This is a genomic window from Dyadobacter chenwenxiniae (genome assembly GCF_022869785.1).
Lineage (GTDB): Bacteria > Bacteroidota > Bacteroidia > Cytophagales > Spirosomataceae > Dyadobacter > Dyadobacter chenwenxiniae.
Genome location: NZ_CP094997.1, coordinates 5,015,458 through 5,246,143, shown reverse-complemented (window position 1 = coordinate 5,246,143; position 230,686 = coordinate 5,015,458). Strand labels below are relative to the sequence as shown.

Here is a 230,686-nt window from a genome sequence, read left to right as displayed (position 1 = left end):
CAAAACCCTTGTTATTGGTTTCCTGACTGGTTGTCCATGTTAAAACTGCATTGGTATTTTCTTTATGAACATTAAAGGAAATGAGTGTAACAGGAAGCAAGCCATCTTTGCTAAGGCGAGATGCGAATATACTGGCATCCCTAAGCCAGATAATAACAAAGCCTCCATTATCATCAGTGGTGATCGCAACACTCACCTGTCTTTCCTCTCCAATGCTAACCGGGGCGCCATTACTTTCCCACATTAAAGCTCCTGAGCTGTTCAGACGCTGCGCATATACGTCTAAGTTGTTATAAACAGCCGAAGCATTTCGAGAGTCATTCCAACAGATGACAGCCCCACCCTCACCATCAGGAGTCATGTGTGGACTGAGTTGATCAGAAGATTGCGCACACACTGGTATTCCGTCGGCTGTCCATTGAGCTTGGCCGCTCGCATTTATCCGTTGAGCGTAAATGTCATTGTTGGAAGTGCCGTTTCTTTGATCCTGCCAGGCGATGATTGCCCCTCCCTGCGTATCGGTGACAATAAGAGGATAAATCTGATTCTCATTTGCAGTACATACAGGCAGTCCTCCAAGAGTCCATTGAAGTTGTCCATCCGAATTAATTCTCTGTGCATACAAATTTCCGGAAGCATTACGAACGTCATACCAAACTGTTATTATTCCACCATTGCCATCCGTAACAGAACTGGGTTGTTGTTGTATGCCAGGAGTAATAATGCCCATAACAACCCCATCAGCGTTCCAAAGTGCATTGCCATTCTGATCAAAACGTTGTGCGAGCATTGGACCGGGACCTGACATATAGGGCACATCTAGGTTTTGTTCCCATGTTATTATTGCACCGCCATTTTCATCGCTAACAATATTTAAAAAATCATTACCATACTCTTCACTCTGCGTGACTTTAATGCCATTGCTTTGCCACTGGCTTACACCGTTTTCATTGATCCGTTGAATATAAACTTCATTAGCTTCACCGAAAGCTTTTTCGCCATTCCATGCAATGATAGCTCCGCCACTCCCGTCACTTATGATCCTTACTCTATTAGCAGAAGCGCAGTTGGTACAAATGCTTTGTCCACCGGTTTGCCACTGCACTTCACCGGTGCCATTAATCTTCTGGACATAGACTTGGGAACCATCTCGGTCGTCTGACCATGCGATGATGGCATTTCCGTTTCCATCACTTGTCGATCCAATGTCAGCGATAGATGCAATCATTTCTTCATTCCCCTGCATCGGACGAACGATGTGACCTTCATTTTCGTCCCATTTAGGCAACCCTTCGGCAGTGATGCGTTGTACGTAGATATTAGGCCCGAATGTTCGCCAATCCTCCCAGACCAGGAACGTTCCGCCATTATTATCTGTGTGAAGGGTAAAGTCCTCTATCGTGTTTGATCCCTGGCGGATTAGATTGCCTTGTGTAGGATCCGTACTCCATTGTGCAAATCCAGTCAAATTTGCGAAAAGCAGTCCCAGTATTTGTAGTATTGTTTTCATAGTGCGAAAAGTGTTTTATTCTAAATGGTTTAATCTAAATGTCATATTATACTTGATTCAGACCTTGATGATCATAGAATGTCATTCTCCCTCAAATAGTTAAGTATCAAGTAAACGCTTTATACTTGTGCGTTAGTTGTCAGCGATTTAAGGCTAGCTGAGTAGGAATAATTGATAATAATCGAAGCAAATCCGATCATTCTTCCATTTATGCTGCAATTGCAGTGCAGGGGATGTTTCCGTTAGTTGAGTTGTGTATCAGGTGAGCGCACGAAGATCGTTTTTCAGGCGAAGTCTGGGCAAGCCAATTATTAAACGGTAGGATAAATGAATAAACGGGTGACGAAAAGCTTATTATGTCAACAAGCAAAGTTTCAAAGCCACCTTTAACGAACGATAAGATATATACGTAGTCGTATTTTAAATTGTTAAAGGTGGCCTTAAATGTTCTTTATAAATCAACCTGGCGTTTGGATGCGGCTGATTCCAGGCCGGCTTCCAAGACCTTAATGATCTTTAAACCATCTGAAAAGTCAGGTTTGATCTGCGTATCGTTTTCAATGGCGGTCACGAAATCCACAACTGCGTGCACAAACGAATGTTCATAACCAATAATGTGTCCTGCGGGCCACCAGTTTCCTGCATATGGATGCGCAGCCTCGGTTGTCAAAATGGTCCGGAAGCCTTGCTGCCCGCTTTCATCTTCCCTCGAAAAATATTGCAGCTCATTCATTCTTTCCAGGTCAAAACAAAGGCTGCCTTTGCTTCCGTAAATCTCAAAAGACAGTCTGTTTTTCCGTCCGGCCGCGAAACGCGTAGCTTCAAATGAGCCAATCGCCCCATTCTGAAACATCACCATCATGAGCGCGGCGTCTTCAACAGTCACATCACCCATTTCAGTCCCGACTTCGCCAGCCGTGAGATTGCCGGTTGTTCCGCCGCCTTCCACCACTGGGCGTGTTTTGATAAAATTCGTGGTTAAGGAAGACACGCTCGCTATGTCGCCCACAAGATAATGTGCCAGATCAACAGCATGGGAATTGAGGTCCCATTGGGGGCCGGCCTGGGCATATTCTTTTTGCAGCTGCCAGGTTAACGGGAAATTCGGGTCGATGATCCAGTCTTGCTGATAAGCGCAGCGCCAATGAAAAATACGCCCGATCTTATCATCTTCGATCATTTTTTTTGCGAAAGAAACAGCAGGCGTCCTCCTGTAATTGTGGTTCAGATAATGCTTCACTTTGTTATCCTCGCACGCTTTCAACATTTCCTCAGCCTGTTTGCTGTTCATGGAAAGCGGTTTTTCGCAGAAAATATGCTTGCCTTCCTTTGCGGCTGCGAGTGCTACCTCGTAATGTAACTGCTGAGGCAACGCGACGTCTATAATGTCGATGTCAGGCCTGGCAACGAGCTTTTTCCAGTCCGTTTCCGTTTCCTCCCAGCCCCATTTATCTGCAAATTCTTTTAATGAACTTTCATGTCTGCCGCATGCTGCTTTTAAGGCAGGCATGGCTGGCATATCAAAAAATTGCGGTGCTTTTTTCCAGGCGTTGCTGTGCGCACGGCCCATGAACTTATAACCTACGATGCCAATATTCAGTTTTTTCATGCTTTAATTAAGCTGGATTTGCATTTTTTGCTTGAATTGTAATGATCAAAAATATTAAAATTTTGTTATTGCTTTTAACATTGTAATTTCCCGCACTCAATAACACACTATATTTATGAAGCAGCTCACGCAAAACCTGCGAACGGGGGAAACCTCGTTGCGGGAAGTCCCACCTCCCATTATCCAGCCGGGTCATGTGCTGATCCAAACGCACAAAAGCCTGATTTCTCCCGGAACGGAAAATGCACTGATCCGTTTTTCCATGGCTAATCCATTTCAAAAGGCAAGGTTAGCACCCGACAAATTTTGGTTTGCTTACCAAAAGGCGAAGTCTAACGGTCTTTTTCCGACAATCCGTAATATTTCTCAAAGGCTCGATCAGCCCATTCCGTTGGGTTACTGCAACGTGGGCCGCGTTGTTGAAATCGGTGAAGGGGTGGAAGACATTCAAATTGGTGATCGGGTCGTGAGCAACGGGCCACATGCAGAAATGGTGCTTGTGCCGAGAAATTTGGTCGCAAAAATTCCATCCGATGTTCCTGAACAAACGGCCGTGTTTACTGTAATGGCTTCAATTGCGTTGAATGCGATCAGGTTAATCGCGCCTTCGCTTGGAGAAACGGTTGTCGTGATCGGACTCGGGCTTATTGGAATGTTAACTGCCGAATTGCTGAAAATCAGCGGATGCAATGTGATTGGCATGGAGACCAATGAAGAAAGGCTCAATGTGGCCATTTCAAGAGGTTTCGCGGCTCTTAATCCGGATTTACTTAACCCTGAACATTATGTGGCTGATCTGACCAATGGCTTCGGAGCAGATGCGGTAATCATTGCCACCACTTCTCAGTCTGATCAAATATTATCCTTAGCAACAAATATCTCCCGAAAACGGGGTAAGATTATATTAATAGGGACTGCCGATCTTCGGCTCCGCCGTTCAGATTTTTATGAGAAAGAGCTGACATTTCAGGTTTCATCTTCCTATGGGCCGGGGCGTTATGATCCTGATTATGAGCAGAAAGGGGCCGATTATCCGCAGGCCTATGTGCGTTGGACAGAGAATCGGAATTTGCAGGCTGTACTTAACTTAATGTCAAATGGATCGTTTGATCCTTCCTATCTCACGGGAGAAATTCTTCCACTGGCCGATTTCAGAAATGCCTACGCAAAACTGAATGATCAAAAACACATTGCCGTAATCCTTGATTATCCTGAAACATGCTCAGCAACAAGATCAATTCCATTATTCCAACGATGTTTTTCAGGAACAAAAGGAGTGATCGGCATTGTGGGAGCCGGGCATTACACTTCTGCAACATTGCTTCCGCTGCTGAAAAACGCGTCTATAAAGCACATCGTCAGCGCGAACGGATTATCTGCTGCCAGCCTCGCTCAAAAATATCACATTGCCTATTTTGGAACTGATTATCATGACATTATAAATGATCCGGAAGTCGACCTGGTAATCATTACTACACGGCATAACCTTCATTCGCAAATGGCTTGTGAGGCGATAAAAGCTGGAAAGCATGTGTTTGTCGAGAAGCCTATGGCCATTTACGAGAATGAATTGAATGAACTTGTTGACGTTTTTCAGCATGAAAATCCGGCAAATGTATCGGTCACAGTTGGCTTTAACAGGCGCTTTTCTTGTCATATACAGAAAATGAAAAACCTGCTGGGAGATGCTCAGATGAATATCAGCGTAAGCGTTAATGCCGGTTTTGTGCCACAAAATTCGTGGATTCATAGCCGGGAAGTGGGCGGCGGCAGGATTCTCGGAGAAGCCTGTCATTTTATTGATCTGATTTCTTTCCTGGCAGGAAGCAGGATTGTGTCGGTTTGTATGAACGCGATGGGACAAGATCCGACAGAGACGACTGACAACGCGATCATCACGCTCAAATGCGAAAATGGCTCAACGGGTGTCGTCAATTATTTTTCCAACGGTCATATCGATTACCCGAAGGAACGCGTCGAAGTCCATGCTTGCGGCAGGACTCTGATCCTTGATAATTTCAAAACTTTGCGCGGTTACGGATTCAAGCACTTTTCCAGCTTTAAAACGAGCCAGGACAAAGGGCATCAGAAAGCATTTGAGTCATTGCTGGATTTTGTAAAAACTGGCGGAAAGCCGCCAGTTCCATTCGAGGAAGTCATAAATACGACGGAGGCTAGCTTAGCAGCTTTGAAAAGTTTAAAGCAGAAAACGTGGATTAACATATGATCCGGTTTCTGAGAGATATGGGTTTGCGATATGCCCTTTTCCGCTTTTGGCACGAAATCCAAGTCAGAACAGGATTGCTAATCCTTCGTTTTCCGGTCTCTGGAAAAAACTCGCCACACTTCTCAAAAGATGAATGGTTACGCCAAAGCATTCATTTTGCACTGGGTCCGGCCCTGTTGAATTTGGAAAGAAATCCGGCATTACAAGGCGTGCAGGAACGCGTTGAACACATTTGGCAAAACCGGTTTTTATTTTTCCATGATAAATGGCATTCCGTTTCCGATTGGCATACAAACCCTGAAAATGGATTTACTTACAACAAAACAATGCATTGGAGCAGGATTCCAACGCTTTCCAGGCAAGCCGGCGACATTAAATATGTTTGGGAAAAATCGCGATTTTGCTTTTTGTATGATCTCATTCGTTTCGATTTACATTTCCAAGTCGACCAATCCGGGGTTGTCTTTTCTTTCATCAACGATTGGATTGAAAAAAATCCGGTAAATCGCGGGCCTAATTGGATTTGCGGGCAGGAAATTGCGTTGCGGGTGCTTAACTGGACTTTTGCATTGCATTATTACAAAAGTTCTGACACGCTTACAGACGAATTGTTCAGTAAAATTCTTAACAGCATTCGTCAGCAAATGCTGCATGTGGAGCAGAACATGAATTTTTCGCGCGCTGTTGTTCGGAATAATCATGCACTGACGGAGACATTAGCGCTTTATGTGATTGGGTGGTGCTTCCCTGTCTTTCCCGAAAGCAGTCGCTGGAAGCAGAATGGCAAGCAGTGGTTTGAACAAGAAATCGCTTATCAAATCTACGATGACGGCACATTTCTGCAATTTTCAATGAACTATCATCGCGTGGCCGTGCAGTTGCTGACACTGGCGATCGATATGGCCCGGCTCAATGAGGAGAAATGGAATGATGTTGTGTATGAACGTGCTGAAAAATCACTTCATTTCTTGCGAAGCTGCCAGGACAATGTTACCGGCTGGTTACCCAATTATGGAAACAATGATGGCGCATTGTTATTCCCGTTAACGGAGCAGCACTTCCGTGATTTTCGTCCGCAACTTGAAGCACTAAGCAGATCTTTGCAGATCATGGAGTTAAGGCCTGCACCCTTATCCTTTTTCAAAAATGGCGGTTACTATATATTTCGTGATGAAAATACGATGACTTTCCTGCGCTGCGGAGCATACAAAAACCGGCCATTCCAGGCGGATAACCTGCATCTGGATATTTGGGCGAATGGCATGAACATTATGCGCGATGCCGGATCCTACTCCTATAATACAGATGAGAAATGGACAGAATATTTTTCAGGGACTGCCTCACACAACACGGTGATGCTGGGTGATTTTGACCAAATTAAAAAAGGTCCTCGTTTCATGTGGTATAACTGGATCAAAAATGCGAAAGGGTCGGTAAAACAAGATACAGACTCATTTCAGATCGACGCCGAATTTGAAGGTTTTTATCAGTTAGGGAAAGGAATAAAACATTGTCGACGCGTTGTGAAGTCGAAAAATACGCAGCATTGGATTGTTGAAGACCGCATTGACAACCGGCCCAATCATCTTCCCATGCATCAGATCTGGCATCCGCATCCGGAGTTTTTTGAGCATTATCAAATTATGGCTGAGGATAATGAAGGATCTAAACTCGATTATATAGAAACAGAGGGCTGGTATTCTGAGACTTACATGAAGAAAGTTGCGTGCCGCAGGCTGGTCTTTTCTTCTTTCGGAAATTACATAAAAACGATCATTAAGGAAAAGCAATCTTTACAAAACCCATGCACATTCTCTTGATTCACCAATATTTCCTGGAAGATCAAGCTGGCGGAGGCTCGCGGTGGAATGAAATGAGCCGGATATGGATCGAAGAAGGACATACAGTAACGGTTTTGGCTGGAATGGGACATTATATGCATGTGACATCGGATTATAATGGAGGACGTTATTTTTTGAAGCAAACTAATCGGGATGGGGTGAAAGTTGTTCGATGTTATGTTTCCAATTCCTCTGATGGTCAGTTTTTGAGTCGGGTTTTCGCTCAGTTTTCCTTTCTGTTCTCGGCAGTTTGGGGCTGCCTGTTTTACGCCAGGGATAAATATGACATCGTGCTTTGCACTTCTCCGCCATTGTTTGCGGGTGTTGCCGGGTTGCTTATTTCATGGATTAAAGGGGTCGATTTTGTTTTAGAAATCAGGGACTTATGGCCTGAATCTGCGATTGAAACGGGTGTTTTGCAAAATAAAACCTTTATACGCGCTGCTTTCTGGTTGGAAAGATTTTTATATAAAAAAGCAAAAGCTATTAATGTGCTCACACCTGCTTTCGAAACAACTTTAATTGAACAAAAGAGGATTAACCCGGGTAAATTGTGGCTGATTCCGAATGCTTCTGATTTCAAGCTCTCGGATGAGGTTAGCCGAACATTTGACAGGAATATACTCCGCAAAGAACTTGGATGGGAAGGTCGCTTCGTTGTTATTTATGTGGGCGCGCACGGCATGGCCAATCATTTGATCCAGATCATTGAAACTGCCGAATTGCTTCAAAATACTGCTGCACATTTCATGCTGATTGGGGACGGAGCCGAAAAAGCATATTTAATGGAAGAAACGAAAAGACGGAACCTGAATAATGTTCGCTTTAAGGACACGGTTTCAAAGGCTAATGTTTTCAAATACATTCTGGCGGCGGACGCGGGGGCTTCGGTTTTAATGAAAACAGATGTGTTCAAAACGGTTTATAGCAACAAAACCTTTGACTATTTTGCTTGTAGGAAGCCCGTTTTGCTTGCTATCGATGGCGTTTCGCGTGAACTGGTTGAAGCAGCGGATGCAGGAATGTTTGTAGAACCGGAAAATCCGAAGGATTTCGCGGAGAAAATTTTGATTTACCTTAAAAATCCAGCACGCGCATTACGTCACGGAAGTAATGGTCACGCCTATGCGAGGGAGCATTTTGACAGGGAATTTCTAGCCAGGGAATATTTAAAAAACATTCAGAAGCTGTTGGAATAGGGATGTTTTGGTCGAAAAATACGGTTTAAAAATCTGTTTACTCTATATTTGTCCTAGGCTGGAATCAGCTTTTAATTCAAAGATCGGTTTGTCCACGTATTTTAAAAACATATCGGAAGGAATCAGCACGACGGTGACCGGCATGCGGTTGACGTTGCGCCATTTGTGGAATGCAAGAAGGCGACGCAAGATGGTGGATATCCGTTCCGATGATTTTTTCGGCGGACAAGAAGGAATGGTCACCATCCAATATCCGCAGGAAACGATCCCGATTCCCGATAATGGCCGTTATCGCTTGCATAATGAAATAGATGATTGCATCGTCTGTGACAAATGTGTGAAAGTTTGCCCGGTGGACTGCATAGAAATTGAGCCGATCAGGGCGATTGAGGAGGTTGGTAAAGCGTCGGATGGGTCGCCGATCCGATTGTATGCAGCGAAGTTTGACATTGATATGGCCAAGTGCTGTTATTGCGGACTTTGCACGACTGTGTGCCCGACGGAATGTCTCACTATGACTAAGACGTTCGATTACAGTGAGTTGGATGTGCGGGATATGGTTTACAATTACGCCAGTCTCACGCCCGAAGAAGCTGACGAAAAGCGTCGTCTGCTTGAACAATTTCAAAAAGAAAAAGAAGCATTGAAAGCAGCTCCCAAGCCAGTTGTTACCGCGGAGCAACCGGCTGCAAGCCCGCCCAAGCCTGTATTTAGGCCGGGTATGAAGCCGAAAGTGCAGGAAACTGAGACCAAAGAAGAGGCTAAGGAGGAAACTCCCGTAGCAAAACCTGCACGACCGGTTTTCCTGCCAAAAAAACCAGTTCCTGTTGTAGCTAAGGAAGAAGTGCCGGAAGCAAAGGCAGAAGAAATTATTGAAGCGAAAACAGAAGAGGTGCCCAAACCTGGGCCCAGACTGCCTTTCAAACCTTCGATGAAGCCGAAAGTTGTGTCGGAGGAAAAAGCGGAAATTCCTGTTAAAGCGGAACCCCCTGTTAGTGAGGAAGCTGCCGCGGCAGAACCAGCAAAACCCGCAGCCGCAAAACCGATCTTTAAGCCAAAAATGAGGCCGCCGGTTGTGGCAGCAGAAAAGACAATTGACGAGCCCAAAGAGATAGTGACCGAACCGGAGCAGCCTACGCCTGAAATACAACAGGAAGTGAAGCCCAAACCTGCGTTTCGGCCAACGATGAAGCCCAAGGCTTTGCCGGAAATCGAAAATGCAGACATTGAGCAGCCAAAAGCAGAGATTATTCCCGAACCGGAAGCAAAGCCCAAACCCGCGTTTCGGCCAACGATGAAGCCTAAGGCTTTGCCGGAAATTGAAAATGCAGACATTGAGGAGCCAAAAGCAGAAATCACTCCCGAACCAGAGGCGAAGCCCAAACCTGCGTTTCGGCCGACAATGAAACCGAAACCCAAAGAATAACTTCGGGCTTGATTTTTTGAATTATAGTGTGAGCATTAATAATATGGAAGTTGCAGCATTTTATGGATTTTCATTCTTCGCGATCATGGCCGCGCTTTTCATTCTATTCTCAAAGAACCTTATTTATGGTGCTTTTGCATTGTTTTTGGCTTTTTTAGGTGTTGCTGCGTTGTATGTTTTAGCAGGTGCGGATTTTCTGGGTGTAACACAAATCATGATTTACGTTGGCGGTATTCTGGTGCTGTTGATCTTTGGGATTATGCTTACCCAAAAGAAGAAGAACGATGATCCACAGCATCATAACCGCGTTGAAATATTGTTTGGCCGGGGAGTTTGGGGGTTTTTGCTTGGTGCGGGCTTTTTCGTTTTCTTGATCAAGATTATTTACTCGGCCAATTTCAAAATGGCCGGTGATTCTATCAGTAGCAGATCTACTATTAAAACGATTGGCGTGGAGTTGATGACGAGTCATTTGTTGCCCTTTGAAATCACTGCCATTTTACTTCTGGTTGCCTTGGTTGGCGCTGCATATCTCGCAATGAACCGCAATCCGGCACCATGACTTACATTCCAATTCATCACTATCTGATTGTTGCGGCCGCATTGTTCTGCATTGGGCTTGCTATTGCCATTACCAAACGCCACTTTATCGGGATTTTGCTGGGGATTGAGTTAATGTTAAATGCAGTTAACATTAACCTGGTAGCATTCAGTCGTTACGATCCGGAAAGGCTTAGTGGTCAGTTGTTTGCGCTTTTTGTTATCGTGGTTGCGGCAGCTGAGGTTACCATTGCGCTTGCCATTATTTTGCGTGTTTATGGTCATTATCAGACCGTTGACCCGGACGAAGTAGATCAATTGAAAAAATAAGCTTTTATTAGAAACAACTATTTTCATGCATTGGATTTTCCTGTTTCTGGCATTCCTGATTGGCATTAGCAATGCAGTGCAGTCCGGCGTAAATGTACAGTTGCGCGAATCCTTGAATAACCCTATCCTAGCGGCCTTAACCTCGTTTTTTGTAGGTTTTATGATCTTACTGATCGCTTTCGCCTGCTTTAATCAAAGCCCGGTTCCCAGTATTTCAGACATTAAGCAAATCTCATGGACACGCTTTATGGGCGGCGTCCTGGGCGCTTTTTATGTGCTCACGGTTGTGTTTATTGTGAGAAACATCGGCCCGGCAAATATGATTTGTCTGGTCGTTGCTGGTCAGATGATCGCAGCCATAACCATTGACCATTTTGGTTTGCAAGGATTTGCGGTGCATCAGATCACATTACCGCGCATTGCAGGCGCCATTTTACTCGTTGCGGGCGTTTATTTGATCCTCAAAAACTAAAAAAAAGCGACCCGTTTTCCCGGATCGCTTTCATTAAGACAGAAGTCATATAATTACGGAACCCGGGTAAAAACAAACAGGTCCATAAACACCCATTTGTTATCCTCCATTTTGCCGCGTTGAATGACCAGTTGGTTTTGCGAGCGTCTTTCGTAAATGATCCGCACAGAAACATCATCTTTTTCAAATAATGCCTGATTTTTCTTCGCTTCAATGAAATTGTAAGTGTCTGAAACATTTTTCTCTTCCAGCGCAATCAGACCGGGCTTGAAATGTTTTACTCTTGCAATCGGCCCTTTTTCGCCTTGTTCAAATGCAAACACCTCATACAAAGCCGGTTTGTCATCCTTAATCATACGAATGTAACCCATAATGTTGCTTCCTTCGGGAGCTGTCCAGCCGGCTTCGATAGGTCCGCCGTTGTAAGTGCCTTTCCAGTGGCCTTCCAGAAAACTGAGGTCATTCAGCGTTCCGGTGGCAGTTTGTGCTTCTGCGAAAGTTGTTAACAAGCAAAATGCTACAAATAGAGAGCAGGCTTTCAGCAATGTCGTTTTGGTAAATCGGATCATTAGGATTTAGGTTTTAAAATAAATGGGAGATCAAAGAGCTCCTGAGCGTGCCAATTTCTATAAAATTGCCTGAATTACAAAAAAAGAGCCGCTGCAAATGTGCAACGGCTCTCTTCATATGGATATTTTAATTAATAAGCTCTCTCTAATTTTCCTTCATGGGAATTTGCAAATGCTTTATTAACTACTTTATTTCCGCCCAGTGTTGGATAGTTTCCTGTGAAATACCAGTCTCCCAAATGCTGCGGACAAGCTTTATGCAAGTTGTCAACCGTTTGGAACACAACCGAAAGCTCGGCATTCAAGTCTTTCGGACGAATGATCTCAGCAATTTTATTTGAAATTTCCTGATCCGTAAAAGGCTCATACAGTGCTTTTACAAAGTTGGTGTGATATGGATTTTTGGTTGCAATAGAAGTCACACTGTGCATGTAAGTATCTTCCAGCAAATATTCCAGATCACGCTCTTCCAGCAATTTCAGCACAGCACGGAAAGCAACGAAGTCCTTCATTTTCGACATATCAATGCCATAACAATCAGGGAAACGGATTTGTGGAGCGGACGATGCTACAACGATTTTCTTAGGACTCAACCGGTCGAGCATCGTCAGAATGCTCTTTTCAAGCGTAGTGCCGCGCACAATGGAATCGTCGATAATGACAACCGTATCTATATTCTTGCGCACAACCTCGAAAGTTGTATCGTAAACACTGGAAACCATATCGTCACGCAAAGCATCAGCCGTAATAAATGTCCGCGATTTAACGTCTTTGGTAACCAGTTTTTCAATTCTCGGCCTGAACGAAAGCACTTTTTCGAGGTCGGCTTCGAATAAAATGCCTTCCATGATGGCCTGCTTGCGTTTTTTTGCCAAATATTCTTCCAAACCCTCTATCATACCCAAAAACGCAGTTTCGGCCGTATTTGGAATGTAAGAGAAGATCGTATTTTCGAGATCGTAATTGACTTCTTTAAGAATCTGCGGGATTAAAAGCTTGCCTAGTTGTTTGCGTTCGTTGTAAATGTCTGGATCAGTTCCACGTGAGAAATAAATCCTTTCGAAGCTGCAAGAGCGTTTTTCTAACTGCGGCAAGATTGGGAATTCATTGTATTCACCATTTTTATCAACAATCAATGCTGAGCCTGGCGTAATTTCCTGAATCTGATTGTAATCCACATTAAAAGCAGCCTTAATCGCCTGTTTCTCAGATGCAACCACAACCACCTCGTCATCTGCATAATAGAATGCCGGACGAATTCCGGCCGGATCGCGAATCACGAATGACGCGCCATAACCTGTCAACCCGCACATCGCATAACCTCCGTCAAAGTCCCGGCACGACCTGTAAAGCAGTCGCGGCAGGTCGATATTCTCTTCTATAACGTCGGAAAGTGTTGGATTTTCGTAAATTCCTTTGAAGCGTTCGAACACTCTCTGGTTTTCCTCATCCAGGAAATGTCCTATTTTCTCCATTACGGTTACAGTATCCACTTTTTCTTTTGGATGCTGTCCCAATGATACCAGTTTTCCGAAAAGTTCGTCCACGTTGGTCATGTTGAAATTCCCTGCCATGACCAGGTTGCGGCTTCTCCAGTTGCTCTGGCGCAGCATCGGGTGGCAATTCTCAACTTCATTGGAACCGTGTGTTCCGTAACGCAAGTGACCCAGCCAAACCTCGCCTGTAAACGCCAGATTTTCCTGCAACCATTTACCATCATGGGAGCGGTCTCTGTGGTTCTTTAAGCCCTTGCGAAATTTCTTGTGAATTTTGGAAAAAATATCCGTAAGTGGCTGAGGTTCTACGGATCTGTATCTGCTGATGTATCTTTTCCCGGGCGGGACATCTATCTTGATATTGGCTACTCCGGCTCCGTCTTGTCCCCGGTTTACCTGTTTTTCCATCATTACCGAAAGCTTGTGGACTGCGTATAGCGGTGTCTCGTACTTGTCGATGTAGTATTGATAAGGCTTTCTAAGACGGATAAGTGCTATGCCGCACTCATGCTTAATGGCGTCGCTCATATGAAGAGTTATGCGTTAGAAATATTAATATTTGCTGTGTGCAAATTGTATTCCCTGAATAATAACTTAACGATTTTATGTTCTAATAAAGTTCGTTTTGCGTCGCAAAGGTACAAATCCTTTGGCTTAAAAAATTTCAAATTTCTCCGAATTTTACAAGCCGGTTTTAAGTGCAATTCTTTAATGGAAAGATAACTATTTTTGGTCAAAAGGCCAGCTAATATAAAATATGTTACACAAAACGCGAGGGGTTGCTTTAAGTTACATCCGTTACCGTGAATCGTCGATCATCGCCAAGATTTACACGGAAGCCTTTGGCATTCAGACTTATATAGTAAATGGTGTAAGAAGCAGCAAGTCGCGGAATAACCGGATCGCTCTTTTTCAGCCGCTTACTTTGCTGGATATGGTCGTTTATCATAAAAGTAAAGAAGATACGATCCACCGGATTTCTGAGATGAAATGTTACCAGCCATTTCAAAGTTTACCATACGACGTTGTTAAATCCAGTCTGGCGCTTTTTGTTACGGAAATGCTGGGCAAAACTTTAAAAGAAGAGGAAAGTAATCCAATTCTTTTTGAATTTATTGAAGAATCCGTCACATATCTGGATCTGGCCGAAAGCGCTTATGAAAATTTCCACATTCAGTTTTTAGTTCAGCTGGCTTCTTTTTTAGGTTTTGGGATAGAGACTGTGGAAGATCTGGAAAGCGAGCTGAAAAATAATCATTTCCCACATTTGCCCGATGCCATTGAAAGAAATGCAACAATGCAACTGCTCACCCAGCATTATGGGCTAAATGTGTCTCTGGATCGAAAACGCAGAATAATGATTTTAGAAAAATTGCTCTTTTTCTATAAAATACACATGGAAGCATTGGGTGAGATTAAATCCCTTGAAGTTTTACGCGAGGTTTTGAAATAGTGCCTCAAGCCAGGAAAATGGTGGCATAATTTTGATAACGTATATTGATAAATTAAAAACAAACAACCAATGAAACATTTACTGACAGCCACACTTGTTTTTGCTTCCTTAATCGGATTCGCGCAGGTGCCCAAGGGCGCATGGAAATCCCAGGAGCCAACCGGAAGCGCATCAACGCTCATTGTTGCGGATAATTACCTCGTTATTGCTTCCTATAGTATTGGTAATAAATATTTCGAGAGAACAGAAGGCGGGCCGTTTACAATAAATGGCGACCAGATGACTTATACACCGGAATTCAATTCTGCGGACTCATTAAAGATTGGTATACCTATCGTATTTACAGTGACTGTGAAGGATGATATTCTGACATTAAAATATGAGGAAGCCATGGTGTGGATGCGTGTGGACGACGCAACTTCTTCACCAATGGCGGGCGCATGGCACATTACCGAGAAGGCCGGTGAGCAAGGGGAGCTCGTTAAGATTCATCAGGAAGGAACCCGGAAAACACTGAAATTACTATCTGCGACCAGATTTCAATGGTTCGCAATCGATCCAGCGGTTAAGGGCTTTTATGCAACAGGTGGTGGTACTTACACGGTTAAAGATGGAAAGTACACAGAGAAAATCCAGTTCTTCTCCAAGAATAACAATCGCGTAGGGGCATCGTTGTCATTTAATCACAAATTGGAAAACGGCCGCTGGGACCATAGCGGGAAAAGCAGCGACGGAAAACCCGTTCACGAGATTTGGGAAAAGATCCAATAAGCCATTCCGAGAAGCTATAATTTAGATTTATTCAAAATAATTTTTTTGCATTTGTTTGAATCATTCTAAATAGCGATTACATTTGTTACAGATTAATTGCAAACGATGAGCGCTTTTACATTGAATGATCCTGCGGACTGTGCAGTTGGAGAAGTAACTTGGATGAAATCATTCAGCGGGAATACCGAATGTGTGTTCAAAAAGTGCTGTGAAAAATATAAAAAGAAAGGTAAACACTGTAAAAAGTGCCCTAAAAAATAATAACTGCGGGATCTGAAAAGAGCCCAAACAGTTCATGGTGAATAATTGTAAGAGAGGGAATGCCGTGAAGCGTTCCCTTTTCTATGTCTAATGTTTTCTAGATTTTACGCTTCAGTTCAAAATTTTGGCCTAGGTAAACGCGCCTTACCACTTCGTCCTCTGCCAACTCCTCCGCACTTCCTTGTTTTAATATTTTTCCTTCAAACAACAAATAAGCGCGATCTGTAATGGAAAGCGTCTCATTTACATTGTGATCGGTGATGAGGATGCCAATATTTTTGTGTTTCAATTTGGCAACAATGCTCTGAATGTCCTCCACCGCAATCGGGTCAACGCCGGCGAATGGTTCGTCTAGCAGAATAAATTTAGGGTCTACTGCGAGCGAACGGGCGATTTCTGTCCGGCGGCGTTCACCTCCCGATAGCACCATTCCTTTGCTTTTGCGTACGTGTGTCAGGTGAAATTCTTCGAGAAGCTCTTCCACTTTTTGTTTCTGGTCGTGGCGGGATAAGTCGGTCATTTCCAGCACAGCACGAATGTTCTCCTCCACAGTTAGTGACCGGAAAACAGAAGCTTCCTGCGCCAGATAGCCCAGCCCCAGGCGCGCGCGCTTGTACATAGGAAGGCTTGTAATGTCCTTATCGTCCAGGAAAACTTTTCCGCTATTGGGTTTCACCAATCCTACGGCCATGTAAAAAGAGGTGGTTTTACCGGCACCATTCGGGCCCAGCAAACCTACAATTTCGCCCTGCTCAACCTGATAGCTTACATTATTGTTGACAAGACGAACCCCGTATTTTTTTACAAGGTTTTCGGTTCTTAGTATCATCGTTTTATTTCTATTTCAAATCTGAGAGGGAATCCCGCTCACAGCAGTTTAATGTCTTTCAAAGACAGTTGTAACGTTTTTTTATCGCGGAAGTTATTTTCTTCCAGGCAGTAGGCAATCGAAAACGGCCTTCCGTTAATCAAATCAGGATAAAAGTGCGCCATACCAAACCCGATGGCCGTAAATACTCCTGAATTATTTTGCTTTACATCGAATTTGAGGTGCTTCTCTTTCATGATCGTAGGCCGCCCTGCGAGTGAAACATTGCGGGATTCGAAGATCGGTGTCATGTTTCCGGGACCAAAAGGGCCCATTTGCCTGAGAATGTTGTAAAACTTAGGCGTAATCAATTCCAGTTCCAAAAGCATATCAATGTTGATCATCGGGATCAGCTGATCCGGCAAGATTCGGCTGCTTACAATGTCGTTGAAACGCGTTTTGAATGCTTCTACATTTTGTAAAGGCAAAGTTAGCCCGGCCGCAAACGTGTGCCCTCCATATTGTTCCAAAAGATCCGCACATTCCTCAATGGCTTCATATACATCAAAACCAGGAACCGACCGCGCCGATCCCGCTGCTTTTCCGTGTGACTGGGTTAATATAATGGTAGGACGGTGGTATTTTTCAATGCACCGGCTAGCCACAATCCCGATCACGCCTTTGTGCCAGTCTTCCTTATATAACACAGTGCTTTTCGCAGTCGTAAACCAGTCGTCGTTTTCGATCATGAAAAGTGCCTGTTCCGTAATGCTGGTATCGAAAGTTCTTCGCTCGCTGTTATGTTTGTTAATTTCCTGAGCAAAATCGGCTGCTTCTTCATGCTCTTCACAAAGTAAAAGCCTCACCGCTTCTTTTGCATGTTTGATCCTGCCAGCCGCATTGATCCGAGGGCCCAAACCGAAAACAACATTTGTAATGTCCAGCACACCATTAAGCCCGGCGATCTCGATCAGCGCCTTAACACCGCACCTTGGCGCAGCATTTAATCTTTGTAAACCATAATAAGCCAAAATCCGGTTTTCGCCCGTAATGGGCACAATATCCGAAGCAATGCTGATCACCAGCAGATCCAGCTGATCGAACAAACCTGCGGGATCAATTTCATTATCGAGGCAGAATGCCTGCAGCAATTTGAATCCTACACCGCAGCCAGTCAGTTCTTTGTATGGATATTCGCAATCGTCCCTTTTGGGGTCGAGCACTGCAATGGCTGGCGGTAATTCAGAACCCGGGCGATGGTGATCGCAGATGATGAAGTCGATGCCTCTTTCCTTTGCAGCAGTCACTTTGTCCACTGATTTGACCCCGCAATCCAATGTTACGATCAGTGAAAAGCCGTTTTCATGCGCCCAGTCAATGCTTTGCCAGGAAACGCCGTAACCTTCTTCGTAGCGGTCGGGAATGTAGTAATCAAGATTTGGGTAAATTTTCTTCAAAAAACCGTAGAACAATGCGACGGAAGTGGTGCCGTCCACATCATAATCTCCATAGACCAATATTTTCTCACCATTTCTGATGGCGTCATTGAGCCTGCTAACAGCCGCATACATGTCCTTCATTAAAAACGGATCATGCAAATGCGAAAGGTCAGGGCGGAAGAAGGTTCGGGATTGTTCAAAATCAAGGATTCCGCGTTGCACTAAAAGGGTTGCGAGCGAAGGGCTTACTTTTAACGATTCAGCCAGTTCCAGGACAATGTGTGTTTGTTCAGGGGTAAATTCAGGGTTGTGTATCCAGCGCTTTTCAATCATGAAACAAAGATAATCGGATTCTGTGATGCGCGTATCAAAATCTATTCTCGTGCCGCACAATCAGGAAAAGCTAATTGAAAGGTCTTATCTTTGCAAGCAATTAACATTCTTTAAGATAAATGCCGCGTCTTTTGGCTATTGATTACGGTGCCAAACGCACCGGTATTGCTGTCACAGATCCCTTACAGATCATTGCAACTGCCCTGGATACGGTCAGGACGCATGATCTAACGGAGTTTTTGAAAAAATACGCAGCCATTGAGCCGATCGAAGCATTTGTAGTAGGAATGCCCAAGAGACTTGATAACACTGAGAGCGAAAATGCAGCCCGGGTAACCGCATTTATCAAAGTCTTGAAAAAAACATTTCCGGAAATCCCGGTGCACACACACGATGAAAGGTTCACTTCATCCATGGCCTTGCAATCCATGATTGCGTCAGGATCAAAAAAGAGCGACCGGCGGGAAAAGGGCAACATTGATAAAATAAGTGCCACGATCATTCTTCAGTCATATATGGAAGGCAGAAGATAAGCAGGCATATAAATAGGTACATTATATTAAAACGAATAAAGAAGCATTACAATGATTTATCCCATCGTAGCATACGGAGATCCGATCCTGAGGAAAGCCACCCAATTCATAGAAAAAGACCAGCTTGATCTGAAAAAACTTTCGGAAGATATGTTTGAGACCATGCATGGTGCGAATGGGGTAGGGTTGGCGGCACCGCAGATCGGCATGAATATCCGTGTTTTCGTAGTGGACGCAACGCCGTTCAGTGAAAAAGATGACGAGGACGACGACGAGCCGGATCTTTCATTGGTTGATTTCAAAAAAACATTCATTAATCCTGAAATCCTGGAAGAGGATGGCAAGGAATGGGCGTTTGAAGAAGGCTGTCTGAGTATTCCAGGCATCCGCGGTGATGTATATCGTCCCGAACGCGTCAAAATCCGTTACCGGGATACGGATTGGAATGAATATACCGAAGAATATACAGGAATGGCCGCCCGAATCATTCAGCACGAATATGACCATTTATTAGGCAAACTCTTCGTGGATTATCTGCCAACATTGAAAAAGCAGTTTATCAAAAAGAAACTGGCCGACATTACAAAAGGAAATGTAGACGCAGATTACCGCATGCGTTTTCCAGGACGGAAATAATTGTGAATGAGTGAATGGGCATGGCTTCGTTGCTGACAAATTTATTCACTCATTAAGTTTTGTCTTCATTATTCACTCATCCACTCATCCACTCATTCACTCATTAAAGCTCTCACCATGCATGCAGCCCAGCAAACGCAAACATTAGCGGTCGCTTTAATTCAAACCGACCTGTTTTGGGAAGATGCAACTGCGAACCTCGCGTCACTGGAAGAAAAAATAGCCGGACTGAGTGAGCCGGCTGATATCATTGTTTTGCCCGAAATGTTTAATTCCGGATTTACAATGAACACTGCCGCGGCCGAGCCTATGAATTACACCACCACGCGCTGGATGAAGCAAATGGCTGTAAAAAACAAAGCCCTGATCGTAGGAAGCATTGCAGTGAAAGAGGAAGGCAAATACTACAACCGCCTGATGTGCGTCGACCCCGATGGCTCCTATACATTTAATGATAAGAAACACCTTTTTAGCTTCGGACAAGAGGATCTTACTTATACGCCCGGGAAATCTAGGCTGATCATTGACTACAAAGGCTGGAAAATCTGCCCGCTGGTTTGCTATGATCTTCGTTTTCCGGTGTGGAGCCCGCAACATTGCTTCCGATCCTTATGACCTTCTTATATATGTAGCAAACTGGCCCGCCAGGCGCGCACATGCCTGGAATACATTATTAAGGGCCCGTGCGATTGAAAACCAGAGTTATGTAGTTGGGGGTAAACCGCATTGGTTCTGATCCTAATGGGCTTACTTACCAGGGAGATTCCGTTGCGCTCGATTATTTGGGCGAACCGCTGAGCATGTTGACTAATGCTGAAACCGAGAAGATCATCACTTTCAGCAAAGCGGACCTGCATGAATATCGCATCGTATTTCCAGCATTGGCCGATGCGGATGAGTTTCAGATAAAGTGGTGACAGGAGGGACAAAGTGTCCTATTCGTTACTCAATTACTTTGGGGACCATTATATAGGACGTGTTTTTAGCAGGTGCATTGGCAAGCGCCTCTTCACGGCTCAGTGAATTTACGCCTACATCTTCACGCCAGTTATTGACTTCACTAAGGATATGAGTCAGAGGTTCGACGCCCTCGGTATCCACTTCATTCAGCTGCTCCATCCATGTCAAAACGGAGTCCATGCTCTTGAGAATGCCCTCTTCTTCCTCCGGTTTTATTTCTAAACGCGCCAGGTGGGCTATTTTTTTAAGAGACTCCTTGTCGATTTTCATGATGTTATGAATTTGTTAAGTTACCGTTGGGGATTAAAACGGATGTCAAAATTACCTGATTTTTGCGACTCTATTTTCCCTGGTGGCAAATTATTCAGAAAGGTGTGGGAAGCATTACCGAAGCCGGTCTCTTGTTTCTGTTGTTTTAGTAAAATTTGCCGTGCAGCGTAAAATGTGGGTTATCCGAATTTTAAAATTGTTGTTTAGCTAATAGTAGGAGAAAAATAATATTTGCTTTTCTAAGGGATTGTTGAAATATTTTGAAATACAACAGGGCACTTTGAAAAACATGTTAGCAGAGATTATTGTAAAGAGTACAATTATGTATAAATTTGAATCTGGGTTGCATATGATTCTTAATCAGCACAAAATCTAGAATAATTAAGAAAATTGAATGTCCGGGTTTCTTTAAAATATGCAATTTCTACGGGCTATGTCAAAAATTCTGAGAAAAAAACTGACGAAATGCTTGCTTTTTTTTAAAAGGAAAACTCATACTTTTGTAGAAGGCTATTATCCAAAACGCGGTCAAAATTTTATTTTACCAAATCCAGTTTTAACCAAAAGTTTTATTTAATTCACAACCAAAATCTCAATTTAACCTTTAAAAGTAAGTCTGATGGAAAAGAAAGCTACAAGTCCGGCACCAGCTCCCAAGCCTGCTGCGGCAGCAACAAAAGGCAAAGGCGGTTTGAACCCGGCATTGGTAATCCCTCTATTATTTGCGATTGCATTAGTTGTTTACATTTTCGTGTTAGGAGCTCCCGAGCACTTTAAAGATGGCGATCACGCAAAAGGCCCAATCGATGGTGATTACTACGGAATCGTTTACAAAGGAGGTCCTATCGTACCAATTTTGATGACTTGTTTCCTGATCGTGTTAACATTTACAATCGAGCGTTTGATCACTTTGAACAAAGCGCAAGGTTCTGGAAGCATCGATTCATTCGTTGTGAAGCTGAGAGGTCTTCTTGACAAAAACCAAATCGAAGAAGCAATTAAAGAATGTGACAGACAAAAAGGTTCTGTTGGTAATGTTATCAAAGCAGGACTTCTTAAATATAAGCAGTTGACTACTGAGACTGCCCTTGACAAAGAGCAAAAACTTGCAGCGCTTCAGAAGGAAATCGAAGAAGCTACAACGCTTGAACTTCCTATGTTGCAGAAAAACCTTACCATTATCGCAACACTTGCGGGTGCATCTACACTTCTTGCACTTCTTGGAACGGTAATCGGTATGATTAAAGCGTTCGCGGCACTTGGTACATCAGGTTCTCCTGACTCAGCTGCACTTGCAACAGGTATCTCTGAGGCCCTTATTAATACGGCACTTGGTATCGGTACTTCTGCAATCGCTACTATCTCATACGCTTACTTGAACAGCCGTGTTGACGACCTTACTTATAGCATTGATGAAATCGGCCTAAGCCTTCAATCAAACTTTGCTACACATTATTAATAGTTTTTTGAACTATTAATATGGAAGTTTCGTTAATATACAAAAAACTTATATATTTGCTATGGGAAAGGTAAGACCTAAGAAGCATGCGCCGCATACGGATATGACAGCGATGACTGACGTAGCGTTCTTACTATTGACGTTCTTTATCATGACGGCAACTTTTAAGTCGAATGAAGCGGAGATTACAACCCCCTCTTCCATTTCGCAGATTAAAGTTCCGGATGATCACATTATGGTCATTAGTATTGACAAGGCGGGCAAAGTATTCTTTGGAGTAGATGCAAAACCAGTGAGAGCAGCAATGCTTGAAAACATTGGCCAGTCAAAAGGAATCACTTTCACTGAGACTGAAAAAGCAAAGTTTGCATTGCAGACAAGCTTTGGATTTCCTTTGAATCAGTTGAAACCCTGGTTGAATATGTCAAAAGAGCAAATGCCGAATGTGAAACAGCCTGGTATTCCAGTTGATTCCACAGGAGCAAGCGAGTTGGCTGACTGGGTTTATGCTGCACGTAAGGCGGATAATCAGTTGAGAATTGCCTTAAAAGGTGATAATCTATCGAAGTTTCCGGTTTTCAAAGATGTTTTGTCTAATCTACAGTCGCAGAATATCAACAAGTTCAACCTGATTACAGGTAGCGAACAAGCGCCTGCCGGCTACACAAACGATTAGTTATAATACAAGGGATCATTTTAATTAGAAGAGAAAATGGCAGCAATTGAAGAATCGGGCGGTGGGCACGGCAAAGGTGACGGTAAGGTTCGGGCCAAGAAGATGTCCACTCGCGTGGACATGACTCCAATGGTGGACTTGGGATTCTTGCTTATCACGTTTTTCATGCTAGCAACGACAATGTCGAAACCGACATCCATGACGTTGGCTGTGCCTGATAAAACGGATGAGAAAGACCAGGAAAAAACTGAACCGTTGAAAGCGTCGAAAGTGTTGACCCTGTTTATGGGAGCCAACGACGATGTATATTATCTTGACGGAATTGCGGCAGATGATGATAAAGCAGTAGCATCTATGAAAACAACTCGTTACGGGTTCGATCTTAGAAGTGTTATTTTCGCTTCTGCAAAACGCATCAATGCTGCGAACCCAAAAGATGAGAAAGGAAACGATCCTTTTGTTGTGGTAATTAAGCCAACCCCAGTATCAACCTATAAGAACATGGTTGATGTATTGGATGAAATGGCGATTACCAAATCAAAGAGATATGCACTTGTGGAGACTTTGACAGATTCAGAGAAGAAGCTCTTAGGTGATAAAATCGTAGCTAAATAATTATTAATCAAATCAAATTCAAAGCGCCATGGCAGAAATAGGCCCGAATGCTACACTGGATGATATAGTGTTTGCTGATCGCAATAAGGCGTACGGAGCATTTTCACTTCGTCAGGGATATCGTGCTGATGTGACGAAGGCTACTTTGATCGGAGCTGTTCTTTTTGTTCTTGCAATGTTTACACCGTCAATTATTAATAAATTGTCGGCTGGCGAGGAAGAAGAAGTAGCAATGGTTGAAGTGGATTTAATGAAGATACCACCGCCGCCAATTGACCCGGCAGAACCGCCGCCACCACCACCACCACCGGTTGAACAACCTAAGGTGAACACGGTGAAGTTCTTGCCTCCCGAGGTAAAAAAGGATGAAGAAGTACCTGAAGAGGTGCCGCCACCAACAGTAGAAGAAATCAAGGAAGCTGTTGTTGCGGATAAAACAATCGAGGGAGATCCTAATGCGAACGAGATCATTGTGGCTCCGGAAGCAGTAGCAGCACCAAGCAAAGGAACAGTTGTAGAAGCAGCGCCAGAACCGGAAAAGGTTTTTACCGTTGTAGAACAGCAACCTGAGTTCCCAGGTGGTACGGCTGAAATGTACAAGTATTTAGGTAAAAATATCAAATACCCAAGTGCAGCTTCACGTGCCAACGTTTCAGGAAGGGTGTTTATGTCGTTCGTAGTAAATACGGATGGAAGTATCCAGGATGTAGCTGTTTTGAAAGGACTTGGTTTTGGTTGCGATGAAGAAGCTATCCGTGTTGTGAAAGCAATGCCGAAGTGGAAACCAGGTAAGCAATCAGGACGTGCGGTTCGTGTTAAGTACAACCTGCCAATCAATTTCCAACTGGAGTAACTCATGAGGGAAAAACCATTGCATGAGAAGATCGGTGATCTAACCTCTGTGTTAATGGCTCTGACATACATAGGAGGAGGGGTCTTTTTAGTCCTCTCCTCCTTGTCTTTTAGGTTGTTACCTGTTGGTAGTCTGGCAAGAAATGCTTTCGCTGGCACACTTATTTTGTACGGAGCTTATAGAGGTTACAGGGTTTGGAGAAGGAGAAATCAAAAAGAACTATGAAATTTTGGTCAGCCGGAATAATGCTCGGCACAACGGTAGCGTTTCTGAGCTTACTAGGTTGCGGCGATTCTGATGGTGATCTTGATAACCCCAGGCAGGGAACGATTACAGTTGCCTCGGACGAATCATTCAAACCATTGGTGGATGCACTTACAAATGCATATGAAGGTATTTATCCGAATACGCACTTCAAATTGAATTACAAGCCAGAGCAAGAGGCGATCCGGCAGTTTTTACAGGACAGTGCTCGGATCATCTTTTCGACCAGACAGCTGAATGACAAGGAGTTGGAGATCATTAAGAAACAGAAGGGGTCTCACAAGTTTCAGCATATCGCAACAGACGGCCTTGCATTGGTTATTAGTAAAGCAAATGCGGATAGTCTCATTACAATACCGGAAATTAGGGCGATCCTGGAAGGCAAGATCACTGACTGGTCTCAGTTGAAAGGCGGAAATCAGAAAGGCTTAATTACATTGGTTTTTGATAATGCCAATGCAAGCAACCTTAATTTCGTTCTTAACAAATTTGGAATAACTGATATTCAACGTTTGCGTATAATTTCATCAGGTTCCAATGAAAATGTAATAAATGATGTAAAGTCCAACCCACTTCACCTCGGGTTTATTGGTGTGAATTGGATTAGCGACGGACATTCGCTGGCATCGGAGGAACTTTCAAAGGGAATCCACGTGATGGGTGTTGCGCAAAAAGCAAATCCCGACTCGATATCCAGCTACATTCAGCCTTTTCAGGGCGGGTTGGAATTTAAAAGATATCCGCTCCACCGGGAATTATATATCATCAGCCGTGAAGGATATTCTGGTTTGGGGGGAGGACTAATGACTTACATCGCACGGGATGTGGGAGGTTTGATAATCCAGAAAATGGGTTTATTGCCGAAAGTAATGTACCCGAGGGAGCTTGAAATAACCACCGGGAAGAATTTTTAATAAGTGTAATACAACTATAAGATTTGGGACTTGTTATTGGAAAGCCAAATTTTTTATCATTATTTTAACCGGGTAAAAAATGAACAGAAACATGAGAATGAAATTAGTAGCACTGGTAATTGGTTTATTAGCGTTTGTTAATTTACACGCACAAACGACGCAGGATGGCTTGGCATTGATCAACGGCGAGCGTTACAATGAAGCGGGCGATTTATTTAAGAAACTCGCAGAAACGACGCCTTCTGCCGATAACCAATATTATCTTGGTTATTACTATATAAAAACCAATCAACTGGACGAAGCGCAGAAAGCCTTTGATAAAGGTCTGACGCTGGATGATAAATCCTATTTAAACAAAGTAGGTCAGGGAACAGTAGCTCTTGCAAAAGGAGAAAAAGCAAAAGCGAAAGAGCTTTTCGACGAAGCTGAGAAGAAAAAGAAAAAGGATGCAGAGGTTCTCTTCAGAATTGGCGAGGCTTACACGCTTTTTGAAAAAAATAGCGATCCCGCCGAGGCGATCAGACTATTGGACGAGGCAGTTAAGAGAGACAAAAATCTTGCTGATGCTTATCTGGCAAAAGGAGACGCTCTTATGCTTCGCAACGAAGGCGGTGCAGCAGTAACGGCTTATGAATATGCATTAACAGCAAAGCCGAACTATGCAACAGCTCACAATGCGATCGGATCGATCTACCTGCGCGGTAAAAATTATAACCTGGCACTTGAGAATTACAAAAAGGCAATTGAAGCAGATCCTAACTTTGCTCCGGCATACAAGGACCTTGCTGAATTGTACTTCTTAGCTCAGAAATTTAAACAAGCGGCGGAAAACTTCGATTTGTATATCCAGAAAAGCGGAACTACGGATCCTGAAATGAAGTTGCGTGCTGCTCAGTTTGCATTTACAGCGGACGATTATGCAAAATCATTGCAATTGCTGGAAGAGATCAAAGGAAAGATCAATAACCCGATCACATTGCGTATGTATGGCTGGTCTTATTTCAAGACTAACAAACCTGACGAAGCAATTCAAAACTTAACGGAGTTCTTAAAAGTTGCTCCTGAAAAAGTGATTGGAGAGGACTACAAATATTTGGGTCGTGCTTACAATCAAAAGGTAACAGACGGTTCAGGTTATGATTCGACTGGTGTTGCTTATATATTGAAAGGTGCTGACATGGATACCAGCAAAGCAGAGGCTGCAACGGCATACAAAGAAGTGGCGGCATTGTACTACGCTGCTAAGGATTTCCCTAACGCTGCTGCGACTTTTGAAAAAGGTATCGCATTGGATACTGCAAAAGCTAGTGCCAACGATTACTACTACACTGGGTTGTCTAACTTCCAGATGGCAACAGCGAAAGTGCTTCCAATGCCGGCAGATTCTAACTATGCAGACAGCGCTAAAATTGCTGGCGAAAGACGTGCATTGTTCCTAAAAGCAGATTCAATATTTGCAACTGTAACGCAGAAACTTCCTGAATGGCCATATGGATACTATTGGAGAGCAAGTACGCTTTACAATGCATATGACAGACAAGAAAACGTTGACAAAGGCATTTCTCAGCCTTACTATTTGAAATTGACTGAACTTGCTGAAAAGGATCCAGATCCAAGCAAATACAAGTCATACTTGAAACTGGCATACAGCTATCTTGCCTTCCACGCTCAGACTACTTTGAAAGATGAGGCAAAAGCGAAGGAGTATTGGGAAAAGCTTTTAAAAGTAGATCCGGATAATGTATCAGCCAAAGAAGCATTAGGAATGGCTACTCCTACAGCGGAAACACAGCCTGCGGCTGGCGCAAAAGCCGGTGCAAAAACTAAGACTGCAGCGACACCGAAGAAAAAATAATTCGGTAGGTTATAACGAAAGAAGCCGCTTGGATATCCAGGCGGCTTCTTTCGTTATAAAATCTAAAAATTTTCTAGCCCAGTGATGAAAGGCGTGCAAAACAAGTATTAAGTACTGGCAAATGTATCGTTCCGTAATTATCGTAACACCATTGTCTTAACCGTTTCACCTCGGCAGGCATCAACATTCGGATTGCTTTTCTGAGTTCTTTTTCAAACAATCTGCGGTCGAAGCTAACTTTTTGCAGAATAATTTTTATGTATTCAAGCATCGAGGCCATAGTATTATGTAGTTTTGTGGTTTAGGGACGTGAATAAATTTTATAGGAATCAAGCCAAAAACATCAGATCGGGGCAATTCTTAATAAAGTTAACGAAAATATTTAATGAAATTATATGCCTTATTAAATATTATTTTGTGTTTTTCTGGTACGCTTGTCGCCCAGACTATCAATGACGCCTCCACCATTGAGTTAGGCTCCAAAAACCTAACGCTTGACCAGCCCTTTTTAATATCTGTAGTGTTGCGTGACGCGGAAACCCGGCCAGCCGTCATCTTTCCTGAAATCAACGGTCTTGAAAAGCGGAGCAAATCGGCTACCAGCGCCATCAGCACAGTTGACGGGAAAAAAGTGGTTATACAAACCATTACGCAGGAATACTTCGCAACCAAGCCCGGAAATTACCTGATTCCGGAATTCACCATTACAGTAAGCAGCCTTAAATTGAAATCAGACGAGACAATGGTTGTCTTTTCACAGTCGGCAGGCACAGAAGGCACCGTTTCGGCACGTTTAAGCCCAACATTTGATGCAGACTTGGAAGATACAGGCGACGGGATTTTTCTTTCCGTACAAACCGATAAAAAAGCCATTTACATCAGAGAGGGCTTCGCGCTCCGGATTTCGCTTTACATTGCCGAAAATGCGCCGGTACAAATGGAATTTTACCGTTTCAACGAGCAGCTGCAATCCATTTTAAAAAAATTAAGACCCACGAACTGCTGGGAAGAGAACGTAGGCATTGAAGAAATTGTAAAACGCAAGGTTAACATTAAGGGCCGTCGCTACACCGAATATAATATGTATCAGGCGCGGCTCTTCCCTATAACGACGGAGGACATTGTTTTTCCCTCCATCGCATTGCAAATGCTTGTCATTGATAACAGTAAGGCAGTGAATGTTGAACGGAGGGTTATTAAATCTTTCCGATCCAACAAGGTTACAATTTCTGTTCGCCAGCTGCCCGATCATCCGCTTCGGGACCAGGTGGCTGTTGGGCAGTATAATTTAAGGGAAAGTTTGTCCGCCAAGCTGGTTTATCCTGGTGAAAGTGTTCGTTACATGTTCAAAGTAGAGGGTGTTGGTAACATTGCAGCCATTCCCGCGCCCACTATCCAGACCAGTTCAACATTCGATATTTATTCACCGGAACGTAGTCAGATCATTAAAAGGAGCTATCAAAGTGTGATTGGGGAGCAAACTTTCGATTACTTTGTTGTGCCAAGAAAGGATGGTGAGTTTCCTTTGGGAAGGTATTTTCAATGGGTGTATTTCAATTTGGGAAAAGCCCGATATGATACACTGAGATCCTCTAAAATGCTAACCGTGAAAGGAGAGGATTATAAGCTCGCCAATTTGTCTTTAAGCGGCTCTTCAGGGTTGTATGATAACCTGGAAAGCCTCGATAGCAGTAAAGATTCAATAGATTATAAAAAGATTTTAAAAGACACCACCAACGGCATTGTCATCCTGCTGCTGATAGCAATGGTTTGGGTATTCAGAAAATAAAATTAATGGGAAGTACATACGGTAAGATTTTCAAAATAGCCACGTTCGGCGAATCGCATGGTGCCGGAATCGGTGTCATTATAGAAGGATGCCCTGCGGGCGTAAATTTCGATTCCGATTTTATTCAAAGTGAACTGACGAGGCGAAAGCCAGGCCAATCAAGAATTACGACACAACGTAAAGAGGCGGACGAATTTGAAGTGCTTTCAGGAGTTTTTGAAGGCAAAACAACCGGAACACCTATTGCGTTAATTATTAGAAATGAAGATCAGCGCAGCAAGGATTATTCACACATTGCTGCCCAATTCCGTCCTTCTCACGCAGATTACACCTATCAGGTGAAATATGGCGTGCGGGATTACAGGGGAGGGGGCAGAAGTTCAGCAAGAGAAACGGCCGCAAGGGTTGCAGCTGGCGCGCTGGCGAAACTGCTTCTGGCTGATCTGGGTGTGAACATTCAGTCTTATGTTTCACAGGTTGGAATATTAAAGCTGGAAAAATCTTATCAGGAGCTCGATTTGACATTAACAGAAAGCAATGCTGTGCGTTGTCCTGATCCTGAAATGGCGCAGCAAATGTTCGATTATATTGATTCGGTCAGAAAGCGGGGCGATTCAGTCGGAGGCGTTGTGAATTGCGTGATTACAGGCGTTCCGGCCGGGTGGGGCGAGCCCGTGTTTGACAAACTGCACGCAGAGATGGGAAAAGCGATGTTAAGCATTAACGCGGTGAAAGGGTTCGAGTACGGAAGCGGTTTTGAAGGCGTAACATTGCTCGGCTCGCAGCATAATGATGCTTTTTATATAGATGATGAAGAAAGAGTGCATACGCGCACAAACCATTCCGGTGGAGTTCAGGGTGGCATCTCCAATGGCGAAGACATTTATTTCCGCGTAGCATTTAAGCCGGTGGCAACCATTATGCAAGATCAGGAAAGCATTGATCAGCATGGGGACGTTGCTATTGTTCAGGGTAAAGGCCGTCACGACCCTTGTGTGGTCCCACGCGCCGTTCCTATTGTGGAAGCGATGGCAGCATTGGTTTTAGCCGATTTTTACCTTCGAAACCGTTCCAGCAAAGTCTAGATCTTATTGCGTTTGCGCCTTTGATTCAGGCTTAAAACGAGCCAAATTGTTCCCAGGAATTCAATGGCCAGTGCGGTGAGGATAATGGGATTGCTGAATTTGGGTTGATCTGATCTAAGTGAGGCACCGACCGCGAGCAGGAGCATGCCGGTTAACAGAATGAGTACAGCGTTTCTCAGGCTAAGTTTCACTGACGATATCGTTGGTTCAACAATAGAATTCCATCGAATGGACATTCCTACTCCAATTTAGAAATTCTCTTACAACTTACAAACAAAAAAGGGCTCCCAGGAGCCCTTTTTTACTGCATTTTCAATTAAATAACCTGTGTCTTACCAGGAACCGCAACCGGATAAAGTCCGTCTGGACCTGGAAGGATTTTTGGAGAAGCATCCCAGGCCAATTTGTCCGGGAACAGATTGATATCTGAATTGAACGCCTCATCCCATTTAATCATCTTGCCTGAATATGTGGCCATACGACCCATAATGGCTGTCATTGTGCTTTTTGCACCGTTTTCAGCATCAGCGAATTTGTACTCGCCTTTCGCGATAGCAGCAAACAGTTCGTCGTGTTCAACCTGATATGGGTTTTTATCACCTTTATCGTCGTGCTGGTAAATTACGCCGCCTTTGTAGTCTTTCAATATGGTTTTCTTGCCATCAAAGCTATCAATGCGTCCTTTTGTTCCTACAAAAGCCTCATCCACTTTATTCCAGGTGCCTTCAAACTGGCGGCATTGGCTTGAAATAGTGGTTCCGTCAGCGTAAACAAGATCCAATGTATGGTGATCGAAAATCTCTCCATAAGCCTTTCCAGTACGAACTGTGCGACCGCCGGTTCCCTGAATTGAAACAGGATAACCTTTTTTCACCCAGTTAGCCACGTCAATGTTGTGCACGTGCTGCTCTGAAATGTGGTCACCGCAAAGCCAGTTGAAATAATACCAGTTTCTCATTTGATATTCCATTTCAGTCTGGTTTGGCTGGCGCTCTTTCATCCAGGGGCTGCTACCAACCCAGTAAACTTGTCCGCCTACTATATCGCCAATTGCTCCATCATGAATGCGCTTGATGGCAGCCAGGTAATTAGCCTGATAATGGCGTTGCAGACCTACAACAACATTAAGCTTCTTTTTCTTAGCTTCTTCGGCTACTTCAAGCACTTTACGAATCCCCGGCGCATCCGTAGCAACCGGTTTTTCCATGAAAATATGCTTGTTATTTTTCACGGCCTCTTCAAAATGCGAAGGACGGAAGCCCGGAGGTGTTGCCAGGATCACAACATCCACGTCTTTCAAAGCGATGGCTTTTTTGAATGCATCAAATCCTACGAACTTGCGGTCCTCAGGCACATCCACTTTCAGTTTCGTGTCTACCACCGTTCCTGCCGCATTCTTGTATTTCTTGGCAGTCAGGTTTTTGTATGATTCATCCAGACGGTCTTTAAAAGCATCCGCCATCGCAACGATCTGCACATTCTGCGTAGTGCTCAACGCCTGCGCGGCAGCACCTGTTCCTCTTCCGCCACAACCAATAAGAGCGACTTTAATCGTCTCGTCCACCGCACTGTTAAAGCCGTATCCGCGGACCGGATTCAGCATTGCACCGCCAGCAAACAAGCCCGATGCTTTTAGAAAATCACGTCTATTTTGTTCCATTACCTTTATGTTAAGAGTTTAAATATGATCTCAATAATCTTCAATCAATTTTGGGCTGTAATAAGCATTAATTTCCTCCTGAGAAGGTTGTTTCACCGGTCTGACCACTCTGAAACCAACAAACGATGCACTTGTCATCCACCATTCGCTTTTAGGAAGCTGCGGATCCAGGATCTTCCATTCGGCTTTTGACGCTGTCCGTGCTGCGCTGCGCAAGTCGGCAGGCTCGTCATCCCATGAACCGCCACGTACCGCTGTTGGATAAAGCTCCGTAACCGGCGCATATTTTTCTCCCGCAGGTTGTTTGGCATAATAATCCGGAATGTATTGATCCAATGTCCATTCCATCACATTTCCGTGCATATCGTGCAATCCGAAAGCATTTGGCTTTTTCAAACCGATCTTTTTATAAGCGGCGTCGCTATTTTTGCGATGCCACGCGTATTCATCCAGTTTAGATTCGTCAGCTCCAAATGAGTAGGCGGTTTTTGACCCTGCCCGGCAAGCGTATTCCCACTCAGCCTCAGTTGGTAATCTGTAAAAAATACCTGTTTTCTCATAAAGCCATTTGCAAAAATGAATCGCTGCATACTGCGTCATGTTGATTGCCGGGTAACCGGATCTTCCCATACCAAACGACATATCTACATAGGGAGGGCTGGGGCGGGTGCTTGCGTCGGTTTTCTGAACGCTTTTGTCAGGATCCGGGTGGCGTGCTGCCATTTCCTTTTCCATGTTTTTGAAGGCATAGAGATCGTAAATGTCCCAAACTACTTCTGTTTTGCCCATCCAGAAGGGCTCGATTTTTACTTTGTGCTGAGGGCCTTCATCCGGTCTGCGACCTTTTTCGGAATCCGGGCTTCCCATTAAGAACTCGCCGCCGGGAATCGCGACCATGTCGTAGACTTGCGGGCTACCTCCTATTTTTTGGGTGTAATTCTTAAAATTTGCGTCTTGTGCTACTGCGTTAAAACAAATGAAAACGGTTGAGAATAGGAATAAAAATTGCTTGGACATGATTTAAAATGTGTTCTATGGAACCATATAACTAAATATAAAGGGCAATATTATGCTATTTACCCTTTCAAAACGAATTTTTTCTTTGTTGTTTGAGATCTGTCCTACCTTTGTAGGAATTGAATTTTACTTTGGATCATGAATTACCTTTCAGCAGAAAATATAGCAAAGTCATTTGGCGATCAATGGCTTTTTAAAAACATCAATTTTGGAATCAGCAGGGGCGATAAGGTTGCGCTCATCGGAACGAATGGAACGGGCAAGACCACTTTCCTGAACATTCTAACGGGTAAAATTCCGGCGGACGAAGGAGAAGTAAGCATTCGCAAAGACATTCGGGTGGGTTATCTGGATCAAAGCCCGGCTTTTGATGAAAGCCTTACGGTCCTTGATGTGATTTTTTCTTCCAATAATCCTGTCGCACAAGTTGTTAAGCGCTACGAGCATGCCATTGAAACCGATAACCACGACGAGCTTTCGGAGGTGATGGAAGATATGGACAAGTTTAATGCCTGGGATTTTGAATACAGGACCAAAGAAATCCTGGGACGCCTGGGCATTCACCACACTGAAAACCTTTTTGGAACATTGTCAGGAGGCCAGCGCAAGCGGGTTGCTATGGCGAAGGTTTTGCTGGAAGATCCTGATTTGCTAATCCTGGATGAACCAACCAACCATTTGGATCTGGACACGGTTGAATGGCTTGAAAATTACCTGAATACGTCCAATACGACTCTTTTAGTAGTTACCCACGACCGGTATTTCCTCGACACGGTTTGTAATCAAATGCTCGAACTGGATCATGGCTCGGCTTATCCTTATAAAGGAAATTACACTTACTTCCTGGAAAAAAAGGCTGAAAGGGAAGAAATGGAAGCTGCCGGCATTGATAAAGCTCGAAACTTAATGCGTAAGGAGCTCGACTGGATCCGCCGACAACCTAAGGCACGCGGAACAAAAGCGAAATATCGTGTCGATGCATTTGAAGAATTGAAGGAAAAGGCAAGCCAGAAGAAGTTTGACACACAAATGGAATTGAATGTCCGGACTTCGAGGCTGGGCAGCAAGATCATCGAGTTGGAAAATGTAAGCAAAGGTTTTGGAGAGAGGCAGTTGATCAAAAACTTTGAATATACATTCAGAAAGGGCGACCGCATTGGCATTGTCGGCCAAAATGGGATGGGCAAGTCGACGCTCCTGAATATGATTACGGGTGAATTAATGCCTGATAAAGGTCAGATCGTAAAAGGCGAAACGGTTCAGTTTGGTTACTATAAGCAGTCAGACCTTGTTTTCAATGAGAACCAGCGGGTGATTGATATTGTAAAGGATGTTGCAGAAGTGGTGCAATTGGGGACCGGCGAGACGGTTACGGTTGGGCATTTGTTACAGGCTTTCCTGTTTTCGCCTTCCAAACAATATGATTTTATTTCCAAACTAAGCGGCGGAGAGAAACGGAGGTTGCAGTTGCTTCTGATATTGATCAAGCAACCCAACTTCCTGATCCTCGATGAGCCAACGAATGATCTCGACATTGCAAGTTTGAATGTTCTGGAAGAGTTCTTATTGAATTTTCCTGGCTGTCTGGTGATCGTTTCCCACGATAGATATTTCCTCGACAGGCTCGTTCAGCACATTTTTGTATTTGAAGGAGAAGGTAAGATCAGCGATTTTCCAGGAAATTATACCGAGCTCCGTGAGTATCAGGATGAACAGGAAGCAGAGAAAAAGGCTTCCGGAAGCAATGGTAATGCGGGGAAAAGCAACACAACGCACGTTATTCAACCAGTTAAGGAAACAGTGACGCCCTTAGCGGCAACTCCTGCTGCGCCAGCCACACCAAAACGTAAGTTGAGCTATAAAGAGCAGAAGGAAATGGAGCAGCTTGAAGCCGACATTGCCAAAATGGAAGAACAGAAGGGTGTTTTAGTTAAAAAACTGAATGATGGCGGTTCACACGCAGAACTTGCTCAGTGGTCGAAGCAGATTGAGGAATTGACCGAAAGTCAGGCAGACAAGGAGATGCGTTGGCTTGAACTATCCGAAAATGCTTAAATTTGGCAGCATTGCGATCCTCTGTTCCGATTAGCCCGTTTAAATCTGCATTATGAATTCAATCACCGAGTTTTTTCAATATATTCTTAATTCCGAAGAGTTGATCCGCACAGGCGGTCTGCTGGTCATTACGTTTATTGTTTTTGCTGAAAACGGCCTGTTCTTTGCATTTTTCCTGCCCGGCGATTACCTGGTTTTTCTGGCCGGCGTTTTCTGCGGGACGGGCATACTGAATGTTCCAATCGGGGTTTTGCTGTTGTGTTTATTTGCAGCCGCAGTAGTAGGCTCGCTGGTCGGATATATTTTTGGGAAATATTTCGGTGATATGTTCGAGAACCGGCCGGATTCTTTCTTTTTTAAGAAGAAACATATTGAGACCACGCGTAAATATTTTGATAAATACGGCAGCAGGACATTGGTTATCAGTCGTTTCCTGCCAATCGTTCGCACATTTGCACCCATTTTGGCTGGCCTCGTAAAAATGACGCTTCCTGCTTTTATGATCAACAATGTTGCAGGCGGCGCAATCTGGATTGGTACATTAACGGGCGGCGGTTATTTGTTCGGTGAGCGTTTCCCGTGGATCGTAGACTATGTGCAGTACATTATCCTTTTCTTCCTTGCGATCACCACATTTACCGTGATCAAAGGATATCTCAATGCCAGAAAGGAAATGGGCTGATGCTCATTTTCCTTCCTCTTCGCGAAACCAGCCTGAATAAGTAATGTAATTATTGGCTGTTCTGTCAATAGCCGCGTTCAGCTCAGTTGAAACATCTTTCAGATATTTTGCCGGGTTACCGGCGTAAATTGTCCCCGGTGGGACTTTTGTTCCCTGTGTGACAATGGCGCCAGCCGCTACAATGGAGCCGGTCCCGATCACAGCCCCGTCCATCACAATGGCGCCCATGCCTATGAGCACGTGATCTTCGATCGTGCAGCCGTGCACAATTGCATTATGCGCAACGGACACATAACTGCCAATCGTGGTTGCAAACCGCTGGTAAGTACAGTGAATTACAGCACCATCCTGGATATTGGAATAATCTCCAATGCGAATGCTGTTCACATCGCCCCTAACCACCGCATTGAACCAAACCGTACAATGGCTGCCCATTACTACATCCCCGACCACCGTTGCATTTTCGGCGAGCCAGCAATTTTCCCCAAATGTGGGATCGAAGCCTCGCACAGATTTTATATATGGCATGTCTTTCTTTTTAGATTTGCCCGAAAATAGCTAAACCGGGAATTCCTTTTGGTATGTACCGCAAATTTGTTGCTAAAAATTAAATATATTACGTTTTTGATCATTAAGCCATAACTCACTATGCCATCAGCCATGAAAATTTCAAAAGGAAGTCTTTTGATTGCTAAACCGTTTCTGGGGGATCCCAATTTTGAAAGAGGCGTTATATTGATGTGCGAACACAACGAGCAGGGCAGCTTCGGCTTTGTGCTCAACCAGATCACCGATCTCTTCCTGGGAGATGTGCTGGACGAAACCATTTATCAGGACATTGCGCTGCATCTGGGAGGACCAGTTGAAAAAAATACGCTTCATTTCATCCACAGGCGCCCCGACCTGGTAACCGGAGGGACGGAAATTATGCAAAATGTTTTTTGGGGAGGAGATTTTGATGCGGTGAAAATGCTTTTGAACTTAAACACCTTTCGTCCCGAAGATATCCGCTTCTTTATAGGGTATTCGGGATGGAGCGGCGGCCAGCTGGAAGAGGAATTGAAACAGGATTCATGGATTGTTTCAAGCACAAACTCGGATTTCCTTTTCACGACACCACCTGAAAATTTCTGGCGCGAGATCCTGCGCAATATGGGCGGCGAGTACCGGTCCATAGCCCATTATCCTATCGATCCGCGCCTGAATTAGCCATTACCAGGCTAGTTGGGCTGGTCAAGTCCCTGGATGGATTCGTAGTCGGACTTGATCCTGCTGACTTCCTTAGCCAGGAATTTCTGCAACTGTTCATTAAAAATCGTCTTTTCTTCCTCAGAAAGAGAAGCATACAGATCTTTCAATTCCTGGTTGATCTGTGCCCGTTCTTCGTCCGAGCCCGCATTCATGGAACGGATGTGAAAACGTTTAAAATCAAATTCCGGCATAATGTTCTTCGTTTGGTAGTTCAAAATTACTAAATGCTGCCGAACGAGAAAATTCTGCGCGGTGTTAACGAGAAATAGGATCATTATCACCTCCAATGAACAGGACATTCGTTTTTATATTTTTAACATTCATACTTTTTGCAATTGATTGGTATGTGTGGCAGGGATTACGTTTTGCGATCCGGAATTTAGCGCCACTGACACAACGCTGGATCAGCGGAGCCTACTGGGTTTTTACTGCGCTTACATTAGGAGCTTACATTATGATGCAGCTTCTTCCGCCTGATTATCTCAAAAGCACCACGCGGACATTCATTGTCGCCTTCATTGCGATTCCTTATTTATCCAAGCTGCTGGCTGTTTTTCTGTTGTTCCTAGACGATATTCGCCGTTTTTTCCAATGGATAGCGAGCTTTTTCTTTCCATCCGCAGCACCAGTTTCCCCTGGAACCGGCGAGACGACCATTCCGCGTTCTCAATTTTTGGCAACGACGGCCATGGTTGCGGGCGCCGGGCTTATGGGCACATTTGCTTACGGCATAATCTCTGGCGCGCACGATTACCGCATTCGCCGCGTGCGCATTCCGCTTAAAAATCTGCCCAAAGCATTTGACGGGATCAAAATCGCGCAATTGTCTGACATTCACTCGGGAAGTTTTTTTAACAAAACCGCTGTAAAAGGTGGTGTTGAAATGTTGATGAAGGAAAAACCGGATATTGCATTTTTTACGGGTGACCTTGTGAATGACCGCGCGCTGGAAGTGCGTGAATACATTGACATTTTTAATAAAGTAAAAGCGCCGCTGGGCGTGCATTCGGTGTTGGGAAACCATGATTATGGTGATTATTTCCAATGGCCAAGCATTGAAGCCAAAACCAGCAACCTGGCAGATCTTAGAAAAGCGCATCAATTGCTGGGTTGGAATTTAATGCTGGATGAAAACCGTGCGATCCGTGTCGATGGCGAAGAAATCGGGCTTATCGGGATTCAAAACTGGGGCGCAGGTAATTTTGCCAAATACGGAAACCTGGAAAAAGCTTATCAGCATACGGAAGATTTTCCTGTCAAAATATTGCTCTCACATGATCCAAGCCATTGGCAAGCACAGGTTTTACCCAAATATAAGGACATTGATCTCGCATTGGCCGGGCATACGCATGGGATGCAGTTTGGTGTAGAGATTGGTGGCTTAAAATGGAGCCCTGTGCAATACAGATATAAGCAATGGGCAGGGTTATACACCGAAAATGACCAGCATTTATATGTTAACCGGGGTTTTGGGTATTTAGGTTATCCGGGTCGCGTGGGTATCTTGCCCGAAATTGCTATCATAGAGTTGGTTAGGGCGTAAGATTTAGGGAACTTGTAAATGGGTTTGATTAGTTATACAGGATAACAGCCTAAATGCGTTGAGTATATAAGGTTCTGTAATTCAAAAAATGAAAATGATGACAAAATTTGCTTCCTTATTTCTCGTGCTTGCATTGATTTGCGGAATATCTGGTGTCAGCACAGTTACTGCGAAACCAGCCAGCGCGAAGACCGAGCTTTTAGTCAAAAAGAAAAAGTATAAGGGTTACAAGAAGCCGAAATCCAAGAAATTCCTCGGAATATTCAAGCGGAAAACGGATTGCGGTTGTCCTAACAAATGACATTCGAATTGCTATAGAATTTGCATATAATCAAGAGTAAGCAGGGCCATCATTCTCTAAGAGATTCGATTGGATTTGCTTACTTTTGTATTTTAAAACCACTTATTATTGACGTCGTCAGCCCAAGTTGAATGAAAATTAATCTTCGGAACCAGGATAAATTTGAAAACCGTCACCACGGTAAAGATGCGCAGGAATTGCAGGAAATGCTGAGCACGATAGGAGCCGCATCATTGGATGAATTGATAGACCAGACGCTTCCTCCCGCCATCAGATTGCAAAAACCGTTGAACTTGCCCAGACCGAAAACCGAGCAGGAATTTTTGCAGGGCATAAGGAAAATAGCGAGTAAAAATGCTGTTTTGAAATCATACATCGGAACAGGTTACTATGACACCATTACACCTAATGTGATTCTTCGGAATATTCTGGAAAATCCGGCCTGGTATACTGCTTATACACCTTACCAAGCTGAAATTGCGCAGGGAAGACTTGAAATGTTGCTCAATTTCCAAACCGTCATTACGGATTTGACGGGCATGGAGATCGCAAATGCTTCCTTGCTCGATGAAGCAACTGCTGCCGCGGAGGCTATGACCATGCTTTACAGCCTGCGTCCCGCATCCAGGAAGAAAGCAAATACTTTTTTTGTCTCAGAACTTTGTCATCCACAAACCATTGATCTCGTTCACACCAGAGCAAAACCGATCGGCATTGACATTATAGTAGGAAACCACGCGACTGTCGATCTTACGGATGAAAACCTATACGGTGTGCTGGTTCAATATCCTGCCACCAATGGTGAGGTCATTGATTATACAGATTTCATCGCCTCTGCGCATGAGCAAGGCCTTTCAGTTGCCGTTGCGGCTGATCTGCTGGCATTGACATTGCTCAAATCGCCAGGTGAAATGGGCGCGGATGTAGTTGTGGGTTCTTCGCAGCGATTTGGTGTTCCGATGGGTTACGGCGGTCCGCATGCTGCTTATTTTGCAACAAAAGATTCATTTAAAAGACATATACCAGGCCGGATTATCGGTGTTTCTGTTGATACGGAAGGAAACCGCGCATTGCGGATGGCATTGCAGACGCGCGAGCAGCATATCCGCCGGGAAAAAGCAACTTCCAACATTTGCACCGCGCAGGTGCTTTTGGCTGTTATTGCAGGCGCTTACTCCGTTTACCACGGACCGGAAGGCATTAAGAACATTGCCGCCCGCGTTCACGGACTTACCAAGCTTTTTGTTGACACTATCAAACAATTCCATTATGAGGTCGTAACGGAACATTACTTTGATACTGTCACGGTTAAGACTGGCCTAACCAGAAAGCTGAGAGAAACGGCCGTGAAATGGGGCATTAACCTCAAATACAATGGTGAAGAAAGTGTTTCGGTCTCATTTGATGAAGCAAAAACATTTGATGATGTCATTTCACTTTTGAATGTGTTCGCCGAGGTTTCTGGTTTCCAGGGCGAAATGGTCATTGACGAGGAATTAGAGCTGGATCTGCCAGCAAACCTTGCCCGTACATCTGAATATTTGACGCATCCCGTTTTCAACACGCATCATACGGAGCACGAAATGCTGCGTTATCTGAAATCGCTTGAAAATAAAGACTTATCGTTAGTGCATTCCATGATTTCACTGGGCAGCTGCACGATGAAACTGAATGCAACCGCTGAGATGATCCCGTTAACTTGGCCGGAATTTGGCGCGATCCACCCGTTCGCACCGACTAACCAGGTTGGTGGTTACGCGCAGCTGGTAAGCGAGCTGAATATCTGGCTTTGCGAGATCACGGGATTTGCTGCGATGTCTTTCCAGCCTAATTCAGGCGCACAAGGCGAATATGCAGGGCTTATGGCCATTCGCGCTTACCATGAAAGCCGCGGTGATGTGCATCGGAATGTTGCATTGATCCCTTCATCTGCACACGGAACCAACCCTGCATCGGCTGTCATGGCGGGAATGAAAGTGGTGGTTACCAAATGTGATGAAAGAGGAAACATTGATGTAGCCGATTTAAGAGCAAGAGCTGAGCAATATAAAGATGAACTGTCCTGCTTAATGGTTACTTACCCTTCAACGCACGGTGTGTATGAAGAAAGCATCATTGAGATCTGTGAGATGATCCATTCATTTGGCGGACAGGTTTATATGGACGGTGCCAATATGAATGCACAGGTTGGGCTTACCAGTCCGGCAACCATCGGCGCGGACGTTTGTCATTTGAATCTGCACAAAACATTCTGCATTCCCCACGGAGGCGGCGGACCTGGCGTTGGGCCGATCGGTGTGGCGGAACATTTGATGCCTTTCCTTCCCGGTCACGTTAATTTCAGCACACAGCCTGAACATTTGCCAGCGGGTGAAGCAGGAGCCGTTTCTGCCGCGCCTTACGGAAGTGCAAGTATCCTGACGATTTCCTACGCTTACATTGCCATGATGGGAGAAGCAGGACTTACAAATGCAACCAAATACGCAATTCTGAATGCCAATTATATCAAAGAACGCCTGAGCGGACATTATGATGTGCTTTACACAGGCACGAACGGGCGTTGCGCGCACGAAATGATCCTGGATTGCCGGTCATTTAAGGCAGCCGGTGTAGAAGCCGAAGATCTTGCAAAACGTTTGATGGATTACGGATTCCACGCGCCTACATTGTCATTCCCTGTGGCAGGCACATTGATGATCGAGCCGACGGAATCTGAATCGAAGGCGGAACTGGATCGTTTTTGCGATACGATGATCGCGATTAGAAATGAAATTCGTGAAATTGAAGAAGGCACAGCAGACCGTACTGATAATGTGCTTAAAAATGCACCGCATACTTCGAGAATATTGTTAAGCGAAAATTGGAACAGATCTTACAGCCGAGAAAAAGCTGCGTTCCCATTGCCGCATTTGCGTTTCAACAAGTTCTGGCCAAGCGTAAGCCGCGTTGACAGCGCTTATGGTGACAGAAACCTGATCTGCTCTTGCATTCCGGTTGAAGCTTATTCAGAGGTTGAAGCAAGTTAAGAAGCTATCGATACAACAGAAAAAGGGAAATGCTCGATTGAGTATTTCCCTTTTTTTATAGGCTAAAATATTAGCAGAAGATCTTAGAAATGTCTCTCGCCAATTTCTCTTTTTCCCAACATTACCGCACCCACCATCGCTACCAAAAGGAGAATTGAAACCAGCTCAAACGGAAGCAGATAATCGCGGAAAAGCAAGTGTCCCAGGTTTTCAATCATCCCAATCTGAGAGTCAAACTGCTGCGGATCAAATGCAGGGATAACGCTTTTGCGATAAGCGCCAAACAGGATCACAAACACGGTTCCGCCTACAATCGTGGCAGCAATTTTGGTCAGATTGGTTTTAGATTCCTCATTATCCTGTTTCATATTCAAGAACATAATCACAAAGAGGAAAAGAACCATGATAGCACCCGCGTAAACGATAATGTTTACCGCTGCCAGAAACTGCGCATTGAGCAGAATATAATGTCCCGAGAGCGTAAAGAACGTCAGGATGAGATAAAGGACGCTGTGGATCGGGTTGCGCGAAACAACCACCATTACTGCGCTGAGGACAGTCAGGAATGATAAAAAATAGAAAAACGAAATAGCTGAATTCATAAAATTAGATAGCTGATATGCTCAATGAATGTGTTCAGGGAATGGCTCTCGGAACAACATTGGTAACTTCGCCGCTGGCTCTCTTCAAGTCCAATGCGCGCGCTTCTTCCTTGGTCCAGGCTTCGCGGGTGTATCTGTCGTTCATATCTTCTACCAAACGATCCTTTCCCCAAATCACCTGATCACGTTCTGCGAAAACAGGAACGAACTCGTCGTGGCGTAAATAAACGGCTTGTTTCGGGCAAGCCTCCTCACAAAGTCCGCAAAATATGCATCTCAGCATATTCACTTCATAAAAATCGCCGCATATTTTTCCTCGCGATAGAGTTTCTCCTCTCCTTTTTCCCGTTCAGCAGCTACAATTTGAATGGCTTCTGCCGGACAAGCAACCGCGCAAAGTCCGCACGCTGTGCAGCGTTCCCGACCGTCTTCATCCCTTTTCAGAATGTGCCTTCCGCGAAAAACGGGACCCAGGTAACGCTTCACTTCCGGATATTCAATGGTTACTTTTTTCGCAAAAAAGTGCTTAATGGTGATCGCTAACCCAGTTGCAATAGCAGGCAGGTAGGCGCGCTCCATGAACGTCATTTCCTTATTGCTTACTTGCTTAGAGCGATTTGTCAGTTGCATGGCAATGTGTTTTTATTAATTCAACCACGCGGTGATCATCGGCTTCAGGAAAAGCACGGCGGCACCGGTGATAATAATATTAAAGATAGCAAGCGGGATCAGTTTTTTCCAGCCCAGGTTCATCAGCTGATCATAACGGAACCTTGGAATGGTCCAGCGCACCCACATGTAGAAAAAGATGAAGAACAGTGCTTTACCAAAAAATACTGCCGTTCCGATCAATGTGGCTGCATTATGGCCGGTTTCGGTTCCGAAAGCCTGTGTAAGCTGCGTATAAACCCAATCCATCCCAGGATAATTGTATCCGCCAAAATAGAGAACGGAAATAATGGCCGACGAAATGAACATGTTAATGTATTCGGCAAACAGATAAAAGCCGAGTTTCATACTTCCGTACTCTGTGTGATAACCGCCTACAAGCTCAGTTTCGCACTCCGGAAGGTCGAAAGGCACACGGTTACATTCTGCGAAAGAACAAGTTATGAATATAATAAAGCCTAATGGTTGGTAAAATATATTCCAGTTCCCGCCATGCTGCTGCGCTACAATCTCATCCAATGAAAGCGAGCTGCTCATCATCAGAATCGCGATCAGCGAAAGGCCCATGGCTACTTCATAACTAATGTTCTGCGAAGCTGCACGGATGGCCCCTAATAGCGAAAACTTGTTATTGGAAGCCCAGCCGCCGACCATAATGCCGTAAACGCCCAGCGCAACAACGCCAAAAACGTAAAGGATACCGATGTTGGATTCCACGCCCTGTAAAGCCACTTCATGACCATTGATCCGGAAGGTGCTTCCAAAAGGAATAACCGCACTGGCTAGCAATGCCGTAAGCATGGCCAAGCTGGGTCCTGCTATGAAAAGCCATTTGTTTGCCAGAGCAGGAATAAAATCTTCTTTGAAAAACATTTTGCCTGCATCAGCAAGTGGCTGTAATAACCCGCCTGGTCCCGCACGGTTTGGGCCCATCCTATCCTGAATAAAGCCAGCAACTTTACGCTCGCCCCAGGTTGAGTACATGGCAATGACCAGTGTAAGGACAAAAACAACGAATATTGTTGCGGTTTTAATGAGAAACTCCGTTAAATCCATTTTTTGTAAACAAGGTTAAAAACAGGCTGTTATGCCGCTGAACTAGTTATTTTTTGCCAACAATGAGCGGTGATTTGCTTTGTCGTTGTTTTCAATGCTTTGATGACGGATCGTATCTTCATCCGTAACGAATGGACGTGTATCGTCAATGCGCTTGTACTGCGTTTCTGCCATTTTTATCGCGAAATCAGGTTTTTTAACCAGATCAGCGCGGTATTTGTTGGCTGAAATTACGGAGCTGCGTTTCACTTTCGTTGGACCTTCCAGCACCCAGTCGCTTGTTTTTTTCTTCTCAAAACGGCAGGTGTTGCAAATGAAGTCATTCACTTCTCCCCAGGTATTTTTGCGGGCAGTGACACGGATAATTTCGTCACCTCTATACCAAACAGTAGTTTTGCCGCAGCATTTGTCGCAATCGCGGTGCGCGTCCTCTGGTTTGGTAAACCATACACGGTTTTTAAAGCGGAAAGTTTTATCTGTAAGCGCTCCCACCGGGCAAACGTCGATCACATTTCCGGAGAAATCGTTATCAATCGCTTTTTCAATGTAAGTGCTGATTTCAGAAGCGTCTCCACGGTTCATTACGCCGTGCACACGCTTGTCTGTAATTTGGTCGGCCGTGTAAACGCAACGATAGCAAAGGATGCAGCGCGTCATGTGCAGTTGCACGTATGGGCCGATATCGATTTTATCAAAAGTCCTTCTGTCTTCTTCGTAACGCGTGTTTACCGAACCATGCTCAAATGCAAAGTCCTGCAAATGACATTCTCCAGCCTGATCACAAATAGGGCAGTCGAGCGGGTGATTGATAAGGAGAAACTCGACAATGCTTTTACGCGTATCCAAGACGGCCTGATTGGATGTATTTTCAACAACCATTCCTTCCTGAACCTGTGTGATGCAAGACGGAACGAGTTTCGGCATTGGCCTTGGATCTTTTGCAGATCCTTGTGCAACACGAACCAGACACGCTCTGCATTTTCCGCCCGAAGTAGGCAGCGGTTTGTAGTAACACATGGCTGGGGGCACAAGCGCAGCCTGACTTGCGTCCGCTTCTGCAATCTTCCGTGCAGCCTGCATAATCGTTGTTCCCGGTTCCACCTCGACTTCAATGCCGTCGAATGTAATTTTTACTAACTGAGGTTTGGTCTCTTCCATGCCAAAATTATATCATTATGCTATTTGTCAGCCTCGTAAATGTCATACGGGCCCACGGTTGAGCTATACTTTAAAGTGTTTGCAAAATCAACATTGAGAATGTTGGTAGGAACAATCCCTTTTAATGAAATTACATATTTAATCTCCCTTCTCCTAACCATGCTCTCAAATTTATCGAAGCGAAAGGTGCCGTTCAAATTTGCGAGATAAACGAGGTCAGCAAAAGGAATTAACGAATTATTTACTAAAAAATGATTAAGAAAATAGCCTTCCAGATTATTGCCGCCGCAAATATAAACCCACTCCCGCGGTTTCAGGTTTTTCTCATGGTATAAATATTCCGACACATTCCGTTCATCAATGTAATTACGCTCAAAATTGGAATGGATCGCCGATTTGTATTTCATAAAAACAAAAAGGGTGCAGTGCAAAAATGCGAATATCATGTAAAACGATGCTGCAATCTTGAAAAAACCTTGTTGAAAGCGATAAGTGTTTGCAGAATGGGCTATGAAAAGTGTAATCTGTATCACCGATAAAATCAGATAATCCTGATAGTAACCTACGCCTGCACCAATTTTGAATGCTGTTGAAGTTGCAAACACGAAGGTCAAAAAGCAGCAGAGCGTCAGAAACAGAAGAAAATTGGAATATCTGTAATAAATAATGTAGCCGCTCACAATCACATTGGCAATGATCAGTGGTGCAAATTGCAAAAGCCAATGTTGCAGTGTCCAGTCATAAAACCAATCCCAGCTTGCCGAATTGGCTACTCCTCCAATAATGTTGGTAAAAAACAGGTCAATAGTGTTGATGGGCAGAATGGCCAGATAAAGACCCATAACGACCATTCCGAAGGCAGTCAGGCTTAACAGCGTTTTCCATTCCCTATTCAAAATCCAGTAAACGCCTGCCGAAATGGCGAGAATTGCACCGCTTTGCTTTACAAAAAACGCAGTAACAGCAATGAAAATAGCAGCATAAAACCAGATTTGGTTGCCATCTTCCTTTAAAGCATTATAGCTGGAAAATATAAAGAGTATTGTCAGTAAAATCAGTAAACTATCCGGGCGGGAAGTGGTTAAAAACCAAAAGCTCAGCACATGGAAAATATAAAGACTGGCAATGATCGCAATGAATGGCTTCTTAGTCAACCTGTTCAAAAAGACGCCCACCAAGCCCACCGTAGCCAAAACAAACAGATTCGACCATAACCGGCTTGCAAGATAAATCTTGTGCACTTCCAGCGCCGACCAGCCAACTACTTTACAAAATGTGGCGACGATTGTGGAGTAAACCGGCGCATACTGGGATAACCTGAAAGGAGCGTCTTCCGGATCAAGATAAATGGGATTGCCCGATACGAGGAGTTGAATAGGAACGATTGAACTCCCTTCGCTTCCTGAGATATCGGGGTGATAGCTGATGGATGCCTGGAATTTAATGATTAATAGTATCAATGCGCTGATAAGCCCGAAGATCAAAGCGATCACGAAGGATTTATCCCGGACCCAAATCAGCGATTTATTGATTTCCATTATACTAATGCCATTTCGCCCTGATAAACTGCTCCGGGCTGCGATGCTTCGTGTGGATGGGTAATGTGCCACATGAATTCATCCCTGAAATGACGGATCGCGCTCGCAACCGGCCAGGCAGCAGCGTCTCCCAATGGACAAATTGTGTTACCTTCTATTTTTTTGGATATATCAACCAGCAGATCAATGTCGTGCATGCTTCCGTGGCCGTGTTCAATGCGGTGAAGCACTTTTTCCATCCAGCCGGTTCCTTCGCGGCAAGGGCTGCATTGGCCGCAAGATTCGTGATGGTAAAAACGGGCGAAATTCCAGGTGTTACGTACGATACAGGCGGTTTCATCAAAAACAATGAAACCACCCGAACCTAACATTGTCCCGGTTGCAAATCCACCGTCTGATAATGACTCATAGCTCATTAAGCGATCCTCGCCGTTGGCCGTTTTGGTAATCAAATGTGCGGGTAAAATGGGGACTGAAGAACCTCCGGCAACCAATGCTTTCAAATGATGCCCTGTTCTAACGCCTCCGCAATATTCGTCGGAGTTAAGGAATTCGTCAACGCTTACGCCCAGTTCAATTTCATAAACGCCCGGCTTGTTAATGTGTCCCGAAGCAGAAATCAGCTTCGTTCCTGTGCTGCGCCCCAATCCGATAGCAGCATAAGCATCGCCGCCGTTGTTGATGATCCAAGGCATGTTGGAGATAGACTCCACATTGTTTACCACAGTGGGGCTTTGATAAAGTCCTTTTACAGCAGGGAATGGTGGTTTGTTTCTTGGATTTCCTCTTTTTCCTTCCAAAGATTCCAGCAAAGCAGTTTCTTCGCCGCAAATGTAAGCGCCACCACCTGGTTGTACGATCAGTTCAAGATCATAACCGGTTCCCAATATATTTTTACCAAGGAATCCTTTCGCTTTTGCTTCTTCGATGGCTTTTTCCAGGATGCGGATCACGTACATGAGCTCCCCGCGCACGTATATAAACGATTTGTTCGCACCAAGTGCATAACTGGAAATGATCATCCCCTCGATCAGCAAATGCGGAATGCACTTCATCAAATGGTGATCTTTGAATGTTCCCGGCTCGGATTCATCCGCATTACACACCAGATAACGGGGAACACCTTCTGGCTTTGCTAAAAAGCCCCATTTCATGCCCATCGGGAATCCTGCACCACCTCTTCCACGCACACCGGATTTCTTTGCTTCTTCAACGACCTCTTCTGAGGTCATCGTTTTTATTGCTTTTTCAACGGCCGTATATCCTCCCTTTTGACGGTAAACGTCGAAAGTTTCGATGCCCGGTGTATTAATGTGTTCCGTTAAGATTTTTATAGCCATTTGAGGATCAATTTCTGCTTACGCTATTTACTCAACTCTTCAATAATTCCATCCACTTTCTCATTCGTCAGATTCATGTAATATTTCTCACGAATCTGAAAAACAGGCCCCCAGCCACAAGCTGCCAAACATTCCACTTCTTTCAATGTAAAAAGTCCGTCCGCAGTTGTTTGTCCGGCTTCAATTCCGAGTTTTTGTTTCAAATGTCCGTATATGTCCTCTCCGCCCATAAGGCAGCAAGGACCTGTGCGGCAATATTCAATTACATGCTTCCCCACAGGATCGAGGTGATACATGGTATAAAAGGTCGCCACTTCATAAACCTCAACCGGTTCCAGGCTCAATAAGCTGGCCACATGATCCATTACTTCGCTGCTCAACCAGCCCCATTGTTCTTGGGCAACGTGTAAAACAGGCAAAAGAGCCGATTTTTGACGGCCCTCAGGATAACGTGCTATGATCTCTTTTACTTTTTCCTGTCTTTCCGGCGTAAATGCAACCAGATTCGGTGATTCAGTCATTTCTTGAATATTTTTTAGGCGTCCAGCTCACCTGCAATTACATTGAGGCTACTCATGGTCAGGATTGCGTCAGAAAGCGTACTTCCTTTGCACATTTCAGGGTAAGCCTGATAATAGATAAAGCTTGGTCTACGGAAATGCAGCCTATATGGAGTCCGGCCGCCATCGCTGATCAGGTAAAAACCTAGTTCGCCATTGCCGCCTTCTACTGCATGGTAAACTTCGCCAGCGGGAGCGTCAATCTCTCCCATTACGATTTTAAAATGATAAATAAGCGCTTCCATGCTCCTGTAAACCTCTTTTTTGGGAGGCAAGTAATATTCAGGGGCATCGGCATAATAAGGACCTTCAGGAAGATTGTTAATCGCTTGCTCCACGATTTTCAGACTTTGCCACATTTCTTCATTGCGTACCATGTAGCGGTCGTAAGTATCACCGTGCTGGCCGACAGGAATTGAGAATTCAAAATCTTCGTAAGAAGAGTAAGGGTTCATCACCCTAACGTCATAATCCAAACCGGCTGCACGAAGATTAGGACCTGTGAAACCGTAAGAAATTGCCCGTTCCATGGAGATAGGGCCTACATTAATGGTCCTGTCCATGAAAATCCTGTTACGGTTGAGCAATTGTTCAAGCTCTCTCAGAACAGGCGGAAATGATTTTATAAATTCCTTAATCTTGCGAATCGCTGTCGTTGAAAGGTCTCTTTCCATTCCGCCCAAACGGCCCATATTGGTTGTCAAGCGGGCGCCGCAAACTTCTTCGTAGATTTCGTAAACTTCCTCACGCTTCTGCATTACATATAAGAAGCCGGTAAAAGCACCTGTATCAACACCCAAGATGCTATTGCAAATCAAGTGGTCCGTAATCCGGGCAAGCTCCATCATGATCACGCGAATGTATTGCGCTCTTTTTGGAACTTCTACGCTAAGCAGTTTTTCGACCGTCATGTGCCATCCCAGATTGTTGATCGGGGAGGAGCAATAGTTCATGCGGTCGGTAAGGGTTGTGATTTGATAAAAAGGCCTTCTTTCAGCTATTTTCTCAAATGCACGATGTATATATCCAATGGTTTGTTCTCCTGAAACGATCTTTTCTCCATCCATTTTAAGGATATTCTGAAAAATACCGTGTGTTGCAGGGTGCGTAGGGCCGAGGTTAAGCGTCGTCAGTTCTTCAACCAGCTCAGGTAGATCGGCGTTTGCGGAAACATTATGTGGTAACAATTCAATATCTGCCATATCTTACTCAGTATAGGGTCATCGGCCAAAAAGGGCATCAGTCTTGTCTTCGCGCGTTGCATCTTCCATCGGAAACTCCCGTCTCATTGGGAAGTAATCCATTTCTTCAATGTTCAAAATGCGCTTTAAATTAGGGTGCCCGTCAAACATGATCCCGAAGAAATCATAAGTTTCGCGCTCCATCCAGTTGGCGGAGGCAAACAAGCCCGTTGCAGTTGGAATGTGAATGTCGGCTTCTGCAAGACTTACCTTAATTCGGACACGGAAATTGTGCACGAAACTGTGCATGTGATATACAACCATAAATTCATTTTCCACATTGTCGGGATAATGAATGCCAGTTATGTCTGTTAAAAAAATAAACTGGTAGGTTTTATGGTCGCGCAGAAATTCTAAAAGTGGTATGATTTCCTCGCGAGAGGTTGAAAGCGTCAGCAATCCGTAAGGCTCTTCAAAGTCAAAAACCTGATCACCAAATTTTTCCAAAAGCGCTTCGGCTACCTCCTGGTTACTTAGCATAGGGGATTATTGAATATTATATGATGCTAATAATTCAGAATACTCGTCTGTATTTCTGCGACGAAGCTTTTCATTTTGTGCCAAATGCTGAATGTGCATCAGGCCGTCAATAATCTGCTCAGGTCGTGGCGGGCAGCCGGGTACATACACGTCAACGGGGATAATACGGTCAATTCCCTGCAAAACACTGTAAGTATCAAAGATTCCGCCGCTTGAAGCACAGGCACCAACAGCCATTACCCAACGGGGTTCGGCCATTTGTAAATAGACCTGTTTCACCACAGGGGCCATTTTCTTCGCTATTGTTCCCATTACCATCAGCAAATCGGCCTGACGGGGAGAAAAACTAGGTCTTTCTGACCCAAAACGGGATATATCGTAATGTGCTCCCATGGTTGCCATGAATTCGATTCCGCAGCAAGAGGTTGCAAAAGGAAGTGGCCAGAGTGAATAACTTCTTGCCAAACCGATGGCTTCATCAAATGAAGTTGCAAAAAAACCAGATCCGCTATGTCCTTGCGGAGCCTCCACAATCGTTACTTCTTTCATAATTTTTCTGTCAATCAAGTTTGTAAATTACTCTTCCCAGTTCAGAACCCCTTTGCGGATCACATAATAAAATCCGGAAAGGAGCAATGCCATGAATAATAACATTTCTACAAACCCAAACATTCCTAAACCCTTAAAATTAACTGCCCAGGGATACATAAATATCACCTCGACGTCAAAAAGGACGAATAGGATGGCAACAAGAAAATATTTTACGGATATAGGCGTGCGGGCATCGCCGACAGATTCTATACCACATTCAAACGGATCATCTTTTAATTTGCTTTTCCTGCTTGGGCCGATTAAATGTGTTACAATCATTGTGCCACCGATGAAGCCAGCCGCCAGGATAAACTGAACCAAAATCGGCAGATAATCGGAAGGGAAATACGAATTTTTCATTGAGTCAGTTATTCAGTTACTATCTACGAAATCAACATGAAAATGTTGTCTGCGGTTACTTTCTTTCTCGTTTCTCAAAATTAGCCTTTGCAAATTTATCAATCAAATTCTTTACTTTATCTTTTGCCTAATTAGTATGATACTAAATAAGCCCCGGATGGCCGGGGCTTATTGACATAAAAACGATGATTGCAGCTTATCGGATCACGATCTGTTTGGTAAGGCTCTGACCCTGCCCGGTTACACGCAGGATATACTTCCCTGTTGGCAGGTATCGCACATCAATTTCGATCCGGCTGTCCAGTATCCTGGGTGTCAATGTACGGATCACCCTTCCGTAGATGTCAAAAACAGTTACAGAAGCGTCGCGGATGTTATCTCTTGACTCAATGTAAACAAAGTTTCCCTCACTTGGATTAGGGTAGATCACTACTTCGTTTTGCTCATTGGTTTTAAACTCACGTGATGCCGTATCCGAATAGCAAGTCAGTAAATCATCTCCTAGTTGAAAAACAACCTGCGCTCTTGTAGTGTATACGCCAGTTTTTAATATTTTTATCAAGTTGGCTGTTGTATCCGACTCAGTTCCAGGTCTGCGCCACAAGAACTTCGCATCCAGGTCTTCCGGAATTGCAGCCGTGATGCTGAATGGACCTGACGGCTCTATGACAGGCTTTGAAATTTCGGGTCTGACAATCAGCGACGAAACAGTTGAATTTTCAGAAACGCAACCAAAAATGTTTCTTCCCTGCACGTAGTAATTACCGCTTTCCGCGATTTGCGCAGTCGCGCCGGTTGCAATAACTGTGTTTGATCCTTGTTTATACCAACTGTAAATGTCTGTTGATTCTCCGACTGAGAACTGAAATGCAGAATCAAAACATGCCTGCTGGTCGCCCTGCTGCTGAATGGTTGGTTGCACCGGCTTCGCGCCGTTTTCAAGCACTACAACCGACGTCAGGATCGAATTTCCTGCATTATCCTTCACCGTCGCGCGGTAAGTTCCGGCATCGGAAACAGTGATAGAGTTGCCTGTTGCGCCGTTATTCCACAAGTAGGAAGAGAAACCGGTAGGCAAAGTGATCGTAACAGCATTATTTTCCGTCACACAACTCGCTTCTATCGCAGGGACTGGCGCCGGATTGGTGGGCGTAACGGTTGAAAAGAAATTAGCGTCAAGACTTTCATTCCAGGCATTGGCAAGAATAGTAAGTGCTTCTCTGGTACTGGCAGGGTCCCGGCCAACGAAGTGCGTTCCATCTCCTCTGTTTGGAACCAGCGGATCCGTTTCTGGTCCTGGATAAGTTGGATTAAACTGCGTATCAAGAACTGCATTTTGCGCGGCAATGATGGCAGGATTTATACTGGATGCTATATTAGAACCCGCAGAAGTTCTGGAAGTACGGGCAATAACCCATGTGATACGCTTATCGCCTGTTTCGCTTCCAAGCCTGTTCATAACAAACTGAAGATCTTCTCTGTAGGATGCGGTGGGCGTGTTATAAAGCGCATCCGTTTCACCTTGCATCCATAAAATGGCTCTTACACCATATTGATTGCCATAATTTCTTGCTGCAATCCTTAAATTTGCATAAGGCATCTGGGGAGGATATACAAACCCTCCGTATTTATTTTGTGTTTTTAATCCTTTGGCACTGCTCGCCCAGTTTTCGATTGAAGTTCCTTCCCAGGCCGTATTAATGAACAGGATGGGAGCATTCAACTTGGCGGCCAATAAGTCGCCCAAAATCCCCCAACACCAGGCAGATTGCCCCCTTGGTGACATAATTCCCAAATCTTGTGAAATTTTATTGAATGCAGGCGGAAGAGGATCCGTCAGTAAGTCCCTATCATCATTATTGTAATTTGAAATATACATGACACGGTCATCCTGCGCCGAAGGTCCTGGATATGCTCTTAAACCTTGTGCATTGGACTGGCCGGCAATGATAAAGACTTCGCCGACGCCTAATCTGGATAGAATGTCCCTGCCAACAACCTTTCCGTCCGAAAGACCACGGACTTCGAGAGAATACCAGCCCTTCATCAATGTGATATTACCTTTAAAAACGCCACCTTTCGGAGCTTCCTGTAAAGGTCCCCATGGTGTCTCAAAGCCCTGACCCTGTACAACAGGCACGGCGCGGACTTCAACTTTGTCCATAGGGACAGTAAAGGTTCCTGAAACGGTTATTTCTCGCTGTCCCTGAACATTTTGTTGATATACAGCCTGGAAGGTTGGTGAAGTGATTCGGATTTGCGAGAAGGCTGTTGAGGATATAAAACTGATCAACAGCAATGCCTTTGCCACAACCGGAAAAATAATTCTATGACGCATTGGGAATTCTTAAACAGGATAAAAATTTGTATATCTGACAGATTTTGGATTTCGGCTTGGGCGATGTGCACGACACAAAACGGTCACAAATGTAAATGATTATTTTTGCTAAAATATCACTATTCCGTTTTTTTGATCACAACGTAGATGCTATGACCGTTTACTGTACAATTACCAGCTTCTGCGATGCAGTAAATGGAACGGAAACGACCCGAATTATGTAGACGCCGCTTGGTAAGCCCTGGATATTAAAGAATTGCTGGCTGTCAAATTTCTTAACCTGGAAAGTTCTGTGAATGCGTCCGCGGCTGTCAATGATCTGAACCTCGGCATTATTCAGGTTTTGTAATGTTTCAACAGTGATCTTGCCGTCGGCAACCGGATTGGGATAAGTAACAAAACCTGGATTCTTGGTGTCTGCAATAAAACTGAAAGGATCTGAAAAATCGGAAAAACACGTTAATGTTGGGCTGTAAACCACTGTATTGTTAACCACATAACTTCCAGACCGGATGGCTTTCAATGTTGCAGAATTTTCTGTCAGTTCCTGCCCGTCCAGTTTCCATACGTGATCTCCGTCGTTCAGGTTATTTTCTGCTAACAATGTAAATACGCCCACTTGCCGGATCGTAGGTCGGGTCGGCGTAGGCTTTACGTCCACTTGTATGGCCCTCGAGAACGGAGAAAAACAGCCCTGTGCGTCCTTTACCCGCGCTGTATAACTGCCCGAAGTGTCTGCCTGAATGCTTTCACCTTCTTCAAGTGTATTCCAGAAGAAGTTATTTCCCAAAGTTGCTTTCAGGACAACAAAATCTCCTGCACAAAAAGTCGTGGCACCCAGGGCTTCAACGGTTGGCGCAGGCGGCAATGCAAGCGTTTGCGTTGTAATCTGATTGCTGGGATCGGAATAACACTGGAATTGATTGATCGTCTGTACCGAAAATGTGCCGGGCGTAGTTACTCTCAATGATTGTGTCGACGCCCCATTGCTCCATAAGAAGCCGGTTGCAGGCGATGATTGCAGGGTGACACTCAAATCTGCACAAAAAACCACCGGGCCGTTCGCTCGGATTGTCGGCGTTTCAGGAAGCACATTGGCTACAACTTTAACAACCGGGGAAACCGGGGAAACACAACCATTTTGATCCTTTGCCGCAATTGTAAAATCTCCTGAATTCTTGACCTCTATTTCTCTTCCCGTTTCACCATTGCTCCAAACATAAGAAAATGCCTCGCTGCTTCTCAGTGTCGTGTAGTCACGAAGGCAGAATGTGGTCGGACGAAGTGCGGTGATCGCAGGCGTTGCCGGAAGTGTATTAACCTTCACGGGGATTACATCAGATGTTGATTCGCAGCCGTTTGCATCACGCTGTTTCAGCGAGAAAGTGCCTGATGTGCCAACTGTAATCGCCTTTGTTGTCGCAGCGGTGCTCCATATGTTGCCGCTGTCGTAATTTGAAGTCATTGTAATGTTTTCTCCTTCACAAAAAGTGGTGTTGCCGCTCAATGCAACCACAGGTTTCTGGGGCAATGCATTCACTTTCACGTTTACAGGCTCAGATGCTGGAGAGTAGCATCCCACTTCATCCAGTGCCCTAACCCGGTATTCACCCGAAGACTTCGCGACAATGGTTGCTGTATTACCACCGTTTGACCACGCATTTTTCAATTTTGAATCGGAAGTAAGGCTAACTTCGCCGCCATCGCAAAATTCCAGAACGCCGGAAGCAGTGATCTTGGGCGTAGGCGGCAATGGCGAAGTGGAAACGGTCATGGTAATTTTGTCTGACGTCGACTCGCAGCCATACACGTTTCTGGTCGTTACAGAATATTCGCCGCCAGCGGTGATGCCTATCCGGTCACTCGTTGATCCGTTGCTCCAGCGCACGTTTTCAGAAGTGCTGGAAATTAATGTTGCAGTATTTCCAAGACAAACTGGATTGCTTCCTTCCAGCTGGATGGTTGGTTTGTTGGGCTGAATGTTTTCGTTGATCCTGATATCAGGAGAGAATATATAATGCCCTTTACCATTGCGGGCGCTTACTTGATAGGTTCCATTTCCTACCTGTGTCGTATTAGAATTTGCCCCGTTACTCCAGTTGAATTGTGATAAGCCGACATTGTCGGCTTCCAGGTTAAGATTACCATTGCCAGCGCAGGATGCGGTTACTTTCAAAGGCCGTACGCCTTGATATGGTTTGGAGTTTGAAAAAAAATTGTCGTTCAGTTGCTGGGCCCAGGCGTCGGCCAGTTGTCTTAATCCGTCATCTTTAAAATGGACACCCTCGCCATCTATACGCGGGATTTGAATTACATCTGTGTTCGGTCCCTGGAATACGTTTGAAACATTATTGATAACCCGCTGCTGACCGTCTGTTATGCGGGAGTCTGTTCCGTGCATATTGTCATAAGAAGTAAGCGAAACCACCCAAGAAACATCCTCGCCTGCATCATTTCGGCTGGCTTCTATTACCGTTTTCAAATCATTGAAATACCAATCCGTATCCGTGTCCTTGAAATTATCGGCCTCTCCCTGCAACCATAGGATGCCTCTTAATCCGGTTATGGGCGTGTAGCGTTGGATTACATTCCGCATATTGCCATAAGGCATGCCATGCGGTTCAAAATTGATGGGAGCGTAAACAGACTTTCCAATGCCATTGATACTTTCTTTCCATGCCCTGACCGCAGATCCCGTCCACCCAACATTAAAAAAGAGCACCGGTACACCAAGGCGGCTAACCAGTTGATCTCCAAGCCTTCCCCAGCACCATGCAGAGGGTCCGCGGGGAGAAATATCCGTTTCTCCGTCAAGATGAACGAATCTGGGATTTCTTGGAAGATCCTGAGAAGAAGACCCTGTATAGTAATGATCAATGCTGCTCACGCGGTCATCCTGGGCGCCTTGCGAACCTACATCTTTAAAGCCTTCCGCATTGGATTGCCCGGCGATCAAGAATACTTCCCCGACACCAACGTGGTCAATTCGGTAAAATCCGACTTCCTGGTCTCCGTTGAAGGCGCGGACTTCGAGCTTATACCAGCCGCCCTGAGCCGGAAGGCTTCCAGAGTAGAATCCGCCTTTTGGATTACTATCAATGGGCGTCCAATCAATGTTCTGTCCTTGTCCGTTGATTCCTTCTAACCTCGCTTCAATTCTGGTAATAACTCTGGTGTATGTGCCCGAAATGTAAATGTTAGCACGATTGCCCTTATCACGCTGAAAAACAGCTCGATCGGTTGGGAAATCTATACTGATTTGTGCAGAAGAGGTGAGCGAAAGAAAGATTAATCCTACCCAAAAAGTGTATGGTAGATAGTGTTTCATGAGTACTTAAAATTCATTAGAATTAACTCCTTGGACACACAAGTTGCATCAATTGGTTGCCTGTTTCAAGAAAATATTATTATACGGACAACGGCGAATTGATGAGATTCCATACCTGATCTTTCAATTGTTCAATTCCTTCTTGGGTAATTGCAGAAATCAAAATGCTGGGTATTGATGTCGGGATTTGTCTTTTCAGATTGGTACGTTCCTCGTCAGAAAGAACGTCAATTTTTGAAATCGCAAGAATGCGGTTCTTATCGAGAAGGGAGGGATTGTATATTCTTAGCTCTTGAAGCAATGTTTCGTATTCAGCATTAATGTCTTCACTGTCAGCCGGGACCATGAAGAGTAAGATGGAATTTCTTTCTATATGTCGTAAGAAACGCAAGCCAAGGCCTTTTCCTTGTGACGCGCCTTCAATAATTCCGGGAATGTCGGCCATAACAAATGATTTGTAATCTCTGTAAGAAACTACACCCAGGTTAGGCACTAATGTGGTGAAGGGATAATCTGCAATTTCCGGGCGTGCAGCGGAGACCACGGAAAGTAATGTTGACTTGCCTGCATTAGGAAAACCGACAAGTCCAACGTCTGCTAAAACCTTCAATTCCAGGATGATCCAGGCTTCCAGGCCGGCTTCTCCTGTTTGTGCATGCTGTGGAGTTTGGTTGGTGGCAGATTTGAAATGATCATTTCCCATTCCACCGCGACCACCTTTCAGCAAAATCACTTCCTGGCCGTCTTCCGTAATTTCAAAAAGTTGCTCACCGGTTTCCGCATTTTTGGCGATTGTGCCGAGCGGCACCTCCAAAATAATGTCCTTACCGATAGCGCCTGAACGTCTGCCGCCTTCGCCGCCTTTTCCATCAAAAGCTTTGATGTGTTTGGTATATTTCAAGTGAAGCAATGTCCACAGCTGACTGTTCCCTTTCAGGATCACATGGCCGCCCCGTCCGCCGTCGCCGCCGTCCGGTCCGCCTTTTTCAACGTGTTTTTCCCTTCTGAAATGCAGCGAACCCGCACCGCCGGAACCGGAGCGCGCATTAATTTTAACGTAATCAATAAAGTTGGAGGAAGCCATGTGTATAGTGAGCTGAGTAAATTATTTAACGGTAACCTGCGAAATCGCCTTATTGATCTCTGCAAAAATGAAATCTATCTCACCGATTCCGTCAATAGCGACAAATTTGCCTTGTTCCTGATAATAGTCGGCAACCGGTTTGGTCTTATTGTTGTATTCCTGGATACGCTTACTGATCAGTTCTTCATTCTGATCATCCGGGCGTCCCGAAGTCTTTCCACGGTTAAGCAAACGAGCAAGCAGCTCATTATCGTCTACAACCAACGCAATCATTACGGAAATACTTTCATTGTAGCTGGCCAAAAGTTGGTCAAGCGCCTCTGATTGCTTAACGGTCCGCGGGAATCCGTCGAATATAAATCCGGCAGCGTTCCGGTGTTCTTTTAACTTGTTGTCAATCATGCCGATCACCACCTCGTCAGGAACTAAAATGCCCTGGTCCATCAATGTTTTCGCTTTAAGGCCCAACGCTGATCCTGCCTGAATTTCGGAGCGTAGGAGATCACCGGTAGAAAGGTGGATCAGTTTGTATTTAGCAATAATATTTTCACTTTGAGTGCCTTTACCTGCACCCGGAGGGCCAAACAGTATAAGATTCAGCATAGTTGCAAAAAAAATTGATGTCGCGGTGGAATGGTGTTTTTCCACAAATTTACAATTCTAAATAAATGCCAGCCTAATACTTAGTAGTATTTTTACAATAAAAAATCCTCCTGATGGCTTAGAATCAGGAGGACAGTGTAAAATTTTTGGTATAAATCAGGGAATCACGACCCTTTTCACAGCCCCGTCTTCGTTCTGAACAACGCTCACAAATACGGTTCCCTTTGTATTTTTCTTCAATTCGATCTGGCCCACAAATTCACCTTCGAATTCCTTAATTTCCTTCTTTCCAACTTCCCGGCCTTTTGTATCCGTAACGGTCACCGTTACATCTCCCTTTTGCGGAACACCGAATCTCAGGTTCAGGACTCCGTTATCAGGATTGTTTGTATAAACCGTTAGTGATCGTACACTAGCCGGTTTCATAACCTCTTTGTTCCAGAATTCGCCCATTTCGTTACCAAAGTTTTCCATATCACGAAGAAGCATTTTGGTCTTTGGCTTCCACTCGTTTTCGAAAGTTCTCATCTGCTTGCGAAAATCCTCCGTATTGAAGTCATGCGAAAAATCTCCTTTCCAGTGATAGGCAAGCGGCTCGCGGTCATCGCGGTGGTCAATGATCACTTTGCGGCGTTTCTGCGACACCATATTGTCCTCACCGTCATCAATTGTCACGGAAACAAGCTGGCTGTTTTTCTTTTTATCAACGCCCAATGAATCCAGGACTTTATCCACAAACTTGTCACGCTCGCCGTCCGTCATGGCGCCCACGCGGTAACTACGCTCCTTACTTTCAACTTTGCCGTCCTTTTCCTCGGTAACCTTGATACGAATGGTTGCCTTTTCCTCCTTTCCGGGTTTCTCCGGCTTGTCTTTCTGCGCCTGAACAAGTGTCGCCGTTGCGCAGGTGAGCAACATTGCCAGCATAAATTTGTTTAAAAAAGAAGTCCTCATATCCGTGATTAGGTTATGTATATGAATGAATTACAAAATTATCAGAAGCCTTTTCAGGTGGGTGTTAAATTTTGTTAAAAACAAGATTGGCCCGACCGGATGCGTTAAATTTGTTATCAGCAAGAATGTCGGTGAATCCGGACGCGGCGTTGCATTGGTGAAATTAAATTTATGACGAAGAGGAAAATTCAAATCATAGTCGGCCTGATGTGCATTGCGCTCATCGGCCTTATTGGGTTTCAATGGTATTGGATCCGTGAGGCGATTGCAATCCGCAATGAGCAATTTAATCAGAAGGTTTCCGAATCCGTGCAGGAAGTGGTGCATCGCCTCGAAAAGCAGGAAATGATGTATCTGCTGCAGCGCAGGATCGAAACAGAGCAGCAGAAAAGCAAATTGAACCGCATTACCCAGCTGCGGAATATGCCGGTCAAAAGGACGCCGGTGGCCAAAAACAAACCCGCCCGTGAGCTTGCACAACGCACGCAGCCCCACATGGAAATCGCGATCGGGCCCAATGGCGAAGAAATACATTATCGGATCATTACCGAAGCCGTTCCGACGGACGTGCTAAGCCCCAACTTCCGGGTGATGGTGGAGCATCAGCAGCAAATCATGGAGGAATTCTTTCAGGCACAGCAATATGGCGCTGCCGGCATTGATGAATTCATGCGCAGAAGATTGGACGACGAGAGGCGCTTAGGGAATGCATTCAGAGGAATGCAGGATGTTGACGGTAAAAAATACCAAACAGGAAGCGGAATGCATGGCGATTCGGCCTCACGAAGAATAGCAAACCGCCAGGTGGCCATTCCGGAATCCAGGAAAAACGGCAAGAGCACCAAAGCCATCATTAGTGACGCTGAACCGGACCGGGCGTCCTTACTGAAAGAGGTGATGAAGGATTTTATTTATACTAAAAGGCCCATTGAACAGCGTGTTAACCGTTTCTTGCTGGATACATTGTTAAAAAAGGAACTTGTTGAAAACGGCATTGCGCTTCCGTATGAATTTGCGGTAAGAGGCCGCTCGGATCATAGCCTGATTTTTTCGACAGCAAGCCTCAGGCCAAAGGAATGGGAAGAGAAGTCGTACAAAGCGTCACTTTTTCCCAGCGAGACCATTAATGCACCCAGTTCTTTATATGTATACTTTCCCGACCAGCAAAAATACATTCTGAGCAATATGGGTGTCATGTTCGGGGGATCCGGCATTTTGATTGTGGTGATTATGGCTTGCTTTTACATGGCCGTAACTACGATTCTGCGCCAGAAAAAGCTCTCGGACATTAAGAATGATTTTATCAACAACATGACCCATGAGTTCAAAACACCCATCTCAACCATTGCATTAGCAACAGAAATGGCGCAGGAAAATGCTTCTGCGATGCCACAGGCCGCAATCGGTTCGCGGCTGGAACGCTATCTGGGCATTATTAAGGAGGAAAACAAGCGGTTGGGAACGCACGTAGAAAAAGTGCTGCAAATGGCCCTTTTGGATAAGGGTCATGTTAAATTAAAAATCAGTGAAGCAGATGTGCATGATCTGATTGGCAAAGCTTTAAACGCGCAGAGCGTGCAGATCGAACAGCGGGATGGGGAAGTGGATCTGGATTTTGAGGCAACACATGAAGTGGTTTCCGGAGATGAAATTCATATTTCAAATGTCCTTAATAACCTCATCGACAATGCGATAAAATACTCACCTGAAAAACTACACATCAGGATCCGAACCTGGAATGAGAACAATGGCATCAACATAGCGATTTCAGACAGCGGAATTGGCATGAGCCGAGAGCAGCAACACCGCATTTTTGATACATTCTATCGCATTCCCACGGGTAATGTGCATGATGTAAAAGGTTTCGGGTTAGGATTGAGTTATGTCAAAAAGATGGTCGAGGCTCACGAAGGAACCGTTCAGGTCGAAAGCAGACCTGGTGAAGGCAGCACATTTACAGTCTGGCTGCCCATTAGCAAAGAGGAACAATTAGTTTAGAAATTTCGTCTGCAACGCCTAACTTGCCATCTTTTTAGATGACCAGCTGCGATTTGCGGTAAATTTCTGACTATACAATGATTTCCAAAACATATGCCCCCCAGGAGATAGAGGATAAATGGTATTCCTACTGGATTGATAATAAGTTTTTCAGTTCAAAACCCAACCCGGATAAGGAACCTTACTCGATCGTGATTCCCCCGCCAAACGTCACTGGCGTGCTGCATATGGGGCATATGCTCAATAACACTATTCAGGATATTCTGATCCGGAAGGCCCGCATGGAAGGCAAAGAAGCCTGCTGGGTGCCGGGAACGGACCATGCTTCCATTGCTACGGAAGCAAAAGTGGTTGCCATGCTCAAAGAGCGCGGCATCAGCAAGCGTGATCTTACCCGCGACGAATTTCTGGAATATTGCTGGGAATGGACGCACAAATATGGTGGCATTATCCTGCAACAATTACGCAAACTGGGCGCATCCTGCGACTGGGACCGCACCCGCTTCACGATGGAACCCGATTTGTACGATTCGGTGATCGACGTTTTTATTGACCTATATAATAAAGGAGATATTTACCGCGGCCACCGCATGGTGAACTGGGACCCGCAGGCGCGCACAACGGTTTCCGATGAAGAAGTGATTATGAAAGAGGTGAATCAGAAATTGGTTTACCTGAAATATCCTTTGGTAGACGAAATCGGCGAGGCGCTTACAGACGAAGCGATCATTATTGCCACCACGCGCCCCGAAACGATCATGGCCGATGTGGCGATTTGTGTGAACCCACATGACGAGCGTTACAAGCATTTGATCGGCAAACAGGTTTCAATTCCGTTAATCAACCGCGCGATCCCAATTATTGCGGACGAATATGTTGAAATGGAGTTCGGAACGGGCTGTCTGAAAGTAACTCCCGCGCATGATACGAACGATTATGTGCTGGGTAAAAGACACGATCTGCCCGTCATTGATGTGCTGAATGAAGACGGCACATTAAATGATAAAGCGCAGATTTTAGTGGGTGAAGACCGTTTTGTTGCGCGTAAAAAGATCATTAAGCTGCTGGAAGAGTCTGGTAATTTAGTCAAAACAGAAGAATACAAATCCAATGTAGGCCATTCCGAGCGGACCAATTCGGTGATCGAGCCACGGCTTTCGGAGCAGTGGTTCCTGAAAATGGAAAAAATCAGCAAACCGGCATTCGAGAATGTAATGAATGATTCGGTGCAGCTGATTCCAGCCAAATTCAAAAACACATATCGGCACTGGATGGAGAATGTTCACGACTGGAACATTAGCCGCCAGCTATGGTGGGGACACCGCATTCCGGCTTATTATTTAAAAGATGGCACCATTATCATTGCCAAATCCAAAAGAGAAGCATTGCGGAAAGCACAGCATGAATATCAGCTTTTTGCGTTGACCGAAGAGGACATCGAGCAGGATCCGGATGTGCTGGATACCTGGTTTTCGGCCTGGTTGTGGCCGATCACGGTTTTTAATGGCATTAAGGAGCCGGATAATGCGGATATTAATTACTATTATCCTACAAATGACCTTGTTACGGCACCGGAGATCCTTTTCTTCTGGGTGGCGCGGATGATCATTGCAGGTTATGAATACAAAGGACAATATCCGTTCAAAAACGTTTATCTCACGGGCATTGTACGTGATAAACAGGGCAGGAAAATGTCCAAATCGCTGGGTAACTCGCCCGATCCCATCGATCTGATTAATCAATATGGCGCGGATAGCATTCGTACGGGGATGCTTTTCAGCTCGCAGGCGGGAAATGACCTGCCTTATGACGACAAGCTGGTGGAGCAGGGAAGAAATTTTGGAAACAAGATATGGAATGCTTTCCGGCTAGTAAAGACTTTCCAGGTTTCCGAAAACCTGGAAAGTCTGGCGCAGCCTGAGGGTTCGCAGCTAGCAATCCAATGGTTTGAAGGTAAGCTAAACCAGACCATTCTGGAAGTGCAGGATCATTTCTCCAAATTCCGCATTTCCGATGCGCTTAACTCGGTTTATAAACTGATTTGGGACGATTTCTGTGCACAATATCTGGAAATGATCAAGCCCGGTTTCGAGCAACCGATCGACAAACAGACCTACGACGCCACATTAGAATTCTTCGACCGGTTAATGCGCCTTTTGCATCCGTTCATGCCGTTCATTTCGGAAGAAATCTGGCAAAATATCATTGAAAGAAAAGAGAAAGATTCCATTTGCATTGCACCGTTCCCACAAGCTGCAAACATTGAGCAACAGCTTCTGAATGATTTTGAAATCCTTTTTGAGATTATTTCGGCAGTCAGGAATTTGAGGAATGCCAAAAACATCAGCCCTAAAATTGCTCTTCCATTGTCAATCCGTACGGATAATCATGATCGTTACGCAGCATTGCAGCCTTTGATCCAGAAACTGGCCAATGTTGAAAACATCAATTATGTGAACGACGAAGGCGAAGGAACAGCTTTCCGGGTTAAATCGGATGAGTTTTTTGTGAATCTGGCAGATGAACTGGATGTTGCGACAGAGAAGGAAAATCTGCAACGTGAATTGGAATACACGCAGGGCTTTCTGGATTCGGTAATCAAAAAATTGTCAAATGAGCGCTTTGTACAAAATGCAAAAGGCGACATTGTGGAAAAGGAACGCCAGAAGCAGGCGGATGCCGAAGCCAAGCTGGAAACGTTGAAAGAAGCGCTTGCGAGGTTGGGTTAGTGTGAGTTTTCGTACCTTTGCGCGATGCAGACTACGCAAAACAAATTTGAGCAATTCAAGCTTAACCGTCAATTACTCAATGCCATTGAAGAAGCGGGATACACCGAGCCGACGCCTATCCAGGAACAAGCCATCCCGCTCGCATTGTCAGGACAGGACATTCTGGGCATAGCCCAAACAGGAACAGGCAAAACAGCCGCCTATACATTACCGTTATTAATGCGCATCAAATTTGCCCAGGGCGAGCACGCCAGGGCATTGATTATGGCTCCTACGCGTGAGTTGGCGATGCAAATTTCGGAAGCCATTACGCAACTGAGCAAATACACGGACATCAGGACGGTAGTGCTTTTTGGTGGAGTAGGAGCCAAGTCGCAGATCGAGGCGATCCGGAAAGGCGTTGATATTATCGTTGCCACGCCTGGAAGGTTTATGGACCTTTATTTTCAGGAAGAGGTCATTGTAAAGCATTTGAATGTAATGATCCTGGACGAGGCCGACAAAATGATGGATATGGGCTTCATGCCGCAAATTCGCAAGTTGCTCGAAATCATTCCGCGAAAACGGCAAAATATGCTTTTCTCAGCCACATTCTCGGATAAAGTAGAAAAGCTTTCCTTCGAATTTCTTGAATTTCCAACGCGCATTGAAGTAACGCCGCAGGCCACAACGGCCGAAATGGTGACGCAATCTCTTTACGAATTGCCCAATTTCCGCACCAAAATCAATCTTTTGACCCATTTGCTTAAAGACCGGGAAGCATTCAACCGCGTCCTGATTTTTACCAGAAGCCGCGAAGTTGCAGGATTGGTGCACCAGAATCTCCTGAATGTGGTTGTGCGTGAGGACGAATTAAAAGTAATCCATGCAAACAAAGGCCAAAACACCAGAACCAATGCAATGGAAGCATTCAAGGAAGGTTCGGTGCGCGTCATGGTGGCAACGGATGTGGTGGCGCGAGGGATTGACATCACGGATGTAAGCCACGTGATCAACTTTGATGTGCCTTTGATCTATGAAGATTATGTGCACCGGATCGGAAGAACGGGGCGCGCAAACCGCATTGGTCAGGCCATCACTTTTATGACGATGGCGGACGAGTATCACATTCAGAAAATTGAAAAAATGATCCGCATGGAGATCCCGCGGAAGGAATTGCCGGAGGATCTGGAAATTGCCGCAACGCCCGTTACAGAGCGCCAGGACATGCTTCGGGAGATCGATAATCAGAAAAGGAGAGAAGATCCGACCTTCCTCGGAGCATTCCACGAGAAGAAAAAAACATATCGCCCGGCGCAAAAAACGCCCGCAAAAGGAGGCCAAAATCGCCGTAATTCATCGGGCAGAAGTAAACGCAAATAATGCAATACAATTCGAATAAATCCGTTTAACTTGGACAATAGAAAACCTGTTTCTCTATTAAAGTTACTTATGAAAGAGTCCGTTGTTATTTGGCTTGCTATTCTAATTCCAGTATTTGGCTTTGCTCAAAACACCCATCTCGCGAGCGCAACACCAAATACAGATACGAATCTTGCCCAGAAAAAGCCCTTAGAATTAAAGGAAAGGCGTATTCTTCCACTCTTTGGAGAGGTTAGCAAAACCTCAGAGCAGATTGATGAAGAGATCCGTTTTTTGAGTGAATGCGACAAGTCATTCACAAGCCGAGCCGAGGCAAGCAGCTTTTTTACAGCACGTGCCTGGGAATATTTGCAGGAGGGATCATTGGATACAGCTTGCTATCGCTTCAATCTCGCCCATTTACTGAATGATAAGAATGTCGAGACCTATTGGGGGCTCGGCGTGATTTCCTACCAGCGCGAAAATTGGGTTGAGGCGAAAAGAATGCTGAGCCGGGGAATCAGTCTGCAAGGTGAGAATGTCCCTTTACTCGTGGATTTGTCAACTGTTGATTTAAAACTGTACGCGATCACGAGCCGGAAGGAAGAGCTTGACGAGGCCGCCGAATTGCTCAACCGGGCAACTGCATTGGATTCAACTTATGCGTTAGGTCAATATAATCTGGCATTGCTTCATTATAATCTCAATGATCTGGACAGGTCGTGGGAACATTTGCACAAAGGTCGATCGCTTGATTTCAACCAGATGAACCTGGATTTTGTAGAGCTGCTAAAAGCTAAAAAACCTGATCCGCAAGGGTTCTTTAAGTAGATTTTTGATTTTGATATACATAAAAAAAGTCTCCCGCGAAGGAGACTTTTTTCGTTTGCGGCAGATTCTTTTACTTAAAGAAAAACCCTGTTGGTGCTACATTTACTTTAATTGAATCAACCAGTGACCCGTCCGCGCGGTAACGCACTGCGTAGCCAGCCTGCGCGTATGAAGGCGTTACGCCCGCATAAAGAAGTCCCTGCGTTGGGTCCACGGCCAGACCTGTAAAAATTCTCTTAATCAATGGCGTTGTAATGTTAACCTGCGCATCATTAATGCCGAATTTGTAAGTTCCTCCATGTTCGCCAGCGGCATCAAAGTAGGAAAGAACAAAGAAAACGGTTCTGCGATCCGAGCTGAATGTAAACTTATCCGCGAATTTGGTTGCATCGCTGCCTATTGTCAATGTTGCTTCTGCATTGTAAGAATCAGGGTTCATTTTGATGACCTTGATGCCATCATTCACCCAAAGCTTTCCATCGGCATCAATGCCGACTGGGTTTGGCGCGTTTTCGAAGGAAAGCGTTTTGTCAATTGCATTTGTGGTCGTGTTGATAATGCTCAGCGTTTTGCCTTTGCCATAAGAAACCGTTCCCACGAAGAGTTTGCCGTTATTAAAAACCAGGTTTTCAGGGCCGCCTGACGCAATGTCAATACGCTTGGTCACTTTATTGGTAAGCAAATCCACCACAGCCACATAACCCGTTGTGAATTTTTGATCTGCATTGGTTCCCCAGCATGAAACGTAAGCTTTGTTATTACTGCCAAAAACCACTTCTCTCGGATTCTCAATGTCGGGTGTGCCAATGCTGGCGATGGTCTTAAATGTATTGCTGTTTACAATTTCAACCTTATCTTGTCCGGCAGACATATTATCCACGAGAATGATCCCGGTTTCGCCGGATGCGGCATAACCCTGTACTCCGCCTTTTAATGCAGTGCCATTAGCTGCCGAAAAAATGTCCGCCTGTGCAGTAGTTTGCTCTCTGGTAAAGAACGAAATGGCTCCGTTATTTTGGGAAAAATTACCTTCATTAACCACAAAAACGCCCTGGATATAATCACCTTTCGGAGTGGGGTCGCTTTGGTTACACGACCATGCGAAAAGGGATAAAGATGTAAATGCTGCTAATCTGAATAACTGTTTTTTCATTTTTTGTTTTATTAGTTGTAAACATTTTTGCCACTTAACCGGCTAAGATCAATCAGCGATTTTTTGGCGGATCATACATTAAAATCAAACTCAATGCAAAGCTCCTTCCCGGCATTGCATTGTTCCTCACATTTAAATAGAACGTGTTTGCAACGTTATTGATCTGTCCCTGCAAGCGCATTTTTATTTTATCCCAAACAAAAGTATGCTCTGCCAGCAAATTTGTAAGCGTATAACCATCCAAGATTTGTGAATTATCAAATGTGCTGAACCGCTTGCTGACCGCCTGCGCCTGGGCTGTAATTCTGGTATTCTTGTATTGAACAAATGCATTCAAATTTCCGGAATGAACAGGCACAAACACAAGTTGCTTGCCAATAATGTCCGAGGAATAAGCATCATAGGCTTTTTCCTGAGCGCTTTTGTTGAGAGTATATCCAATGTTAGCTCCTGACTTCCAGTTGCTTACATCGAAACGCCAGCCAGCCAGCACTTCAATGCCGCGGGCTAGCACTTGCTGTAAATTTTCAACGCGATAACTTTTTCCCGGATTCCAATAAGTCCAGTCCTTGATACGGTTGTGGTATGCAGTTATTGAAGCAGAAAAAGTGTGGTTCAAGGGGGAAGTGAAGTTTTGTTCAAGACCAACTTCCTTATTCCAACCCGTCTCCGGCCTGATTTCCGGGTTTCCCATTTCTTTCCAAAAGCGCTCATTCAATGTTGGCACGCGATAACTCCGTCCGATTGAACCTTTGAATTTCAAATTATAAGTTTCTTTTTGCGCCAAAACATATTCCGCTCCCAGTGAGGGCGTAAATGGCGGATCGAATTTTGTGACAAATGCTTGTCTCAAATTGGCAGAAACGATTATGCGATTCGTGGGTTGCCAGCGCGTGAGCAAAAAGAGGTCGCCGCGATTTTCGGTAACCAATTCTTTATCATAACCCGCCACCTGCGCCCGGTAATGTGCCAATTCGCCACCTGCTTTGATCTGGAACGCATTAAACTGAAAATCACGTTCAATGCGGTTCGAAAACTTGTCGGTCACGGCGTGATCCAACTGACTGTAATCGCCTTTGGCATAATCAATAATGTCCCTTACCCACGAAGCCCGGAATGTGATTTCTTTGTAATTATAGCGCAGCATGGTCCGGTAAGCTTCTGTTAAAGTCAGCTCACGACCCGCTTTATCTTCGGGCGTTAATGTGAGCCGGTTCCGGGTCAGCCACACGTGTGCCGAGATCTGATGATCGTTTTTTGAATTGAAAAACAAATCCTGCACCAAACCGCGCTGGAAAGAAGTTGACGGCAGAACGGTGTATTGATTTCGCTCCGAATAAGGGAAATCGTTGTTCATACGGCCGTCATATACATTTGTTTTGCCCGAAAAGGTCCACCGATCATTGATTACTGCCGTATATCGGGCCGTAACCTGGGTTTGGTGGTTATTAAAACTTTCCTGCTGACGGCCTATCGAAACCTGCAAAGGCTGCTTCGAAGGAGTGCTTCCCAGCAGAATGCTCCCACCCACCGCATCGCTGCCGACAATGCTCGCCGCAGAACCGTATTGTACAGCAAGCTGATCAAAGCCTGCAACGGGAATGGTCGAAAAGTCGGTTTGCCCCAAAATAGGTGAATTAATGTTCAGGCCGTTCCATAACACAGCCGTATGGTTCGCCGACGTTCCACGAAAAGAAGCCGTGTTTAATTGCCCGGGGCCATAATTTTTAAATGCGATCGGCGTGTAAAGTGAGAGCAGGTCGCTGATATTTTGGAAGCGGAAAAGGTTTAGCGACGTTGAATCTAACTTTTGGATTTTAAGTCCGCTCATGAATTTTTCAGGAACAAAACCTTTTATCACCACAGGTTCCAGGCGAATGCTATCGCGTTGTGCCAGAAGTATTTGTGGACACAATACCCAAGCGGCAATGGCCAAAGCCATGAAAAACTTCCTGTCAATAATCACGCTGTGTCAGATATGTAGCATCGTCAGCATTGCTTTTCCTCCGAAAGCAAATTTGATGAATCCAGTTTTGGCAGGTCTCCTGGCTCGTCTCTCGATCCATGGCCTTCCCGTTCGTGGAACAGTGGCATTGGGGATTGGATCAATATAAACAGACTCACAGTTGCGGGGACAGCTTCCGGTTCAACGGAATTCCCTATTAAGCCTTATCGCGGCATTGAAGCCGCTTATGGCGCCAAAGGTGCAAAGTTAGGAAATTGGCCGGACTTCCAACTCTGTGCGATATGCTTTATATTTGGTCAAAATCTTTACCCCTTTTGGCTGCTTCTGCTCAAAAACTCACTGTAACTTCTTCGCATAAAGGCATTTACCTTATGCTGGGCGCGGCGTTTTTCTTTTCTCTTACATCGGCCATTTCCAAGTGGCTGGGCCGCGATTTTCACATTGTGCAGCTGGTATTTTTCAGGAACATTGTAGGCGTTGTGTTTGTGGTGACCAGCATTTGGCGCCGCCCGATCCGACAACAGGGAGGCAAACTGGGCCTGCTTATTTTTCGCGGCGTTGTGGGCACGTTGTCGCTTTATATGCTCTTTTATGCGATCCAAACATTAGGATTGGGCCGTGCTTCCACTTATCAATACACCTATCCCATTTTTCTCGCATTGCTATCCTGGCTGTTGATAGGCGAAACGCTGAATTCGCGCGAATGGGCTGCTATTTTTGTGGGCTTTACAGGCATTATGTTCGTTTTCCGGCCAGATCTTTCGATTTCGCTCCGCGATAATGCGCTGGGGTTGGGTAATGCATTGCTGACTGCTATTTCTTATTTATCAATCAGGCAGTTAGGCGTTGTTTATGACACCCGGGCTATCATTCTTTCTTTTATGCTGAGTGGCATTGTAATGCCCATTATTTCCATGCTGGTAGGGACGTATTATCCGATGGAAAATCTGGATTTCCTGATTGGGACATTCACCTGGCCCACTAACATTTCGCACTGGCTCGGGTTTCTGGCACTCGGGTTAACAGCATTGATGGGGCAAAGAATGTTAACCCAATCATTCACCTATGACAAAGCCGGGCGCGTTGCGGCCATTGGTTATTCCAATATTCTGTTTTCGGTTTTAATTGGTTTTCTGATGGGAGAAGCCATTCCGTCGTTCTCAATGCTGACGGGCATGTTGCTGATTGTGGCAGGAGGGATTATGGTTTCCCTGGCAAAAAGAAAGCCTACGGTTGCCGATGATCTGGAATAAGTCAGGCATTCAGCACAATTATTCCGCAATGAAAATTGTTAACTTATTGAAATCAAATGAAGTTATGAAAAGATCCGCTACATCCCTTTTTCTGTTTTTTGTCATGCTTACGGTGGCAACGGGTTTCAAATCCGATGGAAATCGGCCTGCGGAAGGCATTCAATGGTTGACAATAAAAGAAGCTTACGCCAAAATTCAGAAAGAGCCGAGAAAGGTTTTAATCGACGTGTACACAGATTGGTGTGGCTGGTGCAAAGTGATGGACCGCGAAACATTCAAAAACAAAGCCGTAGTCGAATACGTCAACCGCAAATATTACGCCGTAAAGCTCAACGCAGAACAGAAAAAGGCCATCATGCTAGGAGACAAAAAATTCGAATTCATTTCCGAAGGCGGCCGAGGCGTACACCAACTCGCATTGGCACTGACCAACAACCAGCCCAGTTATCCAACGACCGTTTTCCTGGACGACAAATTCACCATGATCCAGCCGCTGCCAGGCTACATGAAACCTAAGGAATTCCATCAGGTCATCACCTTCATCGGCGAGGATTACCATAAAAAACAAGCCTTTGAAGATTACAAATCAAAGACTTACAATACACTTTTCGCAGCTAAGTAATTAGTTCAACCATTCAGTTACTCACTTCCTTCAACGTTATTTTAGTAATAAATTTATTACTTTTGTATGAAGTCAAGTGAGCTTTTCAAGCTGTTGATAAAGGATGGTTGGTTTGAAGTGAGGCAAGCAGGAAGCCACAAAATTATGCGCCATCCTATCAAGCAAGGGCAACTTACTGTCCCTTATCACGGAAGCACAGAGGTGAAGAAGGGCCTGCTGAGTGCTTTGTTAAAACAAGCGGATATTAAAACAAACAAGCGATGAAAAAGCCGTTAATAACAATGGCAATTGTGAAAGAAGAGGTAGGTTATAGCGCTTACACTACTTTCAAAAATAACTTTATTGGCACGCAAGGTGAGGATTTTGATGAGCTGAAAAAAAATATCGTTGAGGCAGTAAATCTGGCTTTTCAGGAGAAGAACCTTGTTTTTTCAATTGAAGAAATTATTTTGAAACCAGATTTACAAAGCTTCTTTGCATTTTATAAGGTGCTTAATGTGAAAGCGCTGAGTGAGCGTATCGGGATGAATCAGAGTTTATTGGCGCAATACATTAGCGGAACTAAAAAACCATCTTCCATGCAGGCCAAACGCATACTTTCGGGTGTCCAGCAAGTGGGTAAGGAATTAGCTGCTATTCAGTTTCTAGTATAATAGTTATGCTTAAACCGTCTCGCCCTCCTGCATACGCTCGGCATTCTCGGCGATGCGTAATCTTTCTATAAATTCTGCGATGTCCCCTTCCATGACGGCGGGAAGATTGTAAACGGTGTAGCCGATGCGGTGATCTGTAATGCGGCTTTGTGGATAGTTGTAAGTGCGGATTTTATCGGAACGGTCGCCGCTTCCTACCATTGATTTTCTTTGCGAGCTGATGGCATCATTATGCTCTTTCAGTTTGATCTCATAAAGTCGAGAACGCAAAACGCTCAAAGCGCGGTCTTTGTTTTTCAGCTGAGAACGCTCATCCTGGCAACTAACAACCAATCCGGAAGGAATATGGGTCAAGCGAACTGCGGAGTAAGTCGTGTTAACGGACTGTCCACCAGCACCTGACGATTGAAATGTATCCACGCGGACATCATTCATATTGATCTGGACATCCACTTCTTCAGCTTCCGGCAACACTGCCACGGATGCAGCCGACGTGTGAATGCGCCCCTGCGATTCCGTCTGCGGAACACGCTGAACGCGGTGCACGCCCGACTCAAATTTCATTTTGCCGTAAACATCCTCGCCCTCAACTTTGCAGATAATTTCTTTATAACCACCGTTTGTGCCTTCGGTAAAATCCATGATCGACGAACGCCAGCCCATTTTTTCAAAAAATCGCTGATACATTCTAAAAAGATCCCCGGCAAAAATTGCGGCTTCATCTCCACCCGTTCCGCCCCTGACTTCGAGAATAATGTTGCGGCTGTCATTCGGATCTTTTGGAATAAGCAGCTCTTTAATCATTTGTTCGAGCTGTTCCAGTTTAGGGCCAAGGTCGTCGAGTTCCTCTTTTGCCATTTCCCGGAGCTCCTCATCCTTTTCAGTAGCGATGAGTTCTTTTGTTCCTGCTATATCTTTTTGAAGCTTTTTATAATGCTCATACTGCTCCACAATCCTTCCCAGATCCTTATATTCTTTGCTAATTTTAGAATAGCGGGCAGAGTCGGAAACGATTTCCGGTTGTATGATTTGTTGCGAAACTTCTTCGAAACGTTCTTTTATAGCTTCTAATTTATCGATCATCTTTATTGAATATCTTTGGCACCACGCATTCGGGGCACAAAGATACGCATTTTAGATAAATGAAGGTTTTTGAGATATCTGCCGCCCGATGAATTAGATACTTTGGAATACTGTTAGGAACTTATAATGTGCTTGGAAATGAAAAAAATATTGATTTTTGCGTTGATGGCGATTGTTCTGGGGAGTTGTGATACGGGAAACCGTGTTGAAAACACCAAAGAATTGTCCAACGAGATAAATGCGTCGAAAATTAAACGCGTTACCAATACGCAGCTTATCTATTCTGCTGATGCGTGGGGTAAAAAGATATCTAAAATCGCTGAAAAGTCGCTGAGCAACGAACTTTCCAGGCATCCAGAGAAAGCAGGAGAACTTTGCCAGAATCTGGCTGGGATTCCGGTGATAGCAGCACTACAAAAGGAATACGGCGTCAAAGTAGAATTGCTGGATTTGACGGATCTTAAAAACCCAGACCTGGCACCGAAAGAGCGCGAACTGCTCGACGCATATCTTTACAGCGCCAAAAGCAAATCTGTTGCCAGCGACAATCTCCAGCAACTGAGCGACACCTCACTGGTTTACAATGCACCAGTCCCTGCCGAGAGTTTAATTTGCAAATCATGTTTGCCAAAAGACGAAATACCTTTTGCCGTCTGGCGCCTGCTTTTCAATAAAAAAGACATCATCAGAAAGCTGGATGCGAAGCAGTTGAAGGACTGATTTTTGACAGATTAGGAATGGTTTTTTACAAAATGGGAGCAAGACATCACCCAATTCATTCACTCCGCATGCAAGCTCCCGTTAATAAGACAATCCCGAAAGTTATTGAAAATGAGGTTTTAAAGGCTTTGTCTTTTTACCCGGAGTTGCAGGAAACGCCGATTGATTTTGTGTTTAAAAAGAATATTAAGCGGTCTGTCATGCAAGCGCAGCCCAAGATAGGAACCATGTTTGGGGCAAAACGGGGCTATAATATCAACATAAGCGCACTGTTCAGGCTTACAACTTCCGCAATTCCTATCCATCAGATCCCGCCGGATATTATGGTGGGCTGGATTGGTCATGAATTAGGCCACGTGATGGATTATGAAAACAGGAATGTAGCCGGCATGATACGGTTCGGCATTGGTTATCTATTTTCTTCCAGATACATCAGGCAAGCGGAGCGTGTGGCCGACACATACGCAGTAAACCATGGCTTGGGAAGTTACATTGTTAAGACAAAGCACTTTATCCTGAATCACGCAAGTTTATCCCAAAAATATAAAAACAAAATCGCCCGGCTTTATTTATCGCCGGACGACATTATGGAGCAAGTGAAAAAGCTGGAAGCTGAACAACACCTGAAATCATAGGTTACTTCTGACAAAAGCCTCAAATTCCAGAAATTGCTCTTCTTTCATCACACGGGGGATTTTCACCTGGCCGCCCAGTTTTTTGATGTCTTCGCTCCATTTGTAAAAAATCTCTTCCGGAATCAATTCTGTTTCAATTCCTTTAAGCGCGCGTCCCCTTGCAACATTATAATTTTTGTTATTCTCCCGAAGCGTTTTGTCCAGCGACTCCGCGACTTTTTCATTATCGGGAAACTTGTCGCAGCTCAAAAACCATTTGTGAATGTAATCTTCACCGCGATGCACCGCGGCAACGATAAACTCCTTAATCACAACGTCATATTCCTGCTCGATCACCCGCAATGCATCATTCATCTGATTCACTGAAAGTTGCGACCCAACTACATTCAGGAAATGCTTGGTGCGGCCGGTGATCTTGATTTCGGCTTTCGCCTTGTCCGTAATTTGAACTGTATCCCCTATCATATAGCGCCACGCCCCTGACACTGTTGATATCAGCAGCACATATTCGACATTTTCCGTTGCGTTCGCGAGCGACAAAACTTGCGCTCCCGGTTTTACCAAACCATTTTCATCTACATGGTCGCCATCAAATGGCACGAATTCATAGAAGATCCCATTATCCGGGAATAGGGCCATCGAGCTCGTTTCCGGGCGTTTTTGAATGGCTATAAAGCCTTCGGAAGCCAGATATGTGTCAATGTAAATCAATGGACGGGCGAATAGTTGTTCCAGGCTTTTTCTATAAGGCTCGAATGCAACGCCACCCGTCGTATAAACCATCAAGTTCGGCCATATTTCGTGAATGTTGTTCAGCTTATTATGGCTTATGATCTCTTTAAGCATCAACTCTACCCAAGCCGGAATCCCGGAAATGCAGCCAATATCCCATTTTGGGGCTTCTTCCGCAATCTTTTTGACGCGCTCATCCCAATCCGCGATGTCGGCGATTTCTCGTCCGGGCTTATAAAATCCGCCAAACCAGGTAGGAAGGTTACTAGCACTAATCCCGCTGATCTCACCTTCCTGGTGATCACCCTTTTGTATGAGTGCAGTACTGCTTCCCAGCATCAGGATTTGTTTTGTAAAAAACTCGCCGGGAAGATTGAATGCATTAATATTGGTAATCTCCGAGATGCCCGCTTTTCTGATCGCATTAAGCATATCGTCGGTCACGGGAATGTATTTGCTGGCGCTTGTGGTTCCGCTGCTGAGTGCAAAATATTGCTGTCCGCCCGGCCAAGTCACATTTTGATGACCTTCGAGCAAGTAATGCCACCATTCTTCATACATTTTGTCGTAATCATGCACAGGCACTTTATTCTGAAAAGCAGCAATGATATCTTGGCTTTGCAGCAGCTCTGAAAAATGGTAGGCTTTGCCAAAAGCAGTCAGCTTGGCTGTTTCAAGCAGGTTTCGTAAAACTTTTTCTTGTGCTTCAACAGGATCGGGATCGCTGGTGATCATTCCCGTAAAATCAATTGCCTTCTTTATAAGTTCGCCGATTACCGCCATTCGTTTAGTGCTTTAATTTGAAAAATCGCTTTAATAAATCAGATTTTAAAAACCCATGCCACTTCATAAATTTGTGGCTTCACATCATATCTATATGTCCATGAAGGCATTGAATCGGGTCAGAGCTTTACGCAAAGTTCTTATTAAGTCATTTTTTGTAATCCTCGTTTTGGGCTTAGTCATTCAGGAATCCGCCCTGGCGCAGAACAATATGCTTGTTTTTCAATCCGATTTTGGGCTAAAAGACGGGGCTGTTTCCGCGATGAAGGGCGTTGCTTCCGGTGTCTCGCCTGATTTAAAATTGTATGATCTGACCCATGAAATCCCAGCCTATAACGTTTGGGAAGGAGCGTACAGATTGGTGCAAACAGCGCCCTACTGGCCGGCAGGGACGGTTTTCGTGTCTGTCGTTGATCCGGGCGTGGGCACAGACCGCAAGTCTGTCGTAGTGAAATCTATGTCCGGACATTATTTCGTGACGCCAGATAACGGAACATTAACATTGGTCGCCGAACAACTGGGCATTCAGGAAGTTAGGGAAATAGATGAAGCGGTTAACCGGCGTAAAGATTCCAATGAATCGTACACATTTCACGGTCGGGATGTATACGCATTCACGGCCGCACGCCTGGCTGCCAGGGTGATTTCGTTTGAACAGGTTGGGAGGCAGCTTGAAAATAAAGTTGTGTCAATTTCTTACCAAAAGGCCGTTTTTCAAAACAATCAGGTTAAAGGAGCCATTCCGATTTTAGACATTCAGTATGGGAATGTCTGGACCAACATTAATAAGGAAGTTTTTAATAAACTGAACATTAAAATAGGTCAGGACGTCCATGTTCAGGTTTTTAATCAGGATTTGAAGATTTACGAAGGGGAAGTTCGCTATGTGAATACGTTTGGGGAGGTTAAAGAAGGGGATGATGTTGGCTATTTCAACAGTCTGCTGAATTTCTCGCTTGGCATTAATATGGGCAGCTTTTCCGAAAAATACAAAGTGCTGAGTGGAGGAGAATGGCGGATTGTTTTAACAAAATAAACAACCCGCCCAAATCACTATTTGCCTACAACCTGATAGATATCGTACCAGTCTTCGTGGCTTAACTTTATTTCGGAAGCACTTGCGCCATTTCTGATCCTTGTTTCGGAAAGTGAGCCGATGATCGGCAAAGTGCCTAATTTCATCAGCCAGGCAACGGCAGTCTGCTCAATATTTGCATCATATTTCCTTCCCACTTCCTCCAATTTGGCTCTTAGGCGAACTGCTTTCTCCTCTGTTCCATTCAAAATTTTACCGCCAGCCAGCGGTGCCCAGGCAAGCGGCTTGCTGAAACTCTGCTTAATGAAATCAATACGACCGTCCTCGATCGCAGTCGTATTCATCAGATTCAGCTCAATATGATTGGTAACGATTGGAATTCTCAGATAAGATGCTAGCAACTGGTGTTGAAAAACCGTAAAATTGGCAACTCCGATATGCTTCGTTTTACCTGATTTGACGATTTCTGCCAGCGCAGTCGCGGTTTCTTCCGGGTCAGATAAAAAGTCGCTCTGGTGCAACAGAAAAATGTCCAAATAGTCCGTTTTCAGTCGTTTCAATGAGCCATTAATGCTGTTTACAATGTGATCGCGCGATGTATCGTAGTAAGTCAGATATTTATTGCTGGATTTTCTGATCCCGCATTTGCTGAACAAAACGATATCTTCCCTTTTAAAAGACTTATTCTGAACTACTTTCCCAAAATGTTCTTCAATAGCAGTATCACCATAAACATCTGCATGATCAAAAGTATTAATGCCCAGTTCCAGACAAAGATTTACTGTTTTCTCAATTTGAGACGTGGTTTGGGCACCTTCATCTGTCCATCTCCAGAAGCCATAGATTGCTTCGGATACTTTTGGGCCAGAGTCGCTTAAACTAACTTTTTTCATTGGATGGATGTTTGAATGCTCGTGCAAAAATATCTATTTATCCAAACGTTTATCTTTTACGATCAGATAAATATCGTTTTCCAGTTCCAGATAACCGTAATCATACACGAAGTGGTAAATGTTCCCTTTTTGCGTAGGCCGGACGCTTGTGATCAGGTTAAAGTCAAATCCTTTGCCAATAAGCTGGCTTTTTGCGGTTTTGGATTTGTCGTCCGGGCAAAGTTCTTCCAGTATCCGGCGATTTTTCCGAAGCTGGTTGTTCATGTTCCTGACGATATTATACGAATCTGAATTTAACCGGTTATTGTAGCTGTTCCGGCACATATCCGAGCAGAATTTTTTGTCTACTCTTCCCATCAGTGGTTTCCCGCATTCCAGGCAATTCTTCATTTTTTCAAAGTTTAGTCGAATCCGGTTTACGGGATCCGTAAGTGTGCATATGTAATCTCGCTTTGCAATATAGCAAAATTACTTTTGCAGCGCCCAAGAAACCGGTTTTCCCGTTTGCAAGCGGCTGCAAATGCTTGTATCTGACTGTAAGTAGTTAATAACCGAATCGCAAATCATTGATGCTGCATATTTGCAAAGGCGATTCAGGAGGGTCGTCTCAACAAATCAGATATTCATTATTAAACAAAGTCAGAAAACATGAATTCAGTGAAACTAATCGGAAATGTAGGCCGCGAAATCAATGTGAAGGAATTTGATGGCGGCAGGGCAGTGACGTTTTCGCTTGCTACGGACGAAAACTATATTAACAAAAATAAAGAGGAGGTTAAATCTACATCCTGGCACTCGATCATTGCCTGGGGACCGCTGGCGCAGCGTTGTGAGACAATGCTTGAAAAAGGTAAAATGATTTCTGTTGAAGGCAAGCTGAGTTATCGTCAGTATGTGAATAAGGAAAATCAGACGGTCAGGATGGTGGAAATCGTCGCTTTTAAAATCGAGGAAATTGCCCGGACGCAAGAAGCCAATGCGTAAGGCAAAGCCTGGTCTTGACAACGTTTCAATGTTATTAAGACCAGGGTATTATCAAAAATGATGGTTTAAGAGAGATTATTAAAGACTGCTTTCCAGAGCCGCTTTCCAGTTGCCATAGGCTTCCTTTGTTGCTTCTATTAATGCAGTATCTGGTTCAATGGTGCTTAATGCAGAAAGGCCTACGAAAGCCTCAGAGCGGTTTTTGTAGTAACCAAGTCCAAATCCTGCCGCACGTGCCGCACCTTGTGCGCCGTCGGTATTATAGAGTTCGACGGTTGCGCCGGATACGTTTGCGAATGTTTCACGGAAAACAGGGCTTAGGAACATGTTCGCTTCACCGGCCCGGATGTTTTTCAAGGAAACGCCTACGGTTTCCATGATCTCCATGCCATAATATAGCGCAAATACAATGCCTTCCTGCGCCGCGCGCGTGTAATGGTTAAGGCCGTGACGACTGAATTGTAAGCCTTTAAACGTACTGCCTGGGTCCTGGTTTTCAAGCATCCGTTCTGCACCATTGCCAAAAGGAAGACAAAGAAGACCATCAGCGCCAACGGGAGCTTGCGAAGCCAAAGCGTTCATTTCAGGATAGGAGACATTCCCCTGGAACAAAGCGTTGCGAAGCCAGCCATTCAGGCTGCCTGTGCCGTTGACACAAAGCAAAACGCCGTAACGCGATGCTTGCGATACCGGATTGACATGGAGAAATGTATTCACGCGTGATTTCGGGTCAAATTTCACCTGATCACTTACGCCGTAAACGACACCGGAGGTGCCGGCGGTGGCTGCTACTTCGCCAGGTTCGAGGACATTCAGCGAGAATGCATTATTAGGTTGGTCACCTGCGCGGTATGTAACAGGAATGCCAGCACGCAATCCCAATGCTTCGGCTGCGGATGCCGTTACTTTTCCTTGTTCGGAAAATGTGGGCAAGACCTCAGGCATAATTTCATGATTGAACCCAAAATAGTCGAAAAGAAAATCTGCGGGGCGGCCGTTGACAAAGTCCCAGAAAATGCCTTCGGATAAGCCCGACGGTGTAGTGACAATTTCGCCGGTCATGCGGGCAGCTAGGTAATCGCCGGGAAGCATGAATTTATACACTTTTGCATATACATCAGGCTCGTTTTCCTTAACCCAGCCTAACTTGGAAGCAGTGAAATTACCAGGGGAATTAAGCAGGTGGGGCAGCACGTATTCCTCGCCCAATGCTTCCATCGCCTTGTTACCAACTTCCACCGCGCGGCTGTCGCACCAGATAATAGACGGACGGAGCACATTCATATCCTTATCAACAACCACTAAACCATGCATCTGATATGAAATTCCGATCGCACCCACTTCCTCAGGCGAAATACCGGCCTTTTGGATTACTGCTTTTGAAGCAAGGCAAGCATTTTGCCACCACATTTCGGGCTGTTGCTCCGCGAAGCCAGGCTTGGGGGCGGCGATTGTCATTTCCCGTTCAGGATAAAACGCAGCGGCGGCGACTGCACCCGAATCTGCGTGGATCAAACATGCTTTTACGGACGAACTGCCTAAATCGAATCCCAGGAAATACATTGTTTCTATTTTGATTAAAAATTGCTGTAATATTTAAATGTAAGCCGAAAATAATGCAAAAATGTTCCACCGGATCTGAAAAAACAAACTGTTAAGTGTAAATATTACACTTATTTAAAATCGCCTTGCCGAACTTCCTTTACATGGAAAAACAAAAAAGATATCCAGTCCGCGAAAAATTCACTATTTTAATGAAGATATTGAAACAATTTGAATCTATTTGTAGTCTTATTTGTGTTAACGAAGCAGAACACCAAATAGCTGATTATTAATTCATGGTGTAAATTTTAAGAAAACAGGGCATCCTTCAATGGGTATTATGAAAAAAATTGTACAAGTGGTTTTGGTTGGTGGCTTATTTGTTTTGTTCGCCGGATTTAGTGCTATTGATAAAAAATGGGAAAAACCCTTCTCCCGGCTTGATAATGAAGTAAGAAAAAACAGCAAAGCGTATCAGACGCTAGGTGAAGCAACAAAGACTATCGGGCATAGGTTAACAGGCAGTGTAAACGGGGAAAAAGCCGAGGAATACGCATTTCAACTCCTGAAAAGTTACGGATTTACAGATGTTTCATATCAGCCATTTGAGGTAGAAGCGTGGATGCGCGACACGGTAACTCTGTCCATTGCACCGAGCAGCAGCGATAATTTCAGAGAAGTTCCGGTTGTCTCGCTGGCGCATTCGCCTGTCGAGTCCAAGTTGCAAGGCGAAATTGTGGATGTAGGCAATGGGCTTGAAGAAGATTTCGAAGCAATTAAGGAAAGAATAAAGGGTAAAGTCGCGCTCGCTAACATCAATCTCGTTGGGGCAGCTGGCAAGAAAAACCTGCACCGTTCTGAAAAAACGGCGCTGGCAATTAAATACGGTGCAACCGGTGTAATCATGGTGAACGGTGCGCCGGGCAAAATCCTGCTTACAGGAACAGCTTCGGTAACTGGTGCAATCATTTCGATCCCGGCGGTTTGTATTTCAAATGACAGCGGAGGAGAACTGCGTAAATGGTTAAAGGAGGAAGGGCCTCTGGAAGCCCACATTGATATGCACAACATTTCCAAGCCCATCAAAGCAAGAAATGTAATTGCAACGCTCAGAGGTAAATCGGATGAAAGAGTGATTATTGGCGGCCACCTGGATTCCTGGGATCTGGCAACAGGCGCAATCGACAACGGTATCGGCTCCTTTGCGGTAATGGACATTGCAAGAGCCTTCAAAGCACTGAAAGTGAAGCCTGAGCGCACAATCCAGTTCGTTTTGTTCATGGGCGAAGAACAAGGTTTGCTGGGTTCAAAGCACTTTGTTAGTGAATTGAAGAAGTCCGGTGAGATCAATAAGGTAAGTTATATGATGAACCTGGATATGACGAATGACCCGAGAGGCGTTAATGCTTTTGGAAGGGATGAAATGAATGAATTCTTTGCAAGTGTGGGCAGTGCCATTCAGCATGTTGACCAGTCTTTCAAAAATGAGTCGTCAAACCGTGCCGGATTACACAGCGATCACCAGCCATTTATGCTTGAAGGAGTCCCCATCGCGGGCTTATCCGGTCACTTGGATCCGAATGTGTTGCAATGCTATCATGCTGATTGCGACGATTTTAGTCTGGTAAATAAAGACCAATTTGAAAATACCGTGCGCATTGCATCCATGTATCTGTATGCGCTGGCAAACACTGAGACCATTGCCGTTTCCAAGCTTTCCGATGCCAAAACCCGTGATTATCTGATTTCCCAGGGATTGAAAGAAGAATTGGTCATCGGGCAGGAGTGGCGGTGGGAACAATAAAATAGAATAATGCTTGTATTCCCAAACGCAAAAATTAATATAGGCCTCAATATCGTTGAAAAACGGGCCGACGGGTATCATAATATAGAATCTTGTTTTTACCCTGTAGGCTGGTCCGACGCGCTCGAAATCACTGTTGACGAGCAGTTTTCCTTCCAGGCGGACGGCATACCGATCCCCGGAGGAGCATCTGATAACCTTTGTACAAAGGCATATCAAATGATCGCGACGGACTATCCACTGCCGCCGGTGAAAATGCATTTGCTGAAAAGCATTCCCATAGGCGCAGGGCTGGGAGGAGGATCTGCTGACGCGGCATTTGCCATCAAGGCTTTGGACCAGCACTTTAATCTTAAAATATCTTTTGAAAAACAGCTTGACTACGCACGTAGATTAGGGAGCGATTGCGCTTTTTTTATTCCTAACAAGCCTGCTTATTGTTTTCAGAAAGGAGACATTTCCGAAGATATTGAGCTGAATTTGAATGGAAGATGGATTGTTTTGGTCAATCCGGGAATGCATATTTCAACCGCGGAAGCATATTCAGGAATTATTCCGAAACGCAGTGAGTTTGATTTGCGTATTGTATTAAAAGAGCCGATTGGCAATTGGAAACATAAAGTTAAAAATGATTTTGAAGCAACTCTTTTTCCCAAATACCCTCTTTTAGCAGAAATCAAAGAAGCATTATACAAACAAGGCGCAGGCTATGCAGCAATGAGCGGATCCGGGTCAACCTTATTTGGAATATTTGATTTGGAAAAGGATTTATCGAAGCATTTTGCTGAATTTGTTGTTTGGCAGGGACGGCTGGATTAAAAATTATTATCAGGTTACAAAACGCGGGAAATTGTAACTATATTCACCTCCCCGCTTATAAAGCATTAGAGAACAGCGTTGTAATGAGCTCCAAACCAACCACCAAATTAAAGGAAAACCCCTTTACCAAGCGGCGAGAACCCCTGGGTTTTATGCTGTGGCTCGGTGTGATCGGAAGCTCGCTGCTTTTTACTTCTATTTTCATCATTTTCCTGGTCCGGATGCATAGGGAGACGGGGCACATGATCGTGCTTCCTGATATGTTTTGGTTGAGTACACTGGTCATTTTGTTTAGTAGTATCACGTTGCATGAGGCCAATCTGGCATTTGCAAGTGAGCGTTTCCTTCATTACCGCGTTTTCCTGGGAGCTACGTTGTTGCTGGGGATCACATTTATTTTATTGCAGGCAGGCGGCTGGGCAGAAATGATGAATGCAGGCATATTTGAAGGTGTCACAACTTCCAGCGGACTAATTTATCTTCTTACCGGCTTGCATTTAGTGCATATCATTGCCGGGGTGGTTTATCTAAGCATGCTTTTCCAGAAAGCTGTAAAAAATAGAACTTATGTTGACTCATTTGTTTACAGCGTGAATCCGCCGAACCGGCTGCGGATTAAGTTGTTAACCCGTTACTGGCATTTTACTGGCGCGCTCTGGCTGGTTGTATTTCTTTTCCTGATAATACTCTACTAGTTCCTCTTAAAAATTACGTTTAAGGCTTCTCCTGGCCAGGAATGTGCTCAGCAATGTGAGAACCGCCGCCATGATCATGGGTGCTCCAGGTAAATAGAGGGGTGCGGAAGGCTGCGTAAAAAAGGAGAATAAGTTGGTCATCAGTGGCGGGCCAATAATAGAGGTCAAACTTTGCAAGCTGGTTAAGGCGCCCTGAATTTCGCCTTGCTCATTCGGTTGAACCTGGGTAGAAATGATCCCTTGTAATGCGAGCCCGGCAATGCTTCCCATAATGTAAGGAACCATAAATACATACATCATCCAGCCTTGGGAGCAAAGCATAAAGCAAGAGAAAATGCCGCCGCAGCGAGGAAAGGAACGCGGGTTCCATACTGTTCTAGCAAACCACCGACAACCGGACCAATGATAAAACCAAGACCGAAAGCAGCACCCAGTAAACCGAAATTTTGTGCCCGTTTTTCGGGTGTGCTGATATCCGCAATGTATGCAGCACCTGTTGTGAAATCCGAAAGTCGCTTTAAATTTTGGTGCCGGAATATGCACACACATACATTTTTGATTTTGTATATTTGAATACAGATATATTTTTATGACTCCTGCAACCCTTCCAGTTCGGGCTGACCTGTTTTCCGTATTCATTCTGCTGGGGTTCGTTCAGGGGCTTATATTGGCTTACTTTTTTCTATCGCATTCCGGAGGAGATAAGCGACCCAACTTATTTTTAGGGGGGCTTATATTAGGTATGGCCATTTTGCTGGGGGATGTCTGGCTGGGATACACCAATTACATGTTCCGGGTGTTATGGCTGGTCGATTTTTCGGAACCGATCAATCTTCTGCTGGCCCCGCTGGCGTTTTTGTATATTAAAATAAGCATTACGCAAAGGGAGGAGAAGGCCAACTGGCTGCATTTGTTGCCCGCGATAATTTATTTCCTATATATGTGCGTCCTCATATATCCGCAAGGCAACGCATACAAATACAATTGCAACATTTCCGCCTATCATCCCGAGATGGAAATGATGGTTTCTAATCGTTACGGAAGCGACTGGATGTTTTTTCTGAAAGATCGCATTACCGATCTCACCGCCCTTAGTATGGTGATGTACAACCTCGCAGGTCTTTACTTCCTGGGTAATGCGTTCAAAAAAGAGCGTCTTTCTTTTTTCACCAGGGAAAAAAGCGCTTTGTCCTGGTATCGTAACTTCCACCTGGAGTTAACAGCTTTGGTGATCATTTATCTTATTGTGCGGCTATCTTTCCCGCATGATCTGGGTGATCACATTATCGCCGCATTTATTGCATTCATTATTTACGCAACCAGTTTTACAGTCCTGCGCAGGTCACTTTTTTTTCAGGATAACAATGTCCGTTCTGCCAGGAAATATGAAAAATCCTCATTGACGCAGGAAATCCGGTTCACGACTTTGAAAAAACTGGATGACCTTATGAATAGTGAGAAAGTTTTTCTCGATCCGGGATTTTCGCTCCCTATGCTGGCAAAACGCTTAGGCATCTCGACGCATCATTTGTCCCAGATTTTGAATGAAGAATTAGGTCAGAGTTTTTTTGATTTTGTTGCCAATTACAGGATAAATGAGGCCCAGAAACTGCTTCGGGACGAAGGAAGCAACTTTATCAAAATCGAAGAAATCGCGCAGATGGTTGGTTATAATTCCAAATCTGCATTTAATACTTCTTTCCGAAAACTCACAGGTTATACGCCTTCTGAGTTCAAAAAGAATGCTGTAAAATAGCTTTTTCCCCGTTCTGATGTATCGGGAAGAACTCCTAGCTGATAATCACGGTCGTTTTTTGCCCTCGGGTGCGGATACTTTTGTCCGGAAAAAAAAACAGATCCGACCATGAAAAATCAAGAAAACTTACATTCAGCTAATTTACCAGCGCGTCGCTACGATCTCGACTGGCTGCGCGTCATCGCATTTGCGATCCTTATCTTTTTCCACGTTGGCATGTTTTTCAATTTTTGGGAATGGCACATTAAAAATGATGTAATCACCCATGCCATTGAATTGCCGATGCGATTTACGAGTCAGTGGCGTATGTCGCTTCTTTTTATGATCTCCGGTGCCGGAATGTATTTCGCCTTAGGGAGCCGCGGACCGAAGGCATTTTTGAGCGAAAGGTTTGTCAGAATATTCATTCCGCTGGTTTTTGGCATATTTGTGATCGTGCCGCCGCAGATCTTTTTGGAGCGCCTTACCCAGGGTGAAACTTATTCCTATGGGGAGTTTTACAAAACCATTTTTGACTTTACGCCCTATCCTGCTGGAAGTTTCAGCTGGCATCACCTTTGGTATCTCGTCTATATTTTTTTATACTCGATCATCGGTCTGCCATTATTGTTATTCATTCGCCGCCACAATCAGTTAACAGCAAGCTGGGTTCGTTTATTTGGTAATCCTTTCACATTGATACTCGTCCCCGTGCTCTGGCACATGTTGGGAAACGTCTTGCTGGGGCATTTCCCGACAACGCATAATCTGATCAGGGATTGGAATGAGCATTTTCACGACTTTACACTTTTCGTTACAGGCTTTGTTTTGTGTACACAAACCGGTTTCTGGGAAACACTAAAAAAATATAGAAAAGTCAATCTGGTGATATGGCTGATATTCACAGCCATCCTGTATGCATTTTACTGGATTCCGAGGGCGGAGATTGAAGGCGGGGAAATTATTTTTTATAATTTGCTTAAGACGCTGAATGCCTGGTGTATCCTCCTGTCCATTTTTGGTTATGCATATGTTTATCTCCAATTTTCAAACCGCTTTTTGAAGTATGCCAATGAAGCGGTTTACCCGTTTTATATTCTACATCAGACAGTCATTGTTTGTCTGGCTTATCCATTGATAAACACAGCATTACCCTGGATAGTAAAGTTTATTTACTTATCAGTGGCCACATTTCTGATCTGCCTGGTCATATATCATTTTCTGATCAAACAACTCAATATCCTGCGCATTGTTTTTGGACTAAAACGCAAAAAGGAGAGTACAGTTAAGAGGTCCGAAGAGGCTGTTATTTCTTTAAGATCTTAAATTCAACACGGCGGTTTTGTTGCTGGCCCTCAGGTGTATCATTTGTAGCAACCGGAACCGTCTCACCGTAACCTTTGCTGCCCACGCGATCCGGCTCGATTCCCTTTCCAATCAGATATTCCCTGACGGAATCGGCCCGGTCCTGGGAAAGCTTAATGTTGAATTCGGCGCTACCGGTGTTGTCTGTATGCCCGCCCAATTCAATGGTAAGCGTCTTGTTTTCGGTCATGGAAATAGCGATCCGGTTCAATTCGGGAAAGGATTCACTGCTCAATGTTGATTTTCCTGTGGCAAAGAAAATGTTATTCAGACGCACAATTTGGCCTTCTTCAATCGGAATGAGCTTTAAAGATTTATTAGTAATTTCTTTAAAACCCTTGGTCGCCGTTGAATCACTCAGATCAATGTTCTCTCCTTCAGCAATGAAGTCGGGCGCGACCGCGCGCATGCTGTATTTTTGCCCATAGGGGAGGATAATTTTGTATTCGCCGGTTGTAGGGTTCGTCGTGGCCGTCCCCACCTCTTCACCATCTGCCAGGCTTTCATAAATGATCGTTGCTTCGACGGGTTTTCCCGTTTTAGAGTCGATCACTTTCCCGCTAACCATCACTACCGGGTCAGAAACAGGCACAATTGCGATTGGCGCTTCGGTTGTATCACCCGGAACTTCTGTCGGTTTCAGGTTGTAACGCACCACATCTCCCTTGCCCTCCGTGCCCTTGAACGAGACCATATAAGAATAATCGCCCAACGCAGAAATGGTGTAATAGGCATCATAACCGTCGGAATTGATAGCTGGACCAAGGTTTACAGGCCTGCTCCACCGTTTCCAGGTTTTGTCGATCCGCTTGCTGTAATAAATGTCGTTGCTGCCCTGGCCGCCTTTGCGGTCGCTTGAAAAATACAATGTGACGCCGTCAGGGGCCAGGAACGGCGTGGTTTCGGTAAATTCTTCGGAATTGATCTCCGGTCCAATGTTCATGGGCTTAGACCAAGTTCCATCTTTCGCCTTGAAACTCACATAAATGTCATCCACCTTGCTGTTTTTCTTTTCGCTGAACGACATGATTAATGTCTTTCCATCATTGGAAAGATAACCGCAGTCAAACTGCCCTTTACTGATCTTCGCATAACCGGGAATTTCGAGCTTATTAGGGGCTGCCCATCCGCGGGAGGTTTTTTTACTCGTCGAAAATCCGCGCGTTTCGTACACGCCGTTTTTGTAAGAACCTTTGATTAACAAGGTGTTACCATCTGGTGTAATGCTATAAAGGCTGTTGTAATCCTCTTTATTCAGCGGAGCGGGAAGCCGTCGCGACTGCGACCACTTATCATTTTTCAATTCCGAAAACCATATGTCCTGACTGCCTTTGGTCCCGTGCGTATTTTGCGGATGGCTTACCCGGGAGAAGTAAATGGTCTTGCCGTCGGGCGAAATAATAGGGTTAATTTCATTGTATTCAGTGTTCACCGTTTTTCCAAGATTTTCCAGCTGCGCATTTGCACAAAAGGAAATTGAAGTAAACAGCACGGCAAGTAATGAAATGCGCATCGTCTTTTGGAAGGGTAGTTAATTGTTGTCTACATATAACGACTTATCCAATGGCTTATTTTCTGTGTTTCCAACACGAAATGCTTCCATTTTTTCCAAGAGGCCTGATACATTATCAGCCACCACCAAAAGTTTTTGATTATCAGGGTGTAAAAACCCCTCTTCCACCATTTTGTCGAGTTGCAAAAGCATCAGATCGTAAAATCCATTGACATTCAGCAAGCCAACCGGTCCTTTAAAAATTTTCAGTTGCGACCAGGTGAGTATTTCAAATAACTCATCAAAAGTGCCGTAGCCGCCCGGAAGTGCAATAACGCCGTCTGTAATGGAGGCCATTTTGGCTTTACGCTCATGCATGGTTTCCGTGAAATGGATCTCGGTCAGTGTTTTGTGGGCAACTTCCAGTTTGGCAAGAAAGTTAGGAATGATGCCGGTCACGGAGCCATTGTTTTCCATGGCTCCGTCAGCCACGCGGCCCATTAAGCCCATATTTCCACCGCCGTAAATGAGCCTGATGTTTCTTTTTGCCAGTTCTGCGCCTAAGGCATAGGCGGTTTCAGCGTAAATTGGTTTTTTGCCCGGATTTGAACCGCAGTAAACTACAATGGATTGCATAACTTCAACTTAGAATTATAGTGTATATGTAAAACTCAGGCTAAAAGCGAATCCGCCAATGCCTTCAAATCCAGATCACCGAAAGTTCCGGAGCTCATTAGCAGCAGGTTGGCGTTTTCCCAGGTCTGTAATTTCAGAAACTCCACCATTTTTGCAGAGTCTGTAAAAACATGAAGGTCTTCGCGTTTGAACGCTGTGCGAATGTCGTCTTCCGAAATGGGTTCAAGTCGCTTGTGCTCAACGGTTACCGGATTAAAATAAACCACTGCAATATCAGCCGACTTCAACTTCCTGCGATATTGGCTCAAAAAATCTTTGTTCAAACTGCTGAATGTGTGCAGCTCTGCGCAGGCAACCAATGTCCGATCCGGATATTGTTCTTTCAAAGCAGCGGTCGTTGCTTCCACCTTGGAAGGCGCATGTGCGAAATCCCGGTAAATGCTCACCGTGTCTGTTTTGCCCAATAATTCAAGCCGTTTAGAAGCGCCTTTGAAGCTCTGAATGGCTTCGTAGAACTGATCATCAGTAATGCCCAGGCGTTCGCAAACGGCATAAGCACCGCTTATATTTTTCATGTTGTGGTTTCCAAAAACCAGCACAGAAACTTCTTTTCCATCCGGTGTAACCAGAATCGTTCTGCCATCTTCAATTTTATAAGGATGGGCGTGGTAAGGCGTGCTTACAACGTCTGTACGCTCTTTTTGACCGATTACATTCAGCATATCATCGGTTTCATCGAAGATAATTCCCCCGGCTTTTGGCAAGGAATCCGCCAACAATTCAAATTGTTTTACATAGGATTCCCAAGTTGGGAATACATTGAAATGATCCCACGCAATGCCGCTGATGAGTGCGATATGCGGCTGATAATGCATGAATTTGGGTGTCGGATCCAAGGGCGATGTGAAATATTCATCCCCTTCAATCACAATGAGCGGCGCTTCTTCCGAAAGCTTCACCATGTTATCAAACCCCTCGATCTGCGCGCCGACGAGATAATTGAAAACGCGCTTATTGAAGTTTAAAACGTGCAGGATCATTGAAGTAATGGTTGTTTTCCCATGACTTCCGGCGATGACCACGCGTTGTTTGTTCTGGCTTTGTTCAAAAATATATTCAGGATAAGAATACACTTTAATCCCCAATTCATTCGCTTTTGCCAACTCAGGATTGTCCTGACGAGCGTGCATTCCCAAAATAACGGCCGAGAGATCAGCCGTTATTTTTTCTGGAAACCAACCTGTTACGGTCGGAAGCAAATCGTATTTCGCAAGCCGGCTTACAGATGGTTCATATATCTCGTCGTCGGAACCTGTGATGATAAATCCTTTTAAATGGAGCGCAATGGCAAGATTATGCATTACGCTGCCACCAATTGATATGAAATGTATTTTATCCAAAGATGAAATCTGACTCATTGATAATGTTTAACTGTTTCTGATTAAGCCAATTTTTTGTATTTGATGCGCTTTGGCGTCAGATCTGAGCCCATTCGTTTTTTCCGGTTCTCCTCATATTCAGAGAAATTTCCTTCAAACCAATAAACCTGAGAATCACCTTCAAAAGCAAGAATGTGTGTGGCAACGCGGTCCAGGAACCACCGGTCGTGGGATATGATTACTGCACAGCCCGCAAAGTTTTCTAAACCTTCTTCTAATGCACGCAAAGTGTTAATGTCCAGGTCATTGGTAGGTTCATCGAGCAAAAGCAAGTTGCCGCCTTCTTTCAATGTCATCGCCAAATGCACGCGGTTTCTTTCTCCACCCGACAGGTTACCAACCTTCTTTTCCTGATCGCCGCCGCCGAAGTTGAAACGGCTCACATAAGCTCTCGCATTGGATTGCTTGCCTGCGATCATGATCCAGTCATTTCCATCCGCAATGCTTTGGTAAACAGTCTTAACAGGGTCCAGATTATCATGTTCCTGATCCACATAAGCCAGTTCTACCGTGTCGCCGACATCAAAATGTCCGCTTAGCGGTTTTAATTGACCCGTTATGAGTTTGAAGAGTGTCGTTTTACCCGCACCGTTTGGTCCAATAATGCCGACAATGCCGTTTGGGGGCAAAGCGAAGTTTAGGTTTTCATATAAAAGCCTGTCACCGAAGCCCATCGAAACATTATGCGCTTCAATCACCTTGTTGCCAAGACGAGGTCCGGCTGGAATGAAGATCTCCAATTTTTCTTCTTTCTCGCGGCCTTCTTCGCCTAATAAGCGCTCGTAAGCGCCCAAGCGAGCCTTGGACTTGGCCTGACGACCTTTTGCACCCATGCGCACCCATTCCAGCTCGCGCTGCAATGTTTTCTGGCGTTTCGACTCTGTTTTTTCTTCTTTTTTCAAACGTTCCTGCTTCTGTTCAAGCCAAGAAGTGTAATTTCCTTTCCATGGAATGCCTTCGCCGCGATCCAGTTCGAGGATCCAGCCAGCGACATTATCCAGGAAGTAACGATCGTGGGTTACGGCAATGACCGTTCCTTTATATTGTCTCAAATGCTCTTCCAGCCAAAGCACAGATTCCGCATCCAAGTGGTTAGTAGGCTCATCCAGAAGCAAAACATCAGGCTGGCGAAGCAGCAAGCGGCACAATGCAACCCGGCGTTTTTCACCACCGGAAAGTGTTGAAACCAATGCATCCGAAGGCGGACAGCGCAATGCGTCCATGGCCACTTCCAGACGATTATCTAAATTCCAGGCGTCTGTTGCATCCAGTTTTTCCTGCACTTCTCCCTGACGTTCAAGGAGTTTATCGAAATCTGCATCCTCTTCTCCGAATGCTTCATTTATTTTTTCAAATTCATTCAAAAGGTCAACGATCTCCTGAACGCCCTCTTCTACAACCTCTCTTACAGTCTTGGTAGGGTCTAGTTTTGGCTCTTGTTCAAGCATTCCCACTGAATATCCGGGAGAAAAAACCACGTCTCCCTGAATGTCCTTATCAATTCCTGCTATAACGCGTAAAAGCGTCGACTTACCTGATCCGTTTAAACCTAAAACCCCGATTTTAGCACCATAAAAAAAGGATAAATAGATGTTTTTAATGATATGCCGGTTTGGAGGAATGATTTTGTTAACCCCCGACATTGAGAAAATTATGGTTTCGTTACTCATTTTTTGTTTAATTTGTGCGTAACAAATATCGTTATTATCCCTACACTTAGCAGATAAAAAATTGAAAGAATGGAAAATGCCACATTGAATGATGAATACGGCTACGTTAAAGACAGCAAAGTATTTTTAAAGGGGTATTTGGAATTCCCCGACCGGCAAATTGGAGAAGTAAAGCGGACTGAGCAAGAAGCGATTGACTATTTTAAGAATCGTTTTAACATCGTCCTGAACAAAGTGGAGCAGTTGGAAAAAGAAATAGATGAGGCACTTAACAAAGGATCTTATCTTACCAAGCTGATCCAGCTTCAACGTAAGCTTAAAGGTTTTGATGCACTTGGGGACTTTGTTCCGTTGTTGCAGAGACTGGAAGAAAAAGAGGAGTATCTGAAGGGTTTGATCGAGGTTAACCAGCTTAAAAACCTGGAAATCAAACGGGCATTGATTGAAGATGTGAAAGTTGCAGCGGCTATTGAAGATTACACCACCGCAACGGATCAAATTCAGGAAATCAAAGCGAAATGGATCCGTACAGGGCCGGTTGAAAAAGAATATCAGGAGGAGGTTGAAACCACTTTTCAGCAAATCCTGGATAATTTCTTCCAACGCCGCAGGGATTATTTCGACGAGCAGAATAAAATAAATCAATTCCGCATCGAGGAATATGAGAAGCTGATCAAAATTACCAAAACGCTTAGTTATTCGCGTGATTTGGACGACGCTTATCAGAAAGCGAGGGAAGTGCGTAATGCATGGAATAACATTGGAGAAGTGCCGCCAAAGCGTTTTTTCAAAGTCAATAAGGCTTACAGGCACTTTTTGAAATTGTTTTACGACAAATACAATCTGGCCAAAGGCATCGAGCCGAAAGTGCGCGTTGACCCAAGGATTGTGGAACAACAGAAATTACTGCAACAAGCTGAGACATTGCTGCGTGCACCAGACATTATCGAAGCGTCACAGGAAGCAAAAGTGCTTTTGAGCAAATGGAAGGAAATTAAAATTCCTTTCAAAATGGCTGATAAGGAGCTTGCAGAGCGTTTCAGGATGGTTTGTGATAAGATCTTTGAGCTAAGCTATCTGGCACGTGTGATCAGCAGAAAATATCCCGCTTTCGAATTGAAAAGCCCTGAAGAACAACTCAGGACGAAATACAGAGAGCTCGAATGGCTGGCAAAACGTGAAAAGAGCGATTTGGAATTTGCCATACTGGAATTTGACAGAACTGCAACCGGCGATCCTGAGCAAGACAAGCAGGCAGCTGGCCGCATCAACATTCAGAAGCGGAAAGTGCAAATGAAAGAAAAGATCCTTTCAGAATTCGAAAGAAAGTTGAAAACGATTACGGGGTGACGATTACGGGGTAGTCATTACCCGGTAGTTATTTGCTAACGCGCATCGACGATTTGTTAATTACAAGGTTTGAAGGCAATACCCTGGTCTCATATTCGGCCGGGGTATTTTTGCTTTCTATCAAATCCAAAAGCAGGGATGTGGCTTGCTGGCCCATTTCAAATGAAGGCTGCGTAACTGAGCTCACGGGAGGATCGAGTAGGGACGACATGGCCACGTCACAGAATCCCACCACCGCAACATCGTCAGGCATGCGGTAACCAAGCTGGCGCAACGCCCAGTGAATGCCCATCGTGATCCGGTCGCTGGCGCCGAAAATTGCATCCGGACGCTCGCGCAATGCCATCAGCTGATAAGTTCTTTCGGTCCCGCCGGCCTGATTTATTTCGCTGTGCAGCACCCATTCTTCTTTAAAATCAATGTTGTATTTCCTGAGCGCATCTTTGTAACCTTCCAAACGAAAACGCGTAATCGAAACTGTTTTTGGGCCCGCAACGTGCGCAATCCGCTTACAGCCCCGCTTGATCAAATGCTCCGTGGCCTCAAAAGCACCTTTGTAATCATCAATCCGGACCTTATGCGTCTGCATGGCATCACTTACGCGATCAAAAAAGACAACGGGAATGCCTTGTTCCTGCAAAGACACAAAATGATCAATGTTCTCGGATTGGCTTGAAATCGCCACGACCAGTCCATCTACGCGGCGTGATGCAATGTGCCGGGAAGCCGAACGCTCTCTTTCCAGTTGTTCGTGGCTTTGGTAAATCATGGTGTGATAACCGCGGCTGTAAGCAATGTCTTCTACGCCACCAATTGCCGAGGAATAAAACCGGTTTGCAATGTCCGGCACAATCACACCGATCGTTTGCGTACGGTTTTTGAGCAAACTAATCGCAATGGGATTTGGATAATAGTTAAGCTTTTCTGCCAGGTCGATGACTTTATTTTTCGTCTCTTCACTGATTTCACTGCTGTCGCGTAGCGCCCGGGAAACTGTCGATTTTGAGATATCCAGCTGTCTGGCGATTTCTTTGATGGTGATAGAAGTCTTTTTCATCGAACAGTATGGGAATAATACAAATGCAACAATTTCTATAAGCAATGCACTAATTGCGGTTTGTTGCACAAATTACAAACAACGCAACAACTTCCGGGAAATATTCCGCAAACGGGAACGGTTCCGGGAACGGTTGCGTAGATTTATTGATCTTTTTCAAGATTAATTTTTGTGTATCAACGAATCAATGGTTAAACTAGGTTCACTGTTGACGACGAGGATACACCTCACACCACTACTAATCCTGGAAATTTTCTATAATTAACCTAGCTCATTAATGGAAGCAAAATCATTTACCAACACCTTGCCATCTGGCCATTCCCAGAAAAGTGCTTTGGAAAATTTATTTGGTAAAGTAGTGGCAACCGGAGATTACACTGCTTTTCGCGAATTGTTTACGCATCATTACAGATCTCTTTGTAGCTATGCAATGCGTGTGGTTATTACCCGTGAGATTGCGGAGGAAGTTGTCTCTGATGTGTTTGTGAAACTTTGGAAAAATCGCGAGCAGATTGAAGTGCACACTTCGTTTCAGGCTTACATTTACAGAGCAGTAAGAAATCAGGCACTGGATTACCTGAAACTAAGGATTCACAGGCAAAATGAGCGCGAATCACTGGATTCTGTTCAGTGGAACCTAACTCATGCAGATCACTTTTCGCCCGTTGAGGAATTGACATTCAATGAGTTTTTTGATCACGTGGAAGGGTGTATCCAGGCTTTGCCGAGACAATGCCAGATCATTTTCCGGCTGAGCCGAGAGGAAGGCCTGCGTTACCGTGACATTGCGGAAAAGCTTGAAATTTCAGTTAAAACAGTGGAAACGCAAATGAGCCGGGCCTTGAAAGTCTTGCGCGAACGCGTTCCGGAGCATAGGTTGGTAGCTTGAATAGCTTCGGCAGTCGGCTTTCGGCTGTCGGTTTTATCAGTAAATATAAATTAACTTCTGAAAGCCAACGGCCGACCGCCGAAGGCCCACAGCCGAATAAACAATGGCATTAGAACAAACATGGCGTTGGTTTGGTCCGCAGGACCCTGTGAGTTTGCAGGATGTCCGCCAGGCCGGAGCAACCGGAATCGTAACGGCGTTACACCACATTCGCAATGGGGAAGTGTGGGAAACAGCTGAAATACACGCTCGCAAAGAAATGATCGAGCAAGCCGGTCTTACCTGGTCGGTGGTGGAAAGTGTCCCGGTGCACGAAGCCATCAAAACCCGGACCGGAGATTATGAACGATACATTAAAAATTACCAGCAAACCTTGGTGAACCTGGGTGCCTGCGGTATAGACACCGTTTGCTATAACTTCATGCCCATTCTGGACTGGACCAGAACAGACCTGGACGCGCCTATGAAGGATGGCTCAACTGGTTTGCGGTTTGATGCGGCACAATTTGCAGCTTTTGATCTATATCTTTTGAAAAGACCGGAAGCAGAAGCTGATTACACAGACGGGCAAAAGCAAAAAGCAAAAAGCTGGCTCGATAATGCTGAGGAAGCAGAAGTTAGCAAGCTGGTGAGGAACATTATTGCTGGCTTGCCAGGATCCGAAGAGAGCTTTACAATTGAGGAGTTCCGGACTGCACTGAGTGCATATGCGCATGTAGGTGACTTGGAGTTAAGAACGCATTTATATCAATTTATACAAGCCGTTGCGCCGGTTGCCGCGGAGGCTGGCGTGAGGTTAGCAATCCATCCGGATGATCCCCCTTATCCTATTTTAGGCCTTCCGAGGGTGGTTAGCACCGAAAATGATGCTTTGTTGCTATTGGAAGCATATGACAATGAGGCCAATGGCATCTGCTTCTGCACAGGTTCCTATGGCGTAAGACCGGACAATGATCTCAGCGGCATGGTTGACAGGCTGGGTAACCGCATTCATTTCATCCATTTGCGTGCAACCAAAAGAGAGCATGATGGAAGTTTTTACGAAGCCGATCATTTGGACGGGGACGTAGATATGTATAATGTGATGAAAGCACTACTGGCAGAACAAAAACGCAGAAAAGAAGCTGGAAGGGTTGATTTAAGAATGCCATTCCGCCCCGATCACGGCCATAGAATGCTGGACGATCTGTCGGGCACGAAAAGAACAAATCCCGGTTATACCGCCATTGGCCGTCTGCGCGGGCTGGCTGAGTTGCGGGGATTGGAATATGCTATTGAAAGGGGCCCCTAAATCCCCTGAAGGGGACTTTGCGTTTTGCTTGGGAGTGGCTTTGTGGGCCCCTAAATCCCCTAAAGGGGACTTTGCGTTGGACTTTATTGGACTTTATCATTAAAAATAGCCCCCTTTAGGGGGTTGGGGGAAAAAATACTTGCCATATGACAACATTCGTTACTGCACAAAAGACCTTCATCACCGATGATTTCCTGCTTCGTTCGGAGACTGCGCGTATTCTTTATCATGATTATGCTAAGGAAATGCCGATCATTGATTATCACTGCCACCTTCCTCCGGACCAGATTGCGGCGGACAAGCAGTTTGAAAATATCACGCAGATCTGGTTGTATGGCGATCATTATAAATGGCGTGCAATGCGTGCCAATGGCATCAATGAGCGCTATTGCACAGGTGATGCGAGCGATTGGGAAAAGTTTGAGCAATGGGCAATTACGGTGCCGTACACCATGCGCAACCCACTGTATCACTGGACACACCTGGAATTGCTGCGCTATTTTGATATTGATATTTTGTTAAATAAGGATTCTGCCAGAGAGATTTACGATGAATGTTCAGCGAAATTAAAGCAGCCGGATTTCTCTGTAAAAAACCTCTTGAAAAGAATGAATGTAAAGATCATCTGCACTACGGATGATCCTACGGACTTGCTATCTGATCACAAATCAATTAGAGACAGCGGGTTTGAGATTAAAGTATTACCTACATTCCGTCCTGACAAAGCCATGTTGCTGATCGATTCGCCGGAGGAGTTTAATCAATATCTTACTAAGCTTGGTGAAACTTCCGGTTTGAGAGAAATCAATACTTACGAAGGTCTGCTGGCTGCATTGCAGAATCGCCATGACTTTTTTGCATCCATGGGCGGCAAGCTCTCTGATCACGGTTTGGAGCACATTTATGCGACGTTCGACGAAGAGGCTGCAAAACAGGCGTTTTCGGCAGCACGCAATGGCCAGCTTCCCAGCGATTTGCAACGGGAAGCATTCAAATCATTGGTCCTTTTTGAAACAGCGAAAATGGATCATGCCAAAACCTGGACGCAACAGTTTCACCTCGGCGCTTTGCGTAACAATAATGCACGTATGCTGCGTGAGCTCGGCCCCGATACAGGCTGGGATTCCATCGGCGATTACAGTCAGGCGCAAGCGATGTCCAAGTTTTTTAACAAACTCGATTCAACCGATCAGCTTGCTAAAACGATTCTCTATAACCTCAATCCAGCTGATAATGAAGTGTTAGCCACAATGACGGGTAATTATAATGATGGAACCATTGCCGGTAAGATGCAGTTTGGCTCAGGCTGGTGGTACCTGGATCAAAAAGATGGCATGGAACGCCAGATGAATGCCCTTTCCAATATGGGCTTACTGAGCCGTTTTGTGGGGATGCTGACCGATTCCAGGAGCTTTTTATCTTACCCGCGTCACGAGTATTTTCGCAGGATACTTTGTAATATCATTGGCAATGATGTGGAAAATGGTGAGCTGCCCAATGATATCCAGTGGCTTGGCAAGCTGGTGGAGGACATTTCTTATCGGAATGCAAGTAATTATTTCGGATTTTAGCTAGGTTTACATATCCATTAATTCATTTAAATCTCCGGCCTGAGATCACCTTTTTTCAGGTCAACATGCAGGGTATGGCTCAAATAGTTTCTTTTGGAGAAGTCCTTATGCGGCTTTCTACACCAGGTTTTTCCCGTTTTGAACAAGCACGTCAACTAAATGTCACTTACGCAGGTGGAGAGGCAAATGTCTCCACGGCGTTAGCTTATTGGGGGCATCATACGGCGCACGTAACCCGGTTCCCCGATTCGCCGATAGGGAGGGCTGCGGCGCAATATCTTCACTTTCACGGTGTTGATGTTTCTCATATCATTTATGGTGGTCCCAGAATGGCCGTTTATTTTCTGGAAACCGGCGCAGCATTACGTGGCAGCCAGATCGTTTATGACCGTGCTAATTCATCATTGGCAGAAATAGATCCGAAGGAGATTGATTGGGACAGCATTTTGAAAGATGCCAAATGGTTTCACTGGGCAGGAATTACGCCGGCGCTTTCCCAGGGAGCTGCGGATGCACTTCTGGATGGAATCAAAGTGGCCAGAAAATACGGACTAACCGTTTCCGGGGACATTTTTTACAGGGCTAACTTATGGAAATACGGTAAAAAACCATCCGATATCCTGCCTGACCTCACCGCCGGGACCGACATTGTCATCGCAAACAGCGAAAATATTAAGGAGATTTTTGGCATAGAAGGAAGCGATTTTAGCGAATCCTGCGTCAATTTACAAAAGGCATATCCACAGATTAAGGCGGTTGTTGATACAAAACGGACGTCCATCAGCGCCTCCCACAACTTGCTAAGGGCTTACCTTTGGAATGGAACAGCGCTTCTGGAGACTGCTGATATTGAAATAAACCCTATTATCGACAGAGTAGGTGGCGGAGATGCATTCATAGCCGGTTTGATCCACGGATTGATTACCTTTAATGATCAGCAAAAGGCCCTTGAATTCGGCGTAGCAGCTTCGGCATTGAAACACACCATAGAAGGGGACGCACTGATTTCCACTATTCAGGAAGTTGAGGCGATCAGGCAGGGAGAAACTTCCGGCCGCATTAAGCGTTAAAGTGCCTGGCGGGTGTATTGAGCCATTTGCTGCTTCAAAAAACAAAAACATGGATAAGGAAACAACATTAAAACTATTAAATCAGGTGGGCGTTTTGCCCCTGTTTTATCATAGTGACATAGAAATTGCCAAAGAGGTGATCAACGCCAGTTACAGGGGCGGCGCCCGGGCATTTGAATTCACGAATCGTGGTGAGAACGCATTTACCGTATTCAATGAACTGGTTGCTTACACAAAAGAAAGCCTTCCGGGGCTGTCTATGGGCATCGGCACGATTTACGATGCAGAAACTGCGCAAAAATTCATTGATGCAGGAACGGACTTTGTCGTAACGCCCTGCCTTAACCCGGCTGTGGGTTATGCGTGTGCAAAAGCCAACATTCCCTGGATTCCAGGGGTGTCCACATTAACAGAGATTTACAATGCTCAGCAAGCCGGGGCCGAAGTGGTGAAGCTCTTTCCAGGCGATGTGGTAGGCTCCAAATTTATCAAAGCCATCCGCGGGCCTATGCCGAATGTTAAAATTATGGTCACAGGCGGTGTGCAGCCTACTGCCGAGAGCATTAACGAATGGTTCGGGGCAGGTGCGTATGCAGTTGGATTAGGGTCAAATCTGTTTCCAAAGGACGTTATCGCCGATGGTAACTATGCCTGGATCGAGCAGAAAGTGGCTGAGAGCATTGCATTGGTTACCAAATTCCGGGAAGCCAGTTAAGGTTTATAAGTCAATATAGATGAAAAGCGGAGCCTAATCTTTTTTACGTTCCGCTTTTTTGCGCTCCCGCTTTTCTCTACGTGCTTCGCGTTTTTCCTTCCGCTTCTCTTTCCGCTCTTTCCGGACCTCCTTGATGGTGTCTTTCACGCTCATAGAAGGGTCATATTCAGCTTTGAAAGCCTCTACATATGCATTGCGCAATACATTCACGATGATCGGCCAGAGGTCAGTAGAGATCTCGCCGACGGTTCCTTTCAGCGGGATTCGTGTCGCAACCTGGTCTTTCTTTTTGTTTTCCAAAATAAAAGTGCCGCCTTCTGCCAGCAGCTCGCGCAAAAAAACTGACTCACATTGCGGTTTTCCTCCTTCATTTTGAAGATCTTCATATCCTTGGTTAGCGGCTTTAAATAGCCTTCGAGTTTTCCGTCGACCATTTTCATTTCGCTTAAGAGACTCATTGTCCCTTTTTCAAAATCCAGATTTCCATACTTGCGTGAAAGACTGTTCAGCTTCACCAGTTGCACATCTTTCAGACTCATGTTATAATCAAAATCAGGGATTTTTTTCAAAAGCATCATATTGGCTGTGAACGACAATGTTCCTCCAAAGCCGGGCATATCGCCCGTTGCTTTCACCGGAGAAGGCAAAGCCTTGCCTTTTTCCTCTACGTTACGAATGTTCGAAATTTCCAGTTGGAAGTTTTTTAATGTAAGATCAGTCTTCGGTTGGCTTACAATGCTGGTAAGGTCCACCTTGCCGTTAATGATTTGAAAACGGTTTATTTCAATAGGCAGAAGATCCTTTATAACTTTCGTCCAGTCATTTTCTGCACCAGTTTGGCTTCCCTCTTCGCTGCTGCTGAACGCAAAGTTAATCTCGGGATTATGACATTCCACCTCGCTGACCAGCTTCCCTTTTAATAATGATTCCCATTGTATCGAAAGGTCCATTTTCGGAATAAGGATAAATGGCTCTTTAATTTTACCGTTTACCTTCCGGATATTCATCCCTTCGATCTGGTAAGCACCACGGATCAAATGAATATCCACGTCCTCAATATGGCCGGTGTAACCATTCATATCCGCGAGGACTTTGTTCACATAGCGAACCACAAAATAAGGGAGGATCAAACGGCCAATTATGAGAATAATGACTATTCCTATTAATATCTTTACAGATCTTTTCACGTTTATATAGTAATATCGGAGTGTGGAAGTTTTGCTTTCCAGAGTATTGGAAGTCAAAAATGATGCCAACGATATTTTCCCTTGTTTACAAGCGTTTTACCCCTCAATCATCCATATATGTTTACCGCCGCAATTATCCTTTCTGTCATTTTCACATCACTTGGCTTCGTTGTCACGGCCAGTAATGCGAAATATATTTTATCGGGTTACAACACCATGTCCGAAGCGGACCGGGCCAAGATGGACATCGTTGGTTATGTCCGTTTTTTTAAAAGATTTCATATTTTCCTGGGCCTTTCACTGATCGCAGGTTTCCTCATCCTGACTTTGCTCAACAACAACTGGGCAGGCTCATTCATCATCATTTATCCGCTTTTCGCTTATGTCTTTTTGATTGCAAAAGGCAACAAATATTATAGCGGGACCAAGGGACAGCGTTCCGGCACTTATGTTGCAATGGCCATTTTACTTGTCATTATCGTCGGGATTTCCACGCAGCTGTATTCAAGCCTGCAAGACAGCAAGCTTATATTTACCGATAATAGTATGGAAATAAAGGGAATGTATGGTTTGACATTAAGCAAAAACGACATCTCGAAAGTCGAACTCGTACCGGAACTGCCGCCCATTTCCTATAAATCCAATGGTTTTGCAGCGGGTGACTTTGCCAAAGGGAATTTTATAACCAGAGACGGACGAGCAGTCAAGCTATTTGTTAATAAAAAAATAAATCCGTTTCTGTTTATTACAACAAAAACGGATCAGATCTATTATAGCTCCGACGAGATCGCCTCGCAGGATCTTTATGACAAATTAAGGCTTTGGAGCGCTAATTAAGACTTTTCAATTTTTTAAAACCTGGAAAGTCCTGGTCTAATTAAATGTCCAGCTTGGGGGCGTCCGCCCCTGGAACGATACGTAAAGTTTCCAGTGCTTCCGGTTCAACCATATGCGCATGTACAGCTTCCGGAAATCCGGGAAGTTGTGTCAAATCAGTATCCCAAATTGAGACATCGGACATTACTTTGCTTGCCAGGTCCAGCGGCGAAGCGGCTGACTTCCACATTTCATCAAAATAAGGAGCAGCATCGCAGCGGATCGAATAAGGTTGCCCTTCACGCTCGCCATAATAAGCGCCATCTTTGTGAACAACAGGCTTCATAAATTTCAAAAATGCTGCGAAACCTTTGGCAAAAAGCGCAGGTGGCTGCTCGGATTTTTCGTAGTGACTAAGCAATGTCGGAATGTTGCGCATTCTCATTTTAGCCGTGTATTGCACGGTAATGTCGATGAGTTGATGGCGGATAAACGGATTGCGAAAACGGTCCAGGACCTGGTTGCCGAATTCCTGCGCACGCGCCGGGTCCACTGGATAGGGGATCGCCGGGGCAAGTTCATTCAACATTACATCTGCAATGAATGCGGCCGTTTCAGGGTTTTCCATGCTTTCACTTACTGTATCGAGGCCGCTCAGAAAGCAGAGGCCACAGGCAAGCGTATGCGTGCCGTTAAGCAAGCGCAATTTTAATTCTCTGTATAAATCAATGTCCGGTTCGATCACAACGCCCTTATCTGCTTCCGCAAAGTTCAGAATCGATCGCACATGCTCGCTTCCTTCAATGGCCCACAGTCTGTAAACTTCGGAAACGATCAGCAAATCGTCTTGATAACCCTGCTTTTCCGAAATGGAAGCGATCGTTTCTGCGTCCGGTTTGCCAGGGACAATCCTGTCTACGAGCGAACTGCAAAAATGATTATGCGCTTCCAGCCATTGTACGAATGTTTCGTCCAGGTTATGGCGTTTGGCTTGTTCAAAAACGATATCCCTTAACTTCTGTCCACTATTCACGATCAGCTCGGTAGGGACAATCACCATGCCTGAGTCAGCGCTTCCGTCGAAAGCTTTGAAACGCTCATACAGATAAGCCGTCAGTTTGCCGGGGTAGGAAGCGGGAGGACTTGCAAAAATATCATCATCGGTCAATTGGATGCCGACTTCGGTTGTATTTGAAATAACAATTCTAAGATCAGCATTATGTGCACATTGCAAGATATCGGCCCAATTAGTATTTGCCGAAAGGGTCCTGCTGATGGCGCTGTTAATAATGAGCTTATCCACCTGGCTCCCATCCTCAATTCCGCGGATGCTGTGCGAGAAAATGTTTTGTTGGGCTGCAAAAGCGTCCGTTCCACCGCTGTTTGTGGATTTTACAACTACTATCCGCCCATTGAATATTCCCTGCTGATTGGCCTTATTTACAAAATAATCGGGTAAACCGCGAAGCAGTACGCCCGTGCCAAACTGAATGATCTTTTCGGGCAATGCAAGCAGATTTTGATGGTTTGGCAACAGGTCTGGACGCTGATCCAGTAGTTGGGGGCAAAGCTGGGGTAGGGACATTTTAATAATGAATAGTTGTTGATATCAGGACGTGTTTTTGATTTAAGAACCCTTAAGCAAAAAAGACGCCTGCGGGCGTCTTTTTTGAATTTTAAAATATATTAATTTCTGAAAATGGCCTTAGGCATCCACAGTCACATATCCGCTTTCCTGTTTTTCTTTCTTCTCATCCGGGAAAATGAAGTTTGTGGCATTTTTTACCTTCTCGGGCAGCAATGCATATTCCAGCACTTCATCAATCTGGTCTACATAATGGAACGACAGATCTTTGATATAGTTGGCAGGCACTTCTTCCACATCCTTGCGGTTTTTCACACAAAGAATAATTTCCTTCACACCCGCACGACGCGCTGCCAGGATTTTCTCTTTAACGCCTCCCACAGGTAAAACTTTGCCCCTTAATGTGATCTCGCCTGTCATCGCGATGAACGGTTTCACCCGGCGCTGTGTGAAGATAGACGCCATAGAGGTGACCATTGTTACACCGGCAGAAGGGCCGTCCTTGGGCACAGCGCCGGCGGGGACGTGTACGTGCAGGTCATAATGGTTAAAAATCCTGTAATCAATGCCTAAACGGTCTGCATTGGCTTTCAGATAAGATAATGCAGCCACTGCGGACTCTTTCATTACGTCGCCTAGCTGACCGGATAATGTGAGGTTCCCTTTTCCGCGGCTCAGGCTGGTTTCAATAAAGAGAATTTCACCACCCACCGAAGTCCAGGCAAGTCCCGTTACCACGCCGGCAAAATCATTGTCCTGATACAAATCTTTGTCAAAAATCTCTGCGCCCAGATATTTCTCTATCAGCTCTGCCTTAACGGTCTTTGGATATTCCTGCTCCATCGCAACAGATTTCGCGATTTTGCGGACAACGGATCCTATTTTTTGTTCCAAATTCCGCACACCGGATTCTCTTGTATACCCTTCAATGATCTTGGTAAGTGCAACATCGTCGATTTTAATGTCGGTTGATTTCAGACCATGATCTTTGCGCTGCTTTGGAACGAGGTAACGTTTTGCGATCTGCAATTTTTCTTCAATCGTATAACCTGTCATCTCAATGATCTCCATCCGGTCGCGCAATGCGGGGTGGATCGTGTCCAGTGCATTGGCTGTTGCGACGAATAAAACCTTAGAAAGATCGTATTCGACTTCCAGGTAATTATCTGTAAATGAAGAATTTTGCTCGGGATCGAGCACTTCCAGCAATGCTGATGAAGGATCGCCGCGATAATCGGAGCTTACTTTATCAATTTCATCCAGAATGAAAACAGGGTTTGCATATCCTGCCTTTTTAATGTTTTGAATGATTTTCCCCGGCATGGCGCCGATATATGTCTTCCTATGACCACGAATCTCCGCTTCATCATGCACGCCGCCCAGCGCCATTCGGATGTATTCGCGGTTCAATGCTTTTGCAATGGATCTTCCTAATGATGTTTTCCCAACGCCCGGAGGGCCATATAAACAGAGAATTGGCGCTTTCAAATTGCCTTTCAATTTCAAAACGGCCAGATATTCAATGATCCGCTCCTTAACCTTCTCCAAACCGAAATGATCCGCATCCAGCACTTTTTGCGCACGGACCAGGTCGAAATTGTCTTTGGTATATTGTCCCCAAGGCAAATCCACCAGCATTTCCAGGTAATTCATGGTCACCGGATATTCGGGCGCCATCGGGTTAATGCGTTGCAGTTTGGTCAGCTCTTTTTCAAAGTGACTGCGCACCGAGTCACTCCATTTTTTCTGACTTGCTTTTAAACGGATGTCGTCGAGATCACGCTCGGGACTATCCATTCCGAGCTCGTCATGCAGGACTTTTATTTGTTGTCTAAGGAAATAATCACGCTGCTGCTGATCAATATCAGAGCTGGCTTTGGTCTGAATTTCCCGTTTCAATTCCAGCATTTCAATCTCCCGCATCATGTATTGCAGCAGGAGCGTAGCCTGTTTGTGACCATTTCTTTCTTCGAGCAGCTTTTGCTTGTCGGCAACTTCTACATTAATGTTGGAAGAAAGGAAATGAATCAGAAAAATCGGGCTTTCAATGTTATCAAGTGCAATGCGGGCTTCCTGAGGAATTTCAGGGTTCAGGCGCATGATCTTGTGTGCGCCATCCCGCAAGGATTGTAAAAGTGCTTTGGACTCTTTTTTGGTAGGACCAACAAAAGAATCGTCAATGGCTTTTACTTCGGCAGTCAGATAGGGCTCTTCGTGCAATATAGTCTTGATCTCAAAACGCTGTCTTCCTTGCACGATAATGGTAACATTGCCATCAGGTAATGTGATCATTTTCAAGATCTGGGCAACTGTTCCAACATTGTAAAGGTCCTCGGCAGTAGGGTCCTCCTTGTTGGGGATCGCCTGCGTTACAGCGCCTAATATGCGTTGATTGATATCCGAATTCCTGTATATCTTTTTAACTAACCGAATGGCTTTCTGGCGCACAACGGTTACGGGTATTACCATTCCGGGGAAAAGCACTGTTTGCCTGATCGGCAGTATCGCAAGTTCTTCAGGGAGTTCAAAAGGCTCATCGGAGCCATCGGGGCCACCAAGAGGGACAATTTCAAGGCTATCCATATCCGAATCGGACATTAGCAGCCGACTATATAAGTCAGAAGGTTCAAATTTCATAGGCATTCTGTCAAATTGACAGATAATCTTTTCCCAATATATAAATAATGACTTTCAAAAGAAAGGGAACAATAAAACAAAATAGCCATGCCACCAACGGCTGTGTCAGGCTTTTTACTAACCGTAAATTGGTTAAAGAATGTGTACAGCTTGTCCCTTTTTAAACAAGAATGTGCGTTTTTCAGACGCGTTTTTAATGTTCGTCATATTGACCTGATCATCAAAAACTTCCATCAGTGTGCTGTTTTGTAACTTGTAACCATTCAGAGGACCCTGAAATGGAATTTCCAAATATACCCACGTCGCATCCTCCTCCTGCTCCTTACCCACATATTTCGTTACAACGGGCTTTTTCTGATGATCCATCAGAAAAAATGATTTCAAAACATAACGCTCGACCAACGGATCGTTCTTGTCATTGTTCTTGATAACAACGCGCTGCTTGTCATTTCCTTGTGACAGCGCACGCTCAAGATCGTCCGTGAACATACGTATACTCACTTCGAACGTTTTGATTGCAGGGTTGTACTGCATCTGCGTGACGCTTACGTGGTAATCGTGCACGGAGGACGACAGCGTCAAAACGAAAAAAATAAGGAAAGGAAAGAGGATTAAGCTCTTCGTCCTTTCCTTATTTCCTCTGATAAACTTATTAGAATACTGCTTTCCAGACATCATTAAATATTGCAAAAGCCATCAGGCCAAGTAAAAGCACCATGCCGACTTTCTGAGCGTTTTCAAGGAATCTGTCAGATGGCTTGCGTCCCGAAATAATCTCATAGGAAAGGATCACTGCGTGGCCGCCATCCAGGGCCGGAATGGGTAATGCGTTCATGAATGCGAGCACCATTGAAAGCAATCCTGTCAGATACCAAAAGCGGCTCCAGTCCCAAACGCCACCGAACATACGGGCAATGCCGATCGGTCCGCTCAATGCCTTAGAAGCAGAGACCTCGCCTCTGAATATTTTACCAAAACCCTTGATATTATTGTAAACTACTGCAAATGCATCATTCGTGCCGACTGCAATCGCTTGTCCCAATGAATACTTCACAGCCGTATAATTCAGCAGACTTTCAGGATAGAAACCCAATGTTCCGTCCTCATCCACAGTCGTATTCAGTGTTTTCTGACCTGCTCCGCGCTGAACGATCAGTTCCGCTTTTTTGCCTTTTAAGCTTTTCAGCTGTGCCTGTAATTCGTGGAAAAACTGGATCGGCTGACCGTTTATTGAAACGACCTTATCACCGGTTAGCAAGCCAGCCTTTTGAGCAGGGGATGCCGGAACAACTTCCCCGATCTTGAACGGTTCCAAAGGCCGGATAAAGCCTCTTTTCTCCTCAGGATCAGATAGTTTCTCAATAAAGTTATTTGGGATATCAATTTCAACTTCCTTGCCTGCGCGGTTAACTGTATATGAACTGTTGCTGCCAAGCAAAACTTCGGAGCTGCCCAGTTCATCGAAATTGGTGAAAGGCTTGCCGTTAACCCTTACAATTTTATCACCTGTCTGCAAGCCGATTTCCTTTGCCAGATCACCTGCTACAATACCATATTTATTCACCTCCGTGCTGGAAAGATACTTATCCCCATCGTTATACGCGATCACAATGAATATGAAAATCCCCACGATTACATTGACGATAATCCCTCCTAACATGACGATTAAGCGCTGCCAGGCCGGTTTCGAGCGGAATTCCCAGGGTTGAGGCTCTTTACTCATTGCCTCCGTATCCATGGATTCGTCGATCATACCGGATATTTTTACGAAACCACCCAGCGGGATTGCGCCGATGCCATACTCTGTTTCTCCTTTTTGAAAGCTGAATATCTTCGGAGGAAAACCTATGAAGTATTTTTCAACTCGCATCCCAAACATTTTCGCAGCGAACATATGTCCCCATTCATGCAACCCTACCAAAATTGATAAGCCCAGAATGAGCTGTCCTGCCATTATTAATACTTCCATTCAGGTTTCAGTGATCGTTATTTGTTATTAATTAAAGTACTAAATCTAATATTAAAATCCTTAATCCACTATCAGAACTAAGAAACGTAATTGAACCCGGTAAAGTTACGCAAATCCCGGCAAAACATTATTTGTCAATGTTGATGCCCATCATCCGCATCAATTCCGACGCATTGAAACTCTTGCAAATTCCGTCGTGCAGCTTATAATCGAACAGCAATTCGCCATTTTCCACATCAGATCTGAAATGGAAATTGTGAACATAATTTTCAGTTGCGCCCCATTCCCCGAGTTCAAGATCGTGCGTGGAAACCAGGCCCGACGCCTGCTTGGTATGCAATTGTCTGATCAATGCCTCGGCTCCACGGTGGCGGTCGGAAGAATTGGTCCCTTTCAGGATTTCGTCCAAAAGATAGAAAACAGGCGGTGCACCTTGTTCGTCGGCCAGTTCCAGCAGTTTTCGCAATCTTTTTAATTCAGCATAAAAAGACGAAGTGCTTTCTTCAAGCGAATCCTGCGTGCGCATGCTGCTGAAAACACGGACGGTTGAACATTTAAAAGTCTTGGCACTCACCACGGCGCCCATCTGCGCCAGCACGAAGTTTAACCCGATTGTCCGGAGGAATGTGCTTTTGCCTGACATATTTGAGCCGGTTACCAAAATCGTATGGCCCGTTCCCGCAACGCTGAAATCATTGCTGATGCGTCTATCCAATGGAATAAGCGGATGTCCCATCGCAATCGTGTCAATTTCAAATGCAGGTGAACTGGTAACGTTCGGCGCGATATAGTCGGGGTTAGCAAATGCATGACCGCCGAGGCTGTTCATGGCTTCCACGTCGGCCAGGACGTCCAGCCAGTCGGCTAATCTGTCGTGGTAATTTTGCTTCCAGCTTTCAAGTCCGGCGAGACAGTGAATGTCCCAAAGTGTTGGAATGCCTACAAGCAGCGAGAAAAAGATGTTATTCCGATAATCCAGTCTCTCGAAAAGCACACCGGCTTGTTTCAATGCATTGCCGGAACCTTCAATGCGCGCTTTGCGGTCTAACCACCATTGCGCCTGGTAGGGAAAGGATTGTGCAATTTCCAGGATCTCACCATAGGAAACCAATGTTTTGCCCAGTGCCGCCGTGCGGTTTGCAACGGATTCAATGTAAGCTTTGAAACGCGCGATCAGTACAGCATTGACAGCAATGCATAGGAGCAAAGGCCAGGCAGGCAAAATGGAAAATAAGAAGAGGACGGCAACAACAACAGTGAGGATACTAATCCAGCGAAAGGGAAGCAGGCGCGCCAGATCTTTGTTCATAAATTCCGTCGACCATTTCCTGAAATCACCCAATTGCTCTGCGGCATGCTCATGCAATAATGCTGTGGCTTCCAACGACTGGATCATTTCCGGATGCTGGCTGAAATCCGCTGCTGCATCCTGCCGAAGCTTTATTTCTTTCACGTCCGCATGGTTTTTTAGCCAGTTGGCAAGCCGACGGCTGCCTTCTCCGGTGCGTGTCCGGTTTAAAAGTTTGTAAAGGGAATAATCGCCAAATATGTCCAGGTCGCTTCCATATGCATGGTCCTTTTCCTGGAACTGAAACCCGGAATCATTTCTTGTAAATCGGAATGAAAGCCTGTTGAGCTCATCCGTGTTGATAATGCCCAGGTTTCGCTGAAAATCGCGCAGCTTGCGGGCGGCTTGCTGGCGGCGCATGGAAATGAGGAAAATAACAAGCAATCCAAATGCAACCAATCCCCAGACCGGCTGATTCTGATGATTCCAGAGCCATAGGAAGAAGATCATCGCAAAAAAAACGAGTAATCTGGCAATGGCTAGCTGATTGAAGTTCTGCAATGCGGCTGCTTCTGCGATGCCTGCTTTGTTTTTCTCAGTTTCAAAAAATTCTTGGGATGATCTGTGGGCTTTACTGCTTGTTTCCATCAATTGCTTTCTGCGGTTTCAAACTGCAATTTGATCAGATTTGCGTACAAACCATTGTCCATAAGCGTTAATTGCTGATGCGTGCCCGATTCCGCAATGCGCCCTTCCCGGATCACATAGATCATATCCACTTTTCGGATCGTGGCCAAACGGTGCGCTATGACGATCGTAGTGCGGTTTTTCATCAATTCATCCAATGCAATCTGCACCAGCTTTTCTGATTCTGCATCGAGCGAACTCGTTGCTTCGTCGAGGATCAGGATCTTGGGATCTTTCAGAATGGCGCGGGCAATGGCAATGCGCTGGCGCTGGCCGCCGGAAAGCTTAATGCCGCGTTCGCCAACCACGGTGTCAAACTTTTCCGGGAATGTCTCAATGAATTCCCTGGCGTGCGCACGTCGGGCGGCATCGTAAATTTCTTCTCGCGTGGCGTTGGGTTTGCCGTAAGCAATGTTCTCATAAATTGTTCCGCCGAAAAGCATTACTTCCTGCGGCACAATGGCAATGTTCTTCCGTAATTCGGTAAGGCCGTATTCATGAAGTGGTTTGCCGTCAACGAGAATATGGCCCGTTTGATAATCATAAAAGCGCATGAGCAGCTGAATGATCGTAGACTTTCCGGCACCGCTGTATCCCACTAACGCGATTTTCTCCCCTGCCTGAATTTGAAATGAAATTCCTCTTAAAACAGGAAGATCCGGCCGTGAAGGATAGGAAAAATGCACATCCTGATATGAAATGCTTCCCTCGATTGGCGTAGCCGAAGCATTTCTTGCTGTTTCCAGATCCATCTCAGGCTCTTCTTCCAAAATCTCGAAAATCCGCTCGGAAGCACCGATTACGCGGTTGATCTGTGCATATAAATCACCCATTCCGCTGATGGACGCGCCTATGAATGTGGTGTAAAGAATAAATGTAAAAAGATCGGAAAGCCCGAATTCCCCGGCCTGGACAAGCCCGGCACCATACCAGACTACGCCAACAATCCCGCCAAACAGAGCAAAAATGATAAACGAAACAAATCCGCCACGGAACGCGGCAGCGTAAAGCGAAAGATCCACCACTTTTTTAAGGATCAGCTGGTAGCGGTTCACTTCCAGCGGCTCATTGGTAAACGCTTTGACCACATTAACAGACTGCAATGTCTCCTCCACAACCACATTGGCCGCAGCCAGCTCATCCTGCACTTTTTTGGAAAGCCTGCGCTGATGCCGGCCAAAAAATACGGAAGCGATCACCAGCACCGGGAATGTGGCCAACATGAAAAGCGTGAGTTTCCAGGAAGTATAAAAAAGAATGGAAACACCCACGATCAATGTGGCAACCTGCCTGAAAACCTCTGCCAGTGTAAAAGAGAGTAATCCTTGCAGCTGAGAAACATCAGAAGTAATGCGGCTCGTGAGTTCGCCTACGCGCCGCTGTTCGAGGAAGGCAATGGGTAATGTGATGATTTTGGTAAAGACATCTGACCGGATATTGGTCATCGCCAGTTCGCTGACTTTGGTAAAAAGATAAACCCGGAAATAAGAAAATATCGCCTGGCATATCAGCACAAGAAACAGGAAAAGCGTGATTTGATTGATCGTATAAGGCGATTTGCCCTCGATAACCTCGATAATGCTGCCAACAAGCTTCGGAAAAGCGAGCGATGTAGCCGTGGAAAGTGCAAGAAATACCAGTCCAACAATGAATGTGATCCGATAGGGCCGTATATATCTGAGCAGATCAAGCGTCGTTTTAAGCCCTTGCCAGCTTATTTTCCGCACCGCAAAGGGCGATGCCGGGTCAGGAGAAGTGTCACTTTTGGCCATTAAAATCTAATATAGTGTATAGGGAACACATTATTTGAAAATTATATTCAAATATGCGTGGTTAGGCTGCAAAAGTAAGTAAGATACGGAAACTATTATACGGCGATTTCGCTGGGATTGGCATGCGAGCGCTTCTGGTTCCTGTGTTTATACCAATTTCGAATGATCATGTTGGCCGGGATCTCTACGAATGTATTGACCAGATACGCGATCAGCACCACCACCGCAATGGTAATGACGAGTGCAGGATAAATATTAATCTGCCAGGAATCAGTGAGCATGGCCAGCAAACGCAGACCAATGTACTGATGGATCAGATAGAGGCAATACGATATCTTGCCAAGGAAAAGCAGTGGTGCTTTGTTAAGGAAGCCCATTTTGCCAAATATTGCAAATGCAAAAACAATATGAAACACGGCGAGGATCACATAATGCTCCGACGGCGTCACATGATATTGTACTCTGCCGCCCTGATAATGCATGAAACATGCAGCCAGAAGGCTCGCCAGGATCAGTAATGAATTCCGGCGCACATGATTTCCATTACGTACCAGATAAAAAAGTATCCCTGAAAAGAAAAGCGGAAAGTGATTCAGCAGCTCTATTTTTCTGGTGGCAAATTCATGAAAACTAGTGTAATATGCCGAAAAAGCGTGAAAAAGAACAACCAAGACCATGAATGCAAGACCTACATTTACAATGCTTTTGATTTTCCCCAATATAAGTAGTACGAGTATCCAGAAATAGAAAACCAGCTCCACCAACAATGTCCAGTACGATTGATCCATGTTTTCCTGTCCGAAAAATATAGAGGCCATGGTCAGGTTCGCCAAAATCCTTTTCACACTGACTAACTCAGGTTCGAAATACATGGTTACAACGGCTGTCAGGAACATGCAGCACCAGAAAGCCGGATAGAGCCTTGCAAACCGGGAAACCACAAAGTCGGGCCACCGCTTTACTCTTGATATCGTTAGAAAGATCACAAATCCGCTGATCATGAAGAAGATATCAACGCCGGTTACTCCGTAATTGAATTCCCATCCTAATAATACACCATTAGAATTAATGGTGAAGTGAAAAAGCACAACCATAATGGCTGCAAGTCCGCGTAATGCGTCCAGTTCAAGAAAGCGGGAATCGATAATGTTGAGATGGGGTAGTTTTTCAGTCATTCCTTGCTCCTGACTGTTCAGGAATTATAACGTTGAGTAATTCAATATGCGGATCAATTTGGAAAAAAATCCACATTTTTTCCACAGTTTGGACGAAATTTCGAGATAGATTTGCGACTAATCAAAACATTATCAAATAGTTACAAAATATCACTGAAAAATTGCAAACTTGTAAGCAACCCTAGCCAAAAGTTTTCCGTAATAGGGATAAAAAGGAACAAATAGCATGCCCGAGTATACCTCCGCTGTTCTTATTGAACTACTCGACGGCTGTTTAAAGAAAAACCGCCGCAGTCAGGAGCTGTTGTATAAACAGTTTTACGGCTATGCTATGAGCATCTGTCTGCGCTATACACGCAGCCGGGAAGAGGCGAAAGAAATACTCAACGACGGATTTTATAAGGTTTTTACAAAGCTGGATACATTCGATTCCAGCCGATCATTTAAAACCTGGTTGAGCAGAATTATGATTAATACAGCCCTCGATCATTACAGACAGGAAGTACGCCGGGACGTTTTTGATGCTGTGGAAGTTGCGGACAATGTGACCGTGGATGAAACGGTTATCAGCAAACTCGCGCATGAAGAACTGATGGAGCTGATCCAGAAGCTAACCCCTTCTTACAGACTTGTATTTAGTTTATCAGTAATAGACGGCTATACACACGAAGAGATTGCAGACCAGCTGAATATTTCGGTGGGGGCGTCAAAGTCAAATTTGTCGCGTGCAAGAGAAAAATTGAGAGAAATGTTATCCAAAATAAATATTGGCGATTATGACAGAGTTACCAGATGACGAACTGGATAAGCTCTTCAGAAAGTCATCAGAAGAGCTTGATCCACAATTTGACCCGGAGGATTGGAATACGTTAAAAAAACGTTTGGACGTGCATGACGGCAAAGTCGCAGGCGGTTGGTTCAAAAAATGGTGGCCATTGGGTTTAATGGCTTTGCTGATCCCGATCGGTTTTGCAATTTATTTTTTCACTAAAAACCCAGTTTCAAAAAGCGCGGAAATAGAGCATAACGCATCTGCAGCAGGCGAGCTGCAAGCCCAGGAGCCAGCGGCTTCCCCTGTTTCTAGCAAGGAAGATGCGTCAGCCCAACCCAAGGAGTCGGCGGCATCCCCTGTTTCTAGCAAGGAAAATGCGTCAGCCCAATCCAAGGAGCCAGCGGCTCCTCCTGTTTCTAGCATTGAGCCAAACAATACATTACGTAATAAGGAATCCAGGATTAGCAAATCCTCCTCTAAATCAAACATTGCCGATTACCAACGCAGGAAAAAATTGCCCCGGAGCCAGTCTAAGACAGGCGGAGTGTACTTAGAGCCTAACCGCTCAAAAGGGGAAGGAGGCGACGGGGCTTTTTCCATTAACAACATTGCAGAACGCAAATCAGCAGAGCCCGTTTCTCGGACCAACGCTATAAATGAGACTGGTACGGAAAGAGAAATCAGCGAGGATCAGGCAAGGTTACTGATTTCAGCCGCAACATTGGCGAGCAGAACATTGAACTGGGAAAACCAGCCTGAAATTCCGATGGTAACATTCACTGCGCCAGCAGCTATGGAACCTTCTGAGCCGGAGAAAGTAGAAGAGGATTATGCCAAATGGGCTGTCAGATTGGGTTACTCGCCTGATTTGTCAACAGTTGGATTTAAAAATTATACAAAACCAGGGACAGCGTTTTCATTGTTGCTTGAATATGCGCTGTCGCCGAGATTTTACTTGCAAAGCGGAGTAATATGGAGCCAGAAAGATTACTACGCTCATGCAAAGGACTACGAATTGCCGGAATATGTGACCAAATACAATACGCCTTACGGAGTCGATGGGGAATGCACAATGATCGAAATTCCGCTGGGATTCCGTTATAACCTGATCCATCAGGCGCATTCAAAGTTGTTTTTAGGAACAGGCGTTTCATCTTACTATGCCCAAAAAGAGAAATACAAATATCATTATGCCAAATATGTTAAGTATCAGAAGGATAACTGGCAAGGTAAAAGTGGCTGGTTTTTATTAAGCCACATTAATGCATCCGTAGGCTACGAACGCACGATCACGAAGAAATTATCTCTCGTCGCAGAGCCCTATATCCGGATCCCGATCAAAGGCGTGGGTTACGGAAAGGTCAATCTCATGACCGTAGGAACGTGGATATCATTGCGCTATACACCCGCTTTTTAAATAGAACCGCATAACCAAATTATATCTACTAATTTAATTATTCACTATGGAAAATGTTAAGGCAGACAAAATGAAGCGAGGTGAATTCCTAAGAAGTCTGGGACTAAGTACTTCCACACTCATGGCTTTTTATTGCCTTGGAACAACGATGACGGCCTGCGGATCAAGCGACAACGAACCGGAACCGGAACCGAATCCAGGAACGGGAGGGAGCGGAGTGAGCGGAACGACTACCGGCACCGCGATTAACTTTACATTGGATCTCACGAAGGATGATACAAAAAAGCTTAAAACCGCAGGAGAATCTCAGGTTTTCGGGGACGTTTTAGTGGCTCTCACCACAACGAATCAGTATGTTGCTTTGTCGAAGATTTGTACACATCAGCAGAGCACAGTTGGCTACCGAAAAGCGCAAAACGACATTCAATGCCCTACACACCAGTCGGAATTCTCTCTCACAGGGGCAGTGGAACAAGGCCCGGCAACTTCTCCGTTGAAAGCTTACAAAACCACACTTTCCACCGACGGCAATACATTAACAGTTGCAGCCTAACTGCTCAAAAAACAATGAAATTACTCCGCCTAATGCTCATGTTGACTTGTTCAACAACGGTTCTCTATGCCCAGGATGATCTGCTTAGCGAACTTTCTAAGCAGGATAGCATGGTTACCGTGCCTGTTTCTGCCACTTTTAAATCCACGCGCGTCGTCAACGGACATTCCGTTGAAACGATGAAAAAGAAGCATCTGGATTTTCGTATTTCACACCGTTTCGGCCGGCTCAATTCGGGTGCTTACCAGTTTTTCGGACTGGATCAGGCCACGATGCGGATGGGTTTTGAATACGGGGTGACGGACGATTTTATGATCGGGGTTGGCAGGAGCACTTCGCAAAAGGTTTATGATTTTTTTGGTAAACTAAAAGTGCTGAAACAAAGCGAGGGTGCTAGGAGCATTCCGGTTTCGGTAACACTTTTCGGTGGGACCGGGGTTGCGACGGTGAATAAGGAGCTGGAATTTCAGGATAAATTGTATTACTCCGCCCAGGTGCTCATTGCCCGGAAATTTGGAGAAAGGCTTTCATTGCAGCTTTCACCCACATTCCTGCACCGCAACAAGCCCGAAGTTTTAGGGGATGAAAAAGTGTTGCTGGCGCTTGGCATTGGCGGAAGGTTCAAACTATCCAAACGCGTTTCTTTGAACGGAGAGTACTTTTACACAGCACGTGAGAAAAACACCGTCACAGCCCCTTACTATGATTCCATGTCGTTCGGGGTGGACATTGAGACGGGCGGCCATGTATTCCAATTGCATTTTACCAATTCGCTGGGGATGATCGAAAAGCAATTTATTGGCGAAACAACCGGCACCTGGGGCAAGGGTGACATTCATTACGGGTTCAACATTTCCCGCACATTCAGTTTTGACAAAAAGAATAAGAAGGCAGCTAACTGACCGAACAAAACGCATGAAAACGCATCTGCTAGCCATGGTTTTCGTAACCGTGCTCACTTCCGCTTTGCCTTCCCGGCCGCTTCTGGCGCAAGGAAAGTTTGCGACCTCCACCGGAAATACCAAATTCTCTTCCGAAACACCATTGGAAAATGTGAATGCGGAAAACAAGAAAAGTCAGGTAATTTTAAATACGGCGAACAATGAAATTGCCATCCGAATGAACATGCGCGAGTTTGTTTTTCCAAATAAACTTATGCAGGAGCATTTCAATGAAAACTACATTGAATCGACCAAATATCCGACGGCAACATTCAGCGGAAAGGTGGATAATGCACCCGATTATGCCAAAGACGGCCAGTACGACGTTTCAGCAACAGGAAAATTTACCGTTCACGGCGTGACAAAAGAGCGCACGATAAAAGGCAAAATGAAGATTGAAGGCGGCAAAATTACCATTAACTCCGACTTCGAAGTGCCGCTAACCGATCACAAAATTGAAGTTCCGCAGGTGGTTTTTGTGAAAATAGCCCAGGTTATCAGTGTAAAAGCGCAATATGTGCTGGCTCCGAGGTGACGATTAGACTTTTCAAGTTTTTGAGCGAAGACTTTCCAAGTTTCCAAAACTTGGAAAGTCTAACTTCTACCTCCTTCTCCTCCGCCGCGAAGCTTTCTTTCTATAAACAGGCTTCTTGCGAACCGGCGCTTTCCGCACAGCAGCCTTTTTAACGGGTTTCTTAACCGGAGTTACAACCTCTTCCTCCGCTAAGTCATCTTCGACATCATCAGGATCATTAAGAATGCTCGTACTCAGCGCTAAGCCGGATTCCTCGCCGGTGTAGGGAAGCTTAAGTGCCGCAATCTGCTCAATGCTCGACGTGTTATCAATTGGCCTTAACCGAAAAGCATAGCTATATCTCCTTGCAGGAAGCAAATACGTCGTTTGCACATGCGGCGCCAGGCTGTCATCCACACCGATGCCCATTTGCGCAAGGTCAATGTTCACAACGGTCTCCGAGCCGCGGGCAAGTGACGTCCCACGTTTCCTGGTTGCGAAAAGCTGCTGATCCGTATAGTCATGCACGTTAAAATTGAAAACCGAATCGCTTACCGCTAACAGCCCGATTCCTTCCGCGTTCGTGACCGTTGCCCAGCGAACATTTGTCTTGTTTCCATTCTCCTGAGGCGCTAGAAAGGCTGTATGCTGATCTGCGACGCTTCCTGAATAAAGCCCAACTTTGCCGCTTGTCTGGTGGTCTGCGTAGGTTTGGTGCGGGCCATTGCCATACCATTGCGTTTTATTGAATGTGGCTGGCATCCGGAATTGTGTTCCGACTTTTGCGAGTGATGGCCATTGGCCGGTTGGGGTAAATGTATTTTTTACATAAATATCACCTGTGGCATAAACGATAAACTCATTATCCACGTCCACGTCACCCGTTTTGCTTTTAAATGTTCTCGAAATGCTCACCCGGTAAACCGTTGAAGTCAGTCGCTGCATTTTAATTTCAGAATCCGACACTTCCAGCGTATCCAGCCCGGCTTCGCGCCATTGGGAAGCGTAACTTTTTGCGCCGCCGAATTCATCATGATGCGTAGGCACGCGCCAGAAGTTGGCATATAGTCCCGTTTGCAGCATTTCCTCCTTTTTGTTTTTGAAAGAAATCATTCCTTCTTTTTTATCAAAAGTTACTGCAAAATCCTGCCCGGTAATGGCAACGCGGCCTGAACTGATCTGGGCAACGCGAAGCGGTTTTTCATTATACAGGCTAAGCGCTGGTGCTGCTTGCTGCGGTTTGATAAGGGCAATCTGCTGCCAGGCAACTTCATGCCCTTTCGGCGCCCAGGATGTGCCCTCTTTCAATCGTATGCTGATGTTCAGGAAATATTCAGCGCCCGGCTTTTGGGTTGCTGGCAGTTCATATGGAATGGAAACCTGCTGGCGCTGCCTGGACGCCGCATTGAGATTATTGATCACGCCTGGTTTTCCAATTACCTTACCATTTTCCTGAACAGACCAAACGAGCTCAAAGACATTCAATGGAAGAAAATCATAGTTATTGAGAATGCTAACCGTTTTTTCACCCGCACGCATGGTATCGGACGATTCAAATTTTACATACTGATAAACCTTTTTCACTTCGTGAAGCGCAGGTTGCGGCACACGATCCGGATTGATGAGGCCCTCGCCCGCGTAAGTGCTGTCGTTTACATTTGCATATTCCCAGTAAGACTTTCCGTCCGGTTTTTTAAGCCTTAATGCCCTGTTAACCCAGTTTAATGGAAAGCTGCCTTGTTTTATAGGGTGCTTGTCGATCGGCCGTGTAGGGTCAGCGAGGTTAATGTAGTCGGCCATGTCTTTGAAATTCTTACCCTTTTCCGATTCACTACCCAGCGACCAAACGATCACAGAAGGATGGTTTTTATCGCGTTCGATCATCGCACTGCCCCGCGCCAGAAATGCAGAACGCCACTGCGGCATATCGGCCAGAATAATGTTCTGGCTGGCAATGTTGGCTTCGTCTATTACATAAAGGCCATACTGGTCGCAGAGTTCGTACCATTCGGAAGCATTCGGGTAATGTAATGTCTTTACAGCGTTAATGTTATGCTGCTTCATCAGGATAATGTCCCTGATCATTGTTTCACGACTTATCGTCTGCCCCGTTTCAGCATCAACTTCCTGCCTGTTAACGCCCTTCATTGTAATTGTTTTGCCATTTACCAGCAAATGGCCGCCTTTCATTTTAACCTCTCTAAAACCAACCGGCTGGCTTGTGGCTTCAATCACTTTTCCATCCGAGTTCATCAGTTGGATTAACAATGTGTACAAATAAGGCGTTTCTGCGGTCCATTTAACAGGATTTGGGATTGGAATATCCACGCGCACTGCACCTTCTTTCGCCGGATCGAGCTTGCCCAACATTTGGCTGACCGGCGTTACCACTACGGATTTATTGGCATCATATAAGGTGAATAAAACCTGGTGTGCGTGGATGGCCTGCTCTGTGAAATTTTTTACAAAAGCGCTGAGTTTCAATGTCGCATGTTCATAATTTGCATCCAAAATCGTCCTGACTGAAAAATCGGTAAGAACCACCTTTGGGCGCACAAGCAAATTCACATTCCTGAAAATCCCTGATAACCGCCAATAATCCTGTTTTTCGAGATAACTGCCGTCCGACCAGTTGATTACCTGGACGGCCAAATGATTCAGTCCGGATTTCACATCTTCTGTAATGTCAAACTCAAAAGGCGTCATACCATCCTCGTGATAACCGATCGCGACGCCATTCAGCCACACGTAACAAGCGGATTGTACGCCGCCGAATTGCAAGAATATTTCCTTGCTTTTCAAATCATCCGAAACCGTAAATGTGGTCCTGTACATGCCCACAGCATTGGTATCGGCATTAACACGCGGCGGTGTTGCTTTAAAAGGTTGTTTGTTATTGGAAATCGGGCGGTCGTATTTGCGGCCTTCATGCACCCCGGTCACCTGCCAGTTGGAGGGAACGGGAATGTTGTCCCAGCCCGCATCCTGCATATTTGGATCAAAAAAATTGGGAACGGCTTTGGAAGGATGCGACGCCCATTTGAATTTCCACGTTCCATTCAGCGAGCGAACCGACGACGCTTTTTTGTCCATCAGCAGCGCACTTTTTTCGTTGGGATAGGGAATAAAATCAGCGTGTGGTTTTTCCGTATTAACGCTGAAAACCTGCGGGTCCTGCCATTCCGGAACGGCCTGGGCGTGGGATTTGAATGTATGTAAAAGTAAAAAAGCAGTCAGTAAGCCAAACCAATAACGATAGAAGCGGTGCATATAATTTTGGGTAACGGATATTTTCGATGAAAAGAGCCCGCAGGGGCGGCGTATATTTTTTGCTAAAATTATAGATTAATGCCTTTAATTTGTCTGCAATTGTAAATTCTTTGCTATGCTTTTAGCCGTTGACGTTGGTAACACCGACACTGTTTTTGGGCTTTACCAATCGGGTGACTGGGAATATATCTGGCGCATGCGTTCGCTGGTCCAGGAAAACCAATCACATTACGAATCCAGGCTGCGGCTGCACTTTTTGGAAGCAGGGTTATGGTTTGGCGATGTGGACACGGTGGTGCTCAGCAGCGTCGTTCCGGCTATGACGCCCATTATCCAGAAAATGCTCCGCTCCATGTTCGGCGATGAAATCATCGTTGTAGGCCCGGACACTTACCCCGAACTCTCCATAGCCATCAATCATCCGCATGAAATCGGCGCGGATTTGATCGCTAATTCAGTGGCGGTTATGACGCGTTACCAGGAAAATTGTGTGGTTGTGGATTTTGGCACAGCACTAACATTTACAACCGTTTCGAAAGACCGGAAAATATTGGGCGTTGCGATCCTCCCGGGCCTGATGACAGCCGTTAAGGCGCTTTTTGCCAACACTGCCCAGTTACCGGAAGTGCCGCTCGTTTTACCTAAAACAGCCATTGGGAAAAATACAACAGAGGCTATTCAGGCTGGGATTTTATTGGGTTATGAAGGACTTGTGAAATCGCTTTTACAAAGGATCAGGCAGGAAATGGGCGGCGAATGCATTGCCGTAGCCACCGGAGGACTTTCGTCCATCATTGAAACATTGCAGGATGAATTTGTAGAAATTGACAGTAATTTAACACTGGACGGTCTCCGAATTATTGGCGAACGCCTCAACCCAAACGCTTGAAACAGCCTTCTTCGATCAATGGCAATCCGGTTACTGGCTGATTGTAAAGATATACCCAGCAATCGACCGTCTCACCGCTTTCTTTCGTGATCGACACCGTTTTGCGGAGATATAAGCTGCTGTTTTCATCCTCAAAAACATCTTCATAATCGTCCAGTTCCACAATCAGCGCTTCGAGGGAGGAAAGCCTGTAAATCTCGCCGTGCACTTTTGTGGGAGAATCTGCATCAAAAACTGCCCCCGGATACCAGGATATGAGATAAAGCAAGCCAGGAAAATGACCCGTTCCTTCAAAAACGGAATTGTTGTGAAGCCGTTCGGCAAACGGATTATCAAAACCCTGCATCAGGGTGCCATAAGTGAACAGATAAGTAGCATGTGCATCCATAACGATGAATTAACATTAGCCGAAGCCAATACAATAATTATAGAACTTTTCCTTTTTACTAGTTGAAGTCAGTCAGCCGTAATCGACTGTTAACTGTATTTTTCTTATATTTACACATATTGCTTTTCATCTTACTAATATACAGTTATGTACGAAAAGAACCTTGGTACAAAACAAAAAGCGTTAAGGATCAATCTGGATCGCAGGATTTACGGGTCTTTTGCAGAAATAGGGGCGGGTCAGGAAACAGCTGCTTATTTTTTTAAGGCAGGCGGGGCGTCAGGAACGGTAGCGAAGACGATGTCTGCTTATGATATGACTTTCAGTGATGCAATATATGGGACAGAAGAAGGCGGAAGATATGTAGTGGAATCCCGCCTGATGAAAATGCTCAACCGCGAGTACAATCTGGTTGAAAAGCGTCTTTCGGAGAAACGCGGTGAAGAGAGCCAGTTTTTTGCATTTGCAAACACCGTTGTTGCCCTCAATTTTCAGAAAACCAATGAATCACACGGCTGGATCGGATTGCAGTTTCAGCTTTCTCCTATGGACCCGACAAATTACGTTGTGATCCACGTGCGGATGCGCGATGATGAGAATATTTTACAGCAGCAGGCATTGGGAATTATTGGGGTTAACCTCATGTACGGCTGTTTTTTCTATTATAAATCTCCCGAAACGCTCCTGCTGTCCTTGATGGACGATCTGACGACGGATCGCATTGAAATTGATATGGTGCGTTTCAGCGGGCCGGACTTTGCGAAAGTGGATAACCGGTTAATGAGTCTCAGGCTCGTGAAAAACGGCTTTACGGATGCAGCATTGTTTGGCAGCGACGGCGGTGTTTTGCAGCCTTCGGAAGCGTTGTATAAAAAGCACATTCTTATGATGCGCGGCCGGTTGAGGCCCATTACCAATGTGCACATTGACCTGATCAGCAATGGACAGAAGCAGTTTCTGGATGAGGAGGACGTGGACGAATCAAAAGTGGTGCTGATATCGGAGCTGACGTTGCATAACCTCAAAAGCGGTGACCGCGACATTGACGAAAAAGACTTTTTGGACCGGGTGGACATCCTTTGTTCATTGGGACATATGGTAATGATCTCCAACCATCACGAGTATTATCGCCTGGTGGCCTATCTTTCCCGCCTTACCAAGCTGAAAGCGGGGCTTTTGCTGGGAAGTCCGAGCTTGCAGGATATTTTTGAAGAAAAACATTACCAATCGCTTCCAGGAGGCATTCTGGAATCTTTTGCAACGTTGTTCAGCAGGAAGGTGAAGCTTTTCATTTACCCCACACTACAACCCGACGGATCGGTTTATAGCTGTGCTAATTTCGTTGTTCCGGATCATTTAAGGCCGTTATTCCAATATTTGGTCATCAATGATAAAATTGAGGACATTGTCAATTACAACAAGGAACACATGCATATTACCACGGATAGTGTGCTTGAAAAGATCAAGCGGGGCGAACCGGGTTGGGAAAAGCTTGTTCCTGAGAATGTTGCCAAGATCATTAAGGAAAAGTCATTGTTTGGTTTGCCTAACGACGATAACTACGAAGATACGGTCAAGCAGATTCATCAGGCCGTTGGCAATCTTTGATTTATTCCATTAATAGTTTAAATAACAAAATAAAAGTAGTCCTGCACATCGTGTTGCTTTTCAGAAGAAAGCTTCAAGATGAGCAGGATTCTCTCTCCTCCTTCCACCTTTACGGGAAGACTCAAATATCTCGGCCCCGGTTTCATACTTTCCGCAGCAATTGTGGGCTCGGGCGAGCTCATCGCCACCACTGCGCTCGGCGCTAAGGCCGGTTTTATCACTTTCTGGGTCATCATTGTGAGTTGTCTGGTCAAAGTGGCGTTGCAGCTGGAATTTGGTAAAAACGCCATTTACACAGGAACGTTCATGATGCATAATTTCAACCAGCTGCCCGGTCGCAGGTGGGGGAGAGCGCATTGGAGCATTTGGCTGTGGCTTTCATTACAAGGGTTGAAATTGCTGCAGGTGGGCGGGATCGTTGGCGGCGTTGCCATTGTTTTGCATATGGCCTGGCCGGCGGTTTCGGTGAATGTGTGGGCCATCCTTGCTGTCCTGATCACTTCTTTTCTCGTTTATCGCGGCCATTACGGACTCGTGGAAAAGGGATCATTGGTGATGATCATTCTTTTCACAGCCGTCATTCTTGTATCATTGATCCTGTTGCAAGGCACCCGATATGCTATTCATTGGGAACAGATTAAGTCAGGTCTTCAATTTTCGTTGCCCACTGGTTTGGTAGCGATTGCATTTGGTGCGTTCGGAATCACCGGCGTGGGTGGGGATGAGATCATGTACTACAATTACTGGTGCATAGAAAAAGGTTATGCGGCTTATACAGGGCCCAATGACGGGACACCGGCATGGGCGGAGCGGGCGAAAGGCTGGTTTAATGTTATGTATCTGGATGCGGTTTTGTCCATGGTCGTTTATACGGTGGTGACCGCTGCGTTTTATTTATTAGGTGCAGCGGTTTTACACCGTGGAGGCGCTGTTCCGGAAGGTTATGAAATGATTAATGTATTGTCCCGGATCTTTACGGAAACGCTTGGGCCATGGGCTAAAAACCTATTTTTGGTTGGGGCATTTTTTGTTTTGTATTCTACCCTTTTCACGGCTACGGCAAGCTGGGCCAGGGTTTGGGGTGACGCATTCGGAGAATTGGGCTGGATGAAATTTGATACCGCGGAAAATCAGCGCAGAAGCATTGCGATTCTATCGTGGATTTTGCCTGCGGCCTGGTGCATACTTTATCTTTTTATTCAGTCACCGGTTTTAATGGTTATTTTGGGCGGAATAGCAACTTCGATTCTGTTGCTTTTGATCGTCTACGTTTCGCTCGTTTTTCGTTTCAAAGAATTGCCTGCCTCGTTGAAACCCACATTAACCTACGATATTTTCTTTTGGGTGAGCGTTGTGTCGATCCTGATGGTGAGCGCATATGGTGTCATTCAAATTCTTTGAGCATGTAAATAGTACTAAAACAGAAAATAATGGTATTGTTTAACATAGGTTACTAAGGGAAGCTATGCAAATAATCGTCTCATTTATATAGAATTAACTCATCTCGTTGCCATCCTAAATCTCCTGAATATGAACAAACAAAATGAAGTTTCTCGCAGGGATTTCATCAAAAATTCCACTGGGGCCGCAGTTGCCCTCTCGATTCCCTACATTATTCCGGCCAGCGCATTCGGTGCCAATGATCGGGTGCGTGTAGCAGTGTTAGGTGTCAATGGCCGCGGGAAGGACCATATTAAAGGCTTTACAAATCTGGCGAATGTAGAAGTGGCTACGCTGTGCGATCCTGACAATAACGTGCTGCAAACGCGGGCGAAGGAGTTTGAGGAGAAAACGGGTAAAAAGGTCAAGACAGAAAATGATCTTCGGAAGGTTTTTGAAGATAAAACCATTGACGCCGTAAGTATTGCAACGCCTAACCACTGGCACGCTTTGGCTGCGATATGGGCTTGTCAGGCAGGGAAGGATGTGTATGTAGAAAAGCCTGGTTCCCATAATCTTGGCGAGGGGCGTAAGCTGGTAGAGGCCGCGCATAAATACAAAAGGGTTGTGCAGCACGGCGTCCAGTTACGCAGCTCCGAGGCTTTGCAGGAGGCAGTCAAACATTTGCGCGACGGATTGATCGGTAATGTTTACATGGCAAGAGGGTTGGTATACAAGTGGAGACCGGACATCGGCGACAAAGGCACCGAGCCCGTTCCGGCAGGACTTAATTATGACCTTTGGACAGGTCCCGCGGAGATGAAACCATTTTCCAGAAACTATGTGCATTACGATTGGCACTGGCATTGGAATTACGGCAATGGAGACATTGGAAACCAGGGGATTCATGAAACGGATATGTGTATGTGGGGCCTCGGCGTGGATAGTTTTCCAGAGAAAATAACTTCTTCGGGCGGCAAATTTCTATGGAATGATGCCAAAGAAACACCGGAAGTGCTCACATCATCATTTGTATATCCCAAAGAGAAAAAAATCATTGAGTTCGAAGTACGCCCCTGGATGACCAACGATGAGGGCGGCACGGGGATCGGCAATATTTTCTATGGTTCCGAGGGCTATATGGTCGTAAAAGGCTACGATTTCTACGAAACATTCCTGGGCAAAGAGAAGAAACCAGGCCCCACGCGCAAAGCTGGCGGCGACCACTACAAAAACTTCATCGATGCCGTCATTGCCAAAGACCCAAAAATGGTTAATGGCCCCGTGGAAACCGCGCACTTGTCCTCCGGCCTCGCCCATTTAGGAAACATTGCATATCGGACGGGAAGAGCGTTAACCTTCGATCCTAAGACTGAGAAGTTTGTAAATGATGATGATGCGAATAAGTATTTGACTAGAAAATATCGAGCACCGTACTCACTGCCTGCTACTGTGTAGGGTTTGTGTATATTTGAAAGCCTGGTAAAAGCCAGGCTTTTTTTATCAAGCAAAAGTTCTCTTTTTGCTAACTTTCTAATTATATTTACACACTATTTCATGAGAGTTCACCTTATAAAAAGGGCCACTATCGAGGACTTTGTCATTTCAAATCCACAATGCCGATCTTCCTTCGGCGACTGGCTTACGAAGGTCAAATATGCAGAATGGGATAAGCCAGAAGATATAAAAGGCACTTTCGGATCTGCTGATTTATTAGGAAACGGAACGAATAGGGTGGTTTTTAATATTGCCGGAAACAATTGCAGAATGATTTGTACGTATGTTTTTGGCGAAAGGCAGGCACATCTTTTTGTCTGCTGGATTGGGACGCATGCAGCTTACACCACATTATGTAAGGAGCAGAGACAGTATCATGTAAATGCATATTGAGATGGTAGAAACACTTAAATACAAGGTGATTAAAGACAAAGAGCAGTACGACAACTATTGCAAGCAGCTGGAATGTTTGCTTAGCGGCAACAGCCATTCTGAAAATGAGGACGAGATCGACCTGCTAACCGTCCTGATCGAAAAATATGATTCCGAAACGGATACTTTTGAAGAATCTGACCCTGTTATCGTTTTGCGATCACTAATGTCGGAGCATCAAATGAAGGCAAAGGACTTGGTTGCGCTTTTGAATGTCAGCAAAGGCTACGTGTCGGATATTCTGCATTATCGAAAAGGAATGTCCAAAGACGTTATCAGAAAGCTGGCGGATCGATTCAAAGTGAACCAGAAAGCATTTAACCGACCTTATGAGCTGGTTTTATTGCCACTAAGAAGTAACCAATTTAACAAACAAATACACGCACATGGAGTATCTGGAAATTGACAGGTATCTTGCGAATACGAGGGAGATTTGAGTACAAAGGCGTAGAAGGAAGGGATTGAGTATAAAGACATTAAATATGTTCAAATGGCATCGGGAACTGCTTACAATGCTGCGCTCATGATAGCTGATGAATATTTGAAGAAACGAGAAGGTGTAAAATTTGTGAAGCCTAAAAGCATTGAAGATTATCGCAACCGCCTCAGGAAGAACAACAAGACATTGCTGTCTTATTTAAACGAAGCCTACGATACATTGCATTTAGCAGGTTACTATCATGGGACGCCTTCGGTTAGGACGATTAAAGAAGTAATGATATAGGATAAGGCTTTTACTTTCCAAATGCTTTATCCAAATCAATAACAAGCTCCGGAAAGATGCTTGATTGCAGAGATTTGGTTGCTGGTTTCAAGCCGATGAATTCTCCCTTTTCATTGCGGACATATACAAAAACGGCATACTCCGCTGGCTCGACGAGCCAATATTCCCGGACGCCACATTCTTGGTACAACTCAAATTTATCATCCATTTCTCTTCTGGAATTTCCTGGCGATAAAATTTCAATTACCAGGTCCGGAGCTCCCAGGCAGCCTCTCTCATCGAGCTTATTTTTATCACAAACAATACAGAGGTCAGGTTGGACAACCGTATATATATCGCTATTCTCAACGGCTGATTTGCTTAAATTATATAACCTTACGTCAAATGGCGCGCTAAAAAGATCACAGGACCGACCAGCAAGGAAGTTGAAAATCGCACCTTGCAGCTGGGTCGATATGCGCTGATGCGTCAGATTCGGCGCAGGCGACATCTTGAAAATTTTACCTTTGATCAGCTCAATTCGTTCTTCAATTCTCCATCGAATGTAATCAGCATATGTGAAAGTTCCGTTAGGATCAAGCTGGCTAAGGTCTGTAATCAAAGCTGACATGGAATCTGGTTTTGAGTAAAACTACAAATTTTTCAAGAATTGATCGGTACAACAATGTGCATGGCGAAGGCACGAAAAAAGCTGACAAATTATTGCCAGCTTTTAACAATGTAACTATTTATATTTTTAAAGCGTCGAGAAATCAAACGTCTCCAAATATTTCGTTGTGAAATTCCCGGACTTGAAACCCGGATCATCCATTAACTTAATGTGGAAAGGAATGGTTGTTTTGATTCCTTCGATGACAAATTCCTGTAACGCACGCTTCATACGGGTGATTACTTCTTCGCGCGATTGGCCGCTGACGATCAGCTTGGCAATCATGGAATCGTAATTCGGGGGAATCGTGTAGCCGCTGTAAACATGGCTATCAATCCGAACGCCGTGACCGCCTGGGAAATGCAAGTTTGTGATTTTGCCCGGGGCCGGACGGAAGTTGTTGGCCGGATCTTCTGCATTAATGCGGCACTCCATAGCGAAAAGCTTTGGCGTATAGTTAACGCCTGAGATTGGCTCGCCCGCAGCAACTTTTATTTGTTCCTTAATCAGGTCAAAATCAGTTACTTCTTCTGTAATCGGGTGTTCAACCTGGATACGGGTGTTCATTTCCATGAAGAAAAATTCGCCGTGCTTGTCAACGAGGAATTCAATCGTCCCGGCTCCTTCATAACCAATGGCTTGCGCGCCTTTGATGGCGGCTGCACCCATTCTTTCGCGCAATTCCGGGGTAATGATAGGAGAAGGTGTTTCTTCAACCAATTTCTGGTGACGACGCTGGATAGAGCAATCGCGTTCTGACAAGTGGCACACTTTACCGAACTGATCTCCAATGATCTGGATTTCAATGTGGCGGGGTTCTTCTACAAATTTTTCAAGATATAAACCGTCGTTTCCAAATGCCGCAGCAGATTCTGTGCGGGCATCATTCCACGCTTTTTCAAATTCGTCGGGCTTGTTAATGATCCGCATTCCCCGGCCACCACCTCCGGCAGTTGCCTTCACAATCACAGGATAACCAATGCCTTCTGCCAGCATTTTGCCATGTTCAACCGAATCCAAAAGTCCTTCCGAACCCGGAACAACCGGAACACCGGCGCTAATCATGGTTGCCTTTGCAGTGGCTTTGTCACCCATCCCATTGATCTGGGCGGCAGTTGCACCGATAAATTTGATGCCGTAATCGGCGCATATTTGAGAGAATTCAGCATTTTCAGACAAAAATCCATAACCTGGATGTATTGCATCTGCGCCGGTAACTTCGGCAGCTGAAATGATATTTTGAATGCTCAGATAAGACTGTCGGCTTGGCGGCGGGCCGATACAAACGGCTTCATCTGCGAAGCGAACGTGCAGACTATCACGGTCGGCAGTGGAATACACGGCAACCGTTTTGATGCCCATTTCGCGACAAGTCCTGATAACACGCAAGGCGATCTCGCCCCGGTTGGCAATGAGTATCTTTTTAAACATGAAAATCAATTAAGTTTTATAGATCGTCCATTGCCTTAAACAGGCTCTACCAGGAACAACGGCTGGTCAAATTCTACCGGAGTGGCGTTTTCAACCAATATTTTTACAATTTTTCCTGAGATTTCCGATTCAATTTCGTTGAAAAGCTTCATCGCTTCGATCACACAAACCACTTTGCCTGGCTTGATCTCATCACCAATGTTAGCAAAGGCAGGCGTTTCAGGGCTTGAAGCGCGGTAGAATGTGCCGATCATCGGCGATTTTATCGTAATCAGATTGGAAGATGCTGGCTCTGAGGAAACCGTAGGCTCAGAAGGAGCTGAATGCGTAACAGCTGTTGTCGGCGTAACTGGCGCATACGATGGAGCTGGTGCCGCTTGTGATGAAGATAATGATGCTGTTGGCGCAGAACCGTAACGCTTCACCTTTATTTTCAAATCGGTTGTTTCAATGTTCACTTCATCAAGTCCCGACTGGGCAATGAAGTCAATCAATTTTTGGATTTCTTTGGTTTCCATTTAGTCAAGATTAAACTGTGGGATGATCGCTGAGCTATGATTTTACTCTTTCTACGTAGTCGTAGGTGCGTGTGTCGACTTTGATCTTCTGGCCTTCTTCAATGAACAAAGGAACCATAATTCGCGCTCCGGTTTCTACCTCGATTGCTTTCTTGGGGGAGTTGGCTGTATCGCCTTTCAGTCCTGGCTCAGAATATGTTACGGTTAGCTCAACGAAAGGAGGCAATTCGCAAAGAAGCGCAGCGTCAGTTTCTGTGTTGATCAGAATTTCAACTTCCTGGCCTTCCTTCATCAGATCAGCATTGGTAATCAGCTTTTCATCGATTGAAACCTGGTCGAATGTCTCCGCATTCATGAAATTGAAACCCATTTCATCTTTGTAAAGAAATTGAAATTTATGTCTCTCCACACGAACCGGTATAATGCCTGCGCCGGAGGAGAATGTATTGTCCAAAACTTTGCCGGAAGTAAGGCTTTTCAGCTTAGTACGAACGAATGCATTGCCTTTTCCAGGTTTTACATGCTGAAATTCAATTACTTGAAATAGATCGTGATTAAAGTTGATCACTAATCCGTTACGCAAATCTGCGGTAGTTGCCATTTTAATTCAAAAATTAGTATTGATATTTATTCGCCGTAGGCCCATTTCAAATAAATGGAACCCCACGTAAATCCGCCTCCAAAGGCTGCCAGGACAAGATTATCACCTTTTTTCAATTGTGATTCATAATCCCAAAGACATAGCGGAATGGTTGCGGAGGTTGTGTTTCCATATTTCTGGATGTTAACCATCACCTTATCCATTCCCACACCCATGCGGTTCGCCGTTGCTTCTATAATTCTTCTGTTTGCCTGATGCGGCACAAGCCATGTCACGTCATCACCGCTGAGGCCATTCTTTTCCATGATCTCGGCCGAAATATCGGCCATATTGGTCACAGCAAACTTAAATACCTGAGCACCATCCTGATATACGTGATGCAAACGGGCATCAATGGTTTCATGCGTGGGCGGATAGCGGCTTCCTCCTGCTTTTTGGTTCAGGTAAGGGTAACCCGCGCCGTCTGATTTTATGATGGAATCAATGATCCCGTTTCCTTCTGTGTCAGGTTCCAGCAAAACAGCACCCGCTCCGTCTCCAAAAAGAATACAAGTTTTACGATCCGTATAGTCAACAATCGCAGACATTTTATCGGCGCCTACGATGACGATCTTTTTATATTTTCCTGTCTCAATAAACTGAGAACCCAGGGTAAGCGCATAAACAAAACCTGAACAAGCTGCCTGAATGTCAAAACTTCCCACGTTTTTAATTCCCACCATGTCACAAATGAGATTGGCTGTACATGGAAAAATAAAGTCGGGGGTTGTGGTAGCGCAGATCAGCAGGTCAATTTCGCTGGGAAGGGTGTTTGTTTTGGCAAGCAATCCTTTCACAGCTTCGGCACCCATATGAGAACTTCCTAAACCTTCGCCTTTGAGGATATGCCTTTCTTTGATGCCGGTGCGGCTAACGATCCACTCGTCATTTGTCGCAACCATTGTTTCAAGCTCGGCATTTGTCAAAATATAATCAGGCACATACCCTTGTATTCCTGTTATAGAGGCTCTTATGTGGATCATGATAAATTTAACTATTCAAAATCCGAATAGGTTTTTGTAAAAAGGAAAGAATCAGTTTATTCATTTCGTGGTTATCAGCAATTGGAAATCAATTCAATGCCTGCGCAATATGCAAATATGCTTTCGACTTAACCTGTTTATAAGCCCAGCCGATCATGTTTTTTATGGCGATTGGCGATGATATTCCATGAGCGATCATTACATTGCCATTCACGCCAATGATCGAGCTTCCGCCAATGGATTCGTAATTTGTTTGGTCTACGAACCCATCGCTGAAACCCCGCTGCTTGGAAATTTCATAGAATGATTCGCCCAATTTAAATAAAACATTGCCTGTAAAGCCGTCAGTTACAATAACATCAGCTTTATTGGTAAAGAGATCTTTACCCTCAATATTTCCTATAAAATTGATTCGCTTGTTTTGTTTGAGTAGGGGATAAGTGGCCTGGGTTGTGAGAGAACCTTTTTGTTCTTCTTCCCCAATGTTCATCAGGGCAACCCGCGGCTTATCTATCTGAAAAGTATATTGGGCAAAAATAGAGCCTATTTCTCCAAATTGAGCAAGCACTTCTGGCTTGCAATCGGCATTAGCACCGATATCCAGCATAATTGAATAGCTGCCGTCAACTTGTGGCACAAATCCTGCAATAGCTGGTCTTATAATTCCTTCGATCGCTTTAATGCTAAAAAGCGCTCCTACGTGCATAGCCCCGGTGTTACCGGCACTACAGAAAATGTCAACTTCTTTTTCCTTCAGAAGCTTAAAGCCGATGCCGATGCTCGAATTGGGTTTTTGAGAGAGGGCTTTGGTTGGATGTTCCCCCATCTCAATAACATCTTCTGCGTGAACGACGTCAACATTAGTAGGAGTGAAATTATTTTGGTTAAAAATGTCCCAAATCGCAGTTTCACGGCCAATTAAAACGATTCTCGCCTCGGATGGTAGTTCAGAAGCGGCCTGAATAACCCCTTCAACAATTGCCTGTGGAGCCAAATCTCCCCCCATAGCATCTACCGCAATTTTCATTTACACGCTGTTATTTTAGACTAATAAGTTAGAAATCGAAGGTGTAAATTTAGCAGATGTGCCGTAGTAAAAAAGAATTTCGCAACAACTTTTATACGGCTGCTGCGAAATTAATATACTCATCGACTGAATCTAAACCGTTTTGGAATAGTTTTCAACTACAACTTTACCTCTGTAGACCAGGTTACCTTCGTGAACGTGTGCACGGTGGAACTGGTGAATTTCTCCTGTTGAAGAATCAGTGCCCAATTGTTTTCCTGTTAGGAAATCATGTGCTCTGCGCGAGTCGCGACGGCTTGTGGAATGTCTCCGCTTAGGATGTGCCATGATGCTTTATTTCTAATGTTTATTTGTTGTTGTTTTTTTTCGTTGGCCTAAACCGACGGGAATTGTTTTTCTTTTGCCGCTCTTTTCCGTCGGTTTAAACCGACGGTCACTGGCCGGTCATTGGCCGTTTCCGATGAATTGGGGCGGCGGGTATTGTTATTCGCCCTTCAGCTTTTTCAATGCTTCCCAGCGTGGGTCAATTTTTTCGTCTTCTTCCTTCTCGTCACTTTCAGCGATTTCTGATGAATATACCAAAATTCCGTCCGCCTCATCCAATGGATCAATCTCTTCTTCCTCACCCCTCAAATCCGGATGAATCTTTTTAAATGGAAGAGAGAGCGCTACAAAATCAAAAAGATAACGGGCTACGTTAATCCTTGTCGTATTGCGATCTATGATCTCTATCTCATCCGTTAACTCCTCATTGTGATCGCCGAACTTCAATATAATGCGTTCGTTGGAGTCAATCGGTTCCTCAAATGGTTCCAGACTCCTGTCACAGGTCAGCGTTACACTTCCAACTGTATGAAAATTCAGCTGGATCATTGTAGCAGATTTTTTCAGCACAACATGCGATTTGAAATGGCCAAACTCAATCAGATCCTGATCCAGTTCCTGGAAAAATGCATCTCCCGACTCCATTTCATAGGCATACTGTTTGTCTTCCAAACCGTAAATGTCTATGTTGTATTTACTTAGCTCTTTCACTTTTTCTGTCAAAAGGACTGCAAAGGTAATGTCTTTCGATTTAATAAAAAAACTATGGGGGAATTTTATTGACCTCAGACCTTACGTGCCGGATTGCCGAAATACGTGGCCTTAGCAGGCACATTCTCAACCACAACCGAGCCCGCGCCAATCCGCGCATTCTTGCCAATTTCAATTCCAGCCACGATAATTGCACCTGATCCGATGAATACGCCATCTCCGATTTTAGCACGGTCATTAATAATTGCTCCTGCGCCAATCGTCACATAATCACCAATTTGCACCCATGTATCCACCACGGCACTTGTTTGCACCAGGCAATGGTGCCCGATTTTAGACTTCGCTCCCACCGTGACGCGTGCGCCAACCAGATTCCCGTGACCTATGGTTGCCATTTCCGAGATCAATGCGCTGTCGTGGATCGCGTTAATGGGCATTGTTTTGTACTCGTCTGTCAATGTTTCTACCAATCGTTCGCGTACCGAACGTTCTCCGATGGCAACAAATGCTTCACATTTACTGCCCAATATGCTTAGAAAACCGGCATCGTCTGTATTTCCCAACACACTCACGTCACCAAATTCTTTGCCATGCAGCTCCTTATGATCATCCAGAAGGCCATAAACGAGCACATTATTCCTTTTAAATATATCCAATGCCTGAACGCCCAGGTCGCCGGCACCGAAAATCAGAACGGGGTTTTCCATAATACAATTTGTTAATGTAGAGCCGCATTAAGCAGGCTTTCCTATTGGTGGTAAAAAATCAAACCACTGCGGTGACACAGTGGTTCATTATATATGGTATAATTCAGAATCCTTAAAGAAATGTTACCCGGAAAACGAAGGGGCTTCCGTACGGCGAAAGGTTTTGGCCGCTGTATTTATCGATCTGATTGTTGTAATTCAAGTTAAATAAAGCTGTGAAATGTACAGCTTTAATAAATCGACCGCCCGTTGGCTGTGAGTAGGCCGCTCCGACAAGCGGCGAGGTCAACCACTGTCGCTTTTGGTAAGATCCTTCAACATTCAGCACTTCTGCTTCGGCAATTATATTGACCACAGGAACCACCGAATACATCAGGAATGCTCGGCCTCCATAATAAAGCGTGTTTATATCATAATACTTGTATCTGAAATACATTCCCGTCACACCCACACCGCCAACCAGCTTTTCGGTAAGTTCGTAACCGGCCATGGGAGAAAGGTTAATGTTGGTAACCGTTCCCAGGCTTAGCCCAAAGCTGCCTCCCAGCCTTAATCTGTCAACAAACGGACGGTCTTTAAATTCAGCCAATGGTTTTTTCTCAACCACTTCTCTTTGTTCAACAGGAGGCCTTTCCACTTCTTCGGGTTTCTCTTTCCGCAGCGAGTCGGGGCGGTAATATTCATCATCTTGCGCCATTAATGCCGGACTGATTAAAATACCAAACACGACCGAGCATAACAGGAGGATTTTACTTTTCATCTTAAAATCGTTTATTTTATATTATTGTAACTGGTAACGTAGAAATTCCAAATTTTGGTTTACACCTGAATTAGTGCTACCCACTCCTCAAATTACCTTTCATTCTCTATGCATTATAATATTTACGTATCTGATCCGCAGTCTCGTTTAATCAACATTACTTACACTATACCTGAAATTGATGCAGAGTTTATCGAAATTCAGTTGCCTGCGTGGAGGCCCGGACGATATGAAATACAAAATTTCGCCAAAAATATTCAATTTATTGAAGCGATCTCCACGACCGATCAGAAACTCCACATTCATAAAGTAACGAAAGACCGCTGGCAGGTTGCAACGGCAGGAGAAAAAGAAATCAAGATCCGCTATACATTCTACGCAGTCATCCAAAATGCAGGCAGCAGTTACGTAGACGAGGAATTGTGGTATCTCAATTTCATCAATTTCTGCATGTATACCGAGGGGCGCATCGATGAAGCATACACTGTTGAGCTCGAATTACCGGAGGGTTACCAGATCGCCTGCGGGCTTCCGGCGAAGGGAAATGTTTTAAAGGCAAACGACTTTTATCAATTGGTCGATAGCCCGTTGCTGGCTTCGAAAACATTGCAGGAACGGCACTACGAGGTTCGTGGGGTAAAATTTAAGATATGGATGCACGGTAACTTGCAGCCCAACTGGCACCGCATTAAGCGCGATTTCCGTCGTTTTTCCCGAGAGCAGATCGCAACCATGGGCGAGTTCCCCGAACAAGATTACCATTTTCTTAATTTAATCCTGCCTACTGCATTCTACCACGGAGTTGAACACCGCAATTCCACAATGATCGTGCTCGGGCCGGATGATGAGGGCGAAGGGCTTTATTCAGATCTGCTGGGCGTGAGCTCGCATGAATTGTTTCACGCGTGGAACATTATACGCATCCGACCTGCTGAGTTGTTGCCGTATGATTTTACCAAAGAAAACTATTTCCGCACATGTTTCGTGGCGGAAGGCTGCACCACTTACTACGGAGATATCTTCCTGAAACGCGCTGGTGTTTTTACAGAAGAAATCTACATCAAGGAATTGCAGGTTTACATGAAAAGGCATTTCGAGAACAGCTCGCACGCTACCCATTCGCTGACAGATTCGTCTTTTGACCTTTGGCTGGACGGTTATGAAAAAGGGATTCCGAACAGAAAAGTATCCGTATATCACAAAGGCGCATTGGTGGCGCTTATCCTGGACCTTTATTTAAGAAAAAACACGGACCATACACAATCACTGGATACTGTTATGCAGTTGCTTTGGACGCGGTTTGGTAAGCCTTTTATTGGTTATACATTACAGGATTACATCGATATCGTAGAAGAGGTGGCCGGAGAATCGCTCGAATGGTATTGGAATGACTGTATTTTCTCTAGTACACCGCTGGAAAATAAATTAAACGAGGCGCTTGCCTTTGTCGGGCTGCAGATGTCGACGTTCAGTAATGGGAACATTCAATTGAATGTCATGGATAATTTCAAAGCCAAATTACAAAGGGATAAATGGCTCGGAACAGTACAGGTTTTGACGGAGGAAGAGAAGGAAGAGGAAGAGTAGGGGGGCAGCTTTCGGCAGTCGGCCATCGGCTTTCGAAATGCATCCGTGTATGCCGACAGCTGACAGCCGACAGCCGACAGCTGAAAGCCGACTGCCGAAATCATAAAAGTATTTCCACTAGTGCCTTATCGAGCTCTTCGTAATAATATTGAAAGTTGGTTTCCTTTGCGATTCGTTCGTTGATGAGATAGCTGCTTCCGAGCACGACGCTAGCCATTTCTCCGAAAGCCAGCTTTAAACCGAAAGCAGGGACATTAGGCAACCATTGCGGCTTTCCCAATGTAATGCAGATTTGCTTGGTAAGTTCCTCGTTCGTCACCGGCTGAGCCGCAACAGCATTGTAAGCGCCTTCCCACGATTCATTCTCCATTGCTTCGATATACATTCGGCAAAGGTCATCGATGTGAATCCAGGAAACCCATTGCTTACCAGAACCTAGCGGAGCGCCGAAGCCTAATTTTGCCGGAGCGGCCATTCTCGGGATCGCGCCGCCTTCGTTACTCAAAACGATTCCCGTTCGCAGTTTTACAGTCCTTATGCCCAGTGCTGCCATGTCGTTTGCCGCTTTTTCCCAAACAACTGTCACTTGCGATAAAAAATCACTGTTCGGCGGCGAACTTTCGGTGTTGCGAATATCGCCCGTGTCTTCTCCGTAATAACTGCTTCCCGAAGAAGATACAAATGCAGCGGGCCGAATGTGTTTTTCTGTTAGCTTTTTGTGGATCAGCTTCGCCGTTTCTGTGCGACTAGAAATAATCAGTTTTTTGCGCTCTTCCGTCCAGCGTTCATCCGCGACGCCCGCGCCTGCAAGATGGATCAGGTAATCCGTGTTTTCCAGCGCGCCGTCTTCTATATATCCTTTATCAACATTCCATTCAAAAACCTGAACCGACGGGATGCTTGTCTTTTTACGGCTCAAATATGCCACTTGGTAGTCTTTTTCAAGCAGCAATTGGGTAAGCCTTTTGCCAATTAATCCTGTTCCCCCAGTTATTAATACTTTTTTACCTTTCATTCGCATTTTGTGTGGGATGTCGAGACTTTACTTACGTGCAGAACACAATTACGGATGTCACACGACCGGAATAGCTGCCGGGCCGTCTTTCGGCGCATCCTGTTCAATCGCCTTGGTGACGCGTTCAATCATGCTTTCCAGGGATTCGTCCGGTAGAAAATGCATAGGCGGTTTGAAATGCACGGTAAGCTTCGTGTTCCTTTTCTTAAACCGCAAACCTTTTTTATCAAATGCCCTTCTAAAACCATTGATAACGACCGGAATTACGATGGGTTGATGGTCTTTGATCAAATGTGCCGTTCCCTTGCGTACTGGCGCGTATGGTTTTGTTGTGCCCTGCGGAAAACTCACGACCCAGCCATGTTTAAGACCCATTCCGATTTTATCTTGCGCAGCATTATCCAGTTGCCGCTTCACATTTTCACCATTCGCGCGCCAGGAACGATCAATGGTAATCGCGCCGCCGATGCTGAACAATTTGGGCAAAATCCCTTCTTTCATAGTTTCAGAAGCGGCAACATAATAGCATCTTGCGCGTGGAGAAAACAGATAAAATGGGGGAGAAATAGTACCCTTATAACCCCATTTAGATGCACAAAAAATATGGTAAAAAGCAATTACGTCCGCGAAGTAGGTTTGATGATTGGATAGAAAGAGTACACCATTGTCTGGAAGCTCAATAAGCTGGTCGCTTCCTATAATTTCAATTTTGTTAACTGCCGTATATCTGTAATAAGTAAACCAGCCAATGATAAAAATAATAATGCGCTTAAAAATCAAGTAGTTACCGAAAGGGTCTTGCTCAAAAAGTCCAAAAAAGTCGAATCGCACTAACCAGGAAGGAAGTAAACTAAAAGTACTTTTCTTTAAATCCATAGTGTAAATGTAATTTCAGTTGTCTTGGAATGCGAATCAAAACGGGTGGACAACTTTCATACCAATTTCTCGTAATTTAGATAATTCGCATAGTTAATGTAAAATATATTTAGTTTTCAGTCCGGGTTTGATTATACGTCTTGGCATGATTCTTTCGTAAAAGTTTTAAATTTGACCAACTCTCTGGTAATAGTCTTTCTCTTAATAATTTTATGAAAATGAAATTTCAATTTCACATGCTCCTCTGCCTTGTCAGTGCAGGGTTTCTATCCAGTTGCTCCAAAAATCCGGTTACCGGTAAGAAGGAAATTATCTTTATGTCCAAAGAAAAGGAAATAGCGCTTGGCGCAGAATCCCACCCTTCAATTGTGGCTACAATGGGTATTTATGACGATAAAAACCTGAATGCCTTTATTAATGAGAAAGGAAAAGCCATGGCAAACGTTTCTCACAGACCTGAATTACCCTATCAATTCTTTATTGTGGACTCGCCCGTGGTTAACGCATTCGCTGTGCCTGGCGGTTACGTATACTTTACTAGGGGGATTATGGCGCACTTTAATAATGAGGCAGAATTCGCTGGCGTTTTGGGTCACGAGATTGGCCACATTACGGCAAGGCACTCAGCGCGCCAACAGACTTCACAAATCTTTGGCCAAGTAGGTTTGATGGCCGGAATGGTCCTTTCAGAAACCGTCCGCGGAATGGCAGATCAGACGCAGCAGGCGCTTGGATTATTATTGCTGAGTTATAGCCGTGATCACGAAACTGAATCGGATAAAATTGGTGTGGAGTACTCAAGCAAGATCGGATACGATGCGCACGAGATGGCCGATTTCTTTGGTACATTGAAAAAAATCAGTGAAAAAAGCGGCCAGGCGATCCCTACTTTTCAATCAACTCACCCTGATCCGGGCGGCAGACAGGCAAAAGTGCAAAAGCTGGCGACGGAATATCAAAAGGCTAATCCAGGCAAATACAATGTCAACCGCGATACATATTTGCGTAAAATCGAAGGCATTATATATGGCACCGATCCAAAACAAGGCTTCGTTGAAAATAACACTTTTTACCATCCTGACCTGAAATTACAGTTCCCGGTTCCAAGCGGATGGCAGTATGAAAACTCGCCGGCGCAATTCCAAATGGGAGCGAAAGATGGAAAGTCGATGGTGATTTTTACAATCGCACCGGGCAAAACATTAGAAGAGGCGGCCCAGGCTACGGTAAAAAATTATGGCTTGCAAGTCTCTGAAAATGAGAAAACAACGATTAATGGCAATCAGGCCATCGTCATGATTTCAACACAAGCAGCGCAATCGGAAACCGGCCAGCAAGCCGCTCCGACGCAGAATTCAATACAAGTTGCTTCATGGCTGATCCAATATGGCGGCAATATTTATGCGATCCACGGGGTTGCTGCGGCTGCCAATTTTGGAGGGAGCGTGAACCAGTTTAAGTCAATCGCACAGGGTTTCAAATCGGTAACAGACGGAAACATCATTAACCGCCAGCCCGACCGCATCCGGATCAAAACCGTGCAACGCGACGGCTCGCTCAAAGACGCATTGAAAGACAACAACCAGCAGGATAAGCAAATGGACGAGCTGGCGATCATGAACGGCATGTCGCTTTCCGACAAAGTGACAAAAGGAATGCTGATCAAAACACTAGGCAGATAACATTGCTTTAAACTCCTGACTGATGTCCTTTAAAAAAGTTTTTGGAAACAAAAACTTTTTTAAAGGACATTTGGTTGATACGTCAACGTAATGTACATTTGCACCATGACTACAACACATCCAAAATTTTTCCTAAACATTAAAGAAGAGATGAAGAACTCCCTTCAATTTAAGCTGGGAGTTGTGACGAAGATTGTTTTCAAAAAAATGAATGCGCAGCTGGTGCAGGAGGGCATTCCGGTGCTGGCGGAGCAACTGCCAATTCTGATGGTTGTGTATTTTCAAGAACATGCCATGACACAGCAGGACATTGCCAATGTGCTGCAAAAGGATAAAGCCGGAATTCAGCGTTCTGTGCAGACATTGCATAAAGATGGATTCTTGAAGATTGAGAGTGATATTGAGGATAAAAGAAAGAATCTGGTAACATTGACGCCGAGTGGGAAATTTGTCTGTGAGCGCATTCAAGCGTTGGTAATTGCATTCGATAATCGCGTAATGGAGCATTTCACCGAGGAGGAACGTAAGACGTTCATGGGTTATCTGGACAGAGTTGCGGCCATAGCAGAAAAGTAAAATTTTTTAAATAAATAGTTGATATATCACCAGTAGACCTATCAACTAAATGTAGCATTAGCCACAAATAACTAATAAACAGAAAAGATGAAAAGTAAATGGATCATAGCAATGCTGGCATTCGTTGCGACGGCCGGGCCTTCGTGGGCGCAAACGCGCCTGAGTCTGAAAGATTGCATTGCTTACGGGATCAAGAACAATGGCAACGTTAAGATTGCGCAATATAAAGAGAGCATTGCCATGCAGCAGGGTCGAGAGGCCTTAGCGGGTTACCTGCCGCAAGTTGCGGGTAGCGGCGCGCTTGATGATAACATTAAGCTCCAGTCGACCGTGTTACCGGGAGCGCTTTTTGGCGGAGAAGATCGCCGCGTTGCCCTGGGAACAAAATATTCGACCAACGTTTCTGCACAGGCGGATCAGGTGATTTTTGACCAGGCATTGCTGGTCGGCATTAAGGCCAATAAGCCTAACCTTGAAAACGCCGCACTGAATGCGCAGAAAACAAAAGAGACGATCATTTTTAATGTTACGGACGCCTATTATCAGGTTTTTGTCACCCAGGCGCAAATCGACCTTTTAAGAGATAACCTTGAAAAAACACAGCAGATCCTCGGCACTTTAAAGCTGCAACTGGATAATGGGGTTATCAAAAAAGTGGATTTTGACCGTACGCAAGTCAGTTTGAACAACATTAAATCGCAACTTACTCTCGCGGAAAGCAATTTGATACTGGCTCAAAATCAGTTGAAGTTCCAAATGGGCATGCCGTTGGCCGAGCAATTGGAATTGACCGACAACCCGTTAAGTCAGCCTTTCAAATTGGTAGAGCCGGAGAAATTAGACGTTGCTAACCTTACAGACTTCAAAATTCAGAACGTCAATATGCAGTTGCAGTCCTTGGAAAAAGAGCGGATTAAAGCAGGTTATCTGCCTAAGTTGTCCGTTTACGGCCGATATGGTATGCAATCGTTGGGTCAAAACCTGGGCGAATCCTGGGGCAACTGGTTCAGCTTCGGGGCAATTGGTGTAAAACTTTCTATCCCAATTTTTGATAGTTTCAGAAGAGATGCGCAATACAAGCAAGCCGACCTGAATCTTTTGACACAAAATGAGCAGCTGAAATTGAATGTCCAGAACTACGAACTTCAAAATCACAACGCCACCACGCAGCTTCAAAAAGCAAAACTGAACCTCGGCAACGACGAAAGCAATGTGACTTTGGCGAAAGAGGTTTACGATGTGACGACCCTGCAATACAGAGAAGGAACCGTAACATTATCGGACCTGCTGAACGCAGAAACATCTTATAAAGAAGCGCAAAGCAACTACATCAATTCCATGCTAAGCTATTACCAGGCCAAACTAGGAATAGAACAGTCCCAAGGCAGCTTAAACGACTTCTATACAGCACTACCTTAGAAGGTTAGCAATAGTCATTGTTGATCATTAATAGTCAATCAAAAAACATTCACTCATTCACTCATTCAGTCATTCAACATTAAAGATGAAAAGAAAACTCATCATCATCGGCTCCATCGCAATCATCGGGATACTGATCGGATTTCGTTTGGTGGCCAACAAGTCCAAAATGGACGCTAAGAAAGTAATGCCGGATAACAAAAATGTGACCATTCCGGTGACCGCTGTTTCTGTAAAAGAAGGCAGCACGGATCAGCAGCTGGTTCGTACGGGAAGTTTGATCCCGTTCAAACAGGCTGAAATCATGGCGACGTCCGCCGGAAAGGTTATGACTGTTAAATATGACCTCGGAACCTACGTATCGCAAGGCGCAACACTGGTGAAGGTGGATAGCAAATTGAAAGAGCTTTCGTTACAAGCCACTGAGCTCAATATCAACAAATTGAAAAAAGATACGGATCGTTACAACAAGCTTTTGGCAGGAAATGCAGCGACAGAAGTGCAGGTGAACGATACAAAATACAATTATGAAAACGCATTGAACCAGGCCGAGCAGATCAAACAACAGATCAATGATGCATCCATTGAGGCACCGATCAGCGGTCGCGTGATCAAAAAGAACATTGAGCCGGGGGAGTTTGTGAATGTAGGGACTTCGCTGGGAACGATCCTGGACGTTTCGCGCCTGAAAGTGCAAGTGATGATCTCTGAAAATGATGTTTACAAATTGAAAGAAGGTCAGCACGTAAAGGTTGGATCCAGCATTTTCCCGGATAAAAAAATCGACGGAGTGATCTCTTACATTGCCCCACAGGGCGACGAATCGCACAATTATCCGGTGGAGATTGTGATCAAAAATTCCAGTCAGTTACGGGCAGGAACATTTGTAAGTGTTGAATTTAGCCAAAAAAGCAGCCAGCAGGCATTGCTGATCCCGAGAAGTGCATTGGTGGAAAGCGTTCGCAATCCTTATGTGTACACGGTTGAGAATGGTGTTGCCAAACAACGCAAAATCCAGGTGGGCCGCGAATTGGGCGATAACATAGAAGTTTTGTCGGGTCTGAAATCGGGCGAAACGGTGATCACAACCGGACAGATCAACCTGAGCGAAGGTGCGGCGGTTAATGTTACCAAATAGTTTTCATCAGTAAACGAATAAGAATATGTCAATCACCGAAGTAGCAGTAAAAAGACCGCTCTTCATCATAGTAGTATTCACGGTGTTGATACTATTTGGTGTGATCAGTTATAAACAATTGTCTTACAACTTGTTGCCCAAATTTGAGGCTAATGTTGTGAGTGTGATGACGACTTACCGCGGTGCCGCTGCGGACGAAGTCGAAACCAATGTTACCAAACACATTGAAGACGCCGTTTCGGCCATCGAAGGTTTGGATCAGATCAATTCAACTTCTCAGGAAGGGGTTTCCTCAGTGATTATCCAGTTGAAACAAGGCATCAGTGTCGATTTGGCACAACAGGAAGCACAGCGCAAAGTAGAGCAAGTAATTTCATTGCTCCCCGACGATGCCGACCGCCCTGTGATCAACAAATTCTCAACCGATGAAATCCCGGTTTTGAGAATGGGTGTAACAGCAAATATGGCCCCCTCAGCACTTTACGACCTGATCGATGACAAACTGAAACCGCAACTTTCAAATGTAACCGGCGTAGGCCAGGTGACCATTATTGGTGGAACGGAGCGTCAGATTCAGGTTAATATCAGTCAGGATAAATTAAAAGCATATCGCTTGTCCATCGCACAGGTTTCCGCTGCGATTAGTAATGCAAACACTTCCTATCCAGCCGGTCAGGTTAAAACGCAGGAAGATCAGCTTTCGATCCGTTTTGATGCGAAACTGACAACCGTTGAAAATCTCCGAAACGTAATCGTAGGCCGTAACAGCACCGGTGGGCAGATCTTTTTGAAGGACATTGCCGAAGTATATGATGGCACAGCCGATGCAACCGCGGTAAACCATATTAATGGCGCGCCCTCGGTCGCATTGCAAATTCAGAAGCAATCCGATGCCAATGCCGTGGATGTGAGCAAGTTGACACGCGAGCGTTTAACGACTTTGGAAAAACAATATGCTTCATCAGGCTTAAAGTTCAACATTGCATCCGACCAATCCATTTACACATTGGCCTCAGCCGATGCCGTGGTTTTTGATCTTGGGCTTGCGATTTTGATCGTATCGATCGTGATGTTAATGTTCCTGCACAGCTTCCGAAGCTCGATGTTTATCCTCGTAGCATTGCCTTCTTCAATGATCCCGACCTTCATTTTAATGAGCCTTTTAGGTTTTTCGCTCAACTTAATGACATTAATGGCCCTTTCGCTGGTCGTTGGTATCCTGGTCGATGATTCCATTGTGGTTTTGGAAAACATCAACCGCCACATGGAAATGGGCAAAAGCAGATGGCAGGCCGCATTGGACGGACGTGCAGAAATCGGTTTCACAGCCCTCGCGATAACATTGGTCGACGTCGTGGTTTTCGTGCCGCTCGCGTTGACGTCCGGCTTGATCGGTAACATCCTGAGAGAATTCTCCCTAGTGGTTGTGTTCTCGACATTAATGAGCTTGTTCGTATCCTTTACATTGACACCGCTTCTCGCTTCGCGTTTTGGTAAAATAGAAATTTTGGATAAAAACACCCTTTGGGGCAGGCTGAATATAGGTTTTGAAAATTTCCTAGACAGAATCAAGGAAGAATATGGCCGCTTGCTAACCTGGGTTTTAGGTCACAAAAGATACGTTTTCCTTGGCTCTCTTGCATTGATTATCGGTTCAATCGCTCTGGTTCCGGCAGGTTTTATCGGAGCAGCATTTATGCAGCAAAGTGACCGTGGCGAGCTGAATGTGTCCCTTGAACTGGCACCGACTGCGTCCGTTTACCAGACAAACCAGGTTGCGCAGCGCGTCGAGAAAATGCTTTTGACACGGAAAGAAGTGACCAAAGTATTTACCAATGTGGGTTATAGCAGCACAGGTTTGGGGACGACATCAAGCGGTAACATTGCCGATTTGACTGTTCAACTGGTTGACAAAGCGGAGCGCCCAATGTCAGCAGAAGATTTTGGTACACAAATTCAAAAAGAAATCCTGCAAATTCCGGGTGTGAAAGTAACGGTCGCCCCAACTTCCATAACGGGTAACGCCAACCAGGCGCCGATCCAGGTGGCGGTAAAAGGGACCGATATGCCGACAATCCGTAAAGTTGCGGCGCAGGTAAAAGAAGTTGTAGCATCGATACCGGGGACCGCAAACGTAGATTATTCTGTCGACGACCCGAAACCGGAAGTAGGCGTGTCATTGGATCGTGAGAAAATGTCGCAACTGGGCATCAACGCGGCCGAAGTAGGTGCTGCATTGCAAACCGCATTCCGCGGCGACGACCGTTCGAAATTCAAGGAAAATGGCAAGGAATACGACATTATGGTCACATTAGACCAGTTCAACCGTTCCAGCGCCGACGATATCCGTCACCTGAGTTTTGTAAACAGTGCAGGACAAGCATTTGAATTATCCCAATTCGCAACCATCAAGGAAGGAATGGGCGAAAGCGTGCTGCAACGGATTGACCGTCTGGGTTCCATCAGCATTAATTCACAGGTAATCGGACGTCCATCCGGTTCTATCGGAGCCGACATTCAAGCCAAAATGGCCAGTGTTAAACTTCCGGAAGGCGTTTTCATCGAATACCGCGGTGACCTGAAAAACCAAGCCGACGCATTCGGAAGCTTGGGCTTGGCGCTTGTACTCGGCATTGTGCTCATTTACCTGATCATGGTGGCCCTTTACGAAAGCACCATTTACCCATTCGTAGTATTATTCTCGATCCCGGTCGCTCTAGTCGGCGCATTAACCGCATTGGCATTAACCATGGAAAGTCTAACCATCTTCTCCATCGTAGGTATGATCATGCTTTTAGGATTAGTAGCCAAAAACGCGATCCTGATCGTCGATTTTACCAATCAACTAAAAGAAGAAGGCCACGCATTAAAAGAAGCATTGATAGAAGCCGGCAAAGAACGCCTCCGCCCAATCCTGATGACCACCATCGCCATGATCGCCGGTATGTTGCCGATCGCACTAGCCTCCGGCGACGGAGCCGAAGTAAAAAACGGCATGGCCTGGGTGATTATCGGTGGTCTGACAAGTTCCTTGCTGCTGACGATCTTCCTGGTTCCGAGTGTTTATTACGTTGTGGATAAACTAAAAGATCGCTTCGCAAAGCGGAAAGCCAAGAAGCAGCAGCGGGAGGAGTTGGTTTTGGAAGGGTAAGGTTGTTGACTTGTCACCCTGAGCGGACCGGGCCGCCCGGCGGTCGAAGGGGGCGCTACTGCCAAGCACCATGTCAAAAAGCACAACGCTCCTTACATTGTCACCCTGAGCGGAGCCGAAGGGGCGTTCCTGCCAAGCACTATGCCAAAAGGCGTTGTATCTAGCAGTAGCGCCCTTCGGCCGCCCGGCGGCCCGGTCCGCTCAGGGGGACATGGGGAGTAGCTCTTCAGCTTTAGCAAATAAAGGTCTACTTCTCATCAGCGTTCATGTTCCTCGAATGCGTGTCATTCCGACATTCTGCCAGGGATCTCAATTCATTCCATTGACCATTCATAATCGCCTCTTTCTTTTTCCTGCCCCAACCTTTGACCTGCTTTTCAAAAGCAATTGCATCAATAATGTATTTGAACTTGCGAGAAAACACCAGCTCAACCGGCCGCCGGGAATAAGTATAACTCGTCTCTTTACGTCCGGAAGTATGCTCTGCAAAACGTCGTTCCAGGTTATTTGTAACGCCTGTATAATAACTCTCATCAGAGCATTTCAAAATGTAGACATAGTAAATTCTCATCTTCGCAGCGTGCTTAGATTTTCATCTTAGACGCTGATGTTCATTGGAAGTCACACATTAATAAAAGAAAAATGGCCATAGGCAAACGCCCAGGCCATTTTAAAAAAAACACATATTATATTCTAAGCCGCCTTCATCGACTCAATCCTTTGGCAAAAAAGCAGCAAGTCACGAAAAGTATAGAAAATGTTGAGTTTGCGGGGGTTGAAGCCGGTTTCCTGATCAAAACTTTGAAAACCGCTGTAAATCTCCCAAAGATGTTCCACCATTTCGGCAGGTATATTGACCTCAAATAATTGTTGCACTTGCTCGCCATAAGCCTCGCGCATCGAATCCGGGGATTCGATAGAGTGTGTTTTTGTGTTCATTTTGTATGTTTTTTGGGATAAAAAAAATTAAAAATGCCCTGTCTTAGGTGTCCCGCGCCCATACAAAGGCGCCCAGGAGCTTTCACTTGATCCACACCATAACAGGGCAATGCTTGCTGACTTCTTCATTTTTGTATGAGTTTTATTGGGAATGCGAATATGAAAACTTTGTTGGGAGAAATACAAATTAGAATAGGGTATTTAATCCGATAAAATTGACCTCTCAATAAATACATTATTCAGGTGAATTGCCTAGCGTGTAGATCAATTTACAAACTATCATCGCCATAATACCAAGGTATATCGAGCCGAAGGTGAGTAATAAGTACTATCCGATAATTGCCAATCTGTTTGTTTAAACTGCTTTTACCGACAAATAACCGCTATCCGCCACATGTTCATTTTGAAAGTCTTATCCGCTTCCTAAAGGCTTGTTTTGTAGCCAGTAACATAAATAATGTTTAACTACAAAAACAACAGAAATGAATCTAGTAAAACAATTACCAATTGGCCTGAGCCTGGCGTGTTTAATGATGATGAGCAGTTGCTCGAAGGAGGATGCGGCCGTGACACCCGCTCAGCAACAGGAACAGGGAAATATCCATTCGAGCCACAAAGGTGTAACCTATGTATCACCGTTATTTTCGCCTACGATTGGTTCCGTCGGGAAGGAAGTATATCCGGCAGGTTGGGAGGCATATAGCTTCGGCCCGGGGGAAGCTGACCCGCTAATTCCGGCAGGCACATCCAGCCTGACGCATTTGTGGGGAGAAGGCACTTATCCCTGGGAGAAGCCTTTGCCGCCGGTTCCGACGGCTCCGAATGCAAATTCTGTCGTAACGGTTTCTAACTATGGATCTATAAACGATATCTCATATGCTGGAACAAAAATCAAGAATTTGACTCCCGGCAAAAAGTATACAATCACGTTTTATGTGGCTACCACAAAACTCAAAGGTGCGTATACGACGCCGCAACAATACGCAAATAGCATGCATGTTATATTAAATGCAAAGTCTGTGCAAGTAAGTCTCAAAGGTAAGGAGGCTACATGGGTGCCCCAGACGATAACATTTGATGCTGTCAGTAATGAAGCAGTTTTTAATTTTTTTCCAACTGGCGAAATTGGCAGCTATGCTTACGCACACGTTTTTGTAGATCAGAATTCTATCAAAGAACTTATATTCAAGCTCTAACATACTAAGTTAAGAAACACAAAGGGCGGCCGGAGTATCCAAGCCGCCCTTTGCTTTTTTCTGCTACCTTTACTTCCACCTCTCCCCAAAACCTTCATCCAATACCCACCCACAACGACCGGGCACGAAAGCTAACAGACTTCCCATCTACTGTCTCATGCCAATTCAAGAGCGGAATGCGATCCGGGATTTTCATATTTCATAAAGGCTTGTTTTGTAGCCAGCAACAAAAACAATGTTCAACTACAAAAAAACAAAAATGAATTTAGTACAAAAATTACCAGTTGGCTTGGGCTTGGCTTGCCTGATGTTTATGAGCAGCTGCTCGAAAGAAGAGGCGCAAATGCCTGAACCAAAAGTGGAAGCGGCAACTGCCGACACGACTGCAAACATGAAGACAGGCCCATATGCATGGATCTGCGGAACAAAGGGTTATCCCGGAATTAATACACTGCCCAACTTCTGGGAAAAACGCTGGCTCGAAAGCGGCGAAGCTTCAAAATATCCATCGGGCACATCCAGCTTCGAGAGATTGTGGGGAAACAATGCATTGGAGTGGAAAGGCCCATTTCCTGGGCTCCCGAATGTGCCCTGGAATTCGATTGTCACGGTTACTACTTCCACGAATGATAAATCGAAATTCAGTAAATTGTCGAAAGTGGGAACAACGATCCGTTTCCTGAAACCGGGTGCTTTTTACAACCTCACATTCTATGTTGCTTCCGCGCGTCCGGAAAAGGACCCGGCTGGTAAAAACCCGTCGTTTGTACACTATTGTAATATTGCAATCAAGAGCCCAAACACCGGTGAGGCCTGGCAGACCAAGTATTTTGATGTAAACATGCTGGAAGCCGCGCCTCACACGTGGATCAAAAAAACCGTTCTGTTCCAAGCGACAGGGAGGAAAATGCGGTTTGATTTCAGCGCTACGTCGATCAATGAAGGAATGACGGCCTACGCGCACCTTTTCATAGGTCAGGATGCAATTGCTGAGAAGAAAATGTATTGAATTGGCGCATCAACTTAGTATTAAAGGCCGCCTCGTGAAACCCGGGGCGGCCTTGTTATTTTCAACGATAGTAAAATTTTGGTGAGTATTCTCGTATCAAAATCAGTTTACATTCTGGCGGTTTCTATCCGCATTTAAGCTAATTCGGATTACCTCAGTAGTACTAGTTACTTTCCAAAATTCACAAATCTACTAACCAAAACCACTCTTTACCGGCGAATAACCCGAACCGTCCACACATTCATTTGAAGCGATTAAATCGTAATCCAAAACCTTGTTTTGTAGCCAGTAACAAAATGAATGTTTAATAATTAAAACAGCAAAAAATGAATTTAGTAAAACAATTACCACTTGGGCTTAGCCTAGCCTGTTTAATGTTTATGAGCAGCTGTTCGAAGGAAGATGCAGTAACGCCCGGATCGGCTGTCACAAATGAAAGCTCGAATTTGAGGCAGGGAGGACCTGTTATCAGTTCTGTATTTCATCTTCCATCTACGGATGGTCCAACTTGTGTAGGTTGTGCGGCTAATGGATGGTATTTAAAAATTCCGGCGCGAGATGCTACTTCTAGCTTAACAGCGTATGCTGGCGACGGTTTAAAAAAGTGGCGTTATCCATTGCCAGTGCCTTCAACAGGCTCAGGGTCTATTTTAACTGTGATAAGTGAGGGGAAAATGAGTGGTGCGACTAGTCACCATATTAAAAATTTGATAGTTGGCAAGAAATACAAGGTTACCTTTAGTACATCTACAACTAGCTTATTTGGAGCGTATGGTCCAACACCATATGCTAGTCTTGCTTTGGTGTCTGTACAAGATTGGCATGTGAAAGGCGCTCCTAACTTAGTAAGTAAAACGATCGATTTCACTGGGAAGCATAGTCAATGGATAACTGAAACAGTTGAATTTGTAGCAACGAATGAAGATCTGAGATTTGGGATGTATGGTGGCAGTCCTTGGGAACAAACTCAATTGTCATATACAAACTTCCACGTTGGTTCAAATGCGGTTCAACAAATAAATTAGGCAATTTATATTAGGTTCACTTTAATAAAAAATCCGCTTCATTTGAGGCGGATTTTTTGTCCAATGGTTAAAGGCCAATACATATCAAGCCACCTTTGTTTTTTGGTAACTCAATTCCACTTCTCCCCCTAACCTTCATCTAACAACTACACACAACCGACCTTGCCCGAAACTCAACAGACTTTTTCCATTCACCGTCTCATGTCAGTCCGAAAGCGGAATGCGGTCCGGCGTTTCCACAGCGTATTTGTAAACGGGTTTGATCAGTGTTTATAAATCCTGCTGGTTCGTAGCTAATGTTGCCGTCCAGACGATCCAGTTGGATTGGTCTAGGCTTTGCGGCTGTCCAGTTGAGGCCGGAGTGTTTTTACTGGGTTAGGCTAGATGTGCTTGCTTAATGTAAGCTTACTTTGAGAGATAACGGTCATATTCAAGTAAATCGTTTCGCCTCGATAGTAATAGTTGCTATTCAAAAACCACAAATCTCATGGTCAATAATTTTTTTAACCGAGGAATAATCCTAATGCCCCGCATATTCATTTAAAGGGATTAAACTATAATTTACAAGCTTGTTTTGTAGCCTGTAAAAATGAATGTTTAACTACAAAACAGTAAAAGATGAATTTAGTAAAACGATTACCAATCGGCCTGGGCTTCGCCTGTTTAATGATGATGAGCAGTTGCTCGAAGGAGGATGTGCAAACTCCGGAGCCTACGGGAAGCGTGAGTGCAAGCTCGAATATGCGAAAGGAAAATGGGATTTTTTCGTTTATCTATCTTGACCCTACATATGGCCCAACTGGTTCGACCGTTTTTCCGAATGGCTGGAAGAGAGATTTATCTACCTCAAATGACATAATCCAATTGCCTGCGGGAACTTCGAGCTTAACACACTTATTTGGAAACCCGGGTGCAGCCTGGGAGAAACCACTTCCTTCAATTCCTAATGCACCAAATGCAAATTCGATTGTTACCATTAGCTCCCATGCAAAGACAAATGTTTTGGATTTCAATGCAACAAAAAACAAGAGATCCTCAGCAATTACAAAAGTTAAAAATTTGAAACCTGGAAAAACCTATCAAATCAACTTTTATGTCGCGAGTACTATCAATAAGATCATAAAACAAGGATGTATTCCAGGATACGCAAAAGATCTTTTTGTTGAAACGTATCTATCAAATGGTAAAAAACTTTCTGCGCATATGATGTCTTTGAATGCGGGAGCCACTTGGTTTAAACAAACCATAACATTCAAAGCAGCTGAGACAGAACTTACATTAAAGTTCAGCGCGTTTACCGACTCGGATAATACATTTAGTTATGCTCACATATTCGTTGACCATAATTCCGTTGAAGAGATTCAACAAGAAGAACCTCTGGATTACTGAAAACTATCGCTATAAATTGCAAAAGGTGGCCGGAAATATCCTGGCTGCCTTTACTTTTTTTTATGTATACATTCACTTCCACTTCTCCCCCAAAACCTTCACCCATTACCAACCACAACTGACCCCGCTCGAAACCCAACCGACTTCCCATTTACAGTGTTATGCCAGTCTGATAACGGAATGCGATCTGTGTTTCCATGGCCTATTTATAAACGGGCCTGATTAATGTTTCGAAATCTTGCTGGTTGGCGGCAAGTGTGGCGGTCCAGATGATCCGGTCGGATTTGGTGGTCGAGGGCGAGGCCGAAGGGTTTTTGTTTGGTGAGGTAATATTCGATTTCTTTTTCAGCGACGGTTTTTGATCATGTAGTTCTCCGGTTTGCAAATAGTGTAAGTAAATCTCTACTATTTCTCTAACACAAATGCGCTCCACCGCAGAATAATCGTCACCGTCCTTGCACTCAATGGTTATGCATTGTGAACTTTATAAAGCTTGTTTTGTAGCCAGTAACAAAAACAAATGTTAAACTACGAAAACTGGAAAAAGTGAATTTAGTACAAAAATTACCAATTGGCCTGGCCCTGGCCTGTTTAATGATGATGAGCAGTTGCTCGAAGGAGGATACGCAGACTCCCGAGCCTTCGAAAAGTGAAAGGACGGATGCGAGTATGCGGGATGATGGAGGATATATTAAAGTTCTTCCTATTTTCCACTCAACATTTGGACCGCTCGGTTCAAATCTCTATCCAAATGGATGGCAAAGAGGCAGCTCGACTTCAAGTAATTTAATTGGGTATCCGACTGGTTCCTCAAATTTTATCCATTTGTTTGGAAATCCGGCATGGCCATGGGAGAGTCCCATATCTCCAATTCAAGATGTACCAAATGCAAGTTCCTTCCTGACTATAAGCACAAAGGCTAAGAAGACTTGGACAGAGGATGAAACTTCAACAAGTAAGCGGTCTTCAGTTGAAACTACTATCAAAAATTTGACGCCAGGTAAATTGTATGAATTGACCTACTATACGACAAGTTCTGTTTGTGCAGTGAAACAAAATAATCTTACGCCGACATATGTGTCAGCGGTTGTGGTAGATTGGATCTATTCAAATGGCACCAAAAAGAATGCTTTGACAATGAGTTTGAAAAACTGGAAAGGGATCTGGAAAAAACAAGCCATAACATTCGAAGCGAACGAAAAAGAACAAGTTTTAAACTTTACAGCATTTACAGATTCAGAAAGAACTTTTGGCTATGCGCACATATTTGTAGATCATAAGTCAATAAAAGAGGTGGAGCCTGCGGATTTGCCTTAAGTGAAATTAAAATCAACGATGGCGGTCACGGAAACATCCGGGTCGCCATTATTATTCGTAATCAAATCACTTCCACTTCTCCCCCAAAACCTTCATCCAATAACCACCCACAACCGACCGCGCCCGAAACCCGACCGACTTGCCATTCACCGTCTCATGCCAGTCCGACAGCGGAATGCGGTCCGGTGTTTCCATAGCATATTTGTAAACCGGCTTCACCAATGCTTCAAAATCTTGCTGGTTGGTGGCTAATGTTGCTGTCCAGATGATCCAGTCGGATTTTGTGTAGGTTTTGCGGCTGTCGAGGGGGAGGCCGAAGGGTTTTTGTTTGGTGAGGTAATATTTTATTTCTTTTTCGGCAACGGTTTTGGGGAATACGTTGAGCTTCAAGAGTTCATCCCACACAAGATTGTATTTCTGGCTCCATGAATTTTTGTTGTCGAAGGTTAGGGCGTAGTGATCGCCGCTGTCGGCTAGTTGCATCCACTTTTGCACAAACTCTTTTACCAGTGCATTTACCTCAGAGGCTTCTTTGGTGTCGCCCAGTTGCTCGGCCATTTTTGCGTAAGAGGCTAATCCCATAATTGCCTTGATAGACAGGTTCGCATTGCGGGCGAGGTGGCCGGCGAAATCGTCGGTGCAGAGTTGATTGGCTGGGTCGAAGCCCTCTTTTTTGAGATAATTGGCCCAGGTCGTGAGCACTTTCCAATGCTTTTTGGCGAAATCAATGTTGTTTTCAGCTTTGCAAACGGCATAAGTCAGCGTAAGCATATTACCAGATTCTTCTACGGGCATGTCCTCGCCGTAAGTCTGGCCGTTTGCGAGCGGATAGGTGCCTACGTCGTGCGCCGCGAACGGTTTGGTCCATTTGCCGCTTTCGGAATAATAAAAGATGGGCTCCATCATTCCTTTTAACAGTGTTGGGTTGTAAAGCAGGAATAATGGTGCGGATGGATAAGTTATATCAACGGTTCCAATGGAGCCATTACTGAAATTTTCTTTAGATAAAAACAAAGGCGCGCCCGATGGATCGGCCACCAACTTATGCGCCGATATCGCTTGGCGATAAGCTAACACACAAAGCTCCGCATATTGCTTTCCACCAGCTTTCAGCGCATCCTGATAAATCATTTCATCCGTCGCCTCACATTCTTTAATGATTTTGGCAAAATCTGCTTCGGCGTTTTTCAACTCATTTTGAACTGTATTTTTTCCATCCTTATTCCACCAGGGACGCAAATTTTTACCAAAATATTGAACCGAATAACCATCGTCATAACCGAGCATTACGTGCATGGAAAGGCTTTGCGCACCAACTTTATCCGCAAGCACGACCGCCATGGATTTGGCATCCGCATGGGCAGCCGTTGTCTGATTCGCATTGACGGAGCCGCTTTTTGAAAATGACTTTATGATTTCCTCAGGCGTACCCATGGCAGAGCCTTTCACTTTTGCCGCAGCGACCGCCAAATAAGCATTTCCCCAATCAATGCGGACGTCATCGCCTTTCCTACCCAGTAATTTCTGCTCCGTATTTCCCATTGAAAGCATGAGCAAGCCATTTTGTGTTTCACTCTTGCCGGCCACTTGCTGACTCGCGTCATTCACCGCCCAAAGCCCTGAAACTGAATTCAATATTTCAACCTGATGCATTTTCCCGTCGGTCGAAATTAGTTCGTAAACAACATAATTAACCGGACGGGACACCATGTGAAGATCTTTCAAAATCAATGGCGCAACAAACTTGGCTTTGAGCTGAATCGGTCCTGCTTCGAAATTATAAATGGTTTGTGTGGCAGTCATTTCCAAACCGGTTTGCTTGGCAGCCTGAATTACATCGTCACCTTTCGGAGCAATTTCATCTGCCAACCCAATGTCGATGTAACCCGGGCCAGCGCCATTCTTGCAATAAGCAGCAAGGATGTTTTTTCCTTTTTTCAATGCCTTTCGAGCTGAGGCGCTGATGGGTTTAAATTCATAATCGCCTGTAAAGCAAGGCGCGCAGTCGTAAGCGGGGACGCCATTGATATAAACGGCCACGTCATCATCATGAAAGATATTTAATGTTGCTTTTTCAAAATCAGCGGCTGTCAATGTGAATTCGCGGCGATACCAAACTTCATTCTGAAACTCTGTTCCTCCTTTTAGCATGGCATCGTTGCGGTCATGCGTGCCGAATGGAGCAGGGGCCTGTTTCCATGTGCTTATATTGTAACCCTCTTTATACCACCAATTTGGATCCGGTTTTACGGTTGTAAATCTTGCTGTATACGCAGCTTGCTTGGCTGTTGGTAAAATGGTTTTCATCGTCGGCGTGGGTGCGCCCATGAAGCGGTAGGTCTTGCCATCCACCCGGATCAGTCCGTCCATAGGATGCGGTTTACCAGTCCAATGCTTTGTTATTGAGCCATTTAGTTCATCGCCGAACGACCATACGCTGGTGTATGGATCAATGGTTATTAAAGGGGCGGCAGGCGGGCGGAAGGTTTGGGCAAGAAGTGAGAATGGAAAAAGGAGTTGCAGCAAAAAAGACCAGAATTTAGTCATAACACAACAAGGTTTCAGGAAAGGAATAAATTTAAAATTTCGACGCAAAATGATTTGGTTAGCGTGGATGGTTTTCTCCGTCAACTGATGTTGACGGGTTTTTGACGGGTTTTTTTTGCCGATGGCTGTGAACAGATTTTCCGTTGGGTTTTAACCAACGGAACCAGGGGTCCTATTTCCCGAACGCTGCTTTTCCGCTATCTAAAAACGCCGCGAAATTGGCTTGGTTTAAATCGTAATTTTTTGGCTTTACGAGCAGATTACCTTCATGATCCACCAGGCAATAATGTGGTTGTGCGTTGTTGTTGTATTTTACAATCTGCAAGTCGGCATTCTGGGCGCCTATGGTTTTTTTGATCTTATTGTCATATTTGGAAGTATACCAGGATGCTTCCGGCAGCTCCGTTTTATCATCCACATAAAGCGCCACGATTACGTAATCATTGCGAAGACGTTGCTGCACAGCCGGGTCAACCCAAACGCGGGCTTCCATCTCGCGGCAGTTGACGCAGCCGTGGCCGGTAAAGTCGATAAAAACGGGCTTGTTGACTTTTTTTGCATAGGCTAATGCATCTTTATAATCGAAGAAACCTTCCAATTCATGCGGTAAGTGGAAAAGGTCGGCATATTTGCGCGTTTCACCGGGTGTAATGTTGGAGACAACTCCCGCAGTTCTTTTGTTCAGATCAAAATCCAATGTGGATTGTGGGGGAAGATAACCGGCCAGTGCTTTTAACGGCGCGCCCCACATGCCCGGGATCATATAAACAACGAAGGTAAATGTGACAATGGATAAAAGTAATCTGGGAACACTTACTTTTTCAAGCGGAGAATCGTGCGGAGTCCTGATTTTGCCCAAAAGATAAAACCCTAACAAACCGAAAATGACGATCCAGAATGCAAGATAGATCTCGCGATCGAGCAAACGCCAGTGATAAACCTGATCGGCGATGCTGAAAAATTTCAATGCTAACGCCAGTTCCAAAAAGCCCAAAACGACTTTTACGGTGTTTAACCAGCCGCCGGACTTGGGCAAAGATTTGAGCCATTGCGGAAAAAGGGCAAACAATGTAAATGGAATCGCAAATGCAGCCGAAAACGACGCCATACCAATAATAGGCTTCACCACTTCGCCACCCGCGGAGGCCACGAGCAAACTTCCTACAATGGGCCCGGTGCACGAAAATGAAACGAGCACCAATGTAAACGCCATGAAGAAAACGCCCGCATAACCGCCCTGATCAGCTTTTTGATCCATTTTATTTACAAAACCACTGGGCAAGACGATCTCGAAAAGCCCTAAAAAGGATAGCCCAAAAACGAAGAAAATAGCAAAGAAAAGCAGGTTAGGAATCCAGTGCGTGCTCAGAAAATTGGCAAATGCCGGGCCATTTAACCGCGAAACCACGGTTCCTATTAATGTATATATCAAAACAATGGAAATGCCGTATATGAATGCTTTCAGCTTTCCTTTTTCCTGATTGGTAAAATAACTTACCGTCATGGGGATGATCGGGAAAACGCAGGGTGTAAGCAATGCGACTAAGCCGGATAAAAATGCAGCTAATGCAAAGCCCCAGAGCGATTTGTCGGCCGATTCATCTTCTGAACTTAATGTTTGAGATAAAGTCGCGGCGGCTTCTGCCTGGGCTAATGTGTCGGCGTCACCTGCATTGATGGTTAATGAAGTGTCAGCCAGCACGGCTGCAACCGATGAAGATGAATCTGTTGCAGATTCGGTTTTGCCTACGGTTGGCTGTGTATCACTGGTTGCTGCGCCAGCAACTACTTTCAGGCCTTTGAACTCAAAATCGTCGTTGCCCGGAATGCAAAGCCCGGTTACGTGGCTGCAGGTTTGATATTCGGAGCTTCCCTTGATGACCGGATTGTCTGCGAGTATTTTTACAGTCTGTTTAAAAACGCCTTTTCCTTCGAAGTAGCGAACTTTACCACCCCAGACTTCCTCAAATTTCTCTTTGGGATTCTGCGGTTTCAGCTTGCCCACAACTTCAAATGTGTTATTTTTTTCAAAATTGAAGGTCGTCAGCATAGGCCCCAGATCCGGGTCGAAATCGCTGGAATAAATGTACCAGTCTTTGTCAACAATGGCTGTAAAAACCAAATCGACCGTCTCCCCCTTCTTCGCTTCCGGTTTGGAAAATGTGTAGGTCCAATGTGCTTTGGCTTTTTGCAATTGAGCAAAAACGGATTGTGAAAAAAATAGACAAAGAACAAGGGAAATGAGAAGGCGGCGTTTCATAATGTTTAAATTCTGCTTTGCTTAGTCAACGTAATTTTGCCAAAAAAATTCATCAAAGAAAATTCCACTTCTAACCCGGCTTGTTTCTGCTAACTTTGTCGGCTCAAAATCAGCGTAAAAAACCCAATACAATGTCCCAAGCCCTTTATGTTGTAAAAATCGGTGGTAATGTGATCGACAACCCCGAAGCCTGCGCCCGTTTTCTAAGCGACTTTGCCAAACTCGATGCTCCCAAAATCCTCGTTCACGGCGGCGGAAAAGTGGCCACGCAAATTGCAGCCAAATTGCAGATTGAAACGCAGATGGTAGAAGGCCGCAGAATTACGGATAAGGCGATGCTGGACGTTGTAACCATGGTTTATGGTGGATTGGTCAACAAAAATCTTGTAGCACAACTGCAAGCCCTGAACTGCAACGCAATCGGCCTCACAGGCGCTGACGGCGGCATCATACGTTCAGTAAAACGACCCGTAAAAACCATCGATTATGGCTTTGTGGGAGATATTGAAGCTGTTAATGCAGCGCAAGTGAACGCATTGTTAAGTAGCGGACTCATCCCGGTCATTGCGCCACTCACTTACAGCTCGGAAGGTTTGTTACTCAACACCAACGCCGACACCATGGCCTCTGCAACAGCCGTCGCCATGGCCGAATTATTTGAAGTAAACCTTATTTTTTGCTTTGAGAAAAAAGGCGTTTTATCTGATCCTGATGATGATAATGCAGTCATAGCATCGCTTAATCCAGCTTCGTATGCCGATTACAAATCGTCCGGTGTCATCAACAAAGGCATGATCCCAAAACTGGATGGTGCATTCGAAGCATTAAAGGATGGCGTAAAGCAAGTTACAATCTGCCATTCGGATGATCTGCTGGAAGCTGTGATGTCTGCTGCTGGGACGGTGATTGCCCTTTAATTAAAAAATTTGAGGTGTAAATAATTAAAGTGTTATTGTAAATTTAGGAATTTGATTCCTAAATTTACAAATGGTTAATAGAGAACTTGTTGACAAGCTAAATGGAATGCTGGAAAAGTATCCAATTATTAGCTTAACCGGCCCTAGGCAGTCGGGAAAAACGACATTGGCAAAGATGGTCAGGCCAGATTATCAATATGTGAATCTGGAAAATCTGAGTCTAAGAGCATTTGCCAAAGACGATCCTGTTGGATTTTTAGAAAATTACCAAAATGGCGTTGTCATTGACGAAGCGCAATATGTGCCTGAATTGTTTTCTTATCTCCAAGTTTTGACTGACGAAAGAAATCGAAAGGGTGAATACATATTGACCGGTTCGCAAAACTTCCTGATGATGGAGCAAATCACCCAGTCACTGGCTGGACGTGTGGCTATTTTCTATCTCTTACCGTTTTCGCTAAATGAGTTGAAAGGCACAGCATATGCGCCCGAAACTTGGGAAGAATACATCTTATCCGGTTCCTATCCACGCAAGCTTGTGGATGATATTGACGCTTCCACATTCTATGACAATTACCTTAGAACTTATATTGAACGGGACGTAAGACAAGTTAAAAATATTCTTAACCTGAGCCAATTTCAACGCTTTATTCAGCTTTTGGCTGGCAGGATCGGGCAACTTTTCAATCAGCAAAGTCTGGGCGTTGAACTGGGAATTGATAATAAGACGGTTAATGCTTGGCTGTCGGTTTTAGAAACCTCATTTATCGCATTTCGACTTCAACCTTACCATCAAAATTTCAGCAAACGAGTCGTTAGCACACCGAAAATTTACTTTTATGATGTAGGCTTAGCCGCGCATCTTTTAGGAATAAGCAATGTGGAGCAATTAAATGTTCATTTTGCAAAAGGCGCTTTATATGAAAACCTGATTATCAATGAACTTCAAAAGAATGTTCTGAACCAAGGAAGACAGCCGCACTTCTATTTTTGGAGAGATTATAGCCAAAACGAAATAGACTTGCTCATTACAGAGGGCGTTGATTTGAAGGTTGTTGAGATCAAATCCGGCAAAACCATTCAAAATGACTTTTTCAATGGATTAAATCATTTCAAGAAAATTACAGGGGAAGCAAGTCTTAACCTTATTTATGGAGGCAAAGAATTTCAAAAAAGAAGTGGTGTGACCATCTATTCGATCAGTGATTTAGACAAACTATAAAGTGTAGCAGCCTTTCTTAAATTATTTTAAAATTAATTTTCTATTACTAAATTGCATGAGTTAAACCCACTCATAACCATGCCGTTCCGAGAAGGCCTTTTGTTTGTGCTTTTGTTGTTGTGTGATTTGTGTGCAGGCCAGGTTCCGGAGTTTTATAAGGATGTCCAGCCCATTGTTCATGCCAATTGCGTGCCTTGCCACCGGACGGGCGAAGCGGCTCCCTTTCCATTGATCACTTTTGAGGATGTTAGTAAGCGATCCAAGTTCATCAAACAGGTCGTGAGCTCGCGCTATATGCCGCCCTGGAAAGCGGATAATCATTTCAATTCTTTTGCCAATGACCGCTCGCTGAGCGATAAAGACATTAAAACCATCGTCGGCTGGATCGATGGCGGGACACCGAAAGGAAAGCAGAACCTGAAAGCTGAGCAGGATTTGCAGGCGAGGGTCAATGCGGGAACGGCCTATAAGCGCAAGCCGGATCTTTCGCTCCGCTTGAAGGAGGGATTTGTTGTCAAAGGCGATGCTGCGGAAAGGTTTGTGATGTTCAAAATCCCTTTCGAGCTTGGCCAGGAGGCTAATGTTGAGGCCATCGAATTTACTTCCAATAACAAAAAACTTATTCACCACGCCAATTTCGCGATCCACCCGGTGGCTGATCCCGCAATTGACTTGAATAATACGGTCGATTTTGTAGATCTGAGCGGACCTTCCGGCGATAAATATTATGAGTGGGTCAAGTACAAAAAAGAAATGACTTATTACGGCGGCTGGATTCCCGGGACCACTGTTGAAACTTACCCGGAAGACATGGGTTGGGTCATGCCAAAGCGCGGCGTCGTGCTGGTAACCGTGCATTTCGGACCTTCTTCCGTTGATGCGGAAAGCATGGATGGCGTGAACATTTTCTTTAAAACCAGCCCGATCAAACGCAAGGTAAAGGTGATCAGTCTGGGTTCCGGCGGGATCGGGGAGAAGGACATTAGTCCGCCGTTCATGATTTTCGCAGACGAGGTTAAAAGCTTCCGTTTGCGCATTGCCAACAACCAGCCGGACGTTTCGCTGCTTTATGCCTGGCCGCATATGCATTATCTGGGCAAGGAATTCAAAGCTTACGCGACCACGGCCGCAGGCGACACGATCAAGCTCGTGCATGTGCCTGCGTGGGATTTTCGCTGGCAGGAGATTTATAAATACAAAAAGCCTTTGCTACTGCCAAAAGGGGCCATTGTGCACGTAGAAGGCACTTATGACAATACGGCTGCCAATCCGGCCAATCCGCACAGACCTCCAGAACTGGTGATGTCAACGGGGAACATGCGGAGCGACCAGGAAATGATGACTTTAATTTTAATGTATGTAGAACGCGCGGCCGGAGATGAAAATCTGGTCTTTAAATGGAATTGAACATTTTCACTGGGTAGCACATATACCGGGTAAACCTTGATGCATGAGTAAACTGTACGTTACACTCATTTTTCTAATCCCCCTCCTCGGCACTTCCAGGCCGGGCCGCTCACAAACCCTCTTTACGCTCCTGTCACCGAAAGACACAAGGGTTAATTTTATCAACAAGATCGAGGAAAACGATTCACTGCATATTTTCCGTTACGAATATCTTTACAATGGCAATGGTATTGGCATAGGCGATTTCAATAATGATGGCTCGCCGGATCTTTTTATTTCCGGAAATACAGTTGATAACAAGTTGTATATCAATAAATCAGCTGCTTGGAAAATTACATTTGAAGACATTAGCAAAAAGGCAAAAGTAGAAGGCAACGGAACCTGGTCTACGGGCGTGAGCGTCGCGGATGTAAATGGCGATGGGCTTCTGGATATTTACGTTTGTCATTCGGGCTTTTTCCGTAAGCTTTCCGATCGTAATAACGAGCTTTTCATCAATCAGGGGATCAAAAACGGCGTTCCGGTTTTTAAGGAAATGGCCGTTGAGGCTGGTTTGAATGCCATTGGATCACAATCTACGCAGGCTGCTTTTTTTGATTATGACAAAGATGGCGACCTGGATATGTTTCTTTTGAACCACTCCAATCACACGGTTAACCCTTTCCTGAACACCCGCGAAATGCGAGCGACGCCCAATCCTTATTATGGAAACAGGCTTTTTGAAAACATTAGTGAAAATGGAAAGCTGAAATTTAAGGATGTTACGCAAAAAGCAGGCATCATTAATAATGCATTAAATTTCGGTCTGAGCGTGATCGTGGCGGACATGAATCAGGACGGCTGGCCGGATTTGTACACAACGAGCGATTACACGGAAGTGGATTGCTATTATGTCAACAACAAGAACGGCACATTCACAGAATCGCTGAAAAAATCATTTACACACGTTTCCAAATTCTCCATGGGCGCCGATGTGGGTGATTTTAATAACGATGGGAAACCCGACGTGCTTACACTGGATATGCTTCCGGAAGACAATCACAGACAAAAACTGCTCAAAGGGCCCGATGTTTACGACCAATATCATTTGCTCCTCGACAGCGGTTACTATCATCAGAATATGCGCAATATGCTGCATCTGAACCGCGGCGTGGATGCAGAAGGCCATGTAAAATTCAGTGAAATCGGGCAAATGGCGGGCGTTGCCAACACGGATTGGAGCTGGGCGGGCTTAATGGCCGATCTGGACAATGACGGCTGGAAAGATCTGCTCATTACCAATGGTTATCTGCGCGATTTTACCAATATGGATTTCCTCAAATACACCGTTGCCGACGAGCAAATGAAAGAAGTAGCCAGGGGGAATCTGAATTTCAAAACTTACGGCCTCGTGCAGAAAATGCCTTCCAACAAACTGAAAAATTACCTTTTCCGAAATACGGCCGATGGCCTGAAGCAGTTTGCCTTTGAAGATGTTTCTAAAAAGTGGGGCTTTAACGAAGAAGCTGTTTCCAATGCGGCCGCTTACGCAGATTTTGACGGTGATGGCGACCTGGACATTGTAATTTCAAACATAAATGAACCGGTTTCGATTTATCAAAATAATAGTGATCAAAAAAGCTTAACCATCAGACTTTCCGGCCTCGGTAAAAATACGCAGGCATTGGGAAGCAAGGTTTGGGTGTATGCCAATGGCACTTCCCAATACGCGGAGCTTTACCCGGTGAGAGGTTATCAGGCGACCATGACGTCAGATTTGCATTTCGGTTTGGGAAAAGCAGCCGAAATTGATTCGCTGAAAGTCCTCTGGCCTTCCGGCAAAGTAACAATGTTGGTGAATCCGGCTGAAAAAGTTTTGATATTAAAAGAACCGGAAGAGAAAGAAGAGCCGAAAAAAGACACGGCCCTTTTAAAAACAACATTTCAAAAAATATCTGCACAAAGCGTTGGCATAGACTTCATTCACCAGGAAAATGAATTTGTCGACTTCAAAGTGGAAGTGCTTCTGCCTTATCAATTGTCCAGGCTCGGGCCGGCACTGGTAAAGGCGGACGTGAATGGGGATGGTCTCGAGGACCTCTTTTTCGGAGGCGCCTCCAATCAGTTTGGTGTGCTGTATTTGCAAAAGCAGGACGGGAAATTTGAAGGTGCAGCCACGCAGCCATGGCGGCAAAATGCGGCTTGTGAAGAAGTGAGTGCATTATTTTTTGATGCAGAAAAGGATGGTGACCAGGACTTGTACGTTGTCAGCGGAGGCAATGAATTCGAAGATCAGGCGCCGGAGTATCGGGACCATTTGTATATTAATGATGGGAAGGGAAATTTTCATGAAGATGTTTTGGCACTGCCTTCCATGAAAAATCCGAAGCAATGTGCAGTTAGCGCGGACATTGACGGCGACGGCGATATGGATCTTTTCGTAGGTGGCCGCGCTGTTCCCGGGTCGTTCCCGATGGCTGCGAGGAGCTATATTCTAAGAAATGACAGTCAGGGAAGCAATGTTAAGTTCACAGATGCCACTGCAGAGTGGTCCAAAGACTTGCTCAATCCAGGAATGGTTACGGGCGCTTCGTTTGAGGATTTGGATCAGGACAAGAAGCCCGATTTGATGTTAATAGGCGACTGGATGGCTGTTAAAGTCTTCAAAAACGTCGGCAATGCATTCAAGGAACAGCGCTCGGCAGCTCTGGAAGACAGCGACGGCATGTGGGCCGCATTAACGCCCGTTGACTTGGATCGTGATGGCGATATGGATTTCGTTTTAGGGAACGGAGGGCTGAACAATCAATATAAAGCATCTGGCGGGCAGCCTGTGACGATCTACTATGATGATTTTGACAAAAACGGCGTAATCGATCCGGTTTGCACATATTACATCGGAGACAAAAGTTACCCGATGTTTTCCCGTGATGAGATGCTGGACCAAATGCCTTATTTGAAAAGAAAATACACCAATTATGCGCTGTATGCAGATGCAACCGTAGTGGATATATTTGGCCAGGAAGCAGTGGACAAGAGTAAAAAAGTCTTTTGCAAGCAACTGGCCAGCATTGCCCTTGAAAATAAAGGCAACTTTAAATTTGAAATCCACCAGTTGCCGCAGGAAGCGCAGATATCGAGGGTCAGCGCAATTGTTCCCGTGAAACTGAATAAAGAAGCCGGCACAACATTGCTTCTGGCGGGCAACTTCTCATCTTATCGCGTTCAGCTAGGCCCGTGCGATGCGTCTGTTGGTGTAATGTTGCGCCAGGTTGCGCCTTTTAAATTTGAATCGGTGGATCTGGTGCAATCCGGTTTTTGGGCTATGGGCGAAATCAGGAGTGGAACTGGCCTGGACGATTCGCGTATAGTGTTATCCGTTAATAATTCAATGCCTGTTATCTTTCAATGTAATGAGCAGAAATGAAAAAGCGATCTATTATATACAGGCTGGTAACATTCCTGGTTGTCAACTTTTTTTATGGGTTTGCACTCTATGCGGGCCCGTCACCCCAGCTTTTGCATAGGGCGGAGAGGAACCTGACGCGTGTAATCGTGCATGACATATTTTCACCACCGGTTGCCAGTCGTATCTATCTGTATGCCAATGTTGCAGCATACGAATTGCTGGTTATGCAGGATAAAAATTATCAAACCATGCATGGCCAGATCTCCGGTTTTCCTGACATACCCGCCTTAAAACGAGACGAGAAGGTTAACTACCAGTTAGCCGCGGTTTATGCTTTTTTCAAAACCAGCGGGAAGCTGGTGTTCTCGGAACATTTGCTGACAGATAGCATTACAGTGATATTGAATGACTTCCGGGAGACAGATACATTGGTTTATAACAATTCAATAAGACTTGGCCAGGCTGTGAGTGACAGCATATTAACCTGGTCTTTGACAGATAATTACGCAAAAACAAGGGCGAAACGCCGCTACACTTACAGCAAACAAAAAGGCAAATGGACGCCCACTCCGCCAGGTTTTATAGACGCGGTCGAACCGTATTGGTCCCAAATCCGGCCTGTGAGCCTCGACTCCGCCGGGCAGTTTAAGCCGGTTCCGCCGCATGTATATAGTACCGACCCGGCGAGTTTGTTTATGAAGGAAGTAAAAGAGGTCTATGATATTACCAAAAAGTTAACAAAAGAAGAGATCCTTCTTGCAAGCTTTTGGGACTGTAATCCGTTTTACCTCAACACACAGGGGCATCTTAATTTTGCGACAAAAAAACTATCTCCCGGCGGACATTGGATTTCCATTGCAGGCCAGGCAGCCGAAAGTAAGGGCAAGAATTGGCAAGGGACGGCAGCTGCTTATATGATGACTTCCATGGCTTTATACGACGGGTTCATCAGTTGCTGGGATGAAAAATACAGGAGCCAGTTCATCCGGCCAGAGACAGTTATCAATGCTTATATGGACGAAAAATGGCGACCATTGCTGCAGACGCCGCCTTTTCCTGAATATACCAGTGGCCATAGCGTGATCTCAGCTGCTGCGGCCGTGGTATTAACAGCGATTTTCGGCGATAATTTTGCCTTCGATGACCATACAGAAACCGATTACGGATTGCCGGTCCGCAGTTTCAGGTCTTTTAAGCACGCGAGTGACGAAGCAGGCATCAGCAGATTATACGGAGGAATCCATTTTAGGTCAGCGATTGTAAATGGCCAGGCTCAGGGCGAGCGAATTGGGCAGCATTTGCTCTCGAAAATAAAGGTCAATCGCTAAAATAACCAAACACTCTACTAGGTTTATATGCTTATTATTAATATTTTTTAATAAATGTTATGTTTTTGTTAATAATTATATTTATTTTGAAATATCGATACTCATGCCGTCTAAAAGTGTACGCTCAATTTTAGAGATGTCATTTTAGGTTTCGTCAGTAAAGACCCATTAAGCTACCTTTATTTAACTTACTAAAATTTACCATGAGACAAAAGTTTACGACTTTAACCCGTCTGGTAACCTTGCTTCTCCTGCTTATCGGGAGCACATGGAGCATGGCCCAGAGTAGTAAAACCGTTACCGGAACGGTGCTCGACAAGGATCAGAATCCTTTGCCAGGTGTTTCTTACCTGGTTAAAGGATCCAACACCGGAGGTGCAACGGATGCTAATGGAAAATTTACAGTCAGTGTGCCTTCAAGCGCCGCTGTAATTGTATTTTCTTCGATTGGCTACATCAGCAAGGAAGTGGAAGTTGGCAATGCAAGCCAGCTGACCGTGAACATTGAGGAAGACAACAAGACGCTTAACGAAGTAGTTATTACCGGTTTCGGTATGTCTACTGAGGCAAGAAAGCTTTCTTATTCTGTACAGTCAGTTCAGGGAAATGACATTACCAGAGCTGCCAACGCCAACATGGTGAACGCATTGCAAGGTAAAGTCGCCGGGGTTATGATCAATCAGGGAACGGGTGGTCCAATGTCTTCTTCGCGTATCCGTATCCGTGGTAATGCTTCTTTGAGCCCAAATACGCAGCCACTTTTTGTTGTGGATGGTGTTCTTATCCGTCCGGGAACAACCGGTGCTGACTCTTGGGGAGCGAACCAGGATTTTGGTAACATTATGAAAAACATCAACCCGGACAACATTGAGTCCATGACCGTGTTGAAAGGTTCAGCTGCCAGTTCTCTTTACGGTTCTGAGGCGTTGAATGGTGTTGTTGTTGTTCAAACCAAAAAAGGACGTCAGGATAAAGGTTTGGGTGTTACTTACAACCACACTTCTACTTTCGAAACTGCTTACAAGTTTTTGGATTTGCAAAATGAATATGGCGCAGGTTTGAACTCAACATTTGCAACAGGCGCTGACGGCGTTCCGGAAGTTGAGCGTGCAAACTATAACTTTTCTTACGGTCCCAAATTTGAAGGTCAGCAAGTACGCGACCTGGATGGCCGTATGGTGGAATGGAAAGCCAACGATCCTTTGAGCTTTTTTCAAACAGGAAAATACATTAACCATAACCTTGCTATCGAAGGCGGTAACGAACGCAGCTCATTCCGTGCGTCGTTCTCAACTTTGAAAAACACTTCTATCATGGTTGCGGGAACAGAGTTGAAAAGAAACAACTTTAACATCAGGGGAACACAGAAAATTGGCAAAATCCTGAATCTGGACGTAAGCGCAGATTACACGGACAATGACATGGTGAATCCGATTCGCCAGGGCGGAACATACAACCCGGTTTTTCGTTTTGTATACGGCCGTCCGCGAAACGTAGATATCGATTATTGGAAAAACAATTATCTTGATCCTGTTGCCGGTGGTCGTCGCCAAGGAACAGCTGATCCTTATGGAATGTCACAATTCATGTTTGAGACATTTCAGTTCAAGCAGTTCCGTAATGAGAAGGTTTTCAGAGGAAACATTGATTTGAACGGAACAATCACAGATTGGCTGAGCTTTCTGGTTCGCGGTAATGTTCAAAATGAATTATATACCGGAAATAATAAAAACAGAGGAGATGGTGTAAACTTCTCAGGAGGTGAATACCGTGAGTATTCTGAAAACAAAAGCCAGACTCGTTTCCAAGGGTTGATCACTGCAACAAAGCAAATTGGAGAAGACTTCAATTTCAGCCTTTCTGCGGGTGGAGAGACTAACCGTTTGATTGGCGGTCGCAAGTTTGATTATAAAACTGACGGCGGACTTCGTGTTCCTGATGTCTTCTCTTTGTCAAACAGTATCAATGTTTTGAAACAGGAAAGCATTGCGCTTACACCATCCAAAAGAATTGACGCGCTTTACGCTTATGGTGACCTGACTTATAAAGACGCGTTAACATTGAGCGCCAGTTATCGTACGGACTGGTCGTCGACATTGACTTATGCAAATGGAAGCGGTGACTACATTTATTCTTACCCATCTGTTGGTCTTTCCTGGATTGCGACTGAATCCTTGAAAGATCTTCCATCATGGCTTTCTTTTGGTAAATTAAGAGCCAGCCTTGGTTACACAGGTGGTGACACAGATGCATGGTCTACCAACCAGACGGGTGTTTACGAGCCGAAATCCCCTTATATCCAGGCCGATGGATCGACTGTGAACTGGTCTGGTTACAGGGACAACACACTTCCTAACTATGGTTTGAGAAACCGTTTGGCCAGAGAAGTTGAATTTGGTGCTGACGTTCGTTTCTTCAACAACCGTTTGGGAATTGACGCGACTGTTTACAACAAAATTACCAAGAACGAAATTCTGAACCTGACTACAACGTCAGAATCTGGTGTTGATAAGAGAATAGTAAACGCAGGTAAAATTCAGAACAAAGGAGTTGAGATCTTATTGACTGCTACCCCAATCAAAAAGGCAGACTTTGAGTGGAATACGAGCATAAACTTCTCACGCAACCGTAATAAGGTTTTGGAATTGGTTCAGGGAACTGATACTTATGAATTGAACCTTGGTTTTGGAGCTGATATTAAGTCCGTTGCAAGGGTTGGTAAAGATTACGGAACGCTGATCACAGGATACGGCTTTGCAACTTACACATCAGATGATGCAAACAATCCTGCAAACGGACAAAAAGTAATTGGATCAATCGACGGTGAAGGTGGAATCGGTTATGTACGTAACGGTTCTTACGGATCAAAAGCGGATAAAGAACTGGGGACTGTGATGGAAAAATTCCTTGCCAGCAACGTGAATAGTTTCCGTTACAAAAACTTCACTGCAACTGTGCAAGCAGATGCGAAGATCGGTGGAATGATGTCATCCGGTACACATCAATACGGTTCGTCATACGGTGCATTTAAATTTACACTTCCAGGCCGTAATACTGAACTGGGTGGTGTAACGTTTACGGATGCAGAAGGAACGGTGAGAAATGACGGTATCATTCCAGAAGGCGTTTTGGCTAACGGTTTTCAGGTTGTGGTGGACGGTGCTCCCAAAGATTTAGGTGGAATGAGCTATGCAGACGCCGTTGCAGCAGGTTATGTTAAACCTATCCCTGCTTATGCTTATTATTTGAACCTGACACAATGGTCATCGGGTATTCGTGAGTATTCAACTTTTGAAAACTCGTGGGTTTCACTTCGTGAAGTTTCAGTTGGCTACAACGTTCCGAGCTCATTGCTTGGAAAAGCGAAAATTCAGTCGCTGCGCGTAAGTCTTGTTGGGCGTAACCTTGGTTACCTGTACAAAACTGCGAAGGATGGTATTAACCCAGAAGGTTTGTACAGCAACAAAGCGGGTGAGTTCATGGAGTATGGCGGTCTGCCTTTCACACGTAACCTTGGCGTCTCAGTTAGTGTAGGATTGTAATCCTGATTTGTTACAACCCATTCAAATTAAACATTGTTATGAAATTTATAAAAAGTAAAATACTGTTACTCGCCGCAGTAGGATTTCTCTCCTCTTGCGAAAAGGAAGCATTCGTGGACATTAACAAAAACCCCGATGCGCTTACCGAAATACCGCCTCAGAATCAGTTCTTGCAGGCAACCAACAGCATTCACAGCCAGGATTTCGAGGCATATTATGATAATTACCGTCGGATTATGCCCTGGATGCAGTACAATACGCCGCAAACTGGTAACCAAGGGTCATTCACGCAGAATTACAGTAATTTTGCCAACCGTTACGGACGTCTTTATAACGGAATCGGCGACAGGTTATATGATGTTGAACAACTGGTTGCGAAGCTTGATGCTGCTGAACAGCCCCGCTACAATCAGATGATCCAGATTTCCAGAATTTTGAGAGCTTATTATGCTTTCTACGTTTCGGACATTTACGGAAGCATTCCTTATGCAGAAGCTTTTCAAGGCCGTTACGGCGGAACGCTTCAGCCGAAATATGATACGCAGCAAGAGCTTTTTGCGAGACTGGATAGCGAAATCAAAGCGGCTGTAACTGCATTGAAAGCGACTCCGGCTGCTGCTCAGAACTCACTGGGCAATTATGATCAATATTATAAAGGCGATCCTTTAAAATGGATTAAAGCAGCAAATGCATTGCGTTTGAGAATGGCTTTACGCGTTCAAAAAGCGGATGCAGCAGCAGGGAATGCCATTATAACAGATGTTTTGGCGCAGCCAGCAACAGATTTGATGAGCAGCAATGCAGATGCATGGGTGTTTATTGGAAATGCTACTTTCACAGGGCCGGCAGATGGTGGTAACTGGAACACAGAAGGTCTTCGGGCTCCTAAGCCAATGGTTGATTTCATGTGGACGAAAATGGATCCACGTCTTGATGTTTTCTTCACGCCTAACCAATATTCTCAGGCGAATATTGACTTGCTGATCGCTGACAAGAAGCTTCCGGCAGGAACAAAGGAAGGCAGACGTTATGTAGGAAGCTTTACAAGCCCGGATGATGCCAGACTTACAGTAAATGTTCAGAAATACTATACGCCTAAGCTGATTACGTCCAATAAGCAAACTGTGGATACATTGTCGTTCATTCAGCCCCGTTTATTTAATACAGGAAGAGCTGATGCGGCGGGAAATGCAGGAACGGGGCAATCCTATCTTCCGGTGATCACTTATGCTGAGTATTGCTTCATGCGTGCCGAAATTGCTTTGAAAGCAACAGGTGCAGCAGCTGCAAAAACCTGGTATGAAGCGGGTGTGAAAAGCTCTTTGGATTGGTATAATGAAGTGGGACAGAAATCACAGTTGACCAACTACACGCCAATGACAGCAGCCGAAATTACTACTTATATGGCACAGCCAGATATCGCATTCAATCCAGCAAAAGCAATGGATCAAATTGGCAGCCAAAGCTATCTGAACTTTATGAAGCAGCCACAGGAAGGCTGGGCATTGTACAAACGTACAGGCTATCCCAACGCGACAACTGTTGTTCCTTTGCCAAGAGTTACATATCTGAATGTTCCATTGACAATTCCACGTCGTGCACCGATTACACTGCCAGCGCAATCTGACCCAAACTACGCGAACAAAAAGGCAGCATATGACGCTATGGCAGCATTGCCAGGTTTCGGTGACCTGACCAGCGCAGCGGGCCGCGTTTGGTGGGACAAACCTTGATTTTATATTTTTAGATTTAGTTATAAGCAGAAAGAGGCGGGCCGCTTGGCCTGCCTCTTTTTTTGTGATGGTTGTCCGATAGACAGCTATTCCAGCTTCATATTGATTAAACAGCCAATTGCCTGCGTCTTGGTTTGCATAAGCGGATTGCCGTTCAATGTTGCTTCAATCGCATTTCTCAGATACAACTCAGTTGCTTTTGGCCGGCTTTTGCCCAATGCGTAAAACCAATTGTCAATTGCTCCCTGGTAAACGGTTATGCCGTTTGCATCAAGCAAAACGACTTCGGGCATTACGGTCGCTTTGTAGCGTTTTGCTTTTCGCATCTCAGGGTCAGTAAAGCCGGGGAATGTTGCATTGTATTTTTTCAAAAACGCCTTTATGTCCTTGTCCGCAATGGTTTCCATTGGAAAATAAGCTTCGAAAATTACTCCCTTGCCACTATAATCGGCGTGAATGCTTTTAATCTCCTTCATATACGCATTCGTAACCGGGCATTCGGGATCCAGGAAAAGGATCACTTTTAATGTTTCCGCCTGGAAGGTTTCACGCACAGATTTACTTGCTGTGTTTTCAATAAAAAACACATTTAAAGCCAGTAACAGCAAACAGATCTTTCGCCACATTTCCATCCCGATTATCCGTTTTGCAATAATTTTTCCAATGCTGCTGTAACCTTATCGTATCCAAAAGCAGCAACTTCGTGCCTCATGCGTTCTTGAATTTCAGCCGTTTGCAAATTACCAATGCTTCCTTCATGCGTATGTTTGAGCTCACGGGGAGCCACGTAACTTCCATCGCCAATTTCCGCGCCAACTTGCCGGTAAGCGTCCCGGAAGGGAACGCCATTGATCACTAATTCATTCACACGCTCGACGCTGAAAAGCAGATCATATTTAGCATCTTCCAGCAAATTTTGCTTCACTTTCATGTTTTCCAGCATAAAAGCTGCAATGTCCAGACAGTCCAGAATTTCGTCAAAAGCAGGCATCAAAATCTCTTTTAACAACTGCATATCCCGGTGGTAACCAGACGGCAGATTGCTCAAAACCATTGTCACTTCCATCGGAAGCGCCTTCATCCGGTTTGTTTTGGCGCGTAACAGCTCGGCCACGTCCGGGTTTTTCTTGTGCGGCATAATGCTGCTTCCTGTTGTGAGGTCATCGGGCAAGACAATGAAGCTGAAATTCTGGCTGTTGTAAAGGCAAACGTCCATGGCTAACCGGGAAACGGTTGCTGCCAACGATGAAATTGCGGTTAATGCCGCCTGTTCCGTGCGACCGCGGCTCATTTGCGCATACACAACATTGTGATGCATGCCCTCAAAGCCTAGTAATGTTGTTGTCAATGTTCTGTTTAAAGGAAAAGAAGAGCCATAACCCGCGCCGGAGCCCAGTGGGTTGCGGTTAGCAAGTCGGTAAGCAGCATTTAATTGGATCACATCATCAATTAACCCTTCCGCATAAGCGCCAAACCAAAGGCCAAATGACGAAGGCATAGCAATCTGCAAGTGTGTGTAACCAGGCAAAAGGTCATTTTTATGTTCTTCCGAACGTCTAGCCAGCACGTCGAAGAGCTTTTCGGTAGCTTTCACGACATCGAACAAGCGTGCGCGGGTGTATAACTTCATATCCACCAGCACCTGGTCGTTGCGTGAGCGGCCGCTATGGATTTTCTTGCCGGTATCGCCCAGCTTACGGGTCAGTTGCAATTCCACTTGTGAATGCACGTCTTCCACGCCTTCTTCAATCAGGAATTCGCCTTGTTGGACCTGGGAATATATGAGTTTGAGCTCCTGTTCCAGCGCAGTCAGGTCCTCAGAAGTTAAAAGTCCAATGGATGCCAGCATTTTCGCATGCGCCAGATTGCCCAGGACATCATATTCCGCCAGATTAAGATCCATTTCCCGGTCGCGGCCGACAGTGAATTTTTCGATTTTTTCAGAAGTAACCGTATTTTCTTTTTGCCAGAGTTTCAATGCACTTGTAAATTGAAGTAGAAGATGATATTGACATCACAAATTTACAAGCAAAAGGGGAGAAACCGTCATTTGAAAATGACGGGGATGCTTATGTGATGTGACCGACGTTCCTTTGTTCCGTCTAATGGATATTAAACCAATATTCAGGATGAGTTGGACAATTGAAAATGACGGGGATGCTTTCTGTGTGACCGAGGTTACCGATTACCGCCTAATGGATATTTCAATTATCAATATTCATTATGAGTTGGACGAGAGTTTGGGTTCATATGGTTTTTGCAACCAAGTATAGGCAACCGTTTTTAAATGATTTAATCAGGAAAAAGGTCTTTGCGCACATGTATGAGAACGCTTGGGAGAAAGACATTTTTCTGGACGTTGTAAATGGATATACAGATCATGCGCATTGCCTGGTCGCTTTGGCAAGAGAACAGACAATCAGCAAGGTCGCACAACTGATAAAGGGCGAGTCGTCTTACTGGATTAATAAAAATAAATTAACCACCCGAAAATTTATGTGGCAGGATGATTATTGGGCAGTCAGCGTAAGTGAGCGGCATGTTGAACGGGTTAGGAATTATATTAAAAATCAGGAAGAGCACCACCGAAGAAAATCGTTCAAGCAAGAAAATGAAAAATTCATGAAAAAATACGGATGGGAGCCAGCCAAACCGCAATCACCCTCTAGCCGTTCACCCTCTAGCCGTTCACTTAAGTGAACGGACATTAAAAAGGGGATTTTTTTCTATTTTTGAGCCAAATTTATTAAATACGCTCAAATGAAAACTACCGACCGTTATCTGCAACGCGGTGTCTCGGCTTCCAAAGAAGATGTGCATAAGGCCATTGAAAAGATAGATAAAGGGCTTTTTCCAAAGGCTTTCTGCAAAATTGTGCCGGATACGCTGGCGGGTGACCCGGAATATTGCACCATAATGCATGCCGACGGCGCAGGAACGAAAACATCTCTGGCTTATTTGTATTGGAAAGAAACAGGCGATATTTCGGTTTGGAAAGGCATCGCGCAGGACGCGATTGTAATGAACACAGACGACCTTTTGTGCGTGGGTGCAACGGGTCCAATGCTCTATTCGTCAACCATTGACCGGAATAAAAACCGGATTCCGGGAGAAGTTATTGCAGAAGTGATCAATGGTGCTGAGGAAGTTTTAGATATGCTGCGCAGCTATGGCGTCGAGATTTACAGCACCGGTGGCGAAACAGCGGACGTCGGTGATCTGGTAAGGACGGTGACTGTGAACAGCACGGTCATTGCAAGGATGAAGCGCTCGGAAGTGGTGGACAATGCAAACATTGCAGCGGGTGATGTAATCGTTGGACTGGCATCCTGCGGACAAGCAACATATGAGCAGATTTACAATGGCGGCATGGGCAGCAATGGCCTTACTTCTGCCCGCCATGACGTTTTAGGGAAATATCTCGCAGAAAAATATCCCGAAAGCTTCGATCCGGAAGTGAATGAGGATTTGATTTATAGCGGAACAAAGAAATTAACAGATCCTGTTGAAGGGACGCCCCTGAATGTTGGCCAGCTGGTGCTCTCGCCCACGAGGACTTATGCGCCGGTGGCCAAGGCATTGCTGGACGAAATGCGCTCTGAAATTCACGGCATGGTGCATTGCAGCGGAGGCGCGCAGACAAAAATTCTACATTTTGTTGATAACCTTCACATTATCAAAGATAACCTGCTTCCCGTGCCACCTTTGTTCAAAATGATCCAGGAAGAAAGTAAAACCGACTGGCAGGAAATGTATAAAGTGTTCAATATGGGGCACAGACTGGAAATTTACCTTTCTCCACAACATGCACAAAGAGTCATCGACATTTCGAAATCCTTCGGCATCGACGCGCAGATAGTAGGCAGGGTCGAGGCATCGGATACCAAAAAACTAACCATTTTAAGCGAATTCGGAACGTTTTATTATAGTTGATCATCGTTCATAAAAATAGAGAAGGCCGTCTGATTTCATTATCAGACGGCCTTCATCGTTTAAGCGTAAATGTGTTTGAGTAAGGCATGAATATTGTAGTATTAATGTCATTGAATATAGAATTACTACTAAACATCTATTCGGCTTATGAAAAACTTCGACTTTGATCTCTTTTCAAAAATCTGCCTGGTTTCTCTCAGCATGCTTTTTAACGCAGGACAGGCACTGTCTCAGGCTCCCGACGTGGCCATTGATACGCAGAAACCGTTTATTACAGGGCTTACGGCTGCGATGCAGCTCGTGCACGCAGGCGATGGCTCCAACCGTATTTTCGTTGCCGAAAGAGGCGGCATAATCAAAGTTTTTGCACCCGGTTCATTAGGAACGCCCATTACCTTTTTGAATATGAATCAAAATGGTCAGGTTGTGCTCACCGACAATGAGGATGGTTTGCTTAGCATTGCTTTTCATCCGAACTTTAAAACGAACGGGTATTTTTATGCCTATTATTCTAATTTGCTGGGCGACCTGGTTATAGCCCGATATACGGCCGCCAATCCCGCTGGTAACAGCACAGTCAATCCTAACACCGGTTTAGAAATTATAAAGATTCCGCATCCCATTAACGCCAATCACAATGGGGGAGAAATGCATTTTGGTGCCGATGGTTTCCTGTATTTGTCGATCGGTGACGGCGGTGGCGGTAATGACCCCAACCAGAACGCAAAAAATCCGAATGTCCTGCTGGGTAAAATCTTACGTATAGATGTTAATGTTCCCGATACAAATCCTGTTAAATATGCAATTCCGGCAGGCAACCCTTATAATAACCCGGTTTATGCATTGGGATTAAGAAATCCATTCCGGTGGAGCTTTGACAGGCTTAACGGCGATATCTGGATCGGCGATGTAGGGCAGGGAGCCAGGGAGGAGATTAATCATCGAACTGCTGCACAATTAAATAACGCCAACTTCGGCTGGCGATGTTTTGAAGGCGATATCCCAACACCGGGCGTTGACCGGACCGGCTGTGATGCTGCGGGGCCATATGTTGATCCGGCTTATGCCTATGCAATCGGCGCCAGGGGCAGGTCAGTAGTAGGCGGTGTGGTGTATCGGGGCACACGATCCCCGCAGATGTATGGCTGGTATATCGGAACAGATTATTTCTCCGGGGACATCCATAAAATATCATCAGATGAAGCCGTGAAAAGCTATGAGACGTCTACCGTAACAGGAATTACGGACATTGGCGAAGATCAAAACGGTGAAATTTACGCAGTGACCGGCACTACTATATACCGCATTATTTCGGATTCGCAATTACCTGTCACACTGGTTGATTTTACAGGAGCATATGGAAATGAGGGTGTAAAGTTATCATGGACCACATCAAGTGAAGAGGATTTCAGGGAATTCGAAGTAGAGCAAAGTTTCAATGCAGTCCAATTCGATAAAGTAGGAACAGTGAACGGTGAAAATGCTACATCAGGCTCTCAATACACGTTTTCTCATGCGGTCAATTTAAACAGTGACCTCTATTACAGGCTGAAAATGATTGACAAAGATGACAGTTTCGAATATTCAAAGATCATTGTCGTAAAGTCAGAGGACGCAATGTCTGGAAACTTCGTTAGGCCATCACTTATCAGCGGCGGCACAATAGACTTGGAAATCAACGAACCTTTCAATAAGATAGAACTCATCAGCACATCCGGAAAAGTCTTCATGTCCCAGGAAATCTCCGGCAAAAACGGGTCGTTCAGCATTCCATTGCGGGAGACAAGCACGGGTATTTACATCGTACGGTTGACGGGTAGGAATAAGATAATACAACAGAAGGTTTTAGTGATGCGGTGATGGAGCCGCGGCATTTTTTACCGGCAAAAAATTGAATCCCACCACTCATTCAACAAAATGTTAAGAGGTTAATACAAATCTGAAAATTGGGACAAACTGAGCTACTAGCGCTGCAGTGAGTAACAGATTTGCAAACATTTTAACATTAAGTAGAATGAGGAAAAAATACTTAAGCACCACTTTCCTAATATTGTTGGTGGCGTGCAGTCCCATGCTATATTATCAATTTAAAGGGGCAGATTCGCCGGATAAGTCCGCATCGCTGGAAAGGAAACTCGCTGGTGTCACTGCAAAACGAGCGACGTTGCCCGAAAACGGAAATGTGTCCGACAGTGAGGTTGCAACGATTTACAGTAGTATTGCTGCACGGGAATACAATGTGTCAAAAGATCCGGTTACGGGCGTTCCTCAAAGTCCGAATAGAAGACAAAATTTAAGAGCTTATTTCAAACCAGGAACATTTGCCATCAAAAACCGTGTCGATTCCGCCGGTCACAATTTCGAGCTGACACTCAAAATGAATGGTGTCTACGCAGATAACAAAAGACTGCCCCTTTCTAAAAGTGACACTGCAACTATTATTTCTGAAAACAAGATTCAATTAAAGCAAGGCATCTTAACCGAAGAATATGTCAATAGTGAAGCTGGCGTAAGGCAGAACTTTATTGTACAGCAAGCACCAACTGGCACGAAGCAGCTGGAAATACGAATGGCGGCTGAGGGGTTGAAAGTAAGGGACTTGACTGGCAACAGATTACAGTTTTTCACAGAAGGGACGAAAGATGATTATAATGTAAAGCTCACTTATGATGGCTTAAAGTGCTGGGACGCAAAGGGCAAAGATTTACCAGCAACATTATCTTATGAAAATGGTTTGGTACAAATTGCTGTAAACACCGCAGCCGCAGCTTACCCGGTTACCATCGATCCGATTGTTACGAGTGGAAATCCGGGCAATGCCGATGCGTTGCTGTCAGGCAATCAAGAAGGAGCACAGGCAGGCAGTTCGGTAGCAAGCGCGGGAGATGTGAATGGAGATGGATATAGCGATGTAATAGTGGGCGCTCCGACATTTGATTCAAACAAACCCAACCAGGGAGCATTCTTTATTTATTTTGGTTCATCACTTGGTTTAAATCCGAATGCAGGAATAACAGTAATGGGCGACAATGCCATTGGTAACGCCTTTTTCGGCAGTGCTCTATCCGGAGCAGGCGACGTGAATGGGGACGGTTTTAGTGACATCATAGTTGGCTCATGGGGATATTCGAACGGACAGACCGATGAAGGGGCCGCGTATATTTACTACGGTTCAGCAGCAGGTATAAACCTTGATGGCTTTAAAATTGAATTAAACGTTGCCACTGCTGATTTTGGCAAATCCGTCGCTACCGCAGGGGACGTAAATAACGATGGATTCAGTGACGTGATAGTCGGTGCGCCGGGATTCAGCAATGGACAAGCGAATGAAGGTGCTGTCTATGTTTTTAGAGGCTCACAGGCTGGTATTTCAGGCGTCGCTACTGACAGAATCGAGTCAAACCAAAGCCTTTCTTACTATGGTTCAGCAGTTGCAAGTGCAGGTGACCAGAATGGAGATGGATACAGTGACATCGTGGTAGGGGCATATAAGTATGATAATATATTCGCTGTTGACCTAGGGGCTGTTTTTGTTTACCGAGGCGCAGCATCCAATGTCCAACAAATGCCCGTTATGACACTTTATGGGTCGCAGGAAAATTCACAATTTGGATATGCCGTAAGCAGTGCCGGTGATTTGAATGGTGATGGTTACAGCGACATTATCGTAGGTGCTCCAAATTATGCAAATGGGCAAAACAGTGAAGGAGCCGTGAGCATTTATCTCGCTTCTGCAGACGGACAGGGAATTCAAAATCAGGCTAACAAGCTGATTGAAGGAGCCTGGGCCGGTGCTGCATTCGGCAAGTCCGTTGCTTGTGCCGGGGATGTGAATGGTGATGGATTCAGCGATGTAATTGTCGGTGAGCCGTACCGAGACAATGGTGCCAGTTTGCAGGAAGGTGGAGCACACGTTTATTTTGGTTCTATTAATGGAAATTTACTAACGAAATCGTTTATTACAAGTGGACAGGCCGGAGCGCAATTGGGAGCCTCGGTAGCCAGCGCTGGTGATGTGAATGGCGATGGATTCAGTGATATTATTGTTGGTGCGCCTTCATACAACAAAGCAACAAACGACGATGGCATTGCTCTTGTATTCCACGGTTCGGCCGCTGGCGTCGAAACCAATTTCAGCACGCAGATTATCACGAACCAGGCAGAAGCAGAACTTGGTTATTCGGTTTCAGGTGCCGGTGACGTTAATGGCGACGGTTTTGATGATGTGATTGTTGGCGCTCCTTTTTATGATAATGGTGCCAACAACGAAGGTGTTGCTTTTGTATATATGTCGGATGATAATGGTGTGAATTTGAGCACAGGTCTTTTAATATCAAGAGGCCAAGCGCTAGCAAATTTCGGCAGTTCCGTAAGTAGTGCGGGCGACGTAAATGGCGATGGTTTCGATGATGTGGTTATAGGCGCACCACAATATGATTTGCAGGGCTATACCGACTCTGGTGCTGGCTTTATTTACTACGGCTCTGTCCAGGGAATTGCTGCGGCGCCCACGCCTTATATTTTTCTTGCCAAAGCGAATGCGCATGCAGGTATATCGGTAAGCGGTGCAGGTGATTTGAATGCCGATGGTTTTGATGATGTTATTGTTGGTGTTCCATCGTATTCTGATGGTGTAATTATTAATAGGGGAGCAGTAATAATTTCCTATGGCTCAAAAACTGGTATTGAAAGTGGAGATGGGCCTCTTTTAAAAGGAAATCAGTCAAGTAGCGAGTTTGGCAGCGCCGTGGCCTCTGCAGGAGATGTAAATGGAGACGGGTATGACGATGTTATTGTCGGGTCGTATAAATTTAATAATAATCCTAATAATCAATACGAGGGTGCTGCGTTTGTGTATTATGGTGGTCTGTACGGCTTGGGAACTTCAGGGGTTATACTAGACCTGAATAAATCTCAGGCTTTGACAGGATGGGATGTAGCAGGCGCCGGTGATATAAACGGCGATGGCTTTGCTGACGTTGTCGTTGGCGCAAAGGATTACAGTAATGGTGAGGCTGGTGAAGGCGCGGTTTCGATATTTTATGGTTCGCAAAGTGGGATCAAATACCTAGCTCCAACAATCATCGAAAGTAATCAAGCCGATGCATTTATGGGCTCGTCCGTTGGTTCGGCAGATGTAAATGGAGATGGTTACACTGACGTTCTTATCGGAGCAAGTTCATATACATTTAGTCAGGGTAATGAAGGCGTTGTACTTGTGTACCATGGATCTGAAAATGGGATTGTTGCAGATGCGGTAGCGATGATTAAAGGCAATCAGACTAATGCCCAAATGGGCCATGCTGTCTCATCCGCTGGCGATGTTAATGGTGACGGTTTCGAAGATGTCATTGCCGGAGCTCCCAAGTTTTCCGGGACAACCGGACGCGCATTTATGTATCATGGTAATGGCGACGGAATTAGTGTTAATGATGACCGCGCGATTAGAGGAAATATTCACTTGTATAACAGCGACCTGAGTACAAACATTAACAAAGACAATTTGGGCAAGGACGATTTTGGCCTTGGCTTGTATGCAAAATCGTTCCTGGGTAGGAACAAAGGCAAATTGGTTTGGGAGACAATCGGGCAGGGAGAAAGCTTTTCACATGCCAGCCCAATTACAAACAGCACACAGTTTACCGGGCAGGGTAATCTGATCGATCTGCCAACGACTGAAATTGAATTGAAAAGTCTGATTGCTAAGACAGATTTTTTAAATAAAGTAAGAGCTCGTGTAAAATATAGTCCAGTGCTGGCCATTACAGGCCAATTGTACGGCCCCTGGCGTTACACCAATTCCATCCTTGCAGACCCCAGCATATTGCCCGTTGAACTGGTCAGTTTTGATGCAAAAGCGATTGAAAAACATGTGGACCTGGCCTGGGAAACGGCGAGTGAAGTCAATAGCGATCACTTCGAACTGCAAAGGAGCAATGACGGGAAGAAATGGGAAGAATTTGGCAAAATATATTCCAATGGTGACAGCAAAAAGAGAAATTCATACCATTTCACAGATCTAAACCCACAAACCGGCCTGAATTACTATCGGCTTAAAATGGTGGATAAGGATGAGACATTTGCATATAGCTCCATCAGGTCGGTGAATTTAGCAGGCAGATCGACAAGCCTCTATCCAAATCCGGTTTTGAACACATTGAATATTGATTCCGAAAACTTGGACACCGAGGTTAGGATTTACGATGTTTCCGGCAAAGAAGTTTTGTATCAGCAAGACGTAAAAGGAATACGAACTATTAATGTGAGTTCACTCATTCCCGGAAATTATTTAGTTAAACTTAAAAACAAGTCTTACCATATCATTAAAAAATAAGTGCGATTGTTAAAGCAAAGGCCCGGTTTCATTGCAAACCGGGCCTTTGCTTTTTTAAACTTTCACTGCAATCACAATGCCCGTCGCCCAAACTTGTTTTGTTAAAACCAAATCTGTTCTTTGTTCCAGGTCTTCGATCAGTTTGATGGCTTTTAGATCGTGTCCTTCGGGCCAGTTAGGCTGGGGAAGCATGTCGTCGATGATGTAGTAGCCACCTTTATTCAGCATTTCGAGCACTTCGTCGAGCATCAGATATTTGCCGTGCCAGGTGTCGGCGAAAATGTAGTCATATTTTTGTGTACGGTTGGTTTCTACCCAAGTTCCGCCATCGGTTAATGTCAATGTAAGCCGCGGATCGCCGCCCAAATGCTCCCGGGCAATGGCCAGAAATTCGGCTTCGTTATCGATCGAAACCAATGTTGAATCCTTGTCCATTCCGTCCAGGATCCAGGCTGTGGACAGTCCGGTGCCCGTTCCGAGTTCCAGAAATTTGCCTCCTGGCTTGGAAGCCGCAAGTGTTTTCAGCAGCGAACAAGTCTGAATATCAGAGGCCATGGTAAAACCTGACGCCTTCGTGGCTGCGTCAATGGCAGTGTAGGCTTTGGGTAAAGGATGATGAATGTCCGGATTCATTTGTATGGGGTTTATTTCAATGTGTCAAACTTAAGAACTAAATGTTATGAAAATGATAACATGCGCCGAAATCTATGTAACGTATATTGGCATGGTTTTTATTGATTTATTGACATCTAAACATCTATGAAATATGCGTTGGCAAGATTTACGAAGAAGCGGAAATGTGGAAGACCGCCGGGGAATGTCCGGAGGCGGTAAAGTTGCGATCGGCGGGATCGGGATGATTATCGTTTTGGCAATTGGCTTGTTGACAGGCCAGGACCCGGGAGAAATCCTGGGTAACCTTCAGGGGACGGAAACTTCCCAGTCGGCACAAACACGTCCACCCGGACCGCGCCCGGACGACAAAACGGCGGATTTCGTTTCAGCTGTGCTAGGCAGCACGGAGGAAGTCTGGGCCGAAATTTACAAAGCCAATGACGCACAGTATGAAATGCCGAAGCTTCAAATATTTGAAGATGCAACCCAAAGCGCTTGCGGAGGTGCATCGTCCGCAATGGGGCCATTTTACTGTCCCGCAGATCAAAAAGTATACATTGATCTTGACTTTTGTAATGAACTGCGCGACAGGTTTAAAGCGCCTGGGGATTTCGCCGTCGCATATGTGGTTGCACATGAAGTGGGGCATCACGTGCAAAATTTGATGGGAATCTCTAACCAATTGCAGGAACAGCGCGGAAGGATCAGTAAAGAAGAATATAACAAGCTGTCGGTAAAACTGGAATTGCAGGCCGATTTCCTGGCGGGCGTTTGGGCTAACCACGCGCAGCAAATGGATAACATTTTGGAGCCGGGTGATCTGGAAGCAGCATTAACCGCCGCTAACGCCATTGGTGATGACAAGCTTCAAAAGGAATCGCAAGGCTATGTGGTGCCGGATGCATTTACGCACGGAAGCTCGCAACAAAGAATGTATTGGTTCAAAAAAGGCTTTGAAACGGGTGATCTGAATCAAGGAAAATACGAGGACATTAAATAAATTGTTATTTACATCCGCACTGAATCTGAGTTGGATAATCACGGATTATCCAACTCATTTTGTTTTAACAAACTGCTGTGTTGTATTCCCAAATCGGCAGAGATATAAGCCAGGCGAAAGATTGCTTACGTTCAAGCTTGTTTCGTTTGTGGTTGCGTTGACTTTATCTACAACACGACCCATCAAATCGATGATTAAAATTTGCCCTTTGAAATCAAGCGTGTTTACCAAAAGTATATTTGTGACCGGATTAGGATATAGTTTTGAAGTTTCCTGAATTGGATGTTGAACAAATATGATTGAAGAATGGTCAAATTTTCCATCCCAATCCAATTGTTTCAATCTGTAATAATTTTTACCATGCAAAGGCTCCGAATCTATAAAACGATACGATTTATTTTCATTAGAAGTCGTGCCATTTCCTTCAACATAACCGATCCTTTTGAAATTTCTTCCGTCAATACTCCTCTCTATCTCAAACCCTTTATTATTTGTTTCAGAAGAAGTTTCCCATGTCAATTTTGAATGGCCATTTTGAGTTTCTCCTTTAAATGATACAAGCGTAACCGGAAGGGTGCCGTTTTCCAGAATTCTGGACGCATATATTCCCGGAGCGTATTCCCTGTCATCCAGCCAACTTGCAATAGCTCCGCCGTCGTAGTTGCTAATAATTCTCATGGAATGACCATTTCTCCTATTCGTTGCAAAAGGTATTGGATTCCACAAGCGCTTACCTGAACTCGATATCCTGTCCATCCGTACACCTGTCCCATACGTGTCATAATTATACAGTATTATAGCGCCACCCTGGCCGTCACGTACAATTTTAGGAAGGCCGATATTACCTTTCTGCAGAGAAACATTCACCCCGTTTACTGCCCAAAGAGCATCTCCGGCAGCATTGATGCGTTGTGCAAAAATACTGTAATTCGAAGCTCCATCTCCAAATCTTCCGTCTTGCCAGGTAATGATAGCACCTCCGTTATCATCACTCACAAGCTCCGGATCCCTGTGTCCTACAGGCGCGTTACAAATAATAGTTGCATTTGGCTTTGCAAGTGTTCCGTTTCCTAAAAGATGCTGTGCGAAAACTCTGGTCACAGAAGATTGGTTCATAGTATGATACCAGGTCAGGAAAATACCTCCAAGGCCATCACTTATGAACTTTGGTTGCACGGCGTAATATGTAGGAGATACAACCTGGACGCCACCGGAAGGCCATACCGGAGTTCCGGTGACATTTATCCGTTGGGCAAAAACGAAGTTTTGATGAATATCGATGCCCCTCTGAGACCAGGTTACGATAAAACCGCCGCTTTCATCAGCAATTAACTGATGTAGCATATGGAATTTTGAAGAGGAAGTTACCACATTGCCGTTCGCCGGCCAAAAGGTCGTTCCTGAGGAATTAACGTGTTGTGCATAAACGCTGCCGTCAACGTTCCTCTGATCGTACCAGGCTATGAATGCTCCTCCTTGATTGTCGCTTACTATCACGGGCATGAATTGCCCATTGTCCGCGTCACTGATTACAATTCCATCTTTCTTCCATTGAACTTCGCCAATCGCATTGATGCGTTGTGCGTAAATATCACCGGTCGGAATGTGAACCCACGGACCACTATAATCTCTTTCATCAGTCCAGGTAATGATCGCTCCGCCATCGCCGTCAACAGCTAATTGTAAACCACTTACACTTTGATGATCTCCAACCGTTGCAGTACAAATAGGCACCCCATTTTTTTGCCATTTTATGATTCCATTCTTATCAATCCGTTGCGCATAAATATGTAAAGTTTCGTCTCGTTGATCGATCCAGGCGATAATGGCACCGCCGTCCCCATCGCTGATCATCTCAGGATCCCATTGATTGATGGCGCCCTCGTGCAGTGGTGTCGCACAAATTAAGTTGTTTACATCGTACCGCGTGCTCCATTGTCCGAAGCAGTTTGCGCAGACTAAAAGTGTCAATAAAAGTGTAGAGATCTTCTTCATTTTTTCCAAAATTTTAATGTGCGAATATGAATTGTAAAATGGCCGGTTTTCGTCCATTTGCAAATGGTGACTTGAAGAAGGCTGAGTATGAATGCTGGTGAATCCAAAGATTCAGGAACGGAGACTATCGGATGAAGTGCCGGAATCAATTATGCAAAACTGACAATGGGTCTGTATGCACTCAGTGACATTTCAATATGAACAAATGTAAATAAAACTTTATTTGAATGTACTTTCATTAGATAAAAATGATGAATAATATTCTTCCGCAATACGTATATATATGCCCGCTTTTTGCGTTGGAACTTATTGGAAATCCAATTTCGTTACCGTCTCATAGCAAGTCATTTAGTGAAGATCAATGAAAAATTAAAACTATTTGGTTTTCATTGGCCTATGAGCGTGTTTACGAGAATAGTAAACCTTTTTTAAAGTCAGTTATGCAGTTTCGCAGCCCCGGGCCATTTTTCATTATACTCACATTGTTGAGTGCGCACGCCATGTGCCAATCACTAAAACCCGGGCTCGAAGGCATGTCGCCTTCCAAATGGCTGACAATCCGCCGCACGCAGGCCCCTGGCAAAACGTATCGTTTCAACAGCACGGACACCAAAAGATTTACACAAGAAGAATATTTCATGCGTGCATGGGTCCCGCTTGTACACAGCAAAAAAGTCGCAGTGCTGCTCGGCCCTAATTACCGCGCGGAACAACTGGAATTCAAAAGCTCGGGTGAAAATCCCGTAAGCCACATGGAAGGCTGGAATTTGCGCACTTTTGCTCTGGACCTTAATTCGATTGTAAAGCTTGACAGCAGCTCGTGGTTTATTTTTACTTCACAGATTAATAAAAGCGGCGATTTCGGCAGATTGTTATGGAAGGAAATTCCTATGAATTATACATTGTCGGCTTCCTTTTTGCGCAGGAAAAGTGTAAATAAGGAAGTGGGCCTGGGCGTGATGATGAATAAAAGTTTCAAGATAACCGTGCTCCCGGTTTTCATCTTTAACTACAATTTTTCAAACAATGCAGGACTTGAAATGATTCTTCCCAAAAAGATCGCTTTCAGGAAAAATCTAACGCCTTCTGATATCATTTATTTCAAATCTGAGGCTGTAAGCCGGACCTATTATCTTAACCAACTTAACAGCGATGCGCTTGGCGTTTGCCGTCGTGTCGATATTGATATGGGCATGTCCTACAACCGGAAAATCGGTAATTATGCGGGTGTTGAAATATTCGCAGGCTATCGGAAAAATGTGTCTAACCGGTTAATTGAAGGCGCAGTTCCTGTCCGGACCTCCGGTTTTGCGGGCACAATTGAACTGTATGTCCAGCCTCCCAAATTCAAAAAGAAGCATTAAGCAATGTATTTTTCAGAAATGTTAGCAGCGCTTATTTCCTCAGCGTTTGCTGAATCTCAATTACTATTCACCTCATTTTCATTTCCATTTGTATTGAGGCTGCGCTGTTTCAGTGGAATGTGGATCCTTATTATTAAGTAAATTGCAGTTTATTTTATCTTGATTTTGCACTTTATTTAAGAAAGTAAATGATTTATCCTGCGCCAATTTTACTCCAATTTGGAATGTTTAGTTAATCCGAATTTTTTAAAGAAATTTTAATTATTAATTTCGCCCGGAATAACTGCTAATATTAATACAAAATTTATGAAAGCGAAATCAATAAAGTTTTTTTCACCCCAGGAGAATCTTCCTAAAAGTGAATCGGTAAAATCGAAGCCAAAGCCAGCGGGCTATATTTCTGCAACTGGAAAAATTGTTCTTCCCGTTGCAGCACTTGAAGAATTAGGAATCGAAGCGGACACCACACGATTCAAAATTGGAACTGATCAGGGAAAAAGAAAAATCAATACAGTTTACCTGATCCCGTCTGCCGACGAAGCGAATACATTTGCATTGGTTAAAAGTGGCAGAGGATATGTGATTCCGCTGGCCCTTATCCTGAAACAAGGCGGCGTTGCATTTGACACAACGAAATATACATTTACCGCAACTCCATTTAATTACGAAGATGGTGTTGTTGGTTATGAATTGGCTCTGGAAAGCACTGAACCCAAGCCAGCTTACACAGGCAAGCCACGCGGACGGAAGCCAAAAGCTGTTCAGCAAGCGGACTGAGGGATTAAACCTTAACAGTTCGGTAGAATAAAAAGCGGTTAATAAACATTCGTTTATTAACCGCTTTTTTAATGTTGTTTGATAAAATCAGGGCCAATAATTATTGCAAGCCAGTAATGCTTCTGAAAATCATTTTCAATTAAAATTAACAAGCACGCTCACCTGTTTTTATCAAAATTAATACTCTTCAAACACCGGCTGAATGTGGCAGCGGTGGTTCCGAGATAAGTTGCAATATAATGGTCCGGAATGCGCCGGAATAATGATGAAGGCTGATTCACATAATGTTCAATGCGCTGCTCCACAGATAAATATTTAAAAACTTTTACGCGGTCCGTGAAATTAATCAGGTGTTGTTCAAGTAATTTAACAGCTAGTCCAGCCATATAAGCATCTTCTTCCACAAGTTTGCGATAGGCGTCATACCCTATGGCATACACGGTAGTGTCTTCCAGCGTTTCCAGCACTTCGTTTGATAATTTTTGCAGCAAAAAACTTTCTGCAATGCAAACAATGTCGCCATCTGCAACGAGCAGCGAAGTAATGTCTTCCGATCCACGCAAATAATAAGTGCGCATCACACCCTTTTCAATTAAGTAAAGGTTATGGCTAACCTGCCCCAGGTCAACCAGAATTCTGCCTTTGGGAATCATAAACCGCTTCAAATTTTTTGTAAAGCGCTCCTTCACCTCTCCGGAGATCATGAATTGCGACGCTTCCAGTATGCGGTCTAATGGCTTAATTTCTCCCGGGGTTTTCATCAAAATCTTGTTGTAGAACAACATGTTTCTATGTCGCAGGACAAGATATAAATTAATATCATTCAAGTTACTTTGATTAGGACAAAAAGGCTGATCCTGTTTACCATTTTCATTACTTAAATAACCTGACCATGAGAGCGCTGATTTTACAAATTGTTTTGCTAGGTTCCACAATTATTCCGTGCATTGCACAGGATAAAGGAAAAAGTGAGCTTACGATTAGTTTCGGTTTTATGCCAGCGGAAGATGTCGCCGCCGAATTTTTAACAATTTTCTTTTTAGCACTAGCTGGTCGGTTTCCCGAAGGAAAGCTGAATGATAATGCATTTGCTTTGGCATACAAATATCACGTTTCAGAAAGATTTTCATTAGGCGCGAGTGGGGCGTACAACGCGTCCGCCCAGGAAACCAGGTTTTTTAAATGGTATGATAACGAACCGCGTCCAAAAACATTAGCCATCGCCGCCGAATCAAACTTCTTTTATCTGAAAAGGCCAAAAATCAATTTGTATTCGTCTATGAGCGCAGGTTTTTTTGGTTCCTGGAAAAATGAATATAATGGCATTTCCAATACATCCTTTATTTCACCAACGTTGCATTATTCGCCTGTCGGCATACGGGTTGGCAGGGATACCGGGGGTTTTGTAGAATTGGGGTATGGCTTTAAAGGTTTGGTTAGTGGCGGCCTGAGTATCAGATTTTAGCTACTAAAATGTTTTTTTTGAGCGACCCAACCTGCGGGGCATTCATTGCAGTTTATTTTATTGACAGGTCACGAACCACTTGTCATTCACATTTAACTGCAAAGTCATGAAAACAGAGAAGCTCATTATTTTGGCCATTTTTCTTGTACTGATTCAGCTCGCCGCATGCGAGCGAAGCAAGCTCAATGATCCGGAACCGGGTTCCTTACGACAAAGTGCTGATTCGCTTGGTCATTTTCCGGGAGATTCTATCCCTGGTGACAGCATTCCGGGTGATACCATTTCACCTCCCGACACTTTGAATGGCGGAACCGACACCTTGTCTCATCCCGACACTTTGACCATACAACCCATCAAAGCAGGCGATGAATTTTTCATCACACCCGCTATTTTGCAGGATTCTCTGGCCTATCTCAAGCTGAATGTGGTTACCAGAGAGAAATACAACTGCCTGAACAACTATATTTCTTATAGTGCAATGAACAATTTTGGGACGATCGACATTAATTTTAATTTAGTGTTGGGAGGCATTGTTTGTCAACCCGGAAAAACGCCGTCGACAGCAACTATTTATCTGGATAGAAACAGCATTAACCCAGATTCCACTTATCAAATTCATGTAAAGGCCAGCGGTAAAAATTATCAGGGCACGCTCAAAAAGTCGGGAGCGGGCTACGAAATCAACTGGCCTTACGACAAGGGAGTGATTTTTACGAAAAAGTCCATATAGTTTAGCAAAGCGATTAAAGATTCCGGCCGTCAGGACTTTGGGTTCTGACGGTTGTCAACATTCCGCATTGGAGAATTTGAAAGAAATATTGATGGGTTGCAGGCGTCAGGAGCGTCAGGCCCAGGAAAAGCTGTATCGCCAGTTTTATCCTGTGCTTTTTGCTTTATGCCGAAAATTTTTTGACGATAAACATGAGATCCTGACCGCCGTTAATAATGGCATGTTAAAGGTTTTCAAAAATATAGACCAATTTGATGAGCAAAAAGGAGAGTTTTTTAATTGGCTTTACACAACAGTCCGGAATGCGGCGTTAACACAGCTCCGGGACAGCAAGACGCAACATTTTGATTATGAAGAAATCGATGATTATATGGGTTTCGAGTCAGATGAAAATCCATTTGACAAGCTCGATGCTGCCGACATTATCGTTTACTTATCCGCGTTACCCGTGGCCACGCGCAGGGTGTTCGGTTTGTTTTATCTGGATGGTTTTAGCATTAAGGAAATTGCAGAATCATTGGATATTTCGGATGGCACGGTCAAATGGCATTTGAGCGAAGGCCGAAAAAGGCTGAAAGTAATTTTTGAAAAGATCTTTTAATGTGAAACACAAAAACAAAAATATCGACAAATTTTTCTCCGCGAAGCTGCCGGACCCGGAAGTTCCGGCCGGCGAGGCCTGGGGAAAAATGAACGATATGTTCAACCCGCAAGTGCCGACCGGAAATGCGGGCAATGTATTTAATGCGATTTCAACCAGCGCGGTGAAACTGGTTTCGGGCTTAACATTGCTTGGACTTACCGTTTCAGGAGTGGTTTTGTTTTTGAATAACGATAATGCCAAAAGTGATTTAGCTCAAAATAAAAACACTATCAACACACCAAAGGCAACTCCCGAAATAGAAAATAAAAGAGACACGCTTGCTTACAACGATTTATTAACCAACAGGACTGAAAGTAAAGAGGGAAACATAGGGGAAGAGGCCGCGAGCAAAGAAGAATTTGTAAATAAAGAGGTGTTTTCGGATAAGCAGACATTTCCGAACATTGAAGCGTCTGACCATGAAGAAGCATTGGTAATTGAAAATGCATCCGTAAACAAAGAAGCCGCTGGGCGTAAGCGCGCATCTGCAAATAGGAAAGCATTTGTGCAGGAAGAAATAGCTCGAAATAGTCAGGGGAATGCCAGCAAAACATTGGATAAAAGGAGAGGAGCTTCTGAAAGCATTGCTAACCCGGAAAATTCAGGCGCGGTTTCCAACATTGGACGTGTAAGGTCAAATGGTGTGGAAAGCCAGGAAGAAAAATCTAGAAACGGAGCGGCAGGCACCGACAATGCTGTCACCAACGCAAATAACGCAAAGCAGGCAGCCGTAACGTCGCTCTCATCGTTGCCGTTTAAAGTACATGCCTTTAATCCTGATCTTTCTAAAAAGATTAAGGCAAATCGGGAACGGAATGTCAGCATGGTAAAAAATGCTCCGAAAGAAGTTGTGGGCAATGCTTTTGAAGTCGGACTTGAATGGAATGTGAATGCGCCATTTAAACGGACGGACTTTCTTTTTAATAGCATTGATAGTGTCAATAAGCCAGTGTCGCTGCTTATTCCAGGGATTTGGGTCACAAAATCATTCGGGCAAAAGCATTCGTTGACGCTTACCATGCAGGCCCGCCAGCCATACTTTGGCAATAACAAACGGTTAGCGCAGGTCACAGACACGATTCCGGGAGTAGATTCGGCGCATTGGTATCGCAATACGGATCTGATAAAAACGATTGGCTTCAATGCGGCCTTGCAATATCATTATCAGGTTGTTAAGGGGTTGTCTGTTGGGGCTGGCATCGGATACAGCCGGACTTCCGGCGCATTGATGCGGGTGCAAATGTACAATCGGCATGACATGCCGCTGGAAGGAGAATACGTTTCGTTGAAAGGCGCGAAGGAGCTTAATACGCTTCTAAATACGGATATTTTCTATTTTAGAGCAGGACTTGCTTACAAAATCGGCCGTTTTCAGACAGGAATTAATATTTTAGCGCCACTCAGCAACATTTCGGGTTCTCCTCAATATTCCATACGCGAGATGAACGGACAGTTTTTTCTGAGGTTTCGTGTCTGGTAATACTATTTATGGGTTTTAAAATCAGAAATTATACAAATGAAGATGCTCCGGAGCTTAGGCGCATCTTTCTGGAAGCAAGACAGAAAGCCTTTTTATGGGCCGACTCCGCTGAATTTGATCTGGCTGATTTTGATTTGGTAACGCGGGACGAAACGATTTTGGTAGCCACTGAAAACGAATCCCCCATTGGTTTCATCGCCTGGTGGCCGCCGGAAAACTTTATCCACTCGCTTTTTATCGATCCTTCCTTTGCAGGAAAAGGTGCGGGCAAGTTATTGTTGAATGCTTGTCTTCTTGAACTGGGCAGGCCTGCGCGTCTGAAATGTTTGCAGGCCAATGTGCATGCTTGTGCGTTTTATACAGCCCAGGGATGGGAAATTTCGGGTGCCGGCGAATCAGAAGAAGGCGACTATTATGTGCTAACCTTCTACTGACCGGCGATCTAAGAATTATTCTACTTTTTGGGTGATGTTACTTCGAGGGTCTGGATGATTTTGTATCCGATAAAAAGCATCAAAATGACTAACCCTGCTTCAATTAAACCTGCTAGTTGTAAGAATATGTTTTCCATGGCGTTGTGATTTTTTACAAAGGAACAGACCGTGGAAAAATGCAACAAATTAATTTGATTCAACGGTCATACAATGAGCCTGCGGTTGGAATGATTATTGTTGGAAGGAAGATAAGGATAACCCCAAATTCTTCTAAAAAATGATTGAAGGTCAGAAGACAAGCTCGCACATTAAAAATTCAGACAATTCGCTAAGCCGCAGGCGCTTTTTTTACCATTCCGGTGCGGCCATCTTTACAACAACATTGCTATCATCCTGTGAAGGGGTCATAGACGACATTTTTCCGAAAACCGATAAACCCGAAGAGGAAAATGCCCCCGACAGGGACAAGACACTCGCTTTTTTCGGGGACAGTCTCACAATCGGAGCCGGGGGAACAAAACCTTACGGAAGCGTTGTCGCTGCCGCGTTAGATGGCAGGCCGGTGCTAAGCGACGGCATCGTCGGACAAGTGGCCTCCCGCATTGCGGTGCGGCAAGGCGGGACCCCGCTGACCATTTCCATCGAGGGCGATAAGCTCAATGGCATTAAGCCGGTGAAGATTACCAAATTGAGCAATCAATTTTTATCCACACCAACAAATTACGACGAATACAGCCGAACTGGCTCCATAGGCGGCGTAAGATGCACGATCAGGCGGACGGCCAACGCGGAACTTGGTGAAAATTACACGATTACGCCCGCAACGGTGAGCGTGCTGGACGTTCCGGCGGATTCTGAATTTTTGCTGGACGACGCTTCCCGGCTTAAAACCGCTACCCAAATTTTATGGTATGGGCGCAACAACATTGGCAAGTCGGACGCGGAAGAACAGATTATTGCCGCTTTGGAAAGCTCAATCGCCTACATTACTGCTCCCGCACGCTACATTGTCCTGGGTGTACTGCTGGCACAATCGGAGCGGAAGGGAACGGAGAACTATGATCAGGTTAAGGCGATAAATGAAAGGCTGGCCGCTAAATATGGCAAGTCATTCGTGGAGATGACGCCGCCGACCGACGCCGAGCTGGCTGAAATCAGTTACAACCCATCGTCTGACGATATGACGGATCTTGAAAACCTCAACTTCCCGAGAGGCCTCAGAGCGGACGTAGCCAACGATGAAATCCATTTGAATGATAAGGGTTACCAGATCATCGCCAACCGTGTCATCGCGAAAATTAAAGAACTGAAATACTGAGGGCAGCGACCTCGCAGATATTTAAATCGTCGCAATTAAGGGTTAACTGTCTTTCCAACAGCATTGAAGGATGCGAAAATACCAAGTCCTCCTTCAATGTTGGTGTAAACCAGTGTTGGCTCCACAAACGGATTGTCATCATTATTTTCGAGCGAGCGCTTGAATTTATAATAATGCTCATCTATGCACATCACTTCTACTCGCACATCCCGCAGACGTGGATCATTGTCCAGTGTTCGCTCAACGCCTTTTTTGTCGAGATAGGAAATTATTCTTCTGGGTATTGAATAAATGACGTGTGCCGGGGCATTAAATTTAATTCCATCCAGATTGATGTCATTGTAGACCGCTCTGTAATAAGAATACATATCATAACGGTACGTATAGCGAAAGGGAGTAATGTCACCTGTTTCAGGATAGAACCTCGGCACAGTTTCTTCGAGGGTATATGCGCCGCGAACAGCATAAAAGTTGCTTTGCCCCTTTACATCTTCCCAGGAAAACCGGAAGCTGGCCAACGAATCAGTTCCATATCCGGCCCAGGCCTTTTCAATATTCAGGTCCATTACTTTTACCGCGTTGAAAGGGACTGTGCATTTTGCTTTGACAATCCTTTTTCCATCATTAACCGTTAATGTGTAGGTTTTACCAGCGACAATCTTGAATGCGCTGCTGTCCGCAGCATAATGCTTCAAAGAATCGTCGAAGATCAGCCGCACCTGGCTTACATCGTCGGCCAGAATCACCTCCGCATTTTCAACAAATACCGGATTATAATTTGCCGGGCCGAAGAGTGGTTGGGATTCTGTAATAATGGCTTCAAAACGAGGGGTTTGTGGTGATATGTAACAAGAAACAGCCAGTTTGGCCTCAACTTTCGGGAGCTTATCCTGATCAAGGTCATTCACGAGGCTCTCGCAACCGCACAACAGACCCATGCACAGCAGCAGGAGGAAAAGCACGGGCTTACAAGTATATTTTGTGGTCTTAGTAAAGCACATTTTCGTTTAAAATTTAAAATTATAGCTAAAAGACGGAAGCACCGGGAACAGCGAATAACGCGACAGCACATTGATCCGTTGACTAGGGTCTTTGGGGTCTTTCTTACTATCAATGTTATAGAAAAACGGATTCCTACGGTTATATGCATTGTACAAGCCGAATTCCCAGGTTCGCTCATGCCGCTTTTTCTTCTTATGGAACTGAATGGCAATATCCATCCGGTGATATGGTTCTGCCCGAAAACTGTTTTTCTCGCCGTATTCGTTGGTGACATAACCGTTATTGGCCGGTACACCCCAATTGTTAGGCACAAAGCGGTTTTCATACGTCATGAACTTCGAAATCGGGATCGTAAGCGCATTTCCTGTTCCGTAAACCCATGTTGCCGATAATGTAATCCGTTTGCTGAGTTCGTAAATCCCTACCACGGAAAGATCATGGCGACGGTCGTAACGGGGATAAAAGGTTTTACCAAAATTAAGTTCAGGGAACTTCCATTGCGTCCACGACAATGTATAGCCAATCCAGCCCGACAGCTTTCCTGTTTTCTTCTGCACCATGAACTCGGCTCCGTAAGACCAGCCTTTGCCCGTGGTAATATTGTCTTCCCAATTCAGCTCGTTCGCGTTTTCTCCATCTAAACTGATAAATGACGAGCCTTCCTTGTAGCTGATAATGTTTCCCATTTTCTTGTAGTATCCTTCCAAAGTCAGCGCGAGGCCGGGCTTTTCAAGGTCTTTTGCGAAGCCAAATGCGACCTGGCTGGATTGCTGTGGCGCAACCCTGTCGGTGGTCGGCACCCAAAGATCCGTAGGTAAACCGAGTCCGGTGTTGCTTAAAAGATGCACATACTGGTTCATTTTGGCATAAGAGGCCTTGACAGAAAAGTCCTTTGCCAGTTTTAATGCTGCCGAAACCCTCGGCTCCGGGCGCACATATACTTTCGAATTGGTCTCAAAAAGACTTAGCCGGAAACCGCCGTTGACCTTCAATGCTGTAAACGGCTGCCAGGTGTCTTCGATGTATGCGCCTGCCTCCATGGTGTTGATAGGCTTGGCTTGCAGATCTATCTCATTATCAGCAAAATCACCATCCAGCGCAAGCGCCGAGGGGACGAACCGGTGAGAAGTGATTTGCGCACCGAATTTTACGCTGTGTTTCGCGTTGAGATAATAGTCGAAATCTGTTTTTAAGCTGTAATCGCGGATCAGGCTATTGTATTTTAAACTAAACTCATCCTTCAAAACACCGTTTTCATACTGCTTGTCGTTGGAGAAGATGTTGAAATTGAAATGGCTGTAAATCAATGAGGTGTTTACAAAAAGCTTTTGGTTGATCAAATGATTCCATCGTAATGTTGCCGTAGCATTGCCCCAGTTAAGCCCCGACTTATTCTCACTATCCGAGCTCTTTTCCCGGACATTAAACTTGTCGCGACCGAAATAGCCACTCACATACAACTTGTTTTTCGCGCCGAAATCATAGTTCACTTTTGCATTCAAATCATAAAAAAAGTATCCCGGCTTCACCTTGCTGTCGTTGCCAGCCTGCTGCTGCGCGATCAATGGTGCGGCCAGCACGTCTATGTATGTACGTCGTGCGGAAATAAGGAATGAAGCTTTTTTCTTTGCCAGTGGCCCTTCCAGCGTCAGCCGCGAAGAAATAAGTCCAATGCCGCCCTCTCCGTGCAGCTTTTCCTTGCTCCCTTCTTTCATATTCATTTCAACAACAGAAGAAAGCCGCCCGCCATAGCGCGCCGGAAAGCCACCTTTTGTGAGCTCCACACTTTTGAGCGCGTCGCTGTTGAAGACGGAGAAAAAGCCGAAAAGATGGCTGGCGTTATACACAACCGCATCGTCCAGGATGATCAGATTCTGGTCGGGGCCGCCTCCGCGCACGTACAAGCCCGTTTGGCCTTCGGTTCCTTTCTGAACGCCCGGCATAAGCTGCAACACGCGTATTACGTCTTTTTCGCCAAAAAATGCAGGGATTTTCTTAATCTGGGAAATGGGAATTTCAATCTGGCTCATCTGCACCGATTCGCTCACCTTTTCATCCTGCCGCTTACCTGAAATGATCACTTCATCCAACTGATTAACCGCGGACAAAGTAATGTCAATCTGCTGATTAACAGCATTTCCGATCCGGACTTCTTGTCGTTCATAACCCACGAAGGAGTAGGAAACGGAGATAGAATCAGATTTTGGAACAGTCAGCGAATAGAAGCCATAAGTGTTTGTAACGGTCCCTGTCGTAGAATTTTGGATGTAAACATTCACGCCCGGCAGCAGTTCCAGACTTCCCTTTTCACGCACGAAACCACTGATGGTGACCTGTTCCTGAGCGAAAGCCTGAAGAGAAATGGTGAAAAGGAGTAGTAACTGGTAAAACGGTTTAAGCATACAGAGGGTAAGGTTAAAATTCGTTAACGCTCGGTGACATATTATGGTATAATAAAAAAATAATTTAACCATTTCAAGATTTTCCTAAACGATGTCGATAGGGATTACGAAGAAATCCGAGTTTCTGACGCAGGCATGAGAAGGATTTTATGCTTTGGCAAAACGATCATAAACTACATGGAGCTTCCAAATAATCAATTGTATTGACCGATGGCTAATTGAAGCGGGATGAGAGTTGGGTAAAACTTAACTTACCAATTGAACACTTTTACAATTCTGTGTAAGTCTGAGACGTAGCGAACCAACTTTTATCACGAAAAACATGATCACGAATTATTTCAAAATCGCGTCCCGCAACTTATGGAGACACCGCGGATTTTCGGCAATTAATATATTGGGACTGGCTACCGGAATGTCTGCGTGTTTGCTAATCTGTCTGTATGTGAGTTTCGAGTTGAGTTATGACAAGTTTCACTCGAAGGCGAACCGGATATATAGAGTTGTGACAGATGTTGAGACGATCGGTGAAACGAGTCATAAGGGTTCCAGTTGGGCATACGGACCTGCTATGTTAAAGGATTTTCCTGAAATTGAATCCTTCGTGCGTTTAAGCCGGGTCAGCTTTCTTGTGAGAAAAGGGGACGCTAAATTTCAGGAAGAAAAAACACTGTTTGCGGACTCGACCCTTTTTAAGGTCTTTGATTTTAAATTAATAAGCGGTAACCCTCAAACGGCGCTCAGGGATCCGTTAAGCATTGTTTTTACACAAACGGCGGCCCGAAAGTACTTTGGAGACAGCGATCCGGTGGGGCAGAGCGTGCTGCTGGATGCGGAGGGACTTGTCGCAAATGTGACGGGAATTGTACAGGATTTGCCCGGTAATTCTCAAATTAAAGCAAATATGTTTTTGTCAGCATCGACAATGAAACGATACAAGCCCGATGCTGACAGTGAGTGGGAGGCCTTTGAACCAATGACGTATTTGCTTTTGAAGCCAAATACGTCTGCTGAAATGCTTTCCCGGAAATTTCCCGCGTTTCTGGAGCATTATGCCGGCAAGATCATGAGCGAACAAAAGCTGAATTATTCAGTTTCGCTCGAGCCATTGCGCGACGTATATCTGCACGCGAAATACATTGGAGGTTTTGAAACGGGAAATGCTTCCTACGTATACGTTTTTACGGCAGTTGCGGTATTTACAATGCTTATTGCATGCATCAACTTCGTCAATTTAACGACCGCACGTTCTGTTGAGCGTGCCAAGGAAGTAGGGATGCGCAAAGTAGTAGGCGCAGGGAGGTCGAGGATTGCACAACAATTTATCAGTGAATCCGTCCTGATTTGCCTGTTTGCTTTTATAGTTTCAGTATTCCTGACCGCTTTGCTGATTCCTCATTTTAATGACCTTGCCGGGAAGAAAATTAGCCTGGGGATTATTAACGACTACTTGTTTGTGGTGGCGTTCTTTATTGTTGCCATTGGGATAGGCGTGTTGGCGGGCATTTATCCGGCGTTGGTTTTATCTTCATTTCAGCCTGCACTGGTTTTGAAAGGGCAATTTAAGCATAGCCGGAAGGGTGTGTTCCTGCGAAAAGCATTGGTTATAAGCCAGTTTGCAATTTCTATTACGCTGATGATCGGAACATTGATTATTTATATTCAAATGAATTACATGCAAAACAAGGATCTCGGATTCAGTAAAAACCAGATCCTTGTTTTGGATACTGACGCAGATCCCAACAAAGAAGTTTTGAGGCATGCGCTGTCAAACATTCACGGAGCTGTTGCAGCTTCCCGTTCTTCTAGCATTCCTGGAAGCAGATATCAAAATACATCTTCCCAGATTGAAAGTTCCGGCGGAGATTTTCAAACAGCCGGGTTGCACGAGTTTTTGACAGACTTCGATTTTATAGATTTATATAAAATGAAAATGGTTGCCGGAAGGCAGTTTTCAAAGGAATTCGCAACCGATAGTGCGAAAGCAATGATCATTAATGAAACTGCTGCAAAACTTTTTGGATATGCGGATCCTAAACTTGCTATTGGAAAGCGGTTCAGGCAATCCGGAGTTGACGGCGAGATAATCGGAGTTATCAAAGATTTTCACTTTCAATCATTGGAGGAAAGCGTTCAGCCTCTGGCCATGCGCATTGAACCAGTGTATTGCAATTTGGTTTCGGTAAAAGTTTCGCCTGCCGATTTATTCCAAACATTAAAATCAATTGAAGAGCAATGGAACAAACTGATGCCAAACAGACCCTTCGGTTATTTCTTTATGAATGAATATTTCGATCGTCAATATCGTAGTCAGCAGCAATTCAAAGCGCTTTTTATGAACTTCGCTTTTTTAACGATCTTCATTTCCTGCCTGGGGTTGATTGGACTAAGTTCTTATGCAGCAGTGCAGCGAAAAAAGGAGGTTGGCGTGCGGAAAGTCCTCGGCGGGTCTACGGCCAGCATTGTGCTCTTATTTTATAAAGATTTTGTTGGATTAGTTTTCGCTGCATTCCTAATTGCTTCTCCTGTGGCTTACTATGCAGGCCAAAAATGGTTAGAAAGTTTTGCATATAGGACTGAAATTCCACTATGGATTTTCATAGTGGTCGCTTCGCTGACTATGGTTATTGCTATCATTACAACAAGCTTTCAAAGTGTCAGGGCAGCCATTGAGAATCCGGTAAAGGTCTTAAAGACCTAATTAAGTGCCTGATTCAGCTCTTGGAATTTCTATTATTTATTGCTGTTTAAGTAAAGCTATCGCTCATATCCTTGGGCGATAGCTCTGCTTTAGACAAGGCCAGCCTCCGTTTTTTTTCTTACAAATTTGCCCATCTCACACATTTCATATTATCTTTGTTGCTAAGATATTTAGTTAATAAGATAAAAATGGAAGACGACTTACTCAAAAAAATCAGGAAGCTGAGCCAGCATTATGCATATATATCCCTTCAAATGCATGAGGCCGTCGCCCGGCGGGCCGGTCTTTCCGGGACGGACCATAAATACCTGGGGTTCCTGATGGAGAAAGGGCAGATGACCGCGGGCGAGCTCTCGACATTAACGGGCCTTACAACGGGCGCAGTAACCGGTTTGATAGACCGGTTTGAAAAGAAAGATCTGGTAAGGAGACGCTTTGCCGCGGAAGACAGGCGCAAAGTGATTATTGAACCGAACACAGAAAACATTATGCTGTTGCTGGCACCGCTCTACGAAGAATTTCGAAGCAGATCGGAAAAATTAATCGCTTCGTTTTCGGACGAAGAGAGCACGATCATTGAAACCTATTTTGAAAAGGCCATTGAAATAATGACCGAGGCAACAGATCAACTCAACAACAAACAATCATAAATACTTTTAGCCCATGGAAAATAAGAGCGCATACATTGTTGGTTTAGAAGAAGTGGATAAGACAAAGCTTGCTTTGGTCGGAGGCAAAGGCGCCAACTTGGGAGAACTGTCCGGAATCGAGGGCCTGAAAGTGCCGGCTGGTTTTTGTATTACTACCGAAGCTTATAAAGAAATAGTTGAAAACAATGCGGAAGTCAGCAGCCTATTGGCCGCCTTAACGGATCTGAAAGTTGATGACAGGGGAAAGATCAGTGAAGTCAGCGGGAAAATTCGCGCGGCCATTGAGAACATAGCCATTCCAAAAAATGTAGCGGATGAAATGGCTGCCTATCTGGCAAAATTTGATAAGAAAGATGCCTTTGCTGTACGGTCCAGCGCTACGGCTGAGGATCTTCCGACGGCTTCCTTCGCGGGCCAGCAGGACACATATCTAAACGTTACGGGCGAAGAGGAGGTCCTTTTGCATATCAGCAAATGCTGGGCGTCCCTGTTTACGGACCGTGCGGTAACCTATCGCATTCAAACAGCCGGGTCGGCAGTGCTATTCGATCATCGCAAAGTGCGGCTGTCGATAATTGTTCAGCAAATGGTTTTCTCTGAGGTGGCCGGAATTATGTTTACCGCGGACCCGATTTCGGCAAACAGGAAGGTCATATCCATTGATGCCAGTTTCGGCCTTGGCGAGGTGCTGGTTTCAGGACTCGTGAATGCGGATAATTATAAAGTCCTGAATGGTCAGGTTTTTGAGAAAAAAATATCAAACAAAAAGTTATCTATCAATGTCGTAGCTGGCGGCGGCACGCGGGAGCAGGAGATTGAAATCGAACGGCAGGACAAACAAGCGCTGACAGATGAACAGATTTTGGAGCTTGCGGACATCGGCAGAAAGATCGAAGCGCATTTCGGCAGCCCGCAGGATATTGAATGGTGCCTGGCTGGCGGCACATTTTATGTGGTTCAAAGCCGTCCGATCACTACTTTGTTCCCCATTCCTGAGGCTAATGATGCGAAAAACGCTGTGGGTTGCCCGCACGTGTATGTGTCTGTGGGCCACCAGCAGATGATGACGGATGCCATGAAACCGTTAGGATTGTCCTTTTTCCTGTCGTTAAGCCCCGGCAGAATGTGCACAGCCGGCGGCAGGTTGTTTGTGGACGTTGCCAAAGAACTGGCTTCACCAGTCTCCAGGAACATTATATTGAATACTACATTAGGAAAATCGGATCCGCTGAGCAAGGATGCACTGTTAACTATTCTCGAGCGGAAGGATTTTATAGAAGTGCTGCCAGCAGAGAATCCAATTGGAAAGGATCAGACAGAAACAGCTGACAATCCATCACAAAATGCTAAGAAACGTTCAGCCAATCCCCCAATTGCTTCGGAAACGGCCACTTCGGTAACCAACGCTTCGGAAATGACGGCTTCGGTTGAGGTCGTCAACGAGTTGATTGAACGGAGCGAGCAGTTGGTAGAAGAGCTGAAACAGCGCATTCAAAACAAGACTGGCGCCGATTTAATCGATTTTATTCTGGAAGATATCCAGGAATGGAGAAAATACTTGTTTGACCCACGAAGCTACGGCATACTCATGGCCGGTATAAATGCAATGTCATGGGCGAATGAGAAAATGAATGAATGGCTGGGCGAAAAAAACGCAGCAGACACGCTTTCCCAATCCGTCCCCAACAATGTTACTTCCGAAATGGGACTGGCGCTGTTGGACGTGGCAGATGCGATACGCCCTTACCCCGAAGTAATTGCCTATTTACAAAACGTAAAAGACGAGAATTTTCTGGAAGCATTGCCCTCATTGAAGGGAGGCCGGGAGACGCGGGCTGCTATCGGTGCTTTTCTGGAAAAATACGGAATGCGCTGTGCCGGGGAGATAGATATTACCAGAACGCGCTGGGCCGAAAAGCCTGCTACGCTTATCCCGGTCATTCTTGGGAACATTAAAAATTTCACACAGCACGCCAGCATCCGGAAGTTTGAGCAGGGAAAACAGGAAGCATTGAAGAAGGAGCAAGAGCTGTTAAGTAGATTGCGGCAGTTACCAGACGGAGAGCACAAAGCCAAAGAAACGAAGCAAAGGATCGACATGATCCGAAATCTAGTCGGTTACCGCGAGTATCCGAAATATGGCTTGGTGAGCAGGTCTTTTGTTTACAGGACAGCGCTGTTGAAAGAAGCCGAACGACTTGTCCAGGCGAAAGTTCTTCATGAAAAAGAGGATATATATTATCTCAACCTGGCAGAACTCGCACAAGTTATCCATTCCAACGAGCTGGATCACGAGATAATCAGTCAACGGAAAGAAGATTTTAAAAGGTTTGAAAAATTGACGCCCCCGCGTGTGATGACCAGTGACGGTGAGATCATTACAGGTCGTTACAAGCGCGAAAATATTCCTGCGGGCACCATTGTCGGCCTGGCGGTTTCCTCCGGAGTGATCGAAGGACGGGCACGTGTCATTCTGAACATGGAAGATGCTGATATAGAGGAAGGAGATATTCTGGTTACCACATTCACAGATCCCAGCTGGACACCATTGTTTGTCTCGATAAAAGGCCTCATTACCGAAGTGGGAGGGATAATGACCCACGGGGCAGTCATCGCCCGCGAATACGGTTTGCCAGCAGTAGTAGGCGTGGAGCATGCCACGAAGGTGATCAAAGACGGGCAGCGGATCCGGGTAAACGGCACGGAAGGTTGGGTAGAGATCATTTAGCAGCGGATGAAGTGCAATGTCATTATTTACAGAGTAGCGGGTCAGGGAATGCTGCTTTTTAAAAAATAATCAATAACCTGACCCCTACGATGAAATACACACTCTTGATAATTTTGGCATTTTGCACACTTTTGGCGCAAGCCCAGGACAAAAATGAGCCCGGCAACGCAGTCATCACTTCTGAAAAGGGGGAAATTCAAGTGTCTGTTGATGAAAATGGCAGACTGCATGTGAATGTATCTCCCGAGGATCTTCGGAAATTCAAGGCTGCCGGATTTGTCCGTTACAGCAACTTCGGCGCCAAGGGGGATGGGAAAACGGATGATATTGATTTCCTGGCCGCAACCCACGCATTTGCCAACCTGCACGGCCTGCCTGTTAAAGCTGACGATCACGCTACATATTACATCGGGCCAAAACACCGGACGGTGATAATTGAAACAGACACTGATTTTGGTAAGGCCGCATTCCTGATTGATGATACTGAAGTGGAAAAACGGGATGCCTCCATCTTTATGATCAGTTCAAGCCTTAAACCATTTAAACTGGACAAAATCACCTCGCTAAAAAGGGATCAGAAAAAAATAGACGCGCCTCTGCCCGGCCCATGCCTGATCACAGTGACGAATTCGAATGTAAAGCAATATATCCGTTTTGGTCTCAATCAAAACAATGGCTCTTCGCAGACCGATATTTTCGTTGTTGATAAAAACGGCAATGTAGATATGAACGCACCAATCATTTGGGATTTTGATGAAATCACGGAAATTACTGCACTTCCTATTGATGAAAAACCATTGAAGGTAAGCGGAGGGCGTTTCACTACAATTGCCAATAAAGCCGAATCAAAGTACACCTATTATAGCAGAAACCTGACAATCAGGCGATCTCATGTGATCATTGACGGCGTGGAACACCGCATTGAAGGCGAAGGAGATCACGGAGCACCTTACGGAGGCTTTCTTACCATTAACGACTGCGCCTATGTAACGGTAAAAAACTCCATCCTGACCGGGCACAAAACATACAGCACCATCGGCACAGCCGGCAAGCCTGTATCCATGGGCTCTTACGATCTTTCCGTGAACCGCGCTTTGCATGTCTCTTTTGTTAACTGCACGCAAACCAATGATATCAATGATAGTAAATATTGGGGTATTCTGGGTTCCAATTTCTGCAAAAACCTGCTTTATGACCATTGCACACTTTCTCGTTTCGACGCGCATCAAGGTGTAGCCAATGCCACCATCCGCAACTCAACCCTCGGGCATATGGGAATTAATGCGATTGGCAGTGGGTTGTTATTGGTAGAAAATTCAACGATCCGCGGCAAGAATATCGTTAACCTGCGCTCCGATTATGGCAGCACATGGCAAGGCGAGCTGGTGATCCGCGACTGCGTTTTTGTGCCTGCGGATGGCAAACCGGTCAGCGCCGCTTTAATAGGGGGCTCCAACTCCGGGCAACATGATTTCGGCTACACCTCTTATATGCCGGAGAGAATCGTCATCGAAAATCTTCGTATTGACGACGCCCGGCATCCGGCAAACTACCAGGGTCCCACTATCTTCGCCAATTTCAATTCGGACATGACAGACGAATCCGATCAGGAGAAATTTCCTTATATCAAGACCAGTGAAGTTATTCTTAAAAACGTGACGACTGCGAGTGGAAAACCTGTGCGGGTTAGTGATAATGCTTTTATGTTCAAAAATGTAAAAGTGAATGTTGTACGGTGACCATTGGCCGTTTGTCCATTACTTTATTTGCCTCTGTTCCTGATCACAGGATATTTGAAAACAGTAACTGACCGTCATTTCTTTCCTGCGAGCCCTCCGGAAAGCCAGGGTTTCAGCAATTTTGTAACTTGGGGCATCACGATCCAGGTAAGCAGGCCAACCATACACCCCGCCACAATGAGTGTTCTGAAAGCAGGGTGAAGTCCTTGCATATAAGGAACCAGAGCATAGGACAGAAAAAGGCTGGTAGGAAAAACGCCGCAAAGCGTTGCTACTGCCATTTTCCATTTAGGAGGAGCGCCGGGCGAGCGGAACCAGGCTTCAAGACCGGTAAGCTCGCGATAAACCGGTTCTTCGGTTAGTGTCGAGGCATAAGCATCCCAATCTTTGAAGAGCTTCGAATTGTAAAAAGCATCGCGCTCCGCCTTGTCCGCGAATGTCCGCAGTATACCAATGTCGCGGTTATCACTGCCCGGGAGCGCAGTGATCATTGCCGCACCATGAACGCCGCCGTGCAGAAAAGAATCTCCCAGAAAACGCCGCAACGCATCCTTGAATTCTTCTTCTTTTCCGGGAAGCACTTTGCGGGTAATAGCGACGTGGATGGGCATATGGGTATTAATGATGTTTGTAAAAATCGTTGAATACAAAAATACAAATCAGACTTAGTTTCTGCCTTGATGCATTGACTTCCGAATATAAACATAGCGCCTTTGTAATTATTTGAAAAAATACCGGCCGGGAAATATATTATCACTATAATCCGGAAAAATGAAAGAGGTTGCGATTTGGCCGGATCGCTTGCGCAAGATGTGGGACGGCAACTTTAATCAGTTAGACAATTTCGATTTACATGTCCATACGCAACAGTCCTTTTTCGAGGCCTTTATCCAGGAACCGGCTGGTCTACGGATCACTTACAGGCGGTGCAATGCTTACTGGTTTTTTGTCGCGGCATATGCTTGGGCAATATTCATTTATTAAGCTCTATGTCGGCGATGTATTATGGGCCATGATGGTGTTTTTCGGCTTTGCTTTTATTTTTTGTAAATGGTCAACATGGAGGGTGGCGGCGGCTGCACTCGCATTTTCAGTATGCATTGAGCTCAGTCAGTTGTACCATGCGCCGTGGATTGATGGTCTTCGAAGGACGCCATTGGGAGGAATGATACTGGGTTTTACATTCGTGTGGAGCGACCTGCTTTGTTATGGTTTGGGAATCGGGTTTGGAGTGATTGTCGAAGTTTGTCTTTTTCAAACCGGACACAACACCCGTGGTTTCTGGCGGTGATAACTGCGATTTTATTGGTTTAAAATAAGAAACGCACCCGCAAACTTTGCATAGATATTAGAAACAGCCTTTTGATCTTTTTATACCCGATCAGGGGCAGCTGGTAATCAATACCGCATCCACCATAAACGTTCAAGCCTTCATCTGCCAATGCCTTCGAGTCTTTCCTGGTTTATTTTTCCAATGCTTTTAACATCATTTTGATATTCCCAATCACCATTGCTGCGTCATCTCGATGCACAAAATGCCCGCTGTTGCTTAAATAAATCAGTGCGCCACCTTTGCTGGAAGAATGAATAAAGCGTCTCCATCTTAGCATATTGAAGCTATTTTTTACTTCGAAAAACCGCTCATGATCATAATCTTTACTCCGGCGTTCTATTGGAACTTCAAGCTTTCCGCCGACAAAAAACAAGATGGGCACCTGAGGAACGGGTAAACTGCTTATCTCAGCGAAGTCGGTTTTTCGGAGATCTGTTAAAACCTGGCCTTCGCTCCACGCGGCGTAGCGGGACGAATCGGGTTTTGAAGGAGTGTATAATCGCTTTAAGAGCATTTCATCAATTCGCTTTTCAGACACGCCGATCTCCCTGAAGATTTGATTCCAGTCCGCTTTTGTTTCCGTAAAATCTGCCGGATCAACAAATACGAGCCCTGCCACATCATTGGGATAATATCCTGCGAAAGCCCGCACATAAACGCCACCCATGGAGTGACCGACCAATATATACGGCGGTTCTATTTTCAATTCCTTTAAAAGCAATCTGAGATTCGTTGCTATCTTCTGAGGAGTGGGCAACTGAAAAACCTTATCCGATTTCTCCACGCCCTGCCTGTCATAGAGAAAAACAGGAACATTACTCGCCAGGGAATCTGTTATGGTATTCCAATTTCCAAGCCCCATACCCATGCCATTTTCAAAAACCAACACCGGCTGACCTGGTTTTCTCAGCTGTAAACTTCTTGTCAGGACGTGGTAATTCATGCTGCTTACCTTCACCATTTTTTCTTGCGAAAAAGCGGAGAGCGCGGATGCCAGCAGCGTTAGAATGGCCAGGATTTTTATAGACATTAACATCCGGAATACTCCGGCCGGAAAAGTCCATTAAGGGCGGCGATTGTTTTTTCTACAATCTTTCTCCCGTCTTGCAGTTCAATGTAAGGGTTTGGATCGTCAGCGTAAATCTCCTGTATTACTCCCTCGGCACGTTCCAGTCCGTTGATGTCCAGAATCATTTCCGCTTTTGCTCCACGGTTTTTGCAATCGATCAGCATTTCCATAAAGCTCTCATTTACTGATAATGTCGTGCGTAAGTCCATATATTTTAGTTGATTATCTGCTTATTAAAATAGGTAAGTAGGACGTAATGTCTTTATTTAAAAACGATCCTGATTAACAATTGATTCAACATTGTTGGTCAATAATCGTATCATCGTACCTTTGCGGCTTCATAAAATGAGAAGATGATTACAGTTGAAAATTTGGCCGTTGAATTTAGCGGATCTGTCCTTTTTAGCGAAGTTTCCTTCGTTATTAATCCTACTGATAAAATTGCCCTGATGGGTAAGAATGGAGCGGGGAAATCCACCATGATGAAAATTATTGCGGGTGAACAAAAAGCCAATCGCGGCCATGTACGTGCACCCAAAGACGCCGTAATTGCATATTTACCCCAACATTTACTCACAGAAGATAACTGCACCGTTTTCGAGGAAGCAGCCAAAGCCTTCAAGCAGGTTTTTGAAATGCGTGCCGAAATGGAAAAGCTCAATCTGGCGCTCGAAACCCGCACCGATTACGAGAGCGATGAATATATGGCAATCATCGAGCAGGTTACTGAAATTGGTGAAAAATATTATCAGCTCGAAGAAGTCAATTACGACGCAGAGGTTGAAAAAGCCTTGAAAGGTTTGGGTTTCAAGCCAGAAGATTTTCAGCGTCAAACCAAGGAATTTAGCGGAGGTTGGCGGATGCGCATTGAGCTTGCCAAAATACTATTGCAAAAGCCAGACCTTATCTTGCTGGATGAGCCTACCAACCATATTGACATTGAATCCGTAATGTGGCTGGAAGATTTTTTGGTGAATAAGGCCAATGCGGTAATGGTTATTTCCCACGACCGTGCCTTCATCGACAATATTACCAACCGTACGATCGAGGTAACAATGGGCCGGATTTTTGACTATAAAGCCAACTATTCACATTACTTGGTGCTGCGTGAGGAGCGCAGGTCACACCAGGTGAAGGCATATCAGGAACAGCAGAAAATGATTGCGGACAACATGCAATTCATCGAACGCTTCCGCGGCACATATTCTAAAACCAACCAGGTGTCCTCCCGCGAACGCATGCTGGAAAAACTGGAAATTATTGAAATTGATGAAATAGACAATTCAGCACTGAAACTTCGTTTTCCGCCTTCGCCAAGGTCAGGCGACTACCCAGTGACGGTGAAAGATGTGTCAAAATCTTACGGGGATCAGGTTGTGTTCAAAAATGCCAGCATGACCATTTCGAGAGGGGAAAAAGTATCGTTTGTAGGCCGGAATGGTGAAGGAAAGTCTACGATGATCAAGGCGATCATGGGCCAGATAGACGTGGACGGAACCTGCCAGCTTGGGCATAATGTGAAGGTCGGCTATTTTGCCCAAAACCAGGCATCCTTATTAGATCCCAATCTGACGATTTTTCAAACGGTTGACGAAGTCGCAGAAGGAGATGTAAGAACCCAGATCAAAAATATTTTGGGCGCCTTCATGTTCCAGGGTGAAGATATCGACAAAAAAGTAAGTGTATTATCAGGCGGAGAAAAAACGCGGCTCGCCATGGTGAAGTTGCTCCTGGAACCCGTAAACCTGCTGATTCTCGATGAGCCCACGAACCATTTGGATTTAAAGTCGAAGGATGTTTTGAAAGAAGCACTTAGGAACTTCGACGGAACGCTGGTGCTGGTCTCTCACGATCGTGACTTTTTACAAGGTCTGTCTCAAAAAGTCTTTGAGTTTAAGGATAAACGGGTGATTGAGCATTTTGAAACTATTGATGCGTTTTTGGAGCGGAATAGGATTAAGAGTATTGCGGATTTGCAGTTGGCGAAGTAGGGGTTTTGGGAAAACTTAGGTAAATATATCGCTTGATTTTCTTCGGGAGGTCTAACAATATCCACTTACACTAGACAAACAACTAGTTGGATAATATTCCGCTAAATTGTTATTTTCACGGGAAATTGTAACCGCCCTCTTACATGTTGAAACTTTACGCTTTCCTAAGTGCCATTATTTTACTATCCTGTACAAGCGTTTTCGCACAGTCTCCTAACATTCTCATTAATAACAATGATTTTTCCTGGTCGGCTTGCCTTGGAAGCAATTACCGGCTGCCTGTTATTACGACAGGCACTTTTGGTGCCGGCAACAAGTTTTCTGTTCAAGTGCGCAAAGCGTCGTCCCCTGCCGTCATTAAAGAAATAGCCACTGTGTTAAGTGACGGGTTTCTGCACTTTGTTTTTTCAGATTCACTGCTGTTTGCAAACGCAGAATTACAATTAAAGGCCGTTTCGTCGGCTCCAAAAGTAGAAAGTGCCTGGTCAAATACACTCATCGTTCAAAGTAAGGGCAATATTACCTTAAACAGTGCTCTGACTTCCGACACATTAAATAAGTTTGACCAAGTCTTCATCAAGCTTACCGGATATAGTTCCAGTGCAATGAATGTAACGCTGGACGACAGCACCAAGCTGACCGTTTACCCGAACGGAGCCAACTTTGTGTCGGAACAACCCATACAAGTCACGAAGACAGAGCCCTATCGAATTGCGCATGCTGAAAATGCCTGCGGCGCTATGAAGGTCGGTGGAAGTTTCCAGGCGAAGGTCAACAGCACTTCGGTAAGGACAATTTCATTTGCGCCGCAATCGGTTTGCGAAAACGGTGAGGTGAATGTTACCATTTCAACCTCGGGAACTTCACTTACAGCGCAGACAAAGTACAGGTTACGGTTTACAGAGGCCATTTTTAACGATAAACCCAAGGTTGCCGAAGTAGCAGCGACCCTCAATAATAACGTGCTCACTGCAAAAGTGCCGTCTCAATTTAATGTCGAAACGCTGAATGAAGTCTACATTCAGGTTGTTACCGATAATCCAGCGACTGTAAGCTCGCGTACGAGTGAAAGGTTGTTCATATGGGCGACACCTTCAGCATATTTTAACACGCAAAGCAGCACCATTAATTATGGTGATCCGGTGCAGCTCGATGTTCGCGTAAAAGGAGTTCCACCGTTTACTGTAGAACTAACCAATGGTTCCACGGTAAGCTCGCCTAATTCTTCACTTCAGTTTTACATGGTCCCTGCCAAAGAAGAATCTTACACATTGAAATCAATGTCTTCGGGCTGCGGTAAAACAGAAATAAAGGAAGTTCAGACTGTGGTTATCAAGGTTAAACCCGGTATTCGGATTGATGATAATGAGAGTCCACAGATCCTATGCGCCGGAGCGAAAGGCAAGATCAGGTTTTCGTCGAATGCATCATTGACCGACGCAACGCGATTTTCCATTAAAATGACTAATGGCAACACAGGCGAAACGTCGATCCTGCCTGCGTCGCGCTCCGGTGACTTTCTGGAAGTAACGCTTCCGGAAAACCCACAGGGATATAGAAGTTACGTTTATCAGATTATCACTGCCAACCCGGTAATGGAATCTCCGTGGTCGTATTTCATAACCGGCCAAACAATTCCAAATGCGCAGTTCGCAGGGTATAATTTCAAATACAATTACAACATTCCCTCAGATGTTAAGCTGAGTTATATCCTGACGGGCGGCGCACCTTACTCGGTGGAATATACCGATGGTTCTGTTGTGAAGTATGCTAACGACGGAGACATTATTAGTAAGGAACTGTTTTTGAAGGAAACCACTGACTTCAAAATCAAGTCCATCAGCAATACATGTTTTAAAAATGATAATGTGAGGTCGGCACGATTGACGGTGACACCATCGCAGAATCCGGGCGTTTATCTGGAACCTTTGAAAACGGCTATTTGCAATAATGATAGTATTGAAGTTGTTTTTGGAACCGTAGGGACATTCAATCCGGGCAACAAGTTTACAATCCAGGGACACACCAATTACGCTGAACTTCAAAACATCATTACCGTAGACCGGGCTGGAAAATATAAGATAAAAATGACTACGCAATCCTTCTTTGGAGAGAATGCAGGGATACGGATCGCATCTACAAATCCCGTACTTTTCACCGAGGTGCGTCCATTCAGCATTCAAGAACTGCCAACCAATTTCTCCATATATCCTCCGTCCAAGCCGGAAGATCCATACCGGATGCTGGAACCGGATTCTCAGCAGCACCTGAGACTTTCGTCTACTTCTCCGTCTATTTCCAAAATTGTTTACACCGAAAATGGTGTTGAGAAGACCTTTAACAATGTTAATCCGACACCAACTGAGGTGTATATGCCTATTTTTCCGAAAATGGGCGAGTTAACGACTTATGACGTCAAATCAGCCACAAATGTCTGCGGAACGGCAGATGTAAATTTGAAAATGTATGTAGCGAAGATGCCCTATCGCATATCCCTTTCCACCTATAACAGCATGCTGAAATTCTGCGCTGGCTCACCCATACAGATTCCTTTTGGCGTTATTGATGGCAAAGCGTCTGACGCTACATTTGCATTACAGATGGGCAGCTACGGTTCTTCTGACTATCAAACGTTGGTGAGCGGTGTGAAAGACCGGATTTTAAAGACGGTTATCCCCGCAGCAACGCCCGCAGGGGCCTATTACATACGAGTGGTTTCCTCGGACGGCGCCATTTCTGAATTGCTGAACATTTCCGTTCTGGCACCACCAACAGCAACATTACGTGCCCAGGATCCAGGTGCCCCAATCTTGGTCAATGCTGGTGAACCTGTACGGCTTGAACTGATATTGACCGGCACTTCGCCCTGGGAAGCTATTTGGACTAATGGCATGTACACGCGGTTTTCGTCAGATAATTTACAAATCGTCGATGTGCGCCCCACCAGAAAACAGGAGTATACGATCAGTTCGGTGAGTAACGAATGCGGGTATGGGACAACGTCGGGCACTGTGGCTGTATCGGTAAAACCCAAACTTGTCCTGTCTTCTTCGTCCGGCAGCGTGTGCGAAGGAAGTGCGTTTAAACTTAATTATGAACTCCTCGGCGAAGTAGACATGTCAGATGATTATATACGCTTTTTGCTTGTTAATCAGACTACTGGTGCTACGGAAACACTTGATTCTGTTAAAACGGTTTCGGGCACAATCAGCCTGCAAATCCCAAAACAGTTGCAGGGAAATTTTTATCAGCTGCGTGTGACCGCCAGAAAATATTCGCTTTTTGAGGTGATGCCCGTTAATGTGGCCATTCTGCCGGATCTAACGCTCAGCGGAAATAGCACGATCAACAGTGGGGAAGGCGCGCAACTTGCGTTGAAATCCAACAGGCAAAATTATGAAAGCGTCCAATATGTGCTGTCAGACGGCACGACCGGTAATGCTGCTGGATCGGTTGGAGCCATGTCCTATGTGCGGGTTTCGCCAAAGCAGACCACCACGTACACGCTTAAATCTGTAACAAATGCATGCGGAGCTGGCGTGGTCAGGGGCTCGGCTGTTGTGGAAGTGAACCCGCCAGCAGCGCGGGCAGTGAATGTGGTAAAATGGTCATCGCTCACGAGCGCCGGATTTTGCACCGAGGACACAATCAGCGTAGAATATAAGACCACAGGAACATTTTCGGCCGGAAACAGGATGACAGTCCAGATCTCAGATACAACCGGGCGCAACTGGCGCAACATTGTGACCACCGGCGCGGGAAATCCCCTGAAAGCCACACTTCCTGCGGACTTGTTTTCAGACAAGCAATACAGCTTGCGCATTGTGGCGTCAGACGGCGGCACGGCCAGCGGCGCTTATGAATATCCGCTTACGGCAGGAAAAAAGGCCAGAGCAAAGTTCGCCACAGAGTCAGTTATTTATGATGGCAAGACCAACCCGCGTGTGAAGGTGTTGCTGGAAGGTGGTTCGCCCTGGACCTATCATTATGGAACATCTGTTCAGGATTTATATCGTCAGACATCCAATCCTGTCGATGAGATTGAGCTATATCAAGCTTCTGCGAATCAATTTTATATGTTATTCCAGGTTCAAAACAGTTGCGGTGCGGGTATCATTGATAATCCGGGGACCGTCAGGATAGAAGTGATCACAGCCACAGAACCGCAGGTGGCCACCCTCAAAGTTACCGTTTCCCCCAACCCCACACAGGATTTTCTGCGACTTGCATTTGAATCGCCCGAAGAAAAATCCATTCAGTTAATAAATTTGAATGGCCGCGTGCTTCGTACTTTATCCAGCAAGCAACTAGTTGAATTCATTGACGTTCAAACACTTTCTTTTGGAATCTATATTTTGAACATTGATTCAAAAGGTAAAAGAGAGACATTTAAGGTTATAAAAAGGTAAGGTGCTTGTCAAACTGCTACTTCCATAATCATTAGCCACCAATTACAGCGGTGAAAACAGAAGGTGCACCCAGTAGGTTTGAGGTGGGGATTGACAGCTTTTAGGTAACAATATCACAATCCATTCAACATCGACGGACTTGAACTTACATTTTGTAAAACTTCGTAGGTGCGTCCGAAGATTTCATTGTTAGCCATTAACAAGGAGCCAGTATTGATCATATCTACCAAAGATGCGCTTGCCCATTGCATTTGATAACTACCGAAATTCGTTGCATCGCGTCTAGCTATAAGAAGGACATTTTCAGAGTTTAGCGGTATATAGTATCTAAATTTACCTTCAAAACCCATGTTTTTAATTTCTCCCGTTGGATCGATCAAGAATCCGGGATTATCAGAAGTTATAAATGGTTTGAGCAAATCCGTCTTCAATATTGTCCAGTCCGCGGCAGCAATGTAATTGCATACTCGACCGATGACTGGGCTATCGGCTCCTCTTTTAAATAGAGAAAAGTTGTGCATATTTTTAAGATAGTTTTTTTCTGCGTTCTCATCATACGTATTTTTTCCATCGCGCACTAATCTATTTTGTTCACTTTGATTCAATAAGTTCAGATTTGCGATTTTATCGAAATGATGTTCTGATAGCATGTATACCCACGAGTCGAATGAATTTTCAACCTTCAAGTTATTCGGTGGCATAGTCTAAATGCTTAGTACGATAGAGAAGTCCTCTGTTGGAGACTAAAATAATAAAAATCTTTATCTTCCGACCCAACTCCAAAGACAGCGCCTACCGTTAGTTCATTCGCTCACCACCCATCAAAACTTTCCCCTATATTTGCCCCGCAAACTTTGAAAATAAAATATAGAGCTAATGGCAATACGTAGGACAAAATGGCCTTGGGGAGGCATACGGGTGCAAGTCCCGAAACCTATCAAAGTTAGCTCTTTGACAAAGTTTGCGGTGACCTCTCCTTATCTAATCACACTTACCCATTTTTTATGCAAACTTTGGATGGTTCAGGTGTTGACTCAAAAGCACATTCAGTCAACCCCGTGGTCGATGCCCGTCACGCATCAAACACCAGCCCACCGCTAACACAATCACAAGCCGAATTTTGGCATCTCGTGGAATGTCAGGGCTGTAAGGAGCTAGCGCATTCGCTCAAAATGATCCATGATCTGGCGCTTTATCATTCGGATGTTCCGTTTGATACAGCTGAGAAGTCGGCGCTTTTTGATGTGAAGGTGCTTTGGGAGGGCTTTGAGAAAATGGGGGCGAGGGTTTAGGAATTGGAGGACTGTTGGTGACAGTCCTTTTTAGTCATTTTAAAGCTTTTCCGCATGATAGTAATGGTTTTCCCCTTCATCCTCAAACTCCTCAATGAGCGAAAGTCCGGATGCCGCCAACAACGCTTTGTATTTCTCCGCTCCGAGCGATCTCGATTCTTTTGCTGTAATGGCATCTTCCCATTTCATTTTTTGAGAAGGAGCCGTAAATAACAGCTTTCCACCAGTGCGAAGTGCATTGGCCATTTTTTGTATTACAACTTCCTGGGTTTTTTCCGGCAAAAGGAACATGAGCCCCCAGGCCATGATGGCATCGAATTGCCGATTGAAAAATGAGGAATCCTCTGCGGCTTCGCAGGCGACGGGGATTCCTGGGAAGTTCTGTTTGAAGATTTGAACCATCGAAGTCGACGCATCAATCCCATGAATGTTCAAACCTTCGTCTATCAATGCCTTAGAAATGGGGTCGCCTGTGCCGCAGCCTACATCTAAAACTGTCGCATTCGGTGGTAATGACCTTGCCCAGTGCTGAACCGATGCCACGCCGACTCCATCGAGGCCCTTGGAGCGGCAGCGGATGAATGTGGCGGCGTGGTGTTCGTATCCGTTTGATTTGTCCATTTGCATTCAGATATTAGATCACAATTGTTATCCTTCAATTAAATCTTTTTTCTTTCCAACTCCGTTTAATTTTCAACTCAGCGCGATCGCTCGTTATCGATCAAAGTAAAAGGTGATGAGGTTCACCCTTGACTGTCGCTTTTCACTTTGTAACGTTCGTCGCGCTGAAAGCCAAACACTTCGGCATATGGAGTGAACTACGCGAAAGCCGCACGGAAAACATGGGGATTTTTGCATTTTTTATTTGACTTTGAACTGCTTTCAAGGCGGCCGCCGCGCGGGAAGGAGACGGGTCTCGAACTTTGCCTTTAATAGGCTAGTAATCAAGGTTTTGCCTCCATTATTTGAAGTGAACTACACGAAAGACTCACTATTTTTTATACATATAGTACAACAGTATATTTGTTATGTATAATTCTTTTAGCGAAAATTGTTCGATTTGATGGTGATTTTCGCTGGTTTTTGAGTGCGTTTTCGGGTGGTTTTTGGTGTTCAAAGTTTGGAAAATGCCTGTGGTTTTTTGGCTGTGGTAACTGCGATTTTGTTAGGTAAAAATACGAACTTTAAAATTCTTTGACAACGGGTTTGTTGTATGTAAAATGAGTACTTCGCTACGATAGTTATTTTCTGATTCCCATTTCAGAGTAAGCGTGCCTTTCGCAATAGGCGAGTCCCTGAAGAGTAAGTTTTGCACAGCCCTGCCATATACACGGCATAGTTGTAAATCCTCTCGTTTTTACTAATAACTCGATTTGCAACTCTTGCGAATTGTAGTTAGCCCAATCATTCTTGGAAGGAAGTTCGACAAAAAATAGCTCTTGCAGCTTATCAAATCTATCTAGTCTCCAAAAGCTTTGATCATAATTATACAAATAAAGCTCATACCAGCCAGCACCCTCGATAAATGTAAAGTCAGCACTAATCACTGCTTGTATAGTAACGTCGGCATAGTAAATGTATTCTGTAAGTCGCTGCCCCTGGTATTTATTCATTCCGATTTCAGTACACGTGTTTTATTCTTTTAACCGGCAAGCACCGATTGAATTTTTGCTTGTCCATAAAACCTTGTCATTTCCTCTTTCTCATCATTATTCCCGCGTTCAAAGACCCTTTCAATAACAGCCTTTGCTTGTTTCTCCCAATCAATGCGGTCAACGTCGGTATCCCAGAACAGTGACTTTCTTAATATCCTCAAATTAGGAGTCAGCTTTAATTGTTTTTCCTTCTCCTTCTTGATGTCATAGTATGCTTGAAGCATTACAAATGTACCCTCGTCAAGATCTAGCCCCTTTTCGATTTTAAGTGCCAGCGCGGTACTCAGGCTGCGTTTTCCTTTGATAATAGCGTTAAAGCTCTGTGGATGTTCAGCAATAGATAGGGCAAAAGGACGCTGCTTGATTGATCGCTTTTTTAGTTCGCGCTCAAGAACGAATCCTGGGTGTATACCCTTGTATTTTTCAAACTGCCTATCCATATATCAATATAAACAATTTTGCTTACATTTTCTATCAAGCCATTTCACTGGTTCATTGCGTCAACTGATATTCTTTCTCTCGTAATTACCGTCTGAGATCTACCACCCACTTCCTTCCGAATAGCGATAGAACCTAATTAACCTTATCAAATCGAAGCGTTTTCTTCCCTTGTTCCAAGTCGCGAATAAAGCGTAGACCGACACCTGCTTTGAAAGCAAGTTCTTCCTGCGTAAGTCCAACTGCTTTACGCCCTTCTTTAAAAAATGCTTGGAAGCTAGACAAACATATACCTGATAAGGTATAAAACGTACCCATTTCGTTGGATTATACCTGATCAGGTACAGTTCACTATTCAAGTTTCCTTTCCCGCATCATCTAATAAGACTATCACAACGCGATTTAATAGAAATACCACAACGCGATTGAATAGTATTGACACAACAACATTCAATTGATTAACCACCGCATGATTTGGTAGATTGATATGGCAACACCACGAGGAGATTTGCAGAGGCCATTCACTTCCTGCACGATGTGCCGCAAAAACGGATTGCGGTCATTCTGAGTCATTGGAAAAAGCCAGTGTGGAACAGAACATTGAACCGTTTGCTGCCTTTCTCGGCCGTCTGGTCAAGGAGGGAATTCGGGGTAAAACTGTTGCGACCCTACCTGGTGCCGGATTGGCAAGTGGTTCAATCTAACGCTTTTCGTTCAACCACTCAAAGTACATAGCCGATATTCGAGAGAACAGATCCTGGCCGCTTTCGGAGAAAGCACATTTGAAAGGAAATCCAGCAATCGGGAAGGGGTCATAAACCTGGAAGCGAAGAATGCCGAACTGCTGCTCATAACGCTGGAAAAGACAGAAGCAAATTACTCTCCGACAACATTGTACAACGATTACGCAGTCAGTGAAAAGATATTTCACTGGCAGTCTCAGAACACAGCCAGGCCTGAAACTGGCAAGGGGCTGTCATATGTAAAGCAAAAGCAAACGGGGAAATCGATTCTTCTTCTTGTGCGGGAGAAGAACAATGATGAATTCAATAATACGATTGCCTATGTCTTCCTGGGTCTGGCGGATTATATTGACCGTTATGGAGCGAAGCCGATGAGTATCAACTGGGCATTGCGCAAAGTCAGCTCCGCATTATATCTGGAAGGAGATGGCGAGGATGGCGGTCGGGTGAGTTTACTTCACCGTAATCAGCTCGGGCGTCACCTCTGGTAGTGAGTATGAAAAATGTTTGTTGCCAATACCCCGCTCGGCCGCGGAGGCCAGCCCGAATGGACTGTTGCCATTAAAAGATTCAAACGGGGTCACTGTTATCATTGATTTAGCGTGGTAAGGCTAAAACTTTTTGGGCGACGTAAGCAAAAGAGACTTTCTAATGGTAGGGATTTTGGGGAGGAGTATTTGATAGTGTAGTGTTCATAGCCTTTGGTGCTTTGAGTTTGATCTACTCCGAATTCTTACATAAAAGTCATACGCACAGAAAAACTCCCAAATCGCAGTGTTACTGAAAATAAGTACTTTAGTAAAAATTAGCAACATGGCCAGAAAGATCAGAAAGGACATTACAGTTGGAGGCTTAGAAAAGAAGTTGAAATTGGCCCCGGGGTCTATTGTTAATCCGGACGGACGTGACGCCCGTAGTGATAAAAAGTTAGAGACTCTTCAGAATGACGCGGCCAAAGCGTTAAAAAAAATTGCAGCTAAAAAAACTGCGGCTAAGACACCCGAGGCAAAAGCTGGTGTCAAAAAAAATGCTGTCCAACCGAAAACAATTAAGCCGGTAACTGCTGATCAAAAGACGGCTGCCTTGAGAAAGGTGAAGAGCAGCCCAAAAGCCACATCAAGCATGGTAAAAAAGGTACAGGCGGCCATTAAAAAGACAGGAAAGTAACGATGGCTCAACCTGATAATTATCTAAACAACGTTTTCATAAATTGCCCTTTTGATCCGGCTTACAATTCAATGTTTGAAGCAATCGTTTTTGCCATACATGATTGTGGTTTCATTGCACGCTGTGCTAGGGAAGAGGATGACGGAGGAGATGTAAGATTTCATAAAATAATTCGAATTATTGACGATTGTAAATATGGTATTCATGACATTTCGAAAGCAGATGTGGACGTAGGGTCAGGACTAGCTAGATTTAATATGCCTTTGGAGCTGGGGGTTTTCATGGGTGCTCAGCGTTATTCAGCCAAGGGTCATTACAATAGGGAAAAAAAGCTATTGGTGTTGGACAGTGAACAATACCGTTATCAAATTTTTATCTCGGACCTAGCGGGAACTGATATATCAAGCCATGATCAATCCATTGAAACATTGATTAATAAGGTACGTGACTTCCTATTTAATAATTCAAGACGAAAAAGCATTGCTAGTGGAGCATTTATATACGCTCGTTATCAAACCTTCATTGCAGCCTTACCCAATTATTGCACCAACGCGCATTGGGATAGAGATAATCTATCATTCATAGCATATGCAATTTGTGTAACCGAATGGTTAAAAATTAATCCGATATGATGAATAGTTCGCGCTTTATTAGTGGCCCTTTACCACCAATTACCTTATCAAATGTTGAGCTCAGAGATCTGATGGTCTCTTTATTTGCAGCACATCCTGGAAATTATAGCTTTATCAATTTCGTACGCCTCATTTCATCAAAAATAATTGAGGCCAAAGTCGGTTTTAACGCAGAACCTCATACTACATATTCAGGAGAGCTATGTCAGGGTGATCAAACAAAAGTGAGAGAAATTCTCTGGGATATGATAATAGATCGCCATCTAACTGTCGGATGCAATGGACATCATGAATGGCCGAATTTTGCCGTCACCGACCGTGGCAAAGCTCATTTTAAAGCCAAACAGAATAATTAAAGTTGTCAAATTCCTTTTAATTAAGATAGACACGTGATTAATGTTTTTCTTCTGATAATCAAGCTTTATACCAATTGCAGATTGTTAATATAATGATCTTTCAGTATTAACTGGAAAATCGCTCACGTTCTCACTCATATTCACGCAAAAATCGTAACAAAAGTCATAAATTAGATAGTTGTGAATTTGTAAACCTATCTTCTAATTAATATTAAAAATTAATGATTCCTCCGGAAATACAAAGATTGTTTGATTTTATCAACTATCTAGATCGTAACAAAACTGAATTTTTGGGATACATTCCAATTTGTAATGAACTCATAGAGCTTGATCACCAAAGAAGCGTGTTGAGTCCGGAAAAAAATTATATGGAAAAATTACTTTATGATGATATTCAAAATCAAATTGAAATAAAAATGCTTCCAATAACGGATAATATCTATAAACCTGTCACCAATAGACTGCGAGAATTAGGTATTTGGTCTGGTGATTATACTTATTCTAGTATATGGAATAATAGCATTTCCTCGATTTATAGATTCCACAAAGAATTCAAAGGTGACGATGTTGATCAAGTATTAGAATACAAACGTAAGTATATTGCCTTCAGAAGTGATACAAATACTAATTTTCTTTGCTTGGGGTTAATACTAAATGGTCTAGATGATATTTTAAAAGAGCTATTTAATTTTTTCACAGACACAGATTTTGATGAATTTGAAGATTTTGCAGCGAAAAGAATTTATGCTAATACTACAAGGGAAGCGTTGGATTTGGCGGTGGAAAATGTTGGGAAAAATATAATTTTTTCTTTGGCCTCAGATGCCACTGTATCTGGTTCAAGTGAAACCCAAAGGAGATCCAACACCAATTCACTTGCCAATGAAAAAACAGCAAATAATAGTGATTCAACTAAGAACCTAAACGCAATGAAAGAGAAAAAGGACGTATTTGTCACGTATGCATGGGATAATCAAGAACATAAGAACTTTGTCTACGAATTTGTTAATCATCTGAGATCAAACGGATTTGATGCTGAGATGGATACTTATAAAAGTCAGCAAGAGGCATCCGCCGACTTTATGAAGATGATGCATCAAGCTATGACAGATTATAAAAAAGTCATAGTCGTTCTGTCAGAAAAGTATAAGGAAAAGGCTGAGAGTTTTGAGGGCGGCGTTGGTACGGAGTATGGACTAATAATTAAAGATATTCGGGAGAACGTTAATAAGTACATTTTAGTAAGCGCGGATGGGCATGGCAACGACGTGACACCTATGGAATTCAGGTATCGTGAAATTATTGATATATCGAGACCCTATAAACCAGAAATGATGAATAGACTATATGGTAAATTATCGGATCAAGCTACAATAGAATTTCATCCAGTGGGGTTAGAAAAACCAGAGTTAACGGTGGTCCGACCGTCATTAATTCAAAATGATAAAATTTTAATCAACGATATTAGTCTAAGATCTGGTGGTGCTCAATTGTTTGAAGGACAATATCGAACGATCGAATATGGAGTTAGAGCAAGTATAAAAAATCAGTCAAATAATTCATTGCAGGATATTGTTATTGAAATTGAGATGCCTTCCTGGCTTTGCAATGGTCATGGTATTGGCTCAATAGATTACAGGAATGATGATAACTACAGGGAGGAAAAGGGGCGATCTGTTTTCACTTTCCAAATGCCAAAAGTAGCTATTAATCAGACGGTTTCAAGCAAATGGGTTAATATTGAGGTATGGAATAATATCATTGACGAAGTGTATTCACAGAATTTGGTTGTCCGCGTGTTCACAGACACTACAACTACTGAGCGAGAATTTCCAATCAAAGATTTTCTAATCGATAGCAATGGTAAAGCACTTACTCTTAAATCATTTAGGACAAAGAATGACCAATATCGTCAAGAGTAAAGCTTGGGTCGGCTCGAGGCTTTGGGCATAGGAAAGTATTGCTTCCGTTGCTTTGGATTGTCGCGCAATTTTTAGACTGTAGTTTTTCACTTCAGTGCAACCGCCCATTCTTACTCAAAGCAAAAAGTGATGGGGTTCACCCCTTGGCTGCAAATCAATCGGCGGTTTAAGGAGCGGCGGAAGCCACGGTAAATAGCAGATTGATTTGCAGTCGTCACTTTTTGCTTTGTACCTTTCGTTGCGCTGTGGTGCAAGCGCATTTCTCCAATAAGTCAAAATCCCATCGAAAACCCTTTCTGCTTCTTCCGTTTTGGCTTCTTCAACTGATGCGGCATGTACTCCCCATCCTTAACAGGAGACAATAAAGAATCAAGAGACTTATCATTCTCCAACGAACTACCATTTCCGGCATGGTAAGCATTACCCGCCTGCCCAATATCCATCCCTATCCCTTGAGACTTTTGCTGATGAAGAGAAAAAGGATCCTCGATGCATCGCTCGGCAATTCCCTTCGCGCTATACTGCTTACCTAATGCACTTCCGTTGAAGACGGATCTCGTACGATGATCACAATATGTGATCCCATACAGCAGGCCTTCTTCATTTTTTCGGATTACCGTATCAATCCCGTCTTTTTGAAGAATATTGATCAGCCTGGGCAATGATACGTTTTGTTTGCCATACAAAGTAAAATCTATACTATTCCTAATCCGTAAGGAATCTTTCGTACGGTTTGGATTTATCTCATTGAACAGAAAACGCACTTTCAGATTTCTATGTGTTGGTTTGAAATGAAAATCGCTTGCTTTGATTGGCACCCCAATCCGGTTGCCGTCTTTATCCAGCACGCGGTATAAGATGCCATTGTTCTTTCTGATCCTCGAACCCTCTGAGCCAATGTCCGCTGCAACATTATATTGGTTGAGCACTGCATTCAATTCACCCATCGTGGTGAACTTGTATTCGTTCAGAACTTTGTCGAGCACATTGGCAATGGCCTTCTTAGTTTCTGACTTTCCATACTCCGCTTTGATGCTGACTGGTTTCAAAGTAAACTCCTGCGCTTTTCGATCTTGTGCCTTCACCAATCCAAAATCTATCTCAATCTCCTTCCTGGTTTTCTCCGATTGATTTTTGCCAAGATTGTGCAGTGAGATTCGGCTTCCATCAGCTTTGATATTGGTTGTCACTAGATGGACGTGCGGGTGACCGGCATCCCGGTGCTCGTATACGAGGGCGGGTTGTTTCTCAAATCCAATACCTTTTAAATAGGCCTTTGAAATCTCCGCGAGCTGTTCTTTGCTCAGCTTTTCCGACGGATCAAAGTTCAGGGAGACGTGAACCGTATTGACCTTTGTCCTTTTGTTCAAAGCCAGCTGCCGCTGAATCCGGTTCAGCTTTTGATCAAAACTCAGGGCATCGGCATCCTTGGGATAGTGGATAGCCGAAATGCATTCCGCATGTCCCTGTTCAAGCTTTTTCTCATTGTATTGCAGCACAGCCCGGAGCCGACTGCTGGTGTGGATCACTGCAACCATTGATCAGCCAGTTTATCGGTTTGCGATTTGATCTTGTCCAGGATCGAAAACAGGAATGTCTTTTCAGCTTCGTAGCTAGCGATCCAATTTCTGAATTCTGAAATTTGGTTGACGGCATTGAGACGTCTGGTCGCCTGGTTGAAGTTGTTGCCAAGCCGGTTTAGCTCTTCCCGCAGCTCCGACAATTCACCAATCATCTGATCTTGCGAACCATTCCGTTCGATGACGGTTACCGGTCGGTTGAAGATCAAGAGCCGTAAAAATTCGCTTAATTTCCGACAGGTGGTGCGGCTGCGCTTGGCTTCCAGATTGGCGTATTCTTTGGGTGTTAACCGGAAGATTACATGCTTTGTCTTGTTCGATTTTTCTTCTTTCATCACGATCCTATCTACACTTTCAAACATTAAAAACTCCTTCACAAACCTGGACCGACTTTGGAGGGGAAGGCCAGATCGGGTGCGTAGCAACCGGCGATTGTATTACAATCGTACATCTGGCCAGACGCGCAAAGCAGGCGGCTCATTTGGATTTCGAACTCTTCGAAACCAGGTGCTGAGCCGATTTGTGAATCTAGTTTATTGAAATGGGATTTACCTATCCTGTGTAAATTTGCCTTAGGGTCGGAAGCGTTTCAGTCTGGTGCTTATCTGTTCGAAAAAAGTTGTGTTTGGTCGAGAATGGCCGAAAAAAGTCGAGAATGTTTGTGTTTGTTCGAGAATTTTTGAAAATGCTCGAGTTTGTTGACGATCCTATCCGGCATATTTGTAATCAGTCTCTTTGGGGATCGTGGAAACTTCATACTTCAAATTCCACTCTTTAATGTGTTCTAAAATCGGCAAAAAAGCTAAGCCCTTTTCGGACAACCGATATTCTACCCTTGGCGGTAACTCCTTATAAGCCAATCTTTCCAATAAGCCGTCTTCTTCCAGTTCTTTCAACTGTTCGGTCAGTACTTTCCTTGAAATGTGCGGCACTATGGCATCTAGCTGACCGAAACGCATAGTACGGGTGCTAATTACATTGATAATGATGGGCTTCCATTTATTGCCAATCGTGCCAATAGCTCTGGTAAACGGGCAATTTGAATTGCAAAATCTGTCGTCTCTCATATATGGAAAAATTTGTAGTTACCCATTGGTAACCAGAATAGACTGTAATAGTTTCAAAAGTAAACTATCGATAGTTCCTTTGCAACACAAATTTAAAATGAGTGAGACAATGAACAAATTAGAAAATAAGGTAGCAGTTATTACAGGCGGGAATAGTGGCATTGGGTTTGGTATTGCCCAAGAATTCGTAAATGAAGGTGCTGTGGGAGCTATTGTCGGCAGATCTCAGGAAACTCTGAATAACTCCGTAGCGCAACTGGGTGGTAATTTCATTGGCATCAATGCGGATGTGACTAACCTTGCCGACCTGGAAAGGGTCTATAAAGAGACATCAGAGAAATTCGGTAAAATAGACGTGATAGTAGCTAATGCGGGTGGCGCGGTTACGGGAGCTGCATTTGGTTCTGTGGCTGATACCAGTGAAGCAGACTATGACAGGACAATGGATCTAAACCTGAAAAGTGTGTATTTCACTGTCCATAAAGCATTGCCGTATATGAATGATGGGGGTTCTATCATTCTGATCGGGTCAAATGCAGCGCACCGGGCATATGCCTCATTTTCACTTTATGGCGCTGCCAAAGCGGCTGTCATTCATTTCGCGAAAGGCTTTTCAAACGACCTTTTGCATAGAAAAATCAGAGCAAATGTAATATCCCCCGGTACAACAGATACACCCGTATTTGACAGGTTCGTCCCCGCAGAACAACTTGAAGCTGTTAAAAAATACTGGGCAGATGTAATGCCGATAGGCAGGATCGGGCAACCATCTGACATTGGTAAAACAGCGGTTTTCCTGGCTTCCGATGATTCATCGTTCATGCTTGGCGCTGAACTCCTTGTTGATGGCGGACTAAGCTATTTGTCTAAATAATTGACTCCACACTGACGCAGGCCTACTAACCTGTGTCAAAAAATAATTTCAAAATGAATAAATCAGAAAATAAAGAAGCGAGCTACGCAATTGTCGGCTTCGGAAAGATCGGTCAGGCCTTGGCCAAGGCGTTTGCCCGCAAAGGCATCGAAGTATCCGTTGCAACGACGCGCGACCCGGAGAACTTTGCATCCGATGCGGCCGCAATCGGACCCACAATCATTCCCACAACCCTGTCGGAAGCCGTAAAGGCGGATGTAATATTTTTGGCGGTGCGTTTCGAATCGCACGCGGAAGTCGCAAAGGCGCTACCCAGCTGGCAGGGAAAAATCATCGTCGATGTGACCAATGCCTACGGCGTATCTCCTGAAAAGCTGGGAGGACAGCCTTCTGCAATAGTCGTTGCCCGGGCCTTCACCGGCGTAAGACTCGTTAAGGGCTTCAACCACTTGGTCGCTGCCGTCATTGAGCAAGATCCTGCCGTACATGGTGGCAGGAGAGTCGTGTTCCTGGCAAGCGACGATGAGGGCGCAACAGCGGAGATTGGTGCGCTCGCGGAAAATCTCGGTTTTTCACCCATCCAGCTTGGTGGGCTTTCGGAAGGCGGACTGCTTGTACAGGCACGCGGAAATAGCTGGGGTCAACTGATCTTTAAGGACCTGGTCAAGTTCAACTGAAAATCGTTATCGAAAAACATCCATGCGCTCCTGCGTCCTGGACAATGGAGCCACAGTTTTGATAAAATAATTACAAAGCACTCAACCAAACTGGGGGGTGTCTCCTAAGATTAATCAATAGCATCATGAATAGATTAAAAAACAAAGTAGCGGTCATTACCGGTGCTTCCAAAGGAATAGGTGCGTCCATCGCAAAACATTTTGCCGCCGAAGGTGCCAAGGTGGTTGTGAATTATGCCGCCAGTAAAGAAGGCGCAGACCGTGTGGTAAAGGAAATTACAGACAATGGTGGCATAGCCATTGCGGTACAGGCCGATGTGTCCAGAGAAGCCGATGTAACCAGGCTGTTTGAAGAAACAAAGCAGGCTTTCGGAAGGTTGGATATTTTGGTAAACAACGCGGTCTTTCAGCAATTTTTACCCATTGAACAGGCATCAGCAGAAGCTTTTCACCAGCATTTCAACGTAAATGTTTTGGGTCCTGTACTGACGATCCAGGAGTCCTTAAAACTGTTTGGAGATGAGGGTGGCAATATTATCAATATCAGTTCGGGTGCAAGCAAATCGCCAATGGCGGGAGTCTCCTTGTACTCTGCAACTAAGGCTGCATTAGATGCAATAACGATTTCTTTGTCGAAGGAACTGGGTGCAAAAAACGTCCGTATTAATTCTATTTTGCCGGGCGCTACGGAAACAGAAGGCGCAACCAGTGCGGGCGTCACCTCTGGCAGTGAGTATGAAAAAATGTTTGTTGCCAATACACCGCTTGGCCGCAGAGGCCAGCCCGAAGATATTGCGAAAGCAGCAGTATTTCTCGCTTCCGATGATGCCGCGTGGATTACGGGGGAGCAGATTTCGGTTTCGGGGGGAATGTTCGGGTTTTGAATAAAATAACTTCCGCTGCGAATGGCGGAAGTTGTTTTATTGATCAGCAGCCCTTTATCATTTTAATGTTTTCGCTTGACTGAGCCAGCGCATACATTCCCTTCCTCTATGCCTGCCAGCCAGACTCTCAATGTCTTAATTCTTTCATTGGTAAGCTCAGTCTTCAAATTTGCGAGACACATAGAATGAACTCTACTATAGTAGCCAGGTTCCCTGTCAGGGTACCTGGCTTTTACCTCAGCATCGCGAAACTGAATCCACAGTCGTTGAGACGATCTTAGGTTTTTTATGAATTCCTTATCTGTGGCATATTCCTGTAAGATTTTTTGATAAACCGAATTGATCTCTTTCTCTGCCTTTGCATAAGAGTTTTCGTTCACTTGCCCGAATGAGATATTTAGCGATACTAGAAAAATGAGGGAAGCTAACAGGTATTTCTTCATTTGAATGTCAGTCTGATGTTTGGGTGTAATGCTGTAAAAATGGGAAATTTTCACCAACAGCCCTCGATGGCTAGCTAAACCTACTTTTTCTGCTTCTTTGCTGAAAGCATTCCAGATGCGTTTTCCAAGGGCCGATCGAGAATGTCTCGTCTGGATTATTGGTCGTTTAAGAGCCGATATTGGTCTGTTCGAAAATGGTCGAGTTTACTCGCGAATAGTCGAGAATGTTTGTGTTTGTTCGAGAATTATTGAAAATACTCGAGTTTGTTCGGGACTGCCATTTTAAATTATTTTAACAGTTCGGCAAGTAACCCACCGAGATGTTTTCTATAAGTTTGGTAAAACGCTTTCTTATAGCACATGACCAGACAGTTTTACTACTTCGCAATCTTCCTTTTTGTTATTCTGATTTTGCAGGAAATCTTGATAACGACGATGCTCATGAGTGTCGGACGAGGGGCTTATGCCTTAGGTTCATTCATGCCCTATTTTATCCTGGTGTCAGTAACACAGGCTTGTTGCAGCGTAATCGCAATGCTTTATTGCTATGGCCGTCAATACATCTGGCCTTTCCGGGCAAGCTGGCTTTGTATAATTATGTTGTCGGTTCACACAGGCGGTTGTTTATGAGATTCTTATTAATCAAAACCTTGAAAGCTGGTACTACTATTCTTACTGCGCCGTGTCCGCGGCAAATTTGTTCCTGGGGGTAAGTTTGGTTGTTTCCAAAAGCCGTGACCAGTTTTGGCTGAAATGGATTGGCATTGCATCGATTTGCGTCGATATTGCTCAGATAGCACTATTGATTTGGTACAACGTCTTCGCCGATTTCCAAATGAAGGTAATGCTTTCGCAAGCTGATTTTGTGCTTAGCTGGCTCATGGTCGCAATAACAGGGTTATGGATAATACATTTTGTCAGTGAGGTAAATGCCAGTAAAAGTTTGAATAGCATTCCCAGGGCGTCGCTGGTTGGTTTTATACTCGTATCCGTTATCGTTAGCTATTTTTCCATCTCCCTCGGTGCCGACTTTTATGAAGAAAGCCGGGCTCCACTGCCTGTGCGAAACCTTTCGGCAACGGAACGAGCTCTCGCAGACCGTTTTGAGTCGCATCTTTTTGAAAGTATTGATGGTGAAAAATTACCTTACCGTCTGATGAAACCGCTTAACTACGATTCAACCCAGAAATATCCGGTGGTCCTTTGTCTGCACCATGGCGGAGCGCACGGGCGGGACAATGCAGCACAGGTCCAAGCCTCCTATGCCCCTGTGTTGGCTAATTACAACAACCGCAGAAATCATCCTGCTTTCCTGCTAATACCACAGTGTGAAGTAGGAAAAGTTTGGATGGACCCGGACGTGGATTCTGCCATTATGGAATTAATGGCCTCTTTGGAAAAAGAATACAGTATTGATGCGCTGCGACGCTATGTGATCGGTGAGTCAGGTGGCGGGTATGGATCATGGCATTTCATTGGCAACCATCCGGGAATGTTCGCTGCGGCTATTCCAGTCTGCGGTGGAGGTGAGGAAGGGTTGGTGGAAAACATGGCGGATGTAAGTATCTGGGCCTTTCACGGAAGCGACGACTTGCTTGTTCCGGTAAGCTATTCCAGGAAAATGGTGAATGCGCTTCGTAAAGCAGGAAGTAAGCCTCGCTACACAGAGTTTGCAGGTGCCGACCATTATATTGGTAAGCGGGTTGCGGAAACACCGGGCGTTTGGGACTGGCTTTTTATGCAGAGGCGTAAAATTTAAATCTATCCAAGTTTCAGGCATTCTGATTTCAAATACCTTGATTACATCTCACTGCAGTAAAATAAATGCTTAGCTAACTTCCAAAAGAATGTAACCTCTCTCATTTACATTGGACTACAATGATTTCAATTTTCTAAATGCCCAGGTTTGTAATGATTTTTTGTCTTTATTTCTGACAATGCCACTGATGAGGCAGTCGAAATATGGGGGCCGAAAACGATTGGGGATCTGAAAGGTAAGATTGAAGATGTCCTGAAAGAAACTCAAACCCCTACCATAGGTGTGGCGTTAGTACAGGGTTGAAGTATATACTGCAAAGTCAAAAGATTTTCCGGTGTATAGTGACGGGTCAACATAAGCGCTATTACCCGCCGACACCTTACATGTAGCCCTTGACCAGTTGTTGCCGAAGATAGGCTTTCTGATGAGAAAGCTATGATAGATTAAGCACTCATTGTTAATGTAATAAAACATAGCAAGAAAATTACATTTTAACTGATTTTAGGTATATTAGTGACTATGTATTACAATAATCAAATTCACATCGTGCATGCACCTAAGCTGAATTCACTAAGAGGTTAGTTGTCAAGAGTCTAATAGAAGAAAATGCAAAAAGAACTACATAAATGGCTACTAGATGTTGGAGAAAAAGATTCTGCTCGAATTATTTCTGAATGTAGCATTGACTTATTATACGTTGACACACTTTTTGAAATGAGTAGCGATAGAGAGACGGCTTTGATGGATGCTCAGATTGGAGTTCCCGGGAAATATTATCCCAAGCTGTCAACTCATTTCAAAAAAGAAACAGAAATAATCGAAAATCAGCTGATGGAAGTTGCAACTGCATTAGGTATGCATATTCGCAGCATTTCATGGAACCCAAAGATTGACAATGAAAATGACTCTGGACTAAAAATATCCATCGTTGCTCGACAAGCAATATTTGATGAGATTACCTTACATAAAATTTCGTGGTCTGGTAGACTAGA

The 230,686-nt window shown here is 44.7% G+C and carries 200 protein-coding genes, 2 pseudogenes and 1 riboswitch (2 of these 203 running past the window's edge); of the genes and pseudogenes, 112 read left to right on the top strand and 90 right to left on the bottom strand.

What is annotated here, in order from left to right:
• Positions 1–1,510: the 5' portion of a T9SS type A sorting domain-containing protein gene (locus MUK70_RS22390; RefSeq protein ID WP_234655216.1), read on the bottom strand. 419 nt of this gene lie to the left of the window's left edge; the window shows 1,510 of its 1,929 coding nt (coding positions 1–1,510); the start codon lies at positions 1,508–1,510; its stop codon lies beyond the left edge, outside the window.
• Positions 1,511–1,961: 451 nt separating this feature from the next.
• Positions 1,962–3,119, bottom strand: a complete 1,158-nt coding sequence (locus MUK70_RS22385; protein WP_234655215.1) for a Gfo/Idh/MocA family protein — start codon at positions 3,117–3,119, stop codon at positions 1,962–1,964.
• A gap of 115 nt (positions 3,120–3,234) precedes the next feature.
• Between MUK70_RS22385 and MUK70_RS22380 the strand changes: the two genes are divergently transcribed.
• The 7 genes from MUK70_RS22380 to MUK70_RS22350 all read left to right on the top strand — a co-directional run bounded on the left by MUK70_RS22380 (position 3,235) and on the right by MUK70_RS22350 (position 11,154).
• Positions 3,235–5,346 carry a bi-domain-containing oxidoreductase gene (locus tag MUK70_RS22380; protein ID WP_234655214.1) on the top strand — a complete coding sequence of 704 codons (2,112 nt, stop codon included), beginning with the start codon at positions 3,235–3,237 and terminating at the stop codon, positions 5,344–5,346.
• The gene (locus tag MUK70_RS22375) at positions 5,343–7,166 is read left to right on the top strand and encodes an alginate lyase family protein (RefSeq protein ID WP_234655213.1); all 1,824 of its coding nucleotides are present in this window, start codon (positions 5,343–5,345) and stop codon (positions 7,164–7,166) included. The genes MUK70_RS22380 and MUK70_RS22375 overlap by 4 nt, the downstream gene beginning before the upstream one ends.
• Entirely contained in the window at positions 7,151–8,386 is a 1,236-nt protein-coding gene (locus MUK70_RS22370; RefSeq protein WP_234655212.1) for a glycosyltransferase family 4 protein, read from the top strand. The genes MUK70_RS22375 and MUK70_RS22370 overlap by 16 nt, the downstream gene beginning before the upstream one ends.
• A gap of 88 nt (positions 8,387–8,474) precedes the next feature.
• Complete coding sequence (locus tag MUK70_RS22365) at positions 8,475–9,812, top strand: 4Fe-4S binding protein (RefSeq protein WP_234655211.1); 1,338 nt, start codon at positions 8,475–8,477, stop codon at positions 9,810–9,812.
• Positions 9,813–9,855: 43 nt separating this feature from the next.
• Positions 9,856–10,374, top strand: coding sequence for an NADH-quinone oxidoreductase subunit J family protein (locus MUK70_RS22360; RefSeq protein WP_234655210.1), 519 nt, complete (start codon positions 9,856–9,858; stop codon positions 10,372–10,374).
• A complete protein-coding gene (gene nuoK, locus MUK70_RS22355) occupies positions 10,371–10,682 on the top strand; it encodes an NADH-quinone oxidoreductase subunit NuoK (RefSeq protein ID WP_234655209.1) in 312 nt (103 codons plus the stop codon). The genes MUK70_RS22360 and nuoK overlap by 4 nt, the downstream gene beginning before the upstream one ends.
• A 25-nt stretch (positions 10,683–10,707) precedes the next feature.
• Positions 10,708–11,154, top strand: coding sequence for a DMT family transporter (locus MUK70_RS22350; RefSeq protein ID WP_234655208.1), 447 nt, complete (start codon positions 10,708–10,710; stop codon positions 11,152–11,154).
• Positions 11,155–11,207: 53 nt separating this feature from the next.
• Here MUK70_RS22350 and MUK70_RS22345 read toward each other — a convergent pair whose 3' ends face one another.
• Complete coding sequence (locus tag MUK70_RS22345; protein WP_234655207.1) at positions 11,208–11,723, bottom strand: DUF6265 family protein; 516 nt, start codon at positions 11,721–11,723, stop codon at positions 11,208–11,210.
• Between the two features lie 131 nt (positions 11,724–11,854).
• On the bottom strand, positions 11,855–13,747 hold the full coding sequence (locus MUK70_RS22340) for an amidophosphoribosyltransferase (RefSeq protein ID WP_234603154.1): 1,893 nt from the start codon (positions 13,745–13,747) through the stop codon (positions 11,855–11,857).
• 229 nt (positions 13,748–13,976) lie between these two features.
• Between MUK70_RS22340 and recO the strand changes: the two genes are divergently transcribed.
• Both recO and MUK70_RS22330 read left to right on the top strand, forming a co-directional pair.
• Positions 13,977–14,672: a DNA repair protein RecO gene (gene recO / locus MUK70_RS22335; protein ID WP_234603152.1), complete on the top strand. Its 696-nt coding sequence runs from the start codon at positions 13,977–13,979 to the stop codon at positions 14,670–14,672.
• A 69-nt stretch (positions 14,673–14,741) separates the two neighbouring features.
• Positions 14,742–15,443: a DUF4488 domain-containing protein gene (locus MUK70_RS22330; RefSeq protein ID WP_234655206.1), complete on the top strand. Its 702-nt coding sequence runs from the start codon at positions 14,742–14,744 to the stop codon at positions 15,441–15,443.
• Between the two features lie 358 nt (positions 15,444–15,801).
• Here the strand turns inward: MUK70_RS22330 and lptB are convergent, their stop codons facing one another.
• Together lptB and recJ are read right to left on the bottom strand one after the other, a co-directional pair.
• Positions 15,802–16,533: an LPS export ABC transporter ATP-binding protein gene (gene lptB, locus MUK70_RS22325; RefSeq protein WP_234603148.1), complete on the bottom strand. Its 732-nt coding sequence runs from the start codon at positions 16,531–16,533 to the stop codon at positions 15,802–15,804.
• Between the two features lie 38 nt (positions 16,534–16,571).
• On the bottom strand, positions 16,572–18,284 hold the full coding sequence (gene recJ, locus MUK70_RS22320) for a single-stranded-DNA-specific exonuclease RecJ (RefSeq protein ID WP_234655205.1): 1,713 nt from the start codon (positions 18,282–18,284) through the stop codon (positions 16,572–16,574).
• Positions 18,285–18,403: 119 nt separating this feature from the next.
• On the opposite strand from recJ, the gene ruvX reads away from it, so the two are divergent.
• The 4 genes from ruvX to MUK70_RS30985 all read left to right on the top strand — a co-directional run bounded on the left by ruvX (position 18,404) and on the right by MUK70_RS30985 (position 20,370).
• A complete protein-coding gene (ruvX, locus tag MUK70_RS22315; protein ID WP_234655204.1) occupies positions 18,404–18,817 on the top strand; it encodes a Holliday junction resolvase RuvX in 414 nt (137 codons plus the stop codon).
• 51 nt (positions 18,818–18,868) lie between these two features.
• Complete coding sequence (gene def, locus MUK70_RS22310; RefSeq protein WP_234655203.1) at positions 18,869–19,453, top strand: peptide deformylase; 585 nt, start codon at positions 18,869–18,871, stop codon at positions 19,451–19,453.
• Between the two features lie 117 nt (positions 19,454–19,570).
• Positions 19,571–20,068, top strand: coding sequence for a nitrilase-related carbon-nitrogen hydrolase (locus tag MUK70_RS30990; RefSeq protein ID WP_310590012.1), 498 nt, complete (start codon positions 19,571–19,573; stop codon positions 20,066–20,068).
• 95 nt (positions 20,069–20,163) lie between these two features.
• On the top strand, positions 20,164–20,370 hold the full coding sequence (locus MUK70_RS30985; protein WP_310590011.1) for a carbon-nitrogen hydrolase family protein: 207 nt from the start codon (positions 20,164–20,166) through the stop codon (positions 20,368–20,370).
• Positions 20,371–20,395: 25 nt separating this feature from the next.
• On the opposite strand, the gene gatC is transcribed toward MUK70_RS30985, so the two are convergent.
• Entirely contained in the window at positions 20,396–20,683 is a 288-nt protein-coding gene (gene gatC, locus MUK70_RS22300; RefSeq protein WP_234603141.1) for an Asp-tRNA(Asn)/Glu-tRNA(Gln) amidotransferase subunit GatC, read from the bottom strand.
• A 619-nt stretch (positions 20,684–21,302) separates the two neighbouring features.
• Between gatC and MUK70_RS22295 the strand changes: the two genes are divergently transcribed.
• From MUK70_RS22295 to MUK70_RS22270, 6 genes are all read left to right on the top strand, one after another.
• Positions 21,303–22,142 (top strand): MotA/TolQ/ExbB proton channel family protein, encoded by an 840-nt coding sequence (locus tag MUK70_RS22295; protein ID WP_234655201.1) that lies wholly within the window; start codon positions 21,303–21,305, stop codon positions 22,140–22,142.
• Between the two features lie 61 nt (positions 22,143–22,203).
• The gene (locus MUK70_RS22290; protein ID WP_234655200.1) at positions 22,204–22,818 is read left to right on the top strand and encodes an ExbD/TolR family protein; all 615 of its coding nucleotides are present in this window, start codon (positions 22,204–22,206) and stop codon (positions 22,816–22,818) included.
• 36 nt (positions 22,819–22,854) lie between these two features.
• On the top strand, positions 22,855–23,433 hold the full coding sequence (locus MUK70_RS22285; protein WP_234655199.1) for an ExbD/TolR family protein: 579 nt from the start codon (positions 22,855–22,857) through the stop codon (positions 23,431–23,433).
• Positions 23,434–23,461: 28 nt separating this feature from the next.
• A complete protein-coding gene (locus MUK70_RS22280; RefSeq protein WP_234603137.1) occupies positions 23,462–24,286 on the top strand; it encodes an energy transducer TonB in 825 nt (274 codons plus the stop codon).
• A gap of 221 nt (positions 24,287–24,507) precedes the next feature.
• On the top strand, positions 24,508–25,464 hold the full coding sequence (locus MUK70_RS22275) for a PstS family phosphate ABC transporter substrate-binding protein (protein WP_234655198.1): 957 nt from the start codon (positions 24,508–24,510) through the stop codon (positions 25,462–25,464).
• A gap of 97 nt (positions 25,465–25,561) precedes the next feature.
• Complete coding sequence (locus tag MUK70_RS22270; RefSeq protein WP_244784495.1) at positions 25,562–27,319, top strand: tetratricopeptide repeat protein; 1,758 nt, start codon at positions 25,562–25,564, stop codon at positions 27,317–27,319.
• A gap of 73 nt (positions 27,320–27,392) precedes the next feature.
• On the opposite strand, the gene MUK70_RS22265 is transcribed toward MUK70_RS22270, so the two are convergent.
• The gene (locus tag MUK70_RS22265) at positions 27,393–27,599 is read right to left on the bottom strand and encodes a hypothetical protein (RefSeq protein WP_234603131.1); all 207 of its coding nucleotides are present in this window, start codon (positions 27,597–27,599) and stop codon (positions 27,393–27,395) included.
• 105 nt (positions 27,600–27,704) lie between these two features.
• Between MUK70_RS22265 and MUK70_RS22260 the strand changes: the two genes are divergently transcribed.
• On the top strand, positions 27,705–29,108 hold the full coding sequence (locus tag MUK70_RS22260) for a BatD family protein (protein WP_234655196.1): 1,404 nt from the start codon (positions 27,705–27,707) through the stop codon (positions 29,106–29,108).
• A gap of 5 nt (positions 29,109–29,113) precedes the next feature.
• Positions 29,114–30,193: a chorismate synthase gene (gene aroC, locus MUK70_RS22255; RefSeq protein WP_234655195.1), complete on the top strand. Its 1,080-nt coding sequence runs from the start codon at positions 29,114–29,116 to the stop codon at positions 30,191–30,193.
• On the opposite strand, the gene MUK70_RS22250 is transcribed toward aroC, so the two are convergent.
• The 3 genes from MUK70_RS22250 to MUK70_RS22240 form a co-directional block, all read right to left on the bottom strand.
• Positions 30,190–30,429: a hypothetical protein gene (locus MUK70_RS22250; RefSeq protein WP_234655194.1), complete on the bottom strand. Its 240-nt coding sequence runs from the start codon at positions 30,427–30,429 to the stop codon at positions 30,190–30,192. The genes aroC and MUK70_RS22250 overlap by 4 nt on opposite strands.
• Before the next feature lie 80 nt (positions 30,430–30,509).
• Entirely contained in the window at positions 30,510–31,853 is a 1,344-nt protein-coding gene (locus tag MUK70_RS22245; RefSeq protein WP_234603126.1) for a Gfo/Idh/MocA family protein, read from the bottom strand.
• Between the two features lie 30 nt (positions 31,854–31,883).
• Positions 31,884–32,870, bottom strand: a complete 987-nt coding sequence (locus MUK70_RS22240) for a formylglycine-generating enzyme family protein (RefSeq protein WP_234655193.1) — start codon at positions 32,868–32,870, stop codon at positions 31,884–31,886.
• A gap of 138 nt (positions 32,871–33,008) precedes the next feature.
• Between MUK70_RS22240 and MUK70_RS22235 the strand changes: the two genes are divergently transcribed.
• A complete protein-coding gene (locus MUK70_RS22235) occupies positions 33,009–34,925 on the top strand; it encodes an ABC-F family ATP-binding cassette domain-containing protein (RefSeq protein WP_234655192.1) in 1,917 nt (638 codons plus the stop codon).
• A 52-nt stretch (positions 34,926–34,977) separates the two neighbouring features.
• A complete protein-coding gene (locus MUK70_RS22230; RefSeq protein ID WP_234655191.1) occupies positions 34,978–35,607 on the top strand; it encodes a DedA family protein in 630 nt (209 codons plus the stop codon).
• A 3-nt stretch (positions 35,608–35,610) separates the two neighbouring features.
• Here MUK70_RS22230 and MUK70_RS22225 read toward each other — a convergent pair whose 3' ends face one another.
• Complete coding sequence (locus MUK70_RS22225; protein WP_234655190.1) at positions 35,611–36,135, bottom strand: gamma carbonic anhydrase family protein; 525 nt, start codon at positions 36,133–36,135, stop codon at positions 35,611–35,613.
• 120 nt (positions 36,136–36,255) lie between these two features.
• On the opposite strand from MUK70_RS22225, the gene MUK70_RS22220 reads away from it, so the two are divergent.
• Entirely contained in the window at positions 36,256–36,816 is a 561-nt protein-coding gene (locus MUK70_RS22220) for a YqgE/AlgH family protein (RefSeq protein WP_234655189.1), read from the top strand.
• A gap of 11 nt (positions 36,817–36,827) precedes the next feature.
• Here the strand turns inward: MUK70_RS22220 and MUK70_RS22215 are convergent, their stop codons facing one another.
• Complete coding sequence (locus MUK70_RS22215) at positions 36,828–37,049, bottom strand: hypothetical protein (protein WP_234603603.1); 222 nt, start codon at positions 37,047–37,049, stop codon at positions 36,828–36,830.
• Positions 37,050–37,144: 95 nt separating this feature from the next.
• Between MUK70_RS22215 and MUK70_RS22210 the strand changes: the two genes are divergently transcribed.
• The 3 genes from MUK70_RS22210 to gcvP all read left to right on the top strand — a co-directional run bounded on the left by MUK70_RS22210 (position 37,145) and on the right by gcvP (position 41,728).
• Positions 37,145–38,401 carry a metallophosphoesterase gene (locus tag MUK70_RS22210; RefSeq protein ID WP_234655188.1) on the top strand — a complete coding sequence of 419 codons (1,257 nt, stop codon included), beginning with the start codon at positions 37,145–37,147 and terminating at the stop codon, positions 38,399–38,401.
• Between the two features lie 94 nt (positions 38,402–38,495).
• A complete protein-coding gene (locus MUK70_RS22205) occupies positions 38,496–38,702 on the top strand; it encodes a hypothetical protein (RefSeq protein ID WP_234603118.1) in 207 nt (68 codons plus the stop codon).
• Between the two features lie 131 nt (positions 38,703–38,833).
• The gene (gcvP, locus tag MUK70_RS22200) at positions 38,834–41,728 is read left to right on the top strand and encodes an aminomethyl-transferring glycine dehydrogenase (protein ID WP_234655187.1); all 2,895 of its coding nucleotides are present in this window, start codon (positions 38,834–38,836) and stop codon (positions 41,726–41,728) included.
• An 83-nt stretch (positions 41,729–41,811) separates the two neighbouring features.
• Here gcvP and MUK70_RS22195 read toward each other — a convergent pair whose 3' ends face one another.
• The 16 genes and pseudogenes from MUK70_RS22195 to MUK70_RS22120 all read right to left on the bottom strand — a co-directional run bounded on the left by MUK70_RS22195 (position 41,812) and on the right by MUK70_RS22120 (position 59,630).
• Entirely contained in the window at positions 41,812–42,330 is a 519-nt protein-coding gene (locus MUK70_RS22195; protein ID WP_234655186.1) for an NADH-quinone oxidoreductase subunit J family protein, read from the bottom strand.
• Between the two features lie 34 nt (positions 42,331–42,364).
• Positions 42,365–42,960 (bottom strand): annotated as a pseudogene (locus tag MUK70_RS22190) (NuoI/complex I 23 kDa subunit family protein).
• 15 nt (positions 42,961–42,975) lie between these two features.
• Entirely contained in the window at positions 42,976–44,055 is a 1,080-nt protein-coding gene (gene nuoH / locus MUK70_RS22185) for an NADH-quinone oxidoreductase subunit NuoH (protein WP_234655185.1), read from the bottom strand.
• A 42-nt stretch (positions 44,056–44,097) separates the two neighbouring features.
• Positions 44,098–45,213, bottom strand: coding sequence for an NADH-quinone oxidoreductase subunit G (locus tag MUK70_RS22180; RefSeq protein WP_234655184.1), 1,116 nt, complete (start codon positions 45,211–45,213; stop codon positions 44,098–44,100).
• A gap of 20 nt (positions 45,214–45,233) precedes the next feature.
• A complete protein-coding gene (locus MUK70_RS22175) occupies positions 45,234–46,751 on the bottom strand; it encodes a glycosyltransferase family 39 protein (RefSeq protein ID WP_234655183.1) in 1,518 nt (505 codons plus the stop codon).
• Positions 46,751–48,091: an NADH-quinone oxidoreductase subunit NuoF gene (nuoF, locus tag MUK70_RS22170; RefSeq protein WP_234655182.1), complete on the bottom strand. Its 1,341-nt coding sequence runs from the start codon at positions 48,089–48,091 to the stop codon at positions 46,751–46,753. The genes MUK70_RS22175 and nuoF overlap by 1 nt, the downstream gene beginning before the upstream one ends.
• 23 nt (positions 48,092–48,114) lie before the next feature.
• Positions 48,115–48,612 carry an NADH-quinone oxidoreductase subunit NuoE gene (gene nuoE / locus MUK70_RS22165; RefSeq protein WP_234655181.1) on the bottom strand — a complete coding sequence of 166 codons (498 nt, stop codon included), beginning with the start codon at positions 48,610–48,612 and terminating at the stop codon, positions 48,115–48,117.
• 14 nt (positions 48,613–48,626) lie between these two features.
• A complete protein-coding gene (gene nuoD, locus MUK70_RS22160; RefSeq protein WP_234655180.1) occupies positions 48,627–49,853 on the bottom strand; it encodes an NADH dehydrogenase (quinone) subunit D in 1,227 nt (408 codons plus the stop codon).
• Between the two features lie 18 nt (positions 49,854–49,871).
• Positions 49,872–50,372, bottom strand: coding sequence for an NADH-quinone oxidoreductase subunit C (locus tag MUK70_RS22155; protein ID WP_234655179.1), 501 nt, complete (start codon positions 50,370–50,372; stop codon positions 49,872–49,874).
• Positions 50,373–50,378: 6 nt separating this feature from the next.
• Positions 50,379–50,921, bottom strand: a complete 543-nt coding sequence (locus tag MUK70_RS22150) for an NADH-quinone oxidoreductase subunit B (protein WP_234611079.1) — start codon at positions 50,919–50,921, stop codon at positions 50,379–50,381.
• 27 nt (positions 50,922–50,948) lie between these two features.
• Positions 50,949–51,323: an NADH-quinone oxidoreductase subunit A gene (locus MUK70_RS22145; RefSeq protein WP_234603107.1), complete on the bottom strand. Its 375-nt coding sequence runs from the start codon at positions 51,321–51,323 to the stop codon at positions 50,949–50,951.
• 196 nt (positions 51,324–51,519) lie between these two features.
• The gene (locus MUK70_RS22140; protein WP_234655178.1) at positions 51,520–53,661 is read right to left on the bottom strand and encodes a T9SS type A sorting domain-containing protein; all 2,142 of its coding nucleotides are present in this window, start codon (positions 53,659–53,661) and stop codon (positions 51,520–51,522) included.
• 160 nt (positions 53,662–53,821) lie between these two features.
• Entirely contained in the window at positions 53,822–56,989 is a 3,168-nt protein-coding gene (locus MUK70_RS22135) for a T9SS type A sorting domain-containing protein (RefSeq protein ID WP_234655177.1), read from the bottom strand.
• 79 nt (positions 56,990–57,068) lie between these two features.
• Complete coding sequence (obgE, locus tag MUK70_RS22130; RefSeq protein WP_234655176.1) at positions 57,069–58,073, bottom strand: GTPase ObgE; 1,005 nt, start codon at positions 58,071–58,073, stop codon at positions 57,069–57,071.
• A 21-nt stretch (positions 58,074–58,094) separates the two neighbouring features.
• Entirely contained in the window at positions 58,095–58,676 is a 582-nt protein-coding gene (locus MUK70_RS22125; RefSeq protein ID WP_234655175.1) for an adenylate kinase, read from the bottom strand.
• 156 nt (positions 58,677–58,832) lie between these two features.
• Positions 58,833–59,630, bottom strand: coding sequence for a T9SS type A sorting domain-containing protein (locus tag MUK70_RS22120; protein WP_234655174.1), 798 nt, complete (start codon positions 59,628–59,630; stop codon positions 58,833–58,835).
• 171 nt (positions 59,631–59,801) lie between these two features.
• Here MUK70_RS22120 and MUK70_RS22115 point away from each other — a divergent pair, with 171 nt between their 5' ends.
• The 4 genes from MUK70_RS22115 (at position 59,802) to MUK70_RS22100 (ending at position 66,529) form a co-directional block, all read left to right on the top strand.
• Positions 59,802–61,628: a sensor histidine kinase gene (locus tag MUK70_RS22115; protein WP_234655173.1), complete on the top strand. Its 1,827-nt coding sequence runs from the start codon at positions 59,802–59,804 to the stop codon at positions 61,626–61,628.
• A gap of 77 nt (positions 61,629–61,705) precedes the next feature.
• On the top strand, positions 61,706–64,357 hold the full coding sequence (locus MUK70_RS22110) for a valine--tRNA ligase (RefSeq protein WP_234655172.1): 2,652 nt from the start codon (positions 61,706–61,708) through the stop codon (positions 64,355–64,357).
• A 24-nt stretch (positions 64,358–64,381) separates the two neighbouring features.
• Positions 64,382–65,719 (top strand): DEAD/DEAH box helicase, encoded by a 1,338-nt coding sequence (locus MUK70_RS22105; protein WP_234655171.1) that lies wholly within the window; start codon positions 64,382–64,384, stop codon positions 65,717–65,719.
• A 69-nt stretch (positions 65,720–65,788) separates the two neighbouring features.
• Positions 65,789–66,529 (top strand): tetratricopeptide repeat protein, encoded by a 741-nt coding sequence (locus MUK70_RS22100; protein WP_234655170.1) that lies wholly within the window; start codon positions 65,789–65,791, stop codon positions 66,527–66,529.
• A gap of 70 nt (positions 66,530–66,599) precedes the next feature.
• Here the strand turns inward: MUK70_RS22100 and MUK70_RS22095 are convergent, their stop codons facing one another.
• Both MUK70_RS22095 and MUK70_RS22090 read right to left on the bottom strand, forming a co-directional pair.
• Entirely contained in the window at positions 66,600–67,682 is a 1,083-nt protein-coding gene (locus tag MUK70_RS22095; RefSeq protein ID WP_234655169.1) for a DUF5074 domain-containing protein, read from the bottom strand.
• Between the two features lie 52 nt (positions 67,683–67,734).
• The gene (locus MUK70_RS22090) at positions 67,735–69,624 is read right to left on the bottom strand and encodes a TonB-dependent receptor plug domain-containing protein (RefSeq protein WP_244784493.1); all 1,890 of its coding nucleotides are present in this window, start codon (positions 69,622–69,624) and stop codon (positions 67,735–67,737) included.
• Between the two features lie 76 nt (positions 69,625–69,700).
• Positions 69,701–69,900: riboswitch (cobalamin riboswitch) on the bottom strand.
• Positions 69,901–69,929: 29 nt separating this feature from the next.
• Between MUK70_RS22090 and MUK70_RS22085 the strand changes: the two genes are divergently transcribed.
• The 4 genes from MUK70_RS22085 (at position 69,930) to MUK70_RS22070 (ending at position 72,176) form a co-directional block, all read left to right on the top strand.
• Positions 69,930–70,901 carry a DMT family transporter gene (locus MUK70_RS22085; protein ID WP_234655167.1) on the top strand — a complete coding sequence of 324 codons (972 nt, stop codon included), beginning with the start codon at positions 69,930–69,932 and terminating at the stop codon, positions 70,899–70,901.
• Positions 70,902–70,965: 64 nt separating this feature from the next.
• Complete coding sequence (locus MUK70_RS22080; protein WP_234655166.1) at positions 70,966–71,523, top strand: thioredoxin family protein; 558 nt, start codon at positions 70,966–70,968, stop codon at positions 71,521–71,523.
• A gap of 66 nt (positions 71,524–71,589) precedes the next feature.
• On the top strand, positions 71,590–71,787 hold the full coding sequence (locus MUK70_RS22075; RefSeq protein ID WP_234603082.1) for a type II toxin-antitoxin system HicA family toxin: 198 nt from the start codon (positions 71,590–71,592) through the stop codon (positions 71,785–71,787).
• Positions 71,784–72,176, top strand: a complete 393-nt coding sequence (locus MUK70_RS22070) for a hypothetical protein (protein ID WP_234655165.1) — start codon at positions 71,784–71,786, stop codon at positions 72,174–72,176. Before MUK70_RS22075 ends, MUK70_RS22070 begins: the two co-directional genes overlap by 4 nt.
• Positions 72,177–72,185: 9 nt before the next feature.
• Here MUK70_RS22070 and prfA read toward each other — a convergent pair whose 3' ends face one another.
• Positions 72,186–73,259, bottom strand: coding sequence for a peptide chain release factor 1 (prfA, locus tag MUK70_RS22065; RefSeq protein ID WP_234655164.1), 1,074 nt, complete (start codon positions 73,257–73,259; stop codon positions 72,186–72,188).
• Positions 73,260–73,397: 138 nt separating this feature from the next.
• On the opposite strand from prfA, the gene MUK70_RS22060 reads away from it, so the two are divergent.
• Positions 73,398–73,979 carry a hypothetical protein gene (locus MUK70_RS22060; RefSeq protein WP_234603079.1) on the top strand — a complete coding sequence of 194 codons (582 nt, stop codon included), beginning with the start codon at positions 73,398–73,400 and terminating at the stop codon, positions 73,977–73,979.
• Positions 73,980–74,047: 68 nt separating this feature from the next.
• Positions 74,048–74,614: a M48 family metalloprotease gene (locus MUK70_RS22055; protein WP_234655163.1), complete on the top strand. Its 567-nt coding sequence runs from the start codon at positions 74,048–74,050 to the stop codon at positions 74,612–74,614.
• On the opposite strand, the gene MUK70_RS22050 is transcribed toward MUK70_RS22055, so the two are convergent.
• Complete coding sequence (locus MUK70_RS22050) at positions 74,609–76,129, bottom strand: GH3 family acyl-acid amido synthetase (RefSeq protein ID WP_234655162.1); 1,521 nt, start codon at positions 76,127–76,129, stop codon at positions 74,609–74,611. The two genes, MUK70_RS22055 and MUK70_RS22050, sit on opposite strands and share 6 nt — an antisense overlap.
• 55 nt (positions 76,130–76,184) lie before the next feature.
• Between MUK70_RS22050 and MUK70_RS22045 the strand changes: the two genes are divergently transcribed.
• Positions 76,185–77,165: an SAM hydrolase/SAM-dependent halogenase family protein gene (locus tag MUK70_RS22045; RefSeq protein WP_234655161.1), complete on the top strand. Its 981-nt coding sequence runs from the start codon at positions 76,185–76,187 to the stop codon at positions 77,163–77,165.
• A gap of 17 nt (positions 77,166–77,182) precedes the next feature.
• Here MUK70_RS22045 and MUK70_RS22040 read toward each other — a convergent pair whose 3' ends face one another.
• Both MUK70_RS22040 and MUK70_RS22035 read right to left on the bottom strand, forming a co-directional pair.
• Complete coding sequence (locus MUK70_RS22040) at positions 77,183–78,058, bottom strand: aldo/keto reductase (protein ID WP_234655160.1); 876 nt, start codon at positions 78,056–78,058, stop codon at positions 77,183–77,185.
• Between the two features lie 33 nt (positions 78,059–78,091).
• Positions 78,092–78,448: a DNA gyrase inhibitor YacG gene (locus MUK70_RS22035; RefSeq protein WP_234603072.1), complete on the bottom strand. Its 357-nt coding sequence runs from the start codon at positions 78,446–78,448 to the stop codon at positions 78,092–78,094.
• A gap of 258 nt (positions 78,449–78,706) precedes the next feature.
• On the opposite strand from MUK70_RS22035, the gene MUK70_RS22030 reads away from it, so the two are divergent.
• Positions 78,707–79,042, top strand: a complete 336-nt coding sequence (locus MUK70_RS22030; RefSeq protein WP_234655159.1) for a single-stranded DNA-binding protein — start codon at positions 78,707–78,709, stop codon at positions 79,040–79,042.
• A gap of 78 nt (positions 79,043–79,120) precedes the next feature.
• On the opposite strand, the gene MUK70_RS22025 is transcribed toward MUK70_RS22030, so the two are convergent.
• A complete protein-coding gene (locus MUK70_RS22025; RefSeq protein WP_234603070.1) occupies positions 79,121–80,605 on the bottom strand; it encodes a xylulokinase in 1,485 nt (494 codons plus the stop codon).
• A 319-nt stretch (positions 80,606–80,924) separates the two neighbouring features.
• Here MUK70_RS22025 and MUK70_RS22020 point away from each other — a divergent pair, with 319 nt between their 5' ends.
• The 3 genes from MUK70_RS22020 (at position 80,925) to MUK70_RS22010 (ending at position 83,902) form a co-directional block, all read left to right on the top strand.
• A complete protein-coding gene (locus MUK70_RS22020; protein ID WP_234655158.1) occupies positions 80,925–82,388 on the top strand; it encodes a M28 family peptidase in 1,464 nt (487 codons plus the stop codon).
• Between the two features lie 9 nt (positions 82,389–82,397).
• A complete protein-coding gene (ispE, locus tag MUK70_RS22015) occupies positions 82,398–83,207 on the top strand; it encodes a 4-(cytidine 5'-diphospho)-2-C-methyl-D-erythritol kinase (RefSeq protein WP_234655157.1) in 810 nt (269 codons plus the stop codon).
• 83 nt (positions 83,208–83,290) lie between these two features.
• The gene (locus MUK70_RS22010) at positions 83,291–83,902 is read left to right on the top strand and encodes a cytochrome c oxidase subunit 3 (protein ID WP_234655156.1); all 612 of its coding nucleotides are present in this window, start codon (positions 83,291–83,293) and stop codon (positions 83,900–83,902) included.
• A 6-nt stretch (positions 83,903–83,908) separates the two neighbouring features.
• On the opposite strand, the gene MUK70_RS31215 is transcribed toward MUK70_RS22010, so the two are convergent.
• Positions 83,909–84,223 (bottom strand): MFS transporter, encoded by a 315-nt coding sequence (locus tag MUK70_RS31215; RefSeq protein ID WP_374759710.1) that lies wholly within the window; start codon positions 84,221–84,223, stop codon positions 83,909–83,911.
• Positions 84,199–84,447 (bottom strand): MFS transporter, encoded by a 249-nt coding sequence (locus MUK70_RS31210; RefSeq protein WP_374759709.1) that lies wholly within the window; start codon positions 84,445–84,447, stop codon positions 84,199–84,201. The genes MUK70_RS31215 and MUK70_RS31210 overlap by 25 nt, the downstream gene beginning before the upstream one ends.
• Positions 84,448–84,491: 44 nt before the next feature.
• Between MUK70_RS31210 and MUK70_RS22000 the strand changes: the two genes are divergently transcribed.
• Both MUK70_RS22000 and MUK70_RS21995 read left to right on the top strand, forming a co-directional pair.
• Positions 84,492–85,658: a helix-turn-helix domain-containing protein gene (locus MUK70_RS22000; RefSeq protein WP_234655155.1), complete on the top strand. Its 1,167-nt coding sequence runs from the start codon at positions 84,492–84,494 to the stop codon at positions 85,656–85,658.
• A gap of 108 nt (positions 85,659–85,766) precedes the next feature.
• Positions 85,767–86,963 (top strand): acyltransferase family protein, encoded by a 1,197-nt coding sequence (locus MUK70_RS21995; protein WP_234655154.1) that lies wholly within the window; start codon positions 85,767–85,769, stop codon positions 86,961–86,963.
• On the opposite strand, the gene MUK70_RS21990 is transcribed toward MUK70_RS21995, so the two are convergent.
• From MUK70_RS21990 to ettA, 4 genes are read right to left on the bottom strand one after another with little or no spacing between them, the layout of a single operon-like run.
• A complete protein-coding gene (locus MUK70_RS21990; protein WP_234655153.1) occupies positions 86,944–88,515 on the bottom strand; it encodes an OmpA family protein in 1,572 nt (523 codons plus the stop codon). The two genes, MUK70_RS21995 and MUK70_RS21990, sit on opposite strands and share 20 nt — an antisense overlap.
• Positions 88,516–88,533: 18 nt before the next feature.
• Positions 88,534–89,130, bottom strand: coding sequence for an LOG family protein (locus tag MUK70_RS21985; RefSeq protein ID WP_234603063.1), 597 nt, complete (start codon positions 89,128–89,130; stop codon positions 88,534–88,536).
• 35 nt (positions 89,131–89,165) lie between these two features.
• Complete coding sequence (locus tag MUK70_RS21980; RefSeq protein ID WP_234655152.1) at positions 89,166–90,548, bottom strand: UDP-N-acetylmuramate--L-alanine ligase; 1,383 nt, start codon at positions 90,546–90,548, stop codon at positions 89,166–89,168.
• A 23-nt stretch (positions 90,549–90,571) separates the two neighbouring features.
• On the bottom strand, positions 90,572–92,239 hold the full coding sequence (gene ettA / locus MUK70_RS21975; protein ID WP_234603059.1) for an energy-dependent translational throttle protein EttA: 1,668 nt from the start codon (positions 92,237–92,239) through the stop codon (positions 90,572–90,574).
• Between the two features lie 69 nt (positions 92,240–92,308).
• Between ettA and MUK70_RS21970 the strand changes: the two genes are divergently transcribed.
• Positions 92,309–93,589: a DUF349 domain-containing protein gene (locus MUK70_RS21970; protein WP_234603058.1), complete on the top strand. Its 1,281-nt coding sequence runs from the start codon at positions 92,309–92,311 to the stop codon at positions 93,587–93,589.
• A 28-nt stretch (positions 93,590–93,617) separates the two neighbouring features.
• Here the strand turns inward: MUK70_RS21970 and MUK70_RS21965 are convergent, their stop codons facing one another.
• Positions 93,618–94,646 (bottom strand): LacI family DNA-binding transcriptional regulator, encoded by a 1,029-nt coding sequence (locus MUK70_RS21965; protein WP_234655151.1) that lies wholly within the window; start codon positions 94,644–94,646, stop codon positions 93,618–93,620.
• A 277-nt stretch (positions 94,647–94,923) separates the two neighbouring features.
• On the opposite strand from MUK70_RS21965, the gene MUK70_RS21960 reads away from it, so the two are divergent.
• The 5 genes from MUK70_RS21960 to MUK70_RS21940 all read left to right on the top strand — a co-directional run bounded on the left by MUK70_RS21960 (position 94,924) and on the right by MUK70_RS21940 (position 100,182).
• Complete coding sequence (locus MUK70_RS21960; protein ID WP_234655150.1) at positions 94,924–95,535, top strand: RNA polymerase sigma-70 factor; 612 nt, start codon at positions 94,924–94,926, stop codon at positions 95,533–95,535.
• 103 nt (positions 95,536–95,638) lie between these two features.
• Positions 95,639–96,826, top strand: coding sequence for a mannonate dehydratase (gene uxuA, locus MUK70_RS21955; protein ID WP_234655149.1), 1,188 nt, complete (start codon positions 95,639–95,641; stop codon positions 96,824–96,826).
• 146 nt (positions 96,827–96,972) lie between these two features.
• Complete coding sequence (gene uxaC / locus MUK70_RS21950) at positions 96,973–98,397, top strand: glucuronate isomerase (protein WP_234655148.1); 1,425 nt, start codon at positions 96,973–96,975, stop codon at positions 98,395–98,397.
• Positions 98,398–98,471: 74 nt separating this feature from the next.
• Positions 98,472–99,467, top strand: coding sequence for a sugar kinase (locus MUK70_RS21945; RefSeq protein WP_234655147.1), 996 nt, complete (start codon positions 98,472–98,474; stop codon positions 99,465–99,467).
• Positions 99,468–99,516: 49 nt separating this feature from the next.
• A complete protein-coding gene (locus tag MUK70_RS21940) occupies positions 99,517–100,182 on the top strand; it encodes a bifunctional 4-hydroxy-2-oxoglutarate aldolase/2-dehydro-3-deoxy-phosphogluconate aldolase (RefSeq protein WP_234655146.1) in 666 nt (221 codons plus the stop codon).
• Positions 100,183–100,215: 33 nt separating this feature from the next.
• Here the strand turns inward: MUK70_RS21940 and MUK70_RS30980 are convergent, their stop codons facing one another.
• Complete coding sequence (locus MUK70_RS30980) at positions 100,216–100,482, bottom strand: hypothetical protein (protein WP_310590010.1); 267 nt, start codon at positions 100,480–100,482, stop codon at positions 100,216–100,218.
• The gene (locus tag MUK70_RS21935; RefSeq protein WP_310590009.1) at positions 100,437–101,369 is read right to left on the bottom strand and encodes a DUF748 domain-containing protein; all 933 of its coding nucleotides are present in this window, start codon (positions 101,367–101,369) and stop codon (positions 100,437–100,439) included. The genes MUK70_RS30980 and MUK70_RS21935 overlap by 46 nt, the downstream gene beginning before the upstream one ends.
• A 117-nt stretch (positions 101,370–101,486) precedes the next feature.
• Between MUK70_RS21935 and MUK70_RS21930 the strand changes: the two genes are divergently transcribed.
• Entirely contained in the window at positions 101,487–102,206 is a 720-nt protein-coding gene (locus MUK70_RS21930; protein ID WP_234603041.1) for a DUF3784 domain-containing protein, read from the top strand.
• Positions 102,207–102,246: 40 nt separating this feature from the next.
• On the opposite strand, the gene MUK70_RS21925 is transcribed toward MUK70_RS21930, so the two are convergent.
• From MUK70_RS21925 to MUK70_RS21895, 7 genes are all read right to left on the bottom strand, one after another.
• A complete protein-coding gene (locus tag MUK70_RS21925; RefSeq protein WP_234655144.1) occupies positions 102,247–103,770 on the bottom strand; it encodes a tagaturonate reductase in 1,524 nt (507 codons plus the stop codon).
• 120 nt (positions 103,771–103,890) lie between these two features.
• Positions 103,891–106,407 carry an endopeptidase La gene (gene lon, locus MUK70_RS21920; RefSeq protein WP_234603038.1) on the bottom strand — a complete coding sequence of 839 codons (2,517 nt, stop codon included), beginning with the start codon at positions 106,405–106,407 and terminating at the stop codon, positions 103,891–103,893.
• A gap of 132 nt (positions 106,408–106,539) precedes the next feature.
• Positions 106,540–107,085 (bottom strand): DUF6702 family protein, encoded by a 546-nt coding sequence (locus tag MUK70_RS21915; RefSeq protein WP_234655143.1) that lies wholly within the window; start codon positions 107,083–107,085, stop codon positions 106,540–106,542.
• Complete coding sequence (gene rseP / locus MUK70_RS21910) at positions 107,060–108,376, bottom strand: RIP metalloprotease RseP (RefSeq protein ID WP_234603036.1); 1,317 nt, start codon at positions 108,374–108,376, stop codon at positions 107,060–107,062. The genes MUK70_RS21915 and rseP overlap by 26 nt, the downstream gene beginning before the upstream one ends.
• A gap of 127 nt (positions 108,377–108,503) precedes the next feature.
• Positions 108,504–110,312, bottom strand: a complete 1,809-nt coding sequence (locus MUK70_RS21905) for a MutS-related protein (RefSeq protein ID WP_234655142.1) — start codon at positions 110,310–110,312, stop codon at positions 108,504–108,506.
• Positions 110,312–112,123, bottom strand: coding sequence for an ABC transporter ATP-binding protein (locus MUK70_RS21900; RefSeq protein ID WP_234655141.1), 1,812 nt, complete (start codon positions 112,121–112,123; stop codon positions 110,312–110,314). The genes MUK70_RS21905 and MUK70_RS21900 overlap by 1 nt, the downstream gene beginning before the upstream one ends.
• Positions 112,124–112,218: 95 nt before the next feature.
• Positions 112,219–113,298 carry an acyltransferase family protein gene (locus MUK70_RS21895; RefSeq protein ID WP_234655140.1) on the bottom strand — a complete coding sequence of 360 codons (1,080 nt, stop codon included), beginning with the start codon at positions 113,296–113,298 and terminating at the stop codon, positions 112,219–112,221.
• A 226-nt stretch (positions 113,299–113,524) separates the two neighbouring features.
• On the opposite strand from MUK70_RS21895, the gene MUK70_RS21890 reads away from it, so the two are divergent.
• The 5 genes from MUK70_RS21890 to MUK70_RS21870 are packed head-to-tail and all read left to right on the top strand — an operon-like array spanning position 113,525 to position 117,516.
• Entirely contained in the window at positions 113,525–114,094 is a 570-nt protein-coding gene (locus MUK70_RS21890) for an RNA polymerase sigma factor (RefSeq protein ID WP_234603032.1), read from the top strand.
• Positions 114,075–115,487 (top strand): porin family protein, encoded by a 1,413-nt coding sequence (locus MUK70_RS21885; RefSeq protein ID WP_234655139.1) that lies wholly within the window; start codon positions 114,075–114,077, stop codon positions 115,485–115,487. Before MUK70_RS21890 ends, MUK70_RS21885 begins: the two co-directional genes overlap by 20 nt.
• Positions 115,488–115,533: 46 nt before the next feature.
• Positions 115,534–116,040 carry a QcrA and Rieske domain-containing protein gene (locus tag MUK70_RS21880; RefSeq protein WP_234655138.1) on the top strand — a complete coding sequence of 169 codons (507 nt, stop codon included), beginning with the start codon at positions 115,534–115,536 and terminating at the stop codon, positions 116,038–116,040.
• A gap of 14 nt (positions 116,041–116,054) precedes the next feature.
• The gene (locus tag MUK70_RS21875) at positions 116,055–116,942 is read left to right on the top strand and encodes a DUF5777 family beta-barrel protein (protein WP_234655137.1); all 888 of its coding nucleotides are present in this window, start codon (positions 116,055–116,057) and stop codon (positions 116,940–116,942) included.
• Between the two features lie 13 nt (positions 116,943–116,955).
• The gene (locus MUK70_RS21870) at positions 116,956–117,516 is read left to right on the top strand and encodes a YceI family protein (RefSeq protein WP_234603028.1); all 561 of its coding nucleotides are present in this window, start codon (positions 116,956–116,958) and stop codon (positions 117,514–117,516) included.
• Between the two features lie 66 nt (positions 117,517–117,582).
• Here the strand turns inward: MUK70_RS21870 and MUK70_RS21865 are convergent, their stop codons facing one another.
• Positions 117,583–120,765, bottom strand: a complete 3,183-nt coding sequence (locus MUK70_RS21865) for a beta-galactosidase small subunit-related protein (protein ID WP_234655136.1) — start codon at positions 120,763–120,765, stop codon at positions 117,583–117,585.
• Positions 120,766–120,880: 115 nt separating this feature from the next.
• Here MUK70_RS21865 and MUK70_RS21860 point away from each other — a divergent pair, with 115 nt between their 5' ends.
• Positions 120,881–121,654 carry a type III pantothenate kinase gene (locus MUK70_RS21860; RefSeq protein WP_234655135.1) on the top strand — a complete coding sequence of 258 codons (774 nt, stop codon included), beginning with the start codon at positions 120,881–120,883 and terminating at the stop codon, positions 121,652–121,654.
• Here MUK70_RS21860 and MUK70_RS21855 read toward each other — a convergent pair.
• Complete coding sequence (locus tag MUK70_RS21855) at positions 121,638–122,042, bottom strand: gamma-glutamylcyclotransferase family protein (RefSeq protein WP_234655134.1); 405 nt, start codon at positions 122,040–122,042, stop codon at positions 121,638–121,640. The genes MUK70_RS21860 and MUK70_RS21855 overlap by 17 nt on opposite strands.
• Before the next feature lie 147 nt (positions 122,043–122,189).
• On the opposite strand from MUK70_RS21855, the gene MUK70_RS21850 reads away from it, so the two are divergent.
• The 6 genes from MUK70_RS21850 (at position 122,190) to MUK70_RS21825 (ending at position 127,683) form a co-directional block, all read left to right on the top strand.
• Positions 122,190–123,650 carry a BCNT domain-containing protein gene (locus MUK70_RS21850; RefSeq protein ID WP_234603020.1) on the top strand — a complete coding sequence of 487 codons (1,461 nt, stop codon included), beginning with the start codon at positions 122,190–122,192 and terminating at the stop codon, positions 123,648–123,650.
• A 78-nt stretch (positions 123,651–123,728) separates the two neighbouring features.
• Positions 123,729–125,051, top strand: coding sequence for an Nramp family divalent metal transporter (locus MUK70_RS21845; protein ID WP_234655133.1), 1,323 nt, complete (start codon positions 123,729–123,731; stop codon positions 125,049–125,051).
• A gap of 129 nt (positions 125,052–125,180) precedes the next feature.
• Complete coding sequence (locus tag MUK70_RS21840) at positions 125,181–126,488, top strand: Gfo/Idh/MocA family oxidoreductase (protein WP_234655132.1); 1,308 nt, start codon at positions 125,181–125,183, stop codon at positions 126,486–126,488.
• A gap of 99 nt (positions 126,489–126,587) precedes the next feature.
• The gene (locus tag MUK70_RS21835) at positions 126,588–126,920 is read left to right on the top strand and encodes a type II toxin-antitoxin system HigB family toxin (protein WP_234655131.1); all 333 of its coding nucleotides are present in this window, start codon (positions 126,588–126,590) and stop codon (positions 126,918–126,920) included.
• Position 126,921: 1 nt separating this feature from the next.
• Positions 126,922–127,365, top strand: a complete 444-nt coding sequence (locus MUK70_RS21830) for a helix-turn-helix domain-containing protein (protein WP_234655130.1) — start codon at positions 126,922–126,924, stop codon at positions 127,363–127,365.
• 84 nt (positions 127,366–127,449) lie between these two features.
• On the top strand, positions 127,450–127,683 hold the full coding sequence (locus MUK70_RS21825) for a DUF5618 family protein (RefSeq protein WP_234655129.1): 234 nt from the start codon (positions 127,450–127,452) through the stop codon (positions 127,681–127,683).
• A gap of 10 nt (positions 127,684–127,693) precedes the next feature.
• Here MUK70_RS21825 and MUK70_RS21820 read toward each other — a convergent pair whose 3' ends face one another.
• From MUK70_RS21820 to MUK70_RS21775, 10 genes and pseudogenes are all read right to left on the bottom strand, one after another.
• Positions 127,694–128,293 (bottom strand): Uma2 family endonuclease, encoded by a 600-nt coding sequence (locus MUK70_RS21820; RefSeq protein WP_234655128.1) that lies wholly within the window; start codon positions 128,291–128,293, stop codon positions 127,694–127,696.
• A gap of 126 nt (positions 128,294–128,419) precedes the next feature.
• Entirely contained in the window at positions 128,420–129,763 is a 1,344-nt protein-coding gene (accC, locus tag MUK70_RS21815) for an acetyl-CoA carboxylase biotin carboxylase subunit (RefSeq protein WP_234603013.1), read from the bottom strand.
• 35 nt (positions 129,764–129,798) lie between these two features.
• Complete coding sequence (gene accB, locus MUK70_RS21810; RefSeq protein WP_234603012.1) at positions 129,799–130,281, bottom strand: acetyl-CoA carboxylase biotin carboxyl carrier protein; 483 nt, start codon at positions 130,279–130,281, stop codon at positions 129,799–129,801.
• 34 nt (positions 130,282–130,315) lie between these two features.
• Positions 130,316–130,882 carry an elongation factor P gene (efp, locus tag MUK70_RS21805; RefSeq protein ID WP_234603011.1) on the bottom strand — a complete coding sequence of 189 codons (567 nt, stop codon included), beginning with the start codon at positions 130,880–130,882 and terminating at the stop codon, positions 130,316–130,318.
• 26 nt (positions 130,883–130,908) lie between these two features.
• Positions 130,909–131,904: a beta-ketoacyl-ACP synthase III gene (locus MUK70_RS21800; RefSeq protein WP_234655127.1), complete on the bottom strand. Its 996-nt coding sequence runs from the start codon at positions 131,902–131,904 to the stop codon at positions 130,909–130,911.
• An 88-nt stretch (positions 131,905–131,992) separates the two neighbouring features.
• Complete coding sequence (plsX, locus tag MUK70_RS21795) at positions 131,993–132,931, bottom strand: phosphate acyltransferase PlsX (RefSeq protein WP_234603009.1); 939 nt, start codon at positions 132,929–132,931, stop codon at positions 131,993–131,995.
• Between the two features lie 132 nt (positions 132,932–133,063).
• On the bottom strand, positions 133,064–133,258 hold the full coding sequence (gene rpmF, locus MUK70_RS21790) for a 50S ribosomal protein L32 (protein WP_084439466.1): 195 nt from the start codon (positions 133,256–133,258) through the stop codon (positions 133,064–133,066).
• A gap of 156 nt (positions 133,259–133,414) precedes the next feature.
• Positions 133,415–133,966 carry a YceD family protein gene (locus MUK70_RS21785; protein ID WP_234655126.1) on the bottom strand — a complete coding sequence of 184 codons (552 nt, stop codon included), beginning with the start codon at positions 133,964–133,966 and terminating at the stop codon, positions 133,415–133,417.
• 83 nt (positions 133,967–134,049) lie between these two features.
• Positions 134,050–134,673: pseudogene (locus MUK70_RS21780) on the bottom strand (acetyltransferase); the annotation flags it as partial.
• A gap of 112 nt (positions 134,674–134,785) precedes the next feature.
• The gene (locus tag MUK70_RS21775; protein ID WP_234655125.1) at positions 134,786–135,433 is read right to left on the bottom strand and encodes a hypothetical protein; all 648 of its coding nucleotides are present in this window, start codon (positions 135,431–135,433) and stop codon (positions 134,786–134,788) included.
• A gap of 108 nt (positions 135,434–135,541) precedes the next feature.
• Here MUK70_RS21775 and MUK70_RS21770 point away from each other — a divergent pair, with 108 nt between their 5' ends.
• On the top strand, positions 135,542–137,020 hold the full coding sequence (locus tag MUK70_RS21770) for a M61 family metallopeptidase (RefSeq protein ID WP_234655124.1): 1,479 nt from the start codon (positions 135,542–135,544) through the stop codon (positions 137,018–137,020).
• A 100-nt stretch (positions 137,021–137,120) separates the two neighbouring features.
• Here MUK70_RS21770 and MUK70_RS21765 read toward each other — a convergent pair whose 3' ends face one another.
• Together MUK70_RS21765 and MUK70_RS21760 are read right to left on the bottom strand one after the other, a co-directional pair.
• Entirely contained in the window at positions 137,121–138,035 is a 915-nt protein-coding gene (locus MUK70_RS21765; RefSeq protein ID WP_234655123.1) for a TIGR01777 family oxidoreductase, read from the bottom strand.
• Positions 138,036–138,092: 57 nt separating this feature from the next.
• Positions 138,093–138,911: a lysophospholipid acyltransferase family protein gene (locus MUK70_RS21760; protein ID WP_234655122.1), complete on the bottom strand. Its 819-nt coding sequence runs from the start codon at positions 138,909–138,911 to the stop codon at positions 138,093–138,095.
• A 212-nt stretch (positions 138,912–139,123) separates the two neighbouring features.
• Between MUK70_RS21760 and MUK70_RS21755 the strand changes: the two genes are divergently transcribed.
• From MUK70_RS21755 to MUK70_RS21735, 5 genes are all read left to right on the top strand, one after another.
• Complete coding sequence (locus tag MUK70_RS21755; protein WP_234655121.1) at positions 139,124–140,593, top strand: M48 family metalloprotease; 1,470 nt, start codon at positions 139,124–139,126, stop codon at positions 140,591–140,593.
• A 150-nt stretch (positions 140,594–140,743) separates the two neighbouring features.
• On the top strand, positions 140,744–141,169 hold the full coding sequence (locus tag MUK70_RS21750; protein WP_234602995.1) for a MarR family winged helix-turn-helix transcriptional regulator: 426 nt from the start codon (positions 140,744–140,746) through the stop codon (positions 141,167–141,169).
• A gap of 87 nt (positions 141,170–141,256) precedes the next feature.
• Positions 141,257–142,588 carry a TolC family protein gene (locus MUK70_RS21745; protein ID WP_234655120.1) on the top strand — a complete coding sequence of 444 codons (1,332 nt, stop codon included), beginning with the start codon at positions 141,257–141,259 and terminating at the stop codon, positions 142,586–142,588.
• Positions 142,589–142,673: 85 nt separating this feature from the next.
• The gene (locus tag MUK70_RS21740) at positions 142,674–143,726 is read left to right on the top strand and encodes an efflux RND transporter periplasmic adaptor subunit (RefSeq protein ID WP_234655119.1); all 1,053 of its coding nucleotides are present in this window, start codon (positions 142,674–142,676) and stop codon (positions 143,724–143,726) included.
• A gap of 25 nt (positions 143,727–143,751) precedes the next feature.
• Positions 143,752–146,877, top strand: coding sequence for an efflux RND transporter permease subunit (locus MUK70_RS21735; RefSeq protein WP_234602990.1), 3,126 nt, complete (start codon positions 143,752–143,754; stop codon positions 146,875–146,877).
• Between the two features lie 247 nt (positions 146,878–147,124).
• On the opposite strand, the gene MUK70_RS21730 is transcribed toward MUK70_RS21735, so the two are convergent.
• Both MUK70_RS21730 and MUK70_RS21725 read right to left on the bottom strand, forming a co-directional pair.
• The gene (locus MUK70_RS21730) at positions 147,125–147,448 is read right to left on the bottom strand and encodes a GIY-YIG nuclease family protein (protein ID WP_234655118.1); all 324 of its coding nucleotides are present in this window, start codon (positions 147,446–147,448) and stop codon (positions 147,125–147,127) included.
• 122 nt (positions 147,449–147,570) lie between these two features.
• Complete coding sequence (locus MUK70_RS21725; protein ID WP_234655117.1) at positions 147,571–147,816, bottom strand: hypothetical protein; 246 nt, start codon at positions 147,814–147,816, stop codon at positions 147,571–147,573.
• A gap of 482 nt (positions 147,817–148,298) precedes the next feature.
• Between MUK70_RS21725 and MUK70_RS21720 the strand changes: the two genes are divergently transcribed.
• From MUK70_RS21720 to MUK70_RS21705, 4 genes are all read left to right on the top strand, one after another.
• Positions 148,299–149,012, top strand: coding sequence for a hypothetical protein (locus MUK70_RS21720; protein WP_234655116.1), 714 nt, complete (start codon positions 148,299–148,301; stop codon positions 149,010–149,012).
• 259 nt (positions 149,013–149,271) lie between these two features.
• On the top strand, positions 149,272–150,021 hold the full coding sequence (locus MUK70_RS21715; RefSeq protein ID WP_234655115.1) for a hypothetical protein: 750 nt from the start codon (positions 149,272–149,274) through the stop codon (positions 150,019–150,021).
• Positions 150,022–150,347: 326 nt separating this feature from the next.
• Entirely contained in the window at positions 150,348–151,046 is a 699-nt protein-coding gene (locus MUK70_RS21710; protein ID WP_234655114.1) for a hypothetical protein, read from the top strand.
• Between the two features lie 618 nt (positions 151,047–151,664).
• A complete protein-coding gene (locus MUK70_RS21705) occupies positions 151,665–152,435 on the top strand; it encodes a hypothetical protein (RefSeq protein ID WP_234655113.1) in 771 nt (256 codons plus the stop codon).
• A 202-nt stretch (positions 152,436–152,637) separates the two neighbouring features.
• Here the strand turns inward: MUK70_RS21705 and MUK70_RS31205 are convergent, their stop codons facing one another.
• Positions 152,638–152,820, bottom strand: coding sequence for a hypothetical protein (locus MUK70_RS31205; RefSeq protein WP_374759014.1), 183 nt, complete (start codon positions 152,818–152,820; stop codon positions 152,638–152,640).
• Positions 152,821–152,981: 161 nt separating this feature from the next.
• Between MUK70_RS31205 and MUK70_RS21695 the strand changes: the two genes are divergently transcribed.
• A complete protein-coding gene (locus tag MUK70_RS21695) occupies positions 152,982–153,752 on the top strand; it encodes a hypothetical protein (protein ID WP_234655112.1) in 771 nt (256 codons plus the stop codon).
• A 66-nt stretch (positions 153,753–153,818) separates the two neighbouring features.
• On the opposite strand, the gene MUK70_RS21690 is transcribed toward MUK70_RS21695, so the two are convergent.
• Together MUK70_RS21690 and MUK70_RS21685 are read right to left on the bottom strand one after the other, a co-directional pair.
• Positions 153,819–156,299, bottom strand: coding sequence for a glutaminase family protein (locus MUK70_RS21690; RefSeq protein WP_234655111.1), 2,481 nt, complete (start codon positions 156,297–156,299; stop codon positions 153,819–153,821).
• A 172-nt stretch (positions 156,300–156,471) separates the two neighbouring features.
• Entirely contained in the window at positions 156,472–158,559 is a 2,088-nt protein-coding gene (locus MUK70_RS21685) for a protein-disulfide reductase DsbD family protein (protein WP_234655110.1), read from the bottom strand.
• 131 nt (positions 158,560–158,690) lie between these two features.
• Here MUK70_RS21685 and argB point away from each other — a divergent pair, with 131 nt between their 5' ends.
• From argB to MUK70_RS21650, 7 genes are all read left to right on the top strand, one after another.
• Positions 158,691–159,476: an acetylglutamate kinase gene (argB, locus tag MUK70_RS21680; RefSeq protein ID WP_234602980.1), complete on the top strand. Its 786-nt coding sequence runs from the start codon at positions 158,691–158,693 to the stop codon at positions 159,474–159,476.
• A gap of 70 nt (positions 159,477–159,546) precedes the next feature.
• Positions 159,547–160,698: an ATP-binding protein gene (locus tag MUK70_RS21675; protein WP_234655109.1), complete on the top strand. Its 1,152-nt coding sequence runs from the start codon at positions 159,547–159,549 to the stop codon at positions 160,696–160,698.
• Between the two features lie 78 nt (positions 160,699–160,776).
• Complete coding sequence (locus MUK70_RS21670) at positions 160,777–162,105, top strand: c-type cytochrome (RefSeq protein WP_234655108.1); 1,329 nt, start codon at positions 160,777–160,779, stop codon at positions 162,103–162,105.
• Between the two features lie 43 nt (positions 162,106–162,148).
• Positions 162,149–165,511 carry a VCBS repeat-containing protein gene (locus MUK70_RS21665; RefSeq protein ID WP_234655107.1) on the top strand — a complete coding sequence of 1,121 codons (3,363 nt, stop codon included), beginning with the start codon at positions 162,149–162,151 and terminating at the stop codon, positions 165,509–165,511.
• Positions 165,508–166,821 (top strand): vanadium-dependent haloperoxidase, encoded by a 1,314-nt coding sequence (locus MUK70_RS21660; RefSeq protein WP_234655106.1) that lies wholly within the window; start codon positions 165,508–165,510, stop codon positions 166,819–166,821. The genes MUK70_RS21665 and MUK70_RS21660 overlap by 4 nt, the downstream gene beginning before the upstream one ends.
• A gap of 203 nt (positions 166,822–167,024) precedes the next feature.
• A complete protein-coding gene (locus MUK70_RS21655; protein WP_234655105.1) occupies positions 167,025–170,363 on the top strand; it encodes a SusC/RagA family TonB-linked outer membrane protein in 3,339 nt (1,112 codons plus the stop codon).
• A 38-nt stretch (positions 170,364–170,401) separates the two neighbouring features.
• Entirely contained in the window at positions 170,402–172,096 is a 1,695-nt protein-coding gene (locus tag MUK70_RS21650; protein WP_234655104.1) for a SusD/RagB family nutrient-binding outer membrane lipoprotein, read from the top strand.
• 86 nt (positions 172,097–172,182) lie between these two features.
• Here the strand turns inward: MUK70_RS21650 and MUK70_RS21645 are convergent, their stop codons facing one another.
• Positions 172,183–172,728: a thioredoxin domain-containing protein gene (locus MUK70_RS21645; protein ID WP_234655103.1), complete on the bottom strand. Its 546-nt coding sequence runs from the start codon at positions 172,726–172,728 to the stop codon at positions 172,183–172,185.
• A 5-nt stretch (positions 172,729–172,733) separates the two neighbouring features.
• Complete coding sequence (argH, locus tag MUK70_RS21640; RefSeq protein WP_234655102.1) at positions 172,734–174,074, bottom strand: argininosuccinate lyase; 1,341 nt, start codon at positions 174,072–174,074, stop codon at positions 172,734–172,736.
• A 245-nt stretch (positions 174,075–174,319) separates the two neighbouring features.
• Here argH and tnpA point away from each other — a divergent pair, with 245 nt between their 5' ends.
• The 4 genes from tnpA (at position 174,320) to MUK70_RS21620 (ending at position 182,363) form a co-directional block, all read left to right on the top strand.
• On the top strand, positions 174,320–174,796 hold the full coding sequence (tnpA, locus tag MUK70_RS21635) for an IS200/IS605 family transposase (RefSeq protein WP_255716420.1): 477 nt from the start codon (positions 174,320–174,322) through the stop codon (positions 174,794–174,796).
• A gap of 60 nt (positions 174,797–174,856) precedes the next feature.
• Entirely contained in the window at positions 174,857–176,029 is a 1,173-nt protein-coding gene (locus MUK70_RS21630) for an AIR synthase-related protein (protein ID WP_234655100.1), read from the top strand.
• Between the two features lie 147 nt (positions 176,030–176,176).
• A complete protein-coding gene (locus MUK70_RS21625; protein ID WP_234655099.1) occupies positions 176,177–177,889 on the top strand; it encodes a PQQ-dependent sugar dehydrogenase in 1,713 nt (570 codons plus the stop codon).
• A gap of 154 nt (positions 177,890–178,043) precedes the next feature.
• Positions 178,044–182,363 (top strand): T9SS type A sorting domain-containing protein, encoded by a 4,320-nt coding sequence (locus MUK70_RS21620; RefSeq protein ID WP_234655098.1) that lies wholly within the window; start codon positions 178,044–178,046, stop codon positions 182,361–182,363.
• Positions 182,364–182,417: 54 nt separating this feature from the next.
• On the opposite strand, the gene MUK70_RS21615 is transcribed toward MUK70_RS21620, so the two are convergent.
• Complete coding sequence (locus tag MUK70_RS21615; RefSeq protein WP_234655097.1) at positions 182,418–182,996, bottom strand: O-methyltransferase; 579 nt, start codon at positions 182,994–182,996, stop codon at positions 182,418–182,420.
• A 133-nt stretch (positions 182,997–183,129) separates the two neighbouring features.
• Here MUK70_RS21615 and ypfJ point away from each other — a divergent pair, with 133 nt between their 5' ends.
• Positions 183,130–183,978, top strand: coding sequence for a KPN_02809 family neutral zinc metallopeptidase (ypfJ, locus tag MUK70_RS21610; RefSeq protein ID WP_234655096.1), 849 nt, complete (start codon positions 183,130–183,132; stop codon positions 183,976–183,978).
• A gap of 54 nt (positions 183,979–184,032) precedes the next feature.
• On the opposite strand, the gene MUK70_RS21605 is transcribed toward ypfJ, so the two are convergent.
• Complete coding sequence (locus MUK70_RS21605) at positions 184,033–185,973, bottom strand: T9SS type A sorting domain-containing protein (RefSeq protein WP_234655095.1); 1,941 nt, start codon at positions 185,971–185,973, stop codon at positions 184,033–184,035.
• Positions 185,974–186,413: 440 nt separating this feature from the next.
• On the opposite strand from MUK70_RS21605, the gene MUK70_RS21600 reads away from it, so the two are divergent.
• The gene (locus MUK70_RS21600; RefSeq protein ID WP_234655094.1) at positions 186,414–187,337 is read left to right on the top strand and encodes a hypothetical protein; all 924 of its coding nucleotides are present in this window, start codon (positions 186,414–186,416) and stop codon (positions 187,335–187,337) included.
• A 306-nt stretch (positions 187,338–187,643) separates the two neighbouring features.
• Positions 187,644–188,114: a hypothetical protein gene (locus MUK70_RS21595; protein ID WP_234655093.1), complete on the top strand. Its 471-nt coding sequence runs from the start codon at positions 187,644–187,646 to the stop codon at positions 188,112–188,114.
• 158 nt (positions 188,115–188,272) lie between these two features.
• On the opposite strand, the gene MUK70_RS21590 is transcribed toward MUK70_RS21595, so the two are convergent.
• A complete protein-coding gene (locus tag MUK70_RS21590) occupies positions 188,273–188,875 on the bottom strand; it encodes a Crp/Fnr family transcriptional regulator (RefSeq protein ID WP_234655092.1) in 603 nt (200 codons plus the stop codon).
• A gap of 131 nt (positions 188,876–189,006) precedes the next feature.
• Between MUK70_RS21590 and MUK70_RS21585 the strand changes: the two genes are divergently transcribed.
• From MUK70_RS21585 to MUK70_RS21560, 6 genes are all read left to right on the top strand, one after another.
• Positions 189,007–189,579: a hypothetical protein gene (locus MUK70_RS21585; RefSeq protein ID WP_234655091.1), complete on the top strand. Its 573-nt coding sequence runs from the start codon at positions 189,007–189,009 to the stop codon at positions 189,577–189,579.
• A gap of 106 nt (positions 189,580–189,685) precedes the next feature.
• On the top strand, positions 189,686–190,309 hold the full coding sequence (locus tag MUK70_RS21580; RefSeq protein WP_234655090.1) for a hypothetical protein: 624 nt from the start codon (positions 189,686–189,688) through the stop codon (positions 190,307–190,309).
• 67 nt (positions 190,310–190,376) lie between these two features.
• The gene (locus MUK70_RS21575) at positions 190,377–190,910 is read left to right on the top strand and encodes an RNA polymerase sigma factor (protein WP_234602957.1); all 534 of its coding nucleotides are present in this window, start codon (positions 190,377–190,379) and stop codon (positions 190,908–190,910) included.
• 1 nt (position 190,911) lies between these two features.
• The gene (locus MUK70_RS21570) at positions 190,912–192,432 is read left to right on the top strand and encodes a hypothetical protein (RefSeq protein WP_234655089.1); all 1,521 of its coding nucleotides are present in this window, start codon (positions 190,912–190,914) and stop codon (positions 192,430–192,432) included.
• Between the two features lie 8 nt (positions 192,433–192,440).
• On the top strand, positions 192,441–192,866 hold the full coding sequence (locus MUK70_RS21565; protein ID WP_234655088.1) for a GNAT family N-acetyltransferase: 426 nt from the start codon (positions 192,441–192,443) through the stop codon (positions 192,864–192,866).
• 277 nt (positions 192,867–193,143) lie between these two features.
• Positions 193,144–194,184, top strand: a complete 1,041-nt coding sequence (locus tag MUK70_RS21560) for an SGNH/GDSL hydrolase family protein (protein ID WP_234655087.1) — start codon at positions 193,144–193,146, stop codon at positions 194,182–194,184.
• 35 nt (positions 194,185–194,219) lie between these two features.
• Here the strand turns inward: MUK70_RS21560 and MUK70_RS21555 are convergent, their stop codons facing one another.
• Together MUK70_RS21555 and MUK70_RS21550 are read right to left on the bottom strand one after the other, a co-directional pair.
• Positions 194,220–195,185, bottom strand: a complete 966-nt coding sequence (locus MUK70_RS21555) for a DUF4249 domain-containing protein (protein ID WP_244784491.1) — start codon at positions 195,183–195,185, stop codon at positions 194,220–194,222.
• A gap of 6 nt (positions 195,186–195,191) precedes the next feature.
• Complete coding sequence (locus MUK70_RS21550) at positions 195,192–197,588, bottom strand: TonB-dependent receptor (RefSeq protein ID WP_234655085.1); 2,397 nt, start codon at positions 197,586–197,588, stop codon at positions 195,192–195,194.
• 322 nt (positions 197,589–197,910) lie between these two features.
• On the opposite strand from MUK70_RS21550, the gene MUK70_RS21545 reads away from it, so the two are divergent.
• The 4 genes from MUK70_RS21545 to MUK70_RS21530 all read left to right on the top strand — a co-directional run bounded on the left by MUK70_RS21545 (position 197,911) and on the right by MUK70_RS21530 (position 205,403).
• Positions 197,911–200,286, top strand: coding sequence for an ABC transporter permease (locus MUK70_RS21545; RefSeq protein ID WP_234655084.1), 2,376 nt, complete (start codon positions 197,911–197,913; stop codon positions 200,284–200,286).
• A gap of 188 nt (positions 200,287–200,474) precedes the next feature.
• Positions 200,475–200,936: a MarR family winged helix-turn-helix transcriptional regulator gene (locus MUK70_RS21540; protein WP_234655083.1), complete on the top strand. Its 462-nt coding sequence runs from the start codon at positions 200,475–200,477 to the stop codon at positions 200,934–200,936.
• Positions 200,937–200,949: 13 nt separating this feature from the next.
• Positions 200,950–203,664, top strand: coding sequence for a phosphoenolpyruvate synthase (gene ppsA / locus MUK70_RS21535; RefSeq protein ID WP_234655082.1), 2,715 nt, complete (start codon positions 200,950–200,952; stop codon positions 203,662–203,664).
• Positions 203,665–203,753: 89 nt separating this feature from the next.
• Positions 203,754–205,403, top strand: a complete 1,650-nt coding sequence (locus MUK70_RS21530) for a hypothetical protein (protein ID WP_234655081.1) — start codon at positions 203,754–203,756, stop codon at positions 205,401–205,403.
• A 74-nt stretch (positions 205,404–205,477) separates the two neighbouring features.
• Here MUK70_RS21530 and MUK70_RS21525 read toward each other — a convergent pair whose 3' ends face one another.
• Positions 205,478–206,014 carry a putative antibiotic biosynthesis monooxygenase gene (locus MUK70_RS21525; RefSeq protein WP_234602945.1) on the bottom strand — a complete coding sequence of 179 codons (537 nt, stop codon included), beginning with the start codon at positions 206,012–206,014 and terminating at the stop codon, positions 205,478–205,480.
• A gap of 242 nt (positions 206,015–206,256) precedes the next feature.
• Here MUK70_RS21525 and MUK70_RS21520 point away from each other — a divergent pair, with 242 nt between their 5' ends.
• Complete coding sequence (locus MUK70_RS21520) at positions 206,257–206,694, top strand: ribosomal maturation YjgA family protein (RefSeq protein WP_234655080.1); 438 nt, start codon at positions 206,257–206,259, stop codon at positions 206,692–206,694.
• 172 nt (positions 206,695–206,866) lie between these two features.
• On the opposite strand, the gene MUK70_RS21515 is transcribed toward MUK70_RS21520, so the two are convergent.
• Entirely contained in the window at positions 206,867–207,766 is a 900-nt protein-coding gene (locus tag MUK70_RS21515; protein ID WP_234655079.1) for an alpha/beta fold hydrolase, read from the bottom strand.
• Positions 207,766–208,014: a hypothetical protein gene (locus tag MUK70_RS21510; RefSeq protein WP_234602939.1), complete on the bottom strand. Its 249-nt coding sequence runs from the start codon at positions 208,012–208,014 to the stop codon at positions 207,766–207,768. The genes MUK70_RS21515 and MUK70_RS21510 overlap by 1 nt, the downstream gene beginning before the upstream one ends.
• A 144-nt stretch (positions 208,015–208,158) precedes the next feature.
• Between MUK70_RS21510 and MUK70_RS21505 the strand changes: the two genes are divergently transcribed.
• Both MUK70_RS21505 and MUK70_RS21500 read left to right on the top strand, forming a co-directional pair.
• The gene (locus tag MUK70_RS21505) at positions 208,159–209,796 is read left to right on the top strand and encodes an ABC-F family ATP-binding cassette domain-containing protein (RefSeq protein WP_234655078.1); all 1,638 of its coding nucleotides are present in this window, start codon (positions 208,159–208,161) and stop codon (positions 209,794–209,796) included.
• Between the two features lie 143 nt (positions 209,797–209,939).
• A complete protein-coding gene (locus tag MUK70_RS21500; protein WP_234655077.1) occupies positions 209,940–214,205 on the top strand; it encodes a T9SS type A sorting domain-containing protein in 4,266 nt (1,421 codons plus the stop codon).
• 113 nt (positions 214,206–214,318) lie between these two features.
• Here MUK70_RS21500 and MUK70_RS21495 read toward each other — a convergent pair whose 3' ends face one another.
• Positions 214,319–214,906 (bottom strand): DUF4238 domain-containing protein, encoded by a 588-nt coding sequence (locus MUK70_RS21495; protein ID WP_234655076.1) that lies wholly within the window; start codon positions 214,904–214,906, stop codon positions 214,319–214,321.
• A gap of 303 nt (positions 214,907–215,209) precedes the next feature.
• On the opposite strand from MUK70_RS21495, the gene MUK70_RS21490 reads away from it, so the two are divergent.
• Positions 215,210–215,497, top strand: coding sequence for a hypothetical protein (locus MUK70_RS21490; protein WP_234655075.1), 288 nt, complete (start codon positions 215,210–215,212; stop codon positions 215,495–215,497).
• A gap of 39 nt (positions 215,498–215,536) precedes the next feature.
• On the opposite strand, the gene MUK70_RS21485 is transcribed toward MUK70_RS21490, so the two are convergent.
• The 4 genes from MUK70_RS21485 to MUK70_RS21470 all read right to left on the bottom strand — a co-directional run bounded on the left by MUK70_RS21485 (position 215,537) and on the right by MUK70_RS21470 (position 217,908).
• Entirely contained in the window at positions 215,537–216,118 is a 582-nt protein-coding gene (locus MUK70_RS21485; RefSeq protein WP_234655074.1) for a class I SAM-dependent methyltransferase, read from the bottom strand.
• A 620-nt stretch (positions 216,119–216,738) separates the two neighbouring features.
• Positions 216,739–217,110 (bottom strand): hypothetical protein, encoded by a 372-nt coding sequence (locus tag MUK70_RS21480; RefSeq protein WP_234655073.1) that lies wholly within the window; start codon positions 217,108–217,110, stop codon positions 216,739–216,741.
• A gap of 29 nt (positions 217,111–217,139) precedes the next feature.
• Entirely contained in the window at positions 217,140–217,592 is a 453-nt protein-coding gene (locus MUK70_RS21475; RefSeq protein ID WP_234655072.1) for a helix-turn-helix transcriptional regulator, read from the bottom strand.
• 133 nt (positions 217,593–217,725) lie between these two features.
• The gene (locus MUK70_RS21470) at positions 217,726–217,908 is read right to left on the bottom strand and encodes a helix-turn-helix domain-containing protein (protein ID WP_233868761.1); all 183 of its coding nucleotides are present in this window, start codon (positions 217,906–217,908) and stop codon (positions 217,726–217,728) included.
• Positions 217,909–218,272: 364 nt separating this feature from the next.
• Here MUK70_RS21470 and MUK70_RS21465 point away from each other — a divergent pair, with 364 nt between their 5' ends.
• The 5 genes from MUK70_RS21465 to MUK70_RS21445 all read left to right on the top strand — a co-directional run bounded on the left by MUK70_RS21465 (position 218,273) and on the right by MUK70_RS21445 (position 222,410).
• Positions 218,273–218,824 carry a DUF3427 domain-containing protein gene (locus tag MUK70_RS21465; protein WP_256464081.1) on the top strand — a complete coding sequence of 184 codons (552 nt, stop codon included), beginning with the start codon at positions 218,273–218,275 and terminating at the stop codon, positions 218,822–218,824.
• Between the two features lie 322 nt (positions 218,825–219,146).
• Positions 219,147–219,500, top strand: a complete 354-nt coding sequence (locus MUK70_RS21460; RefSeq protein ID WP_234655071.1) for a hypothetical protein — start codon at positions 219,147–219,149, stop codon at positions 219,498–219,500.
• A 71-nt stretch (positions 219,501–219,571) separates the two neighbouring features.
• Positions 219,572–220,132 carry a hypothetical protein gene (locus tag MUK70_RS21455; protein WP_244784488.1) on the top strand — a complete coding sequence of 187 codons (561 nt, stop codon included), beginning with the start codon at positions 219,572–219,574 and terminating at the stop codon, positions 220,130–220,132.
• Positions 220,129–220,488, top strand: a complete 360-nt coding sequence (locus tag MUK70_RS21450) for a hypothetical protein (RefSeq protein WP_234655069.1) — start codon at positions 220,129–220,131, stop codon at positions 220,486–220,488. Before MUK70_RS21455 ends, MUK70_RS21450 begins: the two co-directional genes overlap by 4 nt.
• Positions 220,489–220,709: 221 nt before the next feature.
• Entirely contained in the window at positions 220,710–222,410 is a 1,701-nt protein-coding gene (locus MUK70_RS21445; RefSeq protein ID WP_234655068.1) for an SEFIR domain-containing protein, read from the top strand.
• A 272-nt stretch (positions 222,411–222,682) separates the two neighbouring features.
• Here MUK70_RS21445 and MUK70_RS21440 read toward each other — a convergent pair whose 3' ends face one another.
• The 3 genes from MUK70_RS21440 to MUK70_RS21430 form a co-directional block, all read right to left on the bottom strand.
• Positions 222,683–223,948, bottom strand: a complete 1,266-nt coding sequence (locus MUK70_RS21440; RefSeq protein WP_234655067.1) for a relaxase/mobilization nuclease domain-containing protein — start codon at positions 223,946–223,948, stop codon at positions 222,683–222,685.
• Positions 223,936–224,367 carry a plasmid mobilization protein gene (locus MUK70_RS21435; RefSeq protein WP_234655066.1) on the bottom strand — a complete coding sequence of 144 codons (432 nt, stop codon included), beginning with the start codon at positions 224,365–224,367 and terminating at the stop codon, positions 223,936–223,938. The genes MUK70_RS21440 and MUK70_RS21435 overlap by 13 nt, the downstream gene beginning before the upstream one ends.
• Before the next feature lie 330 nt (positions 224,368–224,697).
• Positions 224,698–225,057 (bottom strand): winged helix-turn-helix transcriptional regulator, encoded by a 360-nt coding sequence (locus MUK70_RS21430; RefSeq protein WP_234655065.1) that lies wholly within the window; start codon positions 225,055–225,057, stop codon positions 224,698–224,700.
• A gap of 109 nt (positions 225,058–225,166) precedes the next feature.
• Between MUK70_RS21430 and MUK70_RS21425 the strand changes: the two genes are divergently transcribed.
• The 3 genes from MUK70_RS21425 (at position 225,167) to MUK70_RS21415 (ending at position 227,492) form a co-directional block, all read left to right on the top strand.
• The gene (locus tag MUK70_RS21425; protein WP_234655064.1) at positions 225,167–225,931 is read left to right on the top strand and encodes an SDR family NAD(P)-dependent oxidoreductase; all 765 of its coding nucleotides are present in this window, start codon (positions 225,167–225,169) and stop codon (positions 225,929–225,931) included.
• 53 nt (positions 225,932–225,984) lie between these two features.
• Positions 225,985–226,608 (top strand): NADPH-dependent F420 reductase, encoded by a 624-nt coding sequence (locus MUK70_RS21420; protein ID WP_234655063.1) that lies wholly within the window; start codon positions 225,985–225,987, stop codon positions 226,606–226,608.
• 125 nt (positions 226,609–226,733) lie between these two features.
• Positions 226,734–227,492: an SDR family NAD(P)-dependent oxidoreductase gene (locus tag MUK70_RS21415; protein ID WP_234655062.1), complete on the top strand. Its 759-nt coding sequence runs from the start codon at positions 226,734–226,736 to the stop codon at positions 227,490–227,492.
• A 62-nt stretch (positions 227,493–227,554) separates the two neighbouring features.
• On the opposite strand, the gene MUK70_RS21410 is transcribed toward MUK70_RS21415, so the two are convergent.
• Positions 227,555–227,935: a lysozyme inhibitor LprI family protein gene (locus MUK70_RS21410; protein WP_234655061.1), complete on the bottom strand. Its 381-nt coding sequence runs from the start codon at positions 227,933–227,935 to the stop codon at positions 227,555–227,557.
• Positions 227,936–228,617: 682 nt separating this feature from the next.
• On the opposite strand from MUK70_RS21410, the gene MUK70_RS21405 reads away from it, so the two are divergent.
• Both MUK70_RS21405 and MUK70_RS21400 read left to right on the top strand, forming a co-directional pair.
• On the top strand, positions 228,618–229,694 hold the full coding sequence (locus tag MUK70_RS21405; protein ID WP_234655060.1) for a carboxylesterase family protein: 1,077 nt from the start codon (positions 228,618–228,620) through the stop codon (positions 229,692–229,694).
• A gap of 606 nt (positions 229,695–230,300) precedes the next feature.
• Positions 230,301–230,686: the 5' portion of a caspase family protein gene (locus tag MUK70_RS21400; RefSeq protein ID WP_234655059.1), read on the top strand. 1,078 nt of this gene lie beyond the right edge of the window; 386 of the gene's 1,464 nt are visible here — the first part of the coding sequence; the start codon lies at positions 230,301–230,303; its stop codon lies off the right edge, out of view.

Coding starts and splice junctions, on each gene's coding strand:
- MUK70_RS22265 (WP_234603131.1), bottom strand. CDS start 27,599: ATGGCCTCGATGCTTGAATACATAAAAATTATTCTGCAAAAAGTTAGC.
- MUK70_RS21915 (WP_234655143.1), bottom strand. CDS start 107,085: ATGATGTCTGGAAAGCAGTATTCTAATAAGTTTATCAGAGGAAATAAG.
- MUK70_RS21755 (WP_234655121.1), top strand. CDS start 139,124: ATGAAAATGAAATTTCAATTTCACATGCTCCTCTGCCTTGTCAGTGCA.
- MUK70_RS22095 (WP_234655169.1), bottom strand. CDS start 67,682: ATGAAAAAACAGTTATTCAGATTAGCAGCATTTACATCTTTATCCCTT.
- MUK70_RS21995 (WP_234655154.1), top strand. CDS start 85,767: ATGAAAAATCAAGAAAACTTACATTCAGCTAATTTACCAGCGCGTCGC.
- MUK70_RS21515 (WP_234655079.1), bottom strand. CDS start 207,766: ATGTCTATAAAAATCCTGGCCATTCTAACGCTGCTGGCATCCGCGCTC.
- plsX (WP_234603009.1), bottom strand. CDS start 132,931: ATGAAAATTGCGGTAGATGCTATGGGGGGAGATTTGGCTCCACAGGCA.
- MUK70_RS22180 (WP_234655184.1), bottom strand. CDS start 45,213: ATGGAAGAGACCAAACCTCAGTTAGTAAAAATTACATTCGACGGCATT.
- lon (WP_234603038.1), bottom strand. CDS start 106,407: ATGAAATTTGAACCTTCTGACTTATATAGTCGGCTGCTAATGTCCGAT.
- MUK70_RS21760 (WP_234655122.1), bottom strand. CDS start 138,911: ATGGATTTAAAGAAAAGTACTTTTAGTTTACTTCCTTCCTGGTTAGTG.
- MUK70_RS22135 (WP_234655177.1), bottom strand. CDS start 56,989: ATGAAACACTATCTACCATACACTTTTTGGGTAGGATTAATCTTTCTT.
- MUK70_RS22240 (WP_234655193.1), bottom strand. CDS start 32,870: ATGTCCAAGCAATTTTTATTCCTATTCTCAACCGTTTTCATTTGTTTT.
- accB (WP_234603012.1), bottom strand. CDS start 130,281: ATGGAAACCAAAGAAATCCAAAAATTGATTGACTTCATTGCCCAGTCG.
- MUK70_RS21825 (WP_234655129.1), top strand. CDS start 127,450: ATGGCATCGGGAACTGCTTACAATGCTGCGCTCATGATAGCTGATGAA.
- MUK70_RS21415 (WP_234655062.1), top strand. CDS start 226,734: ATGAATAGATTAAAAAACAAAGTAGCGGTCATTACCGGTGCTTCCAAA.
- MUK70_RS22285 (WP_234655199.1), top strand. CDS start 22,855: ATGGCAGCAATTGAAGAATCGGGCGGTGGGCACGGCAAAGGTGACGGT.
- MUK70_RS21890 (WP_234603032.1), top strand. CDS start 113,525: ATGCCCGAGTATACCTCCGCTGTTCTTATTGAACTACTCGACGGCTGT.
- MUK70_RS30990 (WP_310590012.1), top strand. CDS start 19,571: ATGCATGCAGCCCAGCAAACGCAAACATTAGCGGTCGCTTTAATTCAA.
- MUK70_RS21885 (WP_234655139.1), top strand. CDS start 114,075: ATGACAGAGTTACCAGATGACGAACTGGATAAGCTCTTCAGAAAGTCA.
- MUK70_RS21520 (WP_234655080.1), top strand. CDS start 206,257: ATGTCCATACGCAACAGTCCTTTTTCGAGGCCTTTATCCAGGAACCGG.
- tnpA (WP_255716420.1), top strand. CDS start 174,320: ATGAGTTGGACGAGAGTTTGGGTTCATATGGTTTTTGCAACCAAGTAT.
- MUK70_RS22370 (WP_234655212.1), top strand. CDS start 7,151: ATGCACATTCTCTTGATTCACCAATATTTCCTGGAAGATCAAGCTGGC.
- MUK70_RS21875 (WP_234655137.1), top strand. CDS start 116,055: ATGAAATTACTCCGCCTAATGCTCATGTTGACTTGTTCAACAACGGTT.
- nuoE (WP_234655181.1), bottom strand. CDS start 48,612: ATGACTGAATCACCGAATCTGGTTGCATTTACGCCGGAAAGACAGGAA.
- MUK70_RS22210 (WP_234655188.1), top strand. CDS start 37,145: ATGAACAGGACATTCGTTTTTATATTTTTAACATTCATACTTTTTGCA.
- MUK70_RS21430 (WP_234655065.1), bottom strand. CDS start 225,057: ATGAGAGACGACAGATTTTGCAATTCAAATTGCCCGTTTACCAGAGCT.
- MUK70_RS21930 (WP_234603041.1), top strand. CDS start 101,487: ATGTTTACCGCCGCAATTATCCTTTCTGTCATTTTCACATCACTTGGC.
- MUK70_RS21425 (WP_234655064.1), top strand. CDS start 225,167: ATGAACAAATTAGAAAATAAGGTAGCAGTTATTACAGGCGGGAATAGT.
- MUK70_RS21475 (WP_234655072.1), bottom strand. CDS start 217,592: ATGGATAGGCAGTTTGAAAAATACAAGGGTATACACCCAGGATTCGTT.
- MUK70_RS21715 (WP_234655115.1), top strand. CDS start 149,272: ATGAATTTAGTACAAAAATTACCAGTTGGCTTGGGCTTGGCTTGCCTG.
- accC (WP_234603013.1), bottom strand. CDS start 129,763: ATGTTTAAAAAGATACTCATTGCCAACCGGGGCGAGATCGCCTTGCGT.
- MUK70_RS21980 (WP_234655152.1), bottom strand. CDS start 90,548: ATGAGTCAGATTTCATCTTTGGATAAAATACATTTCATATCAATTGGT.
- MUK70_RS21560 (WP_234655087.1), top strand. CDS start 193,144: ATGATTGAAGGTCAGAAGACAAGCTCGCACATTAAAAATTCAGACAAT.
- MUK70_RS22245 (WP_234603126.1), bottom strand. CDS start 31,853: ATGGAACAAAATAGACGTGATTTTCTAAAAGCATCGGGCTTGTTTGCT.
- MUK70_RS21840 (WP_234655132.1), top strand. CDS start 125,181: ATGAACAAACAAAATGAAGTTTCTCGCAGGGATTTCATCAAAAATTCC.
- MUK70_RS21820 (WP_234655128.1), bottom strand. CDS start 128,293: ATGTCAGCTTTGATTACAGACCTTAGCCAGCTTGATCCTAACGGAACT.
- MUK70_RS22330 (WP_234655206.1), top strand. CDS start 14,742: ATGAAACATTTACTGACAGCCACACTTGTTTTTGCTTCCTTAATCGGA.
- MUK70_RS22270 (WP_244784495.1), top strand. CDS start 25,562: ATGAAATTAGTAGCACTGGTAATTGGTTTATTAGCGTTTGTTAATTTA.
- MUK70_RS21850 (WP_234603020.1), top strand. CDS start 122,190: ATGTACGAAAAGAACCTTGGTACAAAACAAAAAGCGTTAAGGATCAAT.
- MUK70_RS22290 (WP_234655200.1), top strand. CDS start 22,204: ATGGGAAAGGTAAGACCTAAGAAGCATGCGCCGCATACGGATATGACA.
- MUK70_RS21690 (WP_234655111.1), bottom strand. CDS start 156,299: ATGACTAAATTCTGGTCTTTTTTGCTGCAACTCCTTTTTCCATTCTCA.
- MUK70_RS21735 (WP_234602990.1), top strand. CDS start 143,752: ATGTCAATCACCGAAGTAGCAGTAAAAAGACCGCTCTTCATCATAGTA.
- MUK70_RS22150 (WP_234611079.1), bottom strand. CDS start 50,921: ATGAAAGAAGTAACGATTGTGGAGGCTCCGCAAGGACATAGCGGATCT.
- MUK70_RS21670 (WP_234655108.1), top strand. CDS start 160,777: ATGCCGTTCCGAGAAGGCCTTTTGTTTGTGCTTTTGTTGTTGTGTGAT.
- MUK70_RS22045 (WP_234655161.1), top strand. CDS start 76,185: ATGCCACTTCATAAATTTGTGGCTTCACATCATATCTATATGTCCATG.
- MUK70_RS22025 (WP_234603070.1), bottom strand. CDS start 80,605: ATGTATTTCCTGGGATTCGATTTAGGCAGTTCGTCCGTAAAAGCATGT.
- MUK70_RS22060 (WP_234603079.1), top strand. CDS start 73,398: ATGAAAAAAATATTGATTTTTGCGTTGATGGCGATTGTTCTGGGGAGT.
- MUK70_RS21480 (WP_234655073.1), bottom strand. CDS start 217,110: ATGAATAAATACCAGGGGCAGCGACTTACAGAATACATTTACTATGCC.
- MUK70_RS21705 (WP_234655113.1), top strand. CDS start 151,665: ATGAATTTAGTAAAACGATTACCAATCGGCCTGGGCTTCGCCTGTTTA.
- lptB (WP_234603148.1), bottom strand. CDS start 16,533: ATGATACTAAGAACCGAAAACCTTGTAAAAAAATACGGGGTTCGTCTT.
- nuoD (WP_234655180.1), bottom strand. CDS start 49,853: ATGGCAGATATTGAATTGTTACCACATAATGTTTCCGCAAACGCCGAT.
- MUK70_RS22230 (WP_234655191.1), top strand. CDS start 34,978: ATGAATTCAATCACCGAGTTTTTTCAATATATTCTTAATTCCGAAGAG.
- MUK70_RS22360 (WP_234655210.1), top strand. CDS start 9,856: ATGGAAGTTGCAGCATTTTATGGATTTTCATTCTTCGCGATCATGGCC.
- MUK70_RS21835 (WP_234655131.1), top strand. CDS start 126,588: ATGAGAGTTCACCTTATAAAAAGGGCCACTATCGAGGACTTTGTCATT.
- MUK70_RS21485 (WP_234655074.1), bottom strand. CDS start 216,118: ATGGACAAATCAAACGGATACGAACACCACGCCGCCACATTCATCCGC.
- MUK70_RS21555 (WP_244784491.1), bottom strand. CDS start 195,185: ATGTGCTTTACTAAGACCACAAAATATACTTGTAAGCCCGTGCTTTTC.
- MUK70_RS21440 (WP_234655067.1), bottom strand. CDS start 223,948: ATGGTTGCAGTGATCCACACCAGCAGTCGGCTCCGGGCTGTGCTGCAA.
- MUK70_RS22215 (WP_234603603.1), bottom strand. CDS start 37,049: ATGCCGGAATTTGATTTTAAACGTTTTCACATCCGTTCCATGAATGCG.
- MUK70_RS21500 (WP_234655077.1), top strand. CDS start 209,940: ATGTTGAAACTTTACGCTTTCCTAAGTGCCATTATTTTACTATCCTGT.
- MUK70_RS21800 (WP_234655127.1), bottom strand. CDS start 131,904: ATGATCCACATAAGAGCCTCTATAACAGGAATACAAGGGTATGTGCCT.
- MUK70_RS22140 (WP_234655178.1), bottom strand. CDS start 53,661: ATGCGTCATAGAATTATTTTTCCGGTTGTGGCAAAGGCATTGCTGTTG.
- MUK70_RS22040 (WP_234655160.1), bottom strand. CDS start 78,058: ATGAAAAAAGTTAGTTTAAGCGACTCTGGCCCAAAAGTATCCGAAGCA.
- MUK70_RS21740 (WP_234655119.1), top strand. CDS start 142,674: ATGAAAAGAAAACTCATCATCATCGGCTCCATCGCAATCATCGGGATA.
- MUK70_RS21585 (WP_234655091.1), top strand. CDS start 189,007: ATGAGAGCGCTGATTTTACAAATTGTTTTGCTAGGTTCCACAATTATT.
- MUK70_RS21900 (WP_234655141.1), bottom strand. CDS start 112,123: ATGGCCAAAAGTGACACTTCTCCTGACCCGGCATCGCCCTTTGCGGTG.
- MUK70_RS21645 (WP_234655103.1), bottom strand. CDS start 172,728: ATGGAAATGTGGCGAAAGATCTGTTTGCTGTTACTGGCTTTAAATGTG.
- MUK70_RS22100 (WP_234655170.1), top strand. CDS start 65,789: ATGAAAGAGTCCGTTGTTATTTGGCTTGCTATTCTAATTCCAGTATTT.
- MUK70_RS21940 (WP_234655146.1), top strand. CDS start 99,517: ATGGATAAGGAAACAACATTAAAACTATTAAATCAGGTGGGCGTTTTG.
- ettA (WP_234603059.1), bottom strand. CDS start 92,239: ATGAGTAACGAAACCATAATTTTCTCAATGTCGGGGGTTAACAAAATC.
- MUK70_RS21490 (WP_234655075.1), top strand. CDS start 215,210: ATGCAAACTTTGGATGGTTCAGGTGTTGACTCAAAAGCACATTCAGTC.
- MUK70_RS21895 (WP_234655140.1), bottom strand. CDS start 113,298: ATGACTGAAAAACTACCCCATCTCAACATTATCGATTCCCGCTTTCTT.
- MUK70_RS22350 (WP_234655208.1), top strand. CDS start 10,708: ATGCATTGGATTTTCCTGTTTCTGGCATTCCTGATTGGCATTAGCAAT.
- MUK70_RS22225 (WP_234655190.1), bottom strand. CDS start 36,135: ATGCCATATATAAAATCTGTGCGAGGCTTCGATCCCACATTTGGGGAA.
- MUK70_RS22385 (WP_234655215.1), bottom strand. CDS start 3,119: ATGAAAAAACTGAATATTGGCATCGTAGGTTATAAGTTCATGGGCCGT.
- MUK70_RS22070 (WP_234655165.1), top strand. CDS start 71,784: ATGAAAAAGCCGTTAATAACAATGGCAATTGTGAAAGAAGAGGTAGGT.
- MUK70_RS22155 (WP_234655179.1), bottom strand. CDS start 50,372: ATGCTAAGTAACCAGGAGGTAGCCGAAGCGCTTTTGGAAAAATTTGGT.
- MUK70_RS21655 (WP_234655105.1), top strand. CDS start 167,025: ATGAGACAAAAGTTTACGACTTTAACCCGTCTGGTAACCTTGCTTCTC.
- MUK70_RS22000 (WP_234655155.1), top strand. CDS start 84,492: ATGACTCCTGCAACCCTTCCAGTTCGGGCTGACCTGTTTTCCGTATTC.
- MUK70_RS21765 (WP_234655123.1), bottom strand. CDS start 138,035: ATGAAAGGTAAAAAAGTATTAATAACTGGGGGAACAGGATTAATTGGC.
- MUK70_RS31215 (WP_374759710.1), bottom strand. CDS start 84,223: ATGCTTTGCTCCCAAGGCTGGATGATGTATGTATTTATGGTTCCTTAC.
- MUK70_RS21945 (WP_234655147.1), top strand. CDS start 98,472: ATGGCTCAAATAGTTTCTTTTGGAGAAGTCCTTATGCGGCTTTCTACA.
- MUK70_RS21960 (WP_234655150.1), top strand. CDS start 94,924: ATGGAAGCAAAATCATTTACCAACACCTTGCCATCTGGCCATTCCCAG.
- MUK70_RS21540 (WP_234655083.1), top strand. CDS start 200,475: ATGGAAGACGACTTACTCAAAAAAATCAGGAAGCTGAGCCAGCATTAT.
- MUK70_RS22175 (WP_234655183.1), bottom strand. CDS start 46,751: ATGGAAATCAATAAATCGCTGATTTGGGTCCGGGATAAATCCTTCGTG.
- MUK70_RS22030 (WP_234655159.1), top strand. CDS start 78,707: ATGAATTCAGTGAAACTAATCGGAAATGTAGGCCGCGAAATCAATGTG.
- def (WP_234655203.1), top strand. CDS start 18,869: ATGATTTATCCCATCGTAGCATACGGAGATCCGATCCTGAGGAAAGCC.
- MUK70_RS21725 (WP_234655117.1), bottom strand. CDS start 147,816: ATGAACACAAAAACACACTCTATCGAATCCCCGGATTCGATGCGCGAG.
- nuoK (WP_234655209.1), top strand. CDS start 10,371: ATGACTTACATTCCAATTCATCACTATCTGATTGTTGCGGCCGCATTG.
- MUK70_RS21620 (WP_234655098.1), top strand. CDS start 178,044: ATGAGGAAAAAATACTTAAGCACCACTTTCCTAATATTGTTGGTGGCG.
- MUK70_RS21590 (WP_234655092.1), bottom strand. CDS start 188,875: ATGAAAACCCCGGGAGAAATTAAGCCATTAGACCGCATACTGGAAGCG.
- recJ (WP_234655205.1), bottom strand. CDS start 18,284: ATGATTGAAAAGCGCTGGATACACAACCCTGAATTTACCCCTGAACAA.
- MUK70_RS22235 (WP_234655192.1), top strand. CDS start 33,009: ATGAATTACCTTTCAGCAGAAAATATAGCAAAGTCATTTGGCGATCAA.
- MUK70_RS22345 (WP_234655207.1), bottom strand. CDS start 11,723: ATGATCCGATTTACCAAAACGACATTGCTGAAAGCCTGCTCTCTATTT.
- MUK70_RS22375 (WP_234655213.1), top strand. CDS start 5,343: ATGATCCGGTTTCTGAGAGATATGGGTTTGCGATATGCCCTTTTCCGC.
- argB (WP_234602980.1), top strand. CDS start 158,691: ATGTCCCAAGCCCTTTATGTTGTAAAAATCGGTGGTAATGTGATCGAC.
- MUK70_RS22250 (WP_234655194.1), bottom strand. CDS start 30,429: ATGTCCATTCGATGGAATTCTATTGTTGAACCAACGATATCGTCAGTG.
- MUK70_RS22280 (WP_234603137.1), top strand. CDS start 23,462: ATGGCAGAAATAGGCCCGAATGCTACACTGGATGATATAGTGTTTGCT.
- aroC (WP_234655195.1), top strand. CDS start 29,114: ATGGGAAGTACATACGGTAAGATTTTCAAAATAGCCACGTTCGGCGAA.
- MUK70_RS22205 (WP_234603118.1), top strand. CDS start 38,496: ATGATGACAAAATTTGCTTCCTTATTTCTCGTGCTTGCATTGATTTGC.
- nuoF (WP_234655182.1), bottom strand. CDS start 48,091: ATGGCTATAAAAATCTTAACGGAACACATTAATACACCGGGCATCGAA.
- MUK70_RS21565 (WP_234655088.1), top strand. CDS start 192,441: ATGGGTTTTAAAATCAGAAATTATACAAATGAAGATGCTCCGGAGCTT.
- MUK70_RS21445 (WP_234655068.1), top strand. CDS start 220,710: ATGATTCCTCCGGAAATACAAAGATTGTTTGATTTTATCAACTATCTA.
- MUK70_RS21870 (WP_234603028.1), top strand. CDS start 116,956: ATGAAAACGCATCTGCTAGCCATGGTTTTCGTAACCGTGCTCACTTCC.
- MUK70_RS21450 (WP_234655069.1), top strand. CDS start 220,129: ATGATGAATAGTTCGCGCTTTATTAGTGGCCCTTTACCACCAATTACC.
- MUK70_RS21990 (WP_234655153.1), bottom strand. CDS start 88,515: ATGCGCATTTCATTACTTGCCGTGCTGTTTACTTCAATTTCCTTTTGT.
- MUK70_RS22090 (WP_244784493.1), bottom strand. CDS start 69,624: ATGGCTTTGGCCATTGCCGCTTGGGTATTGTGTCCACAAATACTTCTG.
- MUK70_RS21660 (WP_234655106.1), top strand. CDS start 165,508: ATGAAAAAGCGATCTATTATATACAGGCTGGTAACATTCCTGGTTGTC.
- MUK70_RS22120 (WP_234655174.1), bottom strand. CDS start 59,630: ATGAGGACTTCTTTTTTAAACAAATTTATGCTGGCAATGTTGCTCACC.
- efp (WP_234603011.1), bottom strand. CDS start 130,882: ATGGCAACTACCGCAGATTTGCGTAACGGATTAGTGATCAACTTTAAT.
- MUK70_RS22110 (WP_234655172.1), top strand. CDS start 61,706: ATGATTTCCAAAACATATGCCCCCCAGGAGATAGAGGATAAATGGTAT.
- MUK70_RS22010 (WP_234655156.1), top strand. CDS start 83,291: ATGAGCTCCAAACCAACCACCAAATTAAAGGAAAACCCCTTTACCAAG.
- MUK70_RS21505 (WP_234655078.1), top strand. CDS start 208,159: ATGATTACAGTTGAAAATTTGGCCGTTGAATTTAGCGGATCTGTCCTT.
- MUK70_RS21410 (WP_234655061.1), bottom strand. CDS start 227,935: ATGAAGAAATACCTGTTAGCTTCCCTCATTTTTCTAGTATCGCTAAAT.
- MUK70_RS22340 (WP_234603154.1), bottom strand. CDS start 13,747: ATGAGCGACGCCATTAAGCATGAGTGCGGCATAGCACTTATCCGTCTT.
- MUK70_RS21925 (WP_234655144.1), bottom strand. CDS start 103,770: ATGTCCCTACCCCAGCTTTGCCCCCAACTACTGGATCAGCGTCCAGAC.
- MUK70_RS21495 (WP_234655076.1), bottom strand. CDS start 214,906: ATGCCACCGAATAACTTGAAGGTTGAAAATTCATTCGACTCGTGGGTA.
- rpmF (WP_084439466.1), bottom strand. CDS start 133,258: ATGGCACATCCTAAGCGGAGACATTCCACAAGCCGTCGCGACTCGCGC.
- MUK70_RS21650 (WP_234655104.1), top strand. CDS start 170,402: ATGAAATTTATAAAAAGTAAAATACTGTTACTCGCCGCAGTAGGATTT.
- MUK70_RS21420 (WP_234655063.1), top strand. CDS start 225,985: ATGAATAAATCAGAAAATAAAGAAGCGAGCTACGCAATTGTCGGCTTC.
- prfA (WP_234655164.1), bottom strand. CDS start 73,259: ATGATCGATAAATTAGAAGCTATAAAAGAACGTTTCGAAGAAGTTTCG.
- MUK70_RS22105 (WP_234655171.1), top strand. CDS start 64,382: ATGCAGACTACGCAAAACAAATTTGAGCAATTCAAGCTTAACCGTCAA.
- uxaC (WP_234655148.1), top strand. CDS start 96,973: ATGACAACATTCGTTACTGCACAAAAGACCTTCATCACCGATGATTTC.
- MUK70_RS21880 (WP_234655138.1), top strand. CDS start 115,534: ATGGAAAATGTTAAGGCAGACAAAATGAAGCGAGGTGAATTCCTAAGA.
- MUK70_RS22115 (WP_234655173.1), top strand. CDS start 59,802: ATGACGAAGAGGAAAATTCAAATCATAGTCGGCCTGATGTGCATTGCG.
- MUK70_RS21455 (WP_244784488.1), top strand. CDS start 219,572: ATGTTTGAAGCAATCGTTTTTGCCATACATGATTGTGGTTTCATTGCA.
- MUK70_RS21675 (WP_234655109.1), top strand. CDS start 159,547: ATGGTTAATAGAGAACTTGTTGACAAGCTAAATGGAATGCTGGAAAAG.
- MUK70_RS21580 (WP_234655090.1), top strand. CDS start 189,686: ATGAAAACAGAGAAGCTCATTATTTTGGCCATTTTTCTTGTACTGATT.
- MUK70_RS21510 (WP_234602939.1), bottom strand. CDS start 208,014: ATGGACTTACGCACGACATTATCAGTAAATGAGAGCTTTATGGAAATG.
- MUK70_RS21600 (WP_234655094.1), top strand. CDS start 186,414: ATGCAGTTTCGCAGCCCCGGGCCATTTTTCATTATACTCACATTGTTG.
- MUK70_RS22380 (WP_234655214.1), top strand. CDS start 3,235: ATGAAGCAGCTCACGCAAAACCTGCGAACGGGGGAAACCTCGTTGCGG.
- MUK70_RS22035 (WP_234603072.1), bottom strand. CDS start 78,448: ATGAAGAATTGCCTGGAATGCGGGAAACCACTGATGGGAAGAGTAGAC.
- MUK70_RS21775 (WP_234655125.1), bottom strand. CDS start 135,433: ATGAAAAGTAAAATCCTCCTGTTATGCTCGGTCGTGTTTGGTATTTTA.
- gcvP (WP_234655187.1), top strand. CDS start 38,834: ATGAAAATTAATCTTCGGAACCAGGATAAATTTGAAAACCGTCACCAC.
- MUK70_RS21905 (WP_234655142.1), bottom strand. CDS start 110,312: ATGGAAACAAGCAGTAAAGCCCACAGATCATCCCAAGAATTTTTTGAA.
- MUK70_RS22220 (WP_234655189.1), top strand. CDS start 36,256: ATGCCATCAGCCATGAAAATTTCAAAAGGAAGTCTTTTGATTGCTAAA.
- recO (WP_234603152.1), top strand. CDS start 13,977: ATGTTACACAAAACGCGAGGGGTTGCTTTAAGTTACATCCGTTACCGT.
- MUK70_RS22055 (WP_234655163.1), top strand. CDS start 74,048: ATGCAAGCTCCCGTTAATAAGACAATCCCGAAAGTTATTGAAAATGAG.
- MUK70_RS21865 (WP_234655136.1), bottom strand. CDS start 120,765: ATGCACCGCTTCTATCGTTATTGGTTTGGCTTACTGACTGCTTTTTTA.
- MUK70_RS21460 (WP_234655071.1), top strand. CDS start 219,147: ATGGCCAGAAAGATCAGAAAGGACATTACAGTTGGAGGCTTAGAAAAG.
- MUK70_RS21965 (WP_234655151.1), bottom strand. CDS start 94,646: ATGAAAAAGACTTCTATCACCATCAAAGAAATCGCCAGACAGCTGGAT.
- MUK70_RS22195 (WP_234655186.1), bottom strand. CDS start 42,330: ATGAATTCAGCTATTTCGTTTTTCTATTTTTTATCATTCCTGACTGTC.
- MUK70_RS21985 (WP_234603063.1), bottom strand. CDS start 89,130: ATGCAATCCATTGTAGTTTACTGCGGTTCAAATCCGGGCAAAAAACCA.
- MUK70_RS21605 (WP_234655095.1), bottom strand. CDS start 185,973: ATGAAGAAGATCTCTACACTTTTATTGACACTTTTAGTCTGCGCAAAC.
- MUK70_RS21595 (WP_234655093.1), top strand. CDS start 187,644: ATGAAAGCGAAATCAATAAAGTTTTTTTCACCCCAGGAGAATCTTCCT.
- gatC (WP_234603141.1), bottom strand. CDS start 20,683: ATGAAAATCGACAAGGAGTCTCTTAAAAAAATAGCCCACCTGGCGCGT.
- MUK70_RS21710 (WP_234655114.1), top strand. CDS start 150,348: ATGAATTTAGTAAAACAATTACCACTTGGGCTTAGCCTAGCCTGTTTA.
- MUK70_RS21730 (WP_234655118.1), bottom strand. CDS start 147,448: ATGAGAATTTACTATGTCTACATTTTGAAATGCTCTGATGAGAGTTAT.
- MUK70_RS22125 (WP_234655175.1), bottom strand. CDS start 58,676: ATGCTGAATCTTATACTGTTTGGCCCTCCGGGTGCAGGTAAAGGCACT.
- rseP (WP_234603036.1), bottom strand. CDS start 108,376: ATGGAAGTATTAATAATGGCAGGACAGCTCATTCTGGGCTTATCAATT.
- ruvX (WP_234655204.1), top strand. CDS start 18,404: ATGCCGCGTCTTTTGGCTATTGATTACGGTGCCAAACGCACCGGTATT.
- MUK70_RS21855 (WP_234655134.1), bottom strand. CDS start 122,042: ATGGATGCACATGCTACTTATCTGTTCACTTATGGCACCCTGATGCAG.
- MUK70_RS21845 (WP_234655133.1), top strand. CDS start 123,729: ATGAGCAGGATTCTCTCTCCTCCTTCCACCTTTACGGGAAGACTCAAA.
- nuoH (WP_234655185.1), bottom strand. CDS start 44,055: ATGGATTTAACGGAGTTTCTCATTAAAACCGCAACAATATTCGTTGTT.
- MUK70_RS22275 (WP_234655198.1), top strand. CDS start 24,508: ATGAAATTTTGGTCAGCCGGAATAATGCTCGGCACAACGGTAGCGTTT.
- MUK70_RS21530 (WP_234655081.1), top strand. CDS start 203,754: ATGAAATACACACTCTTGATAATTTTGGCATTTTGCACACTTTTGGCG.
- MUK70_RS22050 (WP_234655162.1), bottom strand. CDS start 76,129: ATGGCGGTAATCGGCGAACTTATAAAGAAGGCAATTGATTTTACGGGA.
- MUK70_RS22295 (WP_234655201.1), top strand. CDS start 21,303: ATGGAAAAGAAAGCTACAAGTCCGGCACCAGCTCCCAAGCCTGCTGCG.
- MUK70_RS21615 (WP_234655097.1), bottom strand. CDS start 182,996: ATGAATCCGGACATTCATCATCCTTTACCCAAAGCCTACACTGCCATT.
- obgE (WP_234655176.1), bottom strand. CDS start 58,073: ATGGCTTCCTCCAACTTTATTGATTACGTTAAAATTAATGCGCGCTCC.
- MUK70_RS21665 (WP_234655107.1), top strand. CDS start 162,149: ATGAGTAAACTGTACGTTACACTCATTTTTCTAATCCCCCTCCTCGGC.
- MUK70_RS22020 (WP_234655158.1), top strand. CDS start 80,925: ATGAAAAAAATTGTACAAGTGGTTTTGGTTGGTGGCTTATTTGTTTTG.
- MUK70_RS21685 (WP_234655110.1), bottom strand. CDS start 158,559: ATGAAACGCCGCCTTCTCATTTCCCTTGTTCTTTGTCTATTTTTTTCA.
- MUK70_RS22075 (WP_234603082.1), top strand. CDS start 71,590: ATGAAGTCAAGTGAGCTTTTCAAGCTGTTGATAAAGGATGGTTGGTTT.
- MUK70_RS21970 (WP_234603058.1), top strand. CDS start 92,309: ATGGAAAATGCCACATTGAATGATGAATACGGCTACGTTAAAGACAGC.
- MUK70_RS21545 (WP_234655084.1), top strand. CDS start 197,911: ATGATCACGAATTATTTCAAAATCGCGTCCCGCAACTTATGGAGACAC.
- MUK70_RS21745 (WP_234655120.1), top strand. CDS start 141,257: ATGAAAAGTAAATGGATCATAGCAATGCTGGCATTCGTTGCGACGGCC.
- ispE (WP_234655157.1), top strand. CDS start 82,398: ATGCTTGTATTCCCAAACGCAAAAATTAATATAGGCCTCAATATCGTT.
- MUK70_RS21770 (WP_234655124.1), top strand. CDS start 135,542: ATGCATTATAATATTTACGTATCTGATCCGCAGTCTCGTTTAATCAAC.
- MUK70_RS21750 (WP_234602995.1), top strand. CDS start 140,744: ATGAAGAACTCCCTTCAATTTAAGCTGGGAGTTGTGACGAAGATTGTT.
- MUK70_RS21860 (WP_234655135.1), top strand. CDS start 120,881: ATGCTTTTAGCCGTTGACGTTGGTAACACCGACACTGTTTTTGGGCTT.
- MUK70_RS22080 (WP_234655166.1), top strand. CDS start 70,966: ATGAAAAGATCCGCTACATCCCTTTTTCTGTTTTTTGTCATGCTTACG.
- MUK70_RS22145 (WP_234603107.1), bottom strand. CDS start 51,323: ATGAAAAATTCGTATTTCCCTTCCGATTATCTGCCGATTTTGGTTCAG.
- MUK70_RS21830 (WP_234655130.1), top strand. CDS start 126,922: ATGGTAGAAACACTTAAATACAAGGTGATTAAAGACAAAGAGCAGTAC.
- ypfJ (WP_234655096.1), top strand. CDS start 183,130: ATGCGTTGGCAAGATTTACGAAGAAGCGGAAATGTGGAAGACCGCCGG.
- MUK70_RS22085 (WP_234655167.1), top strand. CDS start 69,930: ATGCTTTATATTTGGTCAAAATCTTTACCCCTTTTGGCTGCTTCTGCT.
- MUK70_RS21525 (WP_234602945.1), bottom strand. CDS start 206,014: ATGCCCATCCACGTCGCTATTACCCGCAAAGTGCTTCCCGGAAAAGAA.
- MUK70_RS21625 (WP_234655099.1), top strand. CDS start 176,177: ATGAAAAACTTCGACTTTGATCTCTTTTCAAAAATCTGCCTGGTTTCT.
- MUK70_RS21720 (WP_234655116.1), top strand. CDS start 148,299: ATGAATCTAGTAAAACAATTACCAATTGGCCTGAGCCTGGCGTGTTTA.
- MUK70_RS22260 (WP_234655196.1), top strand. CDS start 27,705: ATGAAATTATATGCCTTATTAAATATTATTTTGTGTTTTTCTGGTACG.
- MUK70_RS21550 (WP_234655085.1), bottom strand. CDS start 197,588: ATGCTTAAACCGTTTTACCAGTTACTACTCCTTTTCACCATTTCTCTT.
- MUK70_RS21470 (WP_233868761.1), bottom strand. CDS start 217,908: ATGGGTACGTTTTATACCTTATCAGGTATATGTTTGTCTAGCTTCCAA.
- uxuA (WP_234655149.1), top strand. CDS start 95,639: ATGGCATTAGAACAAACATGGCGTTGGTTTGGTCCGCAGGACCCTGTG.
- ppsA (WP_234655082.1), top strand. CDS start 200,950: ATGGAAAATAAGAGCGCATACATTGTTGGTTTAGAAGAAGTGGATAAG.
- MUK70_RS21630 (WP_234655100.1), top strand. CDS start 174,857: ATGAAAACTACCGACCGTTATCTGCAACGCGGTGTCTCGGCTTCCAAA.